The organism is Pseudoalteromonas sp. GB43 (assembly GCF_054923805.1).
In genome coordinates this window covers 2,086,030-2,316,715 of the sequence record NZ_JBPCHJ010000001.1, presented here as the reverse complement: position 1 = coordinate 2,316,715, position 230,686 = coordinate 2,086,030, and the positions used below count along the sequence as shown (strand labels likewise).

General features: G+C 40.8%; 165 protein-coding genes, 3 tRNA genes, 41 pseudogenes and 1 riboswitch (1 of these 210 cut by a window edge). Of the genes and pseudogenes, 55 read left to right on the top strand and 154 right to left on the bottom strand.

Going from position 1 to position 230,686, the window contains the following annotated elements:
- Nucleotides 1–669 carry the 3' portion of a formimidoylglutamase gene (locus tag ACRWSG_RS11060; RefSeq protein WP_462166284.1) on the top strand. It extends 381 nt beyond the left edge of the window, so 669 of the gene's 1,050 nt are visible here — the last part of the coding sequence; the start codon falls outside the window, past its left edge; the stop codon is at nt 667–669.
- Nucleotides 670–742: 73 nt separating this feature from the next.
- On the opposite strand, the gene ACRWSG_RS11055 is transcribed toward ACRWSG_RS11060, so the two are convergent.
- Nucleotides 743–1,246, bottom strand: coding sequence for a DUF3016 domain-containing protein (locus ACRWSG_RS11055; RefSeq protein WP_462166283.1), 504 nt, complete (start codon nt 1,244–1,246; stop codon nt 743–745).
- Nucleotides 1,247–1,475: 229 nt separating this feature from the next.
- Between ACRWSG_RS11055 and galE the strand changes: the two genes are divergently transcribed.
- Nucleotides 1,476–2,489: a UDP-glucose 4-epimerase GalE gene (gene galE, locus ACRWSG_RS11050; RefSeq protein WP_054552825.1), complete on the top strand. Its 1,014-nt coding sequence runs from the start codon at nt 1,476–1,478 to the stop codon at nt 2,487–2,489.
- Nucleotides 2,490–2,679: 190 nt separating this feature from the next.
- On the opposite strand, the gene ACRWSG_RS11045 is transcribed toward galE, so the two are convergent.
- Together ACRWSG_RS11045 and ACRWSG_RS11040 are read right to left on the bottom strand one after the other, a co-directional pair.
- Nucleotides 2,680–3,237: a hypothetical protein gene (locus tag ACRWSG_RS11045; RefSeq protein ID WP_462166282.1), complete on the bottom strand. Its 558-nt coding sequence runs from the start codon at nt 3,235–3,237 to the stop codon at nt 2,680–2,682.
- Nucleotides 3,238–3,250: 13 nt separating this feature from the next.
- Entirely contained in the window at nt 3,251–4,270 is a 1,020-nt protein-coding gene (locus ACRWSG_RS11040) for an NADP-dependent oxidoreductase (protein ID WP_462166281.1), read from the bottom strand.
- Nucleotides 4,271–4,378: 108 nt separating this feature from the next.
- On the opposite strand from ACRWSG_RS11040, the gene ACRWSG_RS11035 reads away from it, so the two are divergent.
- A complete protein-coding gene (locus tag ACRWSG_RS11035; protein WP_054552828.1) occupies nt 4,379–5,284 on the top strand; it encodes a LysR family transcriptional regulator in 906 nt (301 codons plus the stop codon).
- Here ACRWSG_RS11035 and ACRWSG_RS11030 read toward each other — a convergent pair.
- From ACRWSG_RS11030 to ACRWSG_RS11015, 4 genes are all read right to left on the bottom strand, one after another.
- Nucleotides 5,269–5,838 carry a hypothetical protein gene (locus ACRWSG_RS11030; protein WP_054552829.1) on the bottom strand — a complete coding sequence of 190 codons (570 nt, stop codon included), beginning with the start codon at nt 5,836–5,838 and terminating at the stop codon, nt 5,269–5,271. The genes ACRWSG_RS11035 and ACRWSG_RS11030 overlap by 16 nt on opposite strands.
- Before the next feature lie 5 nt (nt 5,839–5,843).
- Nucleotides 5,844–6,347 carry an RNA polymerase sigma factor gene (locus tag ACRWSG_RS11025; protein WP_054552830.1) on the bottom strand — a complete coding sequence of 168 codons (504 nt, stop codon included), beginning with the start codon at nt 6,345–6,347 and terminating at the stop codon, nt 5,844–5,846.
- Nucleotides 6,348–6,409: 62 nt separating this feature from the next.
- Entirely contained in the window at nt 6,410–7,075 is a 666-nt protein-coding gene (locus ACRWSG_RS11020; protein ID WP_462166280.1) for a hypothetical protein, read from the bottom strand.
- A gap of 256 nt (nt 7,076–7,331) precedes the next feature.
- Nucleotides 7,332–7,408: transfer RNA gene (locus ACRWSG_RS11015), tRNA-Ile, on the bottom strand.
- 275 nt (nt 7,409–7,683) lie between these two features.
- On the opposite strand from ACRWSG_RS11015, the gene hemN reads away from it, so the two are divergent.
- Entirely contained in the window at nt 7,684–9,057 is a 1,374-nt protein-coding gene (hemN, locus tag ACRWSG_RS11010) for an oxygen-independent coproporphyrinogen III oxidase (protein ID WP_462166279.1), read from the top strand.
- A 62-nt stretch (nt 9,058–9,119) separates the two neighbouring features.
- Here hemN and ACRWSG_RS11005 read toward each other — a convergent pair whose 3' ends face one another.
- From ACRWSG_RS11005 to ACRWSG_RS10995, 3 genes are all read right to left on the bottom strand, one after another.
- The gene (locus tag ACRWSG_RS11005; RefSeq protein WP_462166278.1) at nt 9,120–9,635 is read right to left on the bottom strand and encodes a DUF2489 domain-containing protein; all 516 of its coding nucleotides are present in this window, start codon (nt 9,633–9,635) and stop codon (nt 9,120–9,122) included.
- Nucleotides 9,632–10,231 (bottom strand): Der GTPase-activating protein YihI, encoded by a 600-nt coding sequence (yihI, locus tag ACRWSG_RS11000; protein ID WP_166341076.1) that lies wholly within the window; start codon nt 10,229–10,231, stop codon nt 9,632–9,634. The genes ACRWSG_RS11005 and yihI overlap by 4 nt, the downstream gene beginning before the upstream one ends.
- 750 nt (nt 10,232–10,981) lie before the next feature.
- A complete protein-coding gene (locus ACRWSG_RS10995; RefSeq protein WP_462166277.1) occupies nt 10,982–11,614 on the bottom strand; it encodes a c-type cytochrome in 633 nt (210 codons plus the stop codon).
- A gap of 283 nt (nt 11,615–11,897) precedes the next feature.
- On the opposite strand from ACRWSG_RS10995, the gene yihA reads away from it, so the two are divergent.
- Nucleotides 11,898–12,545, top strand: coding sequence for a ribosome biogenesis GTP-binding protein YihA/YsxC (gene yihA, locus ACRWSG_RS10990; protein ID WP_138599290.1), 648 nt, complete (start codon nt 11,898–11,900; stop codon nt 12,543–12,545).
- A 4-nt stretch (nt 12,546–12,549) separates the two neighbouring features.
- On the opposite strand, the pseudogene ACRWSG_RS10985 reads toward yihA, so the two are convergent.
- Together ACRWSG_RS10985 and ACRWSG_RS10980 are read right to left on the bottom strand one after the other, a co-directional pair.
- A pseudogene (locus ACRWSG_RS10985) lies at nt 12,550–13,070 on the bottom strand (DUF1285 domain-containing protein).
- Entirely contained in the window at nt 13,070–13,657 is a 588-nt protein-coding gene (locus tag ACRWSG_RS10980) for a YceI family protein (RefSeq protein WP_166341074.1), read from the bottom strand. Before ACRWSG_RS10980 ends, ACRWSG_RS10985 begins: the two are co-directional and overlap by 1 nt.
- A gap of 423 nt (nt 13,658–14,080) precedes the next feature.
- Here ACRWSG_RS10980 and ACRWSG_RS10975 point away from each other — a divergent pair, with 423 nt between their 5' ends.
- Nucleotides 14,081–15,001, top strand: coding sequence for an esterase/lipase family protein (locus tag ACRWSG_RS10975; RefSeq protein WP_462166276.1), 921 nt, complete (start codon nt 14,081–14,083; stop codon nt 14,999–15,001).
- A gap of 50 nt (nt 15,002–15,051) precedes the next feature.
- On the opposite strand, the gene ACRWSG_RS10970 is transcribed toward ACRWSG_RS10975, so the two are convergent.
- Together ACRWSG_RS10970 and hutI are read right to left on the bottom strand one after the other, a co-directional pair.
- Nucleotides 15,052–16,722: an EAL domain-containing protein gene (locus ACRWSG_RS10970; protein ID WP_462166932.1), complete on the bottom strand. Its 1,671-nt coding sequence runs from the start codon at nt 16,720–16,722 to the stop codon at nt 15,052–15,054.
- A 121-nt stretch (nt 16,723–16,843) separates the two neighbouring features.
- On the bottom strand, nt 16,844–18,085 hold the full coding sequence (gene hutI, locus ACRWSG_RS10965; protein ID WP_462166275.1) for an imidazolonepropionase: 1,242 nt from the start codon (nt 18,083–18,085) through the stop codon (nt 16,844–16,846).
- A 142-nt stretch (nt 18,086–18,227) separates the two neighbouring features.
- On the opposite strand from hutI, the gene hutC reads away from it, so the two are divergent.
- Nucleotides 18,228–18,935 carry a histidine utilization repressor gene (gene hutC, locus ACRWSG_RS10960; RefSeq protein ID WP_138616087.1) on the top strand — a complete coding sequence of 236 codons (708 nt, stop codon included), beginning with the start codon at nt 18,228–18,230 and terminating at the stop codon, nt 18,933–18,935.
- Here the strand turns inward: hutC and ACRWSG_RS10955 are convergent.
- A pseudogene (locus ACRWSG_RS10955) lies at nt 18,936–19,706 on the bottom strand (Rossmann-fold NAD(P)-binding domain-containing protein). It abuts the gene before it with no gap.
- A 112-nt stretch (nt 19,707–19,818) separates the two neighbouring features.
- Between ACRWSG_RS10955 and ACRWSG_RS10950 the strand changes: the two are divergent.
- Nucleotides 19,819–21,842: pseudogene (locus ACRWSG_RS10950) on the top strand (methyl-accepting chemotaxis protein).
- Here ACRWSG_RS10950 and ACRWSG_RS10945 read toward each other — a convergent pair.
- Genes ACRWSG_RS10945 through ACRWSG_RS10930 form a run of 4 tightly spaced genes read right to left on the bottom strand, consistent with a single transcriptional unit; the run spans nt 21,827 to nt 23,073 of the window.
- The gene (locus tag ACRWSG_RS10945) at nt 21,827–22,036 is read right to left on the bottom strand and encodes a hypothetical protein (RefSeq protein ID WP_054552865.1); all 210 of its coding nucleotides are present in this window, start codon (nt 22,034–22,036) and stop codon (nt 21,827–21,829) included. The pseudogene ACRWSG_RS10950 and the gene ACRWSG_RS10945 overlap by 16 nt on opposite strands.
- A 50-nt stretch (nt 22,037–22,086) precedes the next feature.
- On the bottom strand, nt 22,087–22,269 hold the full coding sequence (locus tag ACRWSG_RS10940) for a hypothetical protein (RefSeq protein ID WP_138599296.1): 183 nt from the start codon (nt 22,267–22,269) through the stop codon (nt 22,087–22,089).
- Nucleotides 22,270–22,290: 21 nt separating this feature from the next.
- Entirely contained in the window at nt 22,291–22,449 is a 159-nt protein-coding gene (locus tag ACRWSG_RS10935; protein ID WP_064971745.1) for a YqaE/Pmp3 family membrane protein, read from the bottom strand.
- A gap of 57 nt (nt 22,450–22,506) precedes the next feature.
- On the bottom strand, nt 22,507–23,073 hold the full coding sequence (locus ACRWSG_RS10930) for a BON domain-containing protein (protein WP_054552867.1): 567 nt from the start codon (nt 23,071–23,073) through the stop codon (nt 22,507–22,509).
- 330 nt (nt 23,074–23,403) lie between these two features.
- Between ACRWSG_RS10930 and ACRWSG_RS10925 the strand changes: the two are divergent.
- Nucleotides 23,404–24,062: pseudogene (locus tag ACRWSG_RS10925) on the top strand (LiaF domain-containing protein).
- A gap of 544 nt (nt 24,063–24,606) precedes the next feature.
- On the opposite strand, the gene ACRWSG_RS10920 reads toward ACRWSG_RS10925, so the two are convergent.
- Nucleotides 24,607–25,023 (bottom strand): VOC family protein, encoded by a 417-nt coding sequence (locus tag ACRWSG_RS10920; RefSeq protein WP_187490698.1) that lies wholly within the window; start codon nt 25,021–25,023, stop codon nt 24,607–24,609.
- A gap of 130 nt (nt 25,024–25,153) precedes the next feature.
- Nucleotides 25,154–26,490 (bottom strand): annotated as a pseudogene (gene pmbA / locus ACRWSG_RS10915) (metalloprotease PmbA).
- A gap of 137 nt (nt 26,491–26,627) precedes the next feature.
- Here pmbA and yjgA point away from each other — a divergent pair.
- On the top strand, nt 26,628–27,149 hold the full coding sequence (gene yjgA, locus ACRWSG_RS10910; RefSeq protein ID WP_462166273.1) for a ribosome biogenesis factor YjgA: 522 nt from the start codon (nt 26,628–26,630) through the stop codon (nt 27,147–27,149).
- 114 nt (nt 27,150–27,263) lie between these two features.
- Here yjgA and ACRWSG_RS10905 read toward each other — a convergent pair whose 3' ends face one another.
- From ACRWSG_RS10905 to ACRWSG_RS10885, 5 genes and pseudogenes are all read right to left on the bottom strand, one after another.
- Nucleotides 27,264–27,710, bottom strand: a complete 447-nt coding sequence (locus ACRWSG_RS10905) for an REP-associated tyrosine transposase (RefSeq protein ID WP_462166272.1) — start codon at nt 27,708–27,710, stop codon at nt 27,264–27,266.
- 657 nt (nt 27,711–28,367) lie between these two features.
- Nucleotides 28,368–30,439 (bottom strand): annotated as a pseudogene (locus tag ACRWSG_RS10900) (M13 family metallopeptidase).
- Nucleotides 30,440–30,914: 475 nt separating this feature from the next.
- Nucleotides 30,915–31,319 carry an 8-oxo-dGTP diphosphatase MutT gene (mutT, locus tag ACRWSG_RS10895; RefSeq protein WP_462166271.1) on the bottom strand — a complete coding sequence of 135 codons (405 nt, stop codon included), beginning with the start codon at nt 31,317–31,319 and terminating at the stop codon, nt 30,915–30,917.
- Nucleotides 31,320–31,381: 62 nt separating this feature from the next.
- Complete coding sequence (gene secA, locus ACRWSG_RS10890) at nt 31,382–34,090, bottom strand: preprotein translocase subunit SecA (RefSeq protein ID WP_462166269.1); 2,709 nt, start codon at nt 34,088–34,090, stop codon at nt 31,382–31,384.
- A 724-nt stretch (nt 34,091–34,814) separates the two neighbouring features.
- Nucleotides 34,815–35,291 (bottom strand): DUF721 domain-containing protein, encoded by a 477-nt coding sequence (locus tag ACRWSG_RS10885; RefSeq protein ID WP_462166268.1) that lies wholly within the window; start codon nt 35,289–35,291, stop codon nt 34,815–34,817.
- A gap of 616 nt (nt 35,292–35,907) precedes the next feature.
- On the opposite strand from ACRWSG_RS10885, the pseudogene ACRWSG_RS10880 reads away from it, so the two are divergent.
- Nucleotides 35,908–37,304 (top strand): annotated as a pseudogene (locus ACRWSG_RS10880) (MBL fold metallo-hydrolase RNA specificity domain-containing protein).
- Nucleotides 37,305–37,376: 72 nt separating this feature from the next.
- Here the strand turns inward: ACRWSG_RS10880 and ACRWSG_RS10875 are convergent.
- From ACRWSG_RS10875 to ACRWSG_RS10680, 40 genes and pseudogenes are all read right to left on the bottom strand, one after another.
- Nucleotides 37,377–38,999 (bottom strand): hypothetical protein, encoded by a 1,623-nt coding sequence (locus tag ACRWSG_RS10875; protein WP_462166267.1) that lies wholly within the window; start codon nt 38,997–38,999, stop codon nt 37,377–37,379.
- A 209-nt stretch (nt 39,000–39,208) separates the two neighbouring features.
- Nucleotides 39,209–41,353, bottom strand: a complete 2,145-nt coding sequence (locus ACRWSG_RS10870; protein WP_462166266.1) for a YjbH domain-containing protein — start codon at nt 41,351–41,353, stop codon at nt 39,209–39,211.
- Between the two features lie 178 nt (nt 41,354–41,531).
- Nucleotides 41,532–42,440, bottom strand: coding sequence for a UTP--glucose-1-phosphate uridylyltransferase GalU (gene galU, locus ACRWSG_RS10865; RefSeq protein WP_462166265.1), 909 nt, complete (start codon nt 42,438–42,440; stop codon nt 41,532–41,534).
- A gap of 423 nt (nt 42,441–42,863) precedes the next feature.
- Nucleotides 42,864–43,870, bottom strand: a pseudogene (locus ACRWSG_RS10860) (NAD-dependent epimerase).
- Between the two features lie 283 nt (nt 43,871–44,153).
- Nucleotides 44,154–45,320: a nucleotide sugar dehydrogenase gene (locus ACRWSG_RS10855; RefSeq protein WP_462166264.1), complete on the bottom strand. Its 1,167-nt coding sequence runs from the start codon at nt 45,318–45,320 to the stop codon at nt 44,154–44,156.
- 151 nt (nt 45,321–45,471) lie between these two features.
- Nucleotides 45,472–47,429 (bottom strand): annotated as a pseudogene (locus ACRWSG_RS10850) (polysaccharide biosynthesis protein).
- 219 nt (nt 47,430–47,648) lie between these two features.
- Nucleotides 47,649–48,825: pseudogene (locus tag ACRWSG_RS10845) on the bottom strand (DegT/DnrJ/EryC1/StrS family aminotransferase).
- A gap of 15 nt (nt 48,826–48,840) precedes the next feature.
- On the bottom strand, nt 48,841–49,497 hold the full coding sequence (locus ACRWSG_RS10840) for an acetyltransferase (protein WP_462166263.1): 657 nt from the start codon (nt 49,495–49,497) through the stop codon (nt 48,841–48,843).
- Nucleotides 49,490–50,086: a sugar transferase gene (locus ACRWSG_RS10835; protein ID WP_462166262.1), complete on the bottom strand. Its 597-nt coding sequence runs from the start codon at nt 50,084–50,086 to the stop codon at nt 49,490–49,492. The genes ACRWSG_RS10840 and ACRWSG_RS10835 overlap by 8 nt, the downstream gene beginning before the upstream one ends.
- Nucleotides 50,083–51,300 carry a glycosyltransferase family 4 protein gene (locus ACRWSG_RS10830; RefSeq protein ID WP_462166261.1) on the bottom strand — a complete coding sequence of 406 codons (1,218 nt, stop codon included), beginning with the start codon at nt 51,298–51,300 and terminating at the stop codon, nt 50,083–50,085. Before ACRWSG_RS10830 ends, ACRWSG_RS10835 begins: the two co-directional genes overlap by 4 nt.
- The gene (locus ACRWSG_RS10825; RefSeq protein ID WP_462166260.1) at nt 51,300–52,070 is read right to left on the bottom strand and encodes a hypothetical protein; all 771 of its coding nucleotides are present in this window, start codon (nt 52,068–52,070) and stop codon (nt 51,300–51,302) included. The genes ACRWSG_RS10830 and ACRWSG_RS10825 overlap by 1 nt, the downstream gene beginning before the upstream one ends.
- Nucleotides 52,071–52,089: 19 nt before the next feature.
- Nucleotides 52,090–52,374 (bottom strand): hypothetical protein, encoded by a 285-nt coding sequence (locus ACRWSG_RS10820; RefSeq protein ID WP_462166259.1) that lies wholly within the window; start codon nt 52,372–52,374, stop codon nt 52,090–52,092.
- Between the two features lie 18 nt (nt 52,375–52,392).
- The gene (locus ACRWSG_RS10815) at nt 52,393–53,598 is read right to left on the bottom strand and encodes a lipopolysaccharide biosynthesis protein (protein WP_462166258.1); all 1,206 of its coding nucleotides are present in this window, start codon (nt 53,596–53,598) and stop codon (nt 52,393–52,395) included.
- A complete protein-coding gene (locus ACRWSG_RS10810; RefSeq protein ID WP_462166257.1) occupies nt 53,588–54,889 on the bottom strand; it encodes a hypothetical protein in 1,302 nt (433 codons plus the stop codon). The genes ACRWSG_RS10815 and ACRWSG_RS10810 overlap by 11 nt, the downstream gene beginning before the upstream one ends.
- A complete protein-coding gene (locus ACRWSG_RS10805) occupies nt 54,886–55,854 on the bottom strand; it encodes a hypothetical protein (RefSeq protein ID WP_462166256.1) in 969 nt (322 codons plus the stop codon). Before ACRWSG_RS10805 ends, ACRWSG_RS10810 begins: the two co-directional genes overlap by 4 nt.
- A gap of 4 nt (nt 55,855–55,858) precedes the next feature.
- Complete coding sequence (locus ACRWSG_RS10800; RefSeq protein WP_462166255.1) at nt 55,859–57,295, bottom strand: phosphomannomutase; 1,437 nt, start codon at nt 57,293–57,295, stop codon at nt 55,859–55,861.
- A 94-nt stretch (nt 57,296–57,389) separates the two neighbouring features.
- Nucleotides 57,390–58,796 carry a mannose-1-phosphate guanylyltransferase/mannose-6-phosphate isomerase gene (locus tag ACRWSG_RS10795; protein ID WP_462166254.1) on the bottom strand — a complete coding sequence of 469 codons (1,407 nt, stop codon included), beginning with the start codon at nt 58,794–58,796 and terminating at the stop codon, nt 57,390–57,392.
- The gene (gene wecC / locus ACRWSG_RS10790; RefSeq protein WP_462166252.1) at nt 58,796–60,085 is read right to left on the bottom strand and encodes a UDP-N-acetyl-D-mannosamine dehydrogenase; all 1,290 of its coding nucleotides are present in this window, start codon (nt 60,083–60,085) and stop codon (nt 58,796–58,798) included. The genes ACRWSG_RS10795 and wecC overlap by 1 nt, the downstream gene beginning before the upstream one ends.
- 130 nt (nt 60,086–60,215) lie before the next feature.
- Nucleotides 60,216–61,335 (bottom strand): annotated as a pseudogene (gene wecB / locus ACRWSG_RS10785) (non-hydrolyzing UDP-N-acetylglucosamine 2-epimerase).
- A gap of 93 nt (nt 61,336–61,428) precedes the next feature.
- A pseudogene (locus tag ACRWSG_RS10780) lies at nt 61,429–63,685 on the bottom strand (polysaccharide biosynthesis tyrosine autokinase).
- A gap of 14 nt (nt 63,686–63,699) precedes the next feature.
- Entirely contained in the window at nt 63,700–64,134 is a 435-nt protein-coding gene (locus ACRWSG_RS10775) for a low molecular weight protein-tyrosine-phosphatase (RefSeq protein ID WP_054552524.1), read from the bottom strand.
- Nucleotides 64,135–64,145: 11 nt separating this feature from the next.
- A complete protein-coding gene (locus ACRWSG_RS10770; RefSeq protein WP_462166250.1) occupies nt 64,146–65,264 on the bottom strand; it encodes a polysaccharide export protein in 1,119 nt (372 codons plus the stop codon).
- Nucleotides 65,265–66,869: 1,605 nt separating this feature from the next.
- Complete coding sequence (gene rfaH, locus ACRWSG_RS10765) at nt 66,870–67,376, bottom strand: transcription/translation regulatory transformer protein RfaH (protein ID WP_462166248.1); 507 nt, start codon at nt 67,374–67,376, stop codon at nt 66,870–66,872.
- 222 nt (nt 67,377–67,598) lie between these two features.
- Nucleotides 67,599–68,342, bottom strand: coding sequence for a glycosyltransferase family 2 protein (locus ACRWSG_RS10760; protein WP_209327690.1), 744 nt, complete (start codon nt 68,340–68,342; stop codon nt 67,599–67,601).
- Between the two features lie 3 nt (nt 68,343–68,345).
- Nucleotides 68,346–69,296 carry a sugar transferase gene (locus tag ACRWSG_RS10755; protein WP_462166931.1) on the bottom strand — a complete coding sequence of 317 codons (951 nt, stop codon included), beginning with the start codon at nt 69,294–69,296 and terminating at the stop codon, nt 68,346–68,348.
- Nucleotides 69,297–69,756: 460 nt separating this feature from the next.
- Complete coding sequence (locus tag ACRWSG_RS10750) at nt 69,757–70,548, bottom strand: hypothetical protein (RefSeq protein ID WP_462166247.1); 792 nt, start codon at nt 70,546–70,548, stop codon at nt 69,757–69,759.
- Between the two features lie 48 nt (nt 70,549–70,596).
- Entirely contained in the window at nt 70,597–71,799 is a 1,203-nt protein-coding gene (locus tag ACRWSG_RS10745; protein ID WP_462166246.1) for an O-antigen ligase family protein, read from the bottom strand.
- Between the two features lie 19 nt (nt 71,800–71,818).
- Nucleotides 71,819–72,844, bottom strand: coding sequence for a glycosyltransferase family 2 protein (locus ACRWSG_RS10740; RefSeq protein ID WP_462166245.1), 1,026 nt, complete (start codon nt 72,842–72,844; stop codon nt 71,819–71,821).
- Nucleotides 72,829–74,010, bottom strand: coding sequence for an ATP-grasp domain-containing protein (locus ACRWSG_RS10735; RefSeq protein ID WP_462166243.1), 1,182 nt, complete (start codon nt 74,008–74,010; stop codon nt 72,829–72,831). The genes ACRWSG_RS10740 and ACRWSG_RS10735 overlap by 16 nt, the downstream gene beginning before the upstream one ends.
- An 84-nt stretch (nt 74,011–74,094) precedes the next feature.
- On the bottom strand, nt 74,095–74,841 hold the full coding sequence (locus ACRWSG_RS10730) for a LicD family protein (protein WP_462166242.1): 747 nt from the start codon (nt 74,839–74,841) through the stop codon (nt 74,095–74,097).
- A 3-nt stretch (nt 74,842–74,844) separates the two neighbouring features.
- The gene (gene tagD / locus ACRWSG_RS10725) at nt 74,845–75,312 is read right to left on the bottom strand and encodes a glycerol-3-phosphate cytidylyltransferase (protein WP_138619721.1); all 468 of its coding nucleotides are present in this window, start codon (nt 75,310–75,312) and stop codon (nt 74,845–74,847) included.
- A complete protein-coding gene (locus ACRWSG_RS10720) occupies nt 75,309–75,614 on the bottom strand; it encodes a DegT/DnrJ/EryC1/StrS family aminotransferase (protein ID WP_462166241.1) in 306 nt (101 codons plus the stop codon). The genes tagD and ACRWSG_RS10720 overlap by 4 nt, the downstream gene beginning before the upstream one ends.
- Complete coding sequence (locus ACRWSG_RS10715; RefSeq protein WP_462166240.1) at nt 75,598–76,419, bottom strand: DegT/DnrJ/EryC1/StrS family aminotransferase; 822 nt, start codon at nt 76,417–76,419, stop codon at nt 75,598–75,600. The genes ACRWSG_RS10720 and ACRWSG_RS10715 overlap by 17 nt, the downstream gene beginning before the upstream one ends.
- Before the next feature lie 5 nt (nt 76,420–76,424).
- Nucleotides 76,425–77,864: a lipopolysaccharide biosynthesis protein gene (locus ACRWSG_RS10710; RefSeq protein ID WP_462166239.1), complete on the bottom strand. Its 1,440-nt coding sequence runs from the start codon at nt 77,862–77,864 to the stop codon at nt 76,425–76,427.
- Nucleotides 77,861–78,739 carry a glucose-1-phosphate thymidylyltransferase RfbA gene (gene rfbA, locus ACRWSG_RS10705; RefSeq protein WP_462166238.1) on the bottom strand — a complete coding sequence of 293 codons (879 nt, stop codon included), beginning with the start codon at nt 78,737–78,739 and terminating at the stop codon, nt 77,861–77,863. The genes ACRWSG_RS10710 and rfbA overlap by 4 nt, the downstream gene beginning before the upstream one ends.
- A gap of 2 nt (nt 78,740–78,741) precedes the next feature.
- Entirely contained in the window at nt 78,742–79,836 is a 1,095-nt protein-coding gene (rfbB, locus tag ACRWSG_RS10700) for a dTDP-glucose 4,6-dehydratase (RefSeq protein WP_462166237.1), read from the bottom strand.
- A gap of 34 nt (nt 79,837–79,870) precedes the next feature.
- Nucleotides 79,871–80,822, bottom strand: a pseudogene (locus ACRWSG_RS10695) (Wzz/FepE/Etk N-terminal domain-containing protein).
- Nucleotides 80,823–80,875: 53 nt separating this feature from the next.
- Nucleotides 80,876–83,545 carry an SLBB domain-containing protein gene (locus ACRWSG_RS10690; protein WP_462166930.1) on the bottom strand — a complete coding sequence of 890 codons (2,670 nt, stop codon included), beginning with the start codon at nt 83,543–83,545 and terminating at the stop codon, nt 80,876–80,878.
- A 126-nt stretch (nt 83,546–83,671) separates the two neighbouring features.
- A pseudogene (locus tag ACRWSG_RS10685) lies at nt 83,672–84,452 on the bottom strand (DUF481 domain-containing protein).
- Between the two features lie 26 nt (nt 84,453–84,478).
- Nucleotides 84,479–85,297 carry a mechanosensitive ion channel family protein gene (locus tag ACRWSG_RS10680; RefSeq protein WP_054552509.1) on the bottom strand — a complete coding sequence of 273 codons (819 nt, stop codon included), beginning with the start codon at nt 85,295–85,297 and terminating at the stop codon, nt 84,479–84,481.
- Between the two features lie 279 nt (nt 85,298–85,576).
- On the opposite strand from ACRWSG_RS10680, the gene ACRWSG_RS10675 reads away from it, so the two are divergent.
- Nucleotides 85,577–85,652: transfer RNA gene (locus ACRWSG_RS10675), tRNA-His, on the top strand.
- 507 nt (nt 85,653–86,159) lie between these two features.
- On the opposite strand, the gene nagP is transcribed toward ACRWSG_RS10675, so the two are convergent.
- From nagP to ACRWSG_RS10615, 12 genes and pseudogenes are all read right to left on the bottom strand, one after another.
- Nucleotides 86,160–87,446, bottom strand: a complete 1,287-nt coding sequence (nagP, locus tag ACRWSG_RS10670) for an N-acetylglucosamine MFS transporter NagP (RefSeq protein ID WP_138601626.1) — start codon at nt 87,444–87,446, stop codon at nt 86,160–86,162.
- A gap of 452 nt (nt 87,447–87,898) precedes the next feature.
- Nucleotides 87,899–90,546, bottom strand: a pseudogene (locus ACRWSG_RS10665) (family 20 glycosylhydrolase).
- Between the two features lie 865 nt (nt 90,547–91,411).
- Nucleotides 91,412–92,839: an NAD-dependent succinate-semialdehyde dehydrogenase gene (locus ACRWSG_RS10660; protein WP_462166235.1), complete on the bottom strand. Its 1,428-nt coding sequence runs from the start codon at nt 92,837–92,839 to the stop codon at nt 91,412–91,414.
- Between the two features lie 440 nt (nt 92,840–93,279).
- Nucleotides 93,280–93,618 carry an ISC system 2Fe-2S type ferredoxin gene (gene fdx / locus ACRWSG_RS10655; protein ID WP_054552505.1) on the bottom strand — a complete coding sequence of 113 codons (339 nt, stop codon included), beginning with the start codon at nt 93,616–93,618 and terminating at the stop codon, nt 93,280–93,282.
- Between the two features lie 11 nt (nt 93,619–93,629).
- Nucleotides 93,630–95,492: a Fe-S protein assembly chaperone HscA gene (gene hscA, locus ACRWSG_RS10650; RefSeq protein WP_462166233.1), complete on the bottom strand. Its 1,863-nt coding sequence runs from the start codon at nt 95,490–95,492 to the stop codon at nt 93,630–93,632.
- 47 nt (nt 95,493–95,539) lie between these two features.
- Nucleotides 95,540–96,067: a co-chaperone HscB gene (hscB, locus tag ACRWSG_RS10645; RefSeq protein WP_054552503.1), complete on the bottom strand. Its 528-nt coding sequence runs from the start codon at nt 96,065–96,067 to the stop codon at nt 95,540–95,542.
- Between the two features lie 78 nt (nt 96,068–96,145).
- A pseudogene (gene iscA / locus ACRWSG_RS10640) lies at nt 96,146–96,471 on the bottom strand (iron-sulfur cluster assembly protein IscA).
- A gap of 11 nt (nt 96,472–96,482) precedes the next feature.
- Nucleotides 96,483–96,866, bottom strand: a complete 384-nt coding sequence (gene iscU, locus ACRWSG_RS10635; RefSeq protein ID WP_054552501.1) for a Fe-S cluster assembly scaffold IscU — start codon at nt 96,864–96,866, stop codon at nt 96,483–96,485.
- Nucleotides 96,867–96,906: 40 nt separating this feature from the next.
- On the bottom strand, nt 96,907–98,124 hold the full coding sequence (locus ACRWSG_RS10630; RefSeq protein WP_462166232.1) for an IscS subfamily cysteine desulfurase: 1,218 nt from the start codon (nt 98,122–98,124) through the stop codon (nt 96,907–96,909).
- 22 nt (nt 98,125–98,146) lie between these two features.
- Nucleotides 98,147–98,638 carry a Fe-S cluster assembly transcriptional regulator IscR gene (gene iscR / locus ACRWSG_RS10625; RefSeq protein ID WP_054552499.1) on the bottom strand — a complete coding sequence of 164 codons (492 nt, stop codon included), beginning with the start codon at nt 98,636–98,638 and terminating at the stop codon, nt 98,147–98,149.
- Nucleotides 98,639–98,830: 192 nt separating this feature from the next.
- Nucleotides 98,831–99,553 (bottom strand): tRNA (cytosine(32)/uridine(32)-2'-O)-methyltransferase TrmJ, encoded by a 723-nt coding sequence (gene trmJ / locus ACRWSG_RS10620; protein ID WP_054563546.1) that lies wholly within the window; start codon nt 99,551–99,553, stop codon nt 98,831–98,833.
- A gap of 121 nt (nt 99,554–99,674) precedes the next feature.
- A complete protein-coding gene (locus ACRWSG_RS10615) occupies nt 99,675–100,022 on the bottom strand; it encodes a four helix bundle protein (RefSeq protein WP_054552497.1) in 348 nt (115 codons plus the stop codon).
- Between the two features lie 254 nt (nt 100,023–100,276).
- On the opposite strand from ACRWSG_RS10615, the gene suhB reads away from it, so the two are divergent.
- Entirely contained in the window at nt 100,277–101,080 is an 804-nt protein-coding gene (gene suhB / locus ACRWSG_RS10610; RefSeq protein ID WP_054552496.1) for an inositol-1-monophosphatase, read from the top strand.
- Between the two features lie 33 nt (nt 101,081–101,113).
- On the opposite strand, the gene ACRWSG_RS10605 is transcribed toward suhB, so the two are convergent.
- From ACRWSG_RS10605 to ACRWSG_RS10585, 5 genes are all read right to left on the bottom strand, one after another.
- On the bottom strand, nt 101,114–101,944 hold the full coding sequence (locus ACRWSG_RS10605; protein WP_462166231.1) for a substrate-binding periplasmic protein: 831 nt from the start codon (nt 101,942–101,944) through the stop codon (nt 101,114–101,116).
- Between the two features lie 83 nt (nt 101,945–102,027).
- Nucleotides 102,028–103,779: an EAL domain-containing protein gene (locus tag ACRWSG_RS10600; RefSeq protein ID WP_462166929.1), complete on the bottom strand. Its 1,752-nt coding sequence runs from the start codon at nt 103,777–103,779 to the stop codon at nt 102,028–102,030.
- A gap of 127 nt (nt 103,780–103,906) precedes the next feature.
- The gene (locus ACRWSG_RS10595; protein ID WP_194442144.1) at nt 103,907–104,455 is read right to left on the bottom strand and encodes a hypothetical protein; all 549 of its coding nucleotides are present in this window, start codon (nt 104,453–104,455) and stop codon (nt 103,907–103,909) included.
- Between the two features lie 99 nt (nt 104,456–104,554).
- Entirely contained in the window at nt 104,555–105,511 is a 957-nt protein-coding gene (locus tag ACRWSG_RS10590; RefSeq protein ID WP_138616872.1) for a sugar-binding transcriptional regulator, read from the bottom strand.
- 256 nt (nt 105,512–105,767) lie between these two features.
- Nucleotides 105,768–107,117 (bottom strand): carbohydrate porin, encoded by a 1,350-nt coding sequence (locus ACRWSG_RS10585; protein WP_462166230.1) that lies wholly within the window; start codon nt 107,115–107,117, stop codon nt 105,768–105,770.
- Nucleotides 107,118–107,713: 596 nt separating this feature from the next.
- Between ACRWSG_RS10585 and ACRWSG_RS10580 the strand changes: the two genes are divergently transcribed.
- Nucleotides 107,714–109,426 carry a purine-cytosine permease family protein gene (locus ACRWSG_RS10580; protein ID WP_462166229.1) on the top strand — a complete coding sequence of 571 codons (1,713 nt, stop codon included), beginning with the start codon at nt 107,714–107,716 and terminating at the stop codon, nt 109,424–109,426.
- A gap of 17 nt (nt 109,427–109,443) precedes the next feature.
- Entirely contained in the window at nt 109,444–110,940 is a 1,497-nt protein-coding gene (locus tag ACRWSG_RS10575) for a mannitol dehydrogenase family protein (RefSeq protein WP_462166228.1), read from the top strand.
- A gap of 65 nt (nt 110,941–111,005) precedes the next feature.
- Here ACRWSG_RS10575 and secF read toward each other — a convergent pair whose 3' ends face one another.
- From secF to queA, 5 genes and pseudogenes are all read right to left on the bottom strand, one after another.
- On the bottom strand, nt 111,006–111,953 hold the full coding sequence (gene secF / locus ACRWSG_RS10570) for a protein translocase subunit SecF (protein WP_054552488.1): 948 nt from the start codon (nt 111,951–111,953) through the stop codon (nt 111,006–111,008).
- Nucleotides 111,954–111,961: 8 nt separating this feature from the next.
- Nucleotides 111,962–113,824 carry a protein translocase subunit SecD gene (secD, locus tag ACRWSG_RS10565; RefSeq protein ID WP_462166227.1) on the bottom strand — a complete coding sequence of 621 codons (1,863 nt, stop codon included), beginning with the start codon at nt 113,822–113,824 and terminating at the stop codon, nt 111,962–111,964.
- Nucleotides 113,825–113,846: 22 nt separating this feature from the next.
- The gene (gene yajC / locus ACRWSG_RS10560; protein ID WP_036973302.1) at nt 113,847–114,185 is read right to left on the bottom strand and encodes a preprotein translocase subunit YajC; all 339 of its coding nucleotides are present in this window, start codon (nt 114,183–114,185) and stop codon (nt 113,847–113,849) included.
- Between the two features lie 29 nt (nt 114,186–114,214).
- Nucleotides 114,215–115,342, bottom strand: a complete 1,128-nt coding sequence (gene tgt / locus ACRWSG_RS10555; protein WP_058583935.1) for a tRNA guanosine(34) transglycosylase Tgt — start codon at nt 115,340–115,342, stop codon at nt 114,215–114,217.
- A gap of 138 nt (nt 115,343–115,480) precedes the next feature.
- A pseudogene (queA, locus tag ACRWSG_RS10550) lies at nt 115,481–116,511 on the bottom strand (tRNA preQ1(34) S-adenosylmethionine ribosyltransferase-isomerase QueA).
- 214 nt (nt 116,512–116,725) lie between these two features.
- Between queA and ACRWSG_RS10545 the strand changes: the two are divergent.
- Complete coding sequence (locus ACRWSG_RS10545) at nt 116,726–119,236, top strand: two-component system response regulator (protein ID WP_054552484.1); 2,511 nt, start codon at nt 116,726–116,728, stop codon at nt 119,234–119,236.
- A gap of 233 nt (nt 119,237–119,469) precedes the next feature.
- A complete protein-coding gene (locus ACRWSG_RS10540) occupies nt 119,470–119,673 on the top strand; it encodes a hypothetical protein (protein ID WP_054552483.1) in 204 nt (67 codons plus the stop codon).
- A 23-nt stretch (nt 119,674–119,696) separates the two neighbouring features.
- Here ACRWSG_RS10540 and ACRWSG_RS10535 read toward each other — a convergent pair whose 3' ends face one another.
- From ACRWSG_RS10535 to ACRWSG_RS10490, 10 genes and pseudogenes are all read right to left on the bottom strand, one after another.
- Complete coding sequence (locus ACRWSG_RS10535; RefSeq protein ID WP_187489488.1) at nt 119,697–120,605, bottom strand: hypothetical protein; 909 nt, start codon at nt 120,603–120,605, stop codon at nt 119,697–119,699.
- Nucleotide 120,606: 1 nt separating this feature from the next.
- A complete protein-coding gene (locus ACRWSG_RS10530) occupies nt 120,607–121,206 on the bottom strand; it encodes a hypothetical protein (RefSeq protein ID WP_462166226.1) in 600 nt (199 codons plus the stop codon).
- Entirely contained in the window at nt 121,199–121,741 is a 543-nt protein-coding gene (locus ACRWSG_RS10525; protein WP_166339876.1) for an RNA polymerase sigma factor, read from the bottom strand. The genes ACRWSG_RS10530 and ACRWSG_RS10525 overlap by 8 nt, the downstream gene beginning before the upstream one ends.
- A gap of 121 nt (nt 121,742–121,862) precedes the next feature.
- Nucleotides 121,863–122,780: a hydrogen peroxide-inducible genes activator gene (locus ACRWSG_RS10520; protein ID WP_462166225.1), complete on the bottom strand. Its 918-nt coding sequence runs from the start codon at nt 122,778–122,780 to the stop codon at nt 121,863–121,865.
- A 76-nt stretch (nt 122,781–122,856) separates the two neighbouring features.
- Entirely contained in the window at nt 122,857–124,125 is a 1,269-nt protein-coding gene (locus ACRWSG_RS10515; protein ID WP_462166224.1) for an inorganic phosphate transporter, read from the bottom strand.
- A gap of 43 nt (nt 124,126–124,168) precedes the next feature.
- A complete protein-coding gene (locus ACRWSG_RS10510) occupies nt 124,169–124,846 on the bottom strand; it encodes a TIGR00153 family protein (RefSeq protein WP_462166223.1) in 678 nt (225 codons plus the stop codon).
- Between the two features lie 150 nt (nt 124,847–124,996).
- Nucleotides 124,997–125,698, bottom strand: a complete 702-nt coding sequence (gene phoU, locus ACRWSG_RS10505; RefSeq protein WP_462166222.1) for a phosphate signaling complex protein PhoU — start codon at nt 125,696–125,698, stop codon at nt 124,997–124,999.
- Between the two features lie 40 nt (nt 125,699–125,738).
- Nucleotides 125,739–126,575 carry a phosphate ABC transporter ATP-binding protein PstB gene (gene pstB, locus ACRWSG_RS10500; protein WP_462166221.1) on the bottom strand — a complete coding sequence of 279 codons (837 nt, stop codon included), beginning with the start codon at nt 126,573–126,575 and terminating at the stop codon, nt 125,739–125,741.
- Between the two features lie 26 nt (nt 126,576–126,601).
- Complete coding sequence (gene pstA / locus ACRWSG_RS10495) at nt 126,602–128,251, bottom strand: phosphate ABC transporter permease PstA (protein ID WP_462166220.1); 1,650 nt, start codon at nt 128,249–128,251, stop codon at nt 126,602–126,604.
- A 15-nt stretch (nt 128,252–128,266) separates the two neighbouring features.
- Nucleotides 128,267–130,500, bottom strand: a pseudogene (locus ACRWSG_RS10490) (ABC transporter permease subunit).
- 348 nt (nt 130,501–130,848) lie between these two features.
- Between ACRWSG_RS10490 and ACRWSG_RS10485 the strand changes: the two are divergent.
- The 3 genes from ACRWSG_RS10485 (at nt 130,849) to ppx (ending at nt 135,037) form a co-directional block, all read left to right on the top strand.
- Nucleotides 130,849–131,355 carry a glycine cleavage system transcriptional repressor gene (locus ACRWSG_RS10485; RefSeq protein ID WP_054552472.1) on the top strand — a complete coding sequence of 169 codons (507 nt, stop codon included), beginning with the start codon at nt 130,849–130,851 and terminating at the stop codon, nt 131,353–131,355.
- Nucleotides 131,356–131,475: 120 nt separating this feature from the next.
- On the top strand, nt 131,476–133,557 hold the full coding sequence (ppk1, locus tag ACRWSG_RS10480; protein ID WP_138600185.1) for a polyphosphate kinase 1: 2,082 nt from the start codon (nt 131,476–131,478) through the stop codon (nt 133,555–133,557).
- The gene (ppx, locus tag ACRWSG_RS10475; RefSeq protein ID WP_462166219.1) at nt 133,550–135,037 is read left to right on the top strand and encodes an exopolyphosphatase; all 1,488 of its coding nucleotides are present in this window, start codon (nt 133,550–133,552) and stop codon (nt 135,035–135,037) included. The genes ppk1 and ppx overlap by 8 nt, the downstream gene beginning before the upstream one ends.
- A gap of 53 nt (nt 135,038–135,090) precedes the next feature.
- Here the strand turns inward: ppx and ACRWSG_RS10470 are convergent.
- The 7 genes and pseudogenes from ACRWSG_RS10470 to ACRWSG_RS10440 all read right to left on the bottom strand — a co-directional run bounded on the left by ACRWSG_RS10470 (nt 135,091) and on the right by ACRWSG_RS10440 (nt 144,010).
- Nucleotides 135,091–135,548, bottom strand: a pseudogene (locus tag ACRWSG_RS10470) (hypothetical protein).
- 142 nt (nt 135,549–135,690) lie between these two features.
- Nucleotides 135,691–138,794, bottom strand: a pseudogene (locus ACRWSG_RS10465) (efflux RND transporter permease subunit).
- Nucleotides 138,791–140,247, bottom strand: a pseudogene (locus tag ACRWSG_RS10460) (efflux RND transporter periplasmic adaptor subunit). The pseudogenes ACRWSG_RS10465 and ACRWSG_RS10460 overlap by 4 nt, the downstream one beginning before the upstream one ends.
- Nucleotides 140,240–141,562, bottom strand: a complete 1,323-nt coding sequence (locus ACRWSG_RS10455) for a TolC family protein (RefSeq protein WP_462166217.1) — start codon at nt 141,560–141,562, stop codon at nt 140,240–140,242. The pseudogene ACRWSG_RS10460 and the gene ACRWSG_RS10455 overlap by 8 nt, the downstream one beginning before the upstream one ends.
- Nucleotides 141,563–141,666: 104 nt before the next feature.
- A complete protein-coding gene (locus ACRWSG_RS10450) occupies nt 141,667–142,020 on the bottom strand; it encodes a hypothetical protein (protein WP_054552465.1) in 354 nt (117 codons plus the stop codon).
- 43 nt (nt 142,021–142,063) lie between these two features.
- Nucleotides 142,064–142,678: a paraquat-inducible protein A gene (locus tag ACRWSG_RS10445; RefSeq protein WP_462166216.1), complete on the bottom strand. Its 615-nt coding sequence runs from the start codon at nt 142,676–142,678 to the stop codon at nt 142,064–142,066.
- Between the two features lie 54 nt (nt 142,679–142,732).
- The gene (locus ACRWSG_RS10440; protein ID WP_462166215.1) at nt 142,733–144,010 is read right to left on the bottom strand and encodes an EAL and HDOD domain-containing protein; all 1,278 of its coding nucleotides are present in this window, start codon (nt 144,008–144,010) and stop codon (nt 142,733–142,735) included.
- Between the two features lie 203 nt (nt 144,011–144,213).
- Here ACRWSG_RS10440 and ACRWSG_RS10435 point away from each other — a divergent pair, with 203 nt between their 5' ends.
- From ACRWSG_RS10435 to ACRWSG_RS10425, 3 genes are all read left to right on the top strand, one after another.
- Entirely contained in the window at nt 144,214–144,876 is a 663-nt protein-coding gene (locus tag ACRWSG_RS10435; protein WP_462166928.1) for a substrate-binding periplasmic protein, read from the top strand.
- Nucleotides 144,877–144,959: 83 nt separating this feature from the next.
- Complete coding sequence (locus ACRWSG_RS10430) at nt 144,960–145,526, top strand: PhnA domain-containing protein (protein ID WP_054552461.1); 567 nt, start codon at nt 144,960–144,962, stop codon at nt 145,524–145,526.
- Between the two features lie 150 nt (nt 145,527–145,676).
- Nucleotides 145,677–146,486: an META domain-containing protein gene (locus ACRWSG_RS10425; protein ID WP_462166214.1), complete on the top strand. Its 810-nt coding sequence runs from the start codon at nt 145,677–145,679 to the stop codon at nt 146,484–146,486.
- Nucleotides 146,487–146,541: 55 nt separating this feature from the next.
- Here the strand turns inward: ACRWSG_RS10425 and ACRWSG_RS10420 are convergent, their stop codons facing one another.
- A complete protein-coding gene (locus tag ACRWSG_RS10420) occupies nt 146,542–147,381 on the bottom strand; it encodes a 23S rRNA (adenine(2030)-N(6))-methyltransferase RlmJ (RefSeq protein ID WP_054552459.1) in 840 nt (279 codons plus the stop codon).
- 240 nt (nt 147,382–147,621) lie between these two features.
- Here ACRWSG_RS10420 and ACRWSG_RS10415 point away from each other — a divergent pair, with 240 nt between their 5' ends.
- The 9 genes and pseudogenes from ACRWSG_RS10415 to ACRWSG_RS10375 all read left to right on the top strand — a co-directional run bounded on the left by ACRWSG_RS10415 (nt 147,622) and on the right by ACRWSG_RS10375 (nt 154,822).
- Nucleotides 147,622–147,852: a hypothetical protein gene (locus tag ACRWSG_RS10415; protein ID WP_054552458.1), complete on the top strand. Its 231-nt coding sequence runs from the start codon at nt 147,622–147,624 to the stop codon at nt 147,850–147,852.
- Nucleotides 147,852–148,139: a cell division protein ZapA gene (locus ACRWSG_RS10410; protein ID WP_054552457.1), complete on the top strand. Its 288-nt coding sequence runs from the start codon at nt 147,852–147,854 to the stop codon at nt 148,137–148,139. Before ACRWSG_RS10415 ends, ACRWSG_RS10410 begins: the two co-directional genes overlap by 1 nt.
- A 68-nt stretch (nt 148,140–148,207) precedes the next feature.
- Nucleotides 148,208–149,194: an MBL fold metallo-hydrolase gene (locus ACRWSG_RS10405; protein ID WP_462166213.1), complete on the top strand. Its 987-nt coding sequence runs from the start codon at nt 148,208–148,210 to the stop codon at nt 149,192–149,194.
- Between the two features lie 28 nt (nt 149,195–149,222).
- Nucleotides 149,223–150,719 (top strand): LysM peptidoglycan-binding domain-containing protein, encoded by a 1,497-nt coding sequence (locus tag ACRWSG_RS10400; RefSeq protein ID WP_462166212.1) that lies wholly within the window; start codon nt 149,223–149,225, stop codon nt 150,717–150,719.
- 63 nt (nt 150,720–150,782) lie between these two features.
- On the top strand, nt 150,783–151,271 hold the full coding sequence (locus tag ACRWSG_RS10395; RefSeq protein ID WP_054552455.1) for an FKBP-type peptidyl-prolyl cis-trans isomerase: 489 nt from the start codon (nt 150,783–150,785) through the stop codon (nt 151,269–151,271).
- 9 nt (nt 151,272–151,280) lie between these two features.
- Nucleotides 151,281–152,005: pseudogene (locus ACRWSG_RS10390) on the top strand (SDR family NAD(P)-dependent oxidoreductase).
- Complete coding sequence (locus tag ACRWSG_RS10385; protein ID WP_462166211.1) at nt 152,002–152,844, top strand: amidohydrolase family protein; 843 nt, start codon at nt 152,002–152,004, stop codon at nt 152,842–152,844. The pseudogene ACRWSG_RS10390 and the gene ACRWSG_RS10385 overlap by 4 nt, the downstream one beginning before the upstream one ends.
- Nucleotides 152,845–152,890: 46 nt before the next feature.
- The gene (locus ACRWSG_RS10380) at nt 152,891–154,438 is read left to right on the top strand and encodes a S41 family peptidase (RefSeq protein WP_462166210.1); all 1,548 of its coding nucleotides are present in this window, start codon (nt 152,891–152,893) and stop codon (nt 154,436–154,438) included.
- Nucleotides 154,439–154,447: 9 nt separating this feature from the next.
- A complete protein-coding gene (locus tag ACRWSG_RS10375) occupies nt 154,448–154,822 on the top strand; it encodes a hypothetical protein (protein WP_054552451.1) in 375 nt (124 codons plus the stop codon).
- Nucleotides 154,823–154,888: 66 nt separating this feature from the next.
- Here the strand turns inward: ACRWSG_RS10375 and ACRWSG_RS10370 are convergent, their stop codons facing one another.
- The 4 genes and pseudogenes from ACRWSG_RS10370 to ACRWSG_RS10355 all read right to left on the bottom strand — a co-directional run bounded on the left by ACRWSG_RS10370 (nt 154,889) and on the right by ACRWSG_RS10355 (nt 157,936).
- Nucleotides 154,889–156,064, bottom strand: coding sequence for a mandelate racemase/muconate lactonizing enzyme family protein (locus ACRWSG_RS10370; RefSeq protein ID WP_054552450.1), 1,176 nt, complete (start codon nt 156,062–156,064; stop codon nt 154,889–154,891).
- Between the two features lie 9 nt (nt 156,065–156,073).
- Nucleotides 156,074–156,840, bottom strand: a pseudogene (locus ACRWSG_RS10365) (class II aldolase/adducin family protein).
- Nucleotides 156,841–156,969: 129 nt separating this feature from the next.
- Nucleotides 156,970–157,293 (bottom strand): c-type cytochrome, encoded by a 324-nt coding sequence (locus ACRWSG_RS10360; protein ID WP_054552448.1) that lies wholly within the window; start codon nt 157,291–157,293, stop codon nt 156,970–156,972.
- 103 nt (nt 157,294–157,396) lie between these two features.
- Nucleotides 157,397–157,936, bottom strand: coding sequence for a DUF2058 domain-containing protein (locus ACRWSG_RS10355; RefSeq protein ID WP_462166209.1), 540 nt, complete (start codon nt 157,934–157,936; stop codon nt 157,397–157,399).
- A gap of 232 nt (nt 157,937–158,168) precedes the next feature.
- On the opposite strand from ACRWSG_RS10355, the gene ACRWSG_RS10350 reads away from it, so the two are divergent.
- Nucleotides 158,169–159,305: an MFS transporter gene (locus ACRWSG_RS10350; RefSeq protein WP_462166208.1), complete on the top strand. Its 1,137-nt coding sequence runs from the start codon at nt 158,169–158,171 to the stop codon at nt 159,303–159,305.
- On the opposite strand, the gene ACRWSG_RS10345 is transcribed toward ACRWSG_RS10350, so the two are convergent.
- Both ACRWSG_RS10345 and ACRWSG_RS10340 read right to left on the bottom strand, forming a co-directional pair.
- On the bottom strand, nt 159,272–159,772 hold the full coding sequence (locus ACRWSG_RS10345) for a prolyl-tRNA synthetase associated domain-containing protein (protein WP_058583962.1): 501 nt from the start codon (nt 159,770–159,772) through the stop codon (nt 159,272–159,274). The genes ACRWSG_RS10350 and ACRWSG_RS10345 overlap by 34 nt on opposite strands.
- A complete protein-coding gene (locus ACRWSG_RS10340; protein WP_462166207.1) occupies nt 159,773–160,159 on the bottom strand; it encodes a hypothetical protein in 387 nt (128 codons plus the stop codon).
- Nucleotides 160,160–160,324: 165 nt separating this feature from the next.
- Between ACRWSG_RS10340 and ACRWSG_RS10335 the strand changes: the two genes are divergently transcribed.
- Nucleotides 160,325–160,400 (top strand) — tRNA-Ala (locus ACRWSG_RS10335).
- A gap of 135 nt (nt 160,401–160,535) precedes the next feature.
- Here ACRWSG_RS10335 and ACRWSG_RS10330 read toward each other — a convergent pair.
- Both ACRWSG_RS10330 and proB read right to left on the bottom strand, forming a co-directional pair.
- The gene (locus ACRWSG_RS10330) at nt 160,536–161,783 is read right to left on the bottom strand and encodes a glutamate-5-semialdehyde dehydrogenase (protein ID WP_138617986.1); all 1,248 of its coding nucleotides are present in this window, start codon (nt 161,781–161,783) and stop codon (nt 160,536–160,538) included.
- Entirely contained in the window at nt 161,780–162,886 is a 1,107-nt protein-coding gene (gene proB / locus ACRWSG_RS10325; protein ID WP_138600167.1) for a glutamate 5-kinase, read from the bottom strand. The genes ACRWSG_RS10330 and proB overlap by 4 nt, the downstream gene beginning before the upstream one ends.
- 918 nt (nt 162,887–163,804) lie before the next feature.
- On the opposite strand from proB, the pseudogene ACRWSG_RS10320 reads away from it, so the two are divergent.
- Nucleotides 163,805–165,666 (top strand): annotated as a pseudogene (locus ACRWSG_RS10320) (cation:proton antiporter).
- Between the two features lie 48 nt (nt 165,667–165,714).
- Here the strand turns inward: ACRWSG_RS10320 and ACRWSG_RS10315 are convergent.
- From ACRWSG_RS10315 to cutA, 15 genes and pseudogenes are all read right to left on the bottom strand, one after another.
- Nucleotides 165,715–166,325: pseudogene (locus ACRWSG_RS10315) on the bottom strand (tetratricopeptide repeat protein).
- A 111-nt stretch (nt 166,326–166,436) separates the two neighbouring features.
- Nucleotides 166,437–167,752 (bottom strand): annotated as a pseudogene (locus ACRWSG_RS10310) (adenylosuccinate synthase).
- 225 nt (nt 167,753–167,977) lie between these two features.
- Nucleotides 167,978–168,858 (bottom strand): annotated as a pseudogene (gene hflC / locus ACRWSG_RS10305) (protease modulator HflC).
- A 5-nt stretch (nt 168,859–168,863) separates the two neighbouring features.
- Nucleotides 168,864–170,024, bottom strand: a pseudogene (gene hflK / locus ACRWSG_RS10300) (FtsH protease activity modulator HflK); the annotation flags it as partial.
- A gap of 98 nt (nt 170,025–170,122) precedes the next feature.
- Nucleotides 170,123–171,412 carry a ribosome rescue GTPase HflX gene (gene hflX / locus ACRWSG_RS10295; protein WP_462166206.1) on the bottom strand — a complete coding sequence of 430 codons (1,290 nt, stop codon included), beginning with the start codon at nt 171,410–171,412 and terminating at the stop codon, nt 170,123–170,125.
- Nucleotides 171,413–171,429: 17 nt separating this feature from the next.
- A complete protein-coding gene (hfq, locus tag ACRWSG_RS10290; protein ID WP_054552435.1) occupies nt 171,430–171,693 on the bottom strand; it encodes an RNA chaperone Hfq in 264 nt (87 codons plus the stop codon).
- A gap of 80 nt (nt 171,694–171,773) precedes the next feature.
- Nucleotides 171,774–172,691, bottom strand: a complete 918-nt coding sequence (gene miaA / locus ACRWSG_RS10285; RefSeq protein WP_462166205.1) for a tRNA (adenosine(37)-N6)-dimethylallyltransferase MiaA — start codon at nt 172,689–172,691, stop codon at nt 171,774–171,776.
- Nucleotides 172,692–172,706: 15 nt separating this feature from the next.
- The gene (gene mutL / locus ACRWSG_RS10280) at nt 172,707–174,551 is read right to left on the bottom strand and encodes a DNA mismatch repair endonuclease MutL (protein ID WP_462166204.1); all 1,845 of its coding nucleotides are present in this window, start codon (nt 174,549–174,551) and stop codon (nt 172,707–172,709) included.
- A gap of 23 nt (nt 174,552–174,574) precedes the next feature.
- On the bottom strand, nt 174,575–175,882 hold the full coding sequence (locus ACRWSG_RS10275) for an N-acetylmuramoyl-L-alanine amidase (protein ID WP_235374215.1): 1,308 nt from the start codon (nt 175,880–175,882) through the stop codon (nt 174,575–174,577).
- A gap of 66 nt (nt 175,883–175,948) precedes the next feature.
- Nucleotides 175,949–176,423: pseudogene (tsaE, locus tag ACRWSG_RS10270) on the bottom strand (tRNA (adenosine(37)-N6)-threonylcarbamoyltransferase complex ATPase subunit type 1 TsaE).
- 142 nt (nt 176,424–176,565) lie between these two features.
- A pseudogene (gene accC / locus ACRWSG_RS10265) lies at nt 176,566–177,905 on the bottom strand (acetyl-CoA carboxylase biotin carboxylase subunit).
- 23 nt (nt 177,906–177,928) lie between these two features.
- Entirely contained in the window at nt 177,929–178,399 is a 471-nt protein-coding gene (gene accB, locus ACRWSG_RS10260; RefSeq protein ID WP_138600160.1) for an acetyl-CoA carboxylase biotin carboxyl carrier protein, read from the bottom strand.
- A gap of 31 nt (nt 178,400–178,430) precedes the next feature.
- On the bottom strand, nt 178,431–178,883 hold the full coding sequence (aroQ, locus tag ACRWSG_RS10255; RefSeq protein ID WP_138600159.1) for a type II 3-dehydroquinate dehydratase: 453 nt from the start codon (nt 178,881–178,883) through the stop codon (nt 178,431–178,433).
- A 328-nt stretch (nt 178,884–179,211) separates the two neighbouring features.
- Entirely contained in the window at nt 179,212–181,038 is a 1,827-nt protein-coding gene (locus ACRWSG_RS10250; RefSeq protein WP_138600158.1) for a protein-disulfide reductase DsbD, read from the bottom strand.
- Nucleotides 181,038–181,358 (bottom strand): divalent-cation tolerance protein CutA, encoded by a 321-nt coding sequence (cutA, locus tag ACRWSG_RS10245; protein WP_054552426.1) that lies wholly within the window; start codon nt 181,356–181,358, stop codon nt 181,038–181,040. Before cutA ends, ACRWSG_RS10250 begins: the two co-directional genes overlap by 1 nt.
- 162 nt (nt 181,359–181,520) lie before the next feature.
- Between cutA and ACRWSG_RS10240 the strand changes: the two genes are divergently transcribed.
- The 3 genes from ACRWSG_RS10240 to groL all read left to right on the top strand — a co-directional run bounded on the left by ACRWSG_RS10240 (nt 181,521) and on the right by groL (nt 184,126).
- The gene (locus ACRWSG_RS10240; protein ID WP_138600157.1) at nt 181,521–181,997 is read left to right on the top strand and encodes an FxsA family protein; all 477 of its coding nucleotides are present in this window, start codon (nt 181,521–181,523) and stop codon (nt 181,995–181,997) included.
- A 143-nt stretch (nt 181,998–182,140) separates the two neighbouring features.
- Entirely contained in the window at nt 182,141–182,428 is a 288-nt protein-coding gene (locus ACRWSG_RS10235; RefSeq protein WP_036973362.1) for a co-chaperone GroES, read from the top strand.
- Between the two features lie 51 nt (nt 182,429–182,479).
- Complete coding sequence (gene groL, locus ACRWSG_RS10230; protein ID WP_054552424.1) at nt 182,480–184,126, top strand: chaperonin GroEL; 1,647 nt, start codon at nt 182,480–182,482, stop codon at nt 184,124–184,126.
- A gap of 109 nt (nt 184,127–184,235) precedes the next feature.
- Here groL and ACRWSG_RS10225 read toward each other — a convergent pair.
- The 10 genes and pseudogenes from ACRWSG_RS10225 to ACRWSG_RS10180 form a co-directional block, all read right to left on the bottom strand.
- Nucleotides 184,236–185,716: pseudogene (locus ACRWSG_RS10225) on the bottom strand (NAD(P)H-hydrate dehydratase).
- Nucleotides 185,717–185,834: 118 nt separating this feature from the next.
- Nucleotides 185,835–186,645, bottom strand: a pseudogene (speD, locus tag ACRWSG_RS10220) (adenosylmethionine decarboxylase).
- An 88-nt stretch (nt 186,646–186,733) separates the two neighbouring features.
- Nucleotides 186,734–187,146 (bottom strand): annotated as a pseudogene (locus ACRWSG_RS10215) (OsmC family protein).
- A gap of 145 nt (nt 187,147–187,291) precedes the next feature.
- Entirely contained in the window at nt 187,292–187,639 is a 348-nt protein-coding gene (locus ACRWSG_RS10210) for a DUF3802 family protein (RefSeq protein WP_054563480.1), read from the bottom strand.
- Nucleotides 187,640–187,767: 128 nt separating this feature from the next.
- Nucleotides 187,768–189,237, bottom strand: coding sequence for a succinylglutamate-semialdehyde dehydrogenase (gene astD / locus ACRWSG_RS10205; protein WP_462166202.1), 1,470 nt, complete (start codon nt 189,235–189,237; stop codon nt 187,768–187,770).
- A gap of 18 nt (nt 189,238–189,255) precedes the next feature.
- Nucleotides 189,256–190,273: pseudogene (astA, locus tag ACRWSG_RS10200) on the bottom strand (arginine N-succinyltransferase).
- Nucleotides 190,274–190,353: 80 nt separating this feature from the next.
- Nucleotides 190,354–191,559, bottom strand: coding sequence for an aspartate aminotransferase family protein (locus ACRWSG_RS10195; protein ID WP_138602455.1), 1,206 nt, complete (start codon nt 191,557–191,559; stop codon nt 190,354–190,356).
- A gap of 369 nt (nt 191,560–191,928) precedes the next feature.
- Nucleotides 191,929–193,088 (bottom strand): annotated as a pseudogene (locus ACRWSG_RS10190) (HDOD domain-containing protein).
- A 48-nt stretch (nt 193,089–193,136) separates the two neighbouring features.
- Nucleotides 193,137–193,713: pseudogene (locus tag ACRWSG_RS10185) on the bottom strand (anthranilate synthase component II).
- An 82-nt stretch (nt 193,714–193,795) separates the two neighbouring features.
- The gene (locus tag ACRWSG_RS10180; RefSeq protein ID WP_138602459.1) at nt 193,796–194,194 is read right to left on the bottom strand and encodes an acyl-CoA thioesterase; all 399 of its coding nucleotides are present in this window, start codon (nt 194,192–194,194) and stop codon (nt 193,796–193,798) included.
- Nucleotides 194,195–194,230: 36 nt separating this feature from the next.
- Between ACRWSG_RS10180 and ACRWSG_RS10175 the strand changes: the two genes are divergently transcribed.
- Nucleotides 194,231–194,935 (top strand): 2OG-Fe(II) oxygenase, encoded by a 705-nt coding sequence (locus tag ACRWSG_RS10175; RefSeq protein WP_138602461.1) that lies wholly within the window; start codon nt 194,231–194,233, stop codon nt 194,933–194,935.
- Nucleotides 194,936–194,986: 51 nt separating this feature from the next.
- Here ACRWSG_RS10175 and ACRWSG_RS10170 read toward each other — a convergent pair whose 3' ends face one another.
- From ACRWSG_RS10170 to ACRWSG_RS10140, 7 genes and pseudogenes are all read right to left on the bottom strand, one after another.
- A complete protein-coding gene (locus tag ACRWSG_RS10170) occupies nt 194,987–196,225 on the bottom strand; it encodes a cysteine desulfurase-like protein (protein WP_054552413.1) in 1,239 nt (412 codons plus the stop codon).
- A 9-nt stretch (nt 196,226–196,234) separates the two neighbouring features.
- Entirely contained in the window at nt 196,235–196,867 is a 633-nt protein-coding gene (locus ACRWSG_RS10165; RefSeq protein ID WP_054552412.1) for a 2OG-Fe dioxygenase family protein, read from the bottom strand.
- 195 nt (nt 196,868–197,062) lie between these two features.
- Nucleotides 197,063–199,659, bottom strand: a pseudogene (gene acnB, locus ACRWSG_RS10160) (bifunctional aconitate hydratase 2/2-methylisocitrate dehydratase).
- Nucleotides 199,660–199,955: 296 nt separating this feature from the next.
- The gene (locus ACRWSG_RS10155; RefSeq protein WP_462166200.1) at nt 199,956–201,026 is read right to left on the bottom strand and encodes an OmpA family protein; all 1,071 of its coding nucleotides are present in this window, start codon (nt 201,024–201,026) and stop codon (nt 199,956–199,958) included.
- Nucleotides 201,027–201,475: 449 nt separating this feature from the next.
- Nucleotides 201,476–202,537, bottom strand: a complete 1,062-nt coding sequence (locus ACRWSG_RS10150) for an OmpA family protein (RefSeq protein WP_054552409.1) — start codon at nt 202,535–202,537, stop codon at nt 201,476–201,478.
- A gap of 329 nt (nt 202,538–202,866) precedes the next feature.
- Nucleotides 202,867–204,278 (bottom strand): annotated as a pseudogene (locus ACRWSG_RS10145) (protein adenylyltransferase SelO).
- 8 nt (nt 204,279–204,286) lie between these two features.
- Nucleotides 204,287–204,982: a DNA-3-methyladenine glycosylase I gene (locus tag ACRWSG_RS10140; RefSeq protein ID WP_462166927.1), complete on the bottom strand. Its 696-nt coding sequence runs from the start codon at nt 204,980–204,982 to the stop codon at nt 204,287–204,289.
- A 183-nt stretch (nt 204,983–205,165) separates the two neighbouring features.
- Nucleotides 205,166–205,362: riboswitch (Lysine riboswitch) on the top strand.
- Between the two features lie 137 nt (nt 205,363–205,499).
- Here ACRWSG_RS10140 and dapA point away from each other — a divergent pair.
- From dapA to ACRWSG_RS10115, 5 genes and pseudogenes are all read left to right on the top strand, one after another.
- The gene (gene dapA / locus ACRWSG_RS10135) at nt 205,500–206,384 is read left to right on the top strand and encodes a 4-hydroxy-tetrahydrodipicolinate synthase (protein WP_138602467.1); all 885 of its coding nucleotides are present in this window, start codon (nt 205,500–205,502) and stop codon (nt 206,382–206,384) included.
- A gap of 14 nt (nt 206,385–206,398) precedes the next feature.
- Nucleotides 206,399–207,139, top strand: coding sequence for a 2,3,4,5-tetrahydropyridine-2,6-dicarboxylate N-succinyltransferase (locus ACRWSG_RS10130; protein WP_054552405.1), 741 nt, complete (start codon nt 206,399–206,401; stop codon nt 207,137–207,139).
- Complete coding sequence (locus ACRWSG_RS10125; protein ID WP_138602469.1) at nt 207,139–208,344, top strand: PLP-dependent decarboxylase; 1,206 nt, start codon at nt 207,139–207,141, stop codon at nt 208,342–208,344. The genes ACRWSG_RS10130 and ACRWSG_RS10125 overlap by 1 nt, the downstream gene beginning before the upstream one ends.
- Before the next feature lie 5 nt (nt 208,345–208,349).
- Nucleotides 208,350–209,466, top strand: a pseudogene (locus ACRWSG_RS10120) (succinylglutamate desuccinylase/aspartoacylase family protein).
- A 186-nt stretch (nt 209,467–209,652) separates the two neighbouring features.
- Nucleotides 209,653–210,689: pseudogene (locus ACRWSG_RS10115) on the top strand (phospholipase A).
- Nucleotides 210,690–210,755: 66 nt separating this feature from the next.
- On the opposite strand, the gene ACRWSG_RS10110 reads toward ACRWSG_RS10115, so the two are convergent.
- Nucleotides 210,756–211,649, bottom strand: coding sequence for a bifunctional GNAT family N-acetyltransferase/hotdog fold thioesterase (locus ACRWSG_RS10110; protein WP_054552401.1), 894 nt, complete (start codon nt 211,647–211,649; stop codon nt 210,756–210,758).
- 228 nt (nt 211,650–211,877) lie between these two features.
- Here ACRWSG_RS10110 and ACRWSG_RS10105 point away from each other — a divergent pair, with 228 nt between their 5' ends.
- Nucleotides 211,878–212,567 (top strand): spermidine synthase, encoded by a 690-nt coding sequence (locus tag ACRWSG_RS10105; protein ID WP_138602475.1) that lies wholly within the window; start codon nt 211,878–211,880, stop codon nt 212,565–212,567.
- 169 nt (nt 212,568–212,736) lie between these two features.
- Here ACRWSG_RS10105 and dtd read toward each other — a convergent pair whose 3' ends face one another.
- From dtd to ACRWSG_RS10090, 3 genes are read right to left on the bottom strand one after another with little or no spacing between them, the layout of a single operon-like run.
- A complete protein-coding gene (gene dtd / locus ACRWSG_RS10100) occupies nt 212,737–213,174 on the bottom strand; it encodes a D-aminoacyl-tRNA deacylase (protein ID WP_130167197.1) in 438 nt (145 codons plus the stop codon).
- Nucleotides 213,162–214,115 (bottom strand): alpha/beta fold hydrolase, encoded by a 954-nt coding sequence (locus ACRWSG_RS10095; protein ID WP_138602669.1) that lies wholly within the window; start codon nt 214,113–214,115, stop codon nt 213,162–213,164. The genes dtd and ACRWSG_RS10095 overlap by 13 nt, the downstream gene beginning before the upstream one ends.
- Nucleotides 214,116–214,140: 25 nt before the next feature.
- Nucleotides 214,141–215,013 carry a virulence factor BrkB family protein gene (locus tag ACRWSG_RS10090; RefSeq protein ID WP_462166198.1) on the bottom strand — a complete coding sequence of 291 codons (873 nt, stop codon included), beginning with the start codon at nt 215,011–215,013 and terminating at the stop codon, nt 214,141–214,143.
- Nucleotides 215,014–215,099: 86 nt separating this feature from the next.
- On the opposite strand from ACRWSG_RS10090, the gene ACRWSG_RS10085 reads away from it, so the two are divergent.
- Together ACRWSG_RS10085 and ACRWSG_RS10080 are read left to right on the top strand one after the other, a co-directional pair.
- Entirely contained in the window at nt 215,100–215,756 is a 657-nt protein-coding gene (locus ACRWSG_RS10085) for a DUF2959 domain-containing protein (RefSeq protein ID WP_462166197.1), read from the top strand.
- Between the two features lie 132 nt (nt 215,757–215,888).
- Nucleotides 215,889–216,980 (top strand): MBL fold metallo-hydrolase, encoded by a 1,092-nt coding sequence (locus tag ACRWSG_RS10080; protein WP_462166196.1) that lies wholly within the window; start codon nt 215,889–215,891, stop codon nt 216,978–216,980.
- Between the two features lie 15 nt (nt 216,981–216,995).
- Here ACRWSG_RS10080 and ACRWSG_RS10075 read toward each other — a convergent pair whose 3' ends face one another.
- Nucleotides 216,996–217,352, bottom strand: a complete 357-nt coding sequence (locus ACRWSG_RS10075; protein ID WP_462166925.1) for a BLUF domain-containing protein — start codon at nt 217,350–217,352, stop codon at nt 216,996–216,998.
- 421 nt (nt 217,353–217,773) lie between these two features.
- A complete protein-coding gene (gene typA / locus ACRWSG_RS10070; protein ID WP_462166194.1) occupies nt 217,774–219,597 on the bottom strand; it encodes a translational GTPase TypA in 1,824 nt (607 codons plus the stop codon).
- A gap of 508 nt (nt 219,598–220,105) precedes the next feature.
- Here typA and glnA point away from each other — a divergent pair.
- From glnA to ACRWSG_RS10045, 5 genes are all read left to right on the top strand, one after another.
- Entirely contained in the window at nt 220,106–221,515 is a 1,410-nt protein-coding gene (glnA, locus tag ACRWSG_RS10065; protein ID WP_462166192.1) for a glutamate--ammonia ligase, read from the top strand.
- Between the two features lie 151 nt (nt 221,516–221,666).
- The gene (locus ACRWSG_RS10060) at nt 221,667–222,170 is read left to right on the top strand and encodes a DUF4124 domain-containing protein (protein ID WP_462166191.1); all 504 of its coding nucleotides are present in this window, start codon (nt 221,667–221,669) and stop codon (nt 222,168–222,170) included.
- 80 nt (nt 222,171–222,250) lie between these two features.
- Nucleotides 222,251–223,321, top strand: a complete 1,071-nt coding sequence (gene glnL / locus ACRWSG_RS10055; protein WP_462166190.1) for a nitrogen regulation protein NR(II) — start codon at nt 222,251–222,253, stop codon at nt 223,319–223,321.
- An 18-nt stretch (nt 223,322–223,339) separates the two neighbouring features.
- Entirely contained in the window at nt 223,340–224,725 is a 1,386-nt protein-coding gene (ntrC, locus tag ACRWSG_RS10050; RefSeq protein WP_054552388.1) for a nitrogen regulation protein NR(I), read from the top strand.
- 24 nt (nt 224,726–224,749) lie between these two features.
- Entirely contained in the window at nt 224,750–225,208 is a 459-nt protein-coding gene (locus ACRWSG_RS10045) for a cyclic nucleotide-binding domain-containing protein (RefSeq protein ID WP_138599054.1), read from the top strand.
- On the opposite strand, the gene ACRWSG_RS10040 is transcribed toward ACRWSG_RS10045, so the two are convergent.
- Nucleotides 225,205–225,867 (bottom strand): hypothetical protein, encoded by a 663-nt coding sequence (locus tag ACRWSG_RS10040; protein WP_054552386.1) that lies wholly within the window; start codon nt 225,865–225,867, stop codon nt 225,205–225,207. The two genes, ACRWSG_RS10045 and ACRWSG_RS10040, sit on opposite strands and share 4 nt — an antisense overlap.
- A gap of 57 nt (nt 225,868–225,924) precedes the next feature.
- Nucleotides 225,925–226,212: a hypothetical protein gene (locus ACRWSG_RS10035; RefSeq protein ID WP_062566674.1), complete on the bottom strand. Its 288-nt coding sequence runs from the start codon at nt 226,210–226,212 to the stop codon at nt 225,925–225,927.
- 235 nt (nt 226,213–226,447) lie between these two features.
- On the opposite strand from ACRWSG_RS10035, the gene ACRWSG_RS10030 reads away from it, so the two are divergent.
- The 3 genes and pseudogenes from ACRWSG_RS10030 to acnA all read left to right on the top strand — a co-directional run bounded on the left by ACRWSG_RS10030 (nt 226,448) and on the right by acnA (nt 230,284).
- Nucleotides 226,448–226,822, top strand: coding sequence for an RNA-binding S4 domain-containing protein (locus tag ACRWSG_RS10030; RefSeq protein WP_462166924.1), 375 nt, complete (start codon nt 226,448–226,450; stop codon nt 226,820–226,822).
- A 70-nt stretch (nt 226,823–226,892) separates the two neighbouring features.
- Nucleotides 226,893–227,312, top strand: a complete 420-nt coding sequence (locus tag ACRWSG_RS10025; RefSeq protein WP_054552384.1) for a hypothetical protein — start codon at nt 226,893–226,895, stop codon at nt 227,310–227,312.
- Between the two features lie 220 nt (nt 227,313–227,532).
- A pseudogene (gene acnA / locus ACRWSG_RS10020) lies at nt 227,533–230,284 on the top strand (aconitate hydratase AcnA).
- Nucleotides 230,285–230,686 lie beyond the last annotated feature (402 nt).

The following is a 230,686-nucleotide window of genomic DNA, read 5'->3' as shown; positions in this document are numbered from 1 at the left end:
CGTGAATTATGCGCTGATATAGACACCCGCGTTGAGCAAGTGATTGCGATGATTTTTGCAGCTGGTCTTGAGCCAATTGTAATCGGTGGCGGCCACAACAACTGCTTAGGTATTTTACGTGCCCTTAGTAAGCAAGATGGTAAACCAGTCAACGCTATTAACTTAGACCCTCATGCTGATTTCAGAGAGTGTGAAGGCCGCCATAGTGGCAATGGCTTTAGATATGCTTACAGCGAAAACCACCTCGCTGATTATCACGTGATGGGGTTACACGAATTTAAAAATAACCAAGCGATTATTGATGCCCTGGCCAACGCAAACTTCACGTTTGATAGTTACCAAGACATTCAAGTACGTCGTAAAGTTGATTTATCTTCAGCATGTCAACACGCACTAGCTCAGTTTGATAATGCCTCGCTTGGCGTAGAAGTAGACTTAGACAGTATTTCGTTAATGCCAGTTAGCGCATACACCAACTGTGGTTTTAATGTGAGTGATGCAGAACACTTTGTACATTTAGCTGCCAGCCAAGCAACAGTCCGCTACTTACATTTATGTGAAGGCGCACCATCACAACACCCGGTTAGTTTAGAAACAGGTATGAACGATGCAGGCCAAATAATCACAGCTTTAGTAAACGCCTACCTGCAAGCCAGAGAGTCTTCTTAACTTGCATTAGGCGCTATTCTTACTGAAACGTCTACTTTGCGAATAAATTCACATTTGCTGCAAACAAGGTGATTTATTCGCCAAGATTTAACGATGGTAACAGCTCATCTTCAAACCAATCGCTGATTAAACGTTTGTCGTAGTAATAAGCTTCATCGCGCCCCATTTTCATGCGGTCCATAAAGCCCATATCTTTAAGCTTTACGTCTTTTGCTTCACTAATCACTTTACCGTCTTTATCCGTAATTAAATAATTAAGGTCAATACGTGGGAAATAAATTGGCTTGATAATGCGCAGTTCATTCATCGTTCCAAAACGCACATCACCAGCAAGGTCAAGCTCTGTTACTTCCACATTGAAGGTGTAGCCATCAGGTAACTGTTCAGCAAGCTTGTTAAAGTGCTTCTCAAAGCTCTTTGCCACGTTTTTATGAAATGCACCTTTTGGTGAGTTATTTCCGGGGCGCACATCACGGTAATCGTTAAAGTCATGCCATTTAACCTTAGCCTCCCCTGCGTGAGCAAAAGCAGGTAGTGCAATAACCATTGCTAAGGCCATTTTCTTTACAATTTTCATCTTTATCTCCACTTAACAGGAATAGCTTTTGATTAAAATTTAGCAGCTGACAATTAACTATAGCTTAATAACTCAACGCTTGGATGTAACCAATATGGTGCAAAATGTAATCAAAAACAAGACACTGATATTTCTATGAAAGAAGTTTAATCACATTTTATTCATGTAATTTAACGCGAAATGTGATGAAATAAGGCTAATTCAACTAGGTATAGTTCATGGATATTTTATGACCATTTTAGTCACCGGCGGAGCCGGGTACATCGGTTCTCACACCGTTTTAGAGTTACTACAACAAGGCACAGACGTTGTTGTACTTGATAATTTAAGCAATTCATCAAATGAGTCATTGGCTCGCGTAAAACAAATCACCGGCAAAGACGTCACGTTTTATCAAGGTGATATTTTAGATAGAGCCTGTTTAGACAAAATCTTCAGTGAACACACGATTGATAGTGTTATTCACTTCGCTGGTTTAAAAGCGGTTGGTGAATCGGTTGTAAAACCTATCGAGTATTATCAAAACAACGTACAAGGTACACTGACTCTGGTTGATGCTATGCGTGATGCTGGCGTGTTTAAGTTAGTATTTAGCTCATCAGCAACCGTATACGGTGACCCAGCAAGCTTACCAATTCGCGAAGACTTCCCAGTTGGCGGCACGACTAACCCGTATGGCACATCAAAGCTTATGGTAGAGATGATGCTGCAAGATATCGCGAAATCAGATGAACGCTTTGCCTTTGTTATCTTACGTTACTTTAACCCTGTAGGCGCACATGAGTCTGGCCTTATTGGTGAAGACCCTAATGGTATTCCTAACAACTTATTACCTTATATTTCGCAAGTTGCTGTGGGTAAACTAGAAAAGCTTGGTGTGTTTGGGGATGACTACGATACTGTAGATGGTACAGGTGTTCGTGACTATATCCATGTTGTCGATTTAGCATTAGGTCACTTAAAAGCACTGAACCGAATTGCAAGTGATACAGGTGCGCACGTATTTAACCTAGGCACAGGTAATGGTTATTCAGTACTGCAGATGGTTACCGCTTTTGAGAAAGCCAGCGGTCAAGCCGTACCTTACCAAATTTCGCCGCGTCGAGCGGGTGATATTGCAGCTTGTTACGCAGCACCAGAAAAAGCATTAAAAGAACTTGGCTGGCAAGCAGAGCGTGGCATCGATGAGATGATGCAAGATACATGGCGCTGGCAAAGCAATAACCCGAACGGTTACAAATAGTCAGAAGAATTAAAAGGCACTTACAAATAAGTGCCTTTTTACTGGCTACTTTATAAAATCCTGCGTTTCAAAATAAACTATTTGGCTGTACTCACAGTCATTAAAGCCACTTGATAATTGCGTAAATGTTGGCACGTTTACTTCTACCTGCAAACGCTCAGCTTCACACCCTCTTACTAAAGCAATGGCGTCAAATGACGGGCTGACTTTGTATTTGATGTACCAATATTTGCATTTCTTGCTCATTTGTCGCTTTATTTATTCTTTGCCAGCGCGGTTGCGACACGTGCTGAGTCGATGACAGTGCTCGTTTATATACAAGAGAAACAAACTTAAAGTTTTCATCCTTTAGCCATTTTTTACCGCCTCGTTCGAAGTGACCAAAGAATAACTGGCTGGGCACACTCAATGTCTGCCCAGCAATTAACTTATTCAAGTCAAACTTAGCAGGTAATAGAGTGATCATCGAATTTAAATACTGAGGAATTGAATCACTTTCTTGCACAGTAAGCCAACGAATTAGTTCTTTCTCATAGCGAGTTTCTACACGATAAATTAATTGGTAATCATGCGGGGCGTGGTACAAAGGAAGGTGGCTGGCATAGAGCTCAACGCCATCGGTGAACAACACCATGCCATGCATGCCAACTCGGCTATGCGCATGAAAATGCTTAACCTCTTTTGCTACGCTTTTAAAACTGACAATTAAACAGCAAAGTAACAACAGAAAAGCGAAATTTGCTTTCATTTTTTAATACCTTTTATTTAACACGAACAATCGCTTTACCGATATTCTTCCCTTCGAACAACCCCTCAAGCGCGCTTGGTAAATTTTCAAAGCCATTAATTTCGGTTGTTTTAAATTGGATCTCTCCTGCTTTTAACCACGGCAAAATATGATTAATCATTTCAGGCATACGGTGAGTAAAGTCTCTTGCTAAAATCCCTTGAATTGTCGCTCGTTTATAAAGTAATTGATGAAGAAAGCGAGGGCCTAGTTCGGGGTTGTCAAGTGAACCATCGTACTGCGAGATTTGCCCGCAAATCACTACGCGAGCACGCAAGTTTAAGCTGCTCAACACCGCATCAGTGTTCATCCCGCCAACATTATCAAAATAAACATCAACACCTCCAAGCTCCATCAACCTTTCGTGCAACTGTTGGGCTGAGTCAAATTGCTTATAGTTAAGCGCATAAGCGACCCCGAGCTCTTCTAACCAAGTACATTTTTCTTCAGATCCAGCTAATGCAATAACACGACAACCATTTTTTATCGCAAACTGAGTAACTAACGAACCCACAGCTCCTGCAGCACCTGAAACGACAACTGTCTCGCCGGCTTTTGGTTTACCTGCTTCCATTAAACCAAACCAAGCTGTTCGCCCAGGCATACCTAAAACACCTAGTGCCGTTTTTACATCGGCATCATTAGGGTTTAAGGCTTGTATTTCATTGGCATGGACAACTGCATGAGTTTGCCAACCTGAATAAGCGCTTACCCAATCACCTTGCTTAAAACGCTCGCTGTTTGACTTTAAAACCTGAGCAACAACCGCAGCCCCTTGCACTGTATTTAATGCATGAGGTTGCTCCCAGTTCGGCTTAGCAGCCTGTTGAATACGCATATATGGATCGACAGAAATATACTTTGCCTCTAGCAGCACTTCGTTTTTAGCCAATGTCGGCGAAATTACAGATTCTCGCAATGCATAATGCTGCTCACTGACACGTCCATCAGGGCGCTTAACATAAAACCACTGCTTAAGATTGTAAGACGTCATCGCTCTCTCATTTAATGAAATTTAATAACGAAATTATTGCACTTAAACAATTAACCATTAAGCTATTAAAACTATCTATACGTTTCCATATTGGAATTAGAGGCAAACTTGGATACAGAAGATTTACGAAAGTTTTTGGTCATCGCAAAGCACAACAACTTACAGCAAGCATCTGCAACATTAAATGTCACACCTGGCGCGCTTTCGAAGGTCATAAAACGGCTCGAAATTAAGCTAAATACACAACTATTTAAGCGAATTGGTCGAAATATAAAACTAAATCAGCAAGGTGAAAAATTTCGCCATTATGCGCTTAATTTGGTTCATGAGGCTGATCAAGCTATCAGCGAGTTTAATGGAAGCACGAAAAATACGGTTGTTAACTTATCTGGCCCCTCTTTGCTGTTACAGCATTACCTGCCTTTATTATTATCGCAATTTAATGAGCAAGGTTTTCAATTTAATATTGATACAAGTTGGGAAGGTCAAGCCATTGAACAGGTTGCCAGCGGTCATGCCCATTTAGCTTTAGTTACCGAAGTGGCATTAAATGAAAGCACACTGCAAAGTGACTTTGAACGTATATATTTAGGCACAACAACATTTAAGGTTGTAGCTGCGCACTCGCATCCATTATTCGAACAGTTTAGTAAGGGTTCACTCACCAACAGAGAGCTTTTTCAATTTAGTTTTGCTTGTCCGAGTATTTCACCCTTTTGTGGCGTAACTAGGGGGATCGGCTCAGATGGTTGGCGAGATGACAAAGTACCTAGAACCATAAGTTATCGTTGCAACGATTTCAGCACCTTACTGTCACTAGTCAAACAAGGGATTGCATTAGCATACGTCCCTGATTTTATTGCAAACGATCCAGCCCTCAAAGTCATCGATGTCTTAGACTGTAACTACACTTGCCAAGAGCGCCTCGAGCTGGTTTACAAACCAAGTTTAGCTACTGGCTGGTTAAATAAATTCGCAGCAAAAGTGAGAGCCGCACATCAGCGCATTGCTTGAATGCTCTCAAGTGCTACAGCTAGCTGTGTTTTTAATTTTTTATAGCGTATATAAACAGCCAGCACGATAATACCATTAATACCAAGCTGGATAAGCCATAGGCTGTATGTTTTAAACATAACCATATTAAACAAGGCAGCGATTAACAAAGCGCACCAAAGCACAACGCAGCCAATAAAACTCACATGCCAGTAATGAACTTGGTGCTTCAGCTGATTCTCTTTAAAATTAAGCATTGCATTAACGTCTAGTGTTTCTGCTCGCCACAGCTTTCGCCTTAAACGGTATGACCAAATTCCAAAACCTAGAGGAATAGGCACTAATAGCGCAAACATAATGGTTTCATAGGTATTTTTTGCTTCAAACAACATGGCGTAAATACAAAATACGGTTACCACAACACCTAAAAATGAGTCGATTAACCCTTTTAGCTTTAACTTAGTTCGCGACTTTTGCGTTTGTGCTATTAACGCTGCACTATCCACTTTCGGCGTTGCCTGCACGAATGCCTGCTGCCACTTAGCTAATTGATCATCTGCTTCGAATTTATCCACTTTATTTACTCCATTAGGCTCGCAATTTGCTGTCTTGCTCTACTGGCACGCTTAGCAACAGCATCTTCAGACAACCCCAGCGTTTGCGCTATCTCACTTTGATTAAACCCTTCAAGCTGCAAAGCAAGCACCTGCCGATATTTCAGCGTTAATTTACGAAGGGCAGCCATTAAATCTAAACTGTCGTCTGGTGATTTATGCGCACTTAAGGCTTGGGTGTAATCAATACTTTCAGAGCTTGCCACCTCTTTGCGGTTTTGCTCTTTTATCACATGATCAACCGCTTTATTGTGAGCTATTCGGGCAATATAGGTTTTTATGCTGGCATCGCCACGAAAGGCAACATCGGGTGATGAGTCATTGCTTTCAAAAGCGCGCCAAACAGCCAGCGACATCTCTTGAATTAGCTCATCTTGTAGCGCTTGATTGATCTCGTAGGTTGCAGCAACACGCGCCAACAGCGGCGCGTATTCATTCAGCAATGTGTTTATTTGAACATCAGCTTTCACTGTACTTCCATGTTTTTATTATTATTTGAACAAACGATTATAGGCACAAAAGTAGGTACATGCTAATACCGTCCTACCAACAACATAGGTAAAAGACTATAAGGGGCAGCAAAGGTAACGAGCATATTAATCAAACAAAGCATGCTTAATGGTTTAATCACCTTTAGTGCCGTTGTAATGCCTTCTTTAACAGCTGCACTAAGCGAAGCATTGTTTAAAAGTAACAGAGGTACCACAAACATAAGCAACATATTTACAGGAACAATTGATACAAACATGACCCCTACGCGCCAGCGCTCAACATCAACAAACTGACCTGACAATAAAGCCGATAACTGCTCACTACCAATCAAAGTACTCCCAACAGCAAATTGCACCAGCGCCAGTAAAATACCAACAACTGACCACACGGCAACTCGCCCCCACTTCATCCATGTTGCATTGTGCTTAAATGAAAAGCCTTGCTGATTATTCAGGTTAAACAACAGTGGCCACACCGTTGCCATTAACATAGGCGCTAACCACTTTGATACGGTTAAACCCGTAGGTGCAGGTAATAGCTGCACTAAACCTGGCACAATGGCGAACAGCGTCATAAGTAAAAAAAGTTTAAACGGTGCTTTTTTAAATAGCCCCCACCCTTCTTTTAACCAAAGAGCAGCATCACTAAATGGTGCATTTGTTGAATCAAGTTTTAGCGTATTCACAGTTGATGTTGTAATCGTCATGAGTTTGTCCTTTTCGTAAAAATAGATACATAAGACACTGCCTATCGCTACCACCAAATAGAACAACTTCGTGTCATTTGCAGCTATAGACGAGACAAACACAGAAAACCTGACAAAATATTTTTAAAAAATTAAAAAATAATTTTATTTCGTTGAACTTTAAAGATAAAAAAGAGGTGGAACAATAGTGGAACGCAGCTGCTTGAGATAGATTTAAGCTTTGATTTTTGGTTTTTGGTTTTTTACAGCAAGAAAATGGTGGCCCCTCCCAGACTTGAACTGGGGACCTAACGATTATGAGTCGTGTGCTCTAACCAACTGAGCTAAGGGGCCATTGTATTAGCGAAAGCTAAATTTTTTTGATGCGTTTAGCAGGTTTAACTGACTAAAGCGGGATGCAGTATAAAAAGTTTTTGCAACCTTGTCACTAGCAAAACCCTTTATTTTAACAATCACTAAATCAACTGCTCAAATAGTAAACTCTTTGTTTTTACAACGACCTTAAAGCATTGCCGATTCGTTTCTATTCTCCGACATTGTTCTAGATCAAATAGCTAACTTGCTAAACTCGTTAAAATAGCCGCTCAATCAATTGCGGAGTGCTGACTGTGATAAATTTACCAAGCTGGGATCAATCTCTGATCAACAAGTACAATATTTCTGGGCCTCGATATACATCTTACCCAACGGCATTGTCTTTAGCTGATGGTTATAAGCAACAAGATATGATTAACGCGATTGCAGCGTCGAAAAGCCGTTCTTTATCGCTGTATATCCATATCCCTTTTTGCAGTCAGCTTTGTTATTACTGTGGTTGTAATAAGGTGATCACTCGTCATCAATCTAAAGCCGATTTATACCTAGATAACTTAGCGCTTGAAATTGCTGAGCAAGCAACACTTTTTGCCGATTATAACGTTGAGCAACTGCATTTAGGGGGTGGTACACCAACGTTCTTATCGGCAGAGCAAATGAGTCGCTTAATGGCGCTGGTTGAGCAGCATTTTAATTTTTCTGATGATGCCGAACGCGGTATTGAGATTGACCCTCGTTCTTTAGCTAATGGCATGCTAGTTCACCTACGTAAACTTGGCTTCAATCGTGTCTCGTTTGGTATTCAGGATTTCAATGATGATGTGCAGCTGGCAGTTAATCGCCCACAAAGCGTGCAATCTGTAAAAGGTTTAATAAGTGAGGCTCGTGAACTTGGCTTTAAGTCTATTAATGCAGATATGATTTACGGTTTGCCACTGCAAACACCAGAGAGTTTTAAAGAGACGATTGCGCAGCTGATAGAGTTAAACCCTGATCGCGTGTCGGTATTTAACTATGCCCACTTACCAGATAGATTCGCTGCTCAGCGTAAAATCAAAGACGCTGACTTACCATCTGCTGGCGACAAGCTCACTATGTTCAAAAATACCCTTGAGCAGATGTTAGCGGCGGGTTATCAGTTTATTGGTATGGACCACTTTGCCCGTAAAGACAATGAACTAGCAATTGCACAAAACGCAGGTCAATTACACCGTAATTTCCAAGGTTACACAACGCATGACCAATGTGACTTATTAGGTTTGGGTGTGTCATCTATTTCGCAAATAGGCAATGCCATTTTACAAAACGAAAAAGAGTTAAAGCACTATTACAAAGCCGTGCAAGAAGGCTATGGCAGTGCAATCTGTAAAGGTGTTGCTTTAACTGATGACGATACGTTACGTGCCGCAGTGATCAAACAATTGATCTGCCAGTTTGAGCTGGATATTCCAGCAATCGAAAAACAGTTTAATATTAACTTTGCCAGCTACTTCTGCGAGGCACTACAGGCACTCGACCCATTACTAGCTGATGGCTTGGTGTCTGTTAGCCAAGATAAGATCACAGTAACAGCTCGCGGTAATTTATTTATTCGTATTATTTGTATGTGCTTTGATGCGCACCTACAACAACAAATCAAGCAAACTCGTTTCTCACGAGTTATCTAGCCCAACAAAAAGCAGAGCCTAGGCTCTGCTTTTTATTTTGTTTAATTTAACGATACGTCAACTTAATTGAATACTACTTTTTCGCTGCCTGGAGCGGCTTTAAACTCTTCAATTATACGTGCGCAATCTGCTTTAATTTCATCGCTATGCTGCTCTTCAGCACGCCAGCGAGCGGTGTCCATTTTAAAAATCTCTTTTTTAGAGTATTTCTTACGGGCATCGTGCGTTGGCATATCTTTTACGACTTCGTACATTTTAAATATGCCTGGGTAGCGCTCACTTAGCTCAAACTCTTCAGCAAAGCTGTATTGAGAGATCAGCACCCAAATACGTAAGCAGCCTTCTGAGAACTCACATTGCTCTTCATTCATTGCACGGGCAATTAAATGAATGCTATCGGCTAGCTTTGCATTACGCTTTGCTTTTGATGCCGCAAGCTTTTGCTCATGCTCAGCTTGCTTCTTGGCGATAAGCTTATTTTGCTCTTTTAGTTTATACAGAAGTTGCCCTGCATAAAACGCAAGCCCTGCGATAATTGCCGCACCAATTACAATGGCAATAATCAAGGTTGTGCTCATCGCTCATCCTCATCTTCGTCATCAAACCATTCGTTGGCTAAATCATCAGATAAGTACTTATCGAAGTCAGATTCACCTTCATCGTATGAATCATCTTCAAAGTCATCTTCGTACTCGTCTTCATCTTCAATGCCTAATAACTCGCAAAGTGCTTGGTGGCGAGCAATACGGCTATTGAAGTACTTAGCGTCTTTACCTGTTAATAACTCACCGCGCTCATGACGCTCAACCAGCTTAAGTAGACGCTCGTCATTCTCTAGCGCTTCTAACTCTTGCTCTGGTGTTAGTTCAGGCTCAGTCACTTTCTTAAGCTCAACCATAGGTTTTAAGTTGCGTTTCATTTCAACTTTCGGCTCAGCCTTAGGCGCAACTAAAGAAATCGGCTTTTTACTACCAACACGCTTATCTTTCGGTTGATTGTTTGCAGCAGTGTTTTCTGCATTTTGTGCATCAGGTGCATTTCGAGACCCAGGTTTAGCACCTTTGGTCTTTTTAACTCGCTGCTCTTTTAACGCGCGCATCTCTCTAAGCTTTTCTTTGCTCAGACGTACAGGACCATTCGATGGAATTTTACGCGACTTTTTCTTTCTACTCATATCTTGATCATCTCACTTAAGAGGTTGTGCACAACGCCTTTGTGGCATTGTAATGCTGGCATAACCAGAAGAATTCGATGTGCGGATGTGGTTGGTCAACTTGACGAACTGCGCACTTTTCATACTTTTAGTACAAACGGTGGCTATTGTAACAGGACAAATAAAAAGGCGGTAGAGAAAACATCTCTACCGCCTACTAATCTGAGCGCCAATTATCTGGACACTTCTCCCTTCGACTTTTTAGTCTTTATTATTTTTATTATTATTGTTTATCCATTTTGTTATTGTTTTAACCTTCCGTGTAGCATTCCATTTTGTTTTTATTATTAAACTTCCATGAGCTTTTATTATTCTCGGTCAATCCTGACACTTTTTTGTTATTTCCTTTAGGACACCTAACTAGTGTCAACCCCTAAAGATTTGCCGCAGTTACTTTCCTTATTACATTGTCCATGTTGTTTTTGCTGTCTCAGCGACAGTGGTTAATTTACTTATTAATAAAATTGTTACAACTAATTTATATAATTTTTCTTACAGATGACTTATTGCAACATTGTCATTTTAATTAATAACAAAGACTTAGCAAAAATAGTGAAATAAAAATAAGACTTGGCTTACAGCTAGATATGGTCAATGTCTCACAAGGGAGTGGGAAATTTCGACATACGTTAGGTACAAAAAAAGCAGCTTGCGCTGCTTTTTCAAACTCTTTACATACTACTGCGGAGCATTTCTTTCCGCAATCAGACTTTAGTGTAAGCCACCTAAGTATTTTGAAAGTACTTCAATGTCTTTGTCTGTTAGCTTTTTAGCGATGTCTTGCATCATACCGTTTAAGTCGTTATTACGCGTACCATCACGGAATTTTTCAAGTTGTGACTTGATGTATTCTGGATGTTGGAACGAAATTTTCGGGAATTTAGCTAGTGATGTACCGTTACCACGAGGACCGTGACACGCAGCACATGCTGGAATACCACGCTCTGCATCACCAGCTTTATAAAGCTGCTGACCTACTTCTACTACATCTTTAGGTGTTGCACCTTCAGACATATTTAAAGAAGAGAAGTAAGCTGCTAGGTCTTTCATGTCTTGATCGCTAAGCGGCATAGCCATACCACTCATTACTGGATCCATACGACCTTCTTTGCCGCCAGATGTCATACCTAATTTAAACTCTTGTAATTGTTTATAGATATAATCTGCGTGTTGGCCTGCAATTTTAGGGTAGATATTAACCGGTGCATTACCGTCTGGGTAGTGACAAGCCGCACACGTTGCCGATTTCTCTTTACCTGCGTTTACATCGCCATCAAATGCTGTTGCGTTGCTTGCTGACAACGTACCAAGCAATATAGTTAAAGATAGTGCTATTTTTTTCATGGTGAATTCTCTGTTTCCGACCCTGTATCATCTACAATATGGATGTTGTGATTTCTATATTCTACACGATAATAAATTCTCTGGCACGTTTTCTGCCCACATTAAGCTCATAATTTATAGGGATTTGACTTAGATTAAGTTTACACCTAGTAATTTTCCTAATTTAAAGCCAATTTAGCACGCTTAAATACGCTTTTGAATGCTGCTTTAATAGTATAAAATACGTGCCTTAAGTGGAAATTAGCCACTGTTTGTTATTTTTTATAAAAGACTAGGAGAGCCTGTGCTCAAATCTCGTATCAAATACAATACTGCGTCCTTTGTTACCAGCGCACCTGATATCTCACGCTTACCTGCTGATACGGGGATTGAAGTCGCGTTTGCTGGTCGCTCTAATGCGGGTAAATCAAGTGCTTTAAACACGTTAACTGATCAAAAGTTAGCGCGTACTTCTAAAACACCTGGTCGTACTCAGCTGATCAATACCTTTGAACTTGATGCCGATAAGCGCCTTATTGACTTGCCGGGCTATGGTTTTGCGAAAGTGCCTATCGAAATGAAAAAGAAGTGGCAAAAATCGCTAGGTGAATATTTACAAAAACGTCAAAGCTTAAAAGGTATCGTTGTTTTGATGGATATTCGCCACCCGTTAAAAGATTTAGACCGTGACTTAATCGACTGGGCGGTGGGCAGCGAAATTCCAGTGCTGGCACTATTAACTAAAGCCGACAAGCTAAAACAAGGCGCGCGTAAAGCTCAAGTTTTACAAGTTCGTCGTGAGTTAAGTAGTTTAGATGGTGATATTACAGTACATGCCTTCTCTTCACTAAAAGGCACCGGCTTACCTGAAGTTGCTAAAAAGCTCGATGAGTGGTTTTTAGGCCCTATTGAAGCGCAAGCACCTGAGTCTGACGAACAACCAGAAGACTAAGTGCTTAGGCCAAGTAATAACGCTTGGCTAATGATTCTATATAATAGCCCTGCTCATCTGAGCAGGCTATTTCAGCCCACTGATAATAAACATTTCTCGATACCCTCGAAGCCAAGCCATGTGCTAATTGAAGATAAGGCACACTGACACCTTCAAATTCTCTCAGTAATAGTGGTTGCTTTGCTGATACCAACCAAGCGCGCTGTAAATTATCGACACAACATAGAGCAAGGCGCCTTGCTCTGTCTCTTCAAAACGCCAATCAACAATAATAAAAGGCACATCAATGACAGTGATAGCCATTTTCTCGACGGGTGTTTTTAAAAAATAACTATCTGCCTCTTTGCAAAGCACAGAGGCAAAGAGTTTAACCATTGCCTCGCGTTTTATTTCACTGCCGCCATAAAACCACCGCCCTTGCGCATCAATCGTTATTGGCACTTGCCCACAGTTTTGTGGCTGCCATTGTTCAAAAGGTTTATCGGGCGTCTGAAGAGCGGCTTCTAAGTCAGCAAGTGATTGCATTATTTTTCTTTATCTAGCGTCAAAGAAAATGTTACAGGAACCGCTGTTGCAATTGATGGTAAGCCCGCAAGCTTTTGTAGTTCACTAATGCCTTCTGTTACTTTGAAATCACTCGCATTAATAATAACTGGCGTAAAAGATGACACGCTAATATCGCCCTTTGCTGACATATTGGCTAGAACATCTATCGTAAGTTCTTTTTTGTTACCATGAAAATCTAACTCAGCTTTTAACCCTTTCAGCACATGTTGACCTGGTTTCAGTGTTGATAATGCTTTACTTAAATCAGCAGTTAACACAGCATTAGGAAATTTAGCTGTTTCAAATAACAACTTTGTCATGCGCTCATTGCGGATAGGGATCAGAGTTTCAACCGATGTCAGGTCGATCATCAACTTAAATTGACCTTGCTCGTTGAGTGTACCCGACACGTTTTTGAAATGATGTGCTTCTGCAATAGAGTTCTTTTTAATAGATACAAAGCTTACGTTACTTTGCTCATTATTAACTTGCCAATTTGCGCTGGCTAAAGGGGCAACTAAAATACTCGATAATGAAAAGGCAGCTATTGCCAAAGATTTAAACATAACGCATTCCTTCGAAAGTAAATAAGAATCACTTTGATGGTATCACTTGCGTGTATTTGTGCAATGAATTGTATGATAAGAAAAGAAAAAGCGACTCACTCAACAAGGAGTGAGTCGTTATAGCAAACTGGGGAGAAGCTATCAATACGTTGCATCCTTTCAGATGCATCATCAACAGGATGTCCTACAGGATGAGGACGGCGCGGACTTTATCAAATACCAGATTAAAAATAAATTGCTTAACCGCAGAAAAAACACAAATTGATAAACATATAACGAAACACTAAAACCATCTTTTCCTGCTTACTTTAATTTAACATTACAGAGAACCCAAATTTAAGGTAAGGTGAATTAAAAGCGCACTAAAATCAGGCTTTTTTAAGGCTTGTTGGTGATAAATATTGAAGTAGAAGAGTAAAAGGTATGAAAAAAATCCCGTTAATTTTATTTGTTACCTTACTTTTTTTGTTGAGCCCTTGGTGCAATGCCAAAAAAACAACTACCCAATATCCAGTTGTTTTAGTTCATGGGCTAATGGGATTCGATAACCTGCTCGGAATCGATTACTTCTACAATATCGCTACAATTCTGGAAAAAGATGGTACTTTAGTCTTCACACCTGCCGTTTCTGCTATCAACAGTTCAGAAGTCCGAGGCGAGCAATTACTCACTCAAATAGAATCAATCTTAGCTCTGACTAGTGCTAAAAAAGTAAACTTGATTGGTCACAGTCAAGGTGCGCAAACTGCACGCTATGTTGCATCTATCAAACCTGATCTAATTGCCTCAGTTACCAGTGTAGGCGGTGCAAATTATGGCAGTGGCATTATTGATCTTATTAATAAGGAGCTAACACCCGGCTCTCAAGCAGAATATACAACTCGATTAGTATTCGATGCATTCGGTGGTGTTATTTCGTTATTATCAGGCAATAGTCAATTACCGCAAAATACACTCGGTGCAATAAATAGTTTAAGCACACAAGGAGCAGCAACATTTAATCAAAAGTACCCCGAAGGCTTGCCCAAAAACGAGTGCGAACAAGGTAATATGCTTGCAAGCAATGGCGTATACTACTTTTCTTGGAGCGGCACAGAAACACTCACTAATATCTTAGATTTAAGTGACTTATCCATGTTATTTGGCTCATTATTTATCTTAGGTCACAGTGACGGTCTCATTTCACGCTGTAGTAGCCATTTAGGGCATGTGATCAAAGATGATTACAAAATGAATCATCTCGATGAGATTAACCAATTTATTGGTTTGCATAGTTTTCGTGAAGTTGATCCAGTTGAACTTTACCGTAGCCACGTGACAAGGTTACAGAAACTAGGGTTATAAAAGCGGTGTTGTATCGTGAAGCCTACCAGAGGGAGAGCACAGCTTTATGCTTATTGATGTTCCAAACGCCATTGTTTAAGCCATGACATCATACCAACACTACTCAATGGGTAATTAAAATAATAGCCCTGTGCAGCATAGGTTTTAAGCGATTTTACAAACTTAAGTTGCTCTAGAGTTTCAACTCCTTCACAAATCACTTTTGCATTATTTTGATTGTGCATATCGACCATGCCCGAAACGAGGCTTCGAATTTGACTTTGATGAGCAAAATCAGCGGTAAGTGAAGCCGCCACTTTAATATACTCAACATTAAGATTCGGAAGCTTAGCTAGCCAAATAGGTGTGTCACCAAAACCATCGATACATAATTTAATACCAATACTATTGAGCCTTGCAACCATCGCTTTACCTTGATCATCTAAACTCATAAATAAATCAAGCGGGCACTCGATAATTAAATCACCCGGCTCTAGTCGATGCTCAGCCATGATACGGTCAACAAACTCAATAAATTCTTCGTGCAGCATCTCAGGATCAAACACATTTATACTAAGAGGTAATTCAATACCTTCCATTCGTAGTGCCATAGCTAGTTCTGCTGCACGCTCAATAACAAAAGCTGCAACAGGATAGCTTAGGCCTGCAACACGTATATCATCTATAAATTTATTCGCAGAAAGAATCCCTTGCTTAGGATGCTGCCAACGTAACAGCAATTCTAAAAATTCGATTTGCTCATCGCTATTACGAATAACTGGCTGAAAATACAACTCTAGTTCACTTGCAAAATCAAGGTGTGCTAACTCACGTAGTCGTGCTTGCTGCTCCAATTGCTCAATCATCATTTGTGGATGATAAGGCACAATCGCTTTGTCTGGATTTGAATCAAGCGCTAGATTGGCAAACGAAATGAAGTTTTCAAAGCTGTATTCAGGCTCATCACAAACTACATAACTGGCACGAACTTTAACTTCAATGGTGCAATTGGCAACATTAAATGGCTTTAAAGTAACATGGCGAATTTGACTAATTAGTTGCTCATGAAGGTGCTTTTGTTCCTCTAATGAACAAATAAACGCAAAGTTTAAGCCCCCTAAATGCGCCAACTTTTCGGCTTTGCCTGAATTACCCACTATATTAAGAACATTATCAACATTGAGCTGCTGTTTAATTCGGGTTGCTGATTGCGCTAATAACAAATCACCAAAGTCTCGACCTATGTGTTGGTTTACATCGTTAAAACCTTCAAGGCGAAGCATCACTAACGCGCAGTTAGCATCATGCTCCTCGGTCCAAGCAATAAAGCTATTTTTTAGGGCGTTGCGATCGGGTAAGCCTGTAAGAGGTGTCGCATCTAACTCGTCAGTGTGAAGTGGCTCAACGACCACCTGCTCTTCTTCAGGTTCTTCATAGTTAAAAAAGCCTGATATACACAAAATAACGACAGAAAAAACAAGCCAGTAAAGAGCAGTATGTAACAATAAATGAGCTGAATAAAGTACTGTTAATACAATCGCAGCAACAACTGAAATAATGATTGCTAACCAATTAGTTGTGCGAAATGCCTGCCACAAATGAAAACAAACACTTGCACTTAACAATAGCACTAACCAAGGCATGCCAAGACTAAGAATTGCTAATCCAAGCACGCCATTGACGACTAAGCTCAGCCTTAAAATAGAATTTTGAGTAACACATAATGCACAAATCATTGCCATAAGAACGCAACCAGCTAAAAACACTGGCACAACATCGCTACTTAAATTTGCAAGGCTCACGCTACTACTTGCTAAGCTGGCAATCAAAGACATGTAAAAATACTACGTAAAAAAGACTTATCTAATTAAGTCTACCCAAAATCCACAGATTTAACAGTTTATTTACGCCAAATTGGTAACTTAATTGTGCTGGGTGGGTTATTTGCCAATGGGCAATATCAGCACGTGCGCCTACCTTTAACACACCACGATCATCAAGTCCTAAAGCACCTGCAGCGTTTCGTGTTACCCCAGCCAATGCTTGCTCTGGTGTCATCCGAAAAATAGTGCATGCCATATTCATCATCAAATGCAATGAACATAAAGGCGAAGTACCCGGATTGAAGTCAGTTGAAATAGCAATTGGAACTTGGTACTGCTGCAGTAGTTCAATTGGCGGATACTTTGTTTCACGTAAGAAGTAAAATGCACCTGGTAATAAAACTGCTGCAGTACCCGCTTTGGCCATTGCCTGAATACCAGCTTCATCTAAGTGTTCAATATGATCCGCAGATAAGCCATTAAATTCAGCAACAAGCTCTGCACCATGTTGATTAGATAACTGCTCAGCGTGCAACTTGACTGGTAAGTTGTGTTTTTTAGCCGCTTCAAACACGCGGCGAGTTTGCTCATTACTAAAGCCAACGTTTTCACAAAAAGCATCAACTGCATCAGCTAAATCAGCTTCAACAACACGGTCAAGCATGTCACCGCAAACCAGATCAATGTACTCATCGCTACGACCTTTAAATTCAGGCGGTAATGCATGCGCACCTAAAAACGTGGTTTTAACATCAACTGGGTGATTTTCACCGAGTAAACGCGCCACTTCGAGAAGTTTAATTTCGTTTTCACAATCAAGACCGTAGCCAGATTTAATCTCTACCGTCGTCACACCTTCTGCATATAATGCATTTAAGCGCTCTTTTGCACTGACAAATAAAGCTTCGTGATCGGCTTCTCGCGTTGCACGTACGGTACTTGCAATACCGCCACCGTTTGCAGCTATTTGCTCATAGCTTACACCTTGTAAACGCTGTTCAAATTCTTCTGCACGGCTACCCGCGAACACTAAGTGAGTGTGGCAATCAATTAACCCGGGGGTTAACCACTGCCCTTTTGCTGACAATGTTGGCGTAGCTAGCGCATCAAACTCTGGTAAATCGGCTTGCTCACCTAACCAAGCAATTTTGCCATCTTTAACAGCAATAGCTGCATTTTCAATAGCACCATAAGGTGCTTCGATGGCTGGGTCCATTGTGGCGATGTTGGCATCTGTGATCACTAAATCCCAGAAAGCTTGATCATTATTGGTTGTGTGCATTTTTCACCTACATTGATACTTGCGATAGGCCCATTACGAGACTAAGTTTAAATTTGCTTAAAGTTTATCAACTCACCTTGTATATACAAGATAATTATGTCACCTTCAAACATACTGTTTACTCACCACATATACACGCATAATGAGTGTTCCTAAATTTGCGCAAATAAAAGAGTTCATTCTGGAAAATATTCGTTCTGGAGCTTGGCAAGAAAATCACCGAGTGCCCTCTGAAAATGAGCTTACCAACCAGTTTAAAGTTAGTCGTATGACTGCAAGACGAGCACTCAGTGAATTAACAGATGCAGGTATATTAACCCGTAGCCAAGGCCTAGGTACTTTTGTGGCTAGCTTCAAATCACAATCATCGTTATTAGAAATTAAAAATATTGCTGATGAGGTAAAAGCGCGAAGTAACCATTATAGCTGTACCATTTTAGTAATGGAGTCTATAAGCGCTATAGCACCAATTGCGATTGCTTTGGGTGTCGAGGTCGACAGCCATGTTTACAGAAGTGTGATTGTACACAATGAAAACGAGCAACCTCTGCAAGTTGAAGAACGCTTTGTGAACCCCGCTCTTGCTAAAGATTACTTACAGCAGGATTTCCATAGCCTAACGCCTCATGAATACTTATCGCAAAACGCCCCGCTCACCGAGGCACGCCATACAGTCGAAGCGATTATGCCCAACCAAGAAATGTGCGAATGGCTGAACCTTTACAACGAAGAGCCATGCTTACAAGTGATCCGCCGAACTTGGTCATCACAAGGTATTGTGAGCTTTGCCCGTTTAGTATCACCAGGCAGTAAATACCGATTAGGCGGCCACCTTACTTTTAAAAAATAACTAAATGGACATTTGATAACGAAAACTCAGTGACTCAATCGCTGAGCCATCAATAAGGCGCTCGCCTTTATCATGACTAGTAAAAGTCGGTGGCTGGTTGCCCTGCTCAGCACATTTTTGTTGGTAGTAATCTGCTTTTGTAGGATGTGCCGGATTAACCACATTATAAATACTGCTCGCGTTTGACCAATTTTCAAGTACTGAAAAAATCGCCGCTATCACATCTTGCTGCTGAACCATGTTTACCACTTGCTGACTTGAGCTAGTCAGTTCTTTACCGGCAACAAACCTACCCAGATCGCGCCCAGATTATACAAGACCAGCCAAGCGCAATACTTTACCACCAGCATTTAGCACTAACTGTTCAGCATCATATAGCTGTTGTTGACGTGCTGATTGGCAAATAATTTCTGTAGTTTCGTCATATTGACCATTGTTAGATGGATAAACTCCTGTCGAAGAACATAAAATAAAGCCTTTACAATTTAGTTGCTTAGCAAGTTCAAGCCCTGCTTGCAAAGTCGCTAAATAGTTACTTTCTGAGCTACGACTACGCGGTGGAATAGCGCAGACCCACCAAGCATTTTCAAGCGACAGCTCATGCTTGAGCACATCACCTTCAAGTATAAACTGGCGCTGAAAGTCATATTCGTGCTCGCCACCGCGATGTGTTCCCTGTACTTGCCATGCTAATTTATTTGCCTCAACACAAAGTGCATTTCCAAGCCAGCCGGCACCTAAAACAACCAGTTTATTATTTTCAGTACTCATTTACTCAACTGCCCCTTAGTATTTATTATTAACCTTCGCTTAACAGTGTAGCGATTTAGGTGCAAATATGATTAGATAGATAACTCTAACCTATAATAAAAACGCGTGCACTATGTTAAACAACCTCTCTTTACGTAAAAAAATACTTCTGCTCATTGGCGGGACGATAAGTGTGCTACTAATCATCGCGTCTAGCTTTTTTGTAAACCATATTGCTGATCTCTCACGTCATGCAATTCAACGCGAAGCCGACAGCTATTTGCAAAGTGAGCGACTGTCAATGCAGGCCTATTTTGCCAAATACGGCAAAGTTGTCGAAACCTTTGTAACAAACCCGCATTTAGTTAACTGGTTCGATAACTGGACTCAGCGCGATCAAAGCTTAGATAGTCAGCCTGGTTACAGCAGCGTTAATCAAGATTTTGTTCGTATTAGTGGTAACGATGATAACATTTTATCAGCCTTCTTTGCTTCTGCGACCACAGGTGAGTACTTCAAAGAAAACGAGCGTACCGCCACTTATAATGGCCAACCATATTACGCTTACAAACGTGGTTGGTGGCAAGATGCATTAAAAATAAATAAATTGTATGTTGGCCCTATTTCTGTTGATTTAACCACAGGTATCGCCTCTGCAGTTGTACAACAGCCAGTTTATAAACAAAACAAGCTTGTTGGTTTTGGTGGTGTTGATTTACAGCTTAATAATATCAACGACATGGTTGAAGCTATTCGATTTGATGGCCAAGGCTTTGGCTTTTTACTCGACAGTAACCAGAAGGTAGTGCACTTTTCAAAACGAACTGGACATAAACTATCTATCACAGACGAAGGCCCTAATGGCAAAGAAGGCTTAGATGCCCTCGAAAAGCAATTTAACGACACCTCGGGCTTTAGCGAATTAAACCGCGCGATGAAAAGCCAAAAAGAGGGTAGCAGCTTTGTCACATTCAAAGGCGAGCAATATTACGTTGTATACAATCGCCTTGAATTAGAAAGCCCTTACCTTGATTGGTATGTGGGTATTTTAATTCCGACCAGTATGATTGATGAGCCAGTAAATGATGCGGTGATGACAACCACAACATCCGTGATCATCATTCTTGCGATTATTATTGCGATGATCTTCTGGTCACGCAAATGATCACCAAGCCGCTGACTAAACTCACTTACATCATGCGTGATATCGCATCAGGTGATGGCGATCTAACACAAAAAATCGAGATAAAAAGTCAGGATGAAGTAGGACAGCTTGCTCATCACATGAATACTTTCATCGATAAATTACGTGCAATGATGCTGAATACTGCAGCTCAAGCTGAGCAATTAAGCCAAGCCGCAGCCCAATTGAAAACCGTATCGCAAAAAACCAATGATGAAATTCAGCAAGAAAAGCAACAAGTTGATAGCGTAAGTGCGGCAGTAACCGAAATGGCGTCTACAGTGATGGAAATCTCGCGTAATGCCCAGCACACCAATAATGCCGCTGAAGAAGTGCAAACCATTACCGCAGATGGCACTAAGCGCTCAACTCAAGCTCAGTCAGTCATGACCGCTCTTGCAAGTCACATTGGTGAAGCGTCTAAAGTCGTTGCGGGTCTTGAACAAGAAAGTGGTAATATCGGCGCGGTGGTTGATGTTATCAACTCAATCGCTGAGCAAACTAACTTACTGGCACTTAACGCAGCGATAGAAGCAGCCCGTGCTGGTGAGCAAGGCCGAGGTTTCGCAGTTGTTGCTGATGAGGTTCGTTCACTAGCAAGCAGAACGCAAGAGTCAACTGATGATATTCGCAATATGATCAGCCGTTTACAGCAAATTGCCCAACAAGCATCAACCATGATGCAGCAAGGTCAAGAGCGTGCTGAAGGCTCAGTTGAGCAAACACAAATTGTATTGCAAGCATTGCAAGATATCGCGCAATCTGTGACAAATGTACAAGATCAAAGTCATCAAATTGCGACTTCGACAGAGCAGCAAACTGTGGTTGCAGAAGATATTAACAATAGCTTGGCAGCGATTAATCACTTAGTGAATAGCACTGCAGATCATGCCCATGAATTGGCGGATGAAGCACGTGATTTGAATGAGTTAGCAGAGTCTCTAAATAAGACAGTAAATCAATTTAAGTTATAAAGATAAATTGCTGAAGTAGTTAAAAACCCGATGTCACCTGAAGATGACATCGGGTTTTTATCGTCAGCCTTCCCTGTTAATCGTGGCGCAACCGCTTTCGCGTGTTCCATAAATTCGTGCCACTGTTGCTTGTTCCATAAAGCAACTCCATTATTGGTCAATCCTTGTTTTGATTGCGTTTGTACTTGTTCCATATAGTCTCCTCCTTACGCTAGCTTCATCCGTTTGGGCTCCAAGCCTAAGCTTAATCCTTGCTGTCATCTCCATTCACCTTATCCATAAAGCGTTGCCATTGTGCGCTACTCCATAACGCCTTGTTACTTCCTTGTTGTCCTTTATGCTTAGTTACATTATCCATACTGTAAACTCCTTGCGCTTTATCGTCCGTTACTCCTACAGCCCTTCCTTGCTGTGCTCCATTACCCATCCTTGTAGATTAATGCGGTGATTATCGCTTAGCGATGATATACACAGCATGAATCAAACCTGGAATATACCCTAATAGAGTTAAAAGAATATTAATCCAGAACTGCGCACCTAAACCTACCTGTAAAAATACGCCGAGAGGTGGAATTAAAACCGATAAAATAATACGTATTAAATCCATGACTCACTCCTTGAAAAAGATAAGCCCAGCCAAAGCTGGGCTATATAGGGCTTGCTATTATTCAGCAACAATCGTTAATTCATCGATTACTTTGCGAACATCTTCAGCGTTTTCAGCAATGCTTACCGCTAATTGCTTTTCTGCATCAGACTCAACAGTACCTTTTAGTGTTACTACACCGTTGTCGGTATCAACATCGATATCTGTACCACCTACTTCTGAGTTAAATAAATAACGTGTGGTGATTACAGTACTGATTTTTGCATCGGTTAAGTCGCTTTCTGCAGAATCAGCTTTGTCTGATTTCATGTGCTTAGCTTTCATGTTTTTAACAACCGTTAGTTTGTTATCAACAGAGCTAACACCGTCTAGGCTAAGAACTAACTCTTCAGCAAGCTCTTTATCTAATTCGCTATCAACTTTACCTGTAAGTACAACCTTGCCATTCGTTACATCAGTGTTGATGTCAAAGTTGTTAAGGTTTGTGTTCATAAGAAGCACAGTTTCTGCCTTACCATCAATCCAAGCATCTTTACTTTCATTTTCCCAGCTGCTTGCCTGAGCTGACATGCTAGTTGCACCAATTACTAAAGCCGCAATCATAGATTTGTTAAAAGTGTTCATAATCTTTCTCCTTTTGATTAAAGACACTTTTACTAATGCGACTATGATGCCAACTATTTACTTGTTTATTTTCAGTGATTTAAACATTCATTCAGCGATGATTTATATTCATTTCGGTAAAGATTTACAAGCTGCTCGGTAAGAAGTTCACGATGTTGCAAAAATAACCATTTAGTTGCTGATTTTATTAATCTGTGGTTAATTTAACGAAATTGCTTATTCGCCTAAAAAGACAACCCCTTGATTTATATAACAATAAAATCTGGCCTAAGCTTTGCTTTGTAATTAATAACTAAAGAATCACCTTTAAAATCACAACAGGGAACTACCATGGCCGTTAAACTTGAAGATCGCCCAATCGATCAAGTAAGAGAAGAAGTCATTGATCAACTCATTTATAACTACAGTCATGCTGTTATTTCAGCCGAAGCATTTGAACGCCGCCTAGATCAGGCAATGGAAGCCACCAGCAACGAAGTACTGGTTGAGCTTGTTGCTGATTTAGATCTGAAAGCGGATATTGACTACAAATCGCAAAAGCATGCGCAATTTAAACCTCACTACAGCCACAGCAGCGACAACGAAAGCCTGCAGCTTCGTAGTATTTTGGGTTCAAATGAGCGCAGCGATAATGGGTAGTACCAAAAGAAATTCACCTCACAAACTGCTTAGGTTCAATTGAACTCGACTTTAGCGAAGCGATTTTCCAACATCAGCATGTCACCATTTACGTGAACTGTATTTTAGGTAACGATGAAATCTACGTGCCAGAACATGTTAATGTGGTATCTAAATTATTTAGCGTGATTGGTAGTGTAGAGAATAAATCAGTTGCCTTAAACAAAGGCCAAGGCCCAACCATCACTATTGAAGGTAATGTATGGCTAGGCTCTGTCGAGATTTCAGTTAAACGTACCATGAAAGAAAAGTTCATCAGCTTCGCCAACAGCCTAAAAGCCAGTTGGAAAGAAATGAATAAGATGCAGTAAAGGTGTGAGGTGCGAGATGCTAGGTGCTAGGTGCTAGGTGCTAGGTGCTAGGTGCTAGTTATCGTAGCCGCAGTTTTACATCGTGCAATATAATAAGATAACGCGCGAAATAAATTTCACGCCTACATCAAAGACATTTAATCGCACAAAGAGGTTAAGAGACGCTGCGCTTTAGAGGAAGTAAAAAATGATCTTGTGGTTTACTCATTCTCTTCTCATTCACTTCTCTTTGTGCAAAACATATTGAACCACAGAGAACACAGAGGCGCTTCGCGCTACACAGAGAAAACCAAAGTATCACAAAGAGATCATGAGACGCTGCGCTTCAGAGGAAACAAGAAAAGATAAATATCACTTCCTCATTCTTTCCTCATTCTCTTCTCTTTGTGCAAATATTTTCGCGCGAAATAAATTTCCCGCCTACATCGTAGGCGTCACGCTTGCTTGGCGCGTCGTACATACAACGCCATTCCATCAATCAATGCCTGACCTACAAACAACACCGCTCGGCTCAAAACTGACAGCTGAAAGCTGACAGCTCTAGCTACAGGTCATTATTCCTCTCACTTGGAATATCACTAAAATACTCTACAAACTCAACTTCAAAACCTGCTGGGTCGATGAAATATACATTTTTACGGTAAGGGTTTTCTGGGCCGTGTTTATCAACTTCATAACCAGCCGAAACCAGGCGTTCAATTACCGCATTAATATCGTTTGTCACATAGGCAAAATGAGCAAGGCCTACTTGGTGGCCGGCTAAATCACGGTTTTCAGCTTCACCGTTATCGCTTAATGCAAGATATTGGTAATCATCACCAAAGTGCAGCCACTTGCGCGGTTTGCCCGACCATTTGCTATCGCCTTGACTACGCACACGCCAGTGCGGGAATGCAGCTTTATAAAAGTGCAGCATGGCATCAACATTACTAACAACAAGATTTACGTGTTCTAAATACATGGTAGTTTTCCTTTTTATTTTTAAACTGCCACCAAGATAAAACCTCAAGTTAAGTTTAGGTAAAGCGTTTTTTCAAATAAAAAAGCCCCACTGAAGTGAGGCTTTAAAAAATTGAGTAGTTATTGATGAATCAGCTACCAGCAACCTGCATTTGTTCTATCAATACAGAGCCTGTTTGAATACCACCACGACGCTCGATATCGCCACCTAAGCCCACAACGGCTTTAAACATATCTTTTAAGTTACCAGCAATTGTGATTTCACTGACTGGGTATTGGATTTCACCATTCTCAACCCAGAAGCCCGCTGCACCACGTGAGTAATCGCCCGTTACCGTATTCACACCTTGGCCCATAAGTTCCGTTACTAATAAGCCTGTGCCCATGGTTTTTAAAAGTGCTTTTAAATCGGCATGGGTTTGTTCAACTAGCCAGTTATGAATACCACCAGCATGACCCGTTGGTGCCATAGACAGTTTACGTGCCGCGTAGCTTGCTAATAGGTAAGTTTGCAGCTCACCGCCTTGAATAATTTCACGGTCTACAGTTTTTAAACCTTCAGCATCAAACGGTGAAGACGCTAAACCTTTTAATAAATGAGGGCGCTCAGAGATATTCACACAATCGCTAAATACTTTTGTACCTAAGCTATCAAGCAAGAAGCTCGACTTACGATAAAGCGCGCCGCCACCAATCGCCGACACTAAATGGCCAATAATGAGTTAGCAATATCTGCTCTAAAGATCACAGGCACTTTCATGGTACCGAGCTTTTGGCTGTTAAGTTTAGCCAAGGTTTCGGTTGCCGCTTCGAGGCCTACTTTTGCAGCGTCATTTAAATCATCTTTATGACGTGCGATGGTATAAGCTGAGTCGCGCTGCATTTGCTCGCCTTCTTTACCAATCACCATCGTGCTAATGCTATGACGCGTACGCGGGTAACCTGCAATCATGCCATGGCTGTTACCATAAACACGTAAACCTTGGTGAGAAGAAAAACTCGCACCGTCTGAATTTACAATGCGCTCATCGGCATTTAACGCCGCTTGTTCTGCTTGATGACAAAACTCAACACCTTGCTCTGGGCTAACTTCCCACGGGTGGTATAAATCTAAATCTTGCGGTGCAAATTCAAGTAACTCTTTATCAGCGATACCATTAAATGGGTCGTCAGAGGTGAACTTAGCAATATCAATGGCTTTTTCGACCACTGTACGTAATGTTTTAGGGTTTAAGTCAGCTGTTGAAGCAGAGCCTTTGTTGTTACCCACATAAACACTGATACCTAAGCCACCGTCTTGGTTAAACTCTATTGTTTCAACTTCGCCCATACGCGTGCTGACAGACAAACCTGACGTGCTCGACATCGCCGCTTCAGCCGCAGTAGCACCCAATTTTTTTGCATGCTCCAGTACTTCGCTTACTGCGTCTTTCACTTCAGAAATGTGTTGATAAATAGGATCTTTCATCTTGTGTGTCCTAGGTTCTGATATTTTTTATAGTGTAACGAATGCTAACACACTGCGAGACCTGCATCAGCTAATATTAATCATTAACTAAATGGCGTATAATAGCGAATAGTTAAGTTTACTGAATGAGCATCCTTATGGCGAAGAAGAAAAAGCCACTTATCGAAGAAGAAATTATTTACGTATCAAAAAGCGAATTAAAACGTGAAGCCATGCAATATCATGGTCTGGGTGCTGAAATTGCAAAAATGCCGAAAAAGCAACGCGATCGTTTACCGCTTAATCACGATTTAAAAGAAGCCCTTGTCGTTTCTGATAAAGTAAGTGACAAGAGCGATGCTTACCGTCGTAACTTAAACTACATCGCAAAAGTTTTACGTACCACAGAAAACGTTGATGAAATTCAAGCGATGATCGACATCATGCTTAATAAAAACAATCAAGCCGATGTTTTAATGAACAAAATCGAAACCCTGCGTGATGATTTAATTAAACAAGGTGACGACCTGATCAATTCAACAATTGATCAATACCCGACTCTTGAGCGCCAAAAAATGCGCCAATTAGTGCGCAGCGCCGCAAAAGAAGTAAAAGCAGAAAAACCAGCCAAAGCTTACAAAGAGTTATTCCAGTATCTAAAAGATGCGATTATGCTTTGATTTCCTTCGCGCGAAATAAATTTCACGCCTACAACACCGTAGGCGTCACGCTTGCTTGGCGTGTGTTGAACACCACTTAATACACAACCATCGCGCGACATAAATTTCACGTCTCTACAACCAAATACAATTCCAAAACGGGTAATCGCCAACGTGCTTGACTAATTTTGCGCGTAGAGGGTTTGCGACTAGATATCGAGCTTGATGTATTAGGTCATTTTCATCTCTGATTTGATGATCATAAAAATTATTTTGCCAAACCACTACTTTGCGCCCTTTTCTCTTACGAATAGACATGGTCACCATGCTTTTGTACAGCTTAATTACTGCTGATAAGTTTTGCTGAGGGCGAAGTTGAAATATCCAATGTAAATGGTCAAGCATGAGGACAAAGCAGATTGTCTCCACTTTATCTTCTAAATGGTAAATTGCTTTGGCAGCATCAACTGCATATGAGTAATTGGCAAATATAGGCACTCGATTCTCACAACAAAGAGTTACTGAATAATAGCAGTTTGAATGTGAGGTACGCCCTTTAAGCCTCTTCCTTGACGAAAACATAAACCTATCAATCCTGAAGGTAAAACCTGATCTTAGAACTTAAAAACACACCTAGCCAATTTACACCAAAAATGTTTGAACCTCACAATACAAAAACATCGCGCGAAATAAATTTCACGCCTACATCAATCGTAGGCGTCACGCTTGCTTGGCGCGTTTTAAACACCACACAACACGCAACCACCGCGCGAAATAAATTTCACGCCTACATCACCGTGGGCGTCACGCTTGCTTGGCGCGTCTTGAACATCACAAAATACTCAACCATCTCGCGAAATAAATTTCATGCCTACATCAACCGTAGGCGTCACGCTTGCTTGGCGCGTTTTAAACACCACACAACACGCAACCATCGCGCGAAATAAATTTCACGCCTACATCAAACCGTAGGCGTCACGCTTGCTTGGCGCGCCTGAAACATCAAACAATAAACAACCATCACGCGAAATAAATTTCACGCCTACATCAAACCGTAGGCGTCACGCTTGCTTGGCGCTTCTTAAACACCACACAATACTCAACCATCGCGTGAAATAAATTTCATGCCTACATCAACCTTAGGCGTCACGCTTGCTTGACGCGTCTTGAGTTGATCGCTCCTAAAACAAAAAAGGCTCTGAGCGTTCACTCAGAGCCTTTTTTAAAATCGATAATCAATTACCAGATTTTTACGCGATCTTCTGGTTTGATATACATTTTGTCGCCTTCTTTCACGTCAAATGCCTGATAGAATTCTGGCATATTTGAAAGAATACCGATTACACGGTAATGGCTTGGTGAATGAGGGTCTGTCATTAGGCGGTTACGTAACTCTTCGTCACGATATTTACGACGCCAAATTTGCGACCAACCCATGAAGAAACGCTGATCACCTGTGTAACCATCAATGATAGGCGCTTTTTCATCACCAAGTGATAACTGGTATGCTGTATAAGCAACTGTTAAGCCACCTAAGTCACCAATGTTTTCACCTAATGTAAGCTGACCATTTACGCTAGCATCTTCAAATGGTTTGTACTCGTTATACTGAGCAACTAGCTGACCCGTGCGCTCTTCAAACTGTTTAAGGTCTGATTCGCTCCACCAGTTACGTAAGTTACCATCACCATCGTACTTCGCACCTTGGTCATCAAAGCCGTGACCTAATTCGTGTCCATTACCGCACCGATTGCACCGTAGTTCACAGCGTCATCAGCTTCTAGGTTGAAGAATGGCGGTTGTAAGATAGCCGCAGGGAATACAATCTCGTTGTTCACAGGGTTGTAGTAAGCGTTTACTGTTTGTGGTGTCATGTGCCACTCAGAACGGTCAACTGGCTTACCTAGTTTTGCAGTCATGTCTGCATATTCCCACTCGCTGTGGCGAATGTAGTTACCTACTAAATCGTCACCTTTCACTTCAAGTGCAGAATAGTCTTTCCATTTATCTGGGTAACCAATTTTTGGTGTGAACTTATCAAGCTTTTCTTTAGCCGCGATTTTTGTTTCAGGGCTCATCCACTCAAGGTTTTCAATCGCGACTGCATAACCTTTGATTACGTTATCAACTAACTCTTCCATACGCGCTTTCGCTTCAGGCGGGAAGTTTTCTTTAACGTATACTTTACCTAAGATTTCGCCTAGTACACTGTTTGATGCATCAACCGCTTTTTTCCAAAGTGGAGATTGCTCTGTAACACCGCGAAGTGTTGTGCTGTAGAAATCAAAGTTAAGGTCTACTAGCTCTTTATCTAATAGGCGAGCATAGTTGCTAACAAAGTGGAACTTAAGGTAGTTCTGCCACGTTGCTAAGTCTGTATCGTTGTAGATACCTGCGAATTTTTCTAGGTAGCTAGGTTGGCGAATGATTACATCTTCTGTTTTGATACCTGATGCATCAAGGTAAGCTGCAAAGTCAAAGTCGCCAGTAAGTTTGTTAGCATCTGCAACGCTCATCTTATTGTAAGATTTAGTTGCATCACGGCTTTCAACACGGCTCCACTGCGCATCAGCAATGCTTGTTTCAAGATCGATAATTGCTTTAGCCGCAGATTCTGCATCAGCTACACCGGCTTTGCTTAAGATAGCTGTTACGTATGCTTGGTAAGCTTCACGAATTTTTGTGAATTTTTCTTCACCTTTTAAGTAGTAGTCGCGATCTGGTAAACCTAAACCAGACTGATAAACATACATCGCGTTTTCGCTAGAGTTTTTCGCATCGTTGTTTACGTACCAACCAAACGGTAAACTACCACCTTTAATGCGAAGTTCAGCCATTAAAGCAACAAGATCAGACTTGTTCTTAACTGCGTCAACGCTTTCTAACACTGGTGTTAATGGCTTGATACCTGCCGCTTCACGGCCTGCTTCGTCCATGTAGCTGTTGTAGAATGCAGCTAATTTAGCTTCATCAGAGCCTGGCTTAACGTCTTTATTAGCCGCTGCTTTTTCTAGCACTTCTTTCATCGCTTTTTGCGAATCATCGTAAAGCTGAGTGAATGAACCGTAGTTTGATTTATCACCTGGAATTTCTGTTTTCTCTAACCATTCGCCGTTTACGTGGTAGTAAAAGTCATCTTGTGCGCGAACAGATTTGTCCATGTTCGCCAGTTCAATGCCAGAGTTTAAAGGTGCTTTTGCTTCAGTGACGGTCGCAGTTGCTGGTGCTTTAGTTTCTTGTTCTTTTTCACCACAACCAACAAGACCGAGCGCAAGTGCAATACTTGCCGCGGTAAGTGTTACTTTTTTCATGGGAGTCCCGTACTAATTATTTTTTGATGTATTTATCGAAAAACTAGCAAACCTAATTAATCGTTAGTTTTTCGCTTTCACCATAATAAACCGCTCAAGCAAAACAATAAAACCGAATATGTAACAATTCTTATCAAAACAGGATGAGACGCATTTTTGAGCGGTGGGAGGGGGAAATTAGCGATAGCATTGTAGGCGCGATTTTACATCTCGCAATGTTTCTATGATTCACCAAGAGGGTAAGAGGCGCTTCGCTTAAGAGGAAATAAAAAAAGATCCTGTGGTTTCCTCATTCTCTTCTCATTTACTTCACTTTGTGCAATTTTTTCGCGCGAAATAAATTTCACGCCTACATCAATCGTAGGCGTCACGCTTGCTTGGCGGGTCTTACATTCAGCACCAAGTCTGCAAATTAATAAAGAACCCGTAAACAACACTGTTCAGCTTCAAACTGACAGCTGAAAGCTGACGGCTGTTACTGCTCGTACTTCTGCTTTATCTTTTCGATAATCTCAACATTGGCGGCAGGGAAGCTGTAATCATCAAGCTCGTTGAGTGCGACCCATTTGCCTTGTTGGCGTTTTTCTGCGCCATGGGCTGTGCCTGTGAAATCATCAACAATGTGCACATCTAAGCGTACGCACTTATCGCCGTAGTCATGTTCGATAACCATTAGCTCTTCACTGCCATTTACGGTTAGGTTTACTTCTTCTAATAGCTCGCGCTGTAGCGCAGTAAATACGCTTTCGCCCTGCTCTACTTTACCGCCTGGGAATTCCCATAAGCCGCCTTGGTGTTTGTCGTCTGGGCGTTTACAAATAAATAATTGCTGATCTTTATAAATAACACCAACTGCAACATGCACTACTTTTTTAGTCATTTGTTGTTTCCTTAATCATAAAAAAAGCGACGCAAGCGTCGCTTTTTATCACCGTGTTTTGGTTATTTTAATTTACCGCAACACTGCTTATATTTATTACCTGAACCACAAGGACACGGCTCGTTACGGCCTACTTTAGGTTCTGCACGTTGTGTAACTACAGCACCTTCTGGTGTTTCGCCACCGATGTGCTCAGCTTCTTCGTGTTGGTATTCACGTGGCGCATTTTCGCTACGACGATGTTGCTCTTCAACTTTCTCAACATCTTCTTCAGCGCGAACTTGTACTTTACTTAAAATACCCACAACGTCGACTTTTAAGTTCTCTAGCATTTCAGAGAATAGCTCGAACGACTCGCGCTTGTACTCTTGCTTAGGATTCTTCTGTGCGTAACCACGTAAGTGGATACCTTGACGAAGGTGGTCCATCGCAGCCAAGTGATCTTTCCAATGTTGGTCTAGGCTTTGTAGCATAATCGCTTTTTCGAATTGACGTAGTACAGACTCGCCTACCATCTCTTCTTTTTGCTTGTATGCTTGCTCAACCGCTTCTTCGATACGCTCACGAAGTTTCTCTTCGTATAGTTTGCTATCATCAGCTAGCCATTGCGAAATTGGCAGCTCGATTAAGAAATCTTGTTTTAAGCGTTCTTCAAGACCTGGGATATCCCACATTTCAGCAAGGCTTTGCGGTGCAATATACTGGTCGATTGTACCGTTTAGCACATCGCCACGAATTGCAGTGATAGTTTCTGAAATATCGCCTTCTTCAAGTAGCTCATTACGTTGCGAGTAAACAACACGGCGTTGATCGTTCGCTACATCATCGTACTCAAGTAATTGCTTACGAACATCGAAGTTACGTGCCTCAACTTTACGTTGTGCGTTTTCGATTGCGCGGTTAACCCAAGGGTGCTCAATTGCTTCACCGCGTTGCATACCTAGTTTACGCATCATGTTAGTCATGCGCTCACCAGCGAAGATACGCATTAGCGCGTCGTCCATTGATAAGTAGAAACGGCTTGAACCCGCATCACCTTGACGACCAGAACGACCACGTAGCTGGTTATCGATACGACGAGACTCGTGACGTTCAGTACCAATGATGTGTAAACCACCCGCTTCGATTACTGCATCGTGGCGTTTTTGCCACTCATCTTTAATCGCTTTGATTTGTTCATCAGTTGGGTTTTCTAGCTTTTCAACTTCACTGTTCCAGTTACCACCTAACACGATATCGGTACCACGACCGGCCATGTTAGTTGCAATAGTTACTGTGCCAGGTAAACCTGCATCGGCAACAATGTCTGCTTCTTGCGCGTGGAACTTAGCATTAAGTACGTTGTGCTTAATTTTTTCTTTACGTAAGAACTGCGATAAGTACTCAGAACTTTCGATAGAGATAGTACCCACAAGTACCGGTTGACCACGCTCTTGACAATCTTTGATATCAGCAAGGATTGCTTCGTACTTTTCTTCTTGTGTTAGGTATACAAGGTCAGCACGATCGTCACGGATCATCGGTTTGTTAGTTGGCATTACTACTGTGTCTAGACCATAGATAGACTGGAACTCAAACGCTTCTGTGTCTGCTGTACCTGTCATACCCGCTAATGTGTCGTATAAACGGAAGTAGTTTTGGAATGTGATTGATGCCAATGTTTGGTTTTCGTTTTGAATGCGTACACCTTCTTTTGCTTCAACAGCTTGGTGTAAACCTTCTGACCAACGACGACCTTCCATTGTACGGCCTGTGTGCTCATCAACGATGATAACTTCGTTTTCTTTAACAACGTAATCAACGTCTTTTTGATAAAGCTTGTGAGCACGAAGTGCCGCATACACATGGCTTAATAATGTGATACTTGAAGCTGAGTAAAGTGAATCACCTTCTTGAATTAAGCCGCGCTCAATTAGTAGCTCTTCAACTTTAACTTGGCCGCGCTCTGTAAGGTGAACTTGCTTAGACTTCTCATCGATAGTGTAATCGCCGTCGCCTTCAACACCTTCTTCATCTTCTTTTTCTTGTAGTTCTAGGTCAGGCACAATTTTGTTGATTTCGATGTAAAGCTCAGAGCTGTCTTCAGCTGGGCCTGAGATAATCAGCGGCGTACGCGCTTCATCGATTAGGATTGAATCCACCTCATCCACTACGGCGTAGTAAAGTGGGCGTTGTACACGCTCTTCAATGCTAAATGCCATGTTATCGCGCAGATAATCAAAGCCAAATTCGTTATTAGTACCGTAAGTAATGTCGGCAGCATAAGCGATTTTCTTCTGCTGTGGCATCATGCCTGGTACGTTACAACCTACAGTTAAACCCAAGAATTCAAATAGTTCACGGTTAGTTTCGGCGTCACGTTTTGCAAGGTAGTCATTCACGGTAATTACGTGAACACCTTTACCTGTTAAACCACGAAGGTAGGCAGGTAATGTTGCTGTTAGTGTTTTACCTTCACCGGTACGCATTTCTGCGATGCGACCTTGGTGTAAAACCATACCACCTAGTAGCTGTACGTCGAAGTGACGCATGCCATTTACACGTTTAGATGCTTCACGTACCACAGCAAATGCTTCTGGTAAAATGTCATCTAGGCTTTGTCCGTTATCGTAACGCTCTCTAAATTCAGCTGTTTTTGCTTTTAAATCTTCATCAGAAAGCGCTTCTAATTGCTTTTCAAGCGCATTAATTAGAGCGACCGTCTTTCTTAGGTTTTTAATAGTGCGGTCATTGCGACTACCAAAAATCTTGGTAAATAAATTAGATATCATGATAAAACCGTTACAATATATTCTTTGTTAGCTAGTCATTAGCTAACCCACTTTCTTCAATTGATAATTAATATGCGCTTATGCTCATGATGTAGGGCATATTAATTAACAATTTATCAGTACGCTGTTCAAAACACCGCTTATTTCGTGCGCTATCATACCAGAGTCTGCGCAACATCAAACCTTCTGTTTATGAAGATATGGATTTTCAGCAAGAAAATTTAAAAATCAGCCATAATCTTTGATCTAACCCTACAAAAAGGGTGAAAACAAGATTACTGAATAGATATGGCGACAATCGAAATAAAATCAAGATCAGGGGAGTAAAAAGGCGATGCGATGGACGAAATTCAACTTTGTAAATGTAGGTGGTCATTTATGGCGACAATACATTACATCTCCTTCACCAATGACGCGCTAAAGCACGACCTACAAGATAACACGCGAAATAAATTTCACGCCTACATCAAAGACATTTAATCGCACAAAGAGGATAAGAGACGCTGCGCTTAAAAGAAAACAAAAAAGCACATTATCGCTTTCTCATTCTTTTCTCATTCACTTCTCTTTGTGCAAATATTTTCGCGCGAAATAAATTTCACGCCTACACCATAGGCGTCACGCTTGCTTGGCGCGTCTGACATACTGCGCCATTTCACCAACCTATGTCTGACTTACAAACAACACAATTCGGCTTCAAACTGACGGCTGAAAGCTGACGGCTTTACTTCTTTTTCCGCCCATGTTGTGCTAAACGCTCTAACTTGGCTTTTAATGAAGGCGGGGCATCTGCGGCAATGGCGCTGAGGTAATCAGCTGTTTGTTCGCTCATTTGACGTTTAGAAACAGACTTTTGCTCTGGCTTATTTGTTGCTGATAAGCGCTGTGTTGCCTGTGGGTTTGCGGTAATTTTAATTTGCCCAAGCTCTACCATGCCAGCGGCACGAAAATGCGAGAGCATATCCATTTTTAAATAATTTAAACGTAGTGCAATCGGTGCAGAAATTGCTTCAATCATCAAAGTACCGTCACGGTAATTACTTACCCGACATTTTTTCGAAAGCGTTTCACCTAAGAAGTCATCAAGAATGGTTTGTTGAGAAGACAAGCCTTGGGTTTTACCAGCATAAGATGCTAAGCGACCACTCAAGCCTGCCATAATATCGCCAACAGCCTTTGGCGCGTATCTATCTTTTGCCATTAATCGTCTACCTAAAAGGGTTAATCACCACAAAGAGAATATATCACCTACGTAAATATGAAGCTATTAGGTTCGGGGAACGAGATACAAGATGCGGTTTTGTACAAAGTGGTCATTTATGGCGACAAGATATTACGTACCTCTCATCAATGACGCGCTAAAGCAGGAACTACAAGAAAGCTCGCAAAATAAATTTCACGCCGACATCAAAGACACCTAATCGCACAAAGAGGCTAAGAGGCGCTTCGCTGAAGAGGAAGTAAAAAATGATCCTATGGTTCCCTCACTTTCTTCTTATTCTCTTCTCTTTGTTAAAATATTTTCGGCACTGAAGTACCTCCTACAAAATGGAATTTGGGGAAGACCCGAAAACAACATCGCTCGGCTTCAAACTGACAGCTCAACATCTAATAGCATAAAGAGGATAAGAGGCACTTCACTGAATAGGAAGTAAAAATGATCCTGTGGTTCCCTCATTTTCTTCTTATTCAATTCTCTTTGTGAAATAGACCTTCAACGAAATAAACTTCACGCCTTCAAATATCTCAATCCTGCCTCCATTGCCCTAAGAGTTATTTACCTCTATGCTGAAATTAGCTTCAAAAAGGAGAATATTATGCATATAAAACACCACGGAGCGGTGAAAGGCGTAACTGGGTCTTGCCACCAGCTATTTATTGATGACACAAATTCTGTACTTGTTGATTGTGGGCTATTTCAAGGGGAAGACAGTAAACAAGATCTAGCAATTGATTTTGATATCTCAACAGTTAAAGCGCTGATTGTTACACATTGCCACATAGACCATGTTGGTCGCATACCTTACTTACTTGCCGCAGGTTTTAAAGGCCCAATTTATACCTCGATTGCCACCGCAAAACTCTTACCTATGGTGATTGAAGATGCCTTAAAAGTAGGTGTAACTCGCGATGAAGCGGTGATCCGCACCTGCTTAAAGTTACTAAAACAGCAAATTATCTCTCTCGATTATAATACATGGTACTGCATTCCCGTAGGAGTTGGCTTAAGCCCCGAAAAAGCAACCTCAAGCAATCAAAACTCTTTATATAAAATTCGCCTGCAACGTGCTGGGCACATTTTAGGCTCTGCCTATGTTGAAATTGAACTGGGTAAAAGACCAAACACGCATAGAGTGGTATTTTCAGGTGATTTAGGTGCACCTTACACGCCATTGTTACCGACGCCAAAACCACCCTACCGTGCCGATACATTAGTTATTGAGTCCACCTATGGTGATAAAAACCATCAAGGCCGCAAAGAGCGCGTAGCCGTGCTTAAAAAAGTTATAGAACGTGCCGTAAGTGATAATGGCGTGGTACTCATACCGGCTTTTAGTATTGGCCGCACACAAGAATTGCTGTATGAATTTGAACAGCTTATTCATTTTGCACGTAAGCGCTCTATGTGGCATAAGCTGCAAATTATTGTTGATTCACCAATGGCAGCCAATTTCACAAATGAGTATTTACGCTTTAAAGCGCTGTGGGATAACGAAGCAAAAAAACGAGTAAAACAAGGCCGCCACCCGCTCGACTTCAACCAACTACACACTATTGATAGCCACCAAGAACACCTTGCATTAATAAACTTTTTAGCCTCGAAACAGCAGCCCGCAATAATCATAGCTGCCAGCGGAATGTGTAATGGCGGCAGAATAGTTAATTATCTAGAACGGTTTTTACCAGACAAAACAACCGATGTCATTTTTGTTGGTTACCAAGGACGAGGAACCTTAGGCCGAGATATTCAAAAATATGGCCACGCGGCGGATACGTCTTTATCGATAATCAAAAAGTAATGATTAAAGCACAAGTTCATACCATTAGCGGTTATAGCGCCCACGCAGATCAAAAAGGGTTAATAAATTTCGTTACTGGCATGCGCAAAAAGCCAAGTTTAATTAAAATTGTTCACGGAGACGAGCAAGCCAAACAAGCATTGGCTAATGAGCTTTGTACAAGATTAGCAACAGCAACAATTAAAATTCCGTAACACACATAAAAAAAGCCGCATAAATGCGGCTTTTAGATTTAATCCCTATTTAGGAACTAACAAAAATGGTTACTAACCACCAGTGCCACCTGAGCCGCCTGAGCCGCCTGAACCTGTAACTTCAGGACAAGTAAATTCAAAGTTTTGAGTTAAATCATCATCAGTTACATCGTTAAGCGAAATTGTGTTTGAACCTTCTAGAGGTAAACCACGGAAGTTAACAGTAACTTCATAATCTTCGCCTTCGCGTAGGTTGGTAAGCTGGAAGTTACCATCTGCATCTTTAAGCGCAGTACGTACAGCTTTACCATCACGCTTATAACGTACAGCAGAGTTAGTTACATCTACCGCTACGTCTGAGTCGTTAGCACATGAGCCAGTAATAGTTAAAGTTTTATTAACTAGAGTGTAAGGAGCTGCTAGAGCAAAGTCATTAACTGTACCACAAACTGCTACTTCGCCATCTGTTTCACCCCAGATAGCGCCGTCTCGGTCAAACACTACTACTGTTGCAGTAGCTTCAGAAGAGATGCCGTAACGCTTTAAGAAACCAGGAGGAACAACACGAGAAGTGCTACCAGCACCAACTCGAGACCATAAGAAACCATCAGCTGAGTACGCAGCAAGTGTTAAACCACCAGCAGGTACTGCATCACCAGTAAAGTTAACAGTTAAACCATCAGTACATACAGGAACAGACTTATTAACAGAGAACCAAGTTAAGTGGTCTGTTTCAAAGCTAACTGTACCCGTACCTTTAGTTACTGGGAACGTTTCTGGCATCCAGATACCAGTTTCTTCATCTAAAGAGCTAACGCTTAGTACTTCACCAGCATCTAGATCAGCTGGAGCAGCAAGTGTTACGTTTAGAGTGTCGCCAGCGAATTTTTTAACGCTATTACCGTCAACACTTAATGTAACGTTTGCTAAAGAAACAGGCACTGCAATGTTAGCACTGCTGTCATCGCTATTTAGACCTTCTGGTAAAACTAAGCTTTTAGTTTCAGTTGAAGGGTCAGTACCCAATACATTTAATGCTACTTCAGCACCTGTTACAGGTTGACCATCAGCGTCTTGTAAAGTAATACCTGTTGGCAATGTAGCTGAAGCTAAAGATGAACCTTCAGCAGATGCATCAGCTACGATTTCAGCTGTTGTAGTAGAGCCTGTAATGTCTGATGAAGTTGTAGTTGTAGATGCAAGACCTTCTTCGTCAGTAGGTGTTAGTAAAAATTGTGCAACTAATACGTCGTTATCGTCTTCGTTAGAAAGATTTAAGCTAAATGCTTTAGTAACAAAGCCTGGAGCTGAAACGATAGCAGTAACGCTGTCTGTTGAAGAACCACTTTTACGAGTAACAAGGAAGCTACCTTCATCGCCAACATCTAAAGTTTGAACTTGATTACCTTCAACATCAACGATGTTAGTTGAAAGAACGCCTGATTCTAAAAATTTGATTGTTGCATCACCGATAACATCAAATTCGTCATCATCGTTTGATTGAACAACAGAACCACTTACAACAAATGTAAGTGCCGCTGGAGTTTCTGGTGCAACGACAACAACACCACCATCGCCACCATCACCACCGTCATCTGGTACTGGTTTATTGTTATCATCATCGCTAAAACAACCTGTTAAAGCGAAAGCCGATGCTACTGATAACGCTAGTAGCGATTTTTTGTTAGTAAACATAGGGAGTCCTTCTATTCCTTTATCAACATTTGTAAATGAATTTACTCATTTTATAAAATAGTAGCGCGAACTTCCAAAAAGTATAGTCAGCACCATAATTTTTTTACAAATTAAAAACGAGGCATTAAAGCTCTTAAATTATCTAAAACACCCCATCAATAATATAGCTAAATTACCTAATTGTACAATACTTAACCCAACATAAATTGTTACCGATAAGTTAAATATGCCTCTTTTAATCTTGCAAGATTTTGGTATACATAATCACTAGACATACGCCCCTGATTAAGGAACGTACGGTAGGTGCTTATTGCACTTCCTGGAATAAAGCCTTGACTGAACACTAAACGGTTAGTGCTTTCACCAATCTCAGTACTCGCTGTATGCCTGTAAGATTCAGTGCCTTTAATTTGCCCAAATTTATAAGCTTTCATATCTTTTCGTGGTGAAAGTGGAATACTAAATGCCAAACCTGCTTTAGTCGTATTTGTATCTTCGTAATATACAGCTAAGTAGCTGTCACCAAACCAAAAACGGCTTTCTAGTTTATAGCCAGAATCTTCATACCAATAATTACCTGCTTGAGCATGTAAGGTAATGTCTTGTTCAACCCAGTTATATTGGTAGTTTAGTGCTTGGAATGTTTTGCTGCCGCGATAATCTTCGTATTTATACGAACCCAACTGAGCACTAATTCTGTGACGTCCTTCATCACTCAGCCAAGTTGTTTCGTTAGTGATACCTGTTAAATCGTAGCGTTCTTTTATAAAGCCAACTTGCGTTTGGTTATAAAAACCGAATGGCAGCTTAAATGTTTGGTAGAACATAGCTCTATCAAATTCAGTTTCTTGACGATAACGCCTAAATGGACCTCTCTCATCATAGTCGTCACTATTTTCAACATTAACTTGTCCACCTAAAATAACACCTGCACCTTTCCAAAGAGGCACATCGACATCTGCTCTAATTGCAATAGAATAGTCAAACACACCTAACTCAGTAGCGTACGTATTACTAATAGCAGGGCTCAATGTCAAACGCGGCTTAAAGTATGGGCTCGCCTGCGCTTTACCAGCCCATGTAACACCTTCGGGAATAACGGCTTTGTCTTGTTGAACATTTAAGTCAGGGCTAACGCCTTTTTCAATAAACAAACGATAATTGTCGATGTTGCCGCTAATTGCTAGTAATGGGATATCTGTTTTCGAAAGCTGAACGCTATAATGAGTAATTTCATTAACTATATTTTCGGCGATGCGACCAAGTACTACACCAATAGCGTCAATGTCGTTACGGTTAAACACTGAGTTTTCAAAGTTTACAAATACAGTAGTTGAGTTGTAACCAACAACCACGTTTTCAAAACCATCATTAATGAGCGCATCTTTCAATGTAATTGCTTGTTTGCTTAAGCTAGAACTAACAACTTTTTGTGAATTTTGTGTTTGACTTTGCTCAGCACTAGTAACGGTTAACGCATCAGGCTGTTCAGCTAGCTTGGGCGCTACTGACGTTTGAATAAAGCCTAAACCATAATCGTTTACTTTAGCCGCAGGTGTATTGCTTGTTGGGGCTACATAAGGTGCAGGCTTTACAGGCTCATAATTAGTTTTAGCTTCATCAGATAATGGTAGGGTAAAATTTACCCCCCAGTAGGTGTCTTTATCTTCAGAAAAGTCAGTACTGCTGTAAAAACGGCTAGTAAAGGTTATTTCACCAATATCATATAGCCACTTTTTAGGAATCGTTATACGTGCTGCTGCATTTACAGCTTCGGCATCATATTCGGTGAGTAAGCTAAACCACTCAAGCGGTTGCCACTCAATACCAGCAAATGCGCCATCCATTTCACCAGTAAGTCTATCACTTGAACCTAGGCCGGCACTAAAACGAAAATCCCATAATTCTTTTGATGTTACTGCATAAAACGTTTTATAGTTGTTAGCGGCACCACCTATATCTTTAGCACCTATAGCTACACTAAACCAGTCTTTAGGTATATAAGGTAGCTGATATTTTGCGTTGAACGATAAATCTCGGGTTTGCCCACGACCTTCGCTATAAAACAAATTATCGTGTATTGAGTTAGAGGATATTTGCCCACTAACTTCAAGACCTTCAAATAACCCTGCAGAGAATATGAAGTTATGGCCATCTAAATATCGCTGCCCTTTAAAATCTAATAAATTGTTATAGCCTATATCAACACTACCAGAGCTGAGCGCTTCTGCATTAGGAGTGTTTATCAACCCCGTATAACCAGAAAAAGACTGGTGGCTTTTTATTTCATCAGCGGCTATTGGCAAGCTAAGTGCGGCGGCACAGCTTAAAAACAATAAATTCAATTTTGGCATTAGGAAATCCGAGTTAAAGTTATAAGTTCCTTCATTGTTTTAAATATAACATCAGAAAACAAAAACAAGAAGCTATCAGCCAAACTAAACCTTTAAGGTAAAAAATAAATTGCTATGTTAAAACTAAAAAAGGTAAGAATTTACTTCTTACCCTTTTTTAAATATTTAGTTTTAAAAGTTATACCGCTTTTAAATGCCTTGTGTTTGGCGTAACCATTTCTGTTACAAATTCAGTAAACTCTGCGCCAAGTTTTTCATCGCGCATGCTGTACTCTACAATTGCTTTTAAATAACCTAGCTTGTCGCCACAGTCGTGAGCACGACCACTCATGTGAAATGCTTCAACAATTTCATGCTTCATTAACTCATCGATTGCGTCAGTTAATTGAATTTCGCCACCTGCACCAGCAGGGGTATTAGCAAGCAGCGGCCAAATAGCTTTAGATAACACATAACGCCCAACTACCGCTAAGTTAGAAGGAGCCTCTTCTGCTTTAGGCTTTTCGACCATGGTTTTAATAGGTGCACTTTCGCCCGCATTAATTTTAACGCCACCAATATCAGCAATACCATATTTATGAACACTTTCTTGTGGTACTGGCTCAAGCATAATTTGGCTTGCTTTAACCTCTTTAAAGCGTTTTATCATTGCGGCAACGTTTTCGTTTTTTTGATCAGCAGTATAGCTATCTAAAATAACATCGGGCAGTACTACAACAAAGTCGTCATCACCTACAATTGGTTTAGCACACATTACCGCATGACCTAAGCCCATAGCCTCGCCTTGACGAACATGCATAATGGTTACATCGTCTGGGCAGATAGAATGAACTTCTTCAAGTAGGGTACGCTTTACGCGCTTTTCAAGCGTTGCTTCAAGCTCAAAGCTGGTATCAAAATGGTTTTCTATGGCATTTTTAGAGCTATGGGTAACCAATACAACTTCTTTAATACCGGCCGCTACACACTCATTAACAATGTATTGAATAAGAGGTTTATCAACTAAAGGCAGCATTTCTTTAGGAATTGCTTTAGTCATAGGTAACATACGAGTACCAAGGCCCGCTACAGGAATAACAGCTTTCATAATTAGTCCCTTATTTAACGATTTAATATTAAGTAAGGACAAACTAACAGTACCAAAGTAGATACAAGCTGAATGGTTTTTAATTTAACTTTTCGTTAAAAACGAATATTTAGAAGAGATTATGAGACGCTGCACTTTAGAGTGAAACTGAGTATTTTTGGTTTACTCTTTTACGTCTCATTCATTTCTTTTTTGTGCAAATATTTTCGCACGTAATAAATTTCACGCCTACATCAAGACATTTTATTGCACAAAAAGTATAAGAGGCGCTGCGTTAAAGAGAAAACCAGTAAGTTTTTCCTCATTTATTCTCACTTTCTTCTCTTTGTGAATAGGCTTTCGAGCGAAATAAATTTCACGCCTACATAGCCTTAGGCACCGCGATTGCTAGGTGTGTTCTTAATGCCACACAATGCGAAGCAATTATTTATTATAAAAACCTTTATACCAGCTGATTAACTCAGCCACGCCTTGCTCTACCCCAACCGCTGGTTTATACCCGGTTGCTGCAAATAAGTCTTGTGTATCGGCATAGGTTTTATAAACATCACCGGCTTGCATTTCGCGAAAGTTCTTTTTCGCTTCAATATCTAATTCAGACTCAATGGCCTCAATAAATTTCATTAAATTAATAGGGCTGCCATGACCAATATTATAAACCTTAAATGGCGCAGAACTTGATGCAGGCGAGCCTGTTTCTACTTTCCAATTTTCATCACGTTCAGGCACTACATCTGCTGCACGTACAACACCTTCGACAATATCGTCAATGTAGGTAAAGTCACGCCACATATCGCCATTGTTATTTATATCGATGGTATCGCCATCAAGCATTTTTTTAGTAAAAATAAACGGCGCCATATCTGGGCGACCCCACGGTCATAAACTGTAAAAAAGCGTAAGCCTGTGGTCGGCAAGTTATACAAGTGTGAATAACTGTGCGCCATAAGTTCATTGGCTTTTTTTGTCGCAGCATAAAACGAAACAGGGTGTTCAACGCTGTCGGTGGTTTCAAATGGTGTTTTTTCGTTTAGTCCATAAACAGAACTAGACGAAGCATAAACTAAATGCGCAACTTTATTATGCCTACATCCTTCTAAAACATTTAAATGCCCCACTAAGTTTGAGTCAGCGTAGGCATCTGGGTTTTCAATTGAATAACGCACACCGGCTTGAGCTGCTAAATGAATTACACGGTCAAATTGCTCGCGGGCAAACAACTCAGCCATTGCGGCTCTATCTGCAATATCTAACTTGATAAAAGTAAAATTTTCGTTCTGTTCAAACTGAGCCAGACGCGCATGCTTTAAATTTACATCGTAATAATCATTTAAATTATCAACACCAACAACAACATGACCTTGCGCTAGTAATTTTTGACTTGTAGCTGCACCAATAAAACCTGCAGCACCAGTAACTAAATATTTCATTATATTCCTATCTTATTGAGCCCGTAGGCTGCCAATTCATTTGACTTAATGAGAGTTAAGAGCGGCTTCATAGAGAAATCAAATGTTCACAAAGAGATAATGAGGCGCTTAGCTTTAGAGAAAACAAAAAAGCACTATTATCACTTCCTCATTCTCTTTTCATTCTTTCCTCTTTGTGAAAACATTTTCGCGCGAAATATATTTCATGCCTACGCTGCCATCAACCACCTCTGCAGCGAATATACAAATTCGGCTCAAACTGAAAGCTGACAGCTATTTCGGCTTAATCACTACCAAATAAATCACGTGTATAAACTTTTTCTGCAACATCTTGTAACTCTTCAGCCATACGGTTCGAAATGATTACATCAGATGTTTGTTTAAGCTCATCTAGCGATTTAATAACACGAGAATTAAAGAATGAATCCTCTTGTAAACTTGGTTCATAAATAACAACTTCAATGCCTTTTGCTTTTATGCGTTTCATTACACCTTGAATAGCAGAAGCTCTAAAGTTATCTGAACCAGACTTCATTACTAAGCGATAAATACCAACAACTTTAGGGCTTCGGGCAATAATAGAATTAGCAATAAAGTCTTTACGGGTAGTATTAGCATCAACAATTGCGCGGATCATATTGTTAGGTACATCTTGGTAATTTGCTAAAAGCTGTTTGGTATCTTTAGGTAAGCAATAACCACCGTAACCAAATGAAGGGTTATTATAATGCTTACCGATACGCGGGTCTAAACCAACACCTTGAATGATCTGCTTTGCATCTAAACCATGATTTTCAGCGTAGCTGTCTAGCTCGTTAAAATAAGCAACGCGCATTGCAAGGTAGGTGTTAGAAAAAAGCTTAATTGCTTCTGCTTCAGTAGAGTCTGTAAACAGCACCTCAATATTTTGCTTTACTGCACCTTGTGCTAATAAATTAGCGAAAACTTGTGCGCGCTCACTTTGCTCACCCACAATAATACGTGACGGGTGCAAATTATCGTAAAGCGCTTTACCTTCACGCAAAAACTCTGGCGAAAAAATAATATTACTGGTATTAAAGCTTTCTTTAATCGATTTTGTATAACCAACAGGAACCGTAGACTTAATAACCATAGTTGCATTTGGGTTAATTGCTAAAACGTCAGCAACTACCGATTCAACAGAACGCGTATTAAAATAATTGGTTTCTGGGTCGTAATCTGTAGGGGTAGCAATTACAACAAATTCAGCATCTTTAAGTGCCAGTGCTTTATCTGCTGTAGCAGTAAAATTAAGTGATTTATTTTGTAAAAAATCACTAATTTCAGTATCAACAATAGGAGACTGCTTATCTTTTAAAAGTGCAACTTTGTTTTCGTCTATATCAACAGCAATAACTTGATTGTGCTGCGCGAGTAATAGCGCGTTTGATAAACCAACATAACCTGTACCAAATACGGCAATTTTCATTAAGTTACCTTCAAAACTAGGGGGTTTAAGTAATTTTAGCACTTTGTGTTTTATACAGTTAATAGATTTGATACTTAAAAACACTAAAATACAAAAAGCAGCTTAGTCTTTAAGCTAAGCTGCTTGATCAATGTTCAACAATTAATGTTGCTTAACCTTGTAGGTTTACAACTTTATTGGTAGGGGCTGAGCTGGAGTTTTTGTAGATTTTTTTAGCATTCCAAACAAGGTCGCAAATACCATCTGTTGGGTTAAAGCCAGTAGGCGCATCAAGTAAAAGCTGCCTAATGATTTCGTGATCAAAGTTATGACAGGCTACATCAAGCGCTTCTAAAAATACATTAAGCTCGGCCAAAGGTAACATTACTTCGTTGGTCGTCATGATACGCTCATGTGATGTTTCGCCAACGTTATCGCCTATAAGTAACTCTTCGTATAGTTTTTCGCCGGGCCTCAAACCTGTACATACAATCTCTATATCGCCATGAGGGTTATTTTTGTCTTTTACTTCAAAACCAGATAAGCGAATCATCTTGCTTGCAAGGTCTTTTATTTTAACCGACTCACCCATATCGAGCACAAATACATCACCGCCTTTGCCCATTGCACCAGCTTGTATAACAAGTTGGGCGGCCTCAGGTATTGTCATAAAAAAGCGCGTAATATCTTGATGGGTTAAAGTAATTGGGCCACCTTCGCGTATTTGCCTACGAAACAGCGGTACAACAGAACCACTCGAGCCCAATACATTACCAAATCGAACCATACAAAAACGAGTATTATGGCCTTTACCTTTATTTTGCGCCAACCCTTGTAAACAAAGCTCTGCCATACGCTTAGTTGCACCCATAACATTTGTTGGGCGTACCGCCTTATCGGTAGATATAAGTACAAAAGTTTCAACTTTAGCATTTACAGCAGCCTTTGCTGTATAGTAAGTTCCAAATACGTTATTACGTACCCCTTCAACAACGTTATGCTCAACAAGGGGTACATGTTTATAAGCAGCTGCGTGGTAAACCGTTTGTACACCAAATGCCATCATTACTGTTTCAATACGGTTTATACGCTGTACAGAGCCCATTATAGGGATCAGCTCTACATCAAGTTGGTTATTTGTAACGTATTCAGCAAGCTCTTTTTCTATTGAATATAAGCCATATTCACTTAGTTCAAATAGTACAAGCTTAGTTGGCTTTTGCTTTACAATTTGTCTACATAGCTCAGAGCCAATTGAGCCGCCAGCACCAGTAACCATAACGACTTTATTTTTAATGTTTGCAGACAATAGGTGTGGCTTAGGGGCAACACAATCGCGGCCTAATAAGTCTTCTATTTCAACATCTCTAAATTCAGAAAGCTTTGCTTTACCTTCAATTACATCAGCCATACCTGGTATAGAGAGCACTTTAATCGAAAGCGGCTCAAGCTGGGCAAGTATCTCTTTTCGGCGAGCCCTGCTCTCGCTTGGCATTGCTAATAAAACTTTGGTTGCTTTTCCTTTGTTTATTAGGTCATAAATATCTTTAAACGCAATTACAGGAATACCCTGAATAATAGAGCCTTGCTTTGTTTCGTCATCATCAATAAAGGCACGGACAAAATACTCAGGTCCAGCCCCTAACGCAGTAGCAAGCTGCCTACCAGATGAACCCGCACCGTAAATAATAACCGACTCTTTATTTGCCGTAGTTAACTTGCCTATCATGGCGCGTACAACAATTCGCGCACCACCAACGGTTAATAAACATAACCAAGCAAAAATAAACGGCATAGTACGTGGTATTTCAACACCAATAAAAAAGGCAAGAAGAACCAAAACGACTGTACTAATAATTGTACCTAATACAATTGCCCACAATGCCTGAGAGTTCATATAGCGCAACACAGCACGATATAAACCTAAGTTAATAAACGTGAATAATGCGGTAGGTACAAGAAAAGCAAGTAACATCCAATTATCAAGCTTACTAAGAGGGACATACTATCTAGTCTAACAATAAGTGCTAGCCAAAACGCCGACATAATAAATAGCGAGTCAATAAACAACGTAATGATACGCTTTGTGGCACGTGATGAATTTAATATAGAGCGAATAAAATTATCCACAACAAGTTCCCTGTCTTGTTTTTGTCAATAAGATACCAACCTAAGCTTACAGCTAGCTTAACGATTGTTAAATTTTTATGAATTATAGCCGAAATAAATGAACCTAACCATCAAACTAATACAATAATACTAGTGCATGATTTTTAAAGAGTTATTGAAGATAAAAAGTCTAGGCCTTAGTTTCTCTAACGCCTAGCATCTTTATTAAAGGTTATATTTTCACTTATTCGCCAACTCAAACACAGCTTTCATAACCTGAGTTGTTTTTAGTATTTCAGCTTCAGTTAAAGTCGGGTGTACTAAAAACATAATTGAGGTTTCACCTAACTCTACGGCATTAGGCAAACGCTTGGTAGGCCGCCATGGTGTGTTATCAAATGCTTTTTCTAAATACACCTCAGAACAACTACCTTGAAAGCAAGGTACGCCACGGGCAACAATTTCGTTTACAATACGGTCGCGGTCCCAACCTTCAGCTAAGCATTCAGGTTTAATAAACATGTAATGCTTATATTCTGCATGCTCAATGTGTTCCGGTACTGATACTAAGCGAATACAATCAAATCCACTTGCAGCTTGGTCTAACTGTGCACCATAAGCATTGCGTTTTGCTGTCCAATCGCTCATGCGAGTTAACTGAATACGGCCAATAACAGCTTGCATTTCAGTCATACGCCAGTTAGTACCAAAGCTTTCGTGCAACCATCTAAAGCCTGGTGGGTGCTCACGGTTATATATTGCGTCAAAGCTTTTTCCATGATTCTTTATAGCTCCACATTTTACTCCATAACTCTTTAGAGTTTGTGGTAACCATGCCGCCTTCGCCACCCGTAGTCATTATTTTATCTTGGCAGAAACTCCATGCACCTACATGGCCAATACTACCAACAGACTTACCTTTATATTTAGCACCGTGCGCTTGCGCGCAATCTTCAATTACATAAAAACCATGCTGTTCACTGAGCGCCATTATGGCATCCATTTCTGCAGGCATACCCGCTAGATGCACAACAATAACGGCTTTCGTTTTAGGCGTTAGCACCGCTTTAATAGACTCGGCTGTAATCGCTTGGCTATTTAAGTCAACATCGGCAAATACAGGAGTTGCACCTGCAGTCACAATACTACTTGCAGAAGCTAAAAACGTACGCGGAGTAGTAATTACTTCATCACCTTCACCTACATTTAATGCTTTTAATGCAATGTCTAAAGCTAATGTGCCATTACCCAAGGCCACGGCATATTTACTATCGGCCCAAGCTGCAAACTCCTTCTCGAATTCACGGCCTTCTGTACCGGTCCAATAATTAACTTTATTTGATAAAACAACGCGGCTTACCGCATCGGCCTCTTCCTGAGTAAAACTAGGCCAAGGAGAAAAAGGGGTGTTTAACATTTAAATTGAATCCATTTAAGAGCGATCATTTACTATTTTATCGCTTTTAACTACGACTGCTGGCGAACCAAAAGCAGTTACATTTGCAGGCAAGTTTTTAACGACTACACTACCTGCACCTACGAAGGTGTAATCACCTACTGATATTAATTGAATAACATGACTGCCAATACCAATCCAGCAGCATTCACCAATAGTAACAGCACCAGCCAAAGCTGTATTCGGACAAATATGCGAATACTTACCTATTTTAGTATCGTGCTCAATAACTGCTGATGTATTTATTATGCAACCATGGCCTATTTCTGCAAAGGCATTAATGACTGCACCAGTCAATACTACAGTACCCTCTGCTACTTTTGCGTACTGACTTACAGTTGCGGAGGGATGTATTAACCTAGCTAAATCAAAACCGAATTGCTTTAGCTCATTACATTTTTGTTTTCGAACTACGTTGTTGCCAATTGCAACAATCACCTCAACATTTTCGACTTTACAAGCTAATAAGTCGTTAAAAGTACCGACTATATCCCAGTGCTCTAGTTGTGTTTTTGTTGGGTAAGCATCATCATAAAAATTAACTTCGTAACCTAGTTGCTCAGCCAAATCGGCAACTACTTTACCGTGCCCACTTGCTCCTAAAATAGCTAATTTTTTAATTTGGTTATTCATTCTTTGTGCCTTTAAAAGGCTCTATAGTTACATGACCGTCTGCACTAATACCTTCTCGAACAAATACTTTTTTAACCGTTAAAAATAGTATTTTTAAATCGAGCCAAAAGCTTTGGTTATCAACGTACCATACATCGAGCTTAAATTTGTCCTCCCAACTAATGGCATTACGACCATTTACTTGCGCCCAACCAGTAATACCAGGGCGAACATTATGGCGGCGAGCTTGCTCGGTACTATAAAGTGGTAGATATTGCACCAACAATGGCCTTGATCCTACTAAGCTCATATCGCCCTTGAGTACATTAAATAGCCCAGGTAACTCGTCAAGGCTAGTGGAACGTAAAAAAGCGCCAAATTTGGTCATTCGCTCATTGTCAGGTAATAAATTACCATGCTTATCTTTACCATCGAGCATGGTCCTAAACTTCATCATTTTAAATACAGTGCCATTGAGACCTGGGCGGTCTTGTGTGAACAAGATAGGCGAGCCTAATTTAAAGCGGATCAGTAAAGCAACAATAAAAATAACAGGTAACAAAGTTAACAAAGTACAAAAAGCTACTATAAAGTCAAAAGCTCGCTTCATTTTACGGCTCCAGTTACCCATATTACCCATTTATCAGCAAGGTTATGGCGATTAAACTCTTGCTTCGCCAGCATTTGCGCTCTATTGCCCATTTCTGGTAATAAGTTTTTATTATCTGCAGCATGTTCAAGTGCATCTGCGAATGCCTGTGGGTTCTCAGGTTCAACTGAGTACCCACAGTTGTGTTGTTTAATCATGCTAGCAAGCCAACCTGGGTAATTATTTAAAACGGGTAGGCCTGCTGAAATATAATCAAAAAACTTATTGGGTGATGTACCAAAGTAAAAAGCAGGTACGTTAGCAAGTAGCTGCATGCCAATATCTGCACCCTTCATTAATTCTGCAAGTTTTGCTTTATTAACTGGTGAATGAAAAATTACATTGTCCAATTGTTCTTCATTAGCACGCAGCTGTAATTGCTCTTTTAACTTTCCTTGGCCAACTAAAACTAACTTAATATCAAGGCGGCCACGCTTTTTCAACTCAACAGCAGCATCTAACGCAGCATCTAAACCATTAGCCATACCATGTGTGCCCGTAAAAATAGCCATTAGCTCATTTTCAGCAACACCTTCTGGTCTCCACGCGTTAGTCTCATTTGCAAAAATATTTAAATCACAGCCATTTGGTACTAACTCTATTTTGCTTGCTTTAACCCCTCGTTTTTTTATACCTTCAACGATACCCGGCGATAAACCAATACAACGATGCGCTGAACGATAAGAGCACCATTCTAAAATAGACATTGCAGCTAACACTAGCGGGTTTGTGATTACCCCCATCTCTTTTGGTAACTCAGGCCATAAATCACGAACCTCAAATACAAAAGGCTTGCCTCTAAGCCAGCGCGCAAATATTCCAGGTATACCAGCAGTTAAAGGCGTTGTTGTTGCAAAAACCACATCGTATTTATGCGTTAACGCAATCCCAATACTTTTTAAAGCAAACTTTAAAAAAGTACCAGCTCGCTTTATTAACCCATCAGCATTTGAATAAGCTAAATCAAATTCTATAATATGAATACCATCAACCACACCTTCCCTGCGCCCTTTAATAAAATCTAGGGTTAAGCCAGTTTCACCTCCTCCATAACTACCACAAACCATAGTAACTTGGTGCCCATGCTTCAGTAAACGCTGTACCATTTCATATGACCGTATACCTGTAGAACCACTGGGAGTGGAAAAGTGCTGGTGAAAATATAAGACTTCCATTACTTCACACCAAGTTTTTCGGGGGCGATATAGCTTAAAACTTCAGCAAATTTTGAGCTCCAAAAATCCTTATAATTAAAGCTCTTTAACTCCATTTTTTCTATTTCCTTAATTGCATCAACAATATAATTACTATTACTGCCATCATCAGCTAAGATAACTTTATTAGGGTAATCTGCTAAAATTTCAATTATTGTAGGATTGTTACCAGCAATAATTGCTGAGCCTCTAGCCATTGCATGATATAGGCGGTTCGGTTCGCAGTACTTCTGATTCAGTGAGTTACTTTTATAAGTAACAATTGTAAATTTTGAATGATCTAAACAATAGCTAATCTCCTCTAAAGATAAAGAGCCTAAGCTATAGACAACAGACTTGTCATCAATTGTCGCACTAGAGCCTGCATGCAGAGCTTTATAACCAGAAATTTTTAGTGCCTCTAAAATCTGATAGCCACATCTTTGTGGTATCATTGAATTTTGCAAAAAAACAACCTTACCATTCTCATTATAAGGCAAATTAATTGGCTTCACGGCTTCTAACTCAGATTGTTCAGGGAGATTTGGCATAATTAAAGCTCTATCATGAAAAAAGTTTAATTTTTTCTCTAAGTAATCTTTACGAGAGTTGTTGCAATGTATGTTTATAAAGACGCGAGAATAAGCTTTCTTAAAAATAGCACTAAAAAACTTACTTTGTAGCAACCATGATGGCGGCAGCTCATGATGATCCCAAACAATTTTCCCCCCAGAATAAGAGAGTAATAACACTAAGGGAAATAAAACCGGATCACAAATCCAGATTAAAGAGCCCTCTACATTTCTTTTTCGATAATAAAGAAAAGATAAAAAACAAAACTGCAATTCCAAAAAAACGAATAAAAAAGTTTTTAGGCGCAGCTCCTCCCACTAACTTTATTTTTTTTGATGACCACTCTGGTTGATGATACATATCATTCGAAGCGTAAACCAAGTCGATGTTTTCATAACTTCGACATAAAGATTTCAACTCTCTTTGAACACGGCGATCTGTATTAAGATTCTGGGTCTTAACAAAAAAAAATAAATTACTCAACCAAACACTCCTTCAAATTTAGAAATACTTTTTTCTTGAGAAAAAGTAAAAAAGGGCTAATACCGATAAAAAGTGAGAAAAAACAACTGCTCTTACATAAGTGACGATCTCTTTACTCTCAATATAAAATGCCATAGCTAACAACATAGTAAAGCTCACGACAAAGTTTATGAAAAAGTAAAACCTCCTATCACCGACAGCATTCCAAAGAATTCGAACTAAACCATCTAAATTAATAACGACTAAATAAAATGAAATATAACCAAGGATATCTTCCATTCCCTTATAGTCATCACTATAAAGGTAAAAAGTAATAAAATCTGAAAAATAATAAATAAAGCAGGCCCCAAAAGATATGGGAACAGTGCCAAAAGTAAAGTATTTGATTAGGGCCTCTTTAAACATTGCAAAGTCTTTATTTAATAAAGCCGTTGCTAAATCAAGCCGCCATACTCTATCTAATTGAGATTGGAACAATGTACCTACTTTTATTAATTGCCAAGAAGCAGAATAAATACCAAGTAAAAATAAACCAAGCTTATGTTCAACTATCATACGGCTAAACCCACCGTATGAAAGAGTTGAAAGAGCAACTAGAACAAGATATAAATTAGCTTTTAGTACACTTTTTAAACTAAAAACATTTGCAAAATTGAATTTCGTAACATTTAGCCTATAGTAATGAAACTGTAAATATAGGCTAAAAATAGAACTTAAAAAAAGAGTAATAAACACCAAGCTTAAGTTCAAATGTTCGAAAAAATACAAAAGTAGAATTAAAGCACAATATAATAGCCTCTCAAACATAAAAAAATAAGAATATCTAACATTTTCTTTATTAATTTCAAATAGAAAAGACAAATTTAACATCGGAAGGGACAAAAAAAACAAAGACAATGAAAGCTGTGAGTCATAAAAACTAACACTCAGAAGAAAAACCAAGTAAATAAAATATAAAAGTAATCTAAGGGAATATAATAAGCTAAAAACTTTTAATTTATCTTGATTATACTTAGAAAGAAATATTACAGCTGTTGAATCTGTTGAATAATTAACCACCACTGTTGCAATTGAAGAAATTACTAAAGCATAAGAGTAAAAACCAAAACCTTCAGGATCTAACTCCCTAGCAAGCAATATAGAAACGGCATAAGCTAACACTGAAGAAAGAGCATTATTTTTAAGTAAAAACAGCAATTGATATAAGAAATTATTAACTTTCACGCACTAATAACCTATAGCGAAGGTTTAAGAAAAAGAAAGATATCAATAGCAGCCCTGGCGTACTAAAGAAAGAGCAAAAGCTCAACACAATTAATATAGCTGAAACTAAACGGACATTAGGATCTTTAAGCTGTATCTTTTTAATTAAAAAGGAAAAATATATTATAAAAAAAAGTATACCAAACCTATAGCCATAATCTACCCACACATCATGGAAATTAAAAAAGTTTCTACTATACATTTCTTCGTCAGTAAAAGCTGCCATGCTGTTATTTACAAATGAAAAAATTGAATCTTTATCAAAAAAACCGAAACCGACTCCGGTACCAAACAATATATCAACTGGATTACGAGAAAAGAGCATTCTTTGTTCAGCAACCCGTATAGGATCCAGCTTTTCAAGTGCCACTATTAATGATTCAGAATCAAAAGCATTGATGAATGAACTAGTTGCTTTATAACCATAAAGTACATCGACACTCCCAATAAAAAGAGGAGAAAATAAGAGAGCTAGCATAAAAATTAAAGAATTTTTCAATGTTATATTTTTCAAAAACAGTAAGAAAATTACAATGAATGTTGAAAGCACAATCATTCTGGTTACATACATGACTATAACAAAAGATGTTATACAAAAGATAAAAATCTTAAGGATATTTGATGAGCTTTTACAGAGCATATAAAAGAGAGGAAATACAATTAAAGCCTTCGTTGTATCATAGCTCATGTAGCCATGTATAGACAACTCAAAAAAAGTACTATTCAGTAACTCTCCAAATAAAAAAAACAGAATCAAAAAGAATAATGTCCTATAACATACGTCATATTTAGCAAGCTTGGATTCTGCTGTGCAAAAAGAAATAAAAACCAATAATAAAAAAGTTATATCGCTGATCACATGATTAATACTTACTGGGTAACCTAAGGTTAGAGAAAATAATGACTTAAATATAACTAAACCAATGAAAACAAAATACCAACCCACCTTAGCTCTATTAAATTCAGTATTTACCAAAAATAAAAAAATAATTGTCACATAAATAACATAGCGTAAAAAAGAGGGGGTGGAGTTATAAACCAAGCCTATATCAACACTGACAAAAACAGAAAAAATAAGATATGCATTTGCCTCTTTTACTTTTTTTATAAAGTATAAATAAATAGAAGTAAAATAAAATAAAATACAAATATATATATTTATTGAATCCAGGACTAACCTTTGGGCTGCTAAGAATGAGAGTGGCAGTGCGATTAGAAACTGTAAACTAAGCCAAGAATAAGCTAAATTCATCTAGAAATAACTCTTAGTAACTTACTTCTTACAAATTGATTATATGCTTCATAGTCGATTCTATAAGAGTTAATGCTATCAACGTTAAAATTATTAACTATGCAATTTCTGAATTCAGAAAAAGCATACTGAGTAAATAAACCATCACCATCAATAAAAACAGGTTTACCAAAAGCAATAGATTCAAAAAAAGGTCCTGACACTCTAAAGTCAAAATCTATTGGTAAATAAACTAGGTCACATGACTTTAGTGTCTCATAATAATTATCCAAATAAGGGATTGCCTTTATATTATTTACATCGATCTTCTCTCTAGACTTAACTAAGAAAAAAACATCCGGATTTTCTTTTGCCCTATTTATTATTCGGTTAAGATCACTTTGCCCACTAGGACAAAACACTAAACGAGAGTACTTACCTTGTTCCCTTATATTACTAGCCCCCTTAATATTATTTAAGATTTCAACATTTAGAAAAGGGTGTGGAATATAAATACTTGTCAAATTTAATTTTTTATAGAAATTAACAGCGTCAGGCATAAAACACAACCTCACTAGCCTTTTTGTACATAGCTTTTGTAAAAAAGCTTTTATTTTTGAGCTGCTTGGGACGGTATTATGTTCAAAGCAATATACTTTCAGCTTTAAGATGCTTGCAATCCATACTAACAAAAACATAACATTTGCATTATATGAGAGGAACACCACCTTGTTTACTTTTTCTTTATGGCAATAACTATATAACTTTAATGTATTTAAAATGAAGAACAACCTTGAAAAATACTTACCTTTTAACAATAACCCATCATCAAAAAAATTAACATTTTGAGTGTTAGGAAAGTAGTCTTTCAAGCTTTTGCCAACATAAAGTTGAGAATCCAAGCTTTTTAAACTCTTATGATAAAATTTTGTTAGCTCTACATGACCTCTTGGACTCATGCCTTCATATAAAACTATTTTGTCCACTTTACTACTCACTCCAATTATCCACTTTTGATACAAGTAAAGCCATACAGCTATTTAATTTGTATTTCGCCTCAAACAACGAAAAGCTTTCACTATAAAACCGAAGCTCAGGTGCATTGCCTGATGGTCTTATATGGATAATATCACCTGAAGCAACTTCTATTCTTAACCCATCGACTTCATCAATTTTATATCTTTCATCGTAGCCTAATTGAGACAGAAAATAGCCTGGATTCTCTCTAATACTATCAATAAAAGTGAGGCTTTTCTCTCTTGCAAAGTTTTGCAGACGATCACTTGCCGTATACCTTGCAGGCAAACCATCAACCAACTGAGATAAAGACTTTTCTTGAGTTAGCACTACAAAGGCTGGCAGCAGCGCATCTCGCGTAGGTAACGCTTTTAATGTACCATTACCGACTTCCATATCTGACGCTAGTAAATACCCACCATTCGCCTCAAAACCTGCCACACTGGAGTTGCGCTCTGCCAATTTTTCAAATTCACTAATCACATAAGGTGAACCTATTTTTGTTCGCACAACTTCTTTAAAGCTTGATGACTTTTCTATTGCTGTGTTGCAACTTACGGGTACTGCTAAGGCTTCAACTTTTAATAATTGACTGCACAGCAACCCTAATACATCACCTCTTAGCCACTGCCCTTTTTCATCTGCAATCAATGGTCTATCACCATCACCATCTGTCGAAAAAATGGCATCAAACCCATACTCTACTGACCAATCTATTGCTTTTTTCTGATCTGCGACTGATACTGCCTCTGTATCTATCGGTACAAAAGTATTTGTTCGCTCTAAGCTGGTTACTTCAGCACCAAGTAACTCAAATAATTGCTTGTAAATATCGCGTCCCGCACTTGAGTGTTCATAAATACCTATCTTTTTTCCTTTTAAGGCATCAGCACTAAATAAGCTTGAATAACGCTTTACATACACTTCAGTTGCACTGTTATCAACATGTAAAGCTTTTAGCTTAGTTTCAACTGAGGTAAAGCTAGTAGACGAGCTAACAATTGCTAATTCATCATCTTTACTAATCTCACCATCTGGTCGGTAAAACTTCAAGCCATTACGGTCAAATGGAATATGACTACCCGTAACCATAATTGCTGGCATACCATCTTGCATTGCCTTGTAGGCTAGTGCTGGGGTTGGTACTACACCATAATACACAACATTCAACCCGCTCTGTTTTAGTGCCTCTGCACATGCCTGTGCAATTGCATAACTACTTGGGCGGTTATCTATAGCAATTGCTACTGTATCAAAAATAAATTTATTAACTGTTGATGATATAAAGGCCACAGCAAAAGCCGCATTTACATTGGGGGTGAAATCTTTAACGAGGTCCCGCGCACCACTGGTACCAAATGCAATACCGCTATTTGCAATGATTTCAGAGCAAACTAGTTTGCTATCCATAAAAACCTATTTCTTTAATTCGTTATAAAAGCATACTGCCATCACTAAATAAATTGCACTAGCAGCATTTTAATATTTGACGTCTTGTCTTCGCCTACTTCACTCGACCATAACGATCTTCAAAGCGCACGATATCATCTTCACCTAAGTACGAACCCGATTGTACTTCGATTAACTCTAAGTCAACTTTGCCTGGGTTTTCTAATGCATGAACTGCCGTAATAGGTATATAAACAGATTCATTTTCAGTTACAAATTGTTCTGTATCATCTATTTGGACTTTTGCTGTACCAGATACAACGATCCAGTGTTCTGCTCTATGATGATGCATTTGCACAGATAATTTGGCGCCAGGTTTTACAGTAATACGTTTAACTTGGAATCGCTCACCATTATCAACTGAGTCATACTTACCCCAAGGGCGATAAACCTCACGGTGAAATGTGACTTCTGAGCGCTGCTCTGCTTTCAACTGATTCACAATTGCTTTTACTTCTTGTGATTTATCTTTATGGGCAACTAAAACAGCGTCTTTTGTGTTTACAATTACTAGGTCTTCAACACCTACTGTTGCAACTAGTTTGTCTTCACTAAATACAAGCGTATTCTTTGTATCTACCGCTTTTACATCGCCTTTAAAGGCATTGCCATTTTCATCTTGTGAAGACACTTCCCAAAGGGCTGCAAAACCACCTACGTCGCTCCAGCCTGCATCCATAGGCACAACAACAGCATCTTTAGTGCGCTCCATTACTGCATAATCGATTGACTCATCAGGGCAGGCCTCAAAAGCAGCTTTATCAACGCGAATAAAGTCCATATCACTGTTTTGTACTGCAATGGCTTTTTCGCAAGCTGCATAGATATCTGGGCGAAATGCTTTTAACTCGTCTAAGTAGCGACTCGCTTTAAATAAAAACATACCGCTATTCCAATAGTATTCACCACTTTCTATATATTGTTTGGCTGTAGCTGAGTCTGGCTTTTCTACAAAAGCATCTACAACAAAACCGTGCTGTAGAGCTGCGCCACGTTTAATATAGCCATACCCTGTTTCTGGCTTATCTCCAACAATACCAAAGGTCACCAATTTACCATGCTCAGCAAGTTCAGTTGCTTCTATTACCACTCGGTGAAAGGCCTGTCGATCTTCAATTACATGATCAGCAGCTAAAACAAGTAACAGTGGATCTTGGTTATTTTCTAAGGCTTTAAATGCGGCTAAAGCAACTGCAGGGGCTGTGTTACGTCCAACTGGCTCTAAAAATATTCCTGTGTGCTCAATATCTAATTGGCGTAATTGTTCGGCTGCAATAAAGCGGTGCTCTTCATTACAAATCAGCATAACCGGGTTGTGCTCAATACCGTGTAGTCTGCCGATTGTCTGCTGTAGCATTGTTTGGTTACCAATAAGTTTTAAAAACTGTTTTGGGTAGTTTCCTCTAGAAAGAGGCCATAAACGAGTACCGGAACCACCGGCCATAATTACTGGTGAAATCACTACCATATACCCTTTGTATCGATTAGGTAATTACTTTTAACGGAAATCCCTTTAAACTCTTTATGATCAACAAGCAACAGGTGAATATCTGCAGTGTTTTTTGCCGTTTCAAATTTTGATAACTGAAGTGTATTTACCTTGCTTGGCAGCTCATCTATATTAGGTTCAACAGCGATAACAGAGCCAGAATGTAATTCAGCTATTTGTTTAGTAATATTTAAAGCTGGGCTTTCACGTAAATCATCAATATCAGGTTTAAATGCCAAGCCATAACAGGCAATAGTGACATCTTTTGCCGTTTTAGTTGGGTTAGCTTGTAAAAAGTCAGCTACAGCTAATTTAACTTTATTAATTACCCATTGTGGTTTTGCGTCATTCACCTTACGTGCTGTGTGGATAATTTGCGCTTCTTCAGGTGTTTTACTCACGATAAACCATGGGTCTACTGCAATACAGTGGCCGCCAACCCCAGGTCCAGGCTGTAGAATATTAATTCGAGGATGGCGGTTAGCTAATGATATTAGCTCCCAAACATCGATATTTAATTTATCGCAAATAATCGATAGCTCATTGGCAAAAGCTATTTGTACATCACGGCATGAGTTTTCTGTTAGTTTTGCCATTTCGGCTGTACGCGCATTGGTGATTACACACTCACCTTGCACAAACGTTTTGTATAGTTCTACTGCACGCGCAGAGCATTTAGCCGTCATACCGCCAATAACGCGGTCATTCTCAACAAGTTCACGCACTACATGACCAGGTAATACACGTTCAGGGCAATGTGCTACATTTACATCAATATTATCACCTGCATGCTCTTGATTAGGTGAAGGGAATGTTAAATCAGGGCGAGCCTGTGCTAACCACTCCGCCATTTGCTCGGTCGCACCTACTGGTGATGTAGACTCTAAAATAACTAAATCACCTTTTTTAAGTACTGGAGCAATTGCCTCGCTTGCTTTTTGTATATAACTTAAATCTGGTTCAGGGATTGAAGAATCGCCTTGGTTTTCATTCGAGTTTTTAAACGGTGTAGGTACCGCAATTAAAAATGCATCTGCTGGCTCTGGCGTTAGTGTTGCTTTTAAAAAGCCCTCAGTTACAGCTGCATGTACTATCATGTCAAGATCAGGCTCTACAATATGGATTTCGCCACGATTAATTGTATCTACCGCATGTTGATTAACATCAACACCAATAACTTTCTTTTTGCGTGATGCAAACATTGCTGCGGTCGGAAGGCCAATATAACCAAGGCCAATTACAGAGATAGTATTAAAAGACATGGTATTCCTTTTACTTAATTCAGTCTACGAGCATAAAGCTCTGTTATTCTTAATTTATAGAAGGGAGAAAGTACTTTACTTTCCCTTATATACTGTATTACTTCTTCCCGAGATATAAACTTACTGCTAATTAGTTGCCAACTAAAATATCACAAATACGTTGACATGCTTCTCCATCACCATAAGGGTTATGAGCACGGCTCATTGTTTTGTATGCTTTATCATCAATTAGTAATTCATTTAGCGCTGAGGTAATTTTTGTTACATCTGTACCCACTAGTTTAACAGTGCCAGCTTCAACAGCCTCTGGCCGCTCAGTGGTATCACGCATAACAAGTACTGGTTTACCTAAACTTGGTGCTTCTTCTTGTATACCACCAGAATCTGTTAAAATAATGTGCGCTTGGTTCATCAAATATACAAACGGTAAATACTGCTGTGGCTCAATGAGATGAACATTATCAACACCACTTAATATGCGGTTAACCGGCTCTTGTACATTTGGGTTTAAATGTACCGGGTACAATATTTGGCAATCAGGGTGCGCACTTGCTGTTTTTGCTAACGCCTCACAAATACGCTCAAACCCACCACCAAAACTTTCGCGGCGGTGTCCTGTTACTAAAATAAGTTTTTTATTTGCATCAAGCATCGGGAATTGAGCAGCTAGAGTGTTATTAAGATCGCTATCACTCTCAATTTGTTCTTTAACCATCAGTAATGCATCAATCACTGTGTTGCCAGTAATGCTTATATTTTCAGCTGCATAATTTTCATTTAATAGGTTTTGTTTAGATGTTTCTGTAGGTGCAAAGTGATACTTGGTTAATGCTCCCGTAAGTTTACGGTTAGCTTCTTCTGGCCAAGGTGAGTAAATATTACCTGTACGTAAGCCCGCTTCTACATGGCTTTACAGCAATTTGTTCGTAATAGGCTGCTAAACTTGCTGCAAATGTTGTTGCTGTATCGCCATGAACTAGCACTACATCAGGTTTAAACTCTTTTAGAACTGGCGTTAACTCAAGTAAAATACGGCTTGTTACCTCAGGTAGAGTTTGCCCTGCTTTCATTAAGTTTAAATCGTACTCAGGGGTTATTTTAAATAGCTCGAGCACTTGGTCTAGCATTTCACGATGCTGTGCGGTCACACATACTTTTGCCTCAAAACGTGTATCGTTAGCAAGTGCATGCACTAATGGAGCCATTTTTATTGCTTCAGGGCGAGTACCGAATACTGTTAATACTTTCACAAAAAATCCTTGGTGAATAAATTAATTTTGGTTTGCAGCGTAAGGGACTAATATTACGCCGCAATGAAATAGTTATAATAAATACTTGCAGGCTTAGTTACCCGACTTATATTCATAATTGTAATACCCATAATAACCATACGCATTACTCGCTTTTTTGACTACACCATTAAACACCACGCCTTTCACATCAATGCCATTTTGCTCAAAACGATTGCGTGTCAGTTCTATTTCGCGGGCATGGTTTTGACCAAAGCGTGTTACTAGCAAGGTAGTGCCTGTATGCGCGCTTACTATTGCAGGGTCTGTTACGGCCAAAATTGGCGGTGTATCTATAATAATAATGTCGTATTTGTCTTTTACCTGCTCTACCAACTTAGTAAAATTGCTATGCATTAATAACTCAGATGGGTTTGGCGGTATTTGCCCACGGGTGATAACATCTAAGCCTTGAACTTGCGATGTTTTTGTTACTTGCTCAAGCGTAAGTCGGCCCGATAATAAATCGCTTAAGCCATCGTCCCACTTCATACCAAACTGGGTTTGTAAGTAGCCTTTGCGCATATCAGCATCGATGATCAGTACTTTTTTACCACTTTGTGCCAGCACTGTTGCCAAGTTAACCGATATAAACGACTTACCTACACCAGGACTTGGGCCAGATATAGCAATAATATTATTTTTTGCCTCCATCATCGCAAAGTGCAAACTTGTGCGTAAGCTACGTAGCGCCTCTATCGATAAATCTGCAGGGTTATCAACCGCGAGTATTGATTTTGGTTTATCTTTACTTTTACGGGCACGGCTAAAACCTGTAAGTTTATCTTGGTAATCTGAGTAAGGTACGCTAGCGTAAACTGGCAAGCCTAGTGCCTCAATCTCGTTAGGGTCTTCTACGCCCTTATGGATTGCTTTTTGAATAAGTACAATTGCTACCGCTAACATGCCGCCCAGCATGGTTACCATTACTACTATTAATGCTTTTTTGGGTTTAACTGGCTTAGAGGTGTTAACCTCAGCGTGGTCAATTATACGTACATTACCTACTGTGCCTGCGCGTACGATGTCTAGCTCTTGTGTTTTACTTAATAGTAGTGTGTAAATTTGGTTGCTTACTTCCACATCACGTTTTAAACGTAGTAGCTCTTGTTGTGTTTCTGGCAGGTTGCCCACTTCACCCACTAAGTTTTGCTTTTGTTTTTGTACTGCTTCGATTTGCTCAAGTACACCTTGGTAGGTTGGGTGGCTTTCTTTAAATTTGCGGCTTAGCTCTAAGCGCTTTAGTTCAAGCTCTTGTAGTTTAGTTTCAAGCTCTACTACCTGCTCAAGCACACCTTGAGTTTCAAGAGTTATGTTGATTGATTGGCGTTTAATTTGATAATCGTTAAAACGCTGCTCAGCATACTCTAGCTGCTTTTTAACTTCAGGTAGTTGTACTTCTAAAAATTCGAGTGATTTTTGTGCCTCTGCGCTATTACGCTCTACATTTCGGCGCACATAAATTGCCGCTACTTTATCAAGTACTTTTTCGGCAAACTGTGTGCTTTCACTTTGTAAGCTTAAATTAATAATACCTGAGTCTTTACCTTTTTCGCTTGCACCTATAGCAGCTTGTAAGTCTAAAATCGTATTTAAGCGATTCTTTACGTACTAATGTAAACTCAGTTCCAGATCGAGCAACTAAACTGCGAATAGTTAAGTTAAATTTGCCATTACTTAGCTCTTCGCCCACTTTACCTTGTAAGATAACTTCGTCTTCACCATTTAACAAAGTAAAGCTTTTATTTTTATCAGTGCCCTCACCTGCAACGAGTGTAAAACCAGCACCAATCGCTGAGCGAGGTACATCAAACCTAAATACGTCAATGCTCTCGCCACCCCAAGCGTAACTTGATGCGCCTACACTAGGCTCTGCTAAATCGCCACTTTCCATTGGGGTAAATTTACGAAACGCTCTATTACCAATTACCGGGAATAGTTTAGGTTCAGCTACTATATCAAGCTTTAAGGTATCAACGGCCTCGCCTATCACTGAGCGTGACTTAAGTAGCTCTATTTCGGTTACAGCGGCTGAGGTACTTTCGAACATACCGGTCATATCATCAAAGCCTGGTACTGATGCACCGCCGTCTTCAACTTGGATCATGGCTGTTGCTTGGTAAACAGGTGTTGCAAACACCGCATAAAACACACCCACAGTCATAAATACTGCGGTGACGGCTGCAATAAAATACTTACGGTCGATTAATGCGCCTAATAACGCCATTAAATCGATTTCTTGACTGGTTTGGTCTTGCGTTGTTCTATTTTGTTTATTGTTTGCTGCTAATGCAGTGGGCTGAGCATTCATGTACTAGCCTTTCCTTATAAATACTTTTGCCAAGCGCTACATGCGCTATCGATTAATGCGTAAACATGCTCAAAGGCTTCTTGACTTTGGCGGTAAGGATCGGGGATTTCTTTATCGCCAATCCATTTACCTAGTAAAAATGTTTTGCCGCGTGCTTGAGGGTAACGTGCGCACAAATCGTTAACGTGGCGCTGCTCCATCACTAAAATAACGCTATTATTTGCCACCAAGTTTGAGGTTATTTGTCTGCCTTGATGCTCGCTCATATCAATATTATGCGCGTTGGCAATTTGCTTTGCTTGTGCATCGGCAGGTTTACCCTCAAGGGCAGTCAACCCTGCTGATGAAACAGCTACATTTTTACCTTCTAGCTTACTTTTTAATACATATTCGGCAGTAGGGCTTCGGCATATATTACCTGCACAAACTACTAATACAGAATCAAACATACAGCCTACCTTTAGTTTGTGTTTGCAACGTCGTTGATTGAATCAACCGTACTTACTGATGGTAATAATAAGCTAATTACACGATTCCAACGTGCAAGCGGCGCTGACGTTACATATACAATGTCGTGCGGTTCAAGTTCAAATTGTTCAGCTAGCACTAATGCAGCAACATTCTTCGCATGAAGCTGGTATACATCAGCAATTACACCATCAGTGTTTAAGTTGCGTTTGCGAAGAACAAATACACCATTAGCGTCGGCTGTATTTTCGTTTAAGCCACCAGCATCGCTTAATGCTTCTGCTAAATTTAAACCATAGCGATTAACACCCACTGTACCAGCGCGTTTTACATCACCAAGTACAAACACTTTTTGCATATCATTACGACTTACGTGCACAATATCGCCATGCTGCAATAAGCGGTTTTGCGAAATATCGCCATAGGCATAAAAATCATCTAACTTAATAATTTCCGTTTTATCACCGCGAGTAAATGTCACGGTGCGCCAGTCAGCACTTTCTGTTAGGTCGCCGGCTTGGTTTAGAGCATCAATTAAAGTTAATGGGATCTCTGTAACTGGTAATACACCTGGTTTGTTTACTTCGCCTGTTACATAAGCTTTTTGACTTCTAAAGCCAACAACTTTTACATCAACCTGTGGCTCTTCAATTACTCGGCTTAGGCGCTTTACAAGCTCTTTATGAACTTGTTGTACTGTTTTACCAGCGGCTTGAATATTAGGCGCGTATGCATAGGTAATTGTGCCATCGGCTTGTACACGAAAGCCATCAAACTCAGCTGTACGTTGCACTGCTGCTGGAATGGTTAACTCTGGGTGATCCCAAACACCGATTGTAAGTACATCACCTACACCTAATTTGTACTGATAATTAGATGTATCTATGCCATCTAAACTGGAAGGCGTGAAGTTTTTAACTTGAGATTGCTTTTGTTGATTTATTAAAGAAGAGTCAATGATTTGAATATTAACCTTTTCGAGTTCCTTCTCTACATTATCTACTTGTTCGCCCGACTCGATTCCTTCGAAATGGCTGCCGGGGATGATTGTACAGCCTGTCATTGCTAGTAACGCAAATGACGTCACAATTGTTTTACAGCTAAGCGCCATTGTTATTTCCCAAATAATTTTTCTTAAAACGTCCAGTTTAAATAAAACCATATCTGTTTATTTTTTTGCTGCCTAATTAAAGCATGGCAACCAGATGTTCGCAAGACTGAGTGTTTAGTAAACGCTCACTTGTGACAGTTTTTTGCAAAATAGTTAATAAGTACTTCTTGGCTCATTCACTTAGTACTAGTCTAGAAGTCCTATTTGGATAAACGAGAAACTAAGAAGCTTTAACTGAACAATTTGTATGTTGACTTCTAAGCTGCCTACTAATTAAGGCTTTATCACTAGTTTTCATTAGTACAAAGAGAAGTAAACGAGAGTAAATGAGTAAGACAAAACTTCTTTGTTTACTCTTCAGCGCAGCAGCTCATAGTCTCTTTATGAATATCCTTTACTAGTTCTTTTTAGCACAAAGAGAAGGAAACGAGAGTAAATGAGTAAGACAAATATTTCTTTGTTTACTCTTCAGCGCAGCGCCTCTTAACCTCTTTGTGAATATTCATCACTAGTTTCTAGTTGCACTAAGAGAAATGAATGAGGGTAAATGAGAAAACCTAAATACTTGGTTTACCTCTTTAGCGCAGCGTCTCATAGTCTCTCTGTGAATATCTATTACTAGCTCTTATTTGAACAAAGAGAAGTAAATTGCACTAAGAGAAGAAAACGAGAGTAAATGAGAAAAACTAAATACTTGGTTTACCTCTTTAGCGCAGCGTCTCATAGTCTCTTTGTGCGATTAAATTCTTTGATGTAGGCGTGAAATTTATTTCGTGCAAAAACATATTCACAAAGAGAGCAAATGAGAAGAAAATGAGGAAAACAAAAGTTTCTTCCTCTTTAGTGCCGTGTTTGAGATGCGCCAAGCAAGCGTGACGCCTACGCCTTGTTTAGCCATTCGGCATTCACTATTTTGTAGGCGTGAAATTTATTTCGCGCGAAATATTAGCAGCAGTGCCGTGTTTAAGACGCGCCAAGCAAGCGTGACGCCTACGCCTTGTCTAGCCCTTCGGCATTCACCATTTTGTAGGCGTGAAATTTATATCGCGCGACATGTTCGCAGCAGTGCCGTGTTTGAGACGCGCCAAGCAAGCGCGACGCCTATGCCTTGTCTAGCCCTTCGGGCACGCTTCCGTTCCAGTTCGTCGCAGAGCTACTCTCGCTCCAGCTTGAAAGCAAAACTATTTGCTTGTCTAGCCCTTCGGGCACGCTTCCGTTCCAGTTCGTCGCAGAGCTCCTCTCGCTCCAGCTTGAGAGCAAAACTATTTGCTTATCTAGCCCTTCGGGCACGCTTCCGTTCCAGTTCGTCGCAGAGCTCCTCTCGCTCCAGCTTGAAAGCAAAACTATTTGCTTGTCTAGCCCTTCGGGCACGCTTCCGCCCCTAGGTTGCAGTTCCTACGTACTGATTTTATTGTTATTTTTTTAATGTTAAAACATAAAGCCTACACTGTAGGAGGTGTTTTAACGCCGAACACTTTGAATATGTTCACGGCTAAAGCCGTTCCTACGTATTACCCGTTCTGTAAGAGGTGTTTTAACACCGAACATTTTGAGTATGTTCACGGCTAAAGCCGTTCCTACATAAGCGTCGCGCTGGAGCACGACTTATAAACTGATTTCTTTATTTTCTACACTTACGCTTATTTGTTTATTCAGCAAATTAATGAGAAGTATGCTGCGCATATCGCCATCTGGCTCTTGGTAAATAGCCTGTACGTTTTTAAATGACTCTGTATTCAAATAAACAACATCCCCCGCTTTTGGTAACGCAGAAGTTATCTCACACATATCATTCATAGATTTGAGTTGCGCAATCAACTGTTCTGAAACAAGCTGAAATTGCTGGTCGTATGTTACAAAGCCACTTACGCCTCGAGTATTTTTTACCGCAGAAAAGTTACAGTTTTTCGTACATAACTTTATGAATATATAATTAGGGAAGAGAGGTGATATTCGAATAGAACGGCGCCCTTTAGCAATGCGCTCTATTTGGTGTTCAGGAATGAAGACTTCAAAACCTTGGTTTTGAAGGTTAATTTTAGCTCTTTGTTCTTGTTTTGATTTACAAAAAAGTAAGTACCAACTTTCCATAGCCACACCTAAAATACTCATGTTCCTTAAAACCAATCCAAAAGGACTGGTTTTTATGAGCCAGCGATTATACGCAGAGAAGTTAGGTGTGTCTATTAGAAACGGATTAAATGTATGATTTATTAATTTGCTGTGCAATTCTGGTATTCTCATCACAGCTGAAGATAAACTTTCTTTTTGGAAGAAAACCCTTGATGCCTAGAAAGGAAATAGCTTTACAATTGTAAACTTCGACCCACTGGCTCACTTAGTGTGTTTTCTAAAGCCTTTCATCGCATATACGCCAAAAGTGTAAGTAGCTCTTAATAAGCCAAGCTTTTCTACATCTCTATAAAATCGCCATTGATATGATAAAATTTTAAGTTTATTAGCACTCATACCAACTCCAACACGGTAGCGAGCAAGAGGCTCTCTCAAACAATATGCTGCGGGAACTTCTTTTAAAATATCTAACCATAGCCCCATATCTTGTCGCTTACGAATTAATGGCATATATTTTTTTCCAAGTTGCTCGGCATCGTACATAGCGGTTAAACAACCTATAACATTGCTATACATTAATTTGCTATAAGTTGTACTCTTTGGAGGGGTTACGATCCCAGCTAGTTTATTACCTGAAAATTTTTGGTAACTTGTATAAGTCAAAGCATGATTATTTTTTTGAGCAAACAAAACCTGCTTTTCTAACTTTTTTGGTAGCCAAAGATCATCAGCATCCAGAAAAGCAATATACTTACCCTTTGCATTCTTTATAGAGTTGTTTCTAGCAGCTCCAGCTCCTTGGTTCTGTGGTTGAATAAATAATTTAACCCTAGAGTCAGAATCAGCATATTTTTTAGCAATAGCAACTGTATCATCTGTTGAGCAATCATCTGTTATTAACAGCTCCCAGTTATTATAAGTCTGGGCTAGAACCGAGTTTATGCTTTCAGCTAAATACTTCTCTGCATTGAAGGTCGGCATAACAACCGAAACTAAAGGCTTCATTTATTATCTACCCAAACCAAACAAGACCACTTTGATAGTTTTCAAAAAGATCTTCATATCTAAAAAAGTGCTATGATGTTTTATGTAGTGAATATCGTATTTATGCTTCCAGATAGCATCATTTAGCGAAGCGCCATAAGGGTAGCTAACTTGTGCAAGACCTGTTAAACCTGGTTTTACGGCATGGCGAAAACGGTAATATTGAATCTCTTGTTCAAGCTCTTTGATAAAAACTTCCCGCTCAAATTTAGGTCCTACCATCGACATATCCCCTCTTATAACATTAAATAGCTGTGGCAATTCATCGATTCTGGTTTTTCGTATAAATGCCCCAACCTTTGTTACTCGAGAGTCATTTTCGCTTGCCCATTGTGCTCCGTTTGCTTCAGCATCAACTCGCATAGAGCGAAATTTGACTACATTAAACTCAATATTGTATTGCCCAGTACGAGACTGTCTATATAAAACAGGTCCTTTGGACTCGAGCTTTATTAAAATAGCTGTAATTAAAATTATTGGAGACGTCAAAAAAAGCAGCAGTAAAGCCGACGATAAATCAATAAACCTTTTTGCTCTTTGAGTGCGTTTTGTTGATAAAATTGAAAAAGCTTTTTGGTGTAAAAAGTAACTACTTTTTAATAATGAAACCTCTGTATAGCCAAACCTTTCATCAAGATAACTTACCAATGGCTCAACCCACGCACCTAGCTCAGTTGCTGTTACCAAAAACTCTCTTTGATGGTCAGAAAGGTGAATATTTTCATAATGAGTTATGATTTTTTCATCAAGATTAACTAAAGAGTAATCATTGAAGTGCACTTTAATTTCATAATTTGATAAAACACTTCTAATCGCTTCGACTTGCGCTTCTGGGCAATAAACGTATATTTCACTTGTATTATAAGCATACTTAGGCGCCTTAAAGGGCTTTCCATTTTTTAAATTTTTAATCATTAATAATATTCTATAGAACAAGCTAGAAGAGAAAAGTGTCAAAGTCATTAAGTAAGTAACTCCATGTGCTATATCTATGCTTAGTAGCCTCATTGGCAGTTATGGTTTATACAACACTAGATGACTACATCAGCATAGCCACAGCAGTTGTGACACGAGATTACCTATTTAATAAAATTGAAACAAAATACATTTAGTATTCAGTTTAACTATTTATTACGCATAAAAGAAAACCACCCCAAAGCATAAAAACATATCCTTGTAAAAAAACTGTTACCTAATGTAAAAACTTTTTAAAAAGTGCGACTGCATTCAGCAAAAATTTAAAGAGCGGTATTATACACTAAATTAATATGTTTTAAAGAAAGGGAAAGCTCTACATTTTTTATTTTCTGATGTAAATTCAGGTGAATTGATTAATTAACAACCCAAACATGAAATGAATGGATTAGGCCTATTTCTATAACCGAAAAAAGCCTTTGAGAGATGTAAAAAAACAGGTAAATGACTGATAAGCTTTGATTTCTTTATTAATAAGTTTTCGGCCATAAAAAGCAAATAAAATAGGTAAATTCCACCAGCCAAAGACTCTTTTGAAAATTGCTCCTTTTGAGATATTTGTTAGTGGGTTACTAAAGTCACCTCCAGATGTCACTTCTCTATGAATAGAAGTTACAATAGGTAGATACTGTCCTTTCCCCCCTCTTGATAAAATATCAGCTAAAAAAACATTCTCCTCTCCAGACTTGTATTTTGCCCCAAGCCCAAATCGAGAATCAAAACCGACTCCTAAGTTTAAAACATTTTGCTTATTGATGATTATTTCTATCGAGCTTACTTTCATAATGCTCAGATTAGAGTGATTAAAAACTTGACCCGAATAGCTCTTTCGCTCCTGAGTTTCATTTATTGCATATTTCGTAGTTATAAAGTCATTACCTGCACTTTCTAGTGCAGAGAAAGCTTCAATTGCACCTTCAGGCACGACTTCAATATCGTCATCAGCAATCCAAATTAGGTCAGCATTTGAAGATAAAATTCCTAGCATCCTACTTTTAGCCAACCCCCTGTCATTTGAATAAACAATATCGTACGCCTCTGTGTACTCATTCTGTTTTGAGCATTCAGCTATTTCAAATAACTGGCAAACTATAGTTGACCTGATACTTGTAGACTCAAAACATTGCTCGGCAAGCATTTTTGTTTTTTCTAAATTACTAAAAACAGTAGAAATAACTAATTCTCTTTTCATAATACTCTTCATGACTAATTGTTCTATATTAAGTGATTTAGGAGTTAATTAGGTTGAGGGTTGTGGGTTAATTTTCAAGTCTTTAAAAAGTAAATACGCAAGAGCCATAAAGAACCACATTACAACGATAAATAATGCACTGGTAGTGAAAAAGACCAAGGTCATAGTTATAAGTGATAGCCAATATTTCTTCACACATAAAAAATAGACAAAAGGGACCATAAAGATTGCCCCACCTATCAACCCTGTTGATACAAATGCTTCAATAAAGCCGTTTTGAGTAGAGATAACTGTAAAGCTGTTTGTAACATCATAATGGTAAATACCCTCTATGCTGTTACCTATTCCCGTGCCAGTCATATTGTTTTCGAGTACTAATTTTAGCTTTGTGAAGGAATCAAAAATCCGCGTATTTGATGAGCCATCTGTGCCACTAAACACCCCCATTAATCGCTTCAATAAAGCAGAATCCGGATTCAGCAGTATAAGAGCAGGAAGAGCAATAGAAATAAATACTACACTTCTAATTTTAGCCCGAATACTCCCACTCAATATCTTATAAGCTATTAGAATAACGATTGAAGCTATTCCTGCAATAGAATACGTAAAAAACAAAGCGGATAATATTAATAACCACTTCCTCTTAGTAATTATCGAAACTCTATTCACTATTTCAAAAGAAATAATTAAACCTATACATGCCACCATAAACCAGGAGTACCATGAAGGCTCTTCAAACACTCCACCAAACCTAGTGTAAAACGTATAGTCATAAACATTGAGCCATTCTTGTCTAGATGATTGATTGCCATGTGGTACCAAATTCAAAAATGGAGCTTTATTGAGATAAAATAGAGCAACAAATACAAGCTGGACAATGCTGTGAAAAATAACGATAGATAGCAAAGCGCCAATGGCTTGGAACTGCTCCTCCTTACTTTTCAGCCATAGTGGCAGGCATAATAGTAAAGCCATTGACACCAATATCCGCAAACCAGTCCCTAGAAAACCTGTTACTGTAAAGTAGTCTTCATAAATTAGACCTAAAGAAGAAATTAGCGATACCAGTACCCAAACTAAAAAAACTACATTAAAGTCATTAATGACCACACTTCTGAACTTTAATAGCGATATAAATATAAATAGCATAGCCCCAAAGTCAGCAACTGATAAGGTCCCTACAAGTCTTAGTGTATACAGTGACAAAAGTAGCGTTAGGATGAAAAATATTGGTTTAGTATTAATGGGCATATCTAGCCTTCACAGAGCTTCATCTAAAACTTTTAACTGTATTATGTAGTAATCTAAAAAATGGCAAACAATGTTGAAAAGCAATTAATACCTGTTTTCTTTTAGAGCTATGAGGGAGCTCTTTTGATTTATTAATAAAGTACTTAGCAAGCCCATATCTTTGTTGTGAAATAGCTTTTAATGCGTTCGCAATATATAGATTTAATTTAGCAATTTGATAATCATCATAATTATCGTTATCTTCAGCTAGCAAATTATAGCAAGAAGCTAACTTTGCAACCTGCGACTTAACTTTTTCCTCAGGTACATGCTTTTGCGATACACTCCATGAACCAACAGCATCTACTCGATAAACAACTGTTACATCAGGAAGATATAAAGCTCCTTGGGGCTTAGAACCATTTATTTGGATAAAAATATCACCAACAGGAGCGCCTTCAAACCAACTTGGTAAGCTCTCCATCACGCTTCTTCGCATAAAAATACTGGCAGTAGGAATCAAAGCTCCACCACCTATAATAATGTCACTAAACGAAAAAACTTTTACTTTTTCGTTATAATTAGCGGTTTTATTTACTTGTCCATTAGGAGCTAATGTATAAGCTGATGTAAAACACAGTTTTAAGTCTGGGCATGCAAGTAAACCCTCTAATTGCTTTTGTAACTTTAGTTCATCAACCCAAAAATCATCTCCTTCACATAAAGCAATGTATTCACCACGACTTTTTCTCAATGCAATATTTTCTACTTTAACATTACCCTTAGAGTATTGGTTTTCTGTTTGGTAGATAACTTTGACGATACTTGGATAGCTCTGCTCATACGCTTTTAATATATCGCTTGTTTTATCAGTAGATGCATCATCATGAATTATTATTTCAAAAGCGTATTCTGTCTTTTGAGCAAGAAATGAGTTTATAGCGTCGGCGATGTAATCTTGTTGATTAAAACAAGTACAAATTATACTGATATATGTTTTATCAACATGCTTCCAAAATGATTTTATCTCTTGCTCTGTTGGCAGGGGGGTTAGTTCTTTAAACATGTCAGACCTTGAACCATATCCACTGAAAAGCAAGGAATGTTACATACACCCATTACATCTAACCTTTCTGCAAATGAATCATCAATAAAGATTGCGTTTTTTTCTGTTATAAATTGAGACTTAGGTGCACCATCTGTTATATGAATAACTTGATCAAAAAGCTGGGAAAGCCTCATATTTTTTAAGGTTTGATGGATATCGTCCGCATGACGTGTGATTAAAACCACTTTAATATTTTTATTTATACACTGAAAAATGAATTGCACTAATTTGTCATTGACTTTATCACCGAAAATTAAACAATCATCAAAGTCAGTATAAAGGACATTAAAATTTAAGTTTATATCAAACTGATATGCTAAATTTCTAAAAAGCTTAATTTCCAAATTATTTTTTAAAGCTTTTACTGGAATACCATTTGAGATAAAAAGCGACATTTCGGCAAAATTAATACCGTTCATTCTGCTCGTGATCATTGATCCAGCGATTCGAGTTGCAACTTCTAGTAAACAAAGTTCACCTAGCGAATCTTTTTTCACTTGAAAAAACCAAGCTCCTTGGAGTTTTAAAGATTTGTTTATTTTCTCAGCGAATGAATAAAATAAACTATTGTCATTTACTAATTCTGTCTCCGTTGCAATACCGTTTCTCATAGCATTGCGCTTTCTGGCTTGAGCATATTGAAGCTGGTTATCTGCATCACTGATACAGTCAACAGTGAACTCTTCTCCTGGTAAATATTCACAAAGAATATCATCCTCGGTAACATCTAGAAGTTCACTCGCTTTCGTTATAAGTTTTGTTCCAACACTTCCTTGCCCAATGTTAGGTTTTACGAAAACAGGAAATGACTCTACTTCATTCTTTGAAAGATATGTTTTTGGGACTTTGACGACCTTTTCTAGCGCTTTGTAAGTTAGAGACTTTGATCTGCATACTTTATTTGTTTCGTAGCTTGAACTGATCACTTGTGCACCTAATGAGTCAGCAAACTCACTTAATTTTAAAGATGCTGAATCATGCGCTGGAAAAATATGAGTAATCCCATTTTCTTTAATTAAGCTAATAATTACATCTATAAAATCAGGCTCATCAATAAATGGAATACCTACAATGTGACGAGCACGAGGGATTCTCAGTAAAGCAATCAATACCATTAGCACCATAAAGCTCTACACCTTTTACAACAGATAATGATCTGACAATTTCTTGCGCAACTTCAGTACCACTAGGTACAACTAACACCCTATTCATCGCCAAAAAGTTTCCTCATAATGTATTGCTTTATCTATTTCTTCTTGAGTAGGTAATTTCTGCCAGTCACCGTAGCGGCTTTCTAAAAACTTTTCAGGCTCTGTAGGGGCGCGAAATTTAAATTCTTCAAAATCGATATATTCTGTTTGTGTGAACAAAGTTGGTTGATAATAAATTCGACCAGCATCGGTGTAATACTTACCTTCACTAGCATTCGCACGTAAACTTAGCATTGCGAAGCCAAGCTTCTTGATAAAATTAGATTTTTTTGCAAAAGATTTACGAATTATCCAGCTTGATACTTTAGTGAAAAGCTTATGGGTTTTAAACTTAAAAGCATTATCAGGCAAACAGTAAAATGGATAAATATCCACACATAGGCCAATATCTTCTCTACTCATGGTGTGGTTATAAACATCCCATTCAGTCTCTTTTGAAGTCGTTTTTGTTGATTTGTCAGTTACCCTTAAAACCCAGTCAAAGTAATCATCTGATGCAAGTGAAAGAAAATGGTATTTAGATATTTTGCTTAAAACCTGAATTGCCTTTTTCTGGTAAGTTGCGGGAATAGCTATATCGAAATCATCATCCCAAGGGATAAAACCTGAATGACGAACAGCACCAAGCAATGTTCCATATGTAAGGATGTAAGGTATCTTGTGCTCATCTAGAGTTTTTGTAATATCAACAGCCATAGTAAGTAACTGCTTACGGATATCTTCACTGCTTAATTTAGAGTCCATATGTTACTCGCTATAGTTCAGTTGTTTAATAATTTCAATTGCATCATTTAGACTTTTTTGAACTTTATCCAAGTCATTTTTCTTTAATTCAGCTATTAAAGTTTTGATTTCAGAGGTTGAGATACTTTTAGTTCTTGGTAAATATACAACTTCGCATAATGATTTAAGAGAATCAAAACGTCCCTCCCAATCGTCTCCCATTGCAAAAACATCTACATTATACTTTTTAATATCAGTCTCTTTTTGTTCCCACGAATGCTCTGGAATTACTAAATCTACAAATTTACATGACGAAAGTATTTCAGCTCTTTCTTGATATGAGAAAAACGAACTTTTGCCTTTACCTTTGTTAAATTCATCAGATGAAAGACCAACAATAAGCTTATCTCCCAACTTTGAAAGCCTCTCAAGAAGTCTTACATGTCCAACATGGAACAGATCGAATGTTCCGTAAGTTAATATGACTTTCACTTTTTTCCCCCACGACTATTCAAAATCGTATCAATAACTCTTTGCTGTTGTTCCAAAGTAAGATCAGCATGAATTGGTAAACATAAAACTCTATTAGAAATATCTTTAGCTATTGGCGTATCTGAATATTCACTTTTGAACACTTCAAATTCACTTACAATCGGATAAAAATAGCGTCTAGCAAAGATATTATTTTCTTCTAACTTTAGGGCTAGTGTATCTCGGTCAATTCCAAATTTATCCACATCAATAATTATTGGGAAATATGAATGATTAAGGCTGACCTCATGATTGATTCGCAATGTCGATAAACCCAGAAACATTTACGAGACTTTGTTGATATAGAGCTGCAATTTCAGAGCGTCTTTCAATTGCGCCATCAACTTTTTTCAATGATGCCAACCCAAATGCTGCTTGAATCTCATTTAATTTTGCATTCATACCACATGCTTTAATTACAGTCTCCGATTCAAAGCCAAAGTTTTTCAATTGGTCTAATTTATCTTTTTCTTCTTGGCTTTTACAAATCACAGCACCACCTTCTATTGTTGAATATGTTTTCGTAGCGTGAAAACTCAAAATAGATAGATCTCCATAATTTAAAATTGATTGCTCTCTTTCTTTTACACCAAACGCATGTGCTGCATCATAAATAACTTTAAGATCATATTTTTTCGCGATAGCAGCAATCGTCTGATTATCACAGGGGGTACCATAAACATGCACCGGTAAAATTGCACATGTATTATCTGTTATTGCTGCTTCAATACAACTAGGATCCAAGTTCATGGTTACTGGATCAATATCCACAAATACTGGTTTTAAGTCATTCCACATAATTGCATGTGCGGTGGCTGCAAAAGTGTATGGTGTTGTTATTACCTCACCTTTTAATTCTAACGATTGAAGAGCTGTTATTAGTGCAAGTGTCCCATTTGAAAATAAACTGATATAAGGCACACCTAAATACTCACAAAGCTTTTTCTCTAACTGTTGATGATATATGCCGTTATTAGTCAACCATTTACGATCCCAGATATCTTCTAAGTAAGGAATCACTTCTTTCAATGGTGGAAGCAATGGTGAAGTTACCGTAATTTTATCCATTTAAGTTAAACCTTTCTTCGTAAGATAATATTTAGAATTTGCGTGTACAAATCTCGTTGAAAGACCCTTGCTGAGGCAATATATATTAGCGGCATAGTTATTAATAAAAGAAACAACTGCATGTAGCTATTTAAGAGGAGTACAGAAACGATACTTGTGACAATAAAATATGAGCATAAAGCACTCAACGCAACCATCAACCAAATAGGCGCCAGTGCATTTAGTTGATCACGTATTTTAAGCTTACTAAATTGACCTGTATAATATGAATTAATAAAAAAAGCTAAATATGTGTGGATAAGCATCCCTATACAAATAGCCTTAATACCAAAAGGTATTGTTATAAATAATATTAAAACAATGAATGCTTTTTTTATAACTTCAAGCTTTAAAAAAATATCTGAACGACCTTTGACCTGTAATAAGTTTAAATTAATAGCATGGATAGGATACAACATAAAAGTGAAACTCAAGATCGTAAGTAAATCTGCGGCTTGTAACCAGTCATCTCCTAGTACAACTTTAATAAACGGCTTTGCAATGATACCTAACCCAGCCATAAGCGGAAAAATAACAAAAGCAGCCATTCGTAGCGTTAACTTGTAGCTGTATTCAAACTTGTCAGTTTCACTTTGTATATTACTTAACATAGGATAAGTAACTCTTTGGACTATCGTGGTGAAAGTCATTGCAGGAACACTAGCAAGTTGATTCGCTTGAGTAAAAATACCCACTTGAGTTGGGTTAAATTGTTTACCTATGATTAACTGATATATATTTTTAAACAAAGTATCGAGCATTGCCGCAAGTAATAATTTGTAACCGAAACCAAATAAATAACTGAATGACTGTATATTAAATGAACTTTTAGGTAACCAGGGATGAAATATATTTAATAACACCATTGTTAATAATGAGTTTATTAGTATTTGATAAACTAAAGCCCAAACTCCATAGTCGAAGTAAGCTAAAGTAATAGATACTACACTACTAATAAATACAGCTGACAAAGAAGCTTTTGCTTGAGTTTTAAAGTCCATTTTAATCGTCAATTTAGCTTTTTGAACCAGCGTAAAACTATTGATAATTATAGATAAACCTAAAACTTTAATTAGAGCTTCAAGCTCTGGCTGCTCAAAGAAAACAGCTATCTGATTTGCGCCTATAAATAAAGCTAAATAACAAAGTAAAGCAACTAAAATGTTAAATTGGAAAGCAGTTGAAAAATCAATTTCTGTGCGTTCTTTTAGCCTAATTAAAGCCGAGCTGAAGCCACTATCAGATATCACCTGGCTTATGGCAATAAAAACGGTGAGAATACCAATTAAACCAAAAGCATCGGGACCTAAAAGACGGGCAAGTAACAACATTACGATTAGTTGAATAGCTTGAACACCCAACCTTTCTAGAGCACTCCACTTCAACCCATTTACTGCTGTTTTCATATATCTTTTAGTAAGCCTGAAAGATATTGCCCGTAGCCGTTCTTAGAAAATAGTTTTGCACGCTCTTTAATACAATCAGCAGAAAGCCAACCATTATTAAAAGCTATCTCCTCTAAACAGGCTATTTTATAACCTTGTCGTTTTTCAATTGTTTCAACAAAGCTTGCTGCCTCTAATAGGCTTTCATGAGTACCAGTATCTAACCAAGCAAAACCACGCCCAAGGATTTCAACGTTAAGTTTATTTTTTTGAAGATACATTTCATTAAGTGTTGTTATTTCTAGCTCACCACGATGAGAAGGCTCAACTTTTTTTGCTGCTTCAACCACTGAGTTATCATAAAAATATAACCCTGTTACCGCATAGTGAGACTTCGGCTTTGCTGGTTTTTCTTCAATTGAAATTGCCTTTTGCTCATCATCAAACTCTACAACGCCAAAGCGTTCAGGATTTTTAACTTGATAACCAAAAACAGTTGCACCATTACCATTTTGAGCATTCTCAACAGCATGCTTAAGTTTAGGGGAAAAACCTTGCCCATAAAAAATATTATCCCCTAATACCAAGCATACATCATCATTTCCAATAAACTGCTCACCTAAGATAAATGCTTGAGCTAGCCCGTCAGGAGTGGGTTGGACAGAATAGCTAAGTTTGATACCAAACTGCTCACCAGTCCCAAGTAAACGATGAAATGAGTCTCTATCTTCAGGTGTAGTGATTAAGAGAATTTCACGTATCCCTGCTAACATTAAAACTGATAAAGGGTAATAGACCATTGGTTTATCGTAGATTGGTAGTAACTGCTTTGATACCCCCATAGTAATAGGGTAAAGTCGAGTACCTGAGCCACCCGCTAAGATTATGCCTTTCATTATTAACTATTCCCTTTTAATTGACCAAGGCGCTCACGCTTATAAGAGCCATCTTGAACACTCTTACACCAAGACTGATTATTTAGGTACCACTTAACCGTTTTTAACATGTTCGTTTCGAATGTTTCTTCTGGTTTCCATCCCAGATCCGAGTGAATTTTTGAGGCATCAATAGCATAGCGTTTATCATGCCCCGGTCTGTCTGCAACAAAAACAATCTGTTCCGAATATTTCTTTTCTTTTGGAACAAGGTTATCCAGTATTCCACAAATACTCTGGACAACTTCTAAGTTTTTCTTTTCATTATGACCACCAATATTGTATGTTTCACCAACTTGCCCTTTTGTTACAACTTCATATAGAGCCCGAGCGTGATCTTCAACATACAACCAATCTCGAATTTGGTTCCCTTCCCCATATACAGGTAAAGGCTTACCTTCTAAAGCGTTTAAAATAACTAATGGGATTAATTTTTCAGGAAAATGGTATGGTCCATAGTTATTTGAACAGTTAGTTATTACAACAGGTAAACCGTATGTTCTTAACCAAGCCCTAACAAGGTGATCGCTTGATGCCTTTGATGCAGAATACGGGCTACTTGGAGCGTACGAACTCTCTTCAGTAAAAAGAGGAAGTACATCTTCACAATTAGGCTCCTCAAAATCGTCTGGGTGTGGCAAATCTCCATATACTTCGTCTGTTGATATGTGATGAAATTTAAAAGAATCTCTCTTATCTTTATCAAGGGTCGATGTGTATTCTCTTGCTACTTCTAGCAATGTATACGTGCCTAATATATTGGTTTGAATGAACTCTGACGGACCAGTAATTGATCTATCAACATGGCTCTCTGCGACCAAGTGCATTACAACATCAGGCTGATAAGCTTTGAAAATACGCTGCATCTCTTTATGATTACATATGTCATGACATTCAAAAGAATAGCGCTCACTTTCTTCGATATCTTTCAAAGATTCCAAGTTGCCTGCATAGGTTAATTTATCAACATTGATAACTGAATCAGTTGTATTATTTATAATATGACGGACTAGTGCAGAGCCAATAAACCCAGCACCACCTGTTACTAATATGTTCACAAAAACCTCTAAGCTAAGACTTTATCTTTTATCATTAAGATTTACGGCGATTATTTAATATATAAAAGCGTATTAAAACTATAAAAACACCGATTACGCCGGCAAAAAATGTGCTTACAATAACTATTAAAGCTCGTTTAGGTTTTAATTTCTCTTCGGGAACAAGAGCTGGATTCGATAGTCTTGAAAACATACTCATCTCTGACGTTAGCAAACATTATCGTTTTCGCCTGCTCCTCTACTAATTTATATAAAACGACTCGAATATCAGCTACATTAGTTTTTTCAATTTGTGCCATTAAAAACTCAGTGCTCTTCGTTGCTTCAATTACATCACGCTTTTTCATGGTAAGATTAATATCTTCTATTAACCAATTTACCCATTGTTGAGCAATGAACGGAGAAAAATGCTCCACAGCAATAATTATCATGCCTGAGTCTGGATCTTTTGTAGCACTGACTATTTTTATAAATTCTTTATAAGCTTCCTGAGTTGATGGTTTTGGTTTAAATGGGAACTCTACTTTTCTGACCCATTTTTGATCCACTTCATCATAAATATTTTTATCATAGATAACTGTATTATCGATGGAGTTCCATGATTCGATCGCCATTAAATCAGGCATAATACTGTGCTTTTCAATAAACTCAGAAATGAACTTTCGTGACTTGAGTATAGCTAAAGCAAGATCAGTATTATTGGAACCTGAATCCCCCAAGTTAACGCCAGCCAAACTAGCTAGACCACCAAACTGACCTGCTAAAGCACTTAAGCCGTTTGACTGCTGTTGCTCAGCTGGCGCCAGCAATGCCTCAGAGCGATATATATTTGGTTGGTAAATAGCATAAACCACTGATAATAAAGATAAAACAAAAGTTACCGTTATAATCAGCCACTTCCCATTCATTATTACCAAGAACAAGTCATATAAATCTATCTCACCATCTATTCGACTATGATTATCAGACGCAAAATTTTCTTTCATATTTATCTCAATTGAAGCTGCTGAATTAAACTAAGCTACTAAACATGCATAGCTTATATACTACTAATTGCAGCTAAAGCTACACCTAACTGATAAACAATCTGCGTTGCTGTGCTCCACAGTGTTAGGTTATCCATATAGTCAGAGTTCATAGGGACAACAATAGTATCGCCAGCCTCTAATAACTTAGAGTCATTCACAGCGAACCAAGTGCCAGTATTTGGTATAGTCACAGAACCATTTGCTTTGATTATATAAATACGATCCTCAGCAGCGCGCTCCTTTAAACCACCACTAAGATCAATATATTGATCAACACTGACTCCAGGCTTAAATAAATGAGAAGTAGTATAGTTCACTTCGCCTATTACACTGATTGAATCACGCTGACTTGGGACATAAAGCGTATCACCATTTTGTAACACTAGATTTTGTTTATTCTCTGCAATGAGAGGTAAGTCAATGACAAGCCTTCCTACTGCTTCAACATTAGCTAAATCAAGCAAGAGCTTATTCATTTCATCATAAGATAAGCGGATACTGCTAACTGACTTTTCGAAGCTTTTTGTAGCAATATCTCTTCGTAAGTCTTCAGCTAGTTTAGCTAATTGCATTTGCTCTTGTTGACGAATCGATTCACGAGTAAAAATAGCAGCATCGGGCTCAGCAAATTCAGAAAAGCCACCCGCACGTTCAAGTAAGTTGGTTAATGTTTCTCCACGACGAATGGTATAAACACCAGGAAATTTAACTTCACCTTTTAGCTCAACTTTTACGTTTTCTTGCCAGTTAGGAATAGAGAAAATATTTATACTATCTTTACTTCTAAGAGTTTTATTTTCAACTTTGGTACCCAACATAGCCTGAGCTAGATTAAATTTGATGTGTTCAACTTTAGAGCCTTCCCCCGCAACAACACGAGTTATTTCAGCTTGCTCAGTGTAAGCAGACTCCAACAAACCTCCAGCTGCAGAAATTAGTTCATTAACTTCACTACCTACAGTTAAAGGGTAAATACCTGGATAGGTTACATGACCATTGATTTCAACTAGCTGCATTGCATTATGCACTGAAGCCTGCTGCTTTAGCTTTGCAATAATAGGCTTTAATAAAGTGTATCGACTAAAAGCAGCATAATCCTCTGGCTTTAGCTCTACCTCTTCTTCTTTTGCTTTTCTTTTTGAAATTTCCGCAATGCTTAGCTCTTTTTCTTCCTCTTTTTTAAAAGGATCATCAGCTTTTAAAACACCTACATACCTTTCAAACTCTTTTCTCTGATATTCGTGCCACTGCTTTACTTTGACTTGCTGCTGCTGTTGTTCAACAGTTAGGACCATGTTGGCAAGCGCGGCTTCTTCAGCTTGTTTTTCTTGGAAACGACTAAAAACAAAAAGTTTATCATTTGCTTTTAGTTCTAAATCATGTTGTTTTGCTTTAACTATTGCTTGGGCAATATCGAATTGATAAACCTCAATATCGCCAGAAATGTTAATTTCTCGAACAAGTAAGCCATAGCCTAAATCAGCTTGAGGAAGCAGGTCACCACGTACGGAAGTTAGAACATCAGAAATGTGCTTACCTTCATACCATTGATAATGACCAGGTCGAGCAACTGCACCAATTAGGCTAATACTGTTTTGGTATTGTAAACTGACAGGGTTAAAACGAATGCGGTCGCCATCGCGAGGAATATAATTAATTTGATTTCCGCTAAAGTCCACTGATAATACTTCTTTCATGTTATTGTTATTGAAGCGTTCAACAATTGCTTTTTTAGCGTAAGCTTGCGGTTTTAAACCACCCGCCATTTTTAATAACTGTGCTGCTGTTTCACCTTTTTTTAACTCAAAAATAGCAGGACGTTTTACTAAGCCTTCAACAGCGACTTGAGAACCAACTGATGGGATGAACACGACATCACCCGGCTTTAAAATAATATCGTTACTGCTATCACCATTAATCAATAAATCATATAAATCAAAATTAGCAACAACTTTTCCGGCACGCTTTACTTGAATATTTCGTAAAGACGCTATATCTGACACACCACCGCTTACAAAAAGGGCGTGCGAAACTGTCGCAAGAGAGGAAACACTATAGCTACCTGGTTTATATGCTTCACCCAAAACAAGGATGCGAATACTGCGTAATCGACCAACAGAGATAAACGCTTTAACGCCAATCACTTCTTGCTCAACTTTAGCTTTGATGAGTTCTTTAACCTCAATAAAGGTTAATCCTGCGACCTGTACAGGGCTTAAGTTTGGAATATTAATTCGGCCCTCTCGATCAACAACCAGATCGTAACTTTCACTTTCTTTGCCGTAAAAGTTAACTGTTAGCTCATCTCCACGACCAATTAAGTAGGTATCAGGAACGGCCGCATTTTCTGTTGGCATGAATGAAGTTGGTTCGCCTGCAAAAATATCATAGCCAAAAGGCTCTACTTCACTTTCTTTGGGAGCGAAACGTTCTTCATCGGTTAGCGGCTCTTTTTCTTTATCTAAACGAGGTTGAATGGTTGATTCAGTTTCTATTGTCTCTTCGTCAGAAGATTTACCTGTAATCGTAGATAAATCGACTCCATACTGTCTTGCAAGCGCTTCCTGTTGAGCCTTTGGGAGCTTTTTGAATTGCTCAATTTGAGCTGCAGTAGGAGTAAATGCCAATACCGATGAAGTGGTTAGAAACAAAAAAGTAAGGAATAATCTTTTAAATAACATCACAAGTAGGGATATCCATAGTTCTACAGTCAAAAAGATTGTGTATTCTACCTGAAACTCAAGGAAATAAAAAAGGGACTTTCGTCCCTTTTTGTCATTAAATTGTCAACAAAACGATTTATTTAGTTAAAAACTGTAAACTAGCGTTAGTGACGTTTCTGTATCTGTGTTTTCTTTATCATCAGCAACGTCTGAGTTGTGAGTGATGTTGTAAGCTACTTTCATTTGTAGTGAGCCGTTGATTTTAGCAAGGATTGCAGACTCTGAACGCGTTTTAGTGTTGGTATCACCATATTCAACTGATACTAACTGAGTAAAACGTGCGCTGTCTGAAATCTGCCAGTTATAATCAACTTTACCTAAGGCGATTACTTCACCGTCGCGCTCACCAGCAAGTAAGTCACCGTTTTCATCAACTTCAGTGCTGTCGTCTGGGTATTGGAAGTACTTATAACCCGGACCGATTTCAGCGTTTAGCCACATATCAGAACGATCGATTAGGCGTAAACCATAACCTGCTGAGATTACTGATTCGTTGCGATATGCACCAAAGTAATCAGATACGTGCGAGCCGTAGATGAATAAGTGTGAGTGCTTTTCGTTTAACTTGTAGTTACCTTGTGCAGAGATTGAGTACTTTTCGTTAGTACGTTGTGTTTCTTTAACACCGTCGTCGTTTTCGATTCTCATCTTCTTTATAAAGACCGTCTAACTTGTACTCGTTATTCCAGTTTTCTAGGTTATGTAAAACCTTAACACCACCTTTTAGTGTTGTTGTTTCGGTGTTACCACTTGTAATAATGGCACCTAGTTCACTGGTTACATCCCAAGTTTTAGTTTCATCTGCTGCGAATGCGCTAGTTGCAGCACTTGCTGCAACTAGAATTGATAAAGCTTTTAATTTCATTAAAAAATAACCTTTACTACTTGTGATTAATCTTCTTTATGCAAATGAACATCCATTTGCGGGAATGGGATCGTGATATTTGCGTCATCTAATGCGATCTTAATGTTTTCCATTAGATCGAAATACGTTGGCCAATAATCTGATGAATTAACCCACGGGCGAACTACAAAGTTCACACTTGAATCTGCAAGCTCAGATACAGCGACTGTGTATGCTGGATCTTTTAATAAACGAGTTTCTTTATCTAATACTGATTTAAGAACTGCTTTTGCTTCTTTAAGGTCTGCATCGTAACCCACACCAATTACTAAATCGATACGACGAGTTGATTCACGAGAGAAGTTTGTAATTGGGCTGCCCATGATTGATGAGTTAGGCATGATAATTACTTTATTATCTGGTGTACGTAATTCTGTAGAGAAAATTTCGATTTTCTTAACAGTACCCGCTTTACCACCGGCTTCTACATAGTCACCTGATTTGAAAGGGCGAAGTAGGATGATTAAAACACCTGAAGCAAAGTTAGACAGTGAACCTTGAAGTGCTAGACCTACAGCTAAACCAGCCGCACCTAAAATAGCAATGAATGATGTTGTCTCAATGCCAAGTTGAGATAGTGCCATTAAGATAGTTGCTGCAAAAACAATAGCATAAACAATGCTTGCTACAAATGAACCTACGGCTTTGTCTACTTTCTTTTTATCAAATGCTTTTTCAGTCATCCCTTCGCAAAATTTTGCGATACGACCACCGATGAAGAAAATGATTAGCGCAAGAACAGCCTGAACGGCGTAATGTATGATTAAACCTGAATTCTCATTGATCCAGTTCATTATAGTATCCATATTCTCTCCTGAAGTTCATTTTTAGCATAACGCTGTTCAAATTATATATGATCTTTGGTTAAAAAATCATTAAATTACAGCCAAACTAAAAAATGAGTAATTGCTCAATTGCAAAAGTCGCAAGTGTAAATACCGAAACTGAACACTAACTGACTAAACCTGCTTTTCTGAATTTTCTGAAGCAAGTAAGTTTTTTTTACTTTTTTTAATTTAGGGGGTTCACAAGCCTAAGTTAATTATGTAATATGCGCGCCACACCAAACGAGGTGTATCTCAGTGGCGGCTGTAGCTCAGTTGGTAGAGCCCCGGATTGTGATTCCGGTTGTCGTGGGTTCAAGCCCCATCAGTCGCCCCACTTCTCCCCCTTAGTAAATCCCTATATTTTCCTAAATATTTTTTCTTATTTAAATTTCAAGATTTAGTTTATCTTTTATATCTCTTTTCAGTTCTAAAAGCCGTCAGCTTTCAGCTGTCAGTTTTGAGCCGAACCGTGTCGTTTGTAGGTAATGCATGTAGGAGTCCATATAAGGTACTTTAGTGCCGAAGTCTTTATGATAATTCACGGCTGAAGCCGTTCCCACGACATGCGAAATATTGTAGGCGTGAAATTTATTTCGCGCGAAAATATTTGCACAAAGAGAAGTGAATGAGAAGAAAATGAGGAAGTAATAATAATGTTTTTTTGTTTTCCTCTTAGCGAAGCGCTCTCTTATCCGCTTTGTGATAATTTGACGCGAGCCTTAAACCCCAAACAAAAAAATGCCACCTTTCGGTGGCATTACACACGGGATTATTTCTATTTACTAGAAATGCTTTTCAAAGTTTAAGGCGGTGCATTTTACGCCCAACCTCAAACTCATAATTACTTCCAACTTTTCATCTTGTGGCCTTTAACAGCATAGAAAAGTATGAATAAATAACAAGGCAACATCACAATATAAGCCATTTGTTGTGCTTCTGCGCTTTTTACGCCGCCACTTGCTAGGCCCCAAAATAATGGACCAAATGCGCCACCGGCTATGCCCATAACGAGCAGACCAGAGCCTACACTAGTTAGCTTACCTAAACCAGATAATGCTAACGGCCAAACTGCAGGCCAAACAATCGCATTAGCAAAGCCTAGCACAGCAATGAGCAATAAGGTATCAGGTAGTACCGATTTTAGGCCAAACAATGTTGATATAAATACAGTTTCATTACTACCTGTAACTATCGCTAGCGTTAACACACAGCCCAATACTGCTGAAATAGTTAGTGCTGTTTGCTGCGATAACACTCGTGGGATAAGTAAAATCCCTAAAAAGTAACCTAGTACCATACACCCCATGGTGTACGATGTCATAACACTGTATTTTTCAATACCTAACGACAACGCAAAGCTACCAATGGTATCGCCGGCAATTACTTCAACAGCTACATAGACAAAAAGTGCCACTATCCCTAAGGCAAGACTCGGATGGCTTAATGCTTCTTTTACCTGCCCCGGTTTCTGTTCATCAACGTCGTCATCAATTAACTCTGGCAATGGCATTTTAGTTACCGCAAAGCCGAGTATACCAATAAAAATAGACATCCCTAAATACGGTAAGATTAAGCCATTAGCCATGGCATCAATATCAGTTTGGCTAAGCTCTTTACCTACAAAGCCTTTAAAGTCGCTGAGTATCAGTGCGGTAAATACAATCGGTGCAACAACACCCGCACCTTTATTTAATATACCCATAATACTAACGCGAGCCGCGGCTGATTCTTCAGGTCCAATTCTTACTACGTATGGGTTAACCGCTGTTTGTAATAACGTTTGCCCTGCCCCCATAACAAGCTGCGCAAATAAAAACAGTGCAAAAACTTGTGTTTTTGCGGCAGGAATAAACAGTAAACCTGCCACCATCATGGTCGCCATACCCAGCGCCATACCGTTTTTATAACCTACCTTTCTGATGATCATCGCCGAAGGTAGAGCCGTAAAAGTCACGGCGATATAAAACGAGAAAATAATCAGCGATGCCTGAAAAGGTGATAGCTGCAAAATTTGCTGTAGAAATGGCATCAGTGAGCCATTTAACCATGTAGCAAAACCCAGTATAAAAAACAGCGTGGCAACAATCGCCATAGGCACAACACTGCTTTGTTTATTTATTTCAGACATAACATTTCCTATAACAGCACAGTTCGACTCCAGCGCTGCTCATTCAGATGATTATATAAAAGAGATATTAAATATTTATAACACTATCGCAACAAAAATGACAGCGCTGACATATTTCTTTTAAATACCTTAGGTGTGAAATGTATTTCGGCCGATGTTTTAAGATTAGCCGTCAGCTTTCAGCTGTCAGTTTTGAGCCGAATGGTGTTGAATGTAAAACGCGCCAAGCAAGCGTGACGCCTACGAGGTGCAGGGTATTGTAGGCGTGAAATTTATTTCGCGCGAAAATATATTCACAAAGAGAAGTAAATGAGAAGAGAATGAGGGAACCTCAATATTACTTCTCTTAAGCGAAGCGCCCTCTTATCCTCTTTGTGAATAGAAGTAGTTTTAATGCAAAACATGACGCCTACATTCTTCTATAGGCGTCACATTTATTTATCGCAAAAACATTACTCACCCACAACTGTCACGCGGCTGGTTTGCTGTGCGTTTAAACGGGTGCGTAGCGCAACTTTTGTATTGTTATCAACCTTCACAGGCTCGGCATAAGTTTGCCAGCTTTGGCCGTTGTCTAGGCTGTATTCAATGCTCAAATAAGCAAATGCGCTGTTGGCATACAACTTACCATTTTCAATCACACCGCCAGGTACTGGTAAATGCAGATTGATGCCATCTTTAGCTAACTTTTCAAGCTCTTTTAAACCTACAGCACTTGAGAACTCCGCCCAGTCTTTTGCTTGTTTTTTACTATCAACGTTTTCGCCTTCCCAATCAGCTTTGTGCCATGCGCGCTCTGCCACTGACAGAATACGCGGGAAGATCATTGCTAATACTTGCTCTTCAGTACGGATTGTCTCTGACCATACCTGACCTTGCATACCCAGAATGTTCTCTGGCTTTTCAAGTTTAGGTAACGGGCGGCCCACCAACGCTTCTAAATTAACGATTGGCTCACGAGTGCGGGTGTAATCGGCATTGGCATACACGTCATCTGGCATGTAATTAAAGGCTTTTTTAGTATCTGTGTAACGAGTGTCCAGTAATAACCACGCTCTTCAGGGCTTGCTTCGTATGGGTGATCAAAATACAAATGCGTACCGTGTGATAACACCACTTGGTAACCGGCATTTGCTAGGCGGTATGCTCTATCGGCAACGCCCCATTCCCAAATGTTATCCCAAGTATTAACGGTAAAGGTTTTATTAGGGAACTCATCACGTTTAAACGAATTTTCGCGGTCATACATGATGCCATCTTCCCAAATACCCGGAGAAATACCGCGTTTTTCAAGTAAGGTAGCAACACGTTGTGTGAAATAAGGTTTTAAATCAGCCGGGCCAGCTACACCGTTATTAGGATCAGCAAATAACGCCTGACAGATTGGCGAGCCTATCCACGAACCAGCACCAACTTCATCACCACCAATATGCAAGTTCTTTAACTGCACACCTGCTTCGCGGTACATCTGCTGAAGTTCATAAGTTACTTTATCTAAAAATGCGTAGGTAGAGTCCATACACACATTCATTGAGTTATCTTTGTAGTTTTGTACCGTCATGTACACAGAGGTATCTTTAGGATCGGTAAGCAAGTATTGCGTTGCTGGCCCCATATCTATGTGTTGAATTTCTTTGTTTGCAGAGCGCGTTTTAATATTGTTTTTAGCGGCTTTCTCAGCTTCTTCTAACATGTTGTGATAACGTGCTTCCATCGCTTTGATTGAAGCACGCGCATGACCTGGCCCTTCAACTTCAGGGATGATTTGAATGTGGCGGTCTTTCGCAAACTTTAATAGCTCAACAAACTCATCACGTTTCAAATAACCATTACCTGAGCCTGATTTAAACGGTCCAGTGCCAAGTTGAGTTAATAAACACTCGCGCTCTTCTAAATCAAAGCAGCGATAGCCGCCAACGTCGGTAAGCTCTGGTAGACCTGGGATCTCAAGTCGCCAGCCTTCATCTTCTGAAAAGTGCCAGTGTAGCTTATTCATTTTATAGCGAGCCATTTGCTCAACCAGCTTGAACATTGCCTCTTTGCCATGATAGTTACGACCATTATCGTAATGCATACCACGCCAACCATAACGCGGTGAGTCTTCAAGTTCTAACTGCGGTAAGCTGGCACTGCCTTGGCTATTTGCTGGAATGAGGTTTAATAAGCTTTGCATCGCATAAAACACACCGGCGTTATCGCTACCTACAATGGTGATCACTTCATCATCAATCTCTAGAGTGTAGCTTTCTGCTTTTGCATTATTGAGTTTAGGGTCAACTTTTAAGCGTATTACTTTGTCTTTGCCGACATTGATATGATCAGGCTGTGCTTTAAGGCTAATGCCATAGTCATCTTGTAAGTCTTGCATAAACACCATAACTTCGTGTTTCAGCTGACCTTGATAACTGATTTGCCAATTATTGTTTAGCGTCGCACTGCCACGGTTAAAATCGACTTTACGAGGCTTCGGAATAATACGCTTTAAGGCATCGTCTTTACTAACCGACACCTTATCAGCGTTATTTCGTTCGTACCGTACTTTTGCCGTTGCTAAAACCGATAAATCTTTTGGCTCATTGTAACGGCGTAACTGATTCTCACGGGTAAATGGTGTCACAAACTGTTTAAAGTCTTCAGTGTCGGTGTTGGCAAATACGGCAGGTTTATTCTTACCTGACACAAAAAATGCCCGTGGCATAAAGTCACTGTAAGCAACAATCCACACTTGCGCATCAAACAGTAGCTCTAAGCTTTCACCTGCAGCTAAACCTTTAAATGAGCTCGTTGGTACGATGCGGTGCAAGTCACCATTAACGTGTTCAATGTTTAAGCCCGCAACATGCTCAGTTGAGATTTTACGAACTGAGTGGATATAAAGCTGCCAATCGCTCTCGCCTGCAGGTAACGTCACATTAGAGCCATTGTTGAGGGTAATTTTTCCTAAAAAGCCCGCATCTTTATTACGAAAGTTATCTTCTACCGAAAATAGCAGTTCAGTACCTTTCGCAAACTGATCAACTTGCGATTGAGTTAATGCTGCACTTGCCATTAAAGGCGCAGTCGCTAGCATTACCGCGAATAGTGACTTTTTAAAACCCATTACTTTCTCCTCGTTTAAGCCCTGAGTGTACGGTATTTCTGCGTACTATTTTTCATTTTTGTTAATAATTCGTTCCTATCATATAAAAACTAAAATGACAGCGCTATCATTTTGTGAAAAATAAAGGTGAGGAGTTTGAAGCTTTAAGCCGTAAGCTGTAAGTTTGAAGCCGAATTTTGTTGTTTGTTGGTAAGGCGTTAATCCATCGAAAGAGTGTTGAATATAAGACGCGCCAAGCAAGCGTGACGCCTACGTGGTAGGAGGCGTTTTAACGCCGAATAGATTTGACCTATTCACGGCTAAAGCCGTTCCTACGAGGTGCGAGGTATTGTAGGCGTGAAATTTATTTCGCGCGATGTCTTTGGATTTGCCGTCAGGGTGTTGAATGTAAGACGCGCCAAGCAAGCGTGACGCCTACGTGGTAGGAGGCGTTTTAACGCCGAATAGATTTGACCTATTCACGGCTAAAGCCGCTCCCACGAGGTGCGAGGTATTGTAGGCGTGAAATTTATTTCGCGCGATGTTTTTGGATTTGCCGTCAGGGTATTGATGTAAAACGCGCCAAGCAAGCGTGACGCCTACATGGTAGGAGGCGTTTTAACGCCGAATAGATTTGACCTATTCACGGCTAAAGCCGCTCCTACTCGGTGCAAAATATTGTAGGCGTGAAATTTATTTCGCGCGATGTTTTTGGATTTGCCGTCAGGGTATTGATGTAAAACGCGCCAAGCAAGCGTGACGCCTACATGGTAGGAGGCGTTTTAACGCCGAATAGATTTGACCTATTCACGGCTTTAGCCGTTCCTACGAGGTGCGAGGTATTGTAGGCGTGAAATTTTTTTCACGCGCACTTATAGCTTATAGCTCAAACCTTAACACAAAGATACTTCTCTTCTAGGTACTCATCTAGACCTTGGTGGCCGCCTTCTCGGCCTAAACCAGACTGTTTAACGCCGCCAAATGGCGCTACTGGGTTTGAAATAAGGCCTTCGTTAATACCTATCATGCCGTATTCAAGTGCTTCGCTTACGCGATAAACTTGCTTGATGTTTTCACTATAAAAATACGCAGCTAAACCGTAAGGTACGTCGTTCGCAAGCTGAAGTACTTCTTGTTCGTCATCAAAAGCGATGATGCTGACTACAGGACCAAACACTTCATCATGATAGATATCCATCTCTGGTGTCACATCAGTTAAAATTAATGGCGCTTGAAAGCTACCTTCAAGTTCGCTGTTATCACCGATTAACGATGCACCTTTATCAACCGCATCTTGCACAAGCGTTTGAACTTTCTCTTTTGCTTTAGGGTAAATTAATGGGCCGATATCTACCCCGTCATCTAGACCATTACCTACCTTTAACTCAGCTACTTTGTCTGTGAGTTTTTCGAGCACCGTTTCAAGCACTGAGCGCTGAACAAAAATTCGGTTAGCGGCAACACAGGTTTGCCCTGCATTTCTAAATTTAGCCCCCATAAGGCCTGCAACAGCTTCATCTAAGTCGGCATTTTCAAAAATAATGAACGGGGCATTGCCGCCAAGTTCCATCGATGTTTGTTTAATGGTTGAAGCGCACTGCGATAGTAACTGCTTACCTACACCGGTTGAGCCTGTGAATGTGAATTTACGCACACGCTCAGACTCAGTCATGATCTCACCCACCATTTTTGCGTTTTCAGAGACAACCACGTTCAGTGCTCCTTTTACAAAACCAGCTTTATCAGCAAGGTAGGCTAAGGCAATAGCGCATAATGGCGTATGCTCCGAAGGTTTAATCACAAAACTACAACCCGCGGCATAAGCGGGTGCCACTTTACGGGTGATCATGGCAATCGGGAAATTCCAAGGGGTAATACCTGCCACCACACCGATTGGCTGCTTTATCGTCGTTAAACGATGCTTGCTGTCAGTGGCAGGGATGGTGTCGCCATAACTGCGCTTTGCTTCTTCGCTAAACCACTTAATAAAGCCCGCACCATATTCCACTTCGCCCAAGGATTCTTTTAAAGGCTTCCCCTGCTCTTTAGTCATTAACTCAGCAAGCTGTTGCTTGTTCTCAATGACTAAGTCGTACCAACGGCGCAATGTTTCACTGCGCTCGGTTGCTGTTGTTTGCTTTAGTTTGCCAAATGCCTCGTCAGCACTTTTTAAAGCCAGCTCAACTCCTGCTTCATCAATATCAGAGACATGGGTGATTGCCTCTGCAGTTGCGGGGTTATCTACACTAAAACGCTGGCTCGTAGAATAAAAGTCACCGTCGATAAACGAATCAGAAAAAACCAAATCAGACATAGAACCTCCAAGTAAAAGCTATCAGCTATCAGCTATCAGCTATCAGCTATCAGCTATCAGCTATCAGCTATCAGCTATCAGCTATCAGCTATCAGCTATCAGCTATCAGCTATCAGCTATCAGCTATCAGCTATCAGCTATCAGCTATCAGCTATCAGCTATCAGCTATCAGCTATCAGCTATCAGCTATCAGCTATCAGCTATCAGCTATCAGCTATCAGCTATCAGCTATCAGCTATCAGCTATCAGCTATCAGCTATCAAAAACATAAAACCTGAGAGATCAATGTAAAGCTATTTCAGTTCATTAACACAAAGAACTAAACCTCTATCTCGATCTGCTAAAAACTGACGGCTGAAAGCTGACAGCTCTAAAATAAAAAAACCGCTGTAGAGACCAAGCAACTACAGCGGTTTTTACGAAATCAAAGCCGTTAAAAATTAATGCTCTTCATTAACGATATTGAGATTATACTTTGGAATTTCAACCACTAAATCTTCATCTTTGATCACCGCTTGGCAACCTAGGCGTGATTCAGGCTCAAGACCCCATGCTTTATCTAGCATATCGTCTTCAAGCTCATCACTCTCATCTAAAGAGTCAAAGCCTTCGCGAATGATTAAGTGGCATGTTGTACATGCACATGATTTTTCACAAGCATGTGGAATGCTAATACCATTTTTTAGTGCAACATCTAATACAGTTTCACCTGTAGGAGCTTCAATAGCAGCGCCTTCTGGGCATAACTCTTCGTGTGGAAGAAAAATAATTTGTGGCATACCTTACCTCGTTAAACTTCGTCTACTGACTGCCCTTGCAGCGCTTTTTTGATTGATGCATCCATTCTGCGAGCAGCAAATTCGCTACTTGCATTGTCTACAGCTTCAATCGCTGCTTTAATTTCTGCAGGTGTTGTTGCGCTTTCGCGTACGGCAACAAGTTTAGCAATTTCTGCTTTTAACGCACCTAATTCTTGTTCATCAAGTAATGCACTGTCGGTTGCCAGTGATGCTTCAAGCGCTTCAACAACACGTAACGCTTCAACTTGCTGCTCTTTAAGCATACGCGCTTGCATGTCGTCTTTCGCGTTAGTCATTGACTCTTTAAGCATGTTTGCAACTTGATCATCCGATAAACCAAATGATGGTTTGACTTGAATTTCAGCTTGCACACCCGTTGATTTTTCCATTGCCGATACACTTAATAGGCCATCAGCATCTACTTTAAAGGTTACGCGAATATGCGCAGCACCGGCTGCCATGACCGGAATACCTTTTAAGCTGAATTTAGCCAACGAACGACAATCGTCAACTAGCTCACGCTCACCTTGTAATACATGCAGTGACATAGCCGTTTGACCATCTTTGAAAGTGGTAAACTCTTGTGCACGTGCTACGGGGATCGTGGTGTTACGTGGAATAATTTTTTCAACCAAGCCACCCATGGTTTCAAGACCTAGCGACAGTGGTAATACGTCTAATAGCAACATGTCTGAATCTGGCTTATTGCCAACCAGAACATCTGCTTGTAATGCCGCACCGAGTGCAACTACGCGATCTGGGTCGATAGAAGTCAGTGGCTCTTTATCAAAAAATGCAGCAACTTGAGAGCGTACAATTGGCATACGAGTCGAGCCGCCAACCATAACAACTTGCAGTACTTCTTCGTTCTCGATACCCGCATCTTTTACGGCACGGCGACAAGAACGTAGTGTTTTCTTCACAAGGCTAAGAGCAAGCTCATCAAACGTTTCGCGGGTTACTTCAACTTTGTGGCTTTGACCATCAAACTCTAAACCAACATTTACAGTTTGGTATTGGCTTAGTGCTTCTTTACATGCTTTTGCTTTATTGATGAATAAACGCAATACCGATGCAGAAAGCTCGCTCACACCGGTTTGTGTTTTAAAGTATTCAACTAATAGCGAGTCAAAATCGTCACCACCAAGGCTTGAGTCACCGCCTGTAGCAAGCACTTCGAATACGCCTTGGTGTAAACGTAAAATAGAAATATCAAAGGTACCGCCACCTAAATCGTATACGGCGATAATACCTTCTTGGTTTGAATCAAGACCATAAGCAACAGCCGCAGCTGTTGGCTCGTTTAATAAACGTAATACCTTAATACCAGCAAGCTCGGCAGCATCTTTGGTGCTTTGACGCTGAGCATCATCAAAATAAGCTGGCACAGTAATAACTGCACCTAAGATATCTTGACCTGCAAAGCTGTCTTCTGCACGTAATTTTAATGCTTTTAAAATTTCAGTCGATGCAGTAACAGGGCTAATTGCACCCGCAACCGTGCTGATTGCTAATGAGCCATCATGCTCACAAAATTCGTACGGCAGTTGACCATAGCTTTTTTCGATTTCAGCCTGAGTTTTACCTAAAAAACGCTTAACCGAGATTAGTGTGTTTGCAGGGTCTTGAGTAGCAGCTGCAGCCGCTCGCTCACCAACCACAATACTATCTGCTTGGTATTGAACAACCGATGGTAGCATCGCATTGCCTGCTAAATCAGTCAGTGTGCGCGCTTCGCCGCTTTGCACTGTTGCAACTAACGAGTTAGTTGTACCAAGGTCAATACCGACTGCTAATTTGTGCTCATGTGGTGCCGCGCTCTGCCCCGGCTCAGCAATTTGCAATAATGCCATAATGCTCTTTTTAAACTCTTAAATAGCTGTTGTGTAACAACTAACGATTAATCATCAAATAAACTGTCTTCAATACGCTCTAGTTCATCGCGTAACTTATAAACAAACTTCAATTTACGAATATTGTCAGCGGCAGCTTGCCATTGTTGCTCATCATTACTCGCCAGCTGAGCGGCTAATTCACTGCTGTATTGTTTATCGAGCTGTTTAATTTGCGCTTCAAACTGGGCAATTGCTGCATCAGGATCTGCGGCATTTTCAAGTTCTTCTAATTCTTCACGCAGCTCCATTTGCTGCATTAAGAATAGCGGGTCTTGCAATGTTTGTTGCTCGGCGCGAATATCTACACCAAGCTCGCTTAGCATGTACTCAGCACGTTTTACCGGGTGTTTTAAAGTTTGTAATGCATCATTGATTTCTGCTGCATTTTGCACAGCAAGTAATTTGTCACGGCTGCTAGAGCTTGCGTGGCGATCTGGGTGAACTGCACGTTGCAGCTCAAGGTAGTGTTTATTAATAGTCGCTAAATCAATGTTGTAATCTACTGGAATTGCAAATAACTCAAAGTAACGCATTACATAATCCAACTCGGTAAACAGGAAAGAACAAAGCCCTACATAGGCAGGGCTTCAAGCAAAGAAAGTTTTTTAAGCTTAAACGGTGAAGCTTTCGCCGCAACCACACTCATCGGCTTGGTTCGGGTTGTTAAATTTAAACCCTTCGTTCAAACCTTCTTTGGTGTAATCAAGCTCAGTACCATCAATGTAGACTAAGCTTTTGGCGTCAACGATCACTTTCACACCACGGCTTTCAAAAATTTCGTCGCCGTCTGCTAACTCATCAACAAACTCAAGAACATAAGCAAGACCTGAACAGCCCGTCGTTTTAATGCCAACGCGTAGGCGTTAATGCCTTTGCCGCGATTTGCTAAAAATGATTCTACGCGGTTTGCTGCCGCATCTGTCAATGTCACTGCCATGAATTTATCTCTTACTTCGCTTGTTTGCTTTTGTAGTCAGCAATTGCTGCTTGAATCGCGTCTTCTGCTAAAATTGAACAGTGAATTTTCACTGGCGGTAATTCAAGCTCAGCACTGATATCAGTGTTTTTGATTGTTGCAGCTTCATCTAATGTTTTGCCTTTGACCCACTCAGTTACAAGTGAAGAAGAAGCGATTGCGCTACCACAACCATATGTTTTGAATTTTGCATCTTCAATTACACCTTCTGGTGATACTTTGATTTGCAATTTCATTACGTCACCACATGCTGGTGCACCCACCATACCTGTTGCAACTGACGGATCATTTTTGTCTAAAGCACCCACGTTACGTGGATTTTCAACATGATCGATTACTTTATCACTATAAGCCATAATACTATCCTCACTACCTGCTAGCGGCGGCGATCACTGATTAGTGATGCGCCCACTCAACTGAATCTAAATCAATACCTTCTTGATGCATTTCCCATAGAGGAGACATCTCACGTAAACGGCCGATCGAGTTTTTGATTAGTTCGACGGTGTAATCAATCTCTTCTTCAGTCGTAAAGCGGCCAATGCTGAAACGAATTGAGCTGTGTGCTAACTCGTCATTACGGCCTAACGCACGTAGTACATAAGAAGGCTCTAAGCTTGCTGAGGTACAGGCAGAACCTGATGAAACAGCAATGTCTTTAACAGCCATTAATAACGACTCACCTTCAACAAAGTTGAAGCTGATATTTACAATACCTGGAACTGAGTGACTTGGTTCACCATTGAAGTAAACTTCGTCCATATCAGCCATGATGCCATCAATCAGACGCTTACGAAGTGCGCTGATGTGTGCATGGTCTTTTTCGAAATCTTCTTTAGCGATTCTAAATGCCGCACCCATACCAACTAATTGGTGAGTAGCTAGTGTGCCTGAACGCATACCACGCTCATGACCACCACCGTGCATTTGCGCTTCTAAACGTGCGCGAGGCTTACGACGAACATAAAGTGCGCCTACACCTTTCGGGTCATATACTTTGTGGCCAGAGAACGACATGAAATCTACTTTTAACTGTTGCACGTCGATAAGTACTTTACCTGCGCTTTGTGCAGCATCTACGTGGAACATAATTTTGCGCTCACGGCACATTTCGCCGATTGTCGCGATATCTTGGATAACACCTAGCTCGTTATTTACGTGCATTACGCTCACAAGTACTGTGTCGTCACGCATTGCAGCTTCAAGCTTTTTAAGGTCAAGTAAACCGTTTTCTTCAACGTCCATATAGGTTACTTCGAAACCTTGACGCTCTAGTTCACGACACGTATCAAGCACTGCTTTGTGCTCTGTTTTAACAGTGATAACGTGCTTGCCTTTCTTCTTATAGAACTGCGCAGCACCTTTAATTGCTAGGTTGTTTGATTCTGTAGCACCTGAAGTGAAAACAATTTCACGCGGGTCAGCGTTGATCAGATCAGCAATGTCTGTACGTGCTTGATCAACGGCTTCTTCTGCTTGCCAACCAAAACGGTGTGAGCGTGATGCAGGGTTACCAAAATTACCGTCCATAGTCAGGCATTGCATCATTTCTTTTGCCACACGTTCATCAACAGGCGTGGTTGCTGCGTAATCTAAATAAATCGGTAACTTCATTTCTCTCTCCGCTTTCGTCAAGCTACAGTTGACAGCTTACTTGAATGTTTTCCAGTTGCTTAATTGCATTGTTGATGCTGTTATCTTGGCGCGATGCGACTTCTTTCACATCTGACTTTTCCACCAATTCAGCAAGGGTAATACTATTTAAAAACTCTTCGATACGTGCGCTTAAGTCCGACCATAAGGTATGAGTCAAACAACGCATGCCGCTTTGGCAGCCACCCGTTGCATTATGGCAACGTGTTGCATCAACAGACTCATCAACGGCGTTAATCACATCGCCGACAGAAATTTCGTTCGCTTCTCGACCTAGTAAATATCCGCCACCTGGGCCACGCACAGAGGTCACAAGGCCGTTTTTACGTAAACGGGCGAATAGTTGTTCAAGGTAAGATAACGAAATCTCTTGGCGTTCAGAAATATCGGCAAGAGGCACTGCACCCACATTTGTATGTAGTGCAACATCCAACATGGCGGTTACTGCGTATCTGCCTTTTGATGTTAACTTCATGGAGCCCCCGATGTTACTGCACGCTAAGGTGTGCAAATTTTAATTACCAGACCAAAATAGTCAAGTATTATCACTTGATAAAAATTGATACTTACCATTGATAAAACCGAATACTTGACAAAAACAGTCAAGTACTGGGTACATTGTAATTACCTGAGTAATTTAGTCAAGTATTATACTTATAACCTGTGATTATTTAATAGACTTATTGATAGAGGTAAGAATACCGCGTAAAATGTTCATCTCAGCTTCTTCTGGACGTGCGCGGTTAAATAAGCGACGTAGTTTAGTCATCACCATGCCAGGGTGTTGCTTGATGATAAAACCTGTGTCGTTTAGCGTTTGCTCTAAATGCTCGTAGAACAGCTCAGTTTGCTTTGCATTTGGATAGGTTGCTTCGTCTTCTTCTTGTACTTTTGGCTGTTTGTTTAAATACGCCATACGTGTTTCGTAACACAGCGTTTGCACGGCCATTGCTAAATTTAGTGAGCTGTATTCAGGGTTTGCAGGAATACATACGTGGTAGTTACATTGTTGTAGTTCTTCGTTCGTTAAACCACTATTTTCACGACCAAACACGAGTGCAACAGGGCCATGTTCAGCCTCAGCCACTAACTTTTCACCACATTCACGCGGCTCAACCATAGGCCAAGATAAAGTACGTGAGCGTGCGCTGGTACCAATTGTTAAGCCACAATCAGCAATCGCGTCTGCCAGTGTATCAACAACCACTGTTTTACCTAAAACATCTGTTGCACCGGCTGCAAGCGCACTCGCATGACTGTCAATTTCACATGCAGGATCAACAAGATATAAATTTGATAAGCCCATCGTTTTCATAGCACGTGCCGCTGAGCCAATATTACCAGAATGTGATGTGTTAACTAATACGATACGAATATCATCAAGTGTCATTGCGTTGTTACTTACTGAAAGTCAAAAATTGCGGGGATTATAACATAGCTATCAGCTATCAGCTATCAGCTATCAGCTATCAGCTATCAGCTATCAGCTATCAGCTATCAGCTATCAGCTATCAGCTATCAGCTTCGATCTTATGCATAAGAGATGTCAACATTTTTGATAGCTCTTCCGTTTCACTCACCCAAGCTCTACCGATGGCAGCATCAATATATTTAATCTCAATTCCGATATAAATTTGCGTTCGTGTTTCTGCTATGGACGATCTTGATATATCTAAAAAACGCACCCGTTCTTTTTTGCTGATTCTCACCATACCTTCTGCGATGTTACTCGGTATTGATAAACCAGAACGTGTGAGTTGATTGCGAAAACCAAAATCATTTAGATCTGTCGTTTCTTTGTAGATTTCAGCACTTAATCTTGCTGATCGCTTCCATACCTCTAATTTTTCAAAATTCATACTTGCATCCTTTTAAGTATAAAAACTTTATATAGGCACGAATTTTTCAGAATGCAAATTTCAAACTGACGGCTGACGGCTGACGGCTGACGGCTGACCACTAACCCCTTCTTCTGAAATTAAATCAATAACAAAATCAGAATCGTACAAAAAACAACCTAATTTATTCGAGTTTATTGTTTACTTTACGCTAGAAATCGCTAGAATACGCCGGCTTAAATATATTCGTTCTTTTACAACCCAAAGGTAATGCTATGCATCCAATGTTAAACATTGCGGTTCGCGCTGCGCGTAACGCAGGCAAAATTTTACTTCGCGCAAGTGAAGACTTATCAAAAGTTGATGTACAACAAAAAGGCACTAACGACTTAGTGACTAACATCGACAAAGAAGCTGAAGCCGCAATTCGTGACACTATTTTAAAATCTTACCCAGATCACACTATCGTAGGTGAAGAGCTAGGTGAGCATAAAGGTAAAGATGCAGATTACCAATGGATTGTAGACCCTCTTGATGGCACAACTAACTTCATCAAGGGTATCCCTCATTTCGCAGTATCTATTGCACTTAAAGTTAAAGGTCGTTTAGATCAAGCTGTTATCTATGATCCAATCCGCGGTGAATTATTCACTGCTTCTCGTGGTCAAGGCGCACAGCTTAACAGCAAGCGTTTACGCGTAACTAAAACTAACGAATTAGCTGGTTCTGTACTCGCAACTGGTTTCCCATTCAAACAAAAGCACCACTTAGACGCATACTCTGAAGCGTTTAAAGCACTTTTCGTGCACACTGCTGATATCCGCCGTGCAGGTTCTGCTGCATTAGATATGGCTTATGTTGCAGCGGGTCGTGTTGATGGTTTCTTTGAAATTGGCCTTAAGCCATGGGACACAGCAGCAGGCGAGCTTTTAGTTAAAGAAGCTGGCGGTATGGTTGTTGATTTCGCAGGTGGTATTAACTATAACCAAAGCGGCAACATCATTTGTGGTGCACCTAAGTTAACTCAAGCGATCATTCGTGAAATTCGCCCAGTGTTAACTGAGTCACTACTTCGCTAATAGCGGTTGTAATGAAAAAATGCAAAAAAGGAGCTAAGGCTCCTTTTTTTGTGGCTGAAAATAATCGTTGTCGAGTTTTATCTCTATGACTTCACCTTCTTTAAATGGCAACTTAGCTAAGTCTTCAGCAAAGTAACTGGCAAATAATTGCTCAAATTCGCCCGAGCTTTTCATCATGTTGAGCCCTTTTAATAATACCTCAGCTAGTTCAGGCTTGTGGTTACTGACAAAAAAGTAAAATGCTGTTGGATAACTAATATAAAGGTTAGGCACTATAACCAGCTCGTCACTTTTGATTTGTTCCATTTCAGACATGACTTCAATAAACGAACGTGGAAAATAATCTACTCGCCCTCTAATCACTAAGTTAAACATCGCTTGATAATTTGCCAGTGACCTGACTGTTAAGCCGTTTTGCGCAAGGATTTTTGTATCAGGCCAATCATGGCCTTGAATGGCACTAAACTGCGCTAAATCTTGTTTCGTTTTTACATCTTTAAAACGCGGTAGAAACGCTCGTTTAGTGAGTAATGCGCGTTTACCAATGTAGCCTTTAAAAAGAGGTACTTTGACTGCTATTGCAAGGTGTTCTCGCTCGGGGCTTGTCATACTCCAAAACACATCGGCCTGCTTTTCATCGAGCATCAGCAAAGTGCGCTGTTGATGAGGGTGAACCAGAACTTCGTTGATTTCTGCTTGATAATTACTGGCGCGTAAAGCCGCTGCCAGCAATTCATGAAGGTAATAATCGCGTTTATAAAGTGGGCGTTGTTCAATCGCTAAATTGACCACATTTTTAGCTTCTGTGGTAAGGCTGTATCCTAGGCTTAGCAATACTAGGATTGCACTACATAGTCGCTTCATTGTTATTTTGTTTATTGTGTTTTTTTTAAGCTACACCCAGTTAAACAGGGACACAAGTAAAATTAAGCAAACTTAAAATTTCTTCATGAGCGGGCAGATATCGCTTCATCTTTATGGCTGCTTAAACGTACCACTGCGGGGGCTGGTCGGCTACGTTTACATACAAACAAGTGGCTACTCTGATAACGTTTGGCCTCTTTTTTCGCATCAGTTGCCAGCGCTGCGACTTGGTGGCTGTTAATACATAGCTCTAAATCAGGCTTAACTAAACCAATTGATAATGTAAGCAGTGGCACAAACTGCTTTTTACCTTCTCGATTGCTTGCCCAATAACCCCCTTGCTCAATATGTTCTGGTGTGAAAAAGGCCCGAGACTGCAGCTCAAACTTACTAATAATGTTATGGCAAACTTGCTCTGCATCATTTTTATCAAACACCACCATAAAGTCATCACCGCCAATGTGCCCGACAAACCCTTTGCTAGTACTACAGGCCTCGACGATGACTTCAGCAAGTAATTTTATAACGCTGTCACCACTGGCATAACCGTACAGGTCATTGAATTGTTTGAAGTGGTTTAAATCAACGTATGCGAGTGAGAACGGATAGTTATTACGAAGTCTCAGCTCAATTGCTTCGTTAATCGCGACATTACCCGGCAGCATAGTCAGCGGGTTGGCATGTTGTGCATGGCGGATTTTTTCTTCGGTAATGTGTTTTAAGATATTACGCAATGGCGCCAAACCTAAGTATTCACCATTTCGAGTGATCACAATATGGCGTCGAATATCAAACTCAAACTCGGTAATTTGCTGACTCACCGTATCGAGTAACTCGTTTTCGTCAACGATTAACGGCTGTTTATCCATTAAAGAAGTAACTGGCTGCTTATCATAAAGTGCATGGCCATAGGGAGCAGCAAACACTTCAGTGAGTTGATCTCGGTGTAATAAACCAACAGGAATATTGTGCTCTAATACGGCAAGACTAGTTAGCGTTTTATCTTGCTCAAAGATACTGTGGGCATCTTTACAGCGGGTTGTTGCTTCTATGCTGGCGTGCTCGACTGCCAACCAACCAATCGCCATAGACTGCTCAAAAGTATTGCTATTATCTGATGACTCTAAGTGCTTTAAGCAGTGAATATTTATTTCGTAACTTGGCTGTAAGCTCGGCCTTTCAAGTAAAAAGCCTTGTGCATGTTGCACACCTAAGCTTTCGAGTAAACGAAGCTCCTCTGCCCGTTCTATGCCTTCTGCTATCACTTGTGTATTGGTTGCTTTTGCAAGCTCTATAATTGACTTTAAAAACTCTTTTTTAACCACACTCTGATCGCAGTGGTCGATAAAGTAGCGGTCTATTTTTACAAACTCAGGGCATAGCTCAGACCACTGCTTTAAGCCCGAATAGCCAGCCCCTAAGTCATCAATGGCAATCGAAAAACCTAACTCACGATAATGAGCAATGGTTTTTAACAATAAAAAGCCATCATCGACTTTTTCTTGCTCTGTAACTTCAATTACTACCCGGTTAGTTGCAAGGCCAAAGTGTTCAACTAGGTGTAATGTTTCACCTTTAGGATGGCAAGGGTCGAGTAAGGTTTTAGGGCTTACATTTAAGAATAACTTGCCTTGTAAATTGAGTTTCACAAAGTTCTCAATTGCTCTACTGCGGCAAAGTAGCTCCAATTCAGAGATCTTATGGCAAGCAATTGCTGCGCTGAATAATGCACTCGGCATTTCTAATTCAGACCCTTTTGGGCCGCGGCTTAATGCCTCATAGCCCAAAATATGTTGATTAGAAATATCAAAGATAGGTTGAAACAAGGTCTCAATTGCACTGTTATCTAAGATTCTGCTGTAGTTGTGCGTTCACCTTACACCTAGCGTTAGTAATACAAATAGGTGGGTAAATTATCAACCTTGTATGACAATTTTATGGCAAGGCTATGACGAGTGCAGACTACTCAATAGCGGTGATGAGCTCAAGTTGCTTAATGCGGGCAAAACTATCAGTCATTTTTAATTTAGCATTTTGGTAATCACTCGTAGCTAAATCAGCTTGTTGCGCTAATTTATAAACTGCAAGTGGATTAAGTAATAACTGCTGTGCGTGATAACAACTTGGCGCCGCAAACTCAGGTAGTTCTGGCTCTACATTAATTGTCATTTCATTCTGCAATGCATCTGCGTCATCACTTTGTTGTTGAAACTCGGTTGCGTCTGCCAGCGCATGCAAACTTGCCTCACACTCTGGCAATTGTGCTTTTAGGTTTAAAAACAAACCTGTTGATGAAGTAATTAACTTGAACGTCAGGTCTTGTAATTGCTGAGCAGCTGATTGGTTTTGTAGTGCCTCTACAACTTGCCAAGCTAAACCTTGGTAGCTGTCGAACTGCTGCTGAAGTGTTACCTCAGGTGTTTGCTGTACTTCTGTCTGTTTTGGCTCTGGCTTATCTTCACAAGCACTGAGCATTAAAAGTATAAACACGCTAAACATCAGGTGTTTCATAATGTCTCCGAGAGTATAGTTAGACTCGTTTTTAAAAATCATAAACAGCTGTAAAACTGTCACTTGTTACCAATTTAGTCAGTTTAGTCATACCAAGACTTACCTCAGCAACAGTGCTTCTGCTGTTAGTTCATTTGTAATGAGACTATTGATCATTCCTGATTCGATTGCTCCTGCAATGGCTGGCACTTTACTGTCACCCGCAGCAATCCCAATAACACGTTTATCATTTGATGGAGAAAGTACCGCACTCGTCACGCGATTATTTATTTCTGATTCGACGAGATGACCTTCACTATCGAAAATCCAGCTAATTACTTCACCTGTTGCACCAATAGCGTCAAGCGCAGCTAGTTCATGCCGAGTAACAAAGCCGTCTAAATGAAGGGGAGAATTTATTCCTAAATCTCCAACACCAACAAATGAAACATCCGCTTGTGATGCCAGTTGATGTACATTTTTAACATGCGTTAATTGCTGCCAACCTGCTTTATCAGCTTCAGATTCTGCTATAACTGGAACTGGCATAGGGAAATGTTGCGCACCAACCCTTTCTGCAACATGAATAGCTACTTCATAGCGACTTGCTGAGCCATCCTGAGCAATATTTCCAACTAAAGATACAATACGATGGTGTGGGCATTGCATCGTAGGTAGCTCTTCTGCGCATGCGCGCAACACTCTTCCAGTACCAAACGCAATGATTTTTGCATGGCGCTGCTTTAGTTGTCTTTCAATTTCTGCGGCACCCGCTTGAGCCAAGCCAATGGTAGAATTAATATCGTTACTCTCGCTAGGCACCACTTCACAACTAAGCAAACCGTATCGATTTTGTAGCGCATCAGCAAGCTCCATACAGCGTCGAATTGGATGTTCTAATCGTACTTTTATTAACCCTTGAGATACTGCTAAAGCAACAAGCCGTTGCGCAGATTGGCGAGACGTATTAAGTTGCTTAGCTATTTCATCTTGTGTTTTACCAGCAACATAGTAGAGCCAGCCAGCCCTTGCTGCTTCCTCTAATTTTTGATTATCATTGCTAGGAATTGAAGCCATTTTATACGCCTGTTTGAACAATAAATGAGGTAAATGATTAGAAAAATCAGCTATTCAGCGGCTATTCTATACATAATCTGTCATGAATAACAATTTTAGGGTTCACACTCTAAACTAACAAGACACCTTACTAAATTTTGTTAAATATTAGTGAGGTGCCTATGTATTTCACAAAGAGACAATAACCGCAAGCCCTTCTCAGCGGCACAACAAAAGTCGTGCACTCGCTGCCAAATAACGTCGGTTTAAGCTTTAACTAAAAATTTAAACTTAGCTGCAAACCTGCAATCATTGCATTCTCAGCATCATTATCACCATTAGGGTCGATGATATACTGAATACTAGGCATTAACTGTATTGCTGGGGTAACAACATAGTTATAATTTAACTCAATCGGGTACTCATGATCCCTAACGAGTACTTCATCATCTGAAAAATTCGCGTTATAAAAGCGCTGAGCGTCACTAAGCTCATTACTGACACTGTTTCTGACCACAGCAAAACCAATACGGTCGTGTGGTCTACTAACAAAAGGTGTATCAATATATCCGCCAAAAGCCAAAACTTCGCCTATAGCGCTGACACTTTGATCTGCGTGAATCATACTCGCAAAGATACGTAAGCCGCCTCCAGAACTATTTCGAGTTAGCTGTTGTTCAATATTAAAATAAAATGCATTATCAGTATCTTCTATAGCGACCATATCACTTGTCGTGCCAGCAGGGTAACCCGCATTATTGACTAATTTAGTTTTATCTAAACTGCTGCGGACAACGCCAAATCGATAATCTCCATCTAACCCATTCTTGTATTGGCGTTTATATTCCAACTCACCTACCAAGGTCGTGCCGTTAACCTCCCCTGATGTTGTTAATTTTAACCCTTGATTTAATGACATGGTTGCAGGGTTTGCATCATAACTGCCTAGTTTAAAAAGTAAATTATCAGTGACTTTGTATGTTAGTTGCACGCCTAGTGCACTAAGGGGGTCACCATACCAACTACTACTCAAATAATTGGATGAGCCACCACTGCAAAATGTTAGGTGCTGAAAGGCACAACTCATGGCAAAAAAATCAGCACTTGGGTAAATTCGACCCACTTTAATGCTAAGTTGATCTTCAAATAAATGCTGAGTTAGAGAGAATTGAGTTAAACGCGTTACATTGCCACGACCATAAATTTGTTGCGACTGCAGCAAAACTGGCAGGTTTGCTTTTTCATTAATAAGCTCGCCATTACGGTTGGTAAGCTCCACCTTAAATTCGGCACCCGACCAATTAAGCAATTTTTCTAAATTAAAGTAGCCACCGGCAAAAAACTGATTGGCATAAGCCGTTTCTGTACTTTCTCCCCCTTTTAAGTTGTGAGCTGTTTGACTGAAGTAGCCTAAGCGAACATCCACACCTTGTTCTGCTTGCTTATCTCTTGCCCCTAACCAACCGCCACTTAGATGGCTGTGAACATCAAAACTTTCATCTGCATAACCTGACTGAGAATACAGCAACATAATGGCTGCGATAGATTTAAGCCGAGCGACGTTTAAATAGCGTTCACTTTCCCCTTTCCATATACGATAAAACTTTGGCTGTTGATTTGTGTTCATATGCGTGTTCTCCATTTTAATTTGCCCTAGCTGATCAACATCTTAGTATTCAACGCCCAAGAAAGAGCAAATGACATAAATATGAGCATATTCCTAACGCAGAATATATTTGTCAACATCAAAAAATAGAGCTCAAATTCTAATTAAAAGAAATTAGAATCTGTGAAAGAGAAATTAAAATGGATAAAACTAATCCTCTTTCATATGAACACCATTTCAGGAAAAATCAAACACCAGCATAACTAATTAAAAAATAACAACTTTATCAAGATTGATTTAATGAAGCTTTAACTCCAGAACAAGAGCAATTACTTCGACTTATTAATGACAATCAGCCGGTTAAATAGACTGATTCATTAACATTGACAAATAGCAATCAAAATAGGATTATGCCCACGTGCAACCCATTTGCCCAAACAGGAAGATTTACTTTATGTAAATACTCAATGACAACAATCATGGGCGTGTTGATTTTTGAAATTTTCTATTTATCTAATAAAAAGTTTTAGTGTTAAACAATGAACACACAAATAAAGATGCAGTTAAGCTATTTGCTTACAAATCAGCATGCCTAAAAAGTACTGGGATCGTTACTTATGAATACTAATCATAAAGACCTAAACCATATAGAAGAAGAGCAATTACCTATTGCAAAACATAAGCTCAAAGGATGGAGACATTTTTTAGGTTTATACGCAGGAGAGCATGTTGCTGCTACTGAATTTGTATTTGGCGCAACCTTTGTCGCACTTGGCGCAACCATGACGGATATTCTGCTTGGCTTGCTACTTGGTAATATTCTCGCCGTGCTAAGCTGGACACTAATCACCACCCCAATTGCTGTTGATACACGCCTGAGCCTATATACGTACCTTCAAAAAATAGCAGGAAACTCAATGACTCGGTTATATAACTGGGCGAATGTCATAATCTTTACGGTTATTTCTGCTGCTATGATCACCGTTTCTGCAACGGCTGTTCGCTTTGCACTTGATATTCCCGCGCAATTAAATTGGTATCCAACAAACGCATGGTTTGTCATGGTCGTTCTTGCCGTAGGCATTATCGTTGTATTGGTTGCTATGTATGGTTTTAACGCTGTATCGCAATTCTCAGGTATTTGTGCTCCGTGGTTATTTGTTATGTTCATCAGCGGTCCATTAGTACTCATGCCTGAACTTGCCAATTCGGTCATTGGTGAAACCTCTGTCTCGAGTTGGGGAGACTTCATGCACATTGGCAGTGTCTCTGTATGGACTGGGTTAGATGCCAATGGTGAGCCAGGCATAGGGCTATTAGAAGTCATTGGTTTCTCTTGGGCAGCAAACACCATCACTCACTTTGGTTTAATAGACATGGCTCTACTGCGTTACGCGAAGAAAAAAAGCTATGGCTTATGCACATCAGCCGGTATGTTATTTGGTCACTATATCGCTTGGATCTCTGCAGGCATTATGGGTGCGGGTACAGCAGTTTTGGTGAAAAAGTCGATTACTGAGCTAGATCCTGGCGATGTTGCGTTCCATGCACTTGGGTTATCTGGGTTAGTTATTGTTATTGTTGCAGGTTGGACTACAGCAAATGCAAACTTATACCGAGCTGGTCTTGCTGCACAAGCTATATTTAGTAACCTTTCGCGTACCAGAACGACATTTTTAGTGGGCATTGTTACTGTTTTAATTGCTTGCTTTCCATTTGTATTTACTAAGCTACTGCCACTTCTTACATACGCAGGACTTTTAGTCGTACCTGTTGGCGCTATCGTTTTTGCTGAACATTTTTTATTTCCAAAGATAGGTCTAACTCGTTATTGGGTCACCTACAAAAAGCTTGAGCATAGCTCTGCGGCTGTTATTGCGTGGGCACTTGGCCTAGTGTTCGGATTTACACTAAACGCGATCAATATAATCCCATTCTACTACCTTTTCTTACCAACTTGGGTATTCAGTATTGTCGTATATATTTTATTAGCAAAACGAAATGGCGCTGCGCAGAAGTATCCTGAAGAAGAAGCAGAGCTAGCTAATTTTGATAAAAAAGTAGAAAGATTTCACGCCGAACAAGCAGCCAATGAGCCAGCATTTATTCTTGATCAGCGCCTGTTAACCAAAGTACTCACTGCGGTTGCTTGGTTAAGTCTAGGTGTTACTGTGGTGCTAGCAGCAAATGCCATGTTCAACTCACCAGATGTTGCTTCCTATGAACACAATAGAACGTTATTTTTCAATAGTGGATTCGCTTGTACCATCATTTACTTCGCGAGTGCGTATTGGGCTATGCAGCGTAAAAAACAATTTTCAGCCGTTTAACTGCTCGGGGGCAAAACATGAGCGCACTTTCTTTAAATAACTCAACACTGAGCTCTTTTCCTACATCTATATCAGTGCCGCGTTATAACCGACAATCACTAAAAGCTGGGATTGTCCATGTTGGTGTGGGCGGGTTTCACCGCTCTCATCAAGCTTTCTATACTGATAACTACATCAACCATACTGGCGATCTAAGTTGGGGCATTTGCGGTATAGGCTTACGCGAGGCTGATCGGGCTATAAAGCAATCTTTAGAAGCACAAGATTATCTGTACTCCCTATTGGTAAAGCACCCAAATGGCAAAACTGATACGCAAATAATTGGCTGTTTAACCGATTTTCTCTTAGCGCCAGATGATCCAGAAGCTGTTATAAATAAAATGACCGCTGAGGAAACCCAGATTGTTTCATTAACAATAACCGAAGGGGGTTATAACTATGATCCATCAACCGGCGAGTTCGATTTTTCAAACCCCGATATACAACATGACTTAGCAAACCCAAACAAGCCAAAGCTGATTTTTGGCTACCTTGCTGCTGCTTTAGATCGCCGCAGAAAGAGTGGTCAAAAACCGTTTACAGTTCAGTCTTGTGATAATGTTCAACACAACGGTGATGTCATACGAAAAATGTTAGTTACTTACATTAATTCATATGACTCAGAGCTTGCTGATTGGGTCGCAAATCAAGTTAGCTTCCCTAATGCAATGGTCGACCGTATTACGCCTGCAACCACAGATAAAGATATTGCTCTAGCAGAACAGCTGGGAGTGATTGATTCATGGCCTGTCACGTGTGAGCCTTTTCACCAATGGGTCATCGAGGATAAATTTTGTCAACAACGCCCAGCTTGGGAGAAAGTAGGTGCGCAAATAGTCAATGATGTAACGCCTTATGAAACCATGAAAATTCGCTTATTAAATGCAAGCCATACTGTTATGGGAATACTCGGATCTTTGCGTGGCTATCAAACCATAGAGCAAACAATTTCAGATCCCTTATTTGCTACAGTGGTAAGCAACTTCATGGATAACGAAGTAACACCGATTTTAGATGACGTACCTGGTATTGATCTAAGTGATTATAAGCGAACACTGATAGCTCGATTTGCAAACCCTAACATCAAGGATAGCCTTGCACGAATTTGCTCTCAAAGCGCAAGTAAAGTCTCCACCTTTTTAGTACCTACGATAGTAGAGAACCTTAAAATTGGTGGGAATGGTGCGATTGCTAATTTAGTAATTGCAGCTTGGTGCTTATACAGCGACACGCATTCGTCTCAACAAGGTCAGCCTTTAGAGGTTATCGATGATATGGCTGAAACATTACAGCAGGCTGCTCATGCATCACGCATTTCACCACTTGCTTTTCTTGAGCAACCGAGCATTTTCGGCTCAATTATTGAGAACGAGTCATTTTGTAATGAATATAAATATTACATCAGCCAACTCTATGCGGGAGTGGCAATTGAGCAGATTATGGAGGCGGTGTTAAGTAGTTATAAGGCCAAGTAGTATCAGGCAGAGTAAGTTTAAAAATAAAAAAACCGCCCTAGGGCGGTTTCTTTTTGTATCACTGATTAAGGCATAGGATCGAGATCCGCGCCTTCTTTTTCAATTACTTCAGGAATTAAGTCTTCTTTACTTACACCCATTGCAATTGCAACAGCTGAAGCAACATAAACAGATGAATAAGTACCGATGAACACACCAAATAGTAATGCGGTTGCGAAACCGTGGATCGTTTGACCACCCCAGCCAAATAACGCAATCAATACTAGGATAGTGGTGATTGATGTTACTAGGGTACGGTTTAACGTTTGCGTTAATGAAATATCGATAATTTCAATCGTGTCATCAATGCGCACTTTACGGAAGTTTTCACGGATACGGTCAGATACAACGATGGTATCGTTGAGTGAGTAACCTATTACCGCCAAAATCGCCGCAAGAATCGTTAAGTCAAACTCTAGGCCAAGTACAGAGAATAAGCCTAGTGTGATGATAACGTCGTGTAATAGTGCTGATACAGCACCTACCGCAAAACGCCATTCAAAACGAAACGCAACGTAAATTAAGATACAGATAAGCGCAGTTAACATGGCAAGGCCACCCTGCTCTTTTAGATCTTCACCAACACTTGGGCCAACAAATTCGATACGACGCATTTCTACTGTCGACTCAACTTTTTGTAATGCCGTAATGATTTGGTTGCCAATTACTTCTGCTTTTACGCCAGCACCTTGCGGAGCAAGACGCACTAGAATTTCTTTACTTGAGCCAAACAGTTGCACTGAGAAATCTTCAAAGCCACTTTCAGTGATTGCATCACGTACTTCTTTAAGATCAGGTGCTTGTGTAAAGCCTACCTCAACAGCGGTACCGCCAGTGAAGTCGAGACCAAAATTTAAGCCTTTAGTAAAAAACGACACGAAAGAAGCCAAAATCAACAAAGTTGATAATGTCATGGCAAACTTTCTTAACTTCATAAACGGGAGTGTTTTACCACCGAGTTTTAAAATTTGCATGCTGACTCCTAAATCGACAACTTATCAATACGCTTACCGCCAATGAACAAGTTGATTACCGCACGGGTACCAACAATGGCTGTAAACATAGAGGTGATAATACCAATCGCTAGCGTTACTGCGAAACCAGCAATAGGACCTGTACCCACTGCAAATAGAATCACTGCTGCGATAAGCGTTGTGATGTTAGCATCTAAAATGGTGCTAAACGCGCTGTCGTAACCAAAATGAACGGCTTGTTGTGGACTACGGCAATTATCAGCAAGTTCTTCACGAATACGTTCGAAGATAAGTACATTGGCATCAACCGCCATACCTACGGTTAATACGATACCTGCAATACCCGGTAACGTTAACGCAGCACCCGGAATAAGCGACATCACACCAACAATTAATACTAGGTTGGCACCCAGAGCGATATTCGCCACCATGCCGAAACCTTTGTAGTAAATAAGCATAAATACCAGTACAAACACGAAACCAAGCACAACGGCAGTCATACCCGCTTCGATGTTCTCTTGACCTAGGCTTGGACCTACCGTGCGCTCTTCAACGATTTGAATTGGCGCAACCAGTGCACCAGCACGAAGTAATAGGCTAAGGTTATGTGCTTCAGCTGGGTTATCGATACCTGTAATACGGAATGAACGGTCAAGACGCGCTTGAATGGTCGCCACGTTAATCACTTCTTCAACTTTAATTGGCGGAAGTGCTTTACCGTTTTCATCTGTTTTACCTGATGGCTTGTATTCGATAAATACTGTAGCCATGCGTTTACCGATAGCACGCTTAGTGAACGCATTCATTTTTGCGCCACCTTTGCTATCTAGCGTAATACTAACTTGTGGACGTTGATACTCATCCATACCTGATTGCGCGCCAGTGATGTGGCTACCTTCAAGAATGATGCGCTGCTTAAGAACCACTGGGTAACCTTCACGCGCCATGATCATTTCTGTACCAGGCGGTAAACGGCCTTGAAGCGCTGCACTTGCATCTGCGTTTTCGTCAACTTCACGGAACTCTAGAGTTGCTGTTGCACCTAGAATCTCTTTAGCACGCGCTGTATCTTGTACACCCGGAAGTTGCACGATGATACGCTCAGCACCTTGGCGCTGTACGTTAGGCTCTGCAACACCGATTTGGTTAATACGGTTACGGATAATCGTTTCGTTTTGCTTGATAGCGTAGTCACGAATTTCTTTTAGCTTTTGCTCGCTCATGCTGGCATAAAAAGCATTGTCGCTGCTGCTATCATCAACGTAAACGTTTAATGGGTAACGAGTTGATAAGAAACGCTCTGCTGCGTCTTTATCTTCTTCGTTACGCATTTCAACACGTAATCGCTCGCTGTTCGCTACACGGCGAATAGTGCGATAACGTAGTTTTTCTTCACGTAAGTCACTTTTGAAATCTTGTTCCATTTGCTCAAGCTGAGTATCAACCGCCGTCGCCATGTCGATTTCCATAGTAAAGTGAACACCACCGCTTAAATCTAGGCCTAGTTTCATTGGGTTACCACCCAGTGACTTTAACCACTCTGGTTGAGCAGGTGCCATATTGATTGCAGAGATATAATCTTCACTAAGGGAATCACGCAGTAGATCTTGCGCTTTTAGTTGGTCTTCAACATTCTTAAAACGAACGAGGATTTGTCCATCTTCAAGTTTGCTTGATTTAACAGTAACGTTATGTTCTTTGAGAGTCGCATTTACTTTATCGAGTACGGTGAGGTCAGCATCAGTACCTTTAGTGCCCGATACTTGTATGACCGGGTCTCGGCCATACAAGTTAGGAGAGGCATATAAAATACCAACGACTAACACTACAAGAACAAGTAAATACTTCCATAATGGAAACTTGTTTAACACGTGTGAGTCCTTATTTTTATTGTTATAGCGACTTCATAGTGCCTTTTGGCAATACTGCAGAAACAGCTGATTTTTGTACTGTTACTTCTGCTTGGTCGTTTAATGAAATCACGATGAAGTCTTTGTCATCAGCGATTTTAGCAATCTTACCTACTAAACCACCTTGCGTTAGTACTTCGTCGCCTTTCGCCATTGCGCTCATTAGGGCTTTATGCTCTTTTACACGCTTAGCTTGTGGACGGTAGATTAAGAAATAAAATACCAGACCGAAAATACCCAACATGATTAGCATTTCCATGCCACCACCTGCTGGTGCTGCACCTGCCGCACTTGCGTGGGCGTTTGAGATGAATAAACTCATTTCACTTCCTCTTTAATTTTTCTAAAAATTTAATCTGATGTATCTGCAAGCTCTGGCACTTCTTGGCCGCGGCGTGCATAAAAATCTGCAACAAATTCGTCTAGTTTGCCATTACTGATGGCATTACGTAAGCCTTCCATCACGCGTTGATAATAACGTAAGTTGTGAATCGTGTTTAGACGTGCGCCTAAGATTTCATTACATTTATCAAGATGATGCAAGTATGCACGTGAATAGTTTTTACACGTATGACAATCACACTCAGGATCCAATGGACCGGTGTCTGTTTTATGTACTGCATTACGAATTTTAACAATGCCGCCAGTTACGAATAAATGACCATTACGGGCGTTACGCGTAGGCATCACACAGTCAAACATATCGATACCACGGCGAACCGCTTCAACTAAGTCTTCTGGTTTACCAACGCCCATTAAGTAACGAGGCTTGTCTTCAGGCATTTTGTAAGCACAGTGGTCAAGAATGTTGATCATCTCGTTTTTCGGCTCACCAACCGATAAACCACCTAATGCATAACCATCAAAGCCGATTTCTTCTAGGCCTTTTTGCGATTGTGCACGAAGCTCAGGGTACATACCACCTTGGATAATACCAAACAGCGCAGCTGGGTTATCACCATGACCTTCTTTTGAGCGTTTAGCCCAACGAAGTGACAACTCCATAGAATCTTTCGCTTCTTTTTCTGTCGCTGGGTATGGCGTACATTCGTCAAAGATCATTACGATGTCAGAGCCTAGATCACGCTGAACTTGCATCGCTTTTTCTGGCGAAAGCATGATTTTTTCACCATTAACTGGTGAGCTGAACATCACGCCTTCTTCTGTGATTTTACGCATTGCGCCTAAGCTGAATACTTGGAAACCGCCTGAATCAGTTAGGATTGGACGATCCCAATTCATAAAGTCGTGTAAGTCACCGTGCTGCTTAATGATTTCTGTACCAGGACGCAGCATTAAGTGGAAAGTGTTACCTAGGCAAATTTGTGCACCAGTATCTTTCACTTCGTCAGGCGTCATACCTTTTACAGTACCGTAAGTACCTACCGGCATAAATGCTGGCGTTTCTACAACACCACGTTCAAAAATCAAGCGGCCGCGGCGCGCTTTACCGTCAGTGCGGTCTAATTCAAATTTCATATTATCCTCAGTGTCGGAAAAACAGTCCAACAAGCTATAATTTAACCGCTCGATTCTACCCTGTTTGCAGGTTTATTACTATTAATTGAGCTAAATTCGAAAATAAAAAGCCCAGTTCAAAAACTGGGCTTTTTAACGTTATTTGCGCGTTAAGAACATCGCATCACCATAACTAAAGAAGCGATACTTCTGCTCAATAGCCGTATGGTAAGCACCCATTATGTTCTCTTGGCCTGCAAAGGCACTGACTAACATGATTAACGTTGATTCAGGTAAATGGAAGTTTGTCACCATGGCATCAACCACATTGAACTGATAACCCGGATAAATAAAGATATCGGTATCGCCAAAGTAAGTATCTAGTTTGCCGCCGTGCACTTTAGCTGCTGACTCTAATGAGCGGACTGATGTAGTCCCTACAGCGATTACACGACCACCTTTTGCTTTCGTTTCGGCTACCGCTTTAACCACTTCATCTGGTACTTCTATGTACTCTGAGTGCATAACATGCTCATCAACTGAGTCAACGCGCACAGGTTGGAATGTGCCCGCGCCCACATGCAAGGTCACAAAGGCCATGTTAATGCCCTTGTCTTTTAAGGCTGCCATTAATTTATCATCAAAATGCAGGCCAGCTGTTGGCGCGGCTACGGCACCTGGCTTTTCACCATAAACAGTTTGATAACGCTCACGATCTGACTCATTATCAGGGCGGTCAATATAAGGTGGTAATGGCATATGACCGATGTCGTTTAGGATATCGAGTACATTTTCGTCTTTGGCAAATTCAAGCTCAAAAAGCTCGCCATGACGCGCAACCATGGTTGCTTCTGCTTTACCTTCTAGAATGATTTTTGAGCCTGGTTTTGGCGATTTACTAGCTCGTACATGCGCAAGCACACGGTGTTCGTCAAGTACACGCTCTACTAACACCTCAAGCTTACCGCCTGATTCTTTTTGCCCAAACATGCGAGCAGGGATCACTTTGGTGTTATTAAAAACTAATAAGTCATTTTCATTAACGAGCGATAAAATATCACTAAATACTTTATGCTCAACTTGCCCTGATGATCATCAAGCGTCAGTAAACGACTGCTAGTTCGATCTGCTTTCGGAAAACGAGCAATTAATTCATCAGGAAGGTCAAAGCTAAAATCAGCTACGCGCATAGAGCATATCTCTCATTAATAAAAACGCGCCAAGTTTACTCTGATACGCCTACTACCTCAAGCAAAGCCCTAGACCAAGTGAATGGCCGTTTACAGGTTTACACACTTAAGTGCTTATTAACCGCTTTTAGGTAAAGTTTGCTTGTAGATTAGGCAAAATGTCATTATTCTAGCCTATTCAATAAACATGGGTTAGGTAAGAGGTAGTAGCGCCATGGCAAAGCAGTTGAAACTGCTAATTTTAAACGCAAGCGTTGCTGAGCGTGAAACAATTAAGACCACATTAAACAAACTTAATGTCTTCACGTTTATCGAAGCCAGTGACTCTCAAGATGCGCTAAAAATTCTTAAAAGCCACCCAGTGGATATTATCATTACCGGTCTTGAGGTTGGTAAGATTGATGGTTGGCGTTTTTCGCGCATGATCCGTTCAGGGTTATTAAAAACACCAAAAAACACACCTATTTTACTTACTCCACCAATTTATTGTGAACGTATAGCCGAAACCACGGCTCGCAGCTATGGCATTGATGCCGTATTGCCATTTGAACGCCAAGATATGCTGCCGCAAATGTTAGCCAACGTGTTATCAACCCATCTTGAAAAAAGTAGCCGCCTCAATTTATTGCTACTTGAAACCGATAGTCGCAAAGCAAAAGATATTAGCGAGCAGCTTAAACTCAGTTTTGCTATTACTCACACCACGTCTACAAAAGCGACGCTAGCTACTTTTTTACAACAAAAATTTGCCATTGTATTGATTGACGCCACCGAGTCTCATTCTGATACCGCAGCTGGGTTAATTAGCGAAATATTACAACACAACCCAAAACAGGCGATTGTAACCATCATTGATAACAATGATGCAGATTACGCGGAGCAGTTGTTACTTTCTGGCGTTACTGATTTTATTCGCGCCCCTTACGATCACTCGTTATTAAGCAAAGTGTGTGACCACGCTGCTCGTCGTGAAGATTTCATGGTGAGCTACGCAGAGTTTGCACAAAAAGTAGAACAACTAAGCCAAAGTCAAAGCCGTTATAAAGAGCTGTTTTCTGCCCACCAACGTATTTTATTACACCTAAATACGGTGGTACTTGAGTTTAACCAAGAGGGTAATATTCGCTTTATTAACCCAGCTTGGGAGCATTTAACGGGCTATGGCATAAAATCTAGTTTAGCAAAGTCACTAACAGACTTTTGCTTACCGGAGTGCAAAACAAAGCTACAAGATACCATTCAGCGTATTTTGCTTGGTGGTGAGCAACAGCAACAGGTAGAGATCCAGCTAAAACATAAAAATGGTAATGCCATTTGGGTTGAATGTCGCTTACAACTAATAAAAAATAGCCAAAACTCAGCGACTATTACCGCCACTATCGATAACATTCATGAGCGTAAACAGGCAGAGCTGCAACTTCGTCATTTAGCCTTGCACGATACGCTCACAGAGCTGCATAACCGTTATTACTTTGACCAACAATTACAACGTATTTGTAAGGCCAAGTACACCAGTAACGATACCGAGCATGCGCTGATTTATATCGACTTAGATCACTTTAAAATCATCAACGACAGTAAAGGTCACCAACAAGGCGACATCGTTCTAAAAGAAGTTGCTCAGTTATTTACGGCGAATATCAGTGATGAGCACTTAGTGTGCCGCATCGGTGGTGATGAATTCGCCGTGATCTTAAAAAATACGAACCTACTCGATGCACACTTGGTTGCAGAAAGCATTTGCATGGCGATTGAAAAACACCGTTTTCATTCAGAAGGCCAAGAGTACTCAATTAGCTGTTCAATTGGTTTAACACAAATCACTGAGCAAAATAACGATCCAAGTGAATGCTTAAAACAAGCTGATATCGCTCTTTATGTAGCAAAAAGCTTAGGACGTAACCTCGTTCATTGCTACTCTAAAGAAGACTCCAGCCACAATAGCTTACAAGCGGGTTTAGAGTGGGGGCACAGTATTCGTCAGGCATTACAGCACGATGCTATCGAGCTTCACTATCAGCCTATTTGGGACTTTAAGCGCGGCCATGTTGCCTATTTTGAAGCGCTATTACGCTTAAAATTAAACGATGAAATTGTTTACCCAAATCAATTTATCCCAGCTCTTGAACTTCTAAACGATACATTTTTAATGGATCAATGTGTTATTCGTAATGCCATTAAGAGTGTTGCCGAGTACCCGGAGCTCAATCAAATAGCAATTAACTTATCAGCACAGTCGTTTTTAGATGAACGCTTACTGCCTCATATAGAGTCGAGCTTAAAAGAATATGCTGTTGAACCAACACGTATCATTTTTGAGATCACAGAGTCTGCGAGTATTAATAACCTCGTTGCAACCCGTGCCATGATCGAGCGTTTGAACGGCTTAGGGTGTCACTTCTCAATTGATGACTTTGGTACAGGCTTTAGTACCTTCAACTACCTTAAACAATTACCGGCTCAACATGTAAAAATTGATGGTTCATTTGTTCGCGACATGCTGAACGACCCAATCGATTTAGCGCTGGTAAAAGCAATTAATGATATTAGCCGTTCCCTTGATAAACGCTCTGTTGCTGAATATGTTGAAAATCAAGAGATATTTTTAGCGCTAAAAGATATCGGCGTAGATTATGGGCAAGGTTACTTCATTGCTCGCCCGATGCCTGTTGAAAAAATAACGGCTGAACTAAAAAAAATATCTGAAAATAATCTGTTTAACTAACAATTATCTAGCCTATTTAGAGCAAAGCTTGATACATTTTTAAACATTTTTTCTAAGAAATTTTGCTTCCATACTGACAATACTCATCTATACTTAAATCCACAGCAAGGTTAAATGTCGTGTTTTTATGGTGATTATCTATAATAAACATGACATTACTTATTATATTAAACATTCTAAGCATAACTTAACATCGTTAAGTCCATGTATTGGCGGTATAATGGAGAAAAGTGATGACACAACTAATCGTTTTGTTGCTGATTGTAAATCTAGGGATAGCGTATCAATGTTACCGTAATGCGAGCTTAAAAGGGTATCCGGTAAAAACCTTTACAGGGTTAGGTTTAGTACCTTACTTTAACTTAGTCGTATGGGTTTACTTGTTGTTTTTACCCGACTTAAAACCATTTTCAATGAATGAAAAGCAGCCACTTTAGGCTGCTTTTTTAGTTGGGAGAATTTAAAAACTATAACTTGATGCTTTTTCGAGTAATTGCGCGGCTTTTATATCGCCAACCACACACTTTTTAATGTCTGACTTTTTAAACACTTTTACTTGTTCAGTTTTACCTTCGCTAACACCACGGATGATAAAGCTCACATGTTCATCGTTAGGCAGGCTTCTTAAACCGCTACCATAATCACATAGAGTCAGAGATAAGCTTTTATCTACTTGCTGTGCTAGGGCTGCTAGCTGTTGCTTTTGCTCTTTTACGCGGGCTTGTTTTTTCTCAGCTAACTCTTTGCGCATTTGCTGCTGCTTTTGTGATAACTTTAGCTGTTGCTTTTCAAGCTCTTTAATCGATGCTTGTAATGCTTGTTTACGTTTTTCGAGCTCTTGCTCTTTGGCATCTTTATCGTGGCGACGATCAAATTCAAGGTCGCGCTTTTCACGCTCAAGATCACGAATTTCACGGCTTACATCGCGCTCTTGCTCAGCCACTTCACGTACTCGCTCTGCACTTTCGCGCATCACTTCCATAGCTTGTTGGTAGGCTTCTTGCGTTTTCACTACCACCGCATCGCTGATCACTTGCACATGCTCGCCTAGTACTTCTATTTCAGTGAGTTCTTCAAAATCAATATCAGGCATTGGTGGCAACGGCGCATCGGGCACAGAGGCAAACACTGTAGACCAGCGTGAACTGCCTCGTACATCAAAACTAAACACCACGCCTTGATGCTGCAAATAACTCGAAGAGACATTCCTTACCTTGTTATCAGTATCTTGTTTTAACGCCGCTGAGAGAATCTTTTCCATAATCCCGACTTCACGCTGAATTTTATCTAACTCATCACTTGCTTGTGCTTGTAAGCTTACTGCTGCGCAAAGCAATAATGCAGCCGTAGTTGATTTGTATTTTGACATCTTAATACTCCAAATTGTTGGCAACGGTTGGCAATGGTCTGCCTTCCACTTGCTCTGCTAAATCATTTAACTGCATACGTAAGTACGCTTGGTCTTGGGCACGCTGTGTTTTGATATAAGCCAGCACGCTGGCAATATCTTCTTGGCGCTCTACTCGCCCGGTTTTAATCGCTTCTTTGGTCAGTTGGTACATCTGCTGTTGCTGCACTTCGTTTTGCGCAGTAATGATATTTTGTAACTGATCAATTTGCTTTTGTTGTGACTCTAATAAATTGGTTTGCTTGGCCACTTGCTCTAGTAACTGCTGGTTTCCTTGCTGTGGATTACTAACAAAAACCCACGCGCAAAATACTATTGACGCAGCCACTGCCCACACCCCAGCACCAAAAAACAGACTTTGTTTTTGTACTTTGGGCATCGTAGATTCTCGATCCCAATTTGGTACGGGTACCGTTTCATAATGTTGACTTTGTTGTTGCCACTGCATTGCATTGTTCATCATTGATGCATACTCAGCATTGGCTTGTAGCAACGCAATTTGCTCTTCAGTGAGGCTTTCGCCCTCTAACCATGCGGTAAATAATGAATCTAAATTAGCCATCTAGGGCCTCCAAATGCACTTTTAACTTACCAAGCGCACTGTATAGTCTTGATTTAGCTGTATTGGTCGAAATACCTAATTGCTCAGCGATTTCTTCAAATGTACAGTGCTGAAAAAACTTTAACTCCACCACCAAGCGTTGCTCCCAGGGTAAATTGTTCATCATTGCTTTGAGTTCATGATGCTGCTCAGATTGCAGTTGATTGGTTTCTAACTCACTATGCTCGCAGCTTTCTTCTGGTATATCGTCTAAACCTTGATGCAGCTTACGGCGGCGGTAATATTCAACACTACGCCGGTGCACAATTTGATAGAGCCAAGTATTAAAACTCGATTCACCACGAAAGCTCGGTAAGCTTTTATAAACAGAAATAAACACTTCTTGCATTAAATCCATTGCATCATCAGGGTGACTTAACATCCTTAGGCAATAGTTATATACCTGTGTTTCGTGCTGCTTGACTAATTTCAACCACGCCCGTTTATTGCCCTGTTGCGCTTTAGCAATTAGTGTTTCAAGTGATTGAAAAAACAAACTAGCCTCGTCATCTGATCTGCCTTTAATGGTTTTGTTATTATGTTAGTCGAGGGAAGGAAAAAAATAGTTTGCTTAAATAATAAAAAACCCCAAATATTTTTTATTTGGGGTTTTTTGTTCATTGACCGTCTAAGCTACATTGCTTATTGAGAAACAGCTCTAGCTGCTGGCTAAATAGCCTAAAGTCTCTGATCCGGCCCGTGGTTTTACGCCACACGATACCAATATCTCGGTATGCATCATTTTGCGATGGTGTTGCGACCATCTCTTTTTTATCTAAAATGCCCGCATTGATAGCCATTTGTGGTAAAAAAGTAACACCAAGCTGGTGTTCAACCATACTTAATAGCGTATGCAAGCTTGCCGCTTCAAATGGGTTAATACAACTTGAGCGATTCAAATGGCAAGCACTTAGTGCATGGCCAGTCATGCAGTGCTCACGTTCTAGTAAGAACACACTCGCATCCGGTAAAAGATTAAAATCTTCCACACCATCTGCTGGTGTATAATCTTTATGATGCACTAGGCTGAAGTGATCTTTAGCAAGTACTTGTGTATGAAACTTTTCAGTGTCATACGGTAACGCGAGTAATGCCATATCAATTTGGTCATGCTCAAGTTTATCGAGTAGCTTGTCACTGGTGTCTTCAACTAGCACTAGCTCTAACTCGGTAAAGGTCTGTTTGCAGAAATGATATAAAGGTGCAGCAATAAAGCTGGCAATCGTTGGGATAACACCAAGCGTGAGTGTGCCACTTAATGGCGTTAAAAAGCTCTTTGTCAGCTCTTTAAGGCTAAGGGTGTCGTCAATAATCTTACGTGCTTTTTCGACAACCTCTTCACCAATTGCGGTAAACATTAAGCTGCGGTTTTCACGCTCTATAAGTTGGCAACCTAAGGTTTCTTCTAGGTTTTGAATTGCACTACTTAAGGTTGATTGACCGATAAAACAGGCGCTTGCTGCGCGGCCAAAGTGTTGATGTTGGTGGACTGCTAATAAATACTGTAGTTGTTTAATACTTGGTAAGTTATTCATTCTCTACCTGCAAATAAAAAGACCCCAATACCTAAGGCATTGAGATCTTTTCAAGCTAAAAGTCTTTTAGTACTTTTTATACCCCGAAGGCAGTTCTCAGTACATAGAAAATAACAATAGCAAGGGCTGCGCCAACTGGCAATGTAATTACCCAAGAAACTACAATGTTTCTTACAACACCCATGTTAAGAGCCGCAATACCGCGTGCCATACCAACACCTAGTACCGCACCTACAAGTGTTTGCGTAGTAGAAATAGGTAAACCAGTACCTGATGCGATAACAACTGTTGAAGCAGCAGCAAGTTCAGCAGCAAAACCACGGCTTGGTGTTAAGTGTGTGATGCCTTCACCGATGGTCTTAATTACCTTCTTACCTAAGATAGCAAGACCAGCAACAATACCTAAACCACCTAGTGGTAAAATCCACCATGCGATAGCCGCTTTCTTAGCGATTTCACCGTTGTGCTCAACAATGTTTACAACAGCAGCTAATGGACCAATCGCGTTAGCAACGTCGTTTGAACCGTGTGCGAATGCCATACAACATGCTGTTAGTACCATAAGTACTGCGAACACTTTCTCAACGTTGTTGAACTGCATTGCTTTGTCAGCTTTAGGGTCAATTTTAAGGCGAGCAATCGCAATCTTACCGATGATAGCAACTACAACAGCAATCGCGATAGAAAGGGCATAACCTTCAAATGAACCTAAGTTGATACCAATGTGCTTTAAGCCTTTCTTGATTGTTACAAGCGACATGATGAAGCCCGCTAGACCCATATAGATAGGCACGTAACGCTTAGCATTTTTAAGTGGTGCATCAGTGTCAAAAATTAGCTTTTGCGCACTCATGAAAATCAAATAAGCAATAAAACCAGAGATAGCAGGGGTAACAATCCAGCTACCTACGATACCCATTACCTTGTTCCATTGGATTGCTTCACTACCTACTGCAACCAATGCGAAACCAATGATGGCACCGATGATTGAGTGAGTCGTAGATACTGGCCAGCCTAAGAAAGAGGCAATTAATAACCAGCTACCTGCAGCGAATAACGCGGCAATCATACCTAGTATCATTAACTCAGGTATATCCATAAATGGCGTGGCATCGATAATCCCTTTACGGATTGTAGATGTAACCTCACCACCGGCAAGGTATGCGCCAGCGAATTCAAACACCATCGCGATGATGATTGCTTGTTTAATTGTAAGTGCTTTTGAGCCTACTGATGTACCCATCGCATTGGCAACGTCATTTGCACCAATACCATAAGCCATGAAGAAACCGACTGCGGCGGCAGTTAAAACCAATAACGTGCCGTAATTTGCAATGATATCCATTGTGTGAACCTTTAATTTTTTTCGTGTTTGAACTGATTTTTAATTAACGAGCTAACATCAGCTCAAGACGAGAACCTACGCGCTCTGCAATATCTGCAAGCTCGCCTACCCACTCAATGATTCTGTATAAGAACATCACGTCAACAGGGTTAAGTTCATTTTCGATGGCGCGCAATTGACGGCGAATTTTGATTTGCATGTCATCCGTGTCTTGTTCAATAGCGTCCAATTCAACGAGCATTTTTTCAACTAAAGTCACTTCGCGACCTTTGAAGCCCGTTTCAAGCAGCTCATCTAGCTCATTGATTGCTTTTGACGCTTGTTTAGTCGCATCAACACAACGAGTTACATAAGCAAGGAAATCTGTTTGGATTTCGGTAGGTATGATCATCTCACGACCAACTACACGACCTGCGATATCTTTTGCTTTGTTAGCAATTTTGTCTTGTTGAGTAACAAGCTCTAGCAAATCGGTACGCTCAACTGGCATAAATAAGCCACGAGGTAGTTGAAGGCGGATGTTACGTTTCATTTCATCAGCTTCACGCTCTAAATTACGAATGTTTAGACGGATTTCTTCCGCTTCTTGCCATTCTTCTTTAAACACGTGATTAAAGAAAGGGATCAATGCTTTACTTGCTTGATGTACTTTCTTAATGTGATCTTCCATAGGCTTAATAGGTGATTTGGCAAAAACCCCTAAAAATGCATTTGTAGGCATAACTGACCCTTTATAAATTAGTATGCTTTGGCAGCTGCGAATTTTACAGCATTGTGTTCGATTGTGAACGCTTTTTCTGCCTTACATCACCAATAATAGACAAAGCGGCCAAAGGCCGCTCGGTTTAATAATGAAAAGTTGCGGTTAAATTTACAGCGACTTTTCGATATCTTCTTGAGATGTATGACGAATATCTTTGCCGTTAACAAAATAGATGATGTATTCAGCAATATTCTGGCAACGGTCGCCAATACGCTCTAATGAACGAACTGACCACACTAAATCCATAATTTTCGGGATTGAGCGTGGATCTTCCATCATATATGTCATGATTTGACGGGTAATTGCTTCGTATTCACGGTCAACTTTAGCGTCTTCTTTATGTACTTCAAACGCACATTGCACATCCATACGTGCAAATGCATCAAGTACATCATGAAGCATTTTCGATACTTGGCGACCCATGTTTTCAATGTTCACCAGTAGGTCTTGCCGATCTTTCGTGAATGAATCCAGCGCAACTTTAGCAATACGCTCAGCTTCATCACCAATACGCTCTAAATCGGCAATTGTTTTTGCAATAGCAATTACAAGACGTAAGTCACTCGCTGCCGGCTGACGACGAGCGATAATGCGTGTACATTCTTCGTCGATGTTCACTTCCATTGCATTTACTTTGTAGTCGTTTTCACGAACTTTTTGTGCAAGATCGGCATCACCATTACTAACAGCATCCAGTGCACTGTTTAGTTGCTGCTCAACTAAACCACCCATGTTTAATACATGGTTACGCACATTTTCAAGCTCTTCATTAAAGCGGCCCGAAATGTGTTTATTGATATTATGTTCCATTGTCTACCTCTATAAATTTCGTTTACGGTACCAAGTGACTTTATTGACTAACCGTAACAACGTTTGTAATGTAGTCTTCTGTTTTCTTCTTGCTTGGTGTTGTAAATAACGTATTGGTATCTGAATACTCAATCAACTCACCCATGTACATAAACGCAGTTTGGTCTGATACACGAGCAGCCTGTTGCATGTTGTGAGTAACGATTACCACGGTAAACTTATTCTTTAAGTCGTTAATTAGCTCTTCGATAACTAAAGTAGAAATTGGATCTAGTGCCGATGTAGGCTCATCCAGAAGTAGTACTTCAGGCTCGATAGCAATTGAGCGAGCAATAACAAGACGCTGTTGCTGACCACCCGATAGGCCAAATGCACTATCGTGTAAACGGTCTTTAACTTCATCCCATAACGCCGCGCCACGTAAAGATTGTTCAACCACTTCGTCTAGTTTACGCTTTTCTTTAATACCTTGTAAGCGTAGGCCATAAACGACATTTTCGTAGATTGATTTTGGAAATGGATTAGGACGTTGGAATACCATCCCGACATTTCTTCGTAGTGCAGCAACATCTACATTCTTATCATAGATATTGTGACCATGTAGTAAGATCTCACCATCGATACGACAGCTATCAACAAGGTCGTTCATACGGTTGATACAACGTAAAAGTGTTGATTTACCACAACCCGATGGACCGATAAATGCTGTTACCTGACCTTTCGGGATGTTCATATTTACGCCGCTAAGCGCTTGTTTATCACCGTAGTATAGATTTAAGTTTTTAATCTCTAACGCTGTTTGTTCTGCAGTTAGGTTATCTAAATCTAGCTTTGCCGCGCTTTTCGCTTGGTTTACTTGTGGTGCAACTGTAATCATCTCTGTCTACCTATAAAAATTCTGTATTAATGCTCAAGAGCTCTAAACTTTTCGCGTAAGTGGTTACGAATACCAATCGCGGTGATATTCAGGGCGATAATTACTGATACCAGTAAGAATGCCGTGGCATATACCAGCGGACGTGCCGCTTCTACGTTAGGGCTTTGGAAACCAACATCGTAAATGTGGAAACCTAAGTGCATAAATTTTCTATCTAAATGTATGTATGGGAAGTTACCGTCAAGTGGCAGTGTTGGCGCCATCTTAACAACACCAACAAGCATTAGTGGTGCTACTTCACCGGCTGCACGTGCAACCGCTAAGATTAAACCTGTCATAATCGCTGGGCTTGCCATCGGAATGATGATGCGCCATAGCGTTTCTGCTTTTGTTGCGCCAAGTGCTAATGAACCATGACGAACCGTACTTGGAATACGTGATAAACCTTCTTCAGTCGAAACAATAACAACAGGAAGCGTTAAAATTGCTAGCGTTAAAGCAGACCAAATCACACCTGGCGTACCAAATACTGGGCTTGGCGATGACTCAGGGTAGAACAATTGGTCAATACTGCCACCTAGCATGTATACAAAGAAACCTAGACCAAATACACCGTATACAATCGAAGGTACACCCGCAAGGTTGATTACCGCGATACGGATCATCTTAGTCACGGCATTTTTTGCTGCGTATTCATGTAAGTAAATCGCTGCAACAACACCAAACGGCGTCACAATCACTGCCATTAGTAATACCATGAACACGGTACCGAAAATTGCCGGGAATACACCACCTTCAGTGTTTGCTTCACGTGGGTCATCTGCTACAAACTTACCAAGTTGTACAAAGTAATGACCAAGCTTAGCAAAGAAGCCCATGTCATTAGGGAACCACACATCAAGAACTTGATACAGAGGTAAAGTAACCACTTCACCGCGCATGTCTCTTACAGTTACTTGGTCACGCTTTGCTTCTTTACGAAGCGCGAATAACTGCTTTTCTAATACTGTGTATTCAGCACGTAACTCAGCACGAGTTTGTGCAAGCTCAGCAACACGCTCATCGGTTAGTTCGTTATCAAGCTGATACGCTTTTTCTTTTAAGCGTAAACGTTCAAGCTCATAGTTAATATGACCAATATCACCGTTTTGTAAATCGAGTGCTTGGTCATTTAGGTCAACTGCACGGTCTACAAGATTATAAAGCACGACGATTTTGTTATCTGTGATAACTTCACCGTCTTTAATAACTTGCTCAACATAACCGTAAAAGTTACCGTTTTTGCTACGTTCGAATACTGCAAGCTCTGCTGGCGCAGTACGCGATGTAATGTCTGTCTCTAGTACCCAACGGAAATCTAGGTCAACATACTCACGGTTACCTGTTTTGATTAGTAAGCGCTCTAGCTGCTCTTTGTCGTAATGAGATAAATCAACGCCCGTCGCCTCAATACGTGATTTCGCAACTAGCTCACGGTCATAAACTTCACCGATCACTGTTTGTTTAGCAACTGAGCCTTGCAGCTCAAGTTGCACTACTTCTGATGGCCAGAAAAAGCTTAAACCTTTCCAAGCAATCATGGCTAGTAAGCCAAGAACCGAGATTAAACTGATGCTTACCGCACCGCCGGTCATCCAAATCCAAGGAGAACCAGACTTAAACCACTGCTTTACCATGTCGTGTCTCTCCACCTACATTGAACTGTATTTTTCACGCAGTTGCTGACGAACAAACTCAGCCACTGTGTTGAAAACGAATGTGAATATGAATAGTACAAATGCTGCTAAGAATAGAATGCGATAATGCGAGCTACCTACCTCAGACTCTGGCATTTCTACCGCGATATTCGCTGCAAGTGTTCTCATACCCTGGAAGATACTCCAGTCCATAATAGGTGTATTACCTGTTGCCATTAGTACAATCATTGTTTCACCGACCGCACGACCTATACCATCATTACTGCTGAGAAGATACCCGGGCTTGCTGTTAGTAGTACTACGCGAACCAATGTTTGCCATTGCGTTGCACCAAGTGCTAATGAACCGTTTGATAAGTGCTTAGGAACACTGAATACCGCATCTTCAGCAATTGAGAAGATAGTTGGGATAACAGCAAAGCCCATCGCAATACCAACAACTAGTGAGTTACGTTGGTCGAATGTCATACCTAATTCATTGGTTAGGTACTGACGCACATTACCGTCAAACATCCAAAGCTCAATTGAGTTACTCATCGCAAACGATAACCAGCCAATAAAGATAACCACTGGGATAAGTAAAATTGAATGCGAACCTTCAGGAATACGGTGACGAATTGACGCCGGTAGTTTGTTCCAGCCGAATGCAGTTAATAAGATACCAATTGGCAGCAACACCAATAATCCGACAATCGCTGGTAAATGCTCTTCAATTAATGGTGCTAACCAAAGACCAGCTAAGAAACCTAAGATTACCGTTGGTAATGCTTCCATAATTTCTACAGTCGGCTTAACCACTTTACGTAATTCACTCGACATAAAGTACGCCGTGTAAATTGCCGCTGAAAGCGCAATGGGTACCGCAAATAACATTGCGTACATTGCAGCTTTAATCGTACCGAATGAAATTGGCACTAACGAGAACTTAGATTCAAAGTCATCACTCGCAGACGTTGACTGCCAGATATAACCCGGCTCTGGATAGCCTTCGTACCACACTTCTTGCCATAATGCAGACCAGGTTACTTCTGGGTGCTCGTTATGGATTTCAATCACTTTTAACGCGTCATCAGCAAGAATCAGTGCCGCATTTGAACGTGGTGAAATAGCAAAGTTTTGAATTGGACCATCACTTACTTTACCTTGCCATAGTTTTGCATCACTGGTTGTGTAATAAATACCAAGCTCACCGTTAGCACCCGCTGTGAAGAAGGTACGACGATAGAACTCAGTAAAAATATTTAGTTTCGATTGCTTGCTGGTTTCAAATGCACGAATCTTTTGGAACTCACGGCCATTTTCAGTGTTTACTTCAAACCACTGTGATACTTCGCCATTATCGTTAGCAAGCATCAGTGAGTTTGCACCCGCTAATAGCTGAGTTGAAACTAGGTTCGCGTTTTCTTCGTTAGCTGCAAGCAGTTGGATTTGCTCAACTTCAGAAGGGTAACGGGTATCATATACGTAAATTTGATTTGCTGAACGCACGAATGTACGTGTTGTATCAGGTGAAATTAATAGCTCATCAACACGACCTTCGATATCAAGCTCAGTACGCTCAACAACCCACTCTACTTCGCCGGTGAACATGTTTTCTTCACCCACAAAGCTGCTAAATAAAACGCGCTTGTCAGCGGTTAAAGCAACAACAGCTGTTTTATCTTCGTAGTGGCTAAATGCAAATTTAGTGATTGCCGCACCTTGATCGTCAACCTCAAGCGCCATATCACCCAACGGGTAATCTAAACGCGGTGTTAATTGGCGTTGGTTGTTCGGGAATGTCACTAAGAATTTTGGCGCAACCACAACAACAGAGCCATTCTCTAGGCCGTATGCGTATTGCCCCTGAAACGGTGCAGAGCTTGCAAAGCTGCTTACATCGCTTGGTAATTCTGTATTAAGAGTGGTGATCTTTTTACCAAATTGCTCTTTTTCAACATTGTAAAAGTCCACATTACCTTTTTCACCGAGTAAAAAGGCAACTTCTGTTTGCTCTTCAATGCCAAGGCCAACAACTTCTGACGCATTTTGTAGTTTTACACTATTACGTGTTTCTACTTTTGCTGATTCAAAAATAGGTTGAACAACATAAAGAAGGTAAAAGAATATGAGTAGCAGTGCTACAAGCACCATTACGCCACCCGCGGAAATACCCCACTTGGCAAACCTGTCTTTAAATAGACGGCTTCTATCCGTATGAAAGGTAGGTTTATTCGGATTGGAAGTCATCAAAACACCCTTAAAACTTAACGTTGCGCGAATTATATTTCACCAAGATGACAGTAATGTTACAAACGTCATAATTCAGTGTAATAAAGCGAGTATTTCAGGGACGTATTTTAAAGTTAAAGAATGACCAAAATAAGTCATTGTGGAGCACTTTTATTACAGTACCACAATCAAGCTAACAAATTGTTATAACTAATTTTTTATAACTACAGTGAAAAAATTGGACAAACATTAAAACAGCATCAATACTCAATGAGACTTATTTTTTTCAACAATAAGAATCATTTTTAACCAACGCCTCCTCCCTTTTATTGCATTTTTCTGAGGCTTTTTTATAGAGATTTAAGTATGAAGCAGTTAGTAATTACTATTTTAGGGCCAGACAAACCCGGCCTAGTTGAAGATATTTCTGCCACAATTTTAAACCATCATGGTAACTGGCTGACAAGTAATTTGAGCCACCTTGCAGGTCATTTTGCCGGAATTATCGAAGCCGCAGTACCTGAAGAACATTTGCAAGAATTACAAGATGCTCTTCACAGCTTACCTTATCTTGAAGTTCGAATTGAACGTGGAACTGATACCTTGCCTGATGTTCCGTCTGAGGAAATTAACTTCGTGATTACTGGTAACGACAGACCAGGCATTGTACAAGAGCTAGCCAGCGTTATTCGTCACAAAGGGGCGAATATCACTCACCTAAATTCAAAACAACAAAGTGCACCTAACTGGGGCGTGCCAATTTTTAGTGCTGTTGCGACCGTTGCTTTGCCAATAGGCATGAACAAAGACGAAGTGATCAACGCACTTGAGTCTATTACCACAGATTTAATTGTTGATATTGAGGATGCTTAAACCAAGTACCACTTCTACAACTAAAGTTAGATTAAGCGTGTCACAAAACTGACACGCTTGTCATACTTGTGTCATCTGCATCCTCTACATTCTAACTAGCTATAAACGTTGGAAAACCAGATGAACGCATCACATTCTTCTTCTCAAGCCGTTAATTACTTTGCCAAAGAGCTAAGTTGGCTGTCTTTTAATGAACGCGTGCTGCAAGAAGCCAAAGACAAATCGAACCCGATTATTGAGCGCATGCGCTTTTTAGGTATTTACTCAAACAACATGGATGAGTTTTTCCGTGTTCGTGTTGCCGATGTAAAACGCCGCATATTACTTAATAAAATTCCTGATGCGAACTTTGAAGAAGACGAAATATTACTTCATCAGATCCAAAGTAAAGTGCTCCAACTTGGTAAAAAGTTTAACCAAATTCATAAAGATATTTTAAATGACTTAAACGAGCACAATATTCATGTTGAACAACCAGAAGAGTTGTCTGAATTTCATTTGAGTTGGCTGAAAAAATTCTTCCACGACAATGTGCTACAACACATATTGCCGATTTTACTCTCTGAAAAGAAAGACTACTCAGATCAAATCAACGACACCATGACCTATTTATTTGTCGAGATGACCAATCAAAAAAGTCATTATGCCATGATGGAAGTACCCACTGACCGCGTATCTCGCTTTGTTATTTTGCCACCAGAGAAAACACGCCGTCACAAAACCATAGTGATGCTTGATGACATCATCGCCTACTTTATTCGCGATGTGTTTAGCAGCTTTTTTAGCTTTGATGATATTCAATGCTACGCCATCAAACTCACCCGTGATGCCGAGTACAATTTGGATGATGAGCTAGAAGAAGGCTTGCTTGATAAAATGTCAAAGGGTCTTAAGCAACGTATTTCTGCTGAGCCTGTACGCCTTGTTTATGACGAGAGCATGCCAGCTGAAATGCTTAAAGTGATGAAAAAGCGCCTTAATATTAGTCAACATGATGCATTGATCCCCGGCGGTCGTTACCGTAACTTCCGCGATTTTATTGCGTTTCCGAATGTTGGCCGTCAGTATTTAGAAAACAAACCACTGCCTGCATTACAAAGCACAGCTTTTAACAATCACTCGAGTGTGTTTGATGCCATCTCTGAGCAAGATGTTTTACTGTATTACCCTTATCACACCTTTAACCATTTACTTGAGTTTGTACGCCAAGCCGCTTTTGACCCTGATGTTACCCAAATTAAGGTCAATATTTATCGCGTTGCGAGTCAATCTCGTCTTATCTCTACACTTATTAATGCAGCAAAAAATGGCAAACATGTCACCGTAATGGTTGAGCTGAAAGCGCGCTTTGATGAACAAAACAATATTGAATGGGCAAAAACTCTGAGTAATGCCGGTATTAAAGTAATCTTTGGTATTCCTGCATTGAAAGTGCACAGCAAGTTATGCGTTATTCATCGTAAAGAAAAGAACAACATCGTGAAATATGCCCATATAGGCACGGGTAACTTCCATGAGAAAACTGCCAAAATTTATACTGACTTTAGTTTATTTACCAGACATGAAGGTATTAGCGAAGAGTGCGATAGCGTTTTTAGATTCATCGAAAGTAGCTATAAACCATTTCAGTTTGATCACTTGATGCTATCACCAGTCAACGCACGACAAACTATTATGTCGCTAATTGATGCTGAAATAACCAATGTAGAGCATGGTAAGGCTGGCAAAATTACGCTAAAAATAAACAATCTTGTTGATAAAGAGCTGGTTGATCACCTCTATTTTGCCGCAAGACGCGGCGTGAAAATTCGCATTATTGTGCGTGGCATGTGTTCGTTAGTGCCCTCTGCCGTGAACGATAACATTCGTATTATTAGTATTGTTGACCGCTTTTTAGAGCACCCTCGGGTGATGGTGTTTCATAATAATGGCGAAGAAAAAGTGTATATTTCATCAGCGGATTGGATGACCCGAAATCTTGATCACCGTGTTGAAGTCGCCACACCGATTTATGATGAAAAATTAAAACAGCTTATTATTGATATTCTTGAGCTACAGTTTAAAGATAGATCAAAAGCGCGCATAATCGATAGCGAACAAAAAAACAGCTATGTGCGCCGTGGCAATCGTAAAAAAATTCGCTCGCAAATTGCCATTTATGACCACCTTAAGAAATGGGAAAGTAACTATAATAATGAATGATTATCCCTCAATTGCTGCCGTTGATTTAGGCTCAAACAGTTTTCATTTAGTGGTGGCAAGAGAGGTCGATGGCTCTTTGCAAATCTTACACAAAGAAAAGCAGCGCGTTTATTTAGCTGATGGTTTAGATGATAAAAATCACTTAAGCCAAGAAGCTATAGAGCGCGCGCTGGCGATTCTTAAGCAGTTTGCTACTACCTTACAGGACTTTCCCCTTGAGAATGTCAAAGTGGCGGCAACTTACACATTACGCCGCGCGAAAAATATTCATTCGTTCTTAACGCAAGCAAGTAAGGTGTTTCCTTACCCGATTGAAGTTATATCAGGGCAAGAAGAAGCACGTTTAATTTACCAAGGTGTTGCCCATTATATTCATCACGATGAAAACCGCTTAGTTATTGATATCGGTGGCGGCAGTACTGAACTCATCATTGGTAAACACTTTAAGCACAAGTTACTTGCTAGTCGCAACATGGGCTGTGTTAGCTATACCAAGCAGTATTTTGCAGATGGACAAATCACTGCTAAGCGCTTCGCTAAAGCAGAAGTTCGCGCAGAACAAGAACTCGAAGTAATTTTTGCTAATTACTTATCGGCTGGCTGGCAATCTGTGGTGGGAACATCTGGCACAATTAAATCTATCCTTGCCATGATCAATGCCAACGATGCAGAGCAAGAGCTAATTACTTTAGAGCGATTATTAGAACTAAAAACCCAGTTTATTGCTGCAAAACAAGTACAAGCGCTGCAAATTGAAGGTCTTACGCCTGAGCGGCAAGTGAGTATTTGTGGCGGTTTAGCTATTTTAATTGCGGTATTTAGGCTGTTTAAAATCGAAGCGATGCAGTACAGCGATTTTTCACTGCGTGAAGGCTTACTTCACGAAATGCAGCAAAAGCTCGCCCATAAGGATATTCGCACAAATACCATAGAGAATTTATCTGAACGTAACGCCATAGATAAAGAGCATGCTAATCGTGTCTCGACAACTGCAAAGTGGCTGTTTGAACAAGTAAGAGAGACATGGCATCTGACCGACTCAGATCACATAAATTTATTGGATTGGGCTGCGCAGCTGCATGAAATTGGCTTAGGGGTTAATTCATCAGGGATACATAAGCACAGCGCGTATATCGTGGCGAATAGCCAATTACCTGGCTTTACGCAGCAACAACAAACCTTGCTTAGTTGCATGATCCGTTTTTATCGGAAAAAGATCCGCTTAGAAGAGTTTTCTACACTGCATACCATGCAGCATTATGAAATATTGCAACTTATTGTGATTTTGCGCTTAGCAGTACTGCTAAATCAAAAGCGTATTACCGATCAAGGTTTTAAACTTGAGGTAACAGCCAAGCAAAATAGTATGTTCTTAAAGTTTCACAATAAGTGGCTTAAAGAACATACCTTGCTTTTAGCTGACTTACAGCAAGAGCAAAAATACCTTAAAAAAGTCGGCTTCTTACTCGATTTTCATTAAGCTGATTAATAGATTAATAGATTAATAGATTAATAGATTAATCGATTAATCGATTACATATCCATATGACGGTTTGAGCTTTGCATCATTTGCTTAAGGCGTCTTGATGTTCAAGCTCAAGTAAACGTTCGAGCTTTTCTTTGCTTTGCTCTGTATCAGCTCGCGATACCAAGTACTCGTATAAGTCGATGACTTTTTGGTGTTGCGTGGTTAAGTAAACCTGAATCGCCTTTTCATCAATTTGCTGATCTGTGCTGATATCGTTAAAAGTAATTAGCTCTGGGTTTTCAGCAAAATACTCATAGCAATAGGTATCAAGCGTGTTTATTTCTGTAATGGCTTTAAAGCCAACGAGATCTTCTGCTAGTTTCTTCTCATATTGCAGGTAATAATCCACCAGCATTTGATTATGCTCGTCCAGTAAGTCTTTAACACTGTGGAAATTGGCTGCCATTTGAGTATGAAATAACACTGTCCAATCATAAACTTGTTGTATTGTTTTAACTTGCATGTGCATTCCTTATTAAAATCAATTTAATATGACTTTGCATAAATCACACCAGCAACAAAAACAATAAATATCAACAACTTAAAAATAAAATGTGTAACTTACAGCCAGTAAAAGCGTACAAGTTACACACTGGCTGTAAAATTTATAGGTCGCGTTTACGCCATATAAAATAAAGCGCAGGTAACACAAGTAGCGTTAAAACTATGGCACTGAGCATCCCGCCGACCATAGGCGCTGCTATTCGGCTCATCACTTCACTACCCGTTCCAGTGCCATAAAGCACTGGCAGTAACCCTATGATAATAGTGGCAACTGTCATCATCACTGGTCTAACCCGAAGGCCTGCACCATTGATGATTGCTTGGCGCAGATCTGTAACCGTGAACTGTGCTGATTGCGCTTTAGCATCTTGATAAGCTTGGTTGAGATAAACCAGCATGATCACGCCAATTTCCACAGCAACTCCAGCTAAGGCAATAAAACCAACCCCAACTGCAACCGAGAAGTTAAAGCCTTCAAGGTACATCAGCCAAATACCGCCTATCATTGCAAGCGGTAAGGTTAGCATGATCATTGCCACCTCAATAAAGCTTCTAAAATTGAGGTATAACAGCACCACAATAATTGCCAAGGTGAGTGGCAACACGTAACTGAGTTTGGCTTTTGCGCGCTCCATATATTCATATTGCCCCGCCCACGTAATTGAGTAACCAGCGGGTAGCTCGAGTTGCTCATGCAGCGCTTGTTGCGCACGCTCAACATAACTGCCGATATCACTGCCTTCAATGTCAATTAAGCTCCAGCCATTAATACGTGCATTTTCACTTTTAATACCCGGCGGTCATCTTCGATAAAGACATGGGCAACATCAGCCAATGCGATACGCTGTCCGTTTGGTGTCACTATCGGTAACAACTTAAGCTCTTCTGGCGAGTCGCGATAATCTTGCGGGTAGCGCAAGTTAACTGGGTAACGCTCTTGCCCTTCAACCGTTTCTGTCACATTCATACCACCGATAGAGGTGGCAACTACCTGTTGTACATCAGCAATGTTCAAACCATAGCGCGCTGCTTTTTCACGGTTGATATCAACTTTGATGTAGCGACCACCGGCAACACGCTCTGAGTAAACCGACGCTGTGCCCGGTAAGTCTTTTAATATGACTTCAATTTGCTCACCGATTTTTTGAATTTCGCTCAGCTTAGGCCCTGCTACTTTGATCCCCACAGGTGTTTTAATACCCGTGGCAAGCATGTCGATTCGGGTTTTGATTGGCATAACCCACGCATTGGTAAGCCCTGGGAACTTAACCAGATTATCGAGCTCTTTTTTCAGTTTCTCGGTTGTCATGCCCTCGCGCCACTGTGATTTTGGCTTTAGCTGAATAAAGGTTTCGATCATGGTGAGCGGCGCAGGATCTGTTGCAGTATCCGCTCGACCTACCTTACCAAACACCGACTCAACTTCTGGCACACTAGCAATTAACTTATCGGTCTGCTGTAAGATTTCACGGGCCTTACCAATTGAAATACCTGGGTAAGTAGTTGGCATGTACATTAAGTCGCCCTCATCAAGGGGAGGAATAAACTCACTACCAATTTTATTAACCGGATAAAAGCCGATAGCAGCCAACACTAATGCCAGTAGCAATGTTGTTTTCGGCGCTTTTAATACTGCATTTAACAAGGGTTTATAGGCTGCCACCAATAAGCGGTTTACAGGGTTTTTCTGCTCCGAAATAACCTTACCGCGAATAAAGTAGCCCATTAATACCGGCACCAGTGTAATCGCTAAACCAGCCGAAGCTGCCATTGCATAGGTTTTTGTATAAGCCAGTGGCGAGAACATGCGCCCTTCTTGTGCTTCAAGAATAAACACTGGCATAAAGCTGACGGTAATAATTAATAAACTAAAGAATAACGCGGGCCCTACCTCTGCGGCTGAGTCCATCACTACTTGCCAACGGTTTTCATCGGTCAGTGGAGTTTTTTCCATATGCTTATGCATATTTTCTATCATCACGATAGCACCATCTGTCATTGCACCAATGGCAATCGCTATCCCACCAAGCGACATGATGTTGGCGTTTATACCTTGCCAATACATAACCACAAAAGCCGTTAAAATGCCCATTGGCAACGTGATAATGGCTACGATCGATGAGCGTATATGGAATAAAAACACCACACACACTAAAGCCACGACGATTAATTCTTCAATTAGCTTTGAGCTTAAGTTATCAAGCGCTTGGGTAATAAGGTTTGAGCGGTCGTACACAGGGATGATTTCAACTCCCTCAGGCAGGCCTTTTTTGAGCGACTCTAGCTTTTCTTTTACTAGTTTGATGGTTGCTTCGGCGTTTTCTCCAAAGCGCATTACCACAACACCACCAGTTACTTCGCCCTCGCCGTTTAGTTCGGCAATACCACGGCGCATTTGCGGCCCAAGTTTTATATCAGCCACATCACGTAATTGCAGTGGCGTGCCATTGGCATTAGTACCCAGCGGAATGGCTTCTAAATCTGCGACACTTTTGATGTAACCTGTGCTTGATACCATGTATTCAGCTTCTGCCATTTCGACCACTGAGGCACCACGCTCTTGGTTACCTTGCTTAATTGCTGTTTGAATTAAACTTAGCGGAATACCATAAGCACGCAATTTATCTGGGTCGACATTCACCTGATACTGCTTAACCATACCGCCAACAGACGCTACTTCTGATACGCCCGGCACCGTTTGCAGCTCAAACTTTAAAAACCAATCTTGCAAGCTTCGTAGCTGGCTAATATCGTGCTTACCAGTTTTATCCACCAGCGCATACAAGTAAATCCAGCCTACCCCTGTTGCATCAGGGCCAAGTTCAGGCCTCGCTGAATCCGGTAAGCGAGCACTTACTTGACTCAAATATTCTTGTACTCGACTACGGGCCCAGTAAAGGTCAGTGTCTTCGTTAAAAATAACGTATACATAAGAGTCACCAAAAAACGAGAAGCCCCTTACCGTTTCAGCTCCCGGCACCGACAACATCGCTGTAGTGATAGGAAACGTTACTTGGTCTTGCACCACTTGAGGCGCTTGTCCTGGGTAAGACGTTTTTACAATAACCTGTACATCAGATAAGTCAGGCAAGGCATCAACTGGGGTATTCTTTAAAGAAAAAACCCCAAAGCCTGCCAACATTAAAGACAGCAGTAATACAAAGAAGCGATTACCGACTGACCAACGGATCACGGCAGCTATCATTGCATTTCTCCTTGCATAGGGTGGCTCATGGTCATGATGTCAAAAATCACAAACTCACCGTCCACCAATTTAAAGGTAAAATGCACTTCATCATCGCTTTGCAAACTAGACATATCGATGCGCGGCGAAAAATGAAATTCCATAGTTGCAGCCCCGCGATCCACTTAGGGATGGCTTCGCGACTGATCACAGCTGTTCTGGCTTCGCGGTCAATGCTGTTGATCACGCCATTCACCATTGCGCTCTCGCTATCCGGTTCTTGCATACGCATAAAGTCAGAACTCTTACTTGATTCGGAATCTATTAAGAACTGCGCTGAAACCACAACGTTATCGTCTTTCAGTAAGCCTGATAAAATTTCGACATCATGATTATCACTACGACCTAGCGTCACAGCCACTGATTTAAAGCGACCTTCACCTAAATCAATAACAACACGGTCTTGGCTACCTGTGCGGATCACCGCTTCTTTGGCTATCACTAATTGTGGCTCTGTTGGCATAGTAGTAATGCTCACTTCAGCAAACATATTCGGTTTGAGTAAGCCATCTTGGTTAGCAAAGCGTAAACGCACGCGCAGGGTACGGTTTTTCTCATCAAGGGTTGGGTAAATATAATCAACCTTGCCTTGCCAACGTTTGCCCGGTAAGTAATCTAAGCTCATGGTAACAGGCAAGCCTTTATGAATAAGCCCTGCTTGACGCTCAAAAACTTCTGCCTCGACCCATACTTCTTCTAGGTGAGCAATACTCATCATGGTTGTGCCTGGTTTCACAAAGAAACCTTCGCGGATATTTAGCTCATCCAGTACGCCACTTTGCTTGGCATAAAAGGTAATGTTTTGTCTAACCTTTTGGCTTTGCTCTAATCGCACAATAAAATCGTCAGAAACATTCAGTGAGGCTAAGCGTGCTTTTGCCGCACGTATAAGCACTGCATTGTTACGTTTAAGGGCAAGCAGTAGCTCTTCTTGTGCATTCACTAGCTGTGGAGAATACAAGGTATAAAGTGGCTCGCCTTGCTTAACTTGGTCACCAGCGGCTTTTACATATAAGGTTTCTATCCACCCTTCGACACGAGGGTGAATATGCACGAGTTGGTCTTGGTCGTATTGCACATAGCCAACCGTATCAACCGTCGTTTGTAATGATTTAAACCTTACGGGTGCTGTTCTTACCCCTAAGTTATTAACGACTGCAGGTGAAACTCTCACAGTACCCGGGCTGTCTTCAGCGCTACTTTGCTCCTCATAAACGGGCACTAATTCCATACCCATTGGTGATAAACCCGGTTCATCACGGCGGTAATTACTGTCCATGGGCGCCACCCAATATAGCGGCTTTTTCTCAGCGCTTGGCATTTGTGCATGCTCTGGCTCAGCCAATTTATTTACAGCCGTTGCCAATGCTGCACCTACCGCCAAAGCGATAACTAATTTCACTGTGTTATTCATTGCTAGCTCCTTGGCTTTGTGCTGCATTTATTTGGTTATCTTTTGCTGCTGCGTAATAATTAAGGCGAGCGAGGGTTATTTGTTTATCAATTTCGATATTCAACGCATCAATTTTTGCGTTAAGTTCGCTAATGCGAGCACGCATCACTTCTGAAAAGTCACCATCATCACTGGTGTAAGCATTTAATGTCGCCTCAGCTTGCTCTGCCATTTGCGGTAATAGCTGCTGTTGATACAGCGCTTTGCGCTTGGCAAGTCGGCTCAACTGGCTAAGCTCTTTAAAATACTGACCTTGCAGTTTTTGCAGGGTAATAAGCTTGTTGGTTTTTACCGCCTCGGCATTAGCTATTGCGGCATTAACTTGTTGATCTTGACGATTATCAGTAAACAGCGGTAAATCAATACTCACCCCAATAGAGAATAAGTCAGCGCGAGAGTCACCCATCGGGGTATCATCACGATAGCCATAACCTAGGTTCATACCAAATTGCGGCTTATACGCCTCTTTAGCCACTTGCACTTGGGTGTTTTTGGCACGCATAGCATGATCAATGGCGATAATTGCCGGGTGGCTCATCAGCACTTCAGTCACCCCCGATGATGCAAGCTCTTGATAAGGCATTACTGCTATCACCTTGGTGTTTTCATCGCTCACTGCACCGTTTAGCATTTCAATAGGTAGCCATTGTGCTAGTCGCTTTTTGGCACTATCAAACTGTTGCTCTAACATCACCAGCTTATCTTCAAGCCGAGTCAGCTCTAGCTGGGCGCGAATAATATCCTGCTGGCGAGTCGCACCAAGTGTATTGGCATAGCTTGCTTCTGTAATATCAATAAGTTGATTAAATAAGGCTTTATCTTGGTTGATCAGTTGAATGCTTTTTTGTGCGCGATAGGCATTTAGCCATGCTTCGCTAACAATAGCTTTAACCTGTGCTTGGCGGTCTGCTCTAAGCCAAGGGTATTGCTCAGCCGATTGTTTTAAAGCTTGTTGCTGTAAGGCAAGACTATCACCTCGGCTAAATTGCTGTGACAAGCCCACTTTGAATTGCGTCATACCCTCTTGGTCAAAGGCAAAGCCATCGGTTGGTAAGTTCATGAGTCCAACGGTTAAAACAGGATCTGGCAAGGTACCTGCCGCAATGCTTTGCGCTTCTATCGCCTGTTGCTGGTATTTATTTGCCTGTAACCAAGGCTCGTGAGTCAATGCATAATCAATCACCTGATTGAGTGCTAACGGCTCTGCTTTCACTAAACTTGAGGTTATCAATACTGCGCCTAGAGAAAGCGACTTAATCAATTTGCTGTGAATCATCACATGCTCCAAAAATCTTAAAAATGGTTAAAAAACAATAGATTTTGGGTGCAGAATGAGGTGTATTTCAGCGTTTTACTGAATTTTAGACAGACCTATCCTGCTTAAGCAGTAATAGGTGGACGATATAAAGAACTGACGTGAAAACTAAGCTGGCTGGCGCCTAACATGGTGACTTTTTCTGATTGCTTAATTGATTTAACAACTAAATCATTTAACGGCAGGAGTGAGTGAGCTGTACAGGCATTGAACGGACACGCACAATCGCTGTTATCCATTACGTCTTCATGGCAACAATCCATATCACTCATGTCGCTGTCAGCATTCATATTAGCATGATGATCCATTTGCATGCTGGCATGTGGCATATCACATACCATAGCAACAGACGCAACTGACTGACCCACAAAAGTGAGCAGCATCATAGCTATCAATAAGTAGCTTGAAAGTCGCGTCATCATCATACCTTAAAAATTAAGTGCCCAAATTGTAGCCCGAAATTTACGAACTCGACAAGGGCTTATCTATTTTTATGCTACTGCTGGCAGCAATAGCAAACAAGCAATAACCTGTAAAATACCAAAATCCATCACCCAATTCAGCATGCATTTTTATCAACTCGCCCATTTGCCCATCGGCATTACCTGCTAAATAAGACACGATCAATGCAATCACAAACACATCGACCATGCTCCATTTACTTAGGTCTTGTATGAGTTGACCGAGCAAATACTTAAACCTATTCACTGGTAAGAAACAATAAAGCAATTGCATCAGGAGTTTTAAGGTGGGAATGACAATCGAGAACACTGCTACAAGCACGGCAACAAGGTAGTTTTTGTTATTAGCAAGCTCATTCACGGTGCCCCAAATGCTGCGTGTTTTTTTGTAGGCATCGATTTCTCCTTCAAGCTTATCAAGCCCCAGCATGCTTGATGCCATCATTAACACGCTACGGGTATTGCGATCGCCTTCATCGGCAATCATTTCAATACCTGTTTTGGCAAGCTTAGATTTATCAATTTTTCCTTCAAGGGTGAGCACTGGCTGGGTTACACCGGGAATAAGTAACACTAAGGCAATTAAAATAGCCAGTATAGGAAAAACAACACGCATTAGTTACAAACCTTTTTAATACTTAGAGTCTGCATCATAACGAACTCTGCGCTCTTAGTCTGTAACCGATGATAAGCTTGCGAATACTTCATCTGCGTATGCGCGGGCATCATACATAGCTTGAAAAACCACATCCATTTTTGAGGCTGGGCGGATCATCTTGAGTAGTTCAAGGGCTGTGTGCCACTGCTCTTCTTCCATTGCTTTAGCAAGTTGTAAGCTCGCCCCTTGCATGCCATTAAAGTTTAACAGTGCACTCGAAAGCTCACTACCCAGTGAAAACTCTTTGGCAATGATATTAAGCTCCATATCTAAAATAGCGTCTAAAACAGAGAGTAAGCCGACTAAATAGCCTTGTTCAGCTAGGTCTTTACCGCCGGGTTCAAGCATCAACGCAATAAATTTAGCTCTTGTTAAACCAAGTTTGGTCAGCTCTTGCGGTTTGTCATTGCCTAATTCGCTTAGCGCTAATACCCGCACAAATTGTCTAATCGCGTCTTCACCAAGGTAAATAACCGCTTGTGAAATCGAACGAATTGTTTGCCGGCTATTACTTATACGCGCATTAACTAATTTTAAAATGCGTGCTGTAAGGCCTATATCTTTAGCAACACGTTGTTGAATTGCATCAAAATTTAAATCTGTTTGCGCAGTACAGTTAAGTAATTCAAGCACAGCAATTTTTGATGGTTCAACATTACCAAAACTCAAAAGCTCCGGCTTGGCAAAAAAGTAGCCCTGAAACAGGTCGCAACCTGCTGCTTTTAGTTGTTGAAAGTCTTCATAATTTTCAATGCGTTCCACTATGATAGTGGTTTCTGGGAAGCTACGTTTAAGCTTTTTGATCATCATGTTGGTTTTGATAATCGGCTGCGTAACTTCAAGCTTAATAAAATCCATCAAAGGCAAAATATCTTGCCATTTCTCTGTGCCATCATAATCATCAAGCGCGAACAAATAGCCTTCTTGTTTTAATTGTTTAACGCGGTTCACTACTTTTGGAATGCTAGTAGCCCGCTCCACTATTTCGATAACCGCACTGCGTGGCTGCAACAGCTTAGGAAAGTCATCCAAAATAGCGTCAGTCGATAGATTGATAAACGCAGGTTGAAAACCTGTTAGCTTCTCGAGTCCCATCAACATTAACGCGTTAAAAAACAGCCGCCCCGTTGCTTGGTCATCACTCGTTCCTACCGGAAAGACATTATCGCTCGATTCTCTATACAATAATTCGTAAGCATATAAACTTCTATCAGCATTAAATATTGGCTGCCGGGCTATATACTGAGTCATGCTCTGACTTTTATTACCTTCCATACTTAATTCTGACATTCAACTTCTCACTTAAATGTGGCTAACTCCACATTACTATTGTTATTAGTATAGTGAAAGATGTTTGCCTTGCTAAAAAACAAAAATCCAACCAAACTAGGTACATGAAAACGAATTCAATCAGACCATTGCGCTTCTCTAACTCGATTTTCTTACTGTTACTTTTTCTTACTCAAGCAGTTTTGGCTGAGCAGTAGCCTGTACTGAAATATAATGTAACCGGCTCTGGGAACTACTATCCTTATTATATTGATGACAAAAGCAATCCAGGGATCCTCCCCGAACTGATCAAGCAAGTTATGCAGCTTGCTGATGTTCAAGTAAAGCATGTCGAGCTTCCTGCAAAACGAACCGTCAAATACCTTCACCAAGGGAATATTGATTTTGATGTCATAAGCCCCGAGTGGCTGAGCCAGACAGAAAAACAAAACCGACAATTTAGTTACTCAGACACCCTGTTTGCAGTTGAGGAGTATCTCGTGAGTTTAAAAAGCTCGGTGGCTCAATGGCAGCAACTCAACAGTATTCGTAATCAACCCGTAGGGACTGTTTTAGGCTATTACTATTATGACGATAACCGCTTTAAACGGGTTGATTTTCACTCTGAACAACAGCTCATTCAGGCACTAAAAATACACCGAATTGAGGTCGTCATAATAGATAAACTGCCAGCATTATATTGGGCTGAGCAATTTGATGCTGATATCAGTTTTGGCGCATTACACTCGCTAGGCAACCTAAAAATTCGCCTGCGCAGTGAACATCAATCATTGTTACCAAAAATAAATGCAGCAATCAAAGAACTTAAAAATTCTGGCAGCTTAGATGCCATAATCAATAAATACACAAAAACTATACCCCTATAATAACTAGGGATATTCCGCTTCAGTCCCTCTTTTGCTATAATGCGCGCTGTTTTTCTTACCTTGCAAACTTAAAAGAGCCTCCTATGAGCATTGAACAAGCCCTAATCGAACGCAGTAATAACCAATGTGAACTTTGTGCCGCTACAGATAACCTATCTGTATACGAAGTGCCGCCTGTTACAGAGGCTCATTCTGATAAATGCATTTATGTCTGCCAAACTTGTAAAGATCAAATCGAAAACAATGCTGATTTAACTGCAAACCATTGGCACTGTTTGAATGACAGTATGTGGAGTCAAACTCCAGCGGTACAAGTTGTCGCTTACCGCATGCTGAAACGCTTAGCTACTGATAACGGCTGGGCACAAGATGCACTCGATATGATTTATCTTGAAGAAGACACATTAAAATGGGCGCAAACAGCGCTAGCTGAAGATGACGACATTAAACACATCGACAGTAATGGTGTTGTGCTGCAGGCGGGTGATACAGTGACACTTATTAAAGATCTTGATGTGAAAGGCAGCAGCCTTGTTGCTAAGCGTGGCACAGCAGTAAGAAACATTGGCTTAACGAGCAACCCAGAACACATTGAAGGCCGTGTTGATGGTCAACGCATTGTTATTCTAACCAAGTACGTGAAAAAATAACGAACTCTCAATTTGCTTTTTAAAGCGAATCCGTAATTAAGAAAATGGGCCTAGTGCCCATTTTTTGTTAATTAAGCTATGATTAAGTCAGCGAACTTTATGCTTATTCAATTACAAAGACGCATAACCCTAAAACGCAAGGAAACAATCATGGCTTCGGATACCATCTCATCTTTCAAACGCGCTTCTCTATGCAGTTTAATGATCTTAGGGAGCAGCTTAGTATTAACAGGTTGTGGTGAAGACTCTGCTGCACCACAAGCTGAGCAATCAACTATGAAAACCCTCAATACTCAGGTTATTTATTTAGACCGCAGCATGCTGCCACCGGGTTCAGTATTAAAAGTACAACTTGCTGATGTATCAAAAATGGATGCCAAAGCAGAGGTTATCAGCGAAAAAGAAATTGAATTAAATGGTGCACCACCATACAACGTGGCACTTGAATATGACGAAAGCAAAATTGCTGACCGTCACCGCTACAGTGTAAGTGCACGCATTGAGAATCAAGGTAAATTACTTTACATCAGCACCACTCACAATAATCCATTTGCCGAAGATGCCGCTGGCGATCTGTACAAGGTAACGGTGACTAAAGTATCAGCGAAAAAGCCAGACGTGACTTTGACCAATACCTATTGGAAAGCAGTTACCATCAGTGGTGAGGCTATCACCGTTGAAAATAAAGAACCTTTCGTACAGTTTAAAGACGATGGTTCAACCAATGGTCACTTAGGTTGTAATAACTTCTCAGGTAGTTACGAGGTTAATGAGCAGGCGCTCACATTCAAGCCATTAGCAAGCACCAAAAAAATGTGTGTATCACAAATGGATATTGAAGCGGTCATGTCGGCAGCACTTGCAGCCACGGCTAAGTACTCAATCAATGGTGAGCAGTTAACCTTGTTAGATGATAGTGATGAGCCACTTGCGACCTTCGCAGCGACTTATATGAATTAACAACAGTTAAATTAACAACGCCCAGCAATTGCTGGGCGTTTCTGTATTGAAGAAATTACTCTTCAACTAATTGTTCACTGCGATAAAAACCACTGCTATCGCTTAGTATGGAAACAAGTTCTGGTAATACAGCATCCATCGTTTGCTTTAATTTCCATGGCGGGTTGATCACTATCATACCCGATGCAGTCATACCATGAACGTCGGTATCGGCCTCTGTTGCAAGCTCGAAAAGCTGAATGTTACGCATACCCGATGCGATTAAACCCGCCTCCATTCTGTCAATTCGTTCACGGTCTACAACCGGATACCAAATCATGTACGTCCCCGTAGCAAAGCGTTTATGCGCCTTAACAAGAGTATTAACGACCGTATCGTAATCGTTTTTTATTTCGTAAGGAGGGTCAATAAGCACGCAAGCTCGACGTGATGCTGGTGGTAATAAACCAATTAAGCCTTGAAAGCCGTTTTCACCACGTACGCGAATAGAACGCTTACCTTTCATGTTGTCTTGCAGTAACTGTAAGTCACGTGGATGCAACTCAAAGAACCAACCGTTATCTTGGCGACGTAAAAAGTGCTCTGCAATTTTTGGCGAACCTGGGTAAAAATCTAAATTACCATTTGAATTAAATGATTTAATCAGCTCAATATACTCATTAAGTGCATCATGCTCACTGTTGTGCTGCCAAAGCTTAGCAATCCCATCTAAATACTCTTGTGTTTTTTGTGCATCACTGCCTGCAAGTTCAAAAAAGCCAGCACCTGAGTGGGTGTCCACATAATCAAGTGGTTTGTCTTTAATTGTTTGGTACTTAAGAACTTCAGCTAGAACAAGATGTTTTAGTACATCAGCAGGGTTACCTGCATGAAAGGAGTGTCGATAACTAAGCATATTTATAAATCGCCAAATGCAAAACTGCATTAAAAATGAATTGCCATATTGTACATGATAAACAGAAAATGATCCTAGCATCTGGCGCTTTGGTGAATCATAAATGAATAAAAAAGCCGCTACGCTGAATTACACCTTAATAATAAATAAAAATCCCCTAAAACGGCCGTAAATGCTGGCATATCTAGACACTTTCCTTTACATTTGCATGACAATAATCACAGTTTTATGAGCGCATTTATGAATAACGAAACTCTTTCCCAACTCGAACAACTGATCGACAAGTTAATCCTCCGCAACAGCGAACTTGAAAGTGAAGTTAAAAGCTTACAAGAACAAACCGCGAAGCTTTTAGATGAGAACGAAACTCTGCAACTAGAAGTACTCGAAAACGAAGAAAAACAAAAAGATACAAGTAGCACATTGACTGGACTGCTTGAGAAATTACAAAGCGTTCAACAGGCTAGCTAATGAGCAGCCCACAAAGTCAGCGGGTCACCGTAGAGCTACTAGGTAAAGAACATGAGTTTTCTTGCCCTCCTGGGCAAGAGCATGCCCTAGTTGCTGCTGCACAAAATTTGAATGACTTAGTGGAGCAAATGAAACAACGCTCATCGGTTCGCAATGACCAAAAAGCGTTGCTGATGGCAGCATTGCATCTAAGTCATGAATTGCTTGAAGTAAAATCGCAACAAGCAGAACAAGAGCAACAACATGACAGCTTAATAGATAAGCTCAGCCAACACCTTAGTATTTAGAAAAAAGCGCATCTGGCGCTTTTTTTGTTTACAATCAACAGCACTGACACCTATTCGAGCGAAACACCATGCGATTTTGTGCTTTTTTAATCTGTCTTTCCGTAAGTTATAGCGCCAAAGCAAGCGTTAGCTGGCATAGCATCACTCCCGAAATCCAATTTCTACAACAACAAAATAAGCTGCGTTTTTACGATTCGAATCAAGTGCTGATAGAGGGTAAAGAATGTGCCTTAATGTTTGATGCCAGTGGTAACTTTGCCGAAGTAGAAAAGCTCGCAGAGCAGCTAAAAAAACGCTTAAAAACACCATTATGTTATTTGGTGGCGAGTCATTATCATGATGATCATCTACTAGGCTTGGCCGTTTTACAGGCTGAGTTCCCTGAAGCTAAGCTCATCGTACATCAGCAAGTAGCGACTGAGTTTGTTGCAATGCAGCAAGCATTGACTGATAAATTAGATGGTTATGAAAAAAGCATAGAACTGAGCTATCAACGCCTTGCCAATCAACCTAAAGATCAGCAAGCAGTTTGGCGCGACAAACTAGAACTTGCTAAAAAACGCTTATTTCGCTGGCGAGAGCTCACCCTGAACCCACCAGCTATTAACATTACTGAATCAACACAGCTAGACCTTGGTAACTACCCCATCGTTATTACACCCTACCAAGCGCATACTAAGGGTGATCTGACCCTTAGTGCCGATCAAGGTCGCGTGCTATTGGGTGGCGATATAGTCGACAGCTTACCCTACCCAGGACATGGCTCGTTTTCTAGCTGGATAAGTGCGCTGCAAGATATTCAAAAAAATACCACACTGACAACTATTTTACCGGGTCACGGTAAGCCACTGACACCTGCTGAACTTGCACTCTCTTTAAGGTTTTTAAAAACCATTCAAGAGATGACAAACTCCTCATCAGATAAGCCCGTTAGTGAATTAATTCCGCTTTTTCCTACTGAGATAAAACAGCAATACCAGCTAGATGAAGTGGGTGAAAGAGCGTTTTCTATGTTTTTAGAAGCTGGACTTAAACAGGGCAAGTTGTCAAAATAGGGCTAAAATAGTAAAAGGATTTTATTATATGGCTCAAGTAAGTTTGAAATATTTACTTTTGCTGAGCTTGTTTATTGGCTTACAAGGATGCCAACTAACTCAGCAAGAAACAGAACAGCAACGGGCAAGGCCGGAGATTTTTAGCCATTACGAGCCCGATTTAACAACCCAACAAGCACCTAGTGAGTTTGTCGATTCAACGGCTGTCGAACCTCGCCCTATTGCTGCGCCCATAGCAGTCAATAATATTCCACTAGCAAAGCCTCGCGCGAAAGATCTGTGGCAGCATATCGCCAACAATTTAACGCTGGTATTTCAAACCAATAAACATACATCTGCACGAGTAAAATGGTATTTAAAACAACCCAATTACCTAATTAAAGTAAATAAACGTGCGGCACCTTATTTGTATCATATCGTCACACGTATCGAACAACAAAAGCTACCGATGGAATTGGCCTTATTACCCTTTGTTGAAAGTGATTTTAGACCAACAATACGATCATCAGAGCAAGCGGTAGGTGTTTGGCAGCTAGTCGGCGCGACAGCTTATCATTTTGGTGTGCAAAGCGACCAATGGTATGACGGCCGCCAAGACATACTTGCTTCAACCGATGCCGCATTAGCTTATTTAAGTTACTTACATAAACGCTTTGATGGTGATTGGCTGCATGCCCTTGCCGCCTATAACAGTGGTGAAGGACGCGTTAAAAAAGCGATCGAAAAAAATAAAAAGCTTGGCAAGAGAACTGATTATTGGTCGTTATCGTTACCAAAAGAAACCGCTGAATATATTCCTAAACTTTTGGCACTTAGCTATTTACTAAAGCACCCAGAAAAAGGTTTAAAACGCCCGAAATTAGCGAATAAAGCACTTACCACAGAGTTTGATGTAGGCCAACAATTTGATTTTTCAGTGATCGCTAATTTATCTGGCATCGGCCATAATCAGCTCCATAAATTAAATCCAGGGTATTTAAAAAACCAAAGTTCCCCGAATGGTCCACATACTTTACTTCTGCCAATAGAGCGCCGTACGCTGTTACAAAGCAAACTGTTTCGCAACAATTTTGCTGGAGAATACACAGTACAAAAAGACGATACCCTCTACAGTATTTCAAGGCGTTTTAAAATGTCTGTAAAAGATCTAAAAACTCTCAACGATAAAACAACAAATTTGATTAAGGTAGGTGAACAATTGCGCTTATCACAACCACAAACCATGCCGGAATCATTATTGGTTGATTACAATATCAGTCCCTACCTTGAGCAACATGAAGAAGTCATTTCTACAATCGCTATCGACTATCAGGTTAAACCTGGAGACTCAATTTGGAGTATTAGTCAACTTTATGATGTACCGCATAAAGATATTGCAACGTGGAATAAGCTCAGCGCTACCAGCATTTTAAAACCCGGTACTATTTTAACATTGCACTTACCTCAAGCTAAGCCAACTGAACCACAAGTGCCAGCAAGTGAAACCATGCTGTCAGGGATTGAAAGCTCATTGAAAAAGCCTTGATTGCTCAGCACTTGTGGTTAGCGTAAAATCAGCGCCTATATTTAAATTCTAAAGAGAAATAACATGCAGATCAGTAAAGACGCAGCGGTTGAGTTTCACTACACACTTAGTGAAGCAGGCGAGCAAATCGAATCAAGTAAAGATGGCGAGCCACTTTCATATATCCATGGTACTGAAGGCATGCTTCCTGGTCTTGAGAAAGCCCTTGAAGGTAAAGCAGCTGGCGATAATTTTAGCGTAACACTTGAGCCTAGCGAATCTTACGGCGAACGCGTTGATAACCTAATTCAACGTATTCCACTTAAGCACTTACAAGGCAACACAAAAGTGTGGAAGCCAGGTATGACTGCTATCGTTCATTCAAATCAAGGTCGTCACCAAGTAACTATCGTTAAAGTAGGTCGTTTCAATGCAGATTGTGACTTAAACCATCCATTTGCAGGTAAAACGCTGACATTTGACGTTGAAGTAATTAATGTTCGCCAAGCGACAGCTGAAGAATTATCTCACGGCCACGTGCACGGTGAAGGCGGTTGTGGCCACAGCCACTAAGGGTAAATAATGACAAACGTTGCAATTGTCACCGGTGGCAGTAAAGGTATTGGCAAAGCGATAATCGAGCGTTTAGAACGTGAAGCCTACACAGTTTATAACTTAGATATTACCCCATCAGAGGGCAATTATCGCCACTGTGATGTCAGTGATACTCAGCAAGTGAAGTCGGCTATCGCCGATATTGTTGCAGAAGAGGGTCGTGTCGATGCTTTAATTTCTAATGCGGGTCGTCATTTAAGTGCCAACATTGAAAACACCGACGAAGCAATGTTTGATGCCCTATTTGCGCTCAATGTGAAAGGTGCCTATGCCGCAATTCAAGCTGTATTACCTAGCATGAAAAGTCAGCAAGGAGGCAGTATTGTAGTGGTTGCTTCTGATCAGGCAATTATCGGCAAACCAAACTCGTTTGCTTATAACCTGACCAAGCATGCACTGGCTTCAATGGCAAAAACGACTGCACTGGATTATGCCGCGTTTAACATTCGTGCTAACGCTGTATGCCCAGGTACAATAGAAACACCACTGTTTCATAATGCGATTGATGCCTACTGTCAGCGCAGTGGTGCAGATAAAGCAGAGATTGTTGCTGAAGAAGCCGCGCTGCAGCCGTTAAACGTTTAGGGCAACCCGAAGAAATTGCTGCTTTGGTTAATTTTTTAATAAGCCCAGAAGCGAGCTTTATTACTGGCAGCTTACAAAGTATTGATGGTGGATACACCACGCAATGAGCGACAAAATTATTGACCCTCATGTGCACTTTTTTAACCTCACTGAGGGTCAATACACTTGGCTACAAGGTAGTAATCCCCCCGCTTGGCCAAATCTAGATAAAATTAAAAAGCAAATTGTCGCTTCTGAACTTAAAGCTGCTTGTCCATTTCAACTAGAAGCCTTGGTGCATATTGAAGCTGGCTTTGATAATCAAGCACCAATTAATGAGCTCAATTGGCTTGCAACGCATTTAGACGACATTCCGTATCGCGCAATCAGCTACAGCCCGATTGACGCATCTCCCAAGCAATTTGAAGCGTCACTCAATAAGTTAGAACATCCATCTTTAGTTGGTATTCGCGATATAACAGAAGGTGATGAAGCTAGGCGCTTATTAACTCCCCACTGCCTAGATAATCTAGCTTTTATCGCAGCCGAAAACTTACACTTTGAAGCACAGTTTGAAATTGAAAACATACAGGTAACTGAGCAGCTTATTAAGTATTGCACAGCACTACCATCACTACGTGTGGTGATTAATCATTTAGGCTTTATTAGTGATGAGCAAAGATGGCTTGAAGCAATCATTAAACTCAGCCGCTGCGATAATATCGCGATAAAGTTCTCAGGGTTGGAGTTCACACAAATTGCCACAAACAAACACCTATGGCTGATTAATAATTTAGTTAAGTACTTTGGTGAGCATCGCGTTATGTTTGCCAGTAACTTTCCTGTATGCCAAATAAATACCAGTTACGAAAACTGCTGGCAACACTATCACTCACTGTGCTCGCTGCCGAGTTTATGGCATCAACTTAGCTATAAAAACGCCTACGAAATCTATCTAATTGCTTAAAAACTAGCTATATTCAAATAAGTTAATTTATCTGGAACTCTGTTTTATGTTTAATGCTTTAAAAAAACCTATGGCAAGTAGTGCCTTTATTTGCTCACTGATTTTAGTTGGTTGCGGTGGTTCCGGCAGTTCAGATTCAGACGTAATTGCTAGTGAAGACATCACTTGGACTCAAGGTGTATTTGAGCCATCAAGCAAATTTGATCAACAATGCCAAGCACTCAATGAGAAGCATTGGTTACGAGCTTGGAGTCATGAAACTTATCTGTGGTATGACGAAATAGTTGATCGAGACCCTGCGCTAACTGAAGGGGTATTAAATTATTTCGCTTTATTAAAAACTGAAAACACTACAGATTCAGGTGCTAAAAAAGATAATTTCCACAGTAGTTTACCCACAGCTGAATGGCAAGCTCAAAGCCAATCAGGGCAATCTTTTGGGTATGGTTTCAAACTTAGATTGATAAGTGCGGGCGCCCCCCGCCAAGGCATTATTTCCTATACTGAGCCAAACTCTCCTGCATCAAACTTGAATCTTGGCCGAGGATTAGAAGTAATCGAAGTGGATGGTGTCGACTTTGTAAATGCAACGACCCAAGCAGAGGTTGATATATTGAATGCAGGCCTATTTCCATCTGAGTCCGGCAAAGTTACTTCATTTGTATTTCGAGATATAAATACCAGTGAAATTCGTGAAGTGAGCATGACTGCACAAACTATTACTGGCCAAGCAGTTAGTAACGTTAAAACATTTGCGGATGGTGAAGTGGGTTATTTCCAGTTTAATCGCCATAATGCAGTTGCAGAAAAACCTCTGTACGACGCATTTAACAGCTTAGCAGCAAGTAATGTTAAAGATTTAATTATTGATATGCGTTACAACCCAGGCGGATTCCTTCAAATGGCAAGTCAGGTTGCTTATATGGTGGCAGGCGAGAGTAATACCAGTGGCAAAATATTTGAACAGACTATTTTTAATGATCAACACCCAACTTTTAACCCTATTACTGGGGAGCGCTTAGAGCCTGTTCAGTTTACTAATGAGTTTTTAGGTTTTGCAGACAATCCTGCGATTATGCCTGGTACTTCGTTACCATCTCTAAATTTAGAGCGAGTCTTCGTGCTTACAACAGACAGCACCTGCTCAGCAAGTGAAGCTGTGATCAATGGCCTTAGGGGCGCTAATATAGAAGTAATTCAAATAGGCGAAACAACTTGCGGTAAACCCTATGGTTTTTATCCAACTGATAATTGCGATACCACATACTTCAGTATTCAATTTACTGGCGTCAATAATAAAGGGTTTGGTGAGTATGCTGATGGTTTTTCACCACAAAACAGCAACGATAGTGAATTTCAACCTGTAAAAATCCCAGGCTGTGCAATTGCTGATGATTTCACTCACCAACTAGGCGATGAAAATGAAGCAATGCTCAGTGCTGCACTTAGCTATCGAGAGAATGGACGCTGTCCAGTAGCTACTTCAACAGTCAGTGAGCAAGGCTTTGCACCTGCTACTTATAACGATACGCCGCAAGTACGTGATATACGAACTTCAACCTTGCTTCAACAAAGTAAAATATTGAAGCAATAGGAGCGAATCATGAGAGTTCAATTAGCTAGCTTATTAATGCTTTTGACTTTACTAGGCTGTAGTGCTCAAAGCCAAGAGCCTACACCTAAATTGCAACATGCACGGCTTACTGAGCCGCAAAGTGAACTAATAGCGCAAGGCATCGCAAGGTTGATGCACAGCAAGCCAATTGCTGTTGCTGATGATGCTTTTATGAATACCAGTGTGCTTGTCACTGACAGTATGAATGTAATGGATGGGCAAGGTAACCTTATAATGGGCAAGCAACTGTCAATGCCTGAACGCTTTGAGCTACTTATTAAAAACCAAATATGCTTTGTGCGCCATTTAGATAGTAAAGCGACCGAGCCTCTTCCTTTGGTGAAATGCAAACCAGTTGATTAATTCAAAGCTAAAAAGTAGATATAAAAAAAGCCCTTGCGGGCTTTTTTTATAATATGTTGGTGAATATTACTTAATCTCAACACGTTGAGATCGCATAACGACTTCATCATTTAATTCAATACCGATACCTGGCTCTTCTGATACTTGGAAGAAACCATTTTTAGGTTGTGGATCTTGAATGCACAATTCACGGTTCCATTTCTTAATCGCGTAGGTGTGATGCTCGTGAATTAAGAAGTTAGGAATCGCAGTTTCTAAGTGTAACGAAGCTGCAGTTGCTACTGGACCGCCACACACGTGAGCTTGAATACGCACATCAAAGATATCAGCATAATCACACACTTTCTTAGTTTCAGTGAAACCACCACACAGGCCTAAGTCTGGCTGTAGCACATCAATACTTTGATCTTCTAAGTATGGACGCACCCCCCAGCGGTTATACAAACGTTCACCACCTGCAATTGGCACCGCTACTTTGTCAGCAACTTTTGCGTGTAATGAATGATTTAAGTAATTCACAGGCTCTTCGTAATACATACAATCGAACTCTTCAGCAATTTCACCAATTTGAATTGCTGATGTTGCGCCTGGTAAACTGTGACACTCAAAAATAATGTCAACTTCGTCACCGACTGCTTCACGAATAGCCTGCATACGCGCACGATATAATTTCATTTCTGCACGAGAAATAATGTTAGTGCGATCGTAATAAGTATTGCCGTTTTTATCGTACTGGATTGGGTCAACTTTTACCGCGTCATACCCTTCAGCCATCGCCTTAAGCGCTGCTTCTGCGTATTCCTCTGGGTGAACAAGCGCTTTAAATTCGCTGTCCCAGTCAAATTGCAGTTGTGATGCATAAGTACGTAGCTTATCGTTAACTTTACCACCTAATAGCTGGTAAACAGGCAAGCCTAATGCTTTACCTTTAATATCCCAAAGTGCAGTATCAATGGCGCTCATTGCTGCATACACAACAGGACCGCCACCTAAACCCCAAAAGCTTTCGCGTAGCATTCGAGACCACAGTTTTTCTGTTTGAAATGGGTCATGACCAATTAAAAAGGCATCAGCCATTTCTTTGATCATTGCCGCAGCTGCACTATGACCTAAATCATAAGCCAGACCCGCTTCACCCACACCGCTAATACCTTCATCGGTGTGAATACGCACAAAAACAGGTGTCCAAGCAGGTCTGTCTGGACAATGAATATCGAACACTTCGACGCGATTAACTTTCATGGTTACTCCTTACTGAGCAAAACTAGGATCAAGACGATAAGCTTTACGCAACATGGCTGGCCAAGCTAACTGACCACCGGTGCTGCCGCTATGCACGACATTCGCTTGATTATAAATATTATCGATAATAGGTTGTGGTACCGGGATTGCCGTTTGACCACTGGCTTGAATAGCCAATTGAATTTCACAGGCGCGCTGCAAATCATAAAAGCGCATAAAGGCATCCCCCACCGTTGGATAACAGTTAAGCCACCGTGATTAACCAATAACATGTGATTAGTGGTGCCTAAATCATCTTGTAGACGCTTTTTCTCATCACTGTTTACCGCTAACCCTTCGTAGCCATGATAAGACAATGATGGCAATGAGAACATTGAGTATTGGCTAAGTGGCAATAGGCCTTTTTCTTGCGTTGCAACGGCAATGGTTTCTTTTGTGTGTAAATGAATAACACAGTGAGCGTCATCACGAACTTCATGAATAGCGCTGTGAATAGTGAAACCAGCCGGATTAATTTTAAATGGCGTGTCATCAAGAATATTGCCAGCTAAATCCACCTTCACAAGGTTTGATGCCGTCACTTCATCAAAACTAAGACCAAATGCATTAACTAAATAGTGATCTGTGCCCGGTAAACGTGCCGATAGGTGGGTATAAATTAAATCCCCCCATCTAAAGTGCTCAACTAAACGGTAACATGCTGCTAAATCAACACGAAGCTGCCATTCTTGTTCAGATACTTTATTTTTTAAATCGAGTTTTGGTAAGTCAAACATGGAAAACCTTGTATATGTGACACTGCACAAATAGATGTATAGAAGTCTAAATTACTATTAATAGATGATCAATAGGTGATACAAAAAGGCCACATCAATTGATGTGGCCTTTTCACGCTAAAATGGTGTTTATTTTACTTGTGATAAGTAATCAGCAATTGCAGCCATTTCTTCTTCAGATACGTTTGCAACCATTGCTTTCATCGCAGCAGCCATACCGTTGCTACGCGCACCTGACTTAATGTCTTTCATTTGTGCTAGTAAGTACTCTTTATTTTGACCATTTAATTTAGGGTACTGAGGCATGATAGGCGCTTTACCTTCTGCACCGTGGCAAGTTTGGCAAAGCTTAGCTGTGTATAGTGTTGCACCATCCGCAGCCATAGTGTTGAAAGATAGGCTTGCAGCCATTGCAATGCCAGCCCCACATAAAATTTTCGTGATCTTGCTCATATCTATTTTCTCTTTTTTGACGGGTTATTAAACATTTTCTTTAGTGTAGACCATGATTTAACAATATTGCACCCGAAAATTGTAACGGCAATAGAAACAGTCACTACCAAATTAAATCATCAGGTACTTCAAAATCAGCATACGGATCATCTTCATCCTTTTGCTTATCTTCAGGCTCAACATGGAACACTATGTAGTCTTCGCTGACTTCAGCGACTTTTCGTGCTGGTTCGTCTTCCAGTACAAAAAATTGGCCTTCTAAAACACAAATTGCTAAGCGATCACCAGCTAGGGCCTTTTGTGTTTTTTCATTTACTTCGAGCTCTTTCACTTTATTTTGATAAGTGAAGTTAAATGTGCGATCACCACGGATTTCATCTTGGTTGTGATGCTCTAAAATCTGTTTAACGCGCGCTACTTGCTCACGTTGCTTTTGCTCTTCTAAACGCGCTTTATTAAGCTCGTCGGCTTTTTTCTGCTGCTCAAGCTTAGTTTGCTCAATATGTTTTTGCAGATCGCTAGGATTACTCGTGGCACCTTTCTTTTTCTTCTTTTGCTGTTTGCGCTTTTCAGTTTTGGCTACTTTAGCTTTGTGTGCCGTAGTAAGACCAGCTTTAAGTAATTGATCTTGTAATGAACCCATGACGAAATTCCAATTTATTAATGCGTATTAGGGTTATTTTAATCAGCTCTGCCAACAAATAACAGTACTGAGCTCACTTGATTCACAGCAATCGAGTATATTGATGTGAGATTAACACGCGATGAAATCATGACATATTGATTTAACGCAAGATCTATCATTTTAGTCGCCTTTGAACTTGTAAAAAAACCTGTACCCGATAAGCTAGGGCTTTTCCTCTTGGGAGCTAAAAATGCAGCTGCGACATTTGTTACTTTGCTCTGTGTTTATTTTCTTTGTTTTATACGCCCCACAACCCTTACTTGGATTATTTGCCAGTCATTTTTCTGTATCGCCAGCCACAGCTGGTAGCTTAATGACCGCAACTATGTTGCCACTAGCCATTGCTCCTTTAGTGTATGGCTTGTTTTTAGCTAAGCGAAACCCACTCACAATTTTAAAGATTGCCATGCTTGTGTTAGCAATCAGCTGTATCGCTTTTACTTTAGCACCAAGCTTTGAGCTGCTATTGCTGGTTCGTTTTATACAAGGGATCACTCTCCCTGCGGCGCTCACCGCTATGACCAGTTATATTGGTGTGACTTTTCAGGCCGACCAATTACAACGTAATATGACACTTTACATTGGCAGCACCATTGTTGGTGGCTACTTCGGACGTATGCTCGCCGCCTTGTTTACTGATTTTTTAAGCTGGCAAAGTTTTTATTATGTGATTGCGCTTGGGTTAGTACTATTTGCACTCGCCATTCCTAAATCAGGTAAAGGCGCGAGTATTCATGCTGCAAAGTCGCCGCTGTTGTATCTAAAGCAATTAAAAGATCCACTGGTATTAAAGCTCTATGGAGCGGTATTTTGTATGTTCTTTTGTTTTGCGGCACTGTTAAATTATTTACCTTTCATTCTGCAAGACAGTTTTGCTATCACTAACACCCGAGACATCGGACTGGTTTACAGCGGCTACTTGTTAGGCGCGCTGGCTTCCATAGCCACACCTTGGCTGTTACGAAAGTCATCAACACCTTGGCGTTTATTAACCTGGGTTTTTGTATTCTATAGCCTGACGATGGTGCTATTGATGAGCCAACAGTTATTACTTTTTGTTATTGCTTTTACTGGCTTTTGCGGTGCAATGTTTGTTATCCACTCAAGTGCCGCTCCACTGGTAAATAAAATCAGCAGCGCACCTGCAAGTGTCACCAATGGCGGTTATGTCTCGTTTTATTATAGCGGTGGCGCATTAGGTTCATTATTGCCAGGGCTGGTATATCAGCAACACGGCCAAGTTGCCTTTATGACCGTGCTACTTTTAGTCTGCTTAGTGGGTTTAAGCTTAGTTTATTTGGCAGGTAGAAATACAATACGTGGTTGATGCCCAGTACTTTCAAAAAACAGCTCTAAGTCCTCTTTTTTCATTAGCCAAGTGGCAGTATTTTCAAAAGGGTGACAATGAAAAAGCTCGTTAAACCAAATTTCTTGGTCTAGCCAAAGAGTGACATTATTTTGCTTATCGTTTAACAGTGCCAACATAGAAACACAGCCCGGTGGCACTTTAAGATAACGCGCTAATCGCTCATCAGATGCAAACCCTAAACGCGATAACCCCTGCTGCTGAGCTATGGCTTTTAAGTCGAGCTGCTTATCGTGAGCAGTGATCACTAAAAAGTGGCGCTTACCTTCGTTATCTCGTAAAAACAGGTTTTTTAATCGAGTGCCCGGTCTATCGAGCATAAACTTATCGGCATCTAAGCTGCCGTGTAATGGTGGATGCTCAATCACATCATAATTAATATCTAATTGAGCTAGCGTAGCAGCTAACTTGCTTTTATCTGCATACATTTACAAACAATGTCCTCGTAATTGCACACTTAAATCACGCCATAATACTTCGTCAATAACGTGTTTATCGTCGCAGTATTGTCGCTCTTTAAGCTCTTCATTTAATAATTCAACCGCTTGGTCTTCGAGCATAAGTTTTAAGTTGCTCGACTCTTCAAATACTTCTTGCTCGGCAAAATCTTTAAACTGCCTACGTGTCATTGGCTTATCGAGATTAATTGGGCGTCTGCCCTGTGCTTTAACTGACACCACATAGGCAAAGATTTTATTGCCTTGCTCGTCATTCTTTTCGTAAAACTGTTTATTATTGATTTCAAAAGGAGGCGCTTCTTCTTGGCTTGCGCAACCGGCAAGTAAAACAACCAAAAGCCATGCTATTTTTTTCATTATTGGATAAGCCTTAAACAGTGAATGCGCTTTAGTCTACCAAAAATAAAACAACAGAGTAAAAATTCGAACATTTTAAAAAAAATACTTGACCACAAATGCAAAAATATTTAAAGTTCACCCCGCTTGAGACGCAAGACTTAAGCATCCTGTATTTAGGAATGTGGGGCTATAGCTCAGCTGGGAGAGCGCCTGCCTTGCACGCAGGAGGTCAGCAGTTCGATCCTGCTTAGCTCCACCACTTTCCTACCTCTCTTTAGGCAATCTGCCAAATTAAATATCTAAACAAACTCATATTTCGATTCGTTTTATTTATTTGTTTTAGACACAAAAAAACCGAGCAAAGCCCGGCTTTTTAAAGCAATTACTTTAGTGATTACTCACGAATTTGACCTTCGCCATTCACTAAGTATTTTTCAGTTGTAAGTGACTCAAGACCCATTGGACCGTAAGCATGTAGCTTAGTTGTCGCAATGCCAATCTCGGCACCTAAACCTAACTGTGAACCATCAGAAAAACGCGATGATGCATTAACCATTACCACAGATGCATCCACACTGCGTTGGAATAACTGCGCCGCAGCTTGGTCTTTAGTACAAATCACTTCAGTGTGGTTTGAACCAAACTTAGCAATATGATCAATGGCACCGGCAAAGTCAGGTACAACTTTAATTGCGATTTCTAAATCTAAGTACTCTTCACCAAACTCGTCGTCAGCAAGTACTGTTGCATTATCAAAGTACTCGGCAGCTTTCGCATCTGCATTTACTTTAACGCCTTCTTGACGAAGAACAACTGCACATAGGTTTAAAAACTCATCAGCGATATCTTGATGAACCACTAAACCTTCTAGGGCATTACACACACCTGTACGCTGGGTTTTACCATTTAATAGTAAATTGATTGCTACGTTCAGATCAGCGTCTTTATCTACATAAAGGTGACATACACCTTTAAAGTGTTGGATCACTGGAATAGTACTGTTTTCTGTTACAAAATTAATTAAACCTTCACCACCACGCGGAATGATTAAATCAATAGTGTCACGCTGTTGCATCAGCTCCATGAGCAGACCACGGTCTGGATCTGGGATCACTGAAATCAACGCAGCAGGTAAACCATGCTTTTCAAGTACTTTGTGCATTACACTTGCGATTGCTTGCGAGCTGCGAAGTGCTTCTTTACCACCACGTAAAATAACACCATTACCCGATTTAAAGCATAACGCACCGGCATCAGCCGTCACATTCGGGCGTGCTTCATAAATCATACACACAACACCCAGTGGTACGCGCATCTTGCTGATCTTAATACCGTTTGGACGCTCTGAAATTTCACGTAATTGGCCTACAGGATCATCAAGGCTAACAATTACTTCGATGCCTTCAGCCATTGCTTCAATGCGTTCATCGTTAAGCGTTAAACGGTCAATCATAGACGCAGCAAGGTTATTATCACGTGCTGCCGCTAAATCGCTTTCGTTCTCTTTGATGATAAACGCTTTGCTTTCGCGTAACGCCTCTGCCATCTCAGTTAACACTTGATTCTTAGTAGCAGTATCAAGTAAAGCTAACTGGGTTGCAGCTTTTGCAGCTTGACTCGAAATATCCGTAATTAAACTCATGACTTCTCCAATAATGCGATATCTTTCTCTGAAACAACTGGGCCGATTGAATCTTGCATTTTTTCGCTAAATTCACTTTGCTCGTTGTCAGCAATAAAATTCAATAAACAGCTACTGTAGTTCGCTGTTGCTTTTGCTAGACGCGTACCATCATCACTACGAACTAAAATGGTATCGCCTACGCCAAATTCTCCGTGTACTGCAACGATTTCATCGCTACGAATACAACCGTCTTCATCTTTTAATGATTCATCGAATGAACCTTCAACGACAACCTCACCCTGCTCGTTAGCTGTGTGAGTCATCCAATGCACTGCTTCTTGCATCGGTTTCTCATATGGTTTGAAGATAGTACCTGGGTTGTCACCCGCAAGCAGTCGGTTAAATGTCTCTTCTTTAAAACCATTTAAAATAAAGGTTGTAATACCATGTGAAGTGGCTTTTTCTGCCGCTTCGATTTTCGTTTTCATACCACCTGTACCAACGGCACTGGTTGCACAACCGGCCATGGCGTAAATTGATTCATCGATGCTATCAATTTCTGGTAAAAGCACTGCATCTTCATGTAAATTCGGATTTTTGTCATAAAGACCATCAACATCCGAAAAAATCATCAATGCATCTGCGTCCGCCGCTGCGGCTACCATTGCCGACAAGTTATCATTGTCGCCAACTTTTAAATCATCAGTTGTTACCGTGTCATTCTCATTAATGATGGGTAATACACCATGCTCCAGTAAGGTGAAAACTGTTTCACGAATACTGGTATAACGCTCACGGTCACGTAAGTCACCATGAGTTAATAAAATCTGTGCCGATGGGAAATCAAAGAAACGATCCCACATCGCCATCATTTCTGTCTGACCGGCAGCAGCCATTGCTTTTTTCATCGTCACTGAACGCTTTTCTTGTTCAGGGAATAAATGCGAACCAGCAGCTACCGAACCCGATGATACTAAAATAACTTCGATACCTTGCGCTCGACAGCGAACGATGAACTGTGCAATGGTCAGTAAATAACGTGAGCGACACCCGTCTTGTTCGGGTGCGATTAATGCGCTACCTACTTTTAGTACTATACGTCGCCAATTTAACTTTTGCATAACTGTTCAACTTTCCATTTTACTATCTGTTCAGTGCCAATTTGCCACTGATTAAAAGACTCGCGTTTAGCTTTACTAAACGCACTGACTATTATCACTTTGCCAAACAACTTATCTATGCACACGACTACGCCACGCAAGTACTGCGATTAGATATAGCACAACTTTTATTCAGTCAGTAGACCAAACGGTTATAAACCATAAGTTGATAAAAAGAGATAAGTGTTGTTTATGTATCGCTGTAAAAAGCTGTGTGAGGCTTTTATTAATAACAACATACATAGAGCCTATACAATCTGGTACACCAACAGATAGGGTGTAGATTGTATGACCGAGATTTAGCTGCCACGATGGGAACTAAACATTGACCAGATAATGAACTTATATTCTATTCAACACGTAATAAATACACACTGAACACGGGGAAGCTCATTTCTATTTAATTAGAAAACAAAGTGTATAAAACACTAAAATTGTTACAAACAATTGATTATTTAGAGGTAAAGCTCTAGAAAACTGTAGCAACACCGATAAACATTTAGATATCAAATTGTTTGAACACGAAATATAATACGGGAAATTAGGGGTAAAGATCAAGGGCGAAAAGTAATCACAGCTTTTATACTTGTCATAAATAGGAAAAATAAATATTTTTTAACAATAAGTTAGATCACCATATGTTAGCCCTAATGATTTTTTCTCTGCAAACCTGACTTTTGTTTTAGATATAACCCCAAAAAGTAGTAATAACGACTAAAATCGTATTTGAAGCATCAAGTTTGCTTGTGTCTATAGTGATGAGTAAGCTTTAATAAGCAGGCAATTTTATTTCAAAGGTCTAATTGAGGATTGCATTACATCATAAATAATGTGATTCGACCTTTTTTGAACAGTAGTAACAAAAGGATAATTTATTCTATGTCAGCAATTTATATAGCAGGGATTGCATTGTGCTCAGTATTAGCACAGTGGGTCGCATGGGCGTTTCGCGTACCCGCTATTTTATTTTTACTACTAACAGGTTTAGTTTTAGGGCCATTTAGTGGCGTACTAGAACCTGACGCTCTACTGGGTGATTTACTCTTCCCTGTAGTTTCTTTAAGTGTGGCGGTGATCTTATTTGAGGGTTCACTAACCTTACACTTCAGAGAGTTAAAAGGGATTGGTAAGGTAGTTCGCAACCTCTGCTCTATAGGAATGCTCACGACTTGCTTAGTAATCAGCTTCAGCGCTTATTGGATTTTAGAGCTGAACTGGCGAGTTGCTGCAGTACTTGGGGCGGTGCTTGTTGTAACTGGACCTACAGTTATTGCGCCGCTGTTAAACTCTATGAGACCTACTCAAGATATTGACCGCATCTTGCGTTGGGAAGGTATTGTTATAGACCCTATAGGTGCATTATTCGCAGTACTAGTATTTGAAGCTGTCATGCTTGTAGGTCAAGGCGAAGTACTGAGTCATACCATTATCGCGCTCTTTAAAACCCTGGGAGTTGGTTTAACCATTGGTGTCGTTGCCGGTTGGCTTACCACATTGCTGATACGCCGAGAATGGCTACCATTTGAGTTACACAAGTTTGGCATTTTAGCCTTAGTACTGATTAGCTTTACGGTTTCGAACCACCTAAGCCATGAATCTGGCCTCCTCGCTGTTACCGTGTTTGGTATTTGGCTTGCTAACCAAGATGATTCTCGAAATTGACTCTGTGCTTGAATTTAAAGAAGACCTTTCGATGATTCTTAATTTCATCACTGTTCATCTTACTTGCAGCCCGACTACAGCTATCAGATTTAATGATGTTACATAGCGATGTGTTTATTTTCTTAGCCATCGTGCTTTTTGTGGCTCGCCCAGCCTGTATTGCAATATCGACCTTTAAAACTGATTTACCACTTAAGTCTCGTTTAGTTCTGTCGTGGATTGCACCACGGGGTATCGTTGCCGCTGCGGTGGGCTCTGTATTTGCTCTAAGTATGGTCGAAGCTGGCATTGCCGATGCTGAAAAAATAGTGCCACTTATATTTACTGTAATTATTATTACTGTAGTACTGCAAAGCCTTACAGCAACACCGTTGGCAAAGTTATTAAAAGTACGCCAGCCTGCGCCAAATACTATTTTAATTATTGGCGCAAACCATGTAGCCCGTGCTATTGCTTGCGGCTTAAAAGATCAAAATATTCCGGTGCACTTATCTGATCCTGCATGGGAAAACTGTAAAATGGCACGCATGGATGGCTTACCTTGTTACTATGGTAATCCGCAGTCAGAGCATGCGGAGCGTTATTTACCATTAACAACAATTCGTAGCGTACTCGCGCTTTCACCTAACCGCCATCACAATGCATTAGGCGTACAATACTTCTCGCATTTGTTCGACGAAAAGAATGTATTTTCTCTGCGCTCTTCGACTAACCATGCAAAAGCGAATAAAGACAGTGCGACCTTCTTGTCACGACAAATTCTGTTTGGCGACAATGGCGCTTATGCCCGTTTAAGCAGCTTAATTGCCAAAGGCGGCAAAGTTAGTGCGACGCGTATTTCTGAAGAGTTTAGTTGGGATCAATATAAAGAAGTTAATAGCGAAGCAATCCCATTATTTATTTTAAATGGTGAAAAAAGCGATGATGACGATACGCCTATTAAAATTCGCCCGTTCACTACAAATATGGAAAAACCTCCACAAGTAGGTGAACGTATTGTGGCACTTCAACCGCCTAAACTATCGGTGCTAAAAGACCCGAACAACGGCAAACCGAAAGAAAATAAAGAAGAGAAATAACAGTAAGGCCAGCATTAGCTGGCCTTTTTTATATGTATTTGTATTTGCCTACATAGGTAAACGGGCGCGTGCAACGACGCTGTCTGGCATTTTTTCGGCAAGCTTAGCGAGTAAATTTTCGACTTTCTTGTGAGTTGCTTTATCGGCAACCATTGAATGAAATAACCAACGGTAAGCGTCTTCATAATCTCGCGGGCTGCCATAACCTTGATTAAATAGATTAACCAAACGCATTTGTGCCTTTAAGTTGCCTTGAGCTGATGCTTCTCGTAAATAGGTCACCGCCATTGCTTTATCTTGCTGCACTAACTGGCGTTTACATCATAGTAGCGACCTAGTTGCTCTAATGCCGCACCAAGCCCTTGCTGGGCAGCTTGACGCATATAATAAACCCCTAACTCTACATTACGGTCTACACACACCGCATAAGCTAGCATATCGCCATACAGGAACTGATATGATGGCAGTGCCATTTTATTGGCTCGCGCTTCGATATCTTGCACTAACTGGCAATCATCTGCCTTTACGCGTGCTAGGTGTGTATTTTTATTGATCAAGCCTATTAACTCGCTCTCTGTGTAAAGAGGCACAGCTGTGATAGGCTCTTCAGCCATACTCAGGCTTGAGAAGAGTAATGTTAAAGGCAAAAAAACACGCATCAAAATCACTTAAATAAAGTCAGTCTTAGCAAATAATATACAAATATTATACCAAGTGAATTTTAGGCACAAAAAAAGCTGCCGAGGCAGCTTTTTCAGTCACTATGACGATTATGCAAATGGGCTGCGTAATACCATAGTTTCTACACGGTCTGGGTCAGTAGAGATGATATCAACTGGAACACCAGTGATTTCTTCAATACGTTTGATGTAATCAAGTGCCGCTTGCGGTAATTGATCAACTGACGTAGCACCTACTGTGTTTTCTGACCAGCCTGGCATCTCTTCGTATACTGGTGTTACTTTCTCGTAACCTTCAGCTGCTAATGGTGTAACGTTCGTTACTGTGCCATCTTCTAACTGGTAACCAGTACAGATTTTTAATGTTTCTAAACCGTCTAAAACGTCTAGTTTAGTTAAACAGAAACCTGAGATGCTGTTGATTTGCACTGCACGGCGCATTGCCACTGCGTCTAACCAACCTGTACGGCGTAAACGACCTGTCGTCGCACCGAACTCATGACCTTTATCACCTAAGTGCTTACCAACTGGATCTTGCTTATCAAGACCGTCGTAAAGCTCTGTAGGGAATGGACCAGAACCTACACGTGTAGTGTAAGCTTTGATAATACCTAACACGTAATCAAGGTGTAATGGACCAAAACCAGCACCAGTCGCTACACCACCAGCTGTTGTGTTTGATGATGTTACGTACGGGTAAGTACCGTGGTCGATATCAAGTAATGTACCTTGCGCACCTTCAAATAAGATGTTGTCGCCCGCTAAACGCGTTTGGTCAAGAAGCTCAGTAACATCAACAACCATTGCTTTTAAGATATCTGCGATAGCCATTGCATCGTCAAATGTCTTTTGGAAGTCAACTGGTTCAGCTTTGTAGTAATGCTCTAAAGTGAAGTTATGGTATTCCAATACTTCTTTAAGCTTGCTAGCAAACTGTTCAGGATTGAATAAGTCACCTACACGTAAACCACGACGTGCTACTTTATCTTCATAAGCTGGACCGATACCACGACCTGTAGTGCCAATTGGCTTATCGCCACGTGCTTTTTCACGGGCTAAATCTAATGCAATGTGGAAAGGTAAAATTAATGGACATGCTTCGCTGATTAATAAGCGCTCACGTACTGGTACGCCACGCTCTTCTAGCATGCCAATTTCTTTCATTAATGCTTCTGGTGATAAAACAACACCATTACCGATCACACACTTAACATTGTCACGTAATACACCCGATGGAATAAGGTGTAAAACCGTCTTTTCACCGTTGATTACCAGAGTATGGCGTTTGCGTTATGACCACCTTGATAACGAACTACTAAAGATGCTTTGTCTGTAAGGAGGTCAACTACCTTACCCTTACCTTCGTCACCCCATTGGGTGCCTAGTACAACAACGTTTTTACCCATTGCAAATTCACTTAGAAAAAATTAGGACGAGATTTTATCAGAAAACGAGGTGAAAGATCACCCCGTTTAGCTTATTTTTTCTGCGCCTGAATTTTTATCTTCTCAATTACTTAAACAACTACATGCAGAACAGAGGTTTATAAAATTGTTAAGAATAAAAATTAATCACTTACAGAGACAAAAAAGCCCCACAAATTGCGGGGCTTTTGATCATACGAGTATTACTTACTGTACTTTTGTACCTTTCATATAATTAAAGAAGTCGCTATCAGGTGAAATTACCATCACGTCTTGTTTATCTTTAAAGGTATTTTTGTATGCTTCTAGGCTGCGCATAAAACCAAAGAATTCAGCGTCTTTGTTATATGCATTAGCATAGATAGCAGCAGCATCAGCATCACCTTGACCACGTACTGTACGAGCATTACGTTCAGCATCTGCAAGCATTACGGTTACACGGCGGTCTACTTCTGCGCGAATTGTCTCAGCTTTTTCTTGACCTTCTGAACGGTGCTCTTTAGCTACTGCAGTACGCTCAGCACGCATACGCTGGAAGATTGAGCTACTCACTTCTTGTGGTAAGTTAATTTGCTTAACACGTACGTCAAGTACTTCAATACCTAGCTCTTGCGCACTTTCAGACGCTTGAACTAACGCTTCTTCCATCAATTCACTACGCTCGCCAGAGACAATCTCTTTGATTGTACGAGAACCGAAATTAGTACGAAGTCCATTGTTCACCTTTTGCTTAAGCAGTGTTTCAGCATATTGCTTATCACCACGGGCACGTAGGTAAAATGCACTAAAGTCATTAATGCGCCACTTCACATAAGAATCAACGATTAAGTCTTTTTTCTCACTAGTAACAAAGCGGTCAGCTTCACCATCTAGCGTTTGAATTCGTGCATCTAAGCGACGTACTTGGCTAAAGAAAGGTACTTTTAAGTGTAAACCTGTAAATTATATACTACAGCGTTATCGTCACTGTCTTTTTCAACTTTGCTGAATAATAAGACAATTGCTTTTTCGCCTTCTTGTACAACAAAAATCGCAGAAAAAGACAGCACAACTGCAAGGGCAAGTATTACTAAACTAAAATTTTTCATCTTACTTATCTCCCCTCATTAAAACGGTCAGTTGCGAAACGATCATTACTTGAATTAACCGTGCTGTTACGTGATGGATTTAACTTATTGCGAAGATCTTGAATATCACTTGAGCTTGGTAGCGCAACACGCGTTGCTGTACCTTGCTTTTCCATGATTTTATCAAGCGGTAGATACATCATATTATTACCGCCCTCTACATCAACTAACACTTTAGAGCTGTTACCTAGCACTTCTTCCATCGCATCGATATATAAGCGCTTACGAGTTACTTCTTTCGCAGCTTGGTACTCAGGTAACAGTTTTTCAAAACGTGCTACTTCACCTTGCGCTTCTAAAGTAATACGCTCACGGTACGCTTCTGCTTCTTGTGTCATACGCGTAACTTGACCACGGGCACGAGGCTCAATTTCACGAGCGTAAGCTTCAGCTTCACGGATAAAGCGTTCTTCATCTTCTTGTGCAGCAATAGCATCATCAAACGCGTCTTTTACTTCACCCGGCGGACGTGAATCTTTAAAGTTCACATCGCTTACGATAATACCCAAGTTGTAAGGCTCAATGATTTTGTTTAGTTCATCCCACGTTTGTTGGCGCACTAACTCACGACCAGTTGTTAGCACTTGGTCCATTTTTACATGACCAATCACATAACGAAGAGCACTATCAAGCGCTTGTTTCAAGCTGCCATCTGCGTCGGTTACGCTAAACTTGTATAGGTGTGGATCGATAACACGGTATTGTACTTCAAACTCTACATTTACCACGTTCTCGTCTTCTGTCAGCATAAAACCTTTTGCAGATAACGAGCGAACCGCTTCAATATCTACAGGGATCACGCGTTCAATGAAGGTCATTTTCCAACGTAAGCCAGGTTCTGCAATGCGATTGTATTGTCCAAATTGTAAAACAATACCGCGCTCGGCTTCTTTTACCGTGTAAATACCACTTAATGCCCATACAATGACGGCAATAATAAGGATGAAAGAAATGCCTGCGCCACCAAGTCCGCCGCCGTTTTTACCTGGCTTATTACCGCCAAATAAACCGCCAAACTTGTTGCCGAATTTACGCATTACCTCGTCTAAATCAGGTGGGCCTTGATCTTTTCCGCCTTTATTATTCCACGGATCTTTATCATTGCCATTATTACCCGGTTCATTCCATAATTATAGCTATACTCCATTGTTATCTAAATGAATTAGGTTAAATCTATCAAATCTACAGCATTTCTCATACTAAAAAAGACAAATGCTGGCGATTTTTAATCAGTCACTACAAAAGAGTCGAGGTCTTGTCCCATCTCTTTTTTCAAGCGATTCCATTCTGCCATTGGCAAGCGTACCGATAATAACCAGTTTCCTTGCTCATCAAAACGTTCTTGATGAACTGCGTTTAAGTTGAATAATGCTGCACGAATACGACCATGTTGTGGTGGTAATTTTAGCTCATCAGCAAACATCTTCTTGGCAAGTAACTCCTTAATTGCCTCACTTAGCAATTCACAGCCAACGCCAGTGCGCGCCGACAACCAGACTCGTACCGGTTGACCTTCGTCGTTTCTATCTATACGTGGCGCAACGTCATCTAGCGCATCAATTTTGTTATAAACCAATAATTGCGGCACTTCATCTGCTTCGATTTCTTTTAAAACAGACTGTACTTGCTCAATATTTTCTTTTCGACGAGGGTCTGCCACATCGATAACATGTAGCTGTAAATCAGCTTCACGGGTTTCTGTTAAGGTCGCTTTAAATGCTGCAACAAGGTCATGAGGTAAGTGACGAATGAAACCTACCGTATCCGCTAAAATAATTGGACCTATATCGCCGATATCTAACTTACGTAAGGTTGGATCTAGGGTTGCGAATAGCTGATCAGCAGCATACACATCTGAGTCAGTAATACGGTTAAATAACGTTGATTTACCCGCATTGGTATAACCTACTAGTGACACAGTTGGAATTTCATTTCGCGTACGCGCACGTCGCCCCTGCTCACGTTGAACAGCAACTTTATCTAAACGGGCACGAATATTTTTAATTCTTGCGCGCAGTAATCGTCTATCGGTTTCGAGCTGGGTTTCACCCGGACCACGTAACCCTATCCCGCCTTTTTGTCTTTCAAGGTGGGTCCAACCACGGATCAAGCGAGTAGAAATATGGCGTAACTGAGCTAACTCAACCTGAAGTTTACCTTCGTGAGTTCGCGCTCGCTGCGCAAAAATATCTAAGATCAAACTCGTACGATCAAGAACGCGGCACTGGCAAACGCGCTCTAAATTGCGTTCCTGTGACGGGCTAAGTTGATGGTTGAAAATAATGACATCTGCATTGTGGATTTTGACAGTTTCAGCGATTTCTTCTGCTTTTCCGGTCCCGACGAAAAGTTTCGGATGCGGTGCTTGACGACTGCCTTGCACAATCGCCAAACTACTAACACCAGCAGAAGATACCAACAACTCTAATTCGTGAAGATTTTCGCGATCTCCCTCTTTAGGTAAGTCGATATGAACTAAAACTGCCTGTTCGCCGGCTTCATAACGGTCAAACAAGCATTACGCTCCTAAGTTTAAAAATTTCCAGATTCTTGCTCTTCTGAATCATCACTTCCTTGAACGCCTTGGAAGTTAACAGAACGCGCTGGAACAACAGTTGAAATAGCGTGTTTATACACCATTTGATTTACGGTGTTTTCAAGTAAAATAACAAATTGGTCAAATGACTGGATTTTACCCTGCAATTTAATGCCATTAACCAAAAAGATTGATACTGGAATGCGCTCACGACGTAACGCATTTAAAAATGGGTCTTGTAACGACTGGCCTTTTGCCATGTTATTTTCCTTCGTTCTAGGTGTTATTATAATTAAGTAGCTGAACTAATTTAACAAAGCTAAAAAACTTCCAGCTACTACTAGCTTAGCGAACTTACTACACGTTGCAAGTTTTCTTCATCACCCGTGGTCAACCAAGTTACTTCAGGCCGACCTCTTAACCAAGTCAGTTGTCGCTTGGCTAACTGCCGTGTGGCTGCAATACCACGAAAGACCATTTCATCATAGTCAATATCGCCAGCAATGTAATCCCACATTTGTCTATAACCCACACAACGAATCGAAGGTAGGTCTGGGTGTAAATCCTTACGTTTATATAGGGATGAAACTTCATTTTCAAACCCCTGATCGAGCATTATTTTAAACCTTTTCTCAATTCGCTGATGTAATTCACTGCGATCATCAGGTGCAATGGCAAATTGATAGAAAGTATAAGGAAGCTCAGGCTGCTTTTGTTTTTGCAGCTCAGTCATTGTTTTACCTGTTATACGATACACTTCTAATGCACGATTAATTCTTTGCGAATCATTTTCGCTCATTTTTTTCGCTGCATCAGGATCGATTTTCACAAGTTCTTTATGCAAATGTGGCCAACCAAACTGCGCTGCTTCTTTTTCGAGTTCAGCACGTACTTCAGGTGATGCCTCTGGTAGCGGTGATAAGCCATCAATAAGCGACTTAAAATACATCATTGTACCGCCAACCAATACAGGTACTTTACCTTGCTGATGAAATAGATCAATCTTTTCAATTGCATCACGGCGAAAATCTGCCACTGAATAACTATCTGCTGGGTCAATAATATCAATTAAGTGATGCGGCGCACGAGCAAGCTCTTCGGCATTTGGCTTTGCCGTGCCGATGTCCATATCTTTATAGACTAATGCTGAATCAACACTGATTATTTCTGTGTTTAAATGCTCACACAGCGAAATTGCTAAATCTGTTTTCCCTGCAGCGGTTGGTCCCATTAAAAAAATGACGGGTAAGTTATTCAAGCCTAAATACCTTGCTTAGTTTAAAAACTGAGATAGTTCTATTTTAACTGCTTTTTGACGTAAACGTTGCATAGTTTGTGGATTATTTTCTAACCGAGCTACTTGCTCCATAAAGGCTTGGCTTGCGTAATAACGTGTTGGTATTTGTTGAGCTAACCAAGCTAACCATTCATCGAGTGAACTTGGTGAGGCTTTACAGCCAGCAATAAGCCGCTCAATAGCATCACTTACATCAAGTAAATACACACAAGGCGGAAGCTTTTTAACCATCACAAACTGCTTTTCTATTACTAAATCAAAACCAAGTAAGGTAAACCACGACTGCTGAGCATTTAACGCACTAATATCATCAGCACTTGCATTTACTCGCACAGGTAACAATAAGGCTTTGCCGTCAAGGCTACCTGCTTGCTCTACGTGCGCTTGCCAGTCGAGTGCTAAAGCATGCTTAAAGTGCGCAGCAAAGAGTTGGTTGTCTTCACTAAATACGCATTCGCCCTCGCGTACGTGGATGAATTTGGCAAGCTTAGCTTGCTCAACAACCGGTACTGTAACGCTTGGCTCTGGGCGTACTTGGTCAAAATGCGCAGCATGTTGCTCACTGATCCCTTGATAAAAGGCATTGACATCTTGATGCGATGTTTTACTGCGGCCTTGGCTGTCGCTACTAAAGCCACCACCAGAGCGCCCTGTTCCTGTTGTCCCAGAGTAACTACCTGAACGAGTTGGCTGCAATTCAGATTTAGGGTAATCATATTGCTCTGTTGGCGCTGATTGAGTAAAACTTGGCTGCATGCTGCTTGAGTGCGCCTCATCAAACGAAGCATGCTGAAAAGCAGTGTCATTATAATCTGTAAAACCAGCTTCATGCTGAAGCGGTACCACCACTTGTTTTATTGCCTGTAGAATAAAGTCATGCACTAAACGGCCTTGATGAAAACGCACTTCATGTTTCGCTGGGTGCACATTTACATCGACCTGACGTGGGTCAATATCAATATAAATGACAAAACCTGGCAGCTCTTCAGAGCCAGCGACTTCTTCAAAGGCTTGGCGGATTGCATGCAAAATGAGTTTATCGCGCATCATGCGATTATTCACATAGGTATATTGCGTGCTATTCGTTGAGCCCACGGGCAATACCCAACCTCGCAACATCAAACCTGCTTCACCTGACTGAATATGCAGCCCCTGTTCACTAAATGCTTTACCCGCCACTTGTGCAACACGGCTTATCGCTTGCTCAGGGTTTGGTTTAGCACGGTATTGACGCACGACCTTGCCATTATGAGTCAGGGTGATAGAGACATCAAAACGACTCAGCGCAATACGCTTTATGAGCTCATCAATATGTGAAAACTCGGTTTTCTCGGTGCGAAGAAATTTACGGCGCGCAGGGGTATTAAAAAATAAGTCTTTCACCTCAATGGTGGTACCATCAGGGTGTGCTGTTGGCTTAATCTGCACCGCCATATCGCGACCTTCAGCAAACGCTTGCCATGCCGCTTCTTGCTGCTTTGGCTTTGAGCTTAAGGTTAAGCGAGAAACAGAACTAATTGATGCTAACGCTTCACCACGAAAACCCAGTGAGCAAATGTTCTCAAGATCATCGAGTGACTTAAGCTTACTCGTAGCATGGCGCGACAAGGCTAATGTTAGCTCATCTTTATTAATGCCAGAGCCATTATCGCGGATACGAATTAGCTTATGCCCACCACGCTCAATATCTATTTGAATGCGCGTTGCGCCAGCATCTAAACTGTTTTCTACCAGCTCTTTAACAACGGATGCGGGGCGTTCAACCACTTCACCCGCTGCAATTTGGTTAGCCAATCGCGCGGGTAGTATTTCTATACTCATAGTGTTCCTAACACGAAAATTGACTAGCTTTGAGGAATATCAAGCTCTTGACCAATAAATAAGGTATTCGATTTTAAGTTGTTGGCCGTTTTTAGCTTACTCACCGAGGTGTTGTATCTGCTTGCTAAAATACTTAACGATTCACCAGGGCGAACTTTGTGTTTAGTCGGAAACTGCGACTTTAACTTAGCAAATAGTGAATCATCTGGTGGATTCTTCATGTAGTAATTTTTAATCGAGGTGAAAATTGCTTTAGCTAAGCGCTCCTGATGCTGCGCCGTTTTTAGCATTCGCTCTTCACGCGGATTCGAAATAAACCCTGTTTCGACCAAAATAGACGGAATATCGGGTGATTTCAATACCGCAAGGCTCGCCGCTTGCGGGCGTTTTTTATGCATTTTAGCCACTTTTCGTAATTCGCTAACCACTTCTTCTGCGACACTAAAACCTGTTTTCATCGAGTGATCCATCGACATATCTAGCAGTGCTTGTGCTAAATATTTTTCGCTTGCAGTATCTTTTAATACCCCAGCTGCTCCACCTAAAAGCTCTGAGTGTTTTTCTTTATCCTCAATCCATTTACCAATTTCTGAATTTGCACGGCGCAGTGATAGCACCCACACTGAGGCACCGTTTGGCTGCGGGCTAGTAAAGGCATCCGCATGAATCGACACAAAGAAATCAGCTTTTTTCTTACGAGCTATGCTGGTACGGGTGTTTAGATTTACAAAGTAATCACTGCGGCGCACCATACGCGAAATCATGCCTTTTTCAGCATCTATCATTCGCTCTAAGCGCTTCGCTATTTGTAGCGTAATATCTTTTTCATAAGTGCCTGATGGACCAATTGAACCGGGGTCTTCACCACCATGACCTGCATCAATGGCAATAACAATATCGCGCTCTTGATTAAGTTCGCGTTTTTTCACACTGGTATTGGTCGAAACAACGGGCTCAGCCTTCGGTGTTTTATCAACAAGGTCAACCACTAAACGATGCTTGTAGGGATCGGTTGGTAGTAAAGCAAATACAACAGGTTTACTGGCACGGGCTAGCTCAAAGACAAAACGCACACTTTTGCTGTCTTTTGGTTTTGAGTAACGCAGTTTGGAAACAATCTGATGCTTTTGAGGAATAGCTGGCAAGCTATCTAGTTTGTCGGTATTTTTTAAATCAATGACTAAACGAGCTGGGTTTTTCAGCATGAAATAGCTGAAATCAGGCTTATCGTTTAAATCAAAGACCACTCGAGTGCTGTCAGGTGAGGGCCACACTCGTACGCTATTAATGGTATTTTGTGCAAGCGCAATCTGGCTAACAACCAATAACATCAAAGTAGTTAATAGTTTAAACGTACAACGACCCATTTTTACTAATACACCTTTATTTTTATATGTTTATTCTTGCGCGCTCGTAAGTTGCTGAACGATAGTCTTACCACGCTCGGTTAAGCTATTAATTGTAATAGCACGCGCCTCGCCTTCATAGCGTAGGGTGATATCAAGATTCTGGTGTTGGAATAAATTCGCCGCCTTTTTCAGGCCATTCCACAACACAAATGGCCTGTGGTGAAAAATAGTCACGAATTCCCATATATTCAAGTTCTTCAGGATCACCTAAGCGATATAAATCAAAGTGATAGACATCAGCTTTGGCTAATTGGTAAGGCTCAACCAGTGTATAAGTTGGACTCTTAACCTTACCTTGATGACCGAAACCTTGCACGATACCACGGGTTAATGTCGTTTTACCGGCACCTAAATCACCATGTAAGTAGATGACTGCTCCTTGCTCCATTAAGGTTGCAAGTTGCTTACCCATATTAACCGTTGCTGCTTCATCAGCGAGTGGAAAACCAACACTGTCGGTCATTATTACCTCATGAAAAACTAAAAACACATTACTTTGTTAATCATACCAGAATAATTTTGTAAGGCGAGAATCACTCTTATGACTAATTTGACAAAAAAAAGCCGGCAAAGTTGCCGGCTTTTTAGCTTAAACAGAATTTTGTTTACAGACCTAGTTTCTTCTCAAGGTAGTGGATGTTTGTACCACCGTTTTGGAAGTTCTCATCTGCCAAGATTTTCTTGTGCAGTGGTGTGTTGGTCTTGATGCCATCGATCACTAATTCGTTTAACGCATTGCGTGAACGAGCAATAGCTACATCACGGTTTTCACCGTAACAGATCAGCTTACCAATCATTGAATCGTAATGAGGTGGTACTGTGTAATCTGCGTAGATATGGCTGTCCCAACGAATACCTAAACCGCCAGCAGGGTGGAATCGCGTGATTTTACCTGGTGATGGAATAAAAGTGTCTGGGTCTTCCGCATTAATACGGCACTCAATTGCATGACCACGAATAACCACATCTTCTTGTGTGAATGATAGTGGCTGACCAGCTGCAATTTTTAGCTGCTCTTTGATTAAGTCAACGCCAGTGACCATTTCTGTTACTGGGTGCTCAACCTGAATACGGGTATTCATTTCGATGAAATAGAACTCGCCGTTTTCGTATAAGAATTCGAACGTACCTGCACCGCGATAACCGATTTCGATACATGCACGAGTACAACGGTCACCGATAAACTTACGCATTTCAGCTGTGATACCTGGCGCTGGCGCTTCTTCAACAACTTTTTGGTGACGACGTTGCATTGAACAATCACGCTCACCTAAGTGAACGGCATTGCCTTGACCGTCTGCCAGTACTTGAACTTCGATGTGACGTGGGTTTTCAAGGAATTTTTCCATGTAAACCATGCCATTACCGAAGAACTGCTTAGCTTCTTGCTGAGTAAGAGCGATTGAATCAATCAGTTCTTTTTCGCTGCGAACAACACGCATACCACGACCACCGCCGCCGCCTGCTGCTTTAATGATTACAGGGTAACCAATGCGCTTAGCGATTTGAATGTTGCGCTCACTGTCTGCCGTTAATGGACATCAGAACCTGGTACGCAAGGTACACCGGCTTTACGCATCGCTTCGATTGCAGAAACTTTGTCACCCATTAAACGAATCGTGTCGCCTTTAGGACCGATAAATACAAAGCCGCTTTGCTCAACTTGATCAGCAAAGTCTGCATTTTCAGAAAGGAAACCATAACCTGGGTGGATAGCAACTGCGTCTGTTACTTCTGCCGCTGCAATAATGCGCGGAATATCTAAGTAACTTTCAGTGGCTGCTGGTTTACCAATACAAATTGTTTCGTCTGCCAGTAACACGTGCTTAAGATCACGGTCTGCCGTTGAATGCACAGCAACAGTTTTGATCCCAAGCTCTTTGCAGGCGCGCAGTACGCGAAGTGCAATTTCACCTCGGTTTGCAATGACTACTTTATCTAACATAGAGTTGGCCTTTTGTTGCGCTATTATTCAATGATGAATAAAGGTTGATCGAATTCTACTGGCTCGCCATTTTCAACTAAGATAGCTTTTACTGTGCCTGCTTTATCAGATTCGATTTGGTTCATCATCTTCATTGCTTCAACGATACACAACGTATCGCCAACATTTACTTTAGAACCTACTTCTACGTATGGTGCTGCTTCTGGAGAAGCCGCTGAGTAGAATGAACCAACCATAGGAGATTTAACTTGATGGCCAGTCGGTGCAGCTGGAGCAGCCGCTTCTGCTGCTGGTGCCTCTGCTACTGGAGCTGGAGCTTGAGCCGCTGCTGGTGCAGGTGCTGCAAACTGCTGTGGTGCATACTGCATTGCAGGTGCTGCAGACATGTTGTTACGATTGATGCGTACTGACTCTTCACCTTCAGTGATTTCTAATTCAGCAATACCAGATTCTTCTACTAGTTCGATAAGTTTTTTGATCTTGCGAATATCCATTGAACGACCCGCCTGTTAGTTATTTAAAAAATTAATGTGTGTTTTGCAACCGGCTAACAGCAGCTTCAAGTGCCACCTTATAACCCATTGCTCCTAATCCAATAATGACGCCTTGTGCCACATCCGAAAAATACGAATGATGACGGAATGCTTCTCGAGCATGCACATTACTTAAATGCACCTCGTAAAAGGGAATGTTTACACTGAGTAATGCATCCCGTAAGGCTACGCTTGTATGCGTAAATGCAGCAGGATTGATAATTATTGCATCAACCATTTGCCATGCATCGTGAATGCGTTCTATTAATGCAGCTTCACTGTTACTTTGGAAATGCGTTAAATCAACATTGAGACCGGCAGCAACCAAGCTAAGTTCAGCTATAATCTCATCAAGAGATTGAGTACCGTACTTTTCTGGTTCACGCTTGCCAAGCATGTTTAAATTTGGCCCATTTAGAACTAAAAGTTTGAATTTTGCAGCCATAATACGCGATATATCCTATAAGTAAGCAGTTTAACCATATTCATCATAAACCCACGCTTAACCTAAGCGTGCTGATGTAAAATAGCAACTATTTCTCACGTTAACCACCTATTATAGATATTTCGACGTAAATAGCAGCAAAATACTGGTCTAATCACTCCCCATTCGTGGCAAAGTCAAGCATAGCAAGGCACACAACAGGGTCATTCCAGCTGTTTTCCTGCTGATAAATTGAGCTTCACTGAATGAATTTGCTATTTTTCATGATGCAGATACAAAAACGCCACTCAGATGAGTGGCGTTTTGCTATTTTCTTGCACGTTTGCGTTTATTTAGCGGTATTTCGTACTTTTGCTAAATGTTCTGCAAAGTCTTTGGCATTTAAAAAGCCTGTTACACGCTGCTCTAAAAGCTCATTACCTTGGCTATCAAAGAACAAAATGCTCGGCAACCCAAATACCGTGTATTCTTCCATTAGCTCTATGGTCTTTGCATCGCTTTCAGTTAAATCGATTTGAATTAATTCAAAGTGAGCAAATTGCTCTTGCACTTTAGCATCAGGAAACGTGTAGTGCTCAAACTCTTTACAGGCAACACACCAGTCGGCATATAAGTCGACCATCACTAAGCGCCCCTCGCTACTTGCCTGTGCAATTTCTTCTTTTAATTCACTTAGATTAGCAACTTGTCTAAAACCATGTGTTTGTACAGCAGCTTCAGCAACTACCGCTTTACTAGGCCAAAAATAATTTTTCGTTAAACTTGCCCCAGTTACAACCAATAAGGTTGCTGCAAACCACAATGCTGTTTTTAGCTTGCCTTGTGATTGGCCACTTTGCCAATGGTGTAAATAAAGCGCTGTAGCAAGTGCTAATAAACCCGCCATTAACCAAATGATTTCAATATCAACAATACGCTCTAACAGAATAAGCGGCACGACCAGCATGATGAAACCAAATAGGGTTTTCACTTGCTCCATCCAACCACCTGCTTTTGGTAGTAATTTACCGCCAGAAGTCCCCAATAATAATAACGGTAAGCCCATGCCTAAACTGAGCACATAAAGTGTTAAACCACCGACGAGGTAGTCACCACTTTGCGCCACATAAAGTAAAGCAGCAGACAATGGCGCTGTTGTACACGGTGAAGCAATCAAGCCAGACAATACACCCATCATAAATACGCCAACATAGTTGCCGCCTTTCTGCTGGTTACTAACCTGAGTGAGCTTATTCATCATGCCGCTAGGTAATTTGATTTCGTACCAGCCAAACATCGACATTGCCAATAATACAAATAAGATACTAAAGCTAATTAGTACAGTAGGATGCTGTAAATACCCTTGTACTTGCCCACCTAATGATGCAACCACTAAGCCCAGCGCTGCGTAAGTAACGGCCATACCTTGTACATATACAAACGACAGCGAGAACGCTTTTTTAGTCGACAAATTCTGCTGACCCGCAATAAGGCTCGACAAAATCGGAAACATTGGAAATACGCAAGGCGTAAAAGCCAGACCAATACCCACTAAAAAGAAGATTACTAGGTTCGTTAGTAAACCTTGCGATGCCAATTTATCAGTATACGACTGCTCACCTGCTGGTTTTGATGCTTCTTGAGAGGGCGCTGATGATGCTTCATTTGTATCAGCTGCTTGTGTTAATGCCGCTAATGCGTTCCCCGCATCTGCAGTCTGTGATACTTGCTCACCTGCAATCACAGATAAAGGAATGGTTCTAACTTCTGGCGGATAACATAACCCTGCTTCGGCGCAGCCTTGAAAACGCACTTTAACAACTGCACCTTCTGTGACGTTGCTGAGCTTAGAAACCACACTTAACGAATCAAAGAATACCTCGGTCTTACCAAAAAATTCATCTTCAATAATCACGCCCTTGCCAAGATCAGGAACTTCAATATCAGCGCCTTTGGCAATAATTTCGACTTTCTTTTTGTAAAGGTAATAATCAGGCGCAATATCCCAGCCAATAAATAAGGTTTTGCCTTGCTGGTCAAAATCGAAAACAAACGCCTGATCAACCGGGAGAAATGTTTGCTCCGCAGGTTGTAGTAGATTTCCAAGTAAATTGTTATTACTTGCACTTGCTGGCATAAGCCACAATGCACAAAGTAATAAAAGGAACGATCGCATTAATTAAGTACCTCATCCATCCAATTAAAATAGGCTAAATTGCCCGTAGCCACATCAACGACCTGAATTTCAGGCACCTCATAACTATGCAATTTCTTGATAGTTTGGATCACCTCATTCATTTTTTCTGACTTAGTTTTGATCAGTAACTTACTCTCAATAGCTTGAGTTACCTCGCCTTCCCACATGTAAATAGATTCAATAGTAGGCAAAATGTTCACACAAGCAGCTAGCTTTTCTTTAACTAGATGTTGTGCCAACTGACGGGCTTCAGCCTCATTTGCACAAGTCGTAAAAATAAGTCGAAAATGCGTAGTCATAAGGAACCTTTATTTGATTACGTGAGTCGCACCATAGTAGCCGATAGTAACTATAATGTGTAGCGAGCAAGGTGATCCTAGGTTCCGTCTTGAAAAATGACCTGCTCACCCCAATTTATATTTCACTGACTCGAAAGAGAATGACATTTTTTAGAGAGCGTTATGTTTAGATTTTTGTTTTTGTTATTTATTTTAGTGCCGATTGTGGAGATCGCGTTACTCATCCAAGTGAGTGAAGTGATCGGCGGCTTTGCCACCATAGCGCTTGTAATTGTGACCGCGATTGTCGGTGCGAAATTAGTGAAGCAGCAAGGTATGGGCGCGATTCAAAACGTGCAATTACAAATGGCACAAGGGCAAATGCCTGCAAAAGAATTATTTACTGGATTATGTGTGATTATCGCCGGTGTTTTATTAATGACACCAGGCATCATGACTGACTTTTTTGGCTTTTTACTACTTACGCCAGCAATCCGCAACAAACTGGCTGCAAGCCTTGCTAGTCAAGCGACTGTGCGTATGAGTTCACAGGCAAATCAAGGCTCTACACACTTCCAATATCATAGTAAAACAACCACTCATGAAGAGCCAAACCATCAACCTACAACTATTGATGGTGAATTTGAGCGAAAAGATTAAAATTTTTTAATTTTTTTACTTGGATTTTTTTAAGCCACCCCCATTAATGAATGCAATGAAACGCAACGGGTGGCTTAGCAACCCCCTGCAATAACACAAGATTTTTTCTGTACTGTTCAGAAACTGTTAGGAGAACTAAATAAATGAACATTCGTCCTTTACATGATCGCGTCATCGTTAAGCGTCTAGAAGAAGAAACTAAGTCTGCTGGCGGTATTGTATTAACTGGCTCTGCAGCTGAAAAATCAACTCGCGGAGAAGTTATCGCTGTTGGTAATGGCCGTGTTTTAGACAACGGTGAAGTAAGAGCATTAGAAGTTAAAGCCGGTGACACTGTGCTGTTCGGCTCTTATGTTGAAAAAGCTGAAAAGATCGAAGGTCAAGAGTACCTGATCATGCGTGAAGATAACATTCTAGGCATTGTAGGCTAATCCTACTTTTCGTTTAGCAACCCGTTTACAGAATTTAAGAGGAATTTAATCATGGCAGCAAAAGAAGTACTTTTTGCAGGTGACGCACGTGGCAAAATGCTAACTGGCGTAAACATTTTAGCAAACGCAGTAAAAGTAACTTTAGGTCCTAAAGGCCGTAACGTTGTATTAGACAAGTCATTCGGCGCTCCAGTGATCACTAAAGATGGTGTATCTGTAGCTAAAGAGATTGAGCTTGAAGACAAGTTCGAAAACATGGGCGCACAGATGGTTAAAGAAGTAGCGTCTAAAGCGAATGACGCTGCAGGTGACGGTACAACAACTGCAACAGTATTAGCGCAAGCTATCGTAAACGAAGGCTTAAAAGCAGTTGCAGCGGGTATGAACCCAATGGACCTTAAGCGTGGTATCGACAAAGCAGTTACTGCAGCAGTTGAAGAGCTTAAAGCACTGTCTGTTCCATGTGCAGACACTAAAGCAATTGCACAAGTAGGTACTATTTCTGCTAACTCTGATAAAGAAATCGGTGACATCATTGCAGAAGCAATGGAAAAAGTAGGCCGTGATTCAGGCGTTATCACTGTTGAAGAAGGTCAGTCGTTAGAAAACGAACTAGACGTAGTTGAAGGTATGCAGTTTGACCGCGGTTACCTTTCTCCATACTTCATCAACAACGCTGAAAAAGGCGCTGTAGAGCTAGACAACCCATTCATTCTACTTGTAGACAAAAAAGTATCTAACATCCGTGAGCTACTACCTACATTAGAAGCAGTAGCTAAAGCTAGCAAGCCACTACTTATCATTGCTGAAGACCTTGAAGGTGAAGCACTTGCAACACTTGTTGTAAACAACATGCGCGGTATCGTTAAAGTATCTGCGGTTAAAGCACCTGGTTTTGGCGACCGTCGTAAAGCAATGCTACAAGACATCGCAGTATTAACAGGTGGTACTGTTATTTCTGAAGAAATCGGTTTAGAGCTAGAGAAAGCGACAATCGAAGACCTAGGTACAGCGAAGCGCGTTGTGATCACTAAAGATGATACAACAATCATCGACGGTGCAGGCGAAGAAGACGGCATCAATGGTCGTGTTGCACAAATCAAAGCACAAATCGAAGAAGCGACGTCTGACTACGATAAAGAGAAACTACAAGAGCGTATGGCTAAACTAGCTGGCGGTGTTGCAGTAATCAAAGTTGGCGCAGCAACTGAAATCGAAATGAAAGAGAAGAAAGACCGCGTTGAAGATGCACTTCACGCAACTCGCGCAGCGGTTGAAGAAGGTGTTGTACCAGGTGGTGGTGTTGCACTAGTTCGCGTAGCAAGCAAACTTGTTGAACTTGCTGGCGACAACGAAGACCAAAGCCACGGTATCAAAGTTGCACTACGTGCGATGGAAGCACCACTTCGTCAAATCGTAACTAACGCAGGTGACGAAGCATCTGTTGTTGTTAACTCAGTAAAAGGCGGTGAAGGTAACTACGGTTACAACGCAGCATCAGGCGAGTACAACGACATGATCGAAATGGGTATCTTAGACCCAACTAAAGTAACGCGTTCTGCACTACAGTACGCAGCTTCAATCGCGGGTCTTATGATCACAACTGAAGCAATGGTTGCTGAAATCCCGAAAGATGAGCCAGCTGCTCCAGATATGGGCGGCATGGGCGGCATGGGTGGTATGGGCGGCATGATGTAATCATCCCCAAGCACCTCGCTTAAAAAACCCAGCTTCGGCTGGGTTTTCTTTTAGCTATCAGTTTTAAGCTGTCAGCTATCACAGAAACTGACGGCTGACGGCTGACGGCTCAGTTAACCAACTCCCTCACTATCACAAACAAGTCACTCGCTAACATGCCTCTTTCGCCTTCACGTTCTGCGGCAATGTCACCGGCTTTTGCATGTAAGGTTACGCCTAAGCAAGCTGCTTGCTGAGGAGTAAGCCCCTGTGCGATTAGTGCCGCTATGATACCTGTTAATACATCGCCACTGCCACCAACCGCAAGTGCAGGGTTACCGTCGGTACACACCCATGTTTGGTTATTATCAGCAATTAAACTGCCAGCACCTTTGAGTACACAAGTAGTGGTATAGCTACGTGCGAGCTGCTTTACCGCATGAAAGCGATTTTCTTCAATATCGTGAGCGCGACAATTAAGTAACCTTGCTGCCTCACCGGGGTGTGGTGTAATAACGGTATTAGCCAATGGAAATGACGAAGCATGTTGAGCTATTAAATTAAGTGCATCAGCATCAATAACCAGTGGCTTGTTATTAGTAAAGCAATACTGCATGACGGTTTCAAAGGTTGTTTCCGACCAAGTGTCTTGACCAAGTCCAGGGCCAATAGCAACACAAGTTGCCCACTCTAGGGCGCTAATCAGGTTTGTATCTGTCACCATTAGTTCTGGCCGGCCGCAATACTCACTGGTAGAATAGAGCTACTATGGGTATACACTTTGACCATACCCGCACCGGTGCGAAGCGCTGCCTCTGCGGTTAAACGAATAGCGCCTGCAGTCCCTGAATTACCACCAATACACAGCAATTTACCATGGCTGGTTTTATGGCTGTTGTTATCGCGATCAGAAAGCCTCGGCTGTGTCTGATAATTGATAAGCTCTGCCGTGGGTGATGTCAGTTTTAAAAAGGCATCTTCAATACCTAAATCATTAAACTCTAGCGTCCCTGTATGCTCTCGCCCTTGCCCTGTCACTAAACCTTGTTTAATACCTACAAAAGTCACAGTGAGCGCGGCTTTTATTGCCACTCCTTGTACGACACCTGTGTCGGCATGTATGCCTGAAGGTAGATCAATAGCAACTATCGGCACTTGGCTTTCGTTGGCAGCTTTAATCAGCTGTAAAAAAGGCTCGCGCACATTGCTTTGAATTCCCGTGCCAAGCAGGCCATCAATAATGATATCTGCTTGCTCAATAGCACTGGCATCAGCGGTAATTGTCCCTCCTGCGTTGAGCCAAGCTTGCTGAGCACTGAGCGCATCACCTTTGAGCGGTTTATCAGGTATTGCTGCAATAACCGTAACCTGTTTGCCCGCTTGTTTAGCTAAACGAGCAACAACATAACCATCGCCGGCATTATTACCAACGCCCGCTAACACAACGAATGTACTTGCCTTAGGAAAATAGCTGATAGCTTGCTGATAAGTCGCCAGCCCTGCTCGCTCCATAAGCTCATACAAGGTGATACCAGAACGCTTAGCTGCGGGTCCTTCATGGTCACGCACTTGCTCTGCTAAAAATACTGACTGCGAGAGAACAACTGACATATCTATCCTTAAATTGGCCTTTTAATCAGCATATAAGCACAGATAAGTGCAGTCAATGAGGCATAAAAAAACGGCGCGTAACTTACATTACGCGCCGTTTCTTTAAAGCTTTAGTGACTTACTCAGTGTCTGGTAAGTTGCGACCGTAGAAGATTTCTTGCATCTCGCGGGTCAGCTTAGAGTAGATAACTTCTTCTTCTTCTTCAGAAAGATCTGCTGTAGAAACACCGAATAGGTAAGTATTCAAGTCAGTTTCTTTTAACATCATCTTCGTGTGGAACAAGTTCTCTTGATACACGTTCACGTCCATCATTTGGTACGCTTCTTTGGTATCTTCAGTCATGTAGTTCTGAATTGAGTTAATTGCGTGATCGATATAGTGTTTAACACCATCTACGTCACGAGTAAAACCACGTACGCGGTAGTCAATTGTTACAACATCAGACTCAAGGCTGTGAATTAAGAAGTTTAACGCTTTTAATGGCGAAATAATGCCACACGTTGATACTTCGATATCAGCACGGAACGTACAAATACCATCATCAGGGTGTGCTTCTGGGTATGTGTGAACACAGATGTGGCTCTTGTCTAAGTGCGCTACTACTGTTTCAGGAAGATATCGGCGCCTCATCAACGTCATACGTTGTTTGTTGCTCAATTGGCTCTTCAGAGATCAAGATTGTCACGCTGGCACCTTGCGGATCATAATCTTGGCGAGAAACATTTAGAATGTTTGCGCCAATAATATCCACAACTTCACCTAAAATATCGGTAAGGCGATCAGCACTGTACTGTTCGTCGATATATTCAATATATTCTTTACGCTGTTGTTCCGTCTTTGCGTAACAAATATCGTAAATACTAAAGCTTAAGCTCTTAGTTAAGTTATTAAAGCCATGAAGCTTAATTTTATCGAAGGGTTTATTCATGCTAAACCAACCTTAAAACGAGTGAAACCTGCACCAGCAGAAATAAAAGTTCGCGGATTTTATACGAATTTCCTGCTCGGAAAAAGCGTTATTTTACCTGTTCTTGCACAACTTCATGACTATGCGTAATTTCTACTGTCTTATCAAGCATTAAGGCTACAGAACAATACTTTTCAGCAGATAATTGTACCGCTCTTGCAAGGTGCTTTTCAGAGACATTATCACCGGTAACCACAAAGTGTAGATTAATCTTGGTAAACACGCGAGGTGCTGACTCAGCACGCTCTGCAGATAGCTTAACTTGCACATCAGAAAATGACTGTTTTGCTTTTTTTAAAATACTAACAACATCAACAGATGAACAACAACCCGCTGACATTAAAACCATTTCCATTGGGCTTGGCGCAGCGCTATCGCTACCGGCATCAAAAACTACATTGTGACCTGAATTTGAAGGTCAATAAACGTATCGCCTTCTACCCATTTTACATTCGCTTGCATGTGCTTTATCTCTTAAAGTTATTTTGCTTGATTGTAAGCAAGTCACACACAGATGCAAGGGATAAGAGGTGAACTTTAAAGGAAAGCGAGTTGCTAACTTTGAGCTGCTCGCTTAAAGACTAGAAATTGTGTTGTGCTTTATAAGTTAGGCACTTTCGACAACAGCACTATCGAATAAGTTTTTTACTAATCCAGCAAACTCATCAATAAACGCGTGTTGTTCAACGGTTACTGTGTGATTTGTAACGCTGCTCAGCACTTCTTGTAAGTCATATACGATACCGTCGACTTCGCGAACAATTTGGCTACGTTGTTCAGTATTAAGCTCTGTGTGTTGCTCGCAAAGTAACATGACATTTTCTGCTATCACGTCTTCAATCAGCTCTAACACTGTTGGAGCTCCTGGTTTAATTTGACCCGGCTTCTCAAAAAGCGCTAAATTTTGAGTGAGATACATGACAAGATCATCGTACCCTTGCCTATCTAAAACCATACGACTGCACACCTAATAAAAAACTATCTCTTTAGATTTAAGCAGAAAGCGCTTTTAATTGCTACCTTTGCCAAGCATCTCATACAAAAAAAGCAGCCGAAGCTGCTTTTTATAATGATTTACGATTATTAATCGATTTTTAAGCCTGGGCTTAATGTCGCTGGCATTGCTACTTTTTCAAGCTCTACCGAAGCGACAGGGTATGCACAATAGTCAGCAGCATAATATGCGCTTGCTCTGTGGTTACCTGATGCACCAATACCACCAAATGGTGCTGCACTTGATGCACCTGTGATAGGACGGTTCCAGTTTACGATACCTGCGCGAATACGACGAAGGAAATGGTCGTAATCTGCTGCGCTGTCGCTTAATAAACCAGCTGATAAACCAAAGCTTGTGTCATTCGCTTTATCAATAGCGGCATCAAAATCAGTGAAGCGGAATACTTTAAGAAGTGGTCCAAAGTGCTCTTCGTCTGGGAAGTTAGCGACATTTGTACACTCTAAAATACCCGGTGTTACAAAGCCGGTATTTTCTTTGTGCGTTAGCTCAACTAACACTTCAGCGCCAAGCTCAACAAGTTGCTGTTGTGCTGTAACCATACCAGCTGCTGCCGCTGAAGAAATCATTGACCCGATGAAAGGTTGCTCTTCTGCGTCGTAGTCACCGACTTTAATAGCTTTAGTTGCTTTAATAAGACCCGCTAAGATGGCATCACCTTGCTCGCCTGCAGGTAAGAATAACTTACGCGCACACGTACAACGTTGACCTGTAGAGATAAATGCTGATTGAATAATATCGTGGATAGCCGCTTTAGTGTCAGCAACATCAGTAACGATAAGCGGGTTATTACCACCCATTTCTAAGGCTAAGATTTTACCCGGCTGACCAGCAAATTGTTCATGTAAAATATGACCAGTGCGCGAAGAGCCAGTAAAGAATAAACCGTCGATCCCTTTATGAGATGCAAGCGCTTTACCCGTTTCTACTTCACCTTGCACAAGGTTGATTACACCTGCAGGGAGACCCGCCTTTTGCCATAACTTTAACGTTAACTCAGCAACTGCTGGCGTTAGCTCAGACGGTTTAAATACCACGGTATTGCCTGCTAATAGTGCAGGTACAATGTGACCATTTGGCAAGTGACCAGGGAAGTTATAAGGGTCAAACACCGCTACAACACCATGAGGCTTGTGACGGATCATCGCGCGACCTTGTGGCATTGGGTTTTCAACATCGCCTGTACGCTCTAAAAAAGCTTTTTCAGAGATAGCAATTTTACCCACCATCGCACCTGCTTCAGTACGTGTTTCCCAAAGTGGTTTACCGGTTTCTTGTGCAATAGCAATCGCTAATTCTTCGCTGTGCTCTTTCAGTGTTTCTGCGAATGTTTTTACAATCGCTAAACGCTCTGCAAATGTTTTATCAGCCCAGCTGTAAAACGCTTCACGTGCAGCAGCGACTGCGCCGTCTACTTGTTCAGTGGTTGCCGTATTTGCTTGCCAAATTACATCGTTATTTGCTGGGTTTACAGATTGAAAAGTATGACCAAGGCCTGCTTGCCATTGACCATTAATAAATTGCGCTGCATGAGTCATTAATATGTCTCCTGAATTCTATAGTTCTGCAAGTGATACTGAATCACCCGCTTCTAAGTGAAGTGCTTTTGCTAATTCACTTGAGATTGTGATGCTATCGGCATCGCATGATAGGCTAACTTGAGTCACGGTTGCTCTAAAATCAGCAATTTTATCATTTGCTAACAATACCGTGGTGTCGCCTTGGCTTTCACCAATTTCAACTTTAACTGTGTGGGCGTTTCTCACTGTAGCAATGTTATCTACTTTTGCTTCAACAGTTGGACCTGCATCAAAAATGTCTACATAACCATTAAAGGTAAAACCTTCGCTCTTTAATAGTTCAATCGCAGGGCGTGTGTTGTCATGTACTTGACCAATCACAGCTTGTGCATCTTTGCTCAGTAAGTTGACGTAAATTGGGTATTTAGGCATTAACTCAGCAATAAATACTTTCTGACCAATACCCGTTAAGTAATCTGCCGTTGGAAAGTCCATTGAGAAAAAGTGCTCTTCTAGCCATTGCCAGAATGGGCTTTCGCCGCTTTCGTCAGACACACCACGCATTTCAGCAATGACGGTGTCAGCAAAACGTTCTCTATGTTGATTAATAAACATAAAACGTGCTTTTGAAAGCAATTTACCGTTATTGTTTTTACGGTAGCCATCTTTTAAGAATAATGTACATAGCTCAGTTGCACCGGTGTAATCATTACACAGAGTTAAAATATCAACGGCTTTATACACGTCTAGCGTACGAGAAGAATGAATTACTTTGCTTAAATGATAATGATAAAAAGCATCATCTAAACCAACAGCGGCTTCAATACCCGAAGTCCCTACAACTTCACCCGTTTCGCTATCTTCAAGAACAAACAAGTAACCTTCATCACCTGGCTGCTGTGCTGCTTTTGCAAATGAGCTGACAGAATGATCGATTTTCTTTTGTAATAACTCTTCATTATTAGGCAAAGACGTAAAGCCATGGCGTTGACTCATCAGCAATCTTTACTAACGCTTGGTAATCGCTTTGCTGGATTGGGCGAAGGATCATCATAAGTCCGCTTGCTCCCTTATAAATAACGGTAAATTAAGAAATGTGGGCAAGCTTAGCTTGCCCTGAAATGACAGTTTCGTTTAGCCGTTAACGACTTTTGCAACTGCTTTTTCGAAACGAGCCATACCTTCGCGGATATCAGCTTCTGGAATTACAAGTGACGGAGTGAAACGAACAACATCAGCGCCAGCCACTAAAGACATAACGCCTTCTGCAGTACCAGCCACTAAAAACTCTTTTGCACGACCTTTGAATTGCTCTGTTACTACAGCACCAATTAATAGACCTTCGCCACGGATTTCAGTGAATACATTGTACTTTTCGTTAATCGCAGTTAGTAACTCACGGAATAACGCTGACTTTTCTTTAACGCCGTTAAGTACTTCTGGTGTATTTACTGTGTCGAATGCAGCTTCAGCTACTGCACACGCAAGTGGGTTACCACCGTAAGTAGAACCATGAGTACCCACTTTTAAGTGCTTAGCAATATCAGTTGTGGTGATCATCGCACCGATAGGGAAACCACCACCTAATGCTTTTGCAGTCGTTAAGATATCTGGAGTTACATTTAGACCTTGATAAGCATAAAGCTCACCCGTACGGCCAACACCGGTTTGTACTTCATCAAAGATTAGTAGTGCATTGTGTTTAGTACACAGTTCACGAACACCCTCAACAAACTCAGCAGTTGGCGAAATAATGCCACCTTCACCTTGTAGAGGTTCCATCATTACCGCACAAGTATTGTCTGAGATAAGCGCTTCAAATGCCGCTAAATGGTTGTAGTCACAGTGAACGATATCACCAGGTTTTGGACCAAAACCATCAGAGTATGCAGCTTGACCGCCTACTGTTACAGTGAAGAAAGTACGGCCGTGGAAACCTTTGTTGAATGAGATAATTTGTGACTTTTGCTCACCAAAGTTATCAAGTGCAAAACGGCGTGCAAGTTTAAGTGCCGCTTCATTTGCCTCTGCACCTGAATTAGCAAAATATACTTTTTCAGCGAACGTTGCATCAGTTAGCTTTTTAGCTAAGCGAAGCGCTGGCTCATTAGTCATTACATTTGATAAGTGCCAAATCTTTTCGCCTTGCTCTTTTAATGCACTTACAAGAGCTGGGTGACAATGGCCAAGACAGTTAACAGCAATACCACCCGCAAAATCGATAAATTCACGACCTTCTTGGTCCCATACGCGAGAACCTTCGCCTCGAACTGGAATAACACTTGATGGTGCATAGTTTGGAACCATTACTTGATCAAATAATTCGCGATTGACTGTCATTTTATATCCTCATAATTGTAAGCACACACAGAGTTTGGTGGCGCTTTAAAGCAAAACTAAGCCATTTTACTTAGCCGATTGAGCTTAGCGCAAAATCACCAAAATTACTCTTTGGTTCAATTTTCATTCATCCATTATTTCAGAAAATTTTCGTTATGTCTCTTAGAAAACTTTCATGCAGGCCTTGAAAACAAAGGGCTTGAGATATTTTTTCATGGATAGTGAATAACTATTTGAAGGCCTTTTTTTGCTCGAAATACTACAAAAAGGCGTAAGGCTAGTGAGCCAAGCACTGGCTAATGACAAAAACTTTGTCGCTGTGGATTGATAAACAATGAATGAATAGTCGCAAAAAAATTAACAATTTTTTTAATTAATTTGGATATGAAAGTGCTCAAAATTGCATTTAGCTAACTGTTCAAGCTCTTCCTTAGTGAAATCGAAGTGTGCAAACCAACGCTCAGTTTCGTCACTTTCGACCAATTGATGCTCATTTAAACTTAAAAACTGAGCGTAACAACGTGCTTTTAAAATCACCTTGGTAAGCGGCAAATATTCATCGTTTTTAGCTAATGGAGTCGTTAACTGCTGCATCACCGCATTAAATGGTAAATACCTAATGTCATTTGTTCAATTACTGTTGCGGTTACTTTTAATGACAACTTGCTAAGCAAACTACTTAAAAACAAAGGATCAGGCTTGAGCTCTAATAATGCGGTATGTAAGTCTTTCTTTTGTTCATCACGCGCCATAGTTACTTTACGCTGCCAAACTCGCTCAAAAGTGCGTAAATACAAACGTACTAAGGCAATCTTCCCAACATCAAGCAGCATTCCAAGCGTAAATGCATGTTCTTCATTTACGCCATTTAGCTTTGCTATTTCTTGCGCTGCAATGGCACACGCCATTGAATTATCTCTTAGTCGACGCTTTAAAAGCGGGAATGGCTCAGTACTATGAGGCATCCAGTGGCGTACAGCAAATGTCGGCACGACAAACTTCAAGTTATCTAAACCAATGTAACGAAGTGCTAAAAGCGGGTTATCAACTTTAACGGAAGTATGCTTATTACGTTGTTGACGGTAAAAAGGCAAGTTCACAAACGCGACTAGCTCGCGCCCCAGCCAGCTTAAATCTTTAACCAAAGGCTCAAGTCGACCCACTGAAGCTGAACGTACAGCTAAAATATCTAAAATAGCAGGTACGCTATCTTGGATACCAATTGTTTCGTGAATTACAGTATCAATATCTTCAAGCTGCTTATTCATCGCTGTTTCAATAACTTGATGTAACTGCTTACTCGCTTGAGCACGATATTTATGATGCGCCGTGCTTACCTTCTGACGTTTTTTTTCAGCAGCAACTTCTACTTCTAATAAAGTACGTTGCTCCATTGACTCGCCATAATCGATTTCTAAGGTATGAATAAAGCCAATTTGGCGCTGCGCAAAACTATGACCAAGCAAAAGATCGTGCGCGCGCTCATTAAGCACCATCGCAGTCCTTTGTTGTCGGGTTTCTTCAGTCATTTGCACAGGCGTATTGTCGGTCATATTTGTTAATTCACTAGCCTAAGATTAGAAGCGAGTTAAAAAGTTAGCAAGTAATTCAAGCCCTTGTTGGGTCAAAATTGCTTCGGGGTGAAATTGCACGCCTTCAAGTGCTAAATCATTATGCATGATCCCCATAATTTCATCAAAATCAGAATTTTGTTCTGTCCATGCAGTAATAGTGAAGTCACTAGGTAAGCTTTGTTTATCAACCACAAGTGAGTGATAACGACACACCGTCAGCGGGTTAGCTAAACCATTAAACACACCTTGGTTGCTATGCTTAACTAATGATGTTTTGCCATGCATCACTTGCTTAGCGCGAATAACATCAGCACCCAGAGCCTGAGCAATGGTTTGGTGCCCTAAGCAAATACCGAGAATTGGCAACTGCCCTTTTAGTTGTTCCACCACTTGTAAAGAAATACCCGCTTCGTTTGGCGAACATATCAGGTGAAAGTACGACGTGCTCTGGGTTAAGCTGTTTAATCTCAGCGATACTGATCTCATCGTTTCGTTTAACTAATACATCTTGATCCAAGCGCTGAAAATATTGCACTAGGTTGTATGTAAACGAATCATAATTGTCGATCATTAACAGCATTGCGTGTAACCCAAAATTACTCAGTCAAAATAATGAAGGCGCATTTTACCCCAAGCACACATAAATGTCGGCAAAAAATGGCTTATTCATCAGCGATTAGATGCGCTGTAAGGTCTGCCCTTTCTTGCTCATCAAGTTTTTGCGAGCATTTATTTGCAAAGTCGTAACGTACTAGTACGGTTTTACCAACGGCACAGCAGTTATCCTGCTGCCAAGCCTCTTGGCGCAGTACGAATGAACTTGAGCCGACATGCTCAACACTGGTTTTCACTGTGACATCGTGACCATAAAACAACTCACCCACAAAGCTTACTTCAACCTTAGCAATGATCAGTTTCCACTCATAAGGGTTTAAATCAGGCGTAAAAAACCTGAAAATAGGCGCTCGGGCGGCTTCAAACCATACAGGGAGTACTGTATTGTTGATGTGCCCTAGCACATCTGTTTCGCTAAAGCGTGGTGTGATAGTTTCAGTAAACATAGTAACCCTATAAAAAATATAAACTAAAGGTAGCTCATGACGGACTTTATTCGCGTATACGAAAACGCCCTCAGCAAAGAATTTTGCGACAACTTTATCACGGTATTTGAACAAAGCCCGCATTTAAAACAAGGCACTACCTCAGGCGGAGTAGATTTAGCGAAAAAAGACAGCCGCGATTTATACCTTAATAATCACTCTGAATACGCTGAGCAACTTAAGCATATTCAACAAACGACTGCGGGTTACGTCTTCAAATACCTTGAAGAGCATATTTTTATGATGATTGGCGCCTTTGGTTTAAAGGTTTACCATCCGCAAACAGGCAAACCTGTTGACCTAACACAAGATAACTTTGAAGAAGTCGGCAAACCACAATTGCCATTACTCGTGCAGCAGATTTTTCGTATGGGCCCTATTCAAGCACAAAAATACGATATCAATAAAGGTGGTTACCCTTATTGGCATAGTGAGGTATACCCGCAAGCAGGCCATAACGAGGCCCTTCATCGCGTGTTATTATTTATGTTTTATTTAAATGATGTAGATGAAGGTGGTGAAACAGAGTTTTACTATCAACAACGAAAAATATCGCCAAAACAAGGTACTATGGTCGTAGCGCCGGGCTATTTTACCCACACGCACCGTGGTAATAAGCCTATTTCAAATGACAAGTATATTTTAACCTCGTGGGTCTTATTCAACCGTGCAGAACAAATTTATGGACAACCACAATCCTAGCGGTAATAAGCAGCCCACTCGGGCTGCTTATAACTTAATTAAAGCTCAGCTTTAATCTGCCAGTAATTGATCAAATAAATCGAAAACCTTATCAAGCTCATCAATAGTGTTGTAATGCATACAACCAATGCGTACTACACCGCCGGTTTCTAATACACCTAGCTGCTTACATAGACCTTGTGCATAAAAGTTACCGTCCCACACGCAAATATGTTGCTTACCTAAAAATTCAGACACAACGCGTGGCTCGATGCCTTCAAACGTTAAAGCAAAAGTCGGTGTGCGTGAAGCTACGCGCTCTAGATCATCAATACCAAATAACTTGATGCGCGGGTAATCAGCTAAACGCGTTAAGAAATGCTTACTTAATGTCATTTCGTGCTGTTTAGTCATAGCAAATGCAGCAGCTAATTTATCTCGGCGTGAATGAGTATCATCAAGCTCACTAATTGCAGCAATGTAATCAACAGCAGCAATTAATCCAGCTAACGCTTCAAAGCTTTGTGTTCCCGTTTCCCAGCGACCTGGCGCAACATCTTTTGCAGGTTCAACTTTATATGGTGTGAAACCTTCAAGGTGCTCACGTTTGCCATAGACAATACCAAGGTGAGGACCAAAGAACTTATATGCAGAGCAGGCTAAGAAGTCACAATCAAGTGCTTGTACGTCTACTAGCTCATGAGGTGCATAATGTACGGCATCAACATAAACTAGCGCACCAACAGCATGTGCAAGCTCAACGATGCGTTTAATATCATTAATTGAACCAGTGGTGTTTGATGCATATGTCACAGCAACAAGCTTTGTTTTGCTAGATAAAAGGCTTTCAAAATGTGCCATATCTAGGCTGCAATCAGCTTCGTTGATAAGGGTAGTTTTTACTGTCGCGCCTTTATCTTCAGCAGCTTGCTGCCAAGATGATACGTTTGAGAAGTGATCAGCATTGGTGACAATAATTTCATCATCAGCAGTCCAATCACGTGAGATGGCACGACTAAAGCTAAACGTTAAGCTTGTCATGTTTGCACCAAACACGATTTGCTCTTTAGATGGCGCATTTAATAAATCGGCTGCAGCTTGGCGAGCATTTGCCATTAACTCTACCGTTTTATCACTTGAGAAAAATGCACCGCCTAAGTTTGAGTTGAAGTAACCCAAATATGCACTCATAGCGCTTAGAACTGACTGTGGTACTTGCGAGCCACCCGGACCATCAAGGAAAATCGGTGACTGACCTGCAACTTGTTGCATAAGTGCAGGGAACTGGCGACGTAATTGCGTTAAGTTCATGGTTTACCCTTACGCAGTTAGTACGAAGCAATCAAGGTAACCTTCTTTGCTTGCGTCTAATTTATTCATTGGTGTAGCGTTGTGCCATACTTCACGGTCATTAATCAGTGCGAACATGCCGTCTTTAATTTCCATTTTGAAACATGGTTCAGCTTGTTGGTGTTCATAAACAAGTAGCTCACCACCCTCTAGGTTTTCGTGTGATACACCACATACGCATACGTGATCAAAACCATCTTGGTGAACACCTTCAGGTGCAGCTGGAGTGTCGCTGTCGATCGCAAGCATTCTGAACTGATGAATTTCAATAACGCGATCATCACTGATACCCGTCATATCGCGAAATTGATTAACGATTTGCTTCATGCCATCAGTCGCTAATAAGCTATCTTCTAGATTTTCATAAGTACGCTCAACATTACCTTGGAAGGTATTGATTGAGTCATCTTGCACAAATGCTTTTGTTGGTTGTAGTTTTAATTCACCATCAACAACTTTGATTACTGAATAACGACGCTTACGAAATTCACCATCTGCGTATGGGTTTGCAGGTAGGTTAGCAAAAGAAGGCTTAACTGCGTCAATATGTGCTTGGCTTACAAAACGAAGCTGTAAAAGGTTCTGGTTGTTTAATGTAGTCATTTCGATCTCGCCTTAATACGTTGAGAATATTGGCGAGGATTTTAATGCAATTGGTAGGAAATTTTTGCGTTATTATGTAAACGCTGATGATGATTTATGTAGCTTTAAGATCGTATTTATAAATATTTTAGAAATTTTATCTAAAATAAAAAGCCCGCTAAAAGCGGGCTTTCTTGTCATTTAATTTAGCTAAAATTAAACAGCTTGCTGAACGATTACTTTGTCTGCCTTTTTAGTGTATTGAGGCATACGGTGGAAGTTCAGGTAACGATAAGTATCAGCTGCAGTTGCATTGATCTTATCTGCATACTCTTGGTACTCAGCAGGTGTAGGTAGTTTACCTAAGATTGCCGCTACTGCTGCAAGCTCAGCTGATGCTAAGAATACGTTAGCGCCAGTACCAAGACGGTTAGGGAAGTTACGCGTAGAGGTAGAAACAACTGTTGCTTTATCAGCAACACGTGCTTGGTTACCCATACATAGTGAACACCCTGGCGTTTCGATACGTGCACCTACGCGACCAAAGATACCGTAGTAACCTTCGTCAGTAAGCTGGTCTTTATCCATCTTCGTTGGTGGTGCAACCCAAAGTTGAGTTGGGATACGACCACTGAAACCATCTAGTAGTTTACCTGCAGCACGGAAGTGACCGATGTTAGTCATACAAGAACCGATGAATACTTCGTCGATTTTCTCGCCTGTTACGTCTGAAAGAAGACGCGCATCATCTGGGTCATTTGGAGCACAAAGGATTGGCTCTTTGATGTCTGCAAGATCGATTTCAAGTACGTGCTTGTACTCTGCATCTGCATCAGCTTCCATAAGTTCTGGGTTAGCTAACCACTCTTGCATTGCTGTGATACGACGCTCAATAGTACGAACATCGCCGTAACCTTCAGAGATTATCCACTTAAGCATTACGATGTTTGACTCAAGGTATTCAGCGATAGACTCTTTAGAAAGTTTAACAGTACAACCTGCCGCTGAACGCTCAGCTGATGCATCAGAAAGTTCGAAAGCTTGCTCAACTGTTAGGTGCTCAACACCTTCGATTTCTAGTACGCGACCAGAGAATTCGTTGATCTTACCTTTCTTCTCAACTGTAAGAAGACCTTCTTTGATACCGTAGTAAGGGATAGCATGAACTAGGTCACGTAGTGTGATACCTGGCTGCATTTCACCTTTGAAACGTACTAAGATTGACTCAGGCATATCAAGAGGCATTACACCTGTTGCTGCTGCGAATGCTACCGCACCTGAACCCGCTGGGAATGAAATACCTAGAGGGAAACGAGTATGTGAGTCACCACCAGTACCTACTGTATCTGGTAATAACATACGGTTTAACCATGAGTGGATTACACCGTCACCAGGACGTAGTGATACACCGCCACGGTTCATGATGAAATCAGGAAGTGTGTGGTGAGTGTTTACGTCGATTGGCTTAGGATAAGCAGATGTATGACAGAAAGACTGCATTGTTAGATCTGCAGAGAAACCTAAACATGCTAGATCTTTAAGTTCGTCACGCGTCATAGGACCAGTTGTATCTTGCGAACCAACAGTAGTCATTTTCGGTTCACAGTATTGACAGGACGTACGCCAGGCATGTTACATGCTTTACCAACCATCTTCTGAGCTAATGTGAAGCCTTTACCAGAATCAGTTACAAGAGCAGGCTTGCGGAAGATATCTTCAGCTTCCATACCTAATGATGCACGCGCTTTATCAGTTAAACCACGACCGATGATTAGTGGAATACGACCACCAGCACGCACTTCATCAAGAATTACGTCTGATTTAAGAGAGAAAGTAGAGATTACTTCATCAGTACCGTGACGCTTAACAACACCTTCGTATGGGAAGATATCGATTTGGTCACCCATGTTTAGCTCATCAACAGGAAGTTCGATTGGTAATGCACCAGAGTCTTCCATTGTGTTGAAGAAGATAGGAGCGATTTTACCGCCTAAACATACACCACCAACGCGTTTGTTTGGTACGTGAGGAATATCATCACCCATGAACCAAAGTACAGAGTTAGTTGCAGATTTACGAGAAGAACCCGTACCAACTACATCACCAACGTATGCAAGAGGTAAACCTTTCGTTTTAAGCTCTTCTAGTTGTGAGATTGGACCAACTTCACCTGGTTTTTCAGGATTGATACCATCACGTTCGTTCTTCAGCATTGCTAAAGCGTGCAGTGGAATATCAGGGCGAGACCATGCATCTGGTGCAGGAGAAAGGTCATCTGTATTTGTTTCGCCAGTTACTTTGAATACGGTAACTGAGATTTTTTCAGCAACTGCAGGCTTGTTCACAAACCACTCAGCATTTGCCCAAGATTCGATTACTTGCTTAGCAAATTCGTTACCCGCTTTCGCTTTTTCTTCTACATCATAAAAAGCATCAAACATTAATAATGTGTTTGATAAACCTTTAACAACGATTGGCGCTAACGCTTCGTCATCTAAAAGGTCAATCATAGGCGCGATGTTGTAACCACCTAGCATAGTACCAAGTAGCTCAGCTGCTTTTTCTTTTGATACAAGTGGAGAGCTCGCTTCACCTTTTGCAACTGCAGCCAAGAAACCTGCTTTGATGTAAGCAGCATCATCAACACCTGGTGGTACACGGTTAACTAGAAGATCAACGATAAACTCTTCTTCACCTGCCGGTGGATTTTTGATTAATTCAATAAGATCAGCCGTTTGCTGAGCATCTAATGGCGCTGGTACGATACCTAACGCGGCACGTTCTTCTACGTGTTTACGATATTCTTGTAGCACAATATTGCCCTCTTGGTGACGTGAAAGTACTCGGTAGTATTAAGCTAAATACCAATTAAGACCCAGTACTTATAGTATTCTGACAGTTAATTATAAAGCTTTTAAGTATAGATGAAAATCCATGCGGTAAGTAAGGAGTTTAATAGTCACTATAAATATCATGAATAGTACTAGAAAAAAACGCTATTCAAATGAATATTTATTAAGAATCATTCCTATCTAACCAATTCCTAGTACTTAGAAAAGAAAAAACCCAGCACTAGGCTGGGTTTTTAAAATTTGCGTAAAGAGTTAGATTAACGCTCTACTTTAACACGTTCAATGACAGTTACTTTCGCTTCAACACGACGGTTTTCGGCGTGAGCTTCTGGTGTGTTAGCTGGGTTTTTAAGACGCTCTTCACCCATACCAACAGTAGTTAGACGCATTGGATCAATGCCATCTTCGATTAGTTTCTTAGCAACCGCATCAGCACGTTTCTTAGATAACCACTTATTGTAGTCAGCTTTACCTACTGATGAAGAGTGGTTTTCAAGCACTACGTCAGTACCTGGGTGCTCTTTTAAGAATGCTGCTGCAGCATCAATATCATCTAGGTATTGTTGAGATACTTTAGATGTGTTGTTAGGGAACGTGATTAGTAAGCTCTTAGTTACTTCACGATCTTCATATAGCGTACAACCAGTGCCATCAACAGCGTCAGTCATTGGTGTATTTGCACATTGATCGTCTGCATCAGGGATATTATCGCCATCGCTATCTACTGGTTCTACAGCAACAGGAACAACCGTAGGAGCAGGCTCTACAGGCTCAGCTGGCGCGCTTTGAGCACCGAAGATGTAGCTAAGACCTAATTTAGCACCCACATCTGTATAACCACGATCTAGGCCTTGGTATAAAGACGTTTCTGCATTAAATGCGAAATGCTCTGTAAAGTAGTGTTGATAACCTGCACCCACATTAGCAAACATTAAATCTTCATCAACCGCATCAAGATTTTTTAAACCAAAAATACCGTAGAAAGGACCACCACCAAAGTGGTAAAGACCATCAATACCGTAACGCTTACCACTTTCTGAACCACTCATCGACGTACCGTCGTTTAATTCAGCTTTCCAGTCAAAATCCATATCAGCGTATTCTAGACGCGCACTCCAGTAATCACTGAAGCGGTAACCTAACTCTAGACCCCAGCCTGTTGAATCATCAACATCAAGACCGCCTGGTGCGTAGTCACGAACATTTTCCCATGAATTATCATAGTAATCGCCAAACGCACCAATATAAAAACCTTGCTTTTCAGCAGCGAAGCTAGAAGCACTTGTTGCAGCAAGAGCTAAAGCTATAGTTAGTGATTTTAGTTTCATGTTTCCTTCCCTTCCATTTAAGTAACTAAAGGCTGTGTAGCCTAAACTCTGTCAAGATAGATGATGAGTAATTAATCCAAACTTAATAAACTAAAACTACAATAAATTTGTTAATTTCAAAACACCACCTAAAAAAGTGACGTTTAGCACCGTCGAAATGCCATAGAATGGCATACCAAATTAACAGTGCTCAAAAAAACTCTAATTTACCTAGTGATAATTACACGAGATAACAATAAGAACATAGTACAATAATCACCCATTTGCTGCGATGATTCAAATCAATATAAGTGTACCTTATTTTTATACCATGCCGTATACCTTTAAGAGTATCGCGTTTATTAAAAAAGTAAATGCGTTTTTAAGGTATAAAAAAAGCTGAACCATAAAAATAGTTCAGCTTTAATCTCAAGATTATTAATAAATTACAATAAGCTAATAGTAATCTATTACTTACGCATAACCTTTACACGTTCAACCGTACTAATTTGTGCTTCAACACGACGATTTTCTGCATGCGCTTCAAGCGTATATGCTTTGTTCTTCAGGCGTTCTTCACCATAACCAACCGTAGAGATTCTATCTGATGAGATACCGTCTTTAACTAACTCTTCAGCTACATCTTTAGCACGTTTTTCAGAAAGCTTCATGTTGTAATCCGCATCACCAACTGCTGATGCATGACCTTCAAGAACAACTGATGTGCCTTCGTTTTCTTTCATAAATGCTGCAACATCAGCAATATCGCTGAAGTATTTATTTGGTACTTCTGCAACATCATGCGGGAAAGTAACTAGTAAAGTGATTGTTGCCTCTTTTTCTTCATAAAGAGTACAGCCCTTGCTATCTACCGCATCAGTCATTGGTGTATTTGCGCATTGGTCATCAGCGTCCATTACGCCATCGTTATCGCTATCTGTAGGTCCACTTACTACAGGAGCTGGCTCAACAGGAGCCGCAGAGCTGCTTTGATCACCAAAGATATAGCTTAAACCTAACTTAGCACCCACATCGGTATAACCACGATCAAGGCCTTGGTACAAAGAAGTTTCGGCATTGAAAGCAAAGTTATCTGTGAAGTAGTGTTGGTAGCCAGCACCAACGTTTGCAAACATTAAATCCTCATCAACAGCATCAAGGTTTTTCAAACCAAAAATACCGTAAAATGGGCCACCACCGAAGTGATATAAACCATCAATACCGTAGCGCTTACCACTTTCAGAACCGCTCATCGATGTGCCATCGTTTAGTTCAGCGGTCCAGTCAAAATCCATATCAGCATATTCTAAGCGAGCACTCCAGTAATCGCTAAAGCGATAACCCAGCTCTAAACCCCAGCCTGTTGAATCATCAACATCAAGGCCGCCTGGTGCGTAATCGCGAACATTTTCCCATGAATTATCATAGTAATCGCCAAATGCGCCGATATAAAAACCTTGTTTCTCAGCAGCAAATGTTGAAGCACTAGTTGCAGCAAGTGCCAAAGCTATAGTCAGTGATTTCAGTTTCATTGTTTCCTTCCCATTTTCATAATAAAGCTCGTAAGAGCTCGTATTTTTTGAGTAATCAAAACTTTAACAATACAAAAAACGATTAGTTACTTTGCATTGACATTCAACTTATTAATTAATCCATAACTATTAAGGTACTAATAATAGCCTAGCCTAATTTCGTAGATAAGCGATTAAATGTATGACCAAACCAGCTTCGAATACCGTATGAGATCATCTTTTAAAGCAATAGATTAGCCTAAAATCTATAATACCACCGCCTATTAGAGCGCTCAATCAGCATACAGTTAAATTCAATAAATAGGAATTTTCCTAGTTAATTTAAATGACTAGGTCCCACAAAAAGTTTGATAATTTTTATCATAATCTTTTGGGATTGAAGCCATTCAAAGTGACGCTCATCGTAAACATATGGATCGTTAAATGCTTCTAAAAAGGCGTCTTTTAATGAACTTTCTCCCGATGCTTCGTATTCCGCTAGGATCATTTCAATAGTATGATTACGTGGAATGACTGCAGGATTAACAGCGCGCATAGTTTCATAACTTTTAGACGAAATCCTCACGTTCCACTTTTTATGCCACTCTTTTAAACTAGTTGGAATTGCGAAATCCGCAAGTAAAGATTCAGTCAGAGCATTGAAAGTATTAGTATAATCGAGCTGATGTTGCTTCATTAAACCTAGCAACTCTGAAACTAAAGCATGATCGCCTTCGTGCTGACCAGCTAATCCTAATTTCTGCTGCCACATAGTATTAAATGCATCATTAAATTTAGCTACAAAGCCATTTACAACCGGTGAGAGTTGTTCGACGGCACTCTCTTGATCAGCAAGTAACGGAATTAAGCTTTCAGCCAAGCGTGCAATATTCCAATTAGCAATATTCGGTTGATTTCCAAATGCATAACGCCCTTGATGGTCAATCGAACTAAATACCGTGTCTAGGTCAAACTGATTCATCATCGCACAAGGGCCATAGTCAATGGTTTCACCACTAATCAAGGTATTATCTGTGTTCATCACACCGTGTATAAAGCCAATTCGCATCCAACTGATAACCAGCTCTATTTGCTTATCGAGTACAGCAGTTAAAAACTCAATATAACGCTGCTCACCCGTACTGCTAATGCCTGGGTAGTGGCAGCTAATTGCGTAATCAACGAGCTTCTCTAGCCCTTCTATATCACCTTGTGTAGCTAAGTATTGAAATGAACCAACACGGATGTGACTTTTAGCTAGGCGAGTAACAACTGCCCCCGGGCGTGGTGGCTGACGATATACCGTTTCGCCAGTTGTAACCACAGCTAAACAGCGCGTAGTTGCGATGCCAAGCGCATGAAGTGCCTCACTCATAATGTACTCTCGAACAGCTGGACCAATGGCACAGCGACCATCACCACCGCGCGAGAACACTGTTGCTCCAGCGCCTTTTAGCTGCAAGTCCCACAATGTGCCATCTTTATCTGCAATAGCACCAAGTAAATGCGCTCTACCATCACCAAGACGCGGTGAAAAATGACCAAATTGATGACCTGAGTAACCAAGAGCAACCGGCGCAACGTCGTTATCTATCGTTGAACCAGATAGCAATTTAGCTAAAAATTCGCTGTCGTGTTTAATTGCGAAATTATCAGCTAGCTTGTCATTAAATAGCAGTAATTGCGGCTCGGCAACGGCGCTCGGCATATCCTTGATAGCAAGTAGTTCACTAATATCTGTGTATCGAGTTTGCAGTTTCATAACTGTCCTTAACGTGTTGCGACACCCACACGATTATCGCCTACACCATAGGCCACTAGTTGGCTTAGTGCCTGCAGGCTGTAACCGCTTTGCTGTTGTAATTCGTTGAAAAAACCTTGCGCTGCTTGCAGTGACTTTTTAGTTTGTAAGCCGCCATCTATCAACTCATGGGCACGCAAATAGGCTTCTACATACCGAGAAAGTAAAAAAGTATCTTTACCAAGCGCTCGTAAAGCGTATGGGCCAGTATTTCCCCCTAAACGCGCACCATGCTTTTTAAGATAAGCCCACAAACCAATAATATTGTCAGTAGGCCAATCTGCAATAAATTGGCTAAAGCTGCCATGCTTCTCAGCAACTTCGTGGATCATGTACGCATTTTCTGGGATCGTTTGTACTTTTTTAAAATTACGAACAATTCGCTCATCACTGGCTTTTTGCTCGAGCATATCTGGCGGCATCATCAACAATTTTTCTACACTGAAATCCCAAAACACATCACGAAAACCAGCCCATTTATTATTGATAACAGACCAATAAAAACCGCTTTGAAAGACTTTACGCGTGAACTCTTCTAACCATAAATCGTCATGCATTTTAGCAATATCAGCATCGTCGAGCGGGTTTGATAACAGTGCTTGCAGCATTTCTTCACTGCCCTTTCGAGATACGGCTCGTTGATAAATATCGTTAAATTTTTCCATCATTTTTCCAATTGATTTGGTTAGCGCTAAGTGTACGTAAAAACACGGTTATACGTAACCATGTTGCAAATTCGGTCACTAAAAAACAAATTCCTCGCCTTGACACCTAGACGGCTAAAATGCTTTAATCGCTGCAAATACCCTATTTAAGTATGTTGGCTTTAACCTTTAAAGCGAGCATAAAGGGCTGGAAGAGGTGCGTTATTCAGGTAGCGTATGGGAAGAGCACAGACTCTGTTGATCATACGTGAGGGGAATTAACGCCGAGAAGTAACACCGTTTGTGAGGTGCTTATTTCGGGCGACTGGGCTGAATCCCAGCGACTGTCACCAACAATAGCAAAGTGCTATTGATTAGTTTGGTGGAGAGCTTCTGGTCTTAGTATAATAAGGCCGTCGCGTCTTTATTATTTTAAGCCCATTCGCTCTTCGAATTATACCTTGTTCGAACGACGACATGCGGCTCCATTCAAATGTTCCCGCATAAACTCTTCGAATACCTTATAAGTTCGTGAGAGATGATCAACAATTTTGATTTAAACGACTATCCATTATGGACAGCGCTTGTCACGCCATTTTCTGAATCTGGCGAGGTCGATTACACGGCCCTTGAACAACTGGTCGCTGAGCAGCAAGATGCAAATAACGGCATTTTATTACTTGGCAGTACCGGTGAAGGACTGGCGCTTTCACTCAAAGAGCAACAAGCCATCGTTGAGCATGTTTGCCAATTAGCACCGAGTGTACCACTCATGGTTGCTGTGGGCGGCATGAACCTCAAGCAACAAGTTGCTTGGGTTGAATACTGCAACCAACTACCTATTCATGGCTATCTATTGGGCTCACCTCTGTATGCAAAACCTGGGGTAGTTGGCCAAACACATTGGTTTGAAAGCCTTCTTGATGCAAGTAATCACCCATGTATGCTGTATAACGTACCTGGACGCAGTGCAGTTGAGATTTCACCGCAGGTGATCAAAAACCTTGCTGACCACAAAAATCTTTGGGCTTTAAAAGAAGCCAGTGGCGACATTAGCAAATTTGAAGGCTTTAGAACGGCATCGCCAACACTGGCCATATTTAGTGGCGATGATGCTCTTATGCCGTATTTTGCTCAAGCAGGAGCAAAAGGTTTAGTTTCGGTTGCCGCGAATGCTTGGCCGAGTCAAACCCATGAGTTTGTTAAACGCAGTTTAAGTGGTCAATACCCAAATCTATTCACCGATTGGTCGCAAGCGATTCAAAGTTTATTCGCTGTGGCAAATCCAATCCCCGTAAAAGTACTGATGCACCTGCAAGGTAAAATAAATACCCCGCATTTACGTCCGCCGCTTACGCATTTAGAGCTTGAGCAAACAGACAGCATCACCCACGCAAACAACACAATTTTATCTTGGAACTAAAAACAGGTTTTATCATGAGCTGGTTAGAATTATTAAACAACTTAGAATCAGGCGCAGTTCGCGCGGCAACACAGGACGAGAACGGCAACTGGCACGCCAATGTTGAAGTTAAACAAGGCATTTTAGAAGCCTTTAAAAATGGCACAAACACTGAGTTCCCGGGTGGTTTTGTTGATAAGCACAACTTAGCTCCACAAGGCTTTGCAGCCGATGCTGGCGTGCGTATGGTACCAGGTGGTAGCAGTGTTCGTCGTGGCGCACACGTTGCTAAAGGCACCATTATCATGCCACCAGCATATGTAAATATTGGCGCGTTCATCGACGAAGGCACGATGGTCGACAGCCACGCATTAGTGGGTTCATGCGCACAAGTGGGTAAAAATGTTCATCTAAGTGCAGCAGTACAATTAGGTGGTGTGCTTGAGCCAATTGGTGCCAGCCCTGTGGTTATTGAAGATGACGCATTCATCGGTGCAGGCTGCGTTATTGTTGAAGGTGTGGTTGTGAAAAAAGGTGCTGTACTTGCGCCGGGTGTACGTTTATCGGCAACCATTCCTGTTTACGATTGCGTTAATGAGCGCCAGCTAGACAAAGGTGAAGCCATCCCAGAAAACGCGATTGTGATCCCAGGCTCTCGCCCAGCTTCAAATGCATGGGCTCGTGAACAAGGTCTTAGCATGTCGTGTGCATTGATCGTGAAATACCGTGATGAACAAAGCGATGCATCATTACTGTTAGAAGAGGTTTTACGTTAATGAGCTTTTTGAGCACGCATATCAAGCAAGCGGTTGAGCAAGTTTCAGCGCATCTTGATACGCCATTTTTTATCTATGATTTAGATAAATTAACTGCACATTTAAATCAACTGACTGCGCAAACCGATGTGAAACTTTGGTATGCCGTTAAGGCCAACCCGTTGTCTCGCATTATTCAATGTTTAGACAGCGCAGGATTTAACTTTGATGTTGCAAGTAAAGGTGAACTTGAGCAAGTACTTGCCCAAGGCATCGATAGCGAGCGCGTGCTCAACACTGGGCCTGCAAAGAGCCCTAAACAAATTTCACATTTTATTGCTCGCGGCGTACGTACTTTTGTCGCCGAGAGCATTAACCAAGTGCGCTGGTTAAACGAACAAGCAACAAAAGCAAATTGTCAGCTGCAAGTTCTATTGCGTGTTCAACTTCGTTGGCCAGACAGCGAAAAGAATCCACTTGGCGGCGATAGTCTTACTCCTTTTGGTTTGGGCTGCGATGAGTGGCAAGCACTCACTGCAAGTGATTACCCTGCTCTTAGCTTTGATGGTCTGCATATTTTCCAATGGGGCAATATGCTGAGCACTGACAAGCTCGCCGAGCTATGGCGCGCGATGATTGCGCCACTGCAACAGCTAGCACGCTCATTAAACATTAATCTTAATATTCTCGATTTAGGGGGTGGCTTAGGCATTCCTTATACTCAAAGTGCTAACCGACTCGATTGGTCTGCACTTATTGAGACTTTGGCTAGCATTAAAGCAGATGCCGGTGTCAAAGAGCTTTGGATGGAACTTGGCCGCTATGCGGTGGGCGAATGCGGCCATTACGCAACGCCAGTTGTTGAGCGTAAAGTAAATTACAATCAACAGCAGGTGATTTTATCAGGCGGTATTAACCATTTACTTCGCCCAGCTGTGACAAGCCAAGATTTCCCTGCGGCCTTACTTCGCGAATCGACGGCTGAGCCTGCGGCAATGACTTTATACGGCCCGCTTTGCACCGCCCTTGATTGCTTAGGTGAACACCAATTAGCGAGCGATTTAAATGAGCAAGACTGGTTGGTATTCAGCCAATGTGGCGCGTATGGCTTTACCGAAAGTATGCCGTACTTTTTATGCCACGAATTAGCGGCTGAATACATCCTTGAACAAGGCAATATTGAGTGCATTCGTAGCGCTGAAGATGCCAGTTATTATTTAAGGTAATCGCCATGAGTAAAGAATTAATCAGCCAAGAGAATATTGTGGTTGGCGAGATTGCCAACGGCCTACCTCTGACAATCCCAGTGTATCGCTTAAAAGGGGATGGCACAGGCCCAAACGTGTATATACAAGCCAATATGCACGGCGCTGAAGTACAAGGTAATGCAGTAATTTATCAATTGCTTGAGCAGCTAAAATCACTCAAGCTGCGTGGCGATATTACCCTAGTGCCTTATGCCAACCCTATTGGTTGCAATCAAAAATCAGGTGAGTTTACTTTAGGTCGCTTCGATCCAATTACGGGCACCAACTGGAACCGCATGTACCGCTTTAATAAAGCGTTACCGTCACAGATTGCTGAACAGCACAAAGACTGTGATGATGCGACCCTTAAAGCGGCGTTTAAACAGGCACTCGTAGCTGACATCGATAGTCAATTAACAGGCCCTGATTACAGCCTAACAACGGGTAAGCGTATTGCCCTTAACTTGCAAAAGCTTGCCCATCAGGCAGATATTGTTTTAGACCTTCACACTGAATATCTCGAGTAAGCACTTATATTGCCCTGAATACGCCAAAGACAGCGCAAGCTACTTCAACATCGAGCATGTGTTACTGATCCCAAGTGATTTTGATGGCGCGATGGATGAAGCGAGTTTCTGCCCATGGTGGTCACTGTCTGAAGAGCTTGCCAAACAAGGCCGTGAATTTGCTGTTCAAGTCGAAGCATTCACTGTTGAACTTGGTAGCCAAGAAAAAATCGATTTAAGTGCGGCACTTGAAGATGCAAATAGCATTTTAAGTTACCTCAATCAAAAAGAGGTATTAGTTGATGCTGCGTATCATCCTAAAGCGATGACACGCTATGCCTGCATGCTTGAAGATTATGTAGCTTACTATGCACCTATGGGTGGCATGGTTGAATACCTTGCCCCACTGGGCGGCCATATTAAAGCTGGTGAGCCTATCGCCCATATTTTAAGAATGGAGCGCTACCTTTCTGAGCAGCCGCTACAAACATTAAGTTTTGATAAAGACGCCATTGCTATTTTGCATTTTGCTTCAGCAAGCGTGAATCAAGGTACCGAACTTTATAAGTTTTTTACCAATGTATTTGAGCTATAAGCTCATCCCTTCTCATTGCGTGAGAGTCAACGGCTTATGCTCTTAGGCCGTTACAGCAGGGCTCCAAGCTTAGCTTGGGGCTCTCTATTTACCTAAAATTTCAACAATTCAGTACAAGTTCACGGTTACTTATGTAAAAATCGTTATAATTATACCTACTTACAAGTCTACTGAAAGGGAACTGCAATGGGATGGCGCATTTGGCTGGCAGCCGCTGGCTTATTTTCTGTACCTGTATTTGCTCAAACTGAACAACCACAAACTAACGAACAAGATGATGCACTAGAACTCGTAAAGCAGTGTATTTTGAACGAAGCTATTGGCGGTGACGGCAAGCAAACACTCGAAGAACTTCGTAAAAAGTGCTCTGATTTAGATGAAAGCAAAAAGCTCACCGCTTTAGACAAACGTAAAGCGCGTGAAGAAGTGAGCAAGAAAAACCGTAATGTGATCACCCCACATAAGCGTAACTATATTTTACCGCTTTCTTACGTATCTAATCCGAATGAGCGCCCTTTTGATGGCCTAAAAGACCTCGCTGAAGAAGTCGATGGCGAGCCACTTGATAATCTTGAAGTAAAATATCAATTATCAATCAAAGTGCCTATCTTCGAAGGCTTCTCAGATAAAGACCAAGGCGTATTTTTTGCATTTACCATGCAATCGTTTTGGCAGTTTTATAACAAAGATATTTCATCGCCGTTTCGTGAAACAAACTACGAACCAGAGATCTTCTGGGTGAACTACCTTGATCCTGAGCATGTGCTTTGGGGCGATGAAATGGCGATTGCAATTGGTGCTTCACATCAATCTAATGGCCGCAGCCAGCCTAATTCACGTTCGTGGAACCGTATTTATGCTGACTTCTTATGGGAAAAAGATGGCTTTGTATTTAGCTTTAAGCCTTGGTACCGCATTCCTGAAGATAAAAAAGATGATGAACTAGAAGCTAAAGGTGATGACAACCCTGATATCTACAAATACATGGGTTACTTTGAATTCTCGGGTGCATACCGTTACAACGAGCATGAGTTTAGCTTTATGACCCGTAATAACTTAAATTCAGATAACCGCGGCGCAATCCAACTAGACTGGTCTTTCCCTCTTTGGTTTCATTACGTGGCTACGCACAATACTTCAATGGTTATGGCGAGAGCTTGATTGATTACAACGCTGATATTGAACGTTTTGGTGTGGGTATTCTGTTAACTGACTTGCTTTAATTGTTATGTTAACTGACTTGCTTTAACTTAAAGAGCGAGCTTTAGTTAGCTCGCTCTGAATATTCGTTATTTTTTAACGATGAAGTGACCTTCAAATTCTGCTACTAGCACATCACCATCGTATACATTCACTGGCACATGGTAGCTTGCTTTGCCATTGTCCTCTAGCTCCGCCAACTTGCCTTTACAGCCAGCCAACTCAACACTCCCGCGAGGATCGTTATTCAGTGGTTTAAGGTATTTAATGTTGGCATCTGCTAACACGATATTCCCTTCAAGGCCAGCTTCTTTAAGCGCTAGGTAAGTTGCGCCCCAGCCTGTTAAGGTCGCTAAACTATAAATCGAGCCGGCAAACATAGTGTTATGAAGATTTAAGTTCGCATCTAGATCAGCGCGCGTAGTAAACTGCCAATCGGTGTAGCTTTCTACTTTAATTCCCATTGCATCACTGATAGGGATCGACTCACGCCACGTATTTTGTAGTACTTGTGTCCAGTTTGGATGACGGAACCAACCCGGCTCAGAGGGTTTTTGTTTTACCATTTTCCAATGCTGTACATCGTCATAGGCAAGGTGTGCTTTTTCCTTTAATTCGTAGCCATGACGCTTATAAAAATCAAGGGCTCGCTCACGAGCAAACAATACCAGTTCATCTGCATCTTGAGTCCATGCGATTTTTTCTAATTCATGTAATAAACGGCTACCAATATGCTGGTTACGATTACCTTCAGCAACCGCCATATAACGAACTTGCGCTTGCTGATGATTATTAAAATGCAGGCGAGCTACGCCTAATACTTCGCCATCATTATTTTTGATAAAGCGGTGCTCTGCGTCTTGCTCTAAGTCATCTTGTTCAGAACCGCGCGGCTCGCCCCAGGGTGCTCTTAAAACCTGCCAACGTAATGAATAGTACGCTTGCCAATCTTCGCTGCTTTGCGGGGTGGTCACTTTAAACATAAAAACTCCTGTGATAATTCAGCCACGGGTCTGTTGTTTTTCTGTCGTGGCCTTTGCAATGCGAATTACGATACGCGATCTTCTATCAAGTTGGAATAATACTTTGGTGACCCAGCCTAAATTATTATTCATGGCTGTAAAAACTAATGCACAATTGCACTTTATGCTTACTGGTCTATGCTGAAATAATTGTCTAATTATTATAATAACACGCTAAAGGCCCGAAATATGGAACATTTTCTTGAACCCAGTGGCGCAGTAAAACATAGTTTTATTGAGGACTGTCACCGATTAGGGCAGCTCATTTATTGGCATAAACAAGGCAATTACAGTATTCAAGTTAGGCAACTTAACCAATTACGCTGGTTACTGATCAACGAAACCCTGCAATCGGTCATTGAAAAACGCCGACCTGCCAGATTACTTTTCCCTCATTTACAATACCTTGCAAAGCTTTGGCAAGACTTAGAGGAACCGAAAAAGATTTTAGAATTAGGCCTAGGCGGTGGTGCTATTCGTAACTACTTACAGCACACCTACCCTGATAGCCAACTGACATCGGTTGATAAAAACCCCGACATAATTCACTGCTATAAACGTTACTTTGGTGGCGACCATGCCAATAACCTGCACTGTTTTGATGCGCAGCAAGTATTAGAGCAAAACAACGAATACAATTGGATCATCTTAGATTTATTCAGTGAGGTAGATGCACCATTATTTTTATACAAGCACCTGTTTTACACCAAACTAAGAGCAGCGATGGCAAAAGATGGCTTGTTGTTCATTAATTTTTTATCCAATCACCCATCGCAACTAAAACAACTTGAGCACCTGCTAATCACCGAGTTTGGCAAGCGCCCAAGCATTGTAAAAATCCCCGACTACGTGAATCATATCGTGATGATCAAAAAATAAAAATACTTATACCAATCCGCTTAATTAAGTAGTCTATTTTGAGGCAATAAAACCTCGTTGATAACAAGGCAAAAATTTCGTTATTTAGTTGTTCTAAATGAGAAATTTTTAACGCAGTTAGCGACAGGTTTAATCCCTCAAAATGATTAAGTATTATTGCGGGTTGGTATTACACAGATAAATTAAAAGTAACTGGACCATCGTTACATAGGCTTACTTGCATATCAGCACCAAATTGCCCTGTAGCCACTGTTAAGCCTGCTTTTTTAGCCTCTGCAATAAAATACTCATAGAGCGTATTGGCTTGCTCTGGCGTGCCAGCACTTGAAAAGCTTGGACGCATGCCCTTTTTAGTGTCGGCTGCTAAGGTAAACTGCGAAACCACTAAAAGCTCACCTTTGATATCATTCAAACTTAAGTTCATCTTTCCTTGTTCATCGGTAAAAATGCGGTAATTGCTGACTTTGTGTAAAAGCTTCTGGGCGCTTTGCTCGGTATCCTGTTTTTCAACACCTAATAGCAGCAAAATACCTTGTGAAATTTCACCCACTACTTCGCCTGCCACTTCTACTTTTGCTTGTTTTACTCTTTGAATTAAGCCTTGCATTGATCCCTCGATAACTTGATATACATTAAATCTGCGGCACGTCGCATTGCCGCCAAATATACCTGATTATCGCTGCTGTGCCCAATGCCATCTAAAATCAATAATTGTGCATTTAACTGTTCAGCAAGCTGCTGTACGGCACTATATCGACAGATCAAATCGGCGCGGCCATGAATAAACCAAATCGGTAAATGAGTCAGTAAATGTGCATTTTCTGCGATAAAGCCTTCTTCAATGAAACAGCGATGACGAAAGTAATGCACCATTAACTTTGCTTGATTTAACCCGACATGGGGCTCCTGTAAACTCCAGTTTGTCAAAGGCTCACCATGACATAGCACCTGCTCCCAATGACACCATAACTTGGCAAATTTACTGGCTTTAATTTGATCATCATTGTTTAGTTGCTGCTGATAAAAGTCGAGTAAGGCACGCCAATCAGTGTAATCATGTGCAAATTCATTAAAGCACTCAGGGTAAAAATGCGCGCCGGCTCCTTTTGTTGTGTAAAGCCACTCGAAGTCACTGTTACATGCTAAAAAGCTAGCCCGTAAAATAAGCCCTGCAACATGCTCTTGGTGATGAATAGCATAGACAAGTGCCAAAGTGGCACCCCATGACTCACCACACACCAGCCACTTTTCAATACCCAGTTGCTGGCGTAAATACTCGAGATCGGCAACTAATTCTGAGGTGGTATTGGTTGAACTATCATGGGGTGTTGAGTGACCGCAACCGCGCTGACTGAACATGATCACTCGAAAACGTTCTAAGTCGAAAAAGCGGCAATTTTCAGGGCATAGACCCGCACCAGGACCGCCATGGCATAACACCACAGCAATCCCTGTAGACGCACCATATTCTTGCACATGGATTTGATGACCATCGCCAACACTTAAGTGATAATCACGGTTGGCAACATATTGTGGATGTAACTGCACCTCGCTCTCCTTAGGTGCAGTGAATTTAAACCTCTATATCAGGCGTGTCCTCGATATTCTCAGGGCTGATACATACAGTAAATTCTGCACCGAGTAATACGACAATCCACGACAAATACACCCATACAAATAAAATAGGGATTGTCGCCAACGCCCCATAAATAACTTCGTATGATGGGAAGTGGCTGATGTACAAAGCAAAGCCTTTTTTTGTCAGCTCAAACAACATAGCTGCAAACAAAGCGCCCGGAATTGCCGCTCTAAATGGAACTCGTGTGTTAGGAACTAAAGTATAGAGCATAATGAAGCCAATCATTGAAATTATGTAAGGTAATAACTTCAATAAAAAGCCGCTAAAGCCGGGGATACCTTGATCGGCAAACGACACTAACGACACGATGTATGAAGTAACACCAATACTAGCCCCTAATAATACAGGGCCTAGACTAAGCACCATCCAATAAACGGCAAACGAAATCATCATTGGACGCTTTTTCTTAATACGCCAAATTCGATTTAATGTAGCATCGACATTGCGAATAAGTAACAAAGATACCGCCGCTAAAAAACCCACACCAACGGCAGTCATTTTATTCGCATTACCGGCAAAAGCGCTGATATGCTCTTTAATTACATCTGTAGAGGTCGGCACAAGATTAGTAAACAAGAAGTTTTCTATGGTCACTAACGTGCTTTCGAATCCTGGAAAAGCAGAAAAAATAGCCACACCAACCGCCACTAAAGGCACGATTGATAATAAGGTTACATAAGCCAAATAACCCGCATTGACTGTGATTTGATTGTCAATACAACGATTGAGATACTGCATCCACCAAGCAGGTTGTTGTTTTAAGAAAATGCTTATTTGCAGCTTATACCGACTGAGCTTCTCGTCCATAGAATCTAATTTCTGCTAAAATGTTTTGATAATCATAGCAATCCACCACATAATTTGAAATGACAGGTACCTAAAAAGGATTCTCAATGAAAAAACTGACACTTTTAAGTGCACCACTATTTGCAGTTACAATGGCATTATCGGGCTGCCAGTCAGCTTATTACTCAGCCATGGAGTCTGTCGGTGTACATAAACGCGACATTTTAGTGGACCGCGTAGAAGAAACAAAAGAAGCACAGCAAGAGTCACAAGAAGAGTTTCAATCAGCACTAGACAGATTAACCACGCTGATCAACTTTGATGGTGGTGAGCTACAAGATGCCTACAATCAACTGAATGATGATTACGAGTCGAGCTTAGCTGCAGCGAACGACGTTACAAACAATATCAATAAAGTAGAAGATGTAGCTGAGGCACTGTTTGATGAATGGTTCGACGAGCTAGAACAATACAAAAGCGCCTCACTAAAACGTGAAAGCAGCAAAAAGCTCAACGCAACTAAGCGCCAATTTGATCAACTACTTCGCTCAATGCGCAGTGCAGAAAGCAAAATGGAGCCGGTATTATCATCACTTCATGACAACGTTTTGTACTTAAAACATAACCTAAACGCACAAGCTGTTACAGCTATCAAAGGTGAGTTCACAAATCTTAAACGCGATATTAAAGTGTTAATGGACGACATGAACAAATCAATTGAAGACTCGAATAAGTTCATTGAGCAAATGAATAAAGCGGGCTAATCAGCTCAAGCTATTAATATCTAAGCCTACTTAAACGTAGGCTTTTTTGTGTAACCTCTTGTTACTTTTTAATGATTTATCTTAATTTTTATTTTGCTAAACTCACGGCAAAGAATAAAAAGTAAGCATAGTATGCATTTAAAAACACTCTCAACACTTATTGCAGCAGCACTTATAAGCGCATGTAGCAACTCAAATACAGTGAATGTTATTGCCGGTGAAGGCACTATAACCCCATTAAAAACTGAAGGTGACTTCGAAGGTCGCTACCACAACCTTTATCCGGGTGATAAAGAATACCCAACAACCTGTACAGACAATTGCTATGAACCATCAGAGCTACTTATATGTGATGACAGCAATTCTCAGTGCCAATATCAAGCAGAACAAATAGTTCCAGCAACAAATACAGGGTTTATAGTCCGTTGGTTAGGTCATGCAGGCTTTTATATTCAATCACCAAATGGTGAACAACTGTTGTTTGACCCTGTTAAAGATCAGTTTGACTCACCCGTAGACTTGGCCTTTAAACTTGCTGGTGGCAGTTATCGTAAGCCCGGATTTTGGCCTACTAAGTCAGAGCTCGAAGGTTTAAACGCGGTAATGTACTCACACATTCACTATGACCATTTTAATAAAGCAGATATCGAAGAAATTGGTAATGCTCCCCGCTATTTAGTGCCACTAGGCTTTGCAGATAATTTTCCGACTGGTGGCTTTAATATTTCAGAGATGGCGTGGTATGCAAGTACACAAATTAATGACCTAACGATTCATTCGGTGCCGGTCCATCATTTTAGCAGTCGCATTATGGTGCCTTTCATTTACGACGACCACAATAAAGACTTATGGAATGGTTGGTTACTTGAGCAAAATGGTAAGACCTTGTTTTTTGCTGGTGATACCGGTTACTCAAAACACTTTCAAGATATTAAGCAAAAATACGGCGAGATTGATGTGTGCTTAATGCCAATTGCTTCCTACTACCATGAAGAAGATGGTAAGTGGTATCGTTATGTTCATACTACACCTGAAGATGCATTAAACGCGGCAGAAGAGTTAAGCTGTAAAGTGATGATCCCATGGGGTTACGGCAACTCAAGCTGGCAAATGGGTGACCATTCAAGTCATTCGGCATTACTTAGGTTGTTAAATATGCAAAAGCAGATGAACAGCCAAGTTCCGGTTTATATAATGAACGAAGGAGAGCAAATCTCGCTTTAAAGGTACGGGCTAATATTAAATAACTTTATCCAGCATGGAGTCTCGCAAAGCAAGCATCAATTTGTGAGCACTTCCTGCTGACATTGCTAATGGATTAAAATCGCTAGTACCTGAGTATTTAATATTTAATGGCGTTGTTAATTTTGAATATGGTATGTACCCCATCGACCATTTTTCGAATTCCCGCTCTGCAATTTCGCAATAGTTCAGCATGATAATGTTGCGATGCCTTTTATCATTCAAAATACGATGATACGTTGCATTCACTGCTTTTCGCGATCCTTCAAGACACTGCATAAAATGAGTACTATTAAAACAAAGTAGCCCTGTTACATTACATTCAGCATTTTTCTTTTTCGCCTTTTCGAGAATATCCTCAATATCATTAAACCAAACCCATCGCTAATTTCACTTGTGTAAATCAGTCTAACTAAATACATCTTACTCTCCTGCAAGTTGGATTTAGAAAAGATAGTACAGATGGGGGAGTTAGTAAAAAGTTGCGAGTGGTTAGTGGTTAGTGGTTAGTGGTTAGAACAAAGTAAAATACATTCCTCAACAACAAGATTGTTTGTTTAATTACATAAAAAATAACCCCCCCCCCTCTCGATCAACTGATATCTGACTTCTGAAATCTAACTTCTCGATTTTTGACGGCTGACGGCTGACGGCTGACGGCTGACGGCTGACGGCTGACGGCTGACGGCTGACGGCTGACGGCTAATCATTACAACAAAAAACCGCCGTATTTTTCAATACGGCGGCTTCTATTTTGCAAAACTAAAAAACGTTATTAGTCTTTAGCTGCACGGCTCGCACGCTTACGCTCACTTTCAGTTAAGTGACGCTTACGAATGCGGATGTTCTCAGGAGTTACTTCCACTAACTCGTCATCATCGATGAACTCAATCGCTTGTTCAAGCGTGTAGTTTAGTGGTGGAACAAGCGTTTGTGCTTCATCTGTACCCGATGCACGAACGTTTGTAAGTTGCTTACCTTTAAGCGCGTTTACAGTTAGGTCGTTGTCACGGCTGTGGATACCGATAACCATACCTTCGTAAACTTCAACACCGTGACCGATGAATAACTTACCACGGTCTTGTAAGTTGAATAATGCGTTAGTAAGTGCTTTACCAGTTGCGTTTGCAATCATTACACCATTCTTACGAGCACCGATAGTGCCGCCTTTATGTGGACCGTAGTGATCGAATGTGTGGTAAAGAAGACCAGAACCAGACGTTAATGTCATGAATTCAGTTTGGAAACCAATTAAGCCACGGCTTGGGATCATAAAGTCCATACGTACACGGCCTTTACCATCTGGAGACATGTCTGTTAGTTCACCCTTACGAAGACCAATTTGTTCCATGATAGAACCTTGGTGCTCTTCTTGACAGTCGATTGTAAGTGTTTCGTATGGCTCTTCTTTTTGACCATCAACTTCACGAAGGATTACTTGTGGACGAGATACCGCAAGCTCGTAACCTTCACGACGCATGTTCTCGATTAAGATACCTAAGTGTAACTCACCACGACCAGAAACACGGAAGCTATCTGGGTTGTCAGTTTCTTCAACACGTAATGCAACGTTGTGAACAAGCTCAGCTTGTAAACGCTCAAGAATGTTACGTGACGTTACGAATTTACCTTCTTTACCAGCAAATGGTGATGTGTTTACAGAGAACGTCATTGTTACTGTAGGCTCATCAACGCTTAGTGGTGGTAATGCTTCAACGGTATTTACATCACAGATAGTGTCTGAGATTTTCAGCTCACCAAGACCAGTGATTGCAATGATGTCACCTGCGCCTGCAGATTCTGCTTCATGACGCTCAAGGTCTAAGTAACTCATTACTTGGCCAACTTTACCGTTACGCTTAGTACCGTCTGCGCTTACAACAGTCACCTGTTGGTTAGGACGAACAGTACCACGCTTGATACGACCTACACCGATAACACCGATGTATGAGTTGTAGTCAAGCTGAGAAATTTGCATTTGGAAAGCACCTTCAGGATCTGCATCCGGTGGAGATACTTCGTCAACGATCATCTGGAACATTGGTTCCATGTTATCTGATGGCTCGTCTAAATCCATTGTTGCCCAGCCGTTGATAGCTGATGCATAGATTACTTTAAAGTCTAACTGTTCGTCAGTTGCACCTAGGTTATCGAATAAATCGAAAACTTGGTCCATAACCCAGTCAGGACGTGCACCAGGTTTGTCGATTTTGTTGATAACAACAATCGGCGTTAAACCTTGTGCGAATGCTTTTTGCGTTACGAAACGCGTTTGCGGCATTGGACCTTCTTGAGCATCAACAAGTAGTAATACTGAGTCAGCCATCGAAAGTACGCGTTCTACTTCACCACCGAAGTCGGCGTGTCCTGGGGTGTCTACGATATTGATATGGTAGTCGTTCCAAGAGATAGCTGTGTTCTTAGCTAAAATGGTAATACCACGTTCTTTCTCAATGTCGTTTGAGTCCATTACGCGCTCTTCGTTACCGCCGCGCGTTTCTAATGTGCCTGATTGCTCAAGCAGTTTATCAACCAAAGTTGTTTTACCGTGGTCAACGTGGGCGATAATCGCTATATTTCTTAACTTTTCGATGCTCATATTTTTTCTCAGAGAAATTGAATCTCATTGATCCTGCAAGATCTACGCAGTCACCTGCGTTTTCACCAGATGTCCCAGCATAGGATTTAAAAGGGCGCATATTATCCCTTAATAATGGCATGGATGAAAGTTTATCCAATATAAATTTATAAACTTTCTTCAGGCTTTTTATAAGTATCTGTTTTATAAATGACAAATTTATGAAAATTAAAGTGAATCTGAGCTCAAAACTGGCGAAACTTTAGTTTTTGAACCATATTTTGGCACTAAATCGTGTTCATAACCGAAAAATTGGCACGCTCAATAATTGTGCAAAACAAGGTCGCACTTTTTACGCACCAGAATGATTCTTTTTACGCACCAACTTAGTGCAATAAAAGTTAACAAAACGAAGCCCTGTTCACTTTTTACAAGCCTAAACAAGGTGTTAAAAACATGGCACGAAACCAGCTTATATAAGCGAAAAGCAATAATGCAGCAAAAATAAAACCCAACAATTGGAGGACACATGTCACAATCGGTTTTAGATTTTATCAAAGAAAATGACGTTAAGTTCATTGATTTACGCTTTACTGATACCAAAGGTAAAGAACAGCATGTTTCTATTCCTCATCATCAAATTGATGAAGATTTCTTCGAAGACGGCAAAATGTTTGACGGTTCTTCAATTGCTGGCTGGAAAGGTATCAACGAATCAGACATGGTACTTATGCCTGTTCCTGAGTCTGCGAAAATGGACCCGTTTTCTGAAGAAGCTACACTAATCGTACGTTGTGACGTAGTTGAGCCTTCAACACTTCAAGGTTACGAGCGTGATCCACGTTCTGTTGCAAAACGCGCTGAAGAGTACATGCGCTCTACTGGTATTGCTGACACTGTATTATTCGGTCCAGAGCCAGAATTCTTCCTTTTTGATGACGTTAAATACAAATCAGACATGTCTGGTTCTATGTACAAAATCGATTCTGTAGAAGCTGCTTGGAACTCAGATAAAGATTACGAAGGTGGCAACATGGGTCACCGTCCAGGTGTTAAAGGCGGTTACTTCCCGTGTTCACCTGTTGATTCATCACATGACTGGCGTTCAGCAACTTGTTTAGTTCTTGAAGAACTAGGTCAAGTAGTAGAAGCTCACCACCACGAAGTAGCAACTGCAGGTCAAAATGAGATCGCAACTCGCTTCAATACAATGGTATTAAAAGCTGACGAAATCCAAGAGATGAAATATGTTATCCATAACATGGCTCACTTATACGGAAAAACAGCGACATTCATGCCTAAACCAATCGTAGGTGATAACGGTTCTGGTATGCACTGTCACCAATCTCTAGGTAAAGATGGCGTAAACATCTTCGCGGGTGACAAATACGCAGGTCTTTCTGAAGAAGCACTTTACTACATCGGTGGTATCATCAAGCACGCTAAAGCAATCAACGCATTCGCTAACGCGTCAACGAACTCATACAAGCGTTTAGTACCAGGCTTCGAAGCTCCTGTAATGCTTGCATACTCTGCACGTAACCGTTCTGCTTCAATCCGTATCCCAGTGGTACCGTCTGCAAAAGCACGTCGTATCGAAGTACGTTTCCCTGATCCAACTGCGAACCCATACTTAGCATTCTCTGCAATGCTTATGGCTGGCGTTTTAGACGGTATCAAGAACAAGATCCACCCTGGCGATGCAATGGACAAAGACTTATACGATCTACCTGCTGAAGAAGCAGCTGAGATCCCACAAGTTGCATCTTCTTTACAAGAAGCACTTGCATCATTAGACGCAGACCGTGAGTTCTTAACTCAAGGTGGCGTATTCACTGATGACCTAATCGATGCATACATCGCGCTTAAGAGCCAAGAAGTTGAAAAACTTAACATGACAACTCACCCAGTTGAGTTCGAAATGTACTACAGCGTGTAATACACGCTGTATCAGAATTATCTAAAAGATAATAAATGTGTGTTCTCAAGCCCGCTCTGCGGGCTTTTTTAATGGTAATTGAGCGGGTTCTACTCTACAGTTTTAGTTAAGTGAAAAAATGCAGGGTCGCAGGGTGAAAAGCACAACCTTATTGGTATTATCGTTTTTATTTACAAGCTTTTTTGGTTATACAGCAGCACAAAAAGTCTATTCTTGGAAAGATGAGAATGGTGTATTAGTATTTTCTGATACTCCTCGCCCCGGTGCTACTGAGGTCAAGTTAAATACCCAAAACCTTACAATGCCTGCAGCTGATACCAGTATTCTTGATACTGCTCCAAGTGCAGTCCCTGTTAACTTTAAAGTGTCAATTGCAGCCCCCGCAAATGAAGAAACTGTGAGAGAAAATACAGGTTCTGTTTATGTTACTACACGAATCAGCCCCCGTTTTGAAACTGGTTTCAAAGTTCAATTACTCGTTGATGGTTCACCTCATGGCGCACCAAGTAATAGCACGACCTTTGCTCTAAGAGAGGTCTTTCGAGGCGAACACACATTACAAGCGAAACTTTTTGATGCAAATAATAAACTCGTTTCAGTTAGCCCAATCAGCACTTTTTTCATGCACAGAACTTCAATTAATAACGGAAATTAGAATTTTCGACATGATGTCTCGCAAAGCAAAAAGAGTATGCTAAGCTGCACTAAATTGAAACGCACTAAAATGGTGCAACCATGCTCAGAGATTTACATTTTAATTCTCAATTACTCGACAGTATTTGGAAAAATTTAAGTACTGCTGTTATTTTACTCGATCATGATTTTAAACTGGTTTACGCAAACGATAGCGCCAGTGAGCTTTTAGGTTTAGGCCCAAAACGTATCATCAACCAACCGTTCGACAACCTATTTAACTACCACTCGATAGATTTAAAACGTATTGCTCAGTATTCGTTGTTTGACGGTGTCGATTGCCACCAACATAGAGCTGACGTGGTGTTCGTCGATTCTCGCCATGCCAAGTTAACTATTAGCACACGCCGAATAAGTAGCAACGATGAAAATTATATCCTGTTCGAATGCCGCCAAATGGATGATGAAATTCGCCATGACCAAGCTTCGAATCAAATGCATCAATATCAAGCTGCCCGTAACCTTATTCGTGGTTTAGCACATGAAATTAAAAATCCTTTAGGTGGAATTCGCGGAGCGGCGCAATTATTGCAGTATGAGGTTGATCAGCAAGAACGTGATCAATGTGCCGAATTAATCATTGAACAAGCAGACCGTTTACGCGAGCTTGTCGACCGTTTACTTGGTCCGAATCAACTGCCACACAAATCCCATGGCAATATTCACCAAGCGTTAGAGTCGGTGATTAAACTGAGCATGTTAGACAACAATGCCAATATCACTTTAGTGAAAGACTATGATCCAAGTATACCGAGTGTATACATAGATCAGAGTAAAATTCAGCAAGTGGTACTGAACATTATTCGTAATGCACAACAGGCACTTGTTGATGGTGGCGAGATAAGAATAAAAACTCGCATCAATCATCAACACAGGCGCCCGGGTAAGGCACCGAAAAAAACCTTGCTGATCCAAATTTCGGATAACGGCCCAGGTATAGACAAGAGCTTACGTGAAACCTTGTTCTACCCAATGATCACCAACAAAGAAAATGGATCAGGGCTTGGTTTATCGATAGCGCAAACCTTGGTTGACCAACATGACGGCCACATTGATTGTGACAGTTGGCCAGGTTATACAGAATTTAATATCTATTTGCCTTTTACGGATTAATGGTTTTTTGGAGTAGTCATGAAAACAGTCTGGTTAGTTGATGATGATGCCTCAATTCGCTTTGTATTGGAAAAAGCGTTGGCACGTGCAGGATTTGACACTGAAAGCTATGCAAACGCACAAGATGTGCTTAACGCATTAAAGTTTAGCCAGCCCACGGTATTGGTATCTGATGTGCGTATGCCTGGCATGGACGGCATGGCGTTACTCGAAACAATTGCCGAGCAAAATCCTGGCTTACCTGTTATTATCATGACAGCTCACTCGGATTTAGATTCGGCGGTAAATGCCTTCCAAAAAGGGGCGTTTGAGTACCTCGCCAAACCGTTTGACTTAGACGAAGCCGTGGCACTGGTAGAAAGCGCATGTCGCGCTAACTCAACGAAGAAAACTAAACGCAAACAAGCACCACAAACCAATGCGCATATCATCGGTGAAGCACCTGCAATGCAAGAGGTGTTTCGCGCGATCGGTAAATTATCAGCATCAAGTATGAGCGTGCTGATTAATGGTGAGTCAGGGACAGGTAAAGAGCTAGTTGCAAGCGCCCTGCATAACCACAGCCCACGCAAAGAAAACCAATTTATAGCTCTGAATATGGCTGCCATTCCTAAAGAATTAGTTGAGTCAGAGTTATTTGGCCACGAAAAAGGCGCATTTACTGGAGCCGACAGCATTCGTAAAGGCCGTTTTGAACAAGCGAATGGCGGCACCTTATTTTTAGATGAAATTGGTGATATGCCACTCGACGTTCAAACACGTTTATTACGCGTGTTAGCCGATGGTGAGTTTTACCGAGTGGGCGGCCATCAAAGTATTAAAGTTGATGTACGTATTATTGCTGCAACGCACCAAAACCTCGAAGACTTGGTAAAACAAGGTAAGTTTCGTGACGACTTATTCCACCGCTTAAACGTAGTGCGTTTACGCTTACCCGCGCTGCGTGAGCGTACGGAAGATATTGAACGACTAGCACAACACTTTTTACATAAAAGTGCCAAAGAGCTGCAAGTTGACAGCAAAATTTTAAGCCCAAAAGCCACTGAGCAACTACGCCTATTTAACTGGCCAGGTAACGTGCGCCAATTAGAAAACACCTGCCGTTGGTTAACCGTTATGGCGCCGGGTGAACTTATTAGTGAACAAGATTTACCACCTGAAATCGTCGCAGTTACACCAATCGAGCAAGAAGGCGACTGGCTAGATGCATTTCAACAATGGCTTAACCTTGAACTTAAACAAGGTAAAGAGAATATTTGGCCTGCCATTCAAGCACAACTCGAGACTCGCTTGATTAAAACTGCTCTTGCCAACTGTGCTGGGCACAAGCAAGAAGCCGCAGTGAAGATCGGCTGGGGTCGTAATACATTGACCCGCAAGCTAAAAGAGCGCAATATTAGCTAATTTCGCGCAACCCAATGTGAGTCAATGAATTTAATCGAGCACATTCCACTAATTAAACAAATGGAAATTATTAACAGATTACCATTTTTTAGAGAGTTCACATTAAGCGAACGACAAGTGTTATTAGAGTCATTTAGCCATTTATATTTGGTCAAGCAGGGCCGCGCTGTTTTCAAACAATACGATACTGATAAGCGGCTTTATATTGTGCTAAGCGGCTCACTGATGGTATTCAAACAAAGCCATCTTCTTGAACTTGGCACGATTGAGCCTGGCGAATTTATCGGTGAAGGTGCTTTTATCAATAACCGCGAGCACAGTACGAGTGCGCGCGCAAAAGTTGATACCATTTTGTTAGCTATCACCCCTGAAGCACTTACCCGCTTGCCGAATGTGATCCGCGAGAAAATTAAAGATCGCATAATCGAAGGTATGAGTGAACGTATTACTAAGTTAAGCACTTACCTTGAGTCACGTAGCTAGTCCATATACACAATTTGAAATGAGCAATTTAACCAACTTGGGCTATTAACGCGAGCCGTGTAACGGTAAGTGTCTGATGGTTTCATACCAAAAGGGGTACTCACTTCTGGCGTTAAATGGCTGTAACTTTGCGAATAGTTTTTATAATAAATGACTAGGTGACCGTATAAGTATTCCCAATCAAGAGTAACTTTACTACCGCCAGCAAGAGTAAAGTGAGCTTGCTTATCACTGAATGTAACGACAAGATCATTATACTTGTCTTCAACACATCCTGTGGTGAGTACACGAGCCGGCATAGTAAAATTAGTGGTAGTATTTTTAGCTTTTAAATAAAAGCCAATATTGCCATGATTGTAAAAGTGGTTGGCATCTGTGGTGTATTTGATTTCAACTTCATAACCCAATCCTTGCATAATTTCAGCAAGTTGCTCAGTTTCATGAGTGAGGATTTTATCACTCGATAACATTAAGGTTGCATCCGCAAACTCTCTTGGCACTGGGAGCTGAGTGTATTCATAGGGTAAGCTTTGCTTATTTAATGCTTGCTCTAATGATTGCAACTGCGACTGATCAAGATTTTCTGTGTATACGTAGACTGTAGCTTGCTGACAACCAGCCAAAATTAAAAATATGGCTGCCGAAATTATCCTTTTCATATTCTTTCTCACTTTAGATTACAAATGTAGTCTAAAGTGAGAAAAACAATAAATCAATTAATTAAGATGTTTTTTTAGCCAACTATTAACACTTTGACGGGTATATAAAATATCTTTAAATAAACGGTGAGTTTGATGCTGAAGCAGTTTTTCTTTATTTGTTTCCCCTGAACTCAGCTGGCTATGGTTATCATTAAAACGCGAAATTAACGCAAAACCTTGTTCTGACTTTTCAGGCTGAGATTTAATTGTTTGCGTTAACAAAGCTCGCACATCATCTGCAGCAAGCAATGACGAATCTTGCAAACCCATTAACTCTTTTCTTAGCGCAGATCTTACGCCCATTACAACTTCTCCTGAACGAATAAAAAATGAAACGGACATGCATTTAGCAATTTGTACACCAATTCCGAACGCGCGCAGTGTACCCAGTAAATACTGCAGTTTTTTTACTGTTTAGAAAAATGTCAGATTTTTTATTGCTGTAAATTTTAACCGCCTGAAGAGCTTAAAAATTTAATCTTGGTTCAATTGAGTGCTAGGCTTTATAATGGCTGCGATTGAATTAAGAGAGACCAACATGAACGAAGATTTCATCGAAATTGAACTAGAAGAAGAGCCAATAGAGTTATGCAACTTGTTAAAAGTGCTCGACCTAGTCGAAACTGGTGACCAAGCAAAAGCCTTAATTGGTGAAGGTTATGTTGGGGTTAACTATGAAATTTGTACAATAAAACGGAAAAAATTATACAGTGGTGACGTGTTGGCTTTCGATGGTGAGTTGTTCCAACTTACTTTAAGCGAAGATGCAACACCGAATCCTCGCCCACCGGAACCTGTACAAAAAGCACAACCACAAAGCACTGAAGAAGCGCCAAAAAAATCGAAGCGTAAACGTACTAAAAAACCAAAAGTAGACGAAAAAACCGGTCGCCGCCCTATCTCTTTTGGTTAACTAGAGCTTGCTTAGTTAGCATAAATCACCTTTAATTGAATGCGATTATAACAACAATAAAAGGTGATTTATGAATCCTCCAGCTTGGCTCAAGCCACTTGCTTGGGCAGCCCTTGTATGGAATCTTTTAGGTGTCATTGCATTTATAATGCAACTGTTGATCACACCCGAAATGATTAACCAACTCCCCGAAGCACAACAAGCCGCATACCGCGACATACCGCTCTGGTCAACGGCTGCCTTTGCGATAGCCGTGTTTGCAGCAAGCTTCGCGAGCATCTTATTACTGGTAAAAAAAGCCCTTGCGCGCGAGTTATTTTTAATCTCGTTTATCGCCGTATTAGTCCAGCAATATTATAATTTTGTGGTGATAGATAGCCTTGCTATGTTTGGTACTAGCGCATTAGCAATGCCATTGTGCGTGATTGTTATTGGTTTACTATTATTGTTTATTAGCCATAAAGGTAAACAACAAAACTGGCTTAACTAAAAACACTTATTTCTGAGGGTGGTTTAAAGTGACTACCCTTTTTATCTGCCCCCTTCCCTTGAAATAAATCACATCAGCAGCAACTATATTAGGTAGCATATTTTTTCATCAGCTAGATGAATTTCTCAGCTGGTATTAAGTTTGCAATAACACTGTGTCTATTTCGAAAAGGAAACAACAAAGCAAGCCAAATTGCTTGCTCAAACCACAGGGGCAAATAATGAATAACAGTTTTGATACCCAAAAGCAGCTTACGATTAATGGTGAGCAATATCATATTCACTCTTTACAAGGTTTAGGCGACAAAGCAAAACGTCTACCATTCTCTCTAAAAATCTTACTTGAAAACCTGTTGCGCAATGAAGATGGCGTTAATATTAAAAAGCAAGATATCGATGCTTTACTAAACTGGGATCCACAAGCGAAACCATCAGCAGAAGTCGCGTTTACGCCCGCTCGCGTTGTAATGCAAGATTTTACCGGCGTACCCGCCATAGTCGATTTAGCCGCGATGCGTGATGCCATGGAAAAACTTGGCGGCGACCCTGCGAAAATTAATCCACTGTCGCCTGCCGAGCTTGTTATTGACCACTCTGTGCAAGTTGACGGCTACGGTGAAGATGGTTCATTCGACTTAAATGCAAAACTTGAATATGAGCGTAACAAAGAGCGTTACGAATTTTTACGCTGGGGGCAAACTGCCTTCGATAACTTGAAAGTCGTGCCACCAGCAACCGGCATCGTACACCAAGTAAATTTAGAATATTTAGCCCGCGTGGTATTTAACGATAGTAAAAATGGTAAATCACTCGCCTACCCAGATACCCTAGTCGGAACCGATTCGCACACCACCATGATCAATGGCCTTGGGGTATTAGGCTGGGGTGTGGGTGGTATTGAAGCCGAAGCCGCAATGCTTGGTCAACCAATCAGCTTACTTATTCCACAGGTCGTTGGCTTTAAGCTCAATGGTCGCCTGCCAGAAGGCACAACTGCAACAGACCTCGTACTAACCGTAACAGAAATGCTGCGTAAGCATGGCGTAGTAGGTAAATTTGTTGAGTTTTATGGTGATGGTCTAGCTGATTTACCACTTGCAGACCGTGCAACTATTGCAAACATGGCGCCTGAGTATGGTGCAACCTGCGGTATTTTCCCAATTGATGATGAAACCATCAACTACCTACGTTTAACTAACCGCGATGACAAACAACTCAAACTCATCGAGGACTATGCTAAGCACCAAGGTTTATGGCGTAACCCTGGCGATGAGGCTCATTATACCGACACACTAGAGCTATCACTTGATGATGTTGTGCCAAGCCTTGCCGGACCTAAGCGCCCGCAAGATAGAATTGCCCTTGATAAAGCAGGTAGCATCATTGGTGAGCATTTAAAAGGCTTTCAAGAAGAGCGTATGCAACATCGCGATAAAAGCGATGTTCAAGAGGCGCGCATTGAAGACGAGGGCCCAACCACTAACCCTGATGAGCCAGTAAACGAAGCACAGTTTATGGGCGCAGCTAAGGTTAACTTTAAAGGCGAAGAGTTTGAGCTTAATGATGGTGCTTGTGTCATTGCTGCAATTACAAGTTGTACAAACACGTCAAACCCAAGTGTTATTTTAGCTGCTGGGTTTAGTGGCTAAAAAAGCCAAACAATTAGGATTAAAGGTTAAGCCATGGGTTAAAACCTCACTTGCTCCTGGCTCACAAGTTGTGACTGATTACTTGAAAAAAGCCGACTTAATGGATGATTTAGATTCGTTAGGCTTTAACCTTGTCGGTTATGGTTGTACAACCTGTATCGGTAACTCAGGGCCTTTAGCTGATGAAATCAGTGAAGCTATTCAAAAGCATAAACTAGTTGTAAGCTCTATTTTATCGGGTAACCGTAACTTTGAAGGCCGTATTCACCAAGATGTGAAAATGAACTTTTTAGCGTCACCACCGCTTGTGGTTGCATACGCAATTGCGGGTCGTACAGATATAGACGTGTATAACGAGCCGCTTGCGCAAGACCCTAATGGTAATGACATTTATCTAAAAAATATCTGGCCAAGTGTTAGTGAGGTAAACGAACTCGTCCGCGAGACCGTGACCAAAGAAATGTTCGCATCAAGCTATGGCAATGTGTATAAAGGTGATGATTGTTGGCAGAAAATTCAAATTCCTGATGGCAAACTTTATGATTGGGATGATGCGTCAACCTACATCAAAAAAGCGCCATTCTTTGATGGTATGGAGATTGAGCCTCCTGGTATTCCTAGCATTAGTGGTGCGCGCTGTTTAGCAAAATTAGGTGACTCAGTTACCACTGACCACATTTCGCCAGCAGGTGCGATTAAAGCAGATGCCCCAGCAGGTCTTTACTTGCAAGAGCACGGTGTGCAAAAAGCGCAATTTAACTCGTATGGTTCGCGTCGTGGTAACCACGAAGTGATGATGCGCGGTACCTTTGCTAATGTGCGTTTACGTAATCTATTAGCACCGGGTACCGAAGGTGGTGTGACCCGTATGCAACCAAGTGATGAGCTCGCCAGTATTTATGATGCAGCGATGCAATATCAGCAAGATGGTACGCCACTGATTATTTTAGCGGGCGCGGAATATGGCACAGGCTCATCACGCGACTGGGCTGCTAAAGGTTCACTTTTACTTGGTGTTAAAGCCGTTATTGCACAAAGTTATGAGCGTATTCACCGTTCAAATCTGATTGGTATGGGTGTTTTACCCCTACAATTTAAAGAAGGTGAAAGCTATGAGTCACTCGGTTTAACCGGCCAAGAGTCGTTCGATTTTGAAGGCTTATACGACAAAACCAATGAAGTCAGTGTGATTGCCACTAACAGCGAAGGCAAACAAATTAGCTTTAGTGTTGATGTTCGTATAGATACCCCGAAAGAATGGGACTACTACAAACATGGCGGTATTTTACAGTATGTTCTGCGTAATATGCTGGCTGAGCAGTAATTGCTTTTAAGTTAACTAAGGGGCTGAATTTTCAGCCCCTTTTTTACAATAAATTGCAGTTTAGGCCAACATACTTATTTACAAAAAATGAAAAGCGCATAAAAACCAGCGCGTTAAAATTAGACAAATAACCGACACTTGCTTGATTTAGAACAATCCTCTTAATGACAACAGTACCTACACTTTAATTAAGGCTAAAGTGAGGTGCTTGTATGACTGAACAAACCATCATTCGAATCTTAAAAACCTTTATTATTTTAGGTATTTGTCTAATCATTTTGGGGCATTCTTTATTAGCCGGCAATTACTTAAGTGATAGCATGGGTATACATGGCATTATGATAAGCGCAGTGTGTATTGCTGTTGGTGTGCTGTTCTCGTTACCCACCAAAATTTATCTCA

What these genes read in the sequence shown, in the direction of transcription:
- ACRWSG_RS11055 (WP_462166283.1), bottom strand. Translation starts at nt 1,246, where the DNA reads ATGAAAATTGTAAAGAAAATGGCCTTAGCAATGGTTATTGCACTACCT.
- galE (WP_054552825.1), top strand. Translation starts at nt 1,476, where the DNA reads ATGACCATTTTAGTCACCGGCGGAGCCGGGTACATCGGTTCTCACACC.
- ACRWSG_RS11045 (WP_462166282.1), bottom strand. Translation starts at nt 3,237, where the DNA reads ATGAAAGCAAATTTCGCTTTTCTGTTGTTACTTTGCTGTTTAATTGTC.
- ACRWSG_RS11040 (WP_462166281.1), bottom strand. Translation starts at nt 4,270, where the DNA reads ATGACGTCTTACAATCTTAAGCAGTGGTTTTATGTTAAGCGCCCTGAT.
- ACRWSG_RS11020 (WP_462166280.1), bottom strand. Translation starts at nt 7,075, where the DNA reads ATGACGATTACAACATCAACTGTGAATACGCTAAAACTTGATTCAACA.
- ACRWSG_RS11005 (WP_462166278.1), bottom strand. Translation starts at nt 9,635, where the DNA reads ATGAGCACAACCTTGATTATTGCCATTGTAATTGGTGCGGCAATTATC.
- yihI (WP_166341076.1), bottom strand. Translation starts at nt 10,231, where the DNA reads ATGAGTAGAAAGAAAAAGTCGCGTAAAATTCCATCGAATGGTCCTGTA.
- ACRWSG_RS10995 (WP_462166277.1), bottom strand. Translation starts at nt 11,614, where the DNA reads ATGAAAAAAATAGCACTATCTTTAACTATATTGCTTGGTACGTTGTCA.
- ACRWSG_RS10980 (WP_166341074.1), bottom strand. Translation starts at nt 13,657, where the DNA reads ATGTTTAAATCTTTGGCAATAGCTGCCTTTTCATTATCGAGTATTTTA.
- ACRWSG_RS10975 (WP_462166276.1), top strand. Translation starts at nt 14,081, where the DNA reads ATGAAAAAAATCCCGTTAATTTTATTTGTTACCTTACTTTTTTTGTTG.
- ACRWSG_RS10970 (WP_462166932.1), bottom strand. Translation starts at nt 16,722, where the DNA reads ATGGCAATGATTTGTGCATTATGTGTTACTCAAAATTCTATTTTAAGG.
- hutI (WP_462166275.1), bottom strand. Translation starts at nt 18,085, where the DNA reads ATGCACACAACCAATAATGATCAAGCTTTCTGGGATTTAGTGATCACA.
- hutC (WP_138616087.1), top strand. Translation starts at nt 18,228, where the DNA reads ATGAGTGTTCCTAAATTTGCGCAAATAAAAGAGTTCATTCTGGAAAAT.
- ACRWSG_RS10945 (WP_054552865.1), bottom strand. Translation starts at nt 22,036, where the DNA reads ATGGAACAAGTACAAACGCAATCAAAACAAGGATTGACCAATAATGGA.
- ACRWSG_RS10940 (WP_138599296.1), bottom strand. Translation starts at nt 22,269, where the DNA reads ATGGGTAATGGAGCACAGCAAGGAAGGGCTGTAGGAGTAACGGACGAT.
- ACRWSG_RS10935 (WP_064971745.1), bottom strand. Translation starts at nt 22,449, where the DNA reads ATGGATTTAATACGTATTATTTTATCGGTTTTAATTCCACCTCTCGGC.
- ACRWSG_RS10930 (WP_054552867.1), bottom strand. Translation starts at nt 23,073, where the DNA reads ATGAACACTTTTAACAAATCTATGATTGCGGCTTTAGTAATTGGTGCA.
- ACRWSG_RS10920 (WP_187490698.1), bottom strand. Translation starts at nt 25,023, where the DNA reads ATGTATTTAGAACACGTAAATCTTGTTGTTAGTAATGTTGATGCCATG.
- yjgA (WP_462166273.1), top strand. Translation starts at nt 26,628, where the DNA reads ATGGCGAAGAAGAAAAAGCCACTTATCGAAGAAGAAATTATTTACGTA.
- ACRWSG_RS10905 (WP_462166272.1), bottom strand. Translation starts at nt 27,710, where the DNA reads ATGTTTTCGTCAAGGAAGAGGCTTAAAGGGCGTACCTCACATTCAAAC.
- mutT (WP_462166271.1), bottom strand. Translation starts at nt 31,319, where the DNA reads ATGACTAAAAAAGTAGTGCATGTTGCAGTTGGTGTTATTTATAAAGAT.
- secA (WP_462166269.1), bottom strand. Translation starts at nt 34,090, where the DNA reads ATGATATCTAATTTATTTACCAAGATTTTTGGTAGTCGCAATGACCGC.
- ACRWSG_RS10885 (WP_462166268.1), bottom strand. Translation starts at nt 35,291, where the DNA reads ATGGCAAAAGATAGATACGCGCCAAAGGCTGTTGGCGATATTATGGCA.
- ACRWSG_RS10875 (WP_462166267.1), bottom strand. Translation starts at nt 38,999, where the DNA reads ATGTTTACTAACAAAAAATCGCTACTAGCGTTATCAGTAGCATCGGCT.
- ACRWSG_RS10870 (WP_462166266.1), bottom strand. Translation starts at nt 41,353, where the DNA reads ATGCCAAAATTGAATTTATTGTTTTTAAGCTGTGCCGCCGCACTTAGC.
- galU (WP_462166265.1), bottom strand. Translation starts at nt 42,440, where the DNA reads ATGAAAGCTGTTATTCCTGTAGCGGGCCTTGGTACTCGTATGTTACCT.
- ACRWSG_RS10855 (WP_462166264.1), bottom strand. Translation starts at nt 45,320, where the DNA reads ATGAAAATTGCCGTATTTGGTACAGGTTATGTTGGTTTATCAAACGCG.
- ACRWSG_RS10840 (WP_462166263.1), bottom strand. Translation starts at nt 49,497, where the DNA reads ATGAATAACCAAATTAAAAAATTAGCTATTTTAGGAGCAAGTGGGCAC.
- ACRWSG_RS10835 (WP_462166262.1), bottom strand. Translation starts at nt 50,086, where the DNA reads ATGAAGCGAGCTTTTGACTTTATAGTAGCTTTTTGTACTTTGTTAACT.
- ACRWSG_RS10830 (WP_462166261.1), bottom strand. Translation starts at nt 51,300, where the DNA reads ATGGAAGTCTTATATTTTCACCAGCACTTTTCCACTCCCAGTGGTTCT.
- ACRWSG_RS10810 (WP_462166257.1), bottom strand. Translation starts at nt 54,889, where the DNA reads ATGAATTTAGCTTATTCTTGGCTTAGTTTACAGTTTCTAATCGCACTG.
- ACRWSG_RS10800 (WP_462166255.1), bottom strand. Translation starts at nt 57,295, where the DNA reads ATGGATAGCAAACTAGTTTGCTCTGAAATCATTGCAAATAGCGGTATT.
- wecC (WP_462166252.1), bottom strand. Translation starts at nt 60,085, where the DNA reads ATGTCTTTTAATACTATCTCTGTAATTGGCCTTGGTTATATTGGCCTT.
- ACRWSG_RS10775 (WP_054552524.1), bottom strand. Translation starts at nt 64,134, where the DNA reads ATGTTTGATTCTGTATTAGTAGTTTGTGCAGGTAATATATGCCGAAGC.
- ACRWSG_RS10770 (WP_462166250.1), bottom strand. Translation starts at nt 65,264, where the DNA reads ATGGCGCTTAGCTGTAAAACAATTGTGACGTCATTTGCGTTACTAGCA.
- rfaH (WP_462166248.1), bottom strand. Translation starts at nt 67,376, where the DNA reads ATGAGTATTTTAGGTGTGGCTATGGAAAGTTGGTACTTACTTTTTTGT.
- ACRWSG_RS10760 (WP_209327690.1), bottom strand. Translation starts at nt 68,342, where the DNA reads ATGAAGCCTTTAGTTTCGGTTGTTATGCCGACCTTCAATGCAGAGAAG.
- ACRWSG_RS10755 (WP_462166931.1), bottom strand. Translation starts at nt 69,296, where the DNA reads ATGATTAAAAATTTAAAAAATGGAAAGCCCTTTAAGGCGCCTAAGTAT.
- ACRWSG_RS10750 (WP_462166247.1), bottom strand. Translation starts at nt 70,548, where the DNA reads ATGAAAAGAGAATTAGTTATTTCTACTGTTTTTAGTAATTTAGAAAAA.
- ACRWSG_RS10745 (WP_462166246.1), bottom strand. Translation starts at nt 71,799, where the DNA reads ATGCCCATTAATACTAAACCAATATTTTTCATCCTAACGCTACTTTTG.
- ACRWSG_RS10740 (WP_462166245.1), bottom strand. Translation starts at nt 72,844, where the DNA reads ATGTTTAAAGAACTAACCCCCCTGCCAACAGAGCAAGAGATAAAATCA.
- ACRWSG_RS10735 (WP_462166243.1), bottom strand. Translation starts at nt 74,010, where the DNA reads ATGGTGCTAATGGTATTGATTGCTTTACTGAGAATCCCTCGTGCTCGT.
- ACRWSG_RS10730 (WP_462166242.1), bottom strand. Translation starts at nt 74,841, where the DNA reads ATGGACTCTAAATTAAGCAGTGAAGATATCCGTAAGCAGTTACTTACT.
- ACRWSG_RS10715 (WP_462166240.1), bottom strand. Translation starts at nt 76,419, where the DNA reads ATGGATAAAATTACGGTAACTTCACCATTGCTTCCACCATTGAAAGAA.
- ACRWSG_RS10710 (WP_462166239.1), bottom strand. Translation starts at nt 77,864, where the DNA reads ATGAAAACAGCAGTAAATGGGTTGAAGTGGAGTGCTCTAGAAAGGTTG.
- rfbA (WP_462166238.1), bottom strand. Translation starts at nt 78,739, where the DNA reads ATGAAAGGCATAATCTTAGCGGGTGGCTCAGGTACTCGACTTTACCCT.
- ACRWSG_RS10690 (WP_462166930.1), bottom strand. Translation starts at nt 83,545, where the DNA reads ATGTTATTTAAAAGATTATTCCTTACTTTTTTGTTTCTAACCACTTCA.
- ACRWSG_RS10680 (WP_054552509.1), bottom strand. Translation starts at nt 85,297, where the DNA reads ATGGATACTATAATGAACTGGATCAATGAGAATTCAGGTTTAATCATA.
- nagP (WP_138601626.1), bottom strand. Translation starts at nt 87,446, where the DNA reads ATGTCTGAAATAAATAAACAAAGCAGTGTTGTGCCTATGGCGATTGTT.
- ACRWSG_RS10660 (WP_462166235.1), bottom strand. Translation starts at nt 92,839, where the DNA reads ATGTCTGATTTGGTTTTTTCTGATTCGTTTATCGACGGTGACTTTTAT.
- fdx (WP_054552505.1), bottom strand. Translation starts at nt 93,618, where the DNA reads ATGCCACAAATTATTTTTCTTCCACACGAAGAGTTATGCCCAGAAGGC.
- hscA (WP_462166233.1), bottom strand. Translation starts at nt 95,492, where the DNA reads ATGGCATTATTGCAAATTGCTGAGCCGGGGCAGAGCGCGGCACCACAT.
- hscB (WP_054552503.1), bottom strand. Translation starts at nt 96,067, where the DNA reads ATGCGTTACTTTGAGTTATTTGCAATTCCAGTAGATTACAACATTGAT.
- iscU (WP_054552501.1), bottom strand. Translation starts at nt 96,866, where the DNA reads ATGGCTTATAGTGATAAAGTAATCGATCATGTTGAAAATCCACGTAAC.
- ACRWSG_RS10630 (WP_462166232.1), bottom strand. Translation starts at nt 98,124, where the DNA reads ATGAAGTTACCGATTTATTTAGATTACGCAGCAACCACGCCTGTTGAT.
- iscR (WP_054552499.1), bottom strand. Translation starts at nt 98,638, where the DNA reads ATGAAGTTAACATCAAAAGGCAGATACGCAGTAACCGCCATGTTGGAT.
- trmJ (WP_054563546.1), bottom strand. Translation starts at nt 99,553, where the DNA reads ATGACACTTGATGATATTCGTATCGTATTAGTTAACACATCACATTCT.
- ACRWSG_RS10615 (WP_054552497.1), bottom strand. Translation starts at nt 100,022, where the DNA reads ATGAATTTTGAAAAATTAGAGGTATGGAAGCGATCAGCAAGATTAAGT.
- suhB (WP_054552496.1), top strand. Translation starts at nt 100,277, where the DNA reads ATGCATCCAATGTTAAACATTGCGGTTCGCGCTGCGCGTAACGCAGGC.
- ACRWSG_RS10605 (WP_462166231.1), bottom strand. Translation starts at nt 101,944, where the DNA reads ATGAAGCGACTATGTAGTGCAATCCTAGTATTGCTAAGCCTAGGATAC.
- ACRWSG_RS10595 (WP_194442144.1), bottom strand. Translation starts at nt 104,455, where the DNA reads ATGAAACACCTGATGTTTAGCGTGTTTATACTTTTAATGCTCAGTGCT.
- ACRWSG_RS10590 (WP_138616872.1), bottom strand. Translation starts at nt 105,511, where the DNA reads ATGGCTTCAATTCCTAGCAATGATAATCAAAAATTAGAGGAAGCAGCA.
- ACRWSG_RS10585 (WP_462166230.1), bottom strand. Translation starts at nt 107,117, where the DNA reads ATGAACACAAATCAACAGCCAAAGTTTTATCGTATATGGAAAGGGGAA.
- ACRWSG_RS10580 (WP_462166229.1), top strand. Translation starts at nt 107,714, where the DNA reads ATGAATACTAATCATAAAGACCTAAACCATATAGAAGAAGAGCAATTA.
- ACRWSG_RS10575 (WP_462166228.1), top strand. Translation starts at nt 109,444, where the DNA reads ATGAGCGCACTTTCTTTAAATAACTCAACACTGAGCTCTTTTCCTACA.
- secF (WP_054552488.1), bottom strand. Translation starts at nt 111,953, where the DNA reads ATGCAAATTTTAAAACTCGGTGGTAAAACACTCCCGTTTATGAAGTTA.
- yajC (WP_036973302.1), bottom strand. Translation starts at nt 114,185, where the DNA reads ATGAGTTTATTCATCTCAAACGCCCACGCAAGTGCGGCAGGTGCAGCA.
- tgt (WP_058583935.1), bottom strand. Translation starts at nt 115,342, where the DNA reads ATGAAATTTGAATTAGACCGCACTGACGGTAAAGCGCGCCGCGGCCGC.
- ACRWSG_RS10545 (WP_054552484.1), top strand. Translation starts at nt 116,726, where the DNA reads ATGGCAAAGCAGTTGAAACTGCTAATTTTAAACGCAAGCGTTGCTGAG.
- ACRWSG_RS10540 (WP_054552483.1), top strand. Translation starts at nt 119,470, where the DNA reads ATGACACAACTAATCGTTTTGTTGCTGATTGTAAATCTAGGGATAGCG.
- ACRWSG_RS10535 (WP_187489488.1), bottom strand. Translation starts at nt 120,605, where the DNA reads ATGTCAAAATACAAATCAACTACGGCTGCATTATTGCTTTGCGCAGCA.
- ACRWSG_RS10530 (WP_462166226.1), bottom strand. Translation starts at nt 121,206, where the DNA reads ATGGCTAATTTAGATTCATTATTTACCGCATGGTTAGAGGGCGAAAGC.
- ACRWSG_RS10520 (WP_462166225.1), bottom strand. Translation starts at nt 122,780, where the DNA reads ATGAATAACTTACCAAGTATTAAACAACTACAGTATTTATTAGCAGTC.
- ACRWSG_RS10515 (WP_462166224.1), bottom strand. Translation starts at nt 124,125, where the DNA reads ATGGATATCATTGCAAATTACGGCACGTTATTGGTTTTAACTGCCGCC.
- ACRWSG_RS10510 (WP_462166223.1), bottom strand. Translation starts at nt 124,846, where the DNA reads ATGCCTACAAATGCATTTTTAGGGGTTTTTGCCAAATCACCTATTAAG.
- phoU (WP_462166222.1), bottom strand. Translation starts at nt 125,698, where the DNA reads ATGGAACATAATATCAATAAACACATTTCGGGCCGCTTTAATGAAGAG.
- pstB (WP_462166221.1), bottom strand. Translation starts at nt 126,575, where the DNA reads ATGATTACAGTTGCACCACAAGTAAACCAAGCGAAAAGCGCGGCAAAG.
- pstA (WP_462166220.1), bottom strand. Translation starts at nt 128,251, where the DNA reads ATGGTAAAGCAGTGGTTTAAGTCTGGTTCTCCTTGGATTTGGATGACC.
- ACRWSG_RS10485 (WP_054552472.1), top strand. Translation starts at nt 130,849, where the DNA reads ATGAAGCAGTTAGTAATTACTATTTTAGGGCCAGACAAACCCGGCCTA.
- ppk1 (WP_138600185.1), top strand. Translation starts at nt 131,476, where the DNA reads ATGAACGCATCACATTCTTCTTCTCAAGCCGTTAATTACTTTGCCAAA.
- ppx (WP_462166219.1), top strand. Translation starts at nt 133,550, where the DNA reads ATGAATGATTATCCCTCAATTGCTGCCGTTGATTTAGGCTCAAACAGT.
- ACRWSG_RS10455 (WP_462166217.1), bottom strand. Translation starts at nt 141,562, where the DNA reads ATGATTCACAGCAAATTGATTAAGTCGCTTTCTCTAGGCGCAGTATTG.
- ACRWSG_RS10450 (WP_054552465.1), bottom strand. Translation starts at nt 142,020, where the DNA reads ATGACGCGACTTTCAAGCTACTTATTGATAGCTATGATGCTGCTCACT.
- ACRWSG_RS10445 (WP_462166216.1), bottom strand. Translation starts at nt 142,678, where the DNA reads ATGCGTGTTGTTTTTCCTATACTGGCTATTTTAATTGCCTTAGTGTTA.
- ACRWSG_RS10440 (WP_462166215.1), bottom strand. Translation starts at nt 144,010, where the DNA reads ATGTCAGAATTAAGTATGGAAGGTAATAAAAGTCAGAGCATGACTCAG.
- ACRWSG_RS10430 (WP_054552461.1), top strand. Translation starts at nt 144,960, where the DNA reads ATGAGCATTGAACAAGCCCTAATCGAACGCAGTAATAACCAATGTGAA.
- ACRWSG_RS10425 (WP_462166214.1), top strand. Translation starts at nt 145,677, where the DNA reads ATGGCTTCGGATACCATCTCATCTTTCAAACGCGCTTCTCTATGCAGT.
- ACRWSG_RS10420 (WP_054552459.1), bottom strand. Translation starts at nt 147,381, where the DNA reads ATGCTTAGTTATCGACACTCCTTTCATGCAGGTAACCCTGCTGATGTA.
- ACRWSG_RS10415 (WP_054552458.1), top strand. Translation starts at nt 147,622, where the DNA reads ATGAATAACGAAACTCTTTCCCAACTCGAACAACTGATCGACAAGTTA.
- ACRWSG_RS10410 (WP_054552457.1), top strand. Translation starts at nt 147,852, where the DNA reads ATGAGCAGCCCACAAAGTCAGCGGGTCACCGTAGAGCTACTAGGTAAA.
- ACRWSG_RS10405 (WP_462166213.1), top strand. Translation starts at nt 148,208, where the DNA reads ATGCGATTTTGTGCTTTTTTAATCTGTCTTTCCGTAAGTTATAGCGCC.
- ACRWSG_RS10400 (WP_462166212.1), top strand. Translation starts at nt 149,223, where the DNA reads ATGGCTCAAGTAAGTTTGAAATATTTACTTTTGCTGAGCTTGTTTATT.
- ACRWSG_RS10395 (WP_054552455.1), top strand. Translation starts at nt 150,783, where the DNA reads ATGCAGATCAGTAAAGACGCAGCGGTTGAGTTTCACTACACACTTAGT.
- ACRWSG_RS10385 (WP_462166211.1), top strand. Translation starts at nt 152,002, where the DNA reads ATGAGCGACAAAATTATTGACCCTCATGTGCACTTTTTTAACCTCACT.
- ACRWSG_RS10380 (WP_462166210.1), top strand. Translation starts at nt 152,891, where the DNA reads ATGTTTAATGCTTTAAAAAAACCTATGGCAAGTAGTGCCTTTATTTGC.
- ACRWSG_RS10375 (WP_054552451.1), top strand. Translation starts at nt 154,448, where the DNA reads ATGAGAGTTCAATTAGCTAGCTTATTAATGCTTTTGACTTTACTAGGC.
- ACRWSG_RS10370 (WP_054552450.1), bottom strand. Translation starts at nt 156,064, where the DNA reads ATGAAAGTTAATCGCGTCGAAGTGTTCGATATTCATTGTCCAGACAGA.
- ACRWSG_RS10360 (WP_054552448.1), bottom strand. Translation starts at nt 157,293, where the DNA reads ATGAGCAAGATCACGAAAATTTTATGTGGGGCTGGCATTGCAATGGCT.
- ACRWSG_RS10355 (WP_462166209.1), bottom strand. Translation starts at nt 157,936, where the DNA reads ATGGGTTCATTACAAGATCAATTACTTAAAGCTGGTCTTACTACGGCA.
- ACRWSG_RS10350 (WP_462166208.1), top strand. Translation starts at nt 158,169, where the DNA reads ATGCAGCTGCGACATTTGTTACTTTGCTCTGTGTTTATTTTCTTTGTT.
- ACRWSG_RS10345 (WP_058583962.1), bottom strand. Translation starts at nt 159,772, where the DNA reads ATGTATGCAGATAAAAGCAAGTTAGCTGCTACGCTAGCTCAATTAGAT.
- ACRWSG_RS10340 (WP_462166207.1), bottom strand. Translation starts at nt 160,159, where the DNA reads ATGAAAAAAATAGCATGGCTTTTGGTTGTTTTACTTGCCGGTTGCGCA.
- ACRWSG_RS10330 (WP_138617986.1), bottom strand. Translation starts at nt 161,783, where the DNA reads ATGAGTTTAATTACGGATATTTCGAGTCAAGCTGCAAAAGCTGCAACC.
- proB (WP_138600167.1), bottom strand. Translation starts at nt 162,886, where the DNA reads ATGCAAAAGTTAAATTGGCGACGTATAGTACTAAAAGTAGGTAGCGCA.
- hfq (WP_054552435.1), bottom strand. Translation starts at nt 171,693, where the DNA reads ATGGCAAAAGGCCAGTCGTTACAAGACCCATTTTTAAATGCGTTACGT.
- mutL (WP_462166204.1), bottom strand. Translation starts at nt 174,551, where the DNA reads ATGAGTATAGAAATACTACCCGCGCGATTGGCTAACCAAATTGCAGCG.
- ACRWSG_RS10275 (WP_235374215.1), bottom strand. Translation starts at nt 175,882, where the DNA reads ATGTTATTGGTTGTTAGCCAGATTGCGCTTGCACAAAATACCATTAAT.
- accB (WP_138600160.1), bottom strand. Translation starts at nt 178,399, where the DNA reads ATGGATATTCGCAAGATCAAAAAACTTATCGAACTAGTAGAAGAATCT.
- aroQ (WP_138600159.1), bottom strand. Translation starts at nt 178,883, where the DNA reads ATGGCTGCAAAATTCAAACTTTTAGTTCTAAATGGGCCAAATTTAAAC.
- ACRWSG_RS10250 (WP_138600158.1), bottom strand. Translation starts at nt 181,038, where the DNA reads ATGCGATCGTTCCTTTTATTACTTTGTGCATTGTGGCTTATGCCAGCA.
- cutA (WP_054552426.1), bottom strand. Translation starts at nt 181,358, where the DNA reads ATGACTACGCATTTTCGACTTATTTTTACGACTTGTGCAAATGAGGCT.
- ACRWSG_RS10240 (WP_138600157.1), top strand. Translation starts at nt 181,521, where the DNA reads ATGTTTAGATTTTTGTTTTTGTTATTTATTTTAGTGCCGATTGTGGAG.
- ACRWSG_RS10235 (WP_036973362.1), top strand. Translation starts at nt 182,141, where the DNA reads ATGAACATTCGTCCTTTACATGATCGCGTCATCGTTAAGCGTCTAGAA.
- groL (WP_054552424.1), top strand. Translation starts at nt 182,480, where the DNA reads ATGGCAGCAAAAGAAGTACTTTTTGCAGGTGACGCACGTGGCAAAATG.
- ACRWSG_RS10210 (WP_054563480.1), bottom strand. Translation starts at nt 187,639, where the DNA reads ATGGTTTTAGATAGGCAAGGGTACGATGATCTTGTCATGTATCTCACT.
- astD (WP_462166202.1), bottom strand. Translation starts at nt 189,237, where the DNA reads ATGACTCATGCAGCGCAATTTATTAATGGTCAATGGCAAGCAGGCCTT.
- ACRWSG_RS10195 (WP_138602455.1), bottom strand. Translation starts at nt 191,559, where the DNA reads ATGACAGTCAATCGCGAATTATTTGATCAAGTAATGGTTCCAAACTAT.
- ACRWSG_RS10180 (WP_138602459.1), bottom strand. Translation starts at nt 194,194, where the DNA reads ATGTTTACTGAAACTATCACACCACGCTTTAGCGAAACAGATGTGCTA.
- ACRWSG_RS10175 (WP_138602461.1), top strand. Translation starts at nt 194,231, where the DNA reads ATGACGGACTTTATTCGCGTATACGAAAACGCCCTCAGCAAAGAATTT.
- ACRWSG_RS10170 (WP_054552413.1), bottom strand. Translation starts at nt 196,225, where the DNA reads ATGAACTTAACGCAATTACGTCGCCAGTTCCCTGCACTTATGCAACAA.
- ACRWSG_RS10165 (WP_054552412.1), bottom strand. Translation starts at nt 196,867, where the DNA reads ATGACTACATTAAACAACCAGAACCTTTTACAGCTTCGTTTTGTAAGC.
- ACRWSG_RS10155 (WP_462166200.1), bottom strand. Translation starts at nt 201,026, where the DNA reads ATGAAACTAAAATCACTAACTATAGCTTTAGCTCTTGCTGCAACAAGT.
- ACRWSG_RS10150 (WP_054552409.1), bottom strand. Translation starts at nt 202,537, where the DNA reads ATGAAACTGAAATCACTGACTATAGCTTTGGCACTTGCTGCAACTAGT.
- ACRWSG_RS10140 (WP_462166927.1), bottom strand. Translation starts at nt 204,982, where the DNA reads ATGGAAAAATTTAACGATATTTATCAACGAGCCGTATCTCGAAAGGGC.
- dapA (WP_138602467.1), top strand. Translation starts at nt 205,500, where the DNA reads ATGATCAACAATTTTGATTTAAACGACTATCCATTATGGACAGCGCTT.
- ACRWSG_RS10130 (WP_054552405.1), top strand. Translation starts at nt 206,399, where the DNA reads ATGAGCTGGTTAGAATTATTAAACAACTTAGAATCAGGCGCAGTTCGC.
- ACRWSG_RS10125 (WP_138602469.1), top strand. Translation starts at nt 207,139, where the DNA reads ATGAGCTTTTTGAGCACGCATATCAAGCAAGCGGTTGAGCAAGTTTCA.
- ACRWSG_RS10110 (WP_054552401.1), bottom strand. Translation starts at nt 211,649, where the DNA reads ATGTTTAAAGTGACCACCCCGCAAAGCAGCGAAGATTGGCAAGCGTAC.
- ACRWSG_RS10105 (WP_138602475.1), top strand. Translation starts at nt 211,878, where the DNA reads ATGGAACATTTTCTTGAACCCAGTGGCGCAGTAAAACATAGTTTTATT.
- dtd (WP_130167197.1), bottom strand. Translation starts at nt 213,174, where the DNA reads ATGCAAGGCTTAATTCAAAGAGTAAAACAAGCAAAAGTAGAAGTGGCA.
- ACRWSG_RS10090 (WP_462166198.1), bottom strand. Translation starts at nt 215,013, where the DNA reads ATGGACGAGAAGCTCAGTCGGTATAAGCTGCAAATAAGCATTTTCTTA.
- ACRWSG_RS10085 (WP_462166197.1), top strand. Translation starts at nt 215,100, where the DNA reads ATGAAAAAACTGACACTTTTAAGTGCACCACTATTTGCAGTTACAATG.
- ACRWSG_RS10080 (WP_462166196.1), top strand. Translation starts at nt 215,889, where the DNA reads ATGCATTTAAAAACACTCTCAACACTTATTGCAGCAGCACTTATAAGC.
- typA (WP_462166194.1), bottom strand. Translation starts at nt 219,597, where the DNA reads ATGAGCATCGAAAAGTTAAGAAATATAGCGATTATCGCCCACGTTGAC.
- glnA (WP_462166192.1), top strand. Translation starts at nt 220,106, where the DNA reads ATGTCACAATCGGTTTTAGATTTTATCAAAGAAAATGACGTTAAGTTC.
- glnL (WP_462166190.1), top strand. Translation starts at nt 222,251, where the DNA reads ATGCTCAGAGATTTACATTTTAATTCTCAATTACTCGACAGTATTTGG.
- ntrC (WP_054552388.1), top strand. Translation starts at nt 223,340, where the DNA reads ATGAAAACAGTCTGGTTAGTTGATGATGATGCCTCAATTCGCTTTGTA.
- ACRWSG_RS10045 (WP_138599054.1), top strand. Translation starts at nt 224,750, where the DNA reads ATGAATTTAATCGAGCACATTCCACTAATTAAACAAATGGAAATTATT.
- ACRWSG_RS10040 (WP_054552386.1), bottom strand. Translation starts at nt 225,867, where the DNA reads ATGAAAAGGATAATTTCGGCAGCCATATTTTTAATTTTGGCTGGTTGT.
- ACRWSG_RS10035 (WP_062566674.1), bottom strand. Translation starts at nt 226,212, where the DNA reads ATGGGCGTAAGATCTGCGCTAAGAAAAGAGTTAATGGGTTTGCAAGAT.
- ACRWSG_RS10030 (WP_462166924.1), top strand. Translation starts at nt 226,448, where the DNA reads ATGAACGAAGATTTCATCGAAATTGAACTAGAAGAAGAGCCAATAGAG.
- ACRWSG_RS10025 (WP_054552384.1), top strand. Translation starts at nt 226,893, where the DNA reads ATGAATCCTCCAGCTTGGCTCAAGCCACTTGCTTGGGCAGCCCTTGTA.